We start from the raw sequence: 230686 nt of genomic DNA on the forward strand, positions 1-230686 counted from the left end.
GGTTCCCGTCTCCGCAGCTTTCGCTAATGCATTGAACAGGAAATGATATTGACGAGCGAACAAGTGATTTAACAGCTCTGACAAACGTGCAAATTCTTGCGGTTGCAGATTCACTACCGCACTTAATTGATGGAGTTTGCCTGCTAGCGTCACTTCGTAATGCCAGTAACGGTGTAGATACAAACGTTCGCCATCAAACATCATTGGCAGCGCCTCACCATGTGCACCAACCAATGGTGAGTTCTGTAGAAGCTTAACCCAATCAATGCCTTGTAACTGGGCATTTAGCACTAAAGCCGATTCACCAAACAAACCGAGTTTGCTGGCAAGATCGACCGGCTGGCCTTGATGATCAAAAAGGGGCAAACAGATGTGTCCTTTGCCTAACTCACTGCTGACCACGCCAGTAATAAACGCCAACTCTTGGCTGTTTGCTTGCGAATAAATAAAGCGCGCGAACTGGTAGTCCAATTGGCGAATCGCTCCCTTACTTGCTAGTGACTCTAAGGTTGCCACTAGCTCTAACGTTGCCATTGCGCTGTTTTGCTCAGAAAGAAGATCATTGGTTTTCATCAAATTAACTCCATCTGACCCGATTCACTCGATCGCGTATCCAGTACTTGACCATCAATCAAATGATCCATCTCTTGTAAAAATTCGAAGCTTGGCTTAGCAGAAAAAATGCCGTGTTCACTTTGCCCATCCATACCACGTAAGAACAGGTAATAAACGCCGCCAAAGTGCTGTTGGTAATCATAATTTGGTAGCCTACTGCGTAAGAAACGATGCAGCGCCAAGGCGTAGATTTGGTATTGCAGATCGTAGCGATGATCCGCCATAGCCGACTTTAACGCATCACCATGATAGTTGAGCACATTGTCCCCCAAATGGTTCGATTTCCAGTCGAGAACGTAGTATTTTCCTTGGTGCTCGAACACCAAATCAATAAAGCCTTTCAGCATGCCTTGCACAGTTTGGAAACCCAGATCGCCCGCTTTAGCAGACAGCGGATCATGGCGTTGAATCACGCGGTTCAATGCTGGCGCAGACAGCACTTCAATCGGCAGTAAGAACTCCATCTCGACCAAACGTTGCGCCGGACCTTTTTGATTGAGCAGCAGCGTTTTGCTATCCAGTGGCGTCGCCAGCACGGTATCAATCAACTGTTGCAGGATTGGCAGCCATTCTTCATCAAGCTGTTCGCTTTCCATCAAGCCGAGAATGATTTGGGTGTTCTCTTCCGTCGTCGCTGACTGAGTAAACTCAATTTCCTCAAATAAGCTGTGCAGGAAAGTACCCGGACGTGCGCCACGAGGGAAGTTGAAGATAGAACGTTCTGGCTCAACCAATTCCGCTTCATCTTGCTCTTCTGAAGAATCGATATCAAAGCCGGTGATTTCAATCATTGCGTCATGTTCAGCATGGTGAGAGCCTTGCTTGACCAAGCCCGAGTAACTGGTGATACGCCAATTTCTATCAATTGAATTTTGCAGCTCTTTGGCGGTGAGTTCTGCCAACTCCGCTTGTTCCGCCACATACATTTCGTCATGCTGTTTCGGAGGATCGCAAATCACCACGCTGTCGAGGCTCTCTTGCTGCTTTTTAAGGCCAAGAAATAAGTCGTTGATGCCCCCCTCTTGGCCATTTTGCACCAAGTAACCAATCGCACTTTGATGCACACCGGTTGGTTCTTTGGTTGAGCGACCATTACGCAGTGGCGAAGCTCCAATGAAACAGGCATATACGGCGCGCGTTAACGCGACATAGATAAGACGCAAATCTTCAGCAAGGCGTTCTTTATCTGCCTGTTTTAACGACGCATCATTGCTCGTGATATCCAGGACCGTCCGATCGTTCTCAGCATCGTAGTATTTAGCTTCGCTCGCCTCGCGGTAGCCAAACACAAATGGCAGAAATACCAAGTCATATTCCAAGCCTTTGGATTTGTGAATGGTGACGATTTGCACCAAGTTACGTTCCGATTCCAAGCGCTGAATTTGGTCATCGCTGCCACCAAGACCATGCTGTGCATCGCTGATGGATTGTGCCAACCAACGCAGCAAGCCGTGGTCGCTGTCTAGTTCATTACTCGCCTGCTGTAGTAGTTCACCGATGTGCATCAAATCGGTAAGTACTCGCTCACCATTTTCACCTTGTGAACTCGAACCTTCTTCCAGCAAACGTTCTGCTATATGACGTTTGCTGATCACCGCTCGCAGCATTGGCAATACACCGCGTTGCACCCAAAGCTTGCGGTATTCTTTAAACTCATTGACCGCGTTTTCCCACACGGTTTCATCGTTGTTGAGGGCATCTAAACTTGCTGCATCCAGCGCAAACAACTCTGACGCTAAGCTGGCACGCAATGCTCTATCGTTTTCTGGCGTCAGCACGGCTTGCAACAAGCGTTGTAAATCTTGCGCGACTGTACTGGTAAATACGCTATCTCGGTTAGATAAGTAAACGCTGGCAATGCCTTGGTCTGCCAACGCTTGTTTGACCATGCGACCTTCGCTACCGGTTCGCACCAAAACCGCAATGTCACCCGCTTTAACAGGCTTTTGCTTCTCGCCATTAACAAGACACGCTTGGCCTTGTTGCGCCGAGGTCAAAATGGTTTGAATTTGGCTTGCTGTCGCCTCTGCCATCGCAGTCAGGTATTCACCTTTTGCCAGTGGTTTATCTTCGGCTTCTTGCAGCCAATACGTCAGCGCAGGTTGCTTTTTCCCACCCATGGTCCAAATGCGTTTATCCGCACTAGGGCTGTAACTCACTGGTAGAAATGGAATGTCCGAATCGTAAATAAACGGGCTATCTGGCAACTCAAAAATCTGGTTTACCGCCGACACCATCTCCGCACTCGAGCGCCAGTTAGTGCCTAACGTGTAGTGAGCACTAACTTGATGGCGTGCCTTGATGTAGGTAAAGATGTCTGCACCACGGAAACCATAAATCGCCTGTTTCGGGTCACCGATCATAAACAGACCGCACTCTGGGTTATCTAGGTAAATACGGCTAAAAATACTGTATTGCAGTGGGTCGGTATCTTGGAATTCATCGATCATCGCAACAGGGTAAAGCGTACGAATGCGCTCTTTCAGCAGTGCGGTTTCATCGGTATCAATCGACGCCGATAACTGGGTCAGCAAGTCATCAAACGACAGCCATTGCTTCTGATTTTTTGCCTTCGCCAGCATCTCACGACAATGCTCAATCGCATGCGCTAATAGTGGTGCTTTAAGGCTAATTGGGGTAGCTAGAAAGGCTTCAATGTCCTCAAACACCGGATGCTGCGGCGCGGTGCCTTTCGGGGTTTTCTCAAGCAACACATTCTGCGCAAATTTTTCCAGTTTGTCTGGATAGTCATACCCCGTCGTTTCTGTTGCCGCCCAAACGTTAACGGCCTCTAACCAAGTTGGCAGCGATTTCTTGGTGTAACTGCGTTTATTGACATCTGAACCTGAGATCAACGCTAAGAAATCCTCTTGGCTATCACGCCATTGGGTTTTCAGTGCATCTATTTGTTTTAAGTTTTGCTCGTGCAAATCCGCGAGACTGCCCTGCATTGCAGGCACAGACAAGCTCAATGGTGCGCCTGTTAAGTAGTTACCGATGTCATAAAGCAACTCCGATGGCGAACCCCATAGTTGACGCACTTCGCCAGCCAAAGCAAATGGTAATGGGTAAAAATTACGACGCCAGTAGTCCGCCACCACTTGAGCTTTTAGGTGGCTCTCGTCCGTCACAAATTCATTCTCAAAGCGGCTGCCCGATTCAAAAGCGTTTTGCGTTAGCATGCGTTGGCAGAAACCGTGGATGGTGTAGACCGCGGCTTCATCCATTTGACGCTCCGCTTGCAACAAGATCGCTGTCGCTTGCTTGTGATCATCAATGGCTTCTAGCAGTGGTTTGATCACCGGATCACTGCTTTGACCTCGAGCGAATGCGATCCTCGCATCGTGAATTCGAGCACGAATACGATCGCGTAGCTCGGCTGTCGCCGCTTCGGTAAAGGTCACCACCAGAATTTGGTCCACCGTTAATGGAACGCGGTGCTTGGTTTCTGTACTGCCATGTCCCAATAAGAGACGCAGGTACAAACCCGCAATAGTAAAGGTTTTCCCTGTACCTGCGGATGCTTCGATTAACCTTGCCCCATGCAATGGAAAAGTCATGGTTTGCAGTGGTGCTGCTACTGACATTTGCGCCATAACGCTGAATCTCTCCGGATTTTTGACAAGGACGTCTTGAGCTTCAGAGGTTAAGTCATCTCTAAAGATCAACTCGTCCTATATTGTGATCTATCGTTAATTTTTCTATTTATATGTCTAACAGTTTGGAATATTTAGACTTTTGTGCGATCTCACTCACGGTTATCATGATGGAGTACCGTTAATATTCGCCTCACGAGATAAGCCAAGCCTTTCTGGCGGTGATACTCAAAAGAATCATGGTCCCTCTGACCTTGTGGCCGTACAGCGAACGCCCTACACAAAATAATGATTTTCTGGCGGCCACTCTACTCTTTCCCATCCCCAAGCATTCCAACTTAGTTATCATCTGAAGCATCTTTTGTCGCCAATCTTGCACCTTGCAAAACCAACGCCGTCAACATGCGAACTTCGGCTGCGAGTTCATCGTTCCAAGCAGGCCAAATACGCGAGATGTACGCGTTATTGCCTTCACCTGGGCTCAGGTAGCTGTCATTGAAAGCGTCCGCCATTTTCTTGAGTGACTTCTCTTCATCGTCCGCCCAATGGCCACGACTAAAGCCCGCTTCAACACACGCCAGTGCTGTTTTCGGGAAGTATGGTAATGGCTTGGTCATGCCTTCAAAAAACAAACGCACCAATTCGGCAAGACGTTGTTTCGCTTGCGCAGCGTCCGCCATTTCAGGGAAGATCAGATGAACTGCACCTTCCTTGCGGTCGTAACCAATAATATGAGTCTTCTTCACATGGCCAGAAGCCGACATCGCGAGGTGATCAATCCACGCCGCAAGGTAATCTTGCGCACGAATTTTCCCGCTTCGATAACGAATCAAACCGGACTGATAGCATTGAGTGAGCCAACCGGTTAGGCGGATATTCTTACCCTCACCCCTACTTTCATCAAAAAGCGCATCAAAGATAAGGTCGATCTCTAAATCGTCTTGTGGCGCGCCAGAGAGAAACGCCAACTTATCCACCAGCTCTTCCGCTTGCACGCGGTTGGTTTCAAACTCGATATCACCAAACGCTCCTACTGGCAATTTGCCCTGAGCACGTTGCTCACTCATAAAATGCTTCAGCACATCCACTTTGGCCGCTGGTTGAGTAAGCGCGGTTTCGAGCAGGGTTGCCAGCAGTTCACCGCGCATCTGATAACTTTCCAACCCGCCTAATACAAACGGCTCATCGTCTTCCATCACTGGTAAAGGCGGCTCAAACATCACTTTCAAACGACGATTAAAGAAATACTGAACCGGCAAACGCCAGAAACGTTGAAGCTCGACCAAATCCAATTCGATGGGAAATGTCGCGCCCAGCAAGTAATCATCCAATGCACGGTTAAACTCACGGCGCGCATGACCTTGCGATTGACTGCTTTGGGTCAATGCCGCAGGAATCCACTCTTTGGCATAGCTTGAGTGAGAACCTTGAAATGCATTTGGGCTAAACGGCACCATAGCATGCACATTCACTAACTCTTTTAACAGCTTATCGCCGGACTCATCAACGGGCTGATTTTCATCGCCTGCCAAACAGTAATTCTGCTGACAGTACTCCATTAACTCAGAAACCAGTACCGATGGCACTCGTTCCGTGTTGTCTTGAATCGAACGCCCTACGTAACTGATGTACAGTGTTTGCTGAGCAGAAAGCATTGCTTCGAGGAACAGATAACGGTCATCGTCTCGGCGTGAACGATCGCCTGGCTTGGTTCGCCCCGTCATTAAGTCAAAACCTTCTGGCGGCATAGAACGCGGGTATACGCCATCATTCATGCCTAATAAACACACCGCTCGAAATGGAATCGAGCGCATTGGCATCAGGGTACAGAAGTTCACTTGGCCAGCGAGGAAACGCTGGCTAACACGGGTGCCAGACAGTTTATTTTTCAGGTATTGGTTAATGATGGATGGTGACAAAGCGTCATTAAAGGCGGCATCAGCAAGCTGTTCTTTTAGCTGGCTTAAGGTATCGCGAATCGACTTCAATGCCATTTCGCCTTCTAACTCCACTGAGAAGAAGTCATCCAGCATTGCGATCAAGGTTTCACGCCAAGCATCAATCGACTGAACATGCGACAGTTTGCGGCGATATTGACTGATTTGTTGGGTAAAGTGCGCCAGTTTGCCAGCGAGCTCAGCCCCCATACCTTGCACTTCATTGTATGGCGATAAACTGCCTTCTTGCGCTTCAAATAAGCCCGCCGATTCCGGCATCGCATAACCCAGTAGCATGCGTTGAATACCAAACTGCCACGTGTTTTGACGCGTTTCAGGCAGTTCAAATTCGCTGCCCGTGTTGGCATCGAGTCCCCAGCGAATACCTGATTCTTCCACCCATTGTTTCGCTTGTAGGAAGTCGTCTTCACTTAAGTCAAAACGTTTCAAAATGGCTGGCGTTTCCAGCAACTCTAATAGTTCGGAAGCCAAGCAGCGCGTATTCGGTAAATTAACCAGTTGCATGAAGGCCGCCAAGATTGGGCTTTCTTGGTCAGCGGTTCGGTCAGAAATCGAATACGGAATAAATCGCTCACCCGGCGCATTGCCAAATACGGCTTGAATCGCAGGGCTGTAAGCATTGATGTCCGCCACCATCACGATGATATCACGCGGCTTTAGGTTTGGATCAGCGTCAAACATCGCCAATAACTGGTCGTGTAGCACTTCGACTTCTCGCATCGGACTGTGGCAAGAGTGCAAGCTCAGAGACTTGTCACCCAAGCTCACCACTTGTTTGTGGCTGCTACTATCGATTTTTTGGTCGTCTTGATGCTCTTCTAGATTAAGAATATCCGCTTGCAGTTGATGGAGCAGACTGTCGCGTTCGATCTCAACAAAAGCCTCAATTTCATGGGATTCGAGTTGCGACAACAGATACATGTTGTCACGTCCCAGTTTCCCCATCGAAGCTAATAAACTGTTCCCCACCACATCAGTGTGCAGTTCATCTATCACGTTATCTTCAAACGAACCTTTGAGTTGCTCACTTTCACCTTGCACTTCAGAATGATCTTCCTGCCACACCACGTGCTGACGGTGCTTCGCCGCCAAACGTGCAAGGAATTTACGGTCACGCACTTCCCCCCAGTAGTAACGGCATGGATTTGTGAACATCAAATGGACATCAATATGTTCGCCGATGGCTTTAAGCGCATCCATATAACGCGGTGGCAGTGAAGAAATACCAAACACAAACAGACGCTTCGGCAGGTGGTCAAAACTACCGTTGAAGTTTTCTAACGTATCAATGAAGTGTTCATACAAGTTAGCACGATGATAAGGCGATTGCCCCAGAGTGACGGTGTGATCGTACAGCGCTTGCCATAAAATCGGCTGCCACGGGTGTTCGTTTTCTAATTCAGGCACCGTTTGCCCAGCTTCCCAACTCGCTATCCATTCTGGTCGGTACACCAAGTAGCCATCGAAAATATCGGCGATTTTCTCTGCCAATTGATACAACTTGGAGTGGTCACTGTCGTCTCGTAAGTAGCTCGCCAGCGGAGCAAAAGGTTCCTCCCCTAGCAAACCCGGTAATAGATGCATCAACTTCCACGTCATTGCCTCTTTGTTAAACGCACTTCGTTTCGGCACGTCTGGCAAAACTTGAGTAAACATCTCCCAAATGAAGGTCGCTGGCAGCGGAAACTCCAAATTGGCGGCAACACCGAACTCTTTCGCTAATGCCATTTTCAACCATTGAGACATACCTGGGCTCTGTACCAAGATCTGCTCTTTTTCGAATGGATTTTCTAATGGATTGATGCGAATCAGTTCAACAAGAAGTGATTTGAGAACATCGACCTGATTGGAATGATAAACAGTAAACAAAATGGAAGCACCGAACGCCAATGGAAACTAACCGCTAGCTTAGCACAGCCTCGTTTTATACCGCAGCGATCTCGATAGCCCAAATAACAAAAGGTTAGAAGTCGCTCAAACTCTCCATATTCGTCTCCTCTTTTAAGCTAAATAAAAAAGCCTCTTGATCAAAGGATCAAGAGGCCGAAACATTCATGTCAATGTGACAACAAACTAATTTGCTTTTGGTTGCATTAGTAAGTTACGCGCATACTGAATCGATACATACACCACTACGATGGTAGCGACGATTAACTCAACCGTGGCTAAACCACGTACCTGATTGACATAGTGTGTCGCAAGACCTTGCGCTTCCATCCAATGCGCGACTTTAAATAGTGCTGTTGCGCCAATCACCATTGGGAAAGTAAACGCAGCATAACCTGGACTAAATGGCAGTCTTAGTAATTTAAAGAATGCTAAATAGATGATGGATGTCATTAATACTGCAATACCAAAAAGCAAAGCAATAATAACCGGCGATGGATCGCTGGTTACGTTGAGATACCCAGCCAACGAAAGGCTTGCTGGCGCGGCTAAAATCGCCATGGTTGGTTTTGCTGCATCTGGGATTTCATGGGTAAACATGAAACGGTAAATCATAATAGGGAGCATGACCGCGTAAGCCACCATGCCGAACATCAAGGCACCATACGCAATTGGCGCCAACGTTGGGTTACCAGAAAACGAGACATCTGCCACGATAATACCGACAGGTGGCACAAACCAACTTGGCACCATATGGTGAAGTTCAAAGTCTTTCGCTCGGTGATAAATAAATGTCACTAAGAACACAACGTGCAATCCAACCGCGAATAACCATAAGGCATTCCCTGCGACAGGAAAAAAGTGCCCAAGTGAATTCGATACCACCATAGTAGCCATCGCGAAGGTTGGCACGACGCTGCCCACCACTGGGTGTGCAAGATCTTGTCTTAGCAAATGATTATGGAAAAAAAACTTAACCGCTAAGATAATTAAAAGCACACTCGCAATGCCTGCGCTAATCCACTGTCCATAGCCATATAATTCAGCGAAGTTTTCCCAACTCCAGCCTAAGCTTGCAATGCCAAGCGCTAATCCCGCCATTGGGGTTGGTGCGCCCATTACTTTTGCTTTTGTTCTTTTAATCATGACAACCTCAAATCAGGCTAGCTTTCTCTGAAACGCATCTTACACTTGCACTTCGTTCCAATATATCTAATTATTTAGAACAGATGTTCAATTTTACTAAACGCGCGAATATGGCTAATCATATTTCTCTTAAACAGTTAAAAGTTTTCACCAGCATCACGCAACACAAAACGTTAACCGCCGCGTCCGAAAGCTTATTTCTTTCGAAAGCAGCAGTAAGTATGGCGTTATCTGAACTAGAAAAACAGATTGGTCATCATCTCTTTGATCGCGTAAACAACCGCTTAATTCTCAACCAAGAAGGGCTCAAGCTTCTACCACTGGCGGATGAGTTGCTCAACCGCGCCAATGATATCGAAAGTATCTTTGACGGTGACCCAACGTTATCTGGACAACTACGCATCGGGGCCAGTGACACCCTCGGCAATCAAGTCGCCCCTTATCTGCTGAGTGATTTCCGTCGCCACACAGGGCATGTATCACAAAGTCTATTCATTTCAAATTCTGCGCAAATCTGTGACATGTTAATTGACTACGAACTCGACATCGCGCTAATTGAAGGTAAAACACGGCATCCAGATCTCCAATCAACGTCATTCAGCCAAGATGAAATGTGCGTGATATGTGCACCCGATTCTTCTTTTGGTCACGAAGGATTAACACGTCTGAGTGAGCTAGAAAATAGCGAGTGGATTTTGCGTGAAGAGGGGTCTGGTTCTCGTGAATTTTTCACACGCGTGATTGCACCACGCATAGAGCACTGGCATGAGGCTTTCCAGCTTAATACAACCGAAGCGCTGATCAACTCAGTTTCTGCAGGGCTAGGGTTAGGCTGTTTATCACGCTTATCGGCTGAGCCAGCTATTCGAGACGGTCGAGTGAAACAGGTGGAAATCCCATTGGATATGCAGCGCCGTTTCTGGCTTTTGATCCACAAAGAGAAGTATCAAAACCCACTTCTACGCTCGTTTATTGAGTTTTGCCAAGATTGGGAGCGCCGAGAGAATCCGCACCTTAAAGGTGAATAGTTCAAATGCTGGTCACTTAGTTGTACACGGCTCTCATTCTTAGGCCTGCCGCTAGACTTAATTGGTTAAAAACTGTATAAAAAGCCAGTATAAACTCATTAAATTAGAGGACCAACCATGGCTGTAATCGTCAAGTACGTGGTAGAACGCAATGGAGAAGAGAAAATGACTTTTACCTCTAAAGCGGACGCTGATGCATATGACAAAATGCTGGATATGGCAGACGAACTGTTCGGACTGCTCGGTAAAAGTGACCTTCTAGAAGACGAAGGTAAGCAAGAAGATCTTGCGATGTTCCTTGCGCAAAACAAAGAAGAAGTGCTTTATGCACTAGGGGCAAAACGTAGACCTGCCCCTAAAAAAGCGAAGAAGCTTGCTGCTGTTGAAGAAGAGAAGCAAGAAGACGCAGCATAAATACTTTCCTCTTGTTTAAAAAAACGCCGCATAATGTGGCGTTTTTTGTATGGACAAGCTGAGTCGATAGGCTTTTGCGACACATTTCTCATCAGACAAATATATCTTCAAAAAGACAAAACGTATTCATCTACAGACTTTCTCCATTTCCCCTCTTTAAACTCTCCAGGACTCTCTTTATGATGAGTGACAACTTAATTATTTCTTGTCAGTGAACAGACGAGATACAAGACTCAACACATGGAGATCAACTATGGCTTTCTTTTCTTTAGCCTTTGGTACGGCAACTAAAAACCGCGACGGCAAAATTATCGAAGCGTTTTTCCCAAACCCAGTTCTTAACCCAAGCGAAGAGCTAGTGAACGCACTAGCGACAGTTGCAGGTTACGAGCAAGGCAACCAAGCTATCGAGATCTCTGCAGCACAAAGCGCAGAACTGGCAGTAGCATTTGAAGCAAACGGCGATACTGCAAACGCATCTTTCGCAGCAAAAGCAGCAGAATCAGCACAACCACTTGTACTGGTTATCCTTGCAACTGACGAGCAGCCACAAAGCGTTGCTGAAGGCTTCCTAAAACTGCAACTTATCTCTAACCGTCTCGTTAAACCACACGGCACGGTACTAGACGGCATCTTCGGTCTACTGCACAACATCGCATGGACAAACGAAGGCCCAATCGACCTACCTGAACTGGCAGAGCGTCAAATTGAAGCTCGCTTAGCGGGTCGTGCACTAAGCGTCGATTGTGTCGACAAGTTCCCTAAAATGGTCGACTACGTGGTACCAACGGGCGTTCGTATCGCTGACACTTCTCGCGTACGTCTTGGCGCACACGTTGGCGAAGGCACAACGGTAATGCACGAAGGTTTCATCAACTTCAACGCAGGTACCACTGGCGTGAGCATGGTTGAAGGCCGTATCTCTGCTGGTGTAGTGGTTGGTAACGGTTCTGACATCGGTGGCGGCGCATCTATCATGGGTACGCTATCTGGCGGCGGTAAAGTGGTGGTTTCTATCGGTGAAAACTCACTACTAGGCGCAAACGCAGGTCTTGGCTTCCCAATGGGCGATCGTTGTACCATCGAATCAGGACTGTACGTAACCGCTGGCTCTAAAGTACGCATGCTAGACTCTGAAGGTAAAGAAGTCGAAATCGCGAAGGCGCGTGATCTTGCTGGTGTTTCTGACCTACTGTTCCGTCGTAACTCTGTGACTGGCCAAATCGAGTGTCTTGCAAACAAGAGTGCGGTTGAACTGAATGCAGAGCTACACAAAAACAACTAAGCGCTAATTAATCTCTCTTTAAAATCCCCTCGGCTCAATGAGTCAAGGGGATTTTTGTTTATCCAATATCACTCAACCACGCAATGAGCCAAAAAGTCGACAAGTACGCACGACTATCGCTGGGATCAGTTAAAGTGAGCAATCACACTCGCAAGTTGTTTGGCTGTTTTCAATAGATTCTCTCGTCCCTGTGCGATCGCATCTTTCAACTCACACGGTGAAGACACCACCGAAAAACAAGCGATAATACCGGCACTCTTTAGAACTTCAACGCCATCGCCAACGCTGCCTGCCAATGCAATCGTTTTGATATCGTGCTTTTGCGCTACTCGAGAAACGCCAACTGGGGTTTTACCATGAATGGTTTGACTATCAATACGCCCCTCCCCTGTAATAACAAGATCGGCACCCACTAGCGTTTTCTCAAACTCCACGGTATTCAAGACAATATCAATCCCAGGCATCAACGTCGCATCAAGAAACGCCAGCAAAGCCGCCCCCATTCCCCCTGCCGCACCTGCGCCTTTTTCAAACTCAATATCGCAATCCGTCGCGGCTTTGACACAATTCGCATAATGGCGCAGGTTGGCATCTAGCCTCTTGACCATTTCTGGCGTCGCCCCTTTTTGCGGACCAAATACGACCGAGGCGCCACGCTCCCCAGTCAAGGGATTATCAACATCACAAGCGGTTAATACTTCAACGTGTTGCAATCGAGGATCGAGATTTGAAATATCGATGCGTGCAATATCACCAAGTTCCCCGCCACCGAAACCAATCTCACTACCATCCTCTCGGGTAAACCTTACACCAAGCGCCTGAAGCATGCCGGCACCACCATCGTTTGTCGCACTTCCACCGATGGCAACGATGATTTTGCTGATGTTTTCTTCGAGCGCGCGCTTGATCAACTCACCCGTTCCATAGCTTGTTGCTTTCAATGGGTCTCGCTCTTGAGGAGAAACAAGCTCGATCCCTGACGCTGACGCCATTTCTACCACTGCGGTTTGCTGATCGCCCAAGAGACCAAACTGCGCATTAACTTGCTCACCAAGCGGACCTGTCACCGTAACGGGGATCACTCGACCATGGGTTGCATCAACCAATGCCTCCATCGTCCCCTCACCGCCATCGGCTACCGGCACACAAACGCACTCCGCATCTGGTATTTCGGCCATGATCCCTTCAGCAATCACGTTGGCGACTTCTTTCGCAGACAAACACTCTTTAAAAGAGTCTGGGGCGATTATCACTTTCATAGTTTCACCTTCAAAAGGGTCAGACACCTCTGACCCACTATCATCCAATATCAACAAAGCTGACGGCACCGCCACTAACCACGGATCGAGTGATTCGCCATACGCTCCCACAGCATGCATTATTGTTTTTCATTTTGGAACAACATGAAACCATTCATCGTGCATCACTTCTGGGAGTAAACGATCTACAGCCCTGTATTTCTTCTGTTTCCAAGCGACTGACTGCGTCCCTCCAGCTCTTGTTTGTGAAGAAATTTTCATTTTTATCCCATGATTCAATATGAAACATGCAGTGAAAGAGTTCGCGATATAAACTAAGGAGAAACAACAAAAACAACTAGGTACAACTATGACTGAGCAAAAATACATCATTGCTCTCGATCAAGGCACCACCAGTTCTCGCGCTGTCATTCTTGATCATGATGCAAACATCGTGAATATCTCCCAACGCGAGTTCGCACAAATTTATCCGCAAGCTGGTTGGGTAGAGCATGACCCAATGGAGATATTTGCGACTCAAAGCGCCACGTTGATTGAGGCGTTAGGGAAAACGGGTATCCGTAGTGATCAAGTCGCCGCAATCGGCATCACGAACCAACGTGAAACCACTATTGTCTGGAACAAAGAAACCGGCATACCTGTTTACAACGCCATTGTATGGCAATGCCGTCGAACCGCATCTATCTGTGAAGAGCTCAAAGCAAAAGGTTTAGAGGGCTATATCCAAGACAATACGGGTTTAGTGCTTGACCCTTACTTCTCAGGAACCAAAGTAAAATGGATTCTAGACAATGTACCAGGAGCCAAAGAAGAAGCAGAAGCAGGTAACCTCTTGTTCGGCACTGTTGATACCTGGTTGGTATGGAAAATGACCCAAGGCCAGGCCCACGTCACGGATTACACTAATGCGTCTCGTACGATGCTGTTCAATATCAATACGCTTGATTGGGACGAAAAGCTACTGCATGAACTCGACATTCCTCGCTCAATGATGCCAGAGGTGAAACGCTCCTCTGAAATTTACGCCGACACGAAAATTGGCGGCCAAAACGGCATTCACATACCAATAGCGGGCATTGCGGGTGATCAACAAGCGGCTCTATTTGGTCAAATGTGTGTCGAAGCAGGCCAAGCAAAAAACACATACGGTACAGGTTGTTTCTTACTCATGAACACCGGGCAGGAGAAAGTTACCTCTCATAATGGGTTGTTAACCACACTTGCTTGTGGCCCTCAAGGAGAACCGACATACGCACTTGAGGGTGCAGTGTTTATGGGCGGGGCCTCGATACAATGGCTACGCGATGAATTAAAACTGATCCACAGCGCAAAAGAGTCTGAGCACGTCGCGACACAGGTTGAATCGTCACACGGTGTATACGTCGTGCCTGCATTTACCGGTCTTGGGGCTCCCTATTGGGATGCGTATGCACGTGGCACCATTGTGGGCCTGACTCGTGGCGTTAACTCAAATCATATTGTGCGTGCCACCTTAGAAAGCATCGCCTACCAAACTCGCGATGTACTGGATGCCATGCAAGCCGACTCCGGTATTAAGCTAGCGAGCTTACGAGTCGATGGTGGCGCGGTGGCAAACAACTTCTTGATGCAATTTCAGGCTGATGTATTGGACACTGATGTACTGCGTCCAAAAGTCACGGAAGTTACCGCACTAGGCGCGGCTTATCTTGCCGGCCTCGCTGTTGGTTATTGGGGAAGCATTGACGAAGTCAAAAACAAAGCGGAACTCGATCGTCAATTTGAGCCGAATCAGGACGATGCAAAACGTCAGCGTCGCTATAAAGGCTGGAAACGTGCGGTGAAATGCGTTCAAGTGTGGGCAGAAATGCACGACGACGAAGACTTATAAAAAGCATAAATAGCAAAGACCACTTCTCCCGTAACAAGGCCGTGGTCTTAAAAATCCGTCGATTTCGTGACCACCTATCATTTAAAGTTAGTATAAGCTTGATAAGGTTAAGCACAATAAACCACGGAAAGGTAGCGGCATATGATGGCATTACATTCTAAAGACAGTGTGTTTGACCTCATTGTAGTTGGAGGGGGCATCAACGGTGCAGGGATTGCTTCTGACGCGGCTGGGCGCGGTTTAAGCGTCGGTTTGTATGAGGCCAACGACTTTGCCTCTGCCACCTCTTCTGCCAGCTCTAAACTCATTCACGGCGGATTACGTTACCTTGAACACTACGAATTTCGCTTGGTATCGGAAGCGCTTGCTGAGCGTGAAGTGATCTTACATAAAGCCCCACACCTTACACTACCAATGCGATTCCGTTTACCTCATCGGCCCTTCTTACGTCCGGCTTGGATGATCCGCTGTGGCTTATTTCTTTACGACCACTTAGGAAAACGTACCACATTGCCTGGCTGCAAGACCATTAATTTGGCTAAATCAGGTTTACTAAAACCCGAAATAAGAACAGGGTTTGAATACTCAGATTGCTGGGTCGATGATGCCCGTTTAGTGCTTGTCAATGTGCTAGCAGCCAAACAGAACAATGCAGAGGTGCGTAACTACTGCCGAGTGGAAAAAGCACACCGAAAAGGGGATCTTTGGCATGTCACGATTCATGATATCGTCACAGGACAACGCTTCGAGCGCAAATCGAAAGCGCTAGTCAATGCAGCTGGACCATGGGTGAAACAGTTTTTTGATGAAGGGTTAGCTCAAACCTCTCCTCGTAACATCCGTTTGATCAAAGGGTCACACATTGTGGTTCCTCGGATTCACGATGAACCACATGCCTACATTCTGCAAAACCAAGACTATCGCATCGTATTTATGATCCCTTATCTCGATAAGTTCTCGATCATTGGTACCACCGATGTTGAATACACAGGTGAACCGCGTGACGTCTCAATCTCTAATGATGAAATCGACTACCTCATCGACATCGTCAACCAACACTTTGTCCACCAACTCAACCGTGAAGACATCGTATGGACATACAGCGGTGTGCGCCCTCTCTGTGATGATGAATCAGACTCGCCCCAAGCAATCACTCGTGATTACACCTTAGAACTTGATGCAAAACCTAACCATGCTCCACTGTTATCGGTATTCGGTGGCAAACTGACCACTTACCGTAAACTGGGCGAGGCTGCCATGAAAAAGCTCGCACCGTTTCTGCCACAGATGGGCGAAGGCTCGACAGCAAACCAAGCGCTTCCAGGTGGTGACTTCAACGGCAGTCGTGAACAATTAGCCCAAGACATTCATGCTAAACACGCGTGGCTTCCTATCGAGCTGCTCCTGCGATATGTCACCCAATTTGGTACGCATACTTGGGATTTATTGGAAGGCACTTCTAATGAAGCTGAACTTGGCCGTGTTTTCTCCACTCAGGCTGGTGGCGTATACCAACGAGAAATCGACTATTTAATTGGCGTAGAAATGGCAATCACTGAAGAAGACATTCTGTGGCGCCGTACCAAACTCGGCCTTTACCTGAATAAAGATGAAAAAAAAGCGTTGGCACAATACCTCCAGAAGAAGTTGCAACAGCGGGTCATTCGCCTTTCACAGGTCAGTTAAATGGGCGTTATTGAGCGGTAAGCCCCCCATCTACCATCATCATCTATCGTCATAATAAAAAGTTTTTATTTCAGACCGTTAGCACTCTTACTTATTATTTTTCTTACTTGGGCCTTGCCCGTCATTCACAACCCAAATCGGTATCCGATGAAGAAATCTCTTTTACTCAGCCTGCTATTGCTTGGCGGATGTTCCCTCGCGCCTGAAGAGCCTGCAGCACCGTGTGCGTGTGATGGTTATATCCCGCCCTATGTTAAACCACCGACCTCATCCGATGCCGATAATATCAAACAGCTATTGGCTTATATTACTGATAAAGCCAAAGATCGCTGGGGAGAAGATGAATTCGTTGAAGCAGGCAAACACCGCTACGTAAAATACCTTGATGGCTACACCACTCGCGCACATATCGATTTTGAAGCCGGCAAGATTTATGTTTCGACAATTTCTCAATACCAACCAACAGAGAAGCTGCAAAAAGCCATCGTACAAACCCTACTCATGCCTGCCGACCCCGCGCATGCTGAATTGTTCAGTGATAAAGAGGCGGTACTGCGTGGAAAGCCGTTCTTATTAGGCCAAGTGTTGGATCATGATGGTAAGCCAATTGAGTGGGAGTGGCGTGCTAACCGTTATGCCAATTACCTTATCGACAAAAAGATGCAAACAAAAACCATCAAACGTGGCAACGCCTACTATGTCGAAATCACTATGGTGAAAGATCACTTAGAGCAACGTGAATACCTGTACGCCGGACTCGTTCGCGACGCCGCCAAGCGATATGGCTTATCAGAAGATCTCATCTTTGCGGTGATTAAGACGGAAAGTAGCTTTAACCCTTATGCGGTATCCCACGCAGGGGCATACGGTTTGATGCAAGTGATCCCTAAAACCGCAGGGGCTGATGTGTTTAACTTGGTGAAGAACAAGCCTGGCATTCCAACCAAAGAGTACCTATTTGATCCAGCTAACAACATCGATACTGGTGCCGCGTATTTTTATATTCTGAAAAACCGCTACTTGCGCGATGTGAAGCATCCAACCTCTAAGCATTTCAGTATGATTTCGGCTTATAACGGTGGTACTGGTGGTGTCCTTTCAACCTTTGACAATGACCGAAAGCGCGCGATGAATGAACTAAACGGTCTCAATCCAACTCAAGTTTATGATGCGCTAACAACACAGCATCCGAAAGGAGAAGCAAGACGCTATCTACAAAAAGTGCTCTACTTCCAAAAAGACTTTAGCGAAGGCAATATCTAAGAGTGTATGCCCTACATGTCATCATGTTGGGGCATATTAACACTTCAAATTCAAACCCTTCCCTCAAACTAATCCTTCTCTTAGTGCAATACTGGTTTAAGCTAATAACATCCGCTGCTCATTTTACTCACCACAATCAAAACCGTGTTAATCGAGTTAACAATGAGCAGCATGATATAAGTGAATGACGAATGAGAAGGTCGCGCACAGCAATGAGTTTTTTAATTGAACACTGGCAATTTACCTCAAGCCAACCAAAACGAATAGACGCCTACCCCGAGCAACTTCAAGCCCATCATTGGTACCATTGCGAGCGTAACGATCCAGATACCAAGGCTTGGTTACGTAAAAACCATGTCCCTAAAGCGACACTCGAGCAGTTCATTACCAACGAAAATAGGCCTTCTTTTCATCCACTTGGCGACGATAACTTTCTCTTACTCCTACGTGGAATAAATCGCAATCATAGTGTGGTCGCTAAAGAGGTGAACAGTATTCGAATCCTGTTTTATCACGGTGCGCTTATCACCACTCAAACTGGTTCAAACGATGCTGTGCAGAGGCTTCTCCACTCCCTGAATAAGCATAGAGAGCCGGAGAACCTAGCAGGACTCGTCAATCAAATCATTGATAATTTAAACCAAAAAACGGATGATTATAATGACGCAATAGAGGCAAGTTTGGAGCAACAAGACAATCTGCCACACTCCGATAATAAGTTAAGAATGACGAAAAATAGTCTACTGTCTGTCAGGCATTTTCTTAAGCCTCAGCTGCACGCTATTCACGACATGGTGACCGCGAAACCATCACTCATCAAACTCCGCTCTCATCAATATCGTTACTCTTTAAATACGCTTATTCGTCTTAATGAGGAAATTGACTATTTTTTAGAAGAAATCAGCTTACACCAAGAGGAAAACAAAAATCTGAGGGAACAGAAACTTAATCAAAATAGCTACTTGTTTACTATTCTAGCGGCGATATTTTTACCGACTACATTTTTAACCGGGCTATTTGGCGTCAATCTTGGCGGGATGCCTGGGCTAAAATCCGGTCTATCATTCGCCTTATTCAGCATCATTTTGATCATTATTTTCATCATTGAATGGCTGGTAATCAAACACTTTGGTTTCATCAATAAAAACAAAGATCGCGATAACTGAGTATCGCGATGATATGCATGGCATCACAGCATCAATCGCGCGCTGCTAACCTGGATGCCCGTCTGCTCGTGGGTTGATGAGCATCGCGCCAAATCGCCACACAAACATTCCGAAGGCAAAAATCCACAATGCACCACTGATATCAATCCAAATTAACAAGTTTGCCGGGTCAAAGATGCCCCCCAAGCTACGTACTAAGGCTGCCAAAATAATGGCAGAAAATGCGACGCTCATATTCGGTCCTTGGTAAATCATGCGCCCAGTATGCCCCATGGTAACGCGTGCAATCATTGCCAAAATCAAACCGCCTAACCCTCCAATCGCAAACAGGTGAATGAGATTATGGCTGGCAAAGGCGTTATCCCAAGCACCACGCAGAATCAAGCTTAATGGCAAACAGAAGTATGCCGCATGTAAAGACCAAACCAGTGGCTCGCTCAACGTCAGCCATGGCTTCCAACGCAGGAATCGAAACAACTGAGCCACACCAGCAAATAGCATGAGAGGCTTGCCTATCTCAGCAAAGGTCACAGGGAAGAAACTCAAAACAAACAACATCACCAAAGGTAAATTCGCTAACCAATCTAGCCATACTAACGGCTGCGCTTTTTCAAAGTTAAAACGGCGAGCAGTGAAGAATGGAATAACTCGCCCCCCCATCACAGACAGTAATAAAGTGAACCACCATAACATGGCTTGCCATACCGCTGACGAACTAAACGGAGGCAGCCCTTTGATGGTGGCGTAACTTGCGAAGTTGGCAAAGATAGCCAGAAGGAATAGAGGAACGAAAAACAGATTTTTCCATCCTTTAGCACGATAAACACGTATACCGACTTCGTATGCCACAAACAACAGGAACAACGCTTCAATGCTGCTTATCAGCCACAATGGCGCTGGCGTCCACAACAAAATACGAGGTGCAAGCCACAAACCAAACAACGCCAACAAGGTGTCATGCTTGGTGCCGTTAATGCCCGTCCAGTTTTGTACCGCCGTCAACACAAAACCCGCCACGATCGCCATCGCAAAGCCAAACAGCATTTCATGCACATGCCACCACAACGCAGGTACATCAAGCGCACTTGGCTGTCCGGTTTGGAACATCCATACCCATACCGCAATCGCGATGATGGCGTAAATAGAGCCAAACAAGAAAAACGGTCTAAACCCTAAACGCAGCCATGCGGGGATTTTTTCTTCCACTTTTTTATCGGTGATATTCAGCATTGCGATGCCCTTAAGTACCCAATAGATACCGTTCCAAAATTCAACTAAAGCGATCTTACCATAAACATGCAAAAAAAATACATGTTATAAACTCAGACTATCCTTTAGAGGTAAAGCCGTGGTTTGCGCGTTGATTGGCTATCTATGTTTAGGTATAACTGAATAAATCAGTAAAGGGAGTAAAAAGATGTATATTTTCGGCTATGGCAGCTTAATTAACTCCGCCTCACGTCAGTTAACGGGGCAGACTGGCAATGCCATCCCTGTGGTCGCCCACGGACTAGTCCGTTATTGGGGAAAAGTCGATGACAATTATGTTTTGTCCCCCTTGGTGGTCAATGAAGGCCAAGGCCAAGTGAATGGTGTTTTACTAAAAGTGGACAAGCAAGCACTCGCAGAATTTGATCGGCGCGAACGGGGTTATTACCGCATTCAAATTCGCCCAGAACAGATTGAAGCCGAAGCTGAGTTTACCTCAAATAAGGCAATCTGGGTCTATGTGAAAGACGACCCGCAGCCACCTTGCTCGCTTAGCCCGATCATGCAGAGCTATGTAGATACCGTCTTAGCAGGTTGCTTAGAGATTTCTCATGCCTTTGCTGAACACTTTGTACGTCACACGGTAGGTTGGCATCACACTAAAGAGAACGATCGCCATCAGCCGAAATATGGCAATCTCGCTGGGGTGCAAGATCATCATTATGAATTGATAGATAACCTGATTTCAGAACATTCCTAACGTATTCTGCCCCAAGACGAGAACAGCTCTCAAAGTGTTGAGAGCTGTCTTCTTTCATCGTCGCCTTATATACTCAAGTGACTAAACGATTCTCACCCCTTCAGGCATCGCACGCTCCGGAGTTCGCAATGCGCTTTCTGATTCGTCATCCGTTTCCGCACAAAGCAACATGCATTCTGACGTTTCAGCACGCATTTTTGCTTTCGCTAGGTTACACAGCACCACCACTTGTTTGCCCATTAACTCTACTTCTGTGTAGTACGGTACTAGGCTAGTCACGGTTTTCAGCGTTTTCTCACCCACATCAATCTGCACAATGTACAACGTGTCTGCGCTTTCATGGCGAGCAACCTCGATGATGTTTCCGGTACGGATCTCTAGCTTTGCAAAGTCTGAGTAAGCGATAGTTTCCATCATTAAAATTTAAGTAAAGCTTTACTAAAAAGATAACGTTTACACTAGCAGTGAACCTAATAGTTACAATCGGTAAAGGTCTCATTTTAGAAAGTGATTACCACATCCAATTGCACTTATTACACAAAGGGTGTTTAATACTCTTGTTATCATTTTTAGCCCACACAAAGGTCCCTCATGGCAACAATTAAGGATGTCGCGAAAGAAGCTGGCGTATCGGTCGCAACCGTATCACGCGTGATCAACAAATCGCCGAAAGCGAGCCAGTCTTCTATTGATGCCGTCACACTAGCAATGGGCAAGCTAGGATACCGACCGAATGCCGCTGCGCGTGCACTGGTAAGCCAAAGCACCAATACCATGGGCGTACTTGTGGGTGATGTATCCGATCCTTTCTTCGGCACTATGGTCAAATCCATTGATAACGTAGCGCGTGAGAATGGCAAACACATTCTGATCGGGAATGGTTATCACAGCCCAGATGACGAGCGCCAAGCGTTAGAGCTTCTGATCAATAGCCGCTGTGAAGCGATTGTGATTCACTCTAAAGGTCTGTCTGATGACGAGCTGATTGGTTACGCCAAAGAAGTGAAAGGCATGGTGCTGATCAACCGCCATATCCCAGAGTTGGCAGAGCGTTGCATTTCTCTTGATAACCGCAAAGGTGCTTACTTAGCCACGGAATATCTGATTCGCCATGGTCACACCAAAATCGCATGTATCGCATCATCGCATGACATCGAAGATACCGACGAGCGTTTGCAAGGCTACCAAGCCGCGCTGAAAGATCATGATATCGAACTGGCAAAAAACTATATCGAATATGGCGAGCCAAACAGTGATGGCGGCGAAACGGCAATGACTAACCTTCTGACTAAATCGCTCGAAATAACTGGTGTGGTGGCTTACAACGATTACATGGCAGCAGGTGCACTGGCCGCATTAGACCAAAACGGCATTGACGTACCAGAACAAGTCTCTATGGTTGGCTTTGATGACGGCTTAATTGCTCGCTTCGTGAATCCAAGTTTAACCACAATTCGCTACCCAATAGAGATGATGGCAGAACACGCTGCACGCTTAGCGTTGGCATTATCGCGTAATGAGCGAGTGGAAGATGACACTATCATCTTTAGCCCAACATTAGTGCGTCGTAACTCGGTGGATCGCCTTTAAGGTGCTGTTCTAACAAAAAACCAGACGGAACATAAAGAAAAAGCTCTACCACCGAAGTGGCAGAGCTTTTTCATTTTGGGGTATTTTGAGTGAGCCTTGTTTTTGCGACCTTTAGATGAGCTTTTGACCTACTTTGATCAAAAAAATCACAGCAACCCAAAAGCACTAAAAGGTACTGGTCGCCTAGAAAGCAAACTGATAAGTGGTGCAGAAGCGGTATTCTTGTTCAGGCTCAAGAATACAGCTTGGCTGCGCCCACTCAGCATGGTTTGGCGAATCTGGTAAAAACTGCGTTTCTAACGCCAGACCCGCGTAATCTTGGTATTCACCGCCACGACGATTTGGTGCGCCGGCTAACCAGTTGCCCGTGTACAATTGCATCGCAGGTTTATTGGTCACCACCGACAAGTGTACTTTTTCGTCTGGCGAAACCACCAGCGCAACCGGTTTTGACACATCACGATGAGCATCAAATAGGTAGCTGTGGTCATACCCTTTGGCGACTATTTGCTGTTCATCTTGTAAGAAGTGCTCTGAAACTGGTTTTTCACCTCTAAAGTCAAACCCTGTACCTTGCACATCTTGCAGCGCACCAAGCGGAATACCGACCTCGTTGGTTGGCAGGTATTGGCTTGCCGCGATGCTTAAACGGTGAGAGCGACAATCTAAGTCCGCTTCAGCGCCCAACAAATTAAAGTAAGCATGGTTAGTCAGATTCACTGGTGTTGCTTTATCTGTTCTAGCGACATACGCAATGCTCACCTGATTATCGTCAGTCAGTGTGTACGTCACTTGCACTTCAAGGTTCCCCGGGAAACCTTGGTCGCCATCTTCAGACAACAAAGCAAACGTCACCTGTTGCTCCGATTGTGCTTCAATCTTCCAACGACGCTTATCGAAACCGGCTTGCCCACCATGCAAACAGTTACCAGCTTGGTTGGTGGAAACGTGAAATGTTTCGCCATTCACATCAAAAAGACCATTGGCGATGCGATTTGCGTAACGTCCTACCGTGCCCCCCATGTAGCTCTGCTGCCGCATAAAGCTTTCCATCGACCCCACCCCGAGCAGTACTTCGCGCAATTCCCCGCACGCCAAAGGTAAACGACAACTCAACCATGTCGCACCGATATCCATAAAGGTCACGCGCATGCCGGTGTTATTTTTCAGTTCGACCACATTGGCAGGCACGCCATCAAAGGCGGCCTGCTGCGTCATCGTGATAGTTAATGGCTCAGTCATCTCTTGCTCCTACTGCGGCTTAACGTCTTTGTTGCTAGAGTCTTGGGTTAAAGCACTTCGACTAAACCTGCGCCGTTTTTCGCTTGGCACACGTAGATGGACTCTTTCAAACCCGTTGCCGCTTGGTATTTCGCTTCAACCGTTGCTTTCACTTTATCCACTAGTGCTGGTGGCACAAGTGCAACGATACAACCACCGAAGCCGCCGCCCGTCATACGCACGCCGCCTTGCTCACCGATCACCTCTTTCACCATCTCAACCAAGGTATCGATTTCTTTGACTGTGATTTCGAAATCGTCACGCATGGAAGCATGAGACTCCGCCATCAGTTCACCCATACGCTTCATGTCATGTGCACGAAGTGCTTGCGCGGCTTCTACCGTGCGATCGTTTTCTGTGATCACGTGACGAGCGCGTTTTGCCACCATTTCATCTAGTTCAGAAACTTTCTCGTTAAACTGCTCAATGGTCACATCACGCAGCGCTTTCACACCGAAGATGCGCGCCGCTTCTTCACACTGCTCACGGCGCGTGTTGTATTCACTGTCTACCAAGCCGCGTATTTTGTTCGAGTTAATGATAACAACGGCCATATCTTCAGGCATGGATACCGCCGTCGTTTCCAAACTGCGGCAATCTAAAAGCATCGCATGATTCGCTTGCCCTTCCGCCGAAATCATCTGGTCCATAATGCCGCAGTTACAGCCTACGAATTCGTTCTCTGCTTGCTGCCCATTTAGCGCGATTTCCGCTTGGCTGATTTCTAGATTGAAAAGCACTTTGAACGTTTGGCCGATCACCACTTCCAATGCCGCTGATGAACTCAAACCCGCACCTTGAGGTACGTTACCGCTGACTGAAATGTCCGCACCAGAAAATTGGTAACCACGAGCAAGAAGACACTTCACCACACCGCGAATGTAGTTCGCCCACATTTTATCTTGTTGGAAAGTGATTTCTTGAGTGATATCGAACTCATCAACCGCATTGCCGTAATCCACCGAAACCACGCGCACTAGGTTGTCTTCACGCTTCGCTGCTGCCACCACTGTTTGGTAGTTGATCGCACATGGCAATACAAAACCATCGTTGTAGTCCGTGTGCTCACCAATCAGGTTTACACGGCCTGGTGCTTGGATAATGTGGCTTGGTACGTAGCCCAGCACTTGTTCAAAAGAAGTTTTCACGTTTTGGATTAAATCAGACATAGTAGAATCTCAGCATAAAATTTTTGTTTGAATTCTCGACTGCTTTCATATCTCGCAATCAGAAACGACCTATTTGATTGTCTAACATTTGTCATTCCGGACGAGCCCTAGCGAGCATCTGGAATCTACGTTCAGCGCACTCTGATGGTAGATTCTGCATCACGTTCGTTCCTCGCTGTACGGAATGACATATTTCGTATTTATCGTTAGTTACTGCTCTTTGTAATGCACATCGCTTAAATCACGCAGACGCTGGGCCGCTTGCTCTGCGGTGAGATCACGTTGGCTTTCTGCCAGCATTTCATAACCCACCATGAACTTGCGAACCGATGCACTACGCAGTAGTGGCGGGTAGAACAGCGCATGCAGTTGCCAGTGATCTATGTCTGTCCCCTCTTCAAAGAACGGGGCGTAATGCCAACCCATTGAGTAAGGGAAAGAACATTGGAATAGGTTGTCGTAACGGCTCGTCAGCTTTTTGATTGCAACAGCAAGATCGTCTCGCTGCTCTTCGCTGAGCTCACTCATGCGGCGAATGTGCGTTTTAGGAAGCAACATGGTTTCAAATGGCCACGCCGCCCAGTAAGGCACGACTGCTAGCCAATGTTCGGTTTCTACCACAATGCGAGAACCGTCTTTACGTTCAGCTTGAACGTAGTCCACCAGTAGGTTGGTGCCATTTTCTTGGTAGTACGCTTTTAAGTTGTGCTCTTTGCGCTCGATTTCGTTTGGTAAGAAGCTATTCGCCCAGATTTGACCGTGTGGGTGAGGCTGAGAACAGCCCATGGTTTCACCTTTGTTCTCAAACGCCTGAACCCAAACGTAGTCTTGCCCTAGCTCTTCGATTTGATCATTCCAGGTATCAATCACGCCACGAATTTTGTCAACTGGCAGTTCTGGCAAGGTTTTGCTGTGATCAGGCGAGAAACAAATTACTCGGCTCAAACCGCGCACACCTTGTGTTTTGAATAGTGGATTCTCAGACTCCGGGGCATCTGGAGAGTCCACCATTAATGCCGCGAAATCATTTTGGAATACGTAGGTTCCTTGGTAATCTGGGTTTACTTCACCAGAAATACGTTCGTTCGTTGGGCAAAGAAAACACTTCTCGTCGTAACTTGGTAGTTCATCAATAGCCGGTTTTTCATCGGCACCGCTCCAAGGGCGTTTTGCACGATGCGGCGACACCAAAATCCACTGACCCGTTAGTGGGTTGTAACGACGGTGTGGGTGATCCACTGGATTAAATTCAACTTTCGACATCTTACTTACTCAACTTCTTAACATTCTTGTCTCTGCGTTCCCCAATAAAATTGGAGTTGCAGCTAGGTGGCCAATCAACAACGCGACAACTTCAATTACGCAGGGGGGCTTTGTTTACGAAGGAGAATAGCCTTGCGGGTTATTCGATTGCCATCTCCACGTATCGGCCGTCATTTCTGCGACACTGCGAGTGGCTTTCCAACCAAGGTCTCGCTCCGCTTTCTCTGTGCTTGCCCAGCATTCTGCGATATCACCAGGACGGCGAGGACACTGCTCGTAAGGCACTGGGTGGCCGCAAGCCGTTGCGAAGGCATCGACCATCTCAAGCACGCTAGAACCTTGGCCAGTACCGAGGTTGTAAATGTGCAGACCCGCTTTCTCGCCCACCGATTTCAGCGCTGCGATATGGCCATCAGCCAAGTCCATCACGTGGATGTAATCACGCACACCTGTGCCGTCCGGCGTTGGGTAGTCATTACCGAATACCGACAGCTTTTCACGACGCCCCACCGCGACTTGGGCGATGAATGGCATTAAATTGTTTGGAATACCTTGAGGATCTTCACCCATGGTGCCCGATGGATGCGCGCCAACTGGGTTAAAGTAGCGAAGCAAGGTGATACTCCAGTCGTTTTCGGCATTGAACAGATCACTCAAGCACTCTTCCACCATGTACTTGCTACGACCATATGGGTTGGTGGTTTCGCCCGTTGGAGAATCTTCAGTGATAGGCACAATGTCAGGATCGCCGTAAACCGTTGCAGATGAACTGAATACCATGCTTTTCACGCCCGCTTTACGCATGCTGCGTGCCAACACCAGTGAGCCATTAACGTTGTTGTCGTAGTACTCCAATGGTTTCGCGACGGATTCGCCCACCGCTTTCAGGCCAGCAAAGTGAATCACAGCTTGAATGTCATGTTTGGCAAATACTGAGTCCAAAAAGGCTTCATCACGAATGTCGCCTTGGTAGAAAGTTGGTTGCTTACCGGTTAGCGCTTCAATGCGGCTTAACACTTCCACTTTGGCATTACACAAATTGTCGACAATGATTGGCTCCATACCCGCTTCAATCATCTGTACACATGTGTGACTGCCGATGTACCCCATACCGCCTGTGACAAGAACTTTCACTATTGCTTCTCCACGATTGCTGCTTATGCTCAGTTAGATGCCCATGGTTAGCAAAGCCTAATTAACCAACCACTAGCAAAACCGTCCATTTCTTAACTGGCTAGAAGTCTACCAATCAAATCCGATCTAATTCCGTGATCAGTTTCAAATAGTGTAAACGTTTCCACCAAATAATAAAGAAACGTAGCAAGAAGGAATGAGTTTAGTAAAACCCCCTTCTGTTAGACCAAACTCGGCTCTTGAAAGGCGATGAGATTTCGACGAAGGACCAGAGTAAACCGTTTTACTAAACGTTTGTGCATTCGTAACTAGCTGTTTAAAATAGTTGAATTTCTCACTGGGACAGTGAGGCCTGCCTACGGGAAGTACACATGGCAACATTAAAAGATATCGCTACCGAAGCGGGCGTTTCCCTTGCAACCGTATCACGCGTGTTGAATGACGACCCGACGCTAAGCGTAAAAGATGCAACGAAACACCGAATCTTAGAAATTGCTAGAAAGCTCGAATACCGTACCAGCAGTTCCAAGAAAGCCACCAAAGAGGCGAAGCAAAACCACCACTTTTTGGCCTTGTACAACTACAAGCAAGAAGCGGAAGTGAATGACCCATACTACTTATCAATTCGCCACGGAATTGAAACCCAATGTGACAAACTGGGGATCACGCTAACGAATTGCTACAACAGTGACATTGACGTTGAAACACAAAAGATCACCGGGGTTCTATTAGTCGGCAAAATCGAAAATGCCATCATCAGCAAACTGCCAAAGCGTCTTGCTGACAGCATTTGCTACATCGACTTCTCGGATGATAACAGCACCTACGACTGCATTGATGTCGATCTTGACCATATCAGTAAGCAAGTGATCACATTTTATATCCAGCAAGGCTATGAACGGATTGGTTTTATCGGTGGTCAACGTGAGACCGGCACAACAGACATGCGTGAAAACGCATTTGTTGAATATGGCAAACTAAAAGGTGTGGTATCTGAAACCGATATTTATCGTGGTGACTTATCCAGTTTATCGGGTTACAACTTAACAAAAGCAATGCTCGCCAAAGGTGATTTCCCGAAAGCGCTATTCATTGCTTCTGATCCAATCGCGATTGGCGTGTTGCGCGCTATTCATGAATTTGGTTTAAACATCCCACAAGATATTGCGTTGATCAGTCTCAATGACATTCCAACAGCACGCTTTACGTTCCCTCCTCTTTCCACGGTCCGTATTCACTCTGAAATGATGGGCGCACAGGGCGTGAACTTATTGGTCGAAAAGTATCGAGACAAAAGAGAAGTACCACTTAAAGTTTACGTATCAAGTAAATTAAAGCTGAGAGGCACGACCAAGTCACAATAAAGACTTGGAATACTCATTTCTTTAACGCACTGTAATTTCAGTGCTTTTTAATATTTCATTTTCAACGTCTCATTTATTCCGCGCAGCTATCTCGATATACAATTTGACTACGCTTAAGTTAAACGTTTTCACAACATTTGTATGAGAGAAGCATTTACGATCCGAACTATTTGGAGGTCACAATTTCTGCGACTAATGCCCGCAGCCATAATCCTTTATCTTCATTATTTCGACTGGTGTGCCACAACATCGCAATGTCAAAATCAGCGACAGCAATAGGTGGCTTCACAGTAACTAAATCGTCAGAAAAACCATCCGACAACGCCATTTTCTCTGGAACAATCGCAATCAGTTCACGCTGTTTGAGTAAATTTCGAATAGTAAGAAAATTGCGCGAGGCAACCGTTACCTTGCGGCTCAAACCATGTTCGGCGAGCTTTTTGTCTACTTGTGTACTTAAACTGCCGTCAGGGCTCACTAAGGCTTGTTCAATATTGGCAAAAGCCGAAATCGACAACTCGCTTTCTCCTTTCAATACCCGCTTGTCACACAAGCAGACATGCTTTTCTGTGTACAGATACTGGCTATCAAAGTTGTCATCAAGCACTGGCATGCTGCCAATGATGACGTCCAACTTGTCATTCTCAGTAATCTCGACATAGTTACTGCGGTTGACATTGATAAAACTGATTTGCGCTTCTGGTGCGCGTTTGCGGATCTCATCATAAAGCTGTGGGGCGAAGATGAACTCGGCGTAATCCGTCAGACCAACCCGACACACTCCAGTGTAGTTTTCTGGCTGAAATACCGACTTAGTCAGTAAGTCTTTGGCAATCGAGTCGAGCAAATGATGCACGGTCGGAGCAATGTGATGTGCATGCTCGGTCGGATCCATCTTGTGGCCCTTGCGCTCAAACAACGGATCATCAAACAACAATCTCAAACGCGATAAACTATGGCTCATTGCCGACTGACTCACGAAACTCTTTTCTGCCGCTAAACTGACGCTGCGATAACGATAAAGATAAGAGAAGGTCACCAACAAATTTAAATCGATATTGCGCCACTGGATATCATCTTTCACTCAACACACCTAATCCCATTTCATTCATAGATGAAATTAAAACTATTAATTTGAGTCATTTTAGAGCATTCGATAAATTAGCAACAATGCTTTTAGATAATCAGGCTCGACATGTTTACCATTTTTAAAACCTTTTTTTGCCTTGGTTGGATCAGTTTCGGTGGCCCTGCGGCGCACATCGGTTACTTCCGCCAAACGTTCGTTGAAAAACTCAAATGGATCGAAGACAGCGAATACGCTCAAATCGTGGCGTTAAGTCAATTTCTACCAGGCCCTGGCTCAAGCCAAGTTGGCTTTGCGCTAGGCTACAAGCGTGGTGGTCTGGGTGGCGCGTGCATGGCGTTTCTTGGTTTCACGCTGCCTTCAGTGATGATTATGCTGGCGCTTGCGATGGTGAGTAGCCAAATTACCGATACCGCACTGTTCCAAAACATCGTTCACGGCTTGAAATTGCTTGCGGTTGTGGTTGTGGCTGATGCCACTTGGGGGATGTACAAAAACTTCTGCCAAAGCAAGCTGACCGCTGGTTTATGTGTGGCAACCGCCATTGCCCTGTTGCTGGCACCAAGCATCATGACGCAAATGCTCGTGTTGGTTGTGGCCGGTTTGATTGGTACTCAATACCTAAAGAAAGAATCAGCAGCACCAGTTGAACCGTTTAAACCAACCATCGCCCCACTCGCTCTGTTCGCGGCCCTATTGATTGGTCTGCCGTTTGTGGCGCACACCATGCCGATGCTCGGTTTGTTCAGTGATTTCTTCCAGGCAGGCAGTTTGGTATTTGGTGGCGGTCATGTGGTGCTTCCGCTGCTGCAGAATATCGTTGGTGACCAACTCAGCCAAGATGCCTTTCTAACGGGATACGCAGCGGCGCAGGCGGTACCAGGGCCGATGTTTACCTTCGCCACTTACATTGGTTACGAACTCTCCGATGCGCCAATTCTAGGTGCATTAATGGCAACGTTAGGGGTTTTCCTGCCAGGCTTCTTGTTACTGCTTGGCGTACTAAAGAACTGGCAAGCACTGGCGGGTAAACCAGCCATCACTGGCGCAATTAATGGCGTCAACGCATCGGTGGTGGGCCTGCTACTAGCAGCACTTTACCAACCCGTATTCAGCAGCGCGGTTATCGCCCCCATCGACATCGCGCTTGTCATTGCGGGTTTCTATCTGCATAAGAAGCTCAACTTGTCTGTGCTGTGGATGATTGTTTTCTTTGTTGGTGCAGGCATTGCTCAAGGCATGATGTAAAGCTAAGAAGCGCACCATCCTAAAAGCTTGGTGTGCTTCTGAGGCCAAAAAACAGTACTTGTCTAAACCGTATCCATCGCCACTTCTTGGTTTTTGCTTTTTACACCGACTTTCCCAACTACAAATTGGGCTACTTTCCAAATCACCACAGTGACAACTAAAGCAACATAACCGTCTACCGCATAGTGCCACCCCAAATGAACAGAAGCGATCATAATTACAACGGCAAAGCACCAGAGTAGTATTCCTATTTTTTTATTTACTTGATATGCGCCCAATGCAAGTAGTACTGAAGAAGATACATGCATGCTTGGCATAGCAGAAATGCCTGCTCCAAGACTGCTATTTCTCTGAGAATAAGCCTGCCATAAATAGGACTGAAGTTGACTTGTTTCTCCACCGTATATTTGTAATAACCAAAGAGATTCGACTTGGTTTTCTAAACGCTCCATAAGAGGAAGATACGTTACATTACCTGGCTCTAACAAATGCATAAAGCAAGGGCCAGCGGCACTCATTAAGATAGCTAAAACTCCGCCAATAAAGAACCAAGAAGAAAAAAATGAAAGCAAGTATGCCTGTCGGATCTTGTGATTTCTAGAATACCACATAAAGTATAAAACGCTTCCCCAAATCAATATAAACCATATATTATAAGATAAGTTAAAAAAGAACGTCCAATAAGAGCTAGAAAAAATATCGTGAGAGATTACCCAAGGTGACACTCCACCGTGAATTAATTTATCCCATTGATAAAACACCTCATCGTAGGTGAATGGATTAATATCAGGTATTATTTGCTTTAGATAAGTATAATTCGCAATGCAAATATTTATCAACATTAACCGAACAAAGAACACTGCTATTTTGCTTGCATCAGAAAACATAATGAAGATAGCTTTAAAATATTCCTTAAACAAGTTCCTCCTTTTATTTAAAAGCATATTGATATAGAAAAATATGCTCCACGCTAAAAACATACCCTTTAAGCAAACATTCACCCTCCTAACATAATCTAATAATTGGTACTGGTAAACTATCACATCTCGATTAATAATGTAAATTACGAGTGTTATGATACAAGTCATTGAAACCAATAAATACACCGGAAGATCTTTGGTTAGATCGGTATATATATTTCGAGTTAAGTTTCCACTATTTAATCTATCCGCAATCACAGACAATTCCTTTTTATAACAAGTAATTATTTGGTTATCACCATAGATGTATCCCGTCCCTTTCTCACCATTGCGAGTGCTCGCTCTAAGTTTTCATTGGCTTTCGCATAATATGATGGGCTTTTATCTATTGCTTGTTGAAGGAAAGGGATGGCTTCATCCGGCTTTTCTTTGATAATGAGAAAGTATCCGACACTATTTAGTGCCTCTGATTGAGTCATGTGCTGAGCAAATATATTCAATGCTTGGCGTGGCTGACCATCGGCAACAGCAATTAAACCCAGATTGTTTATCGCCTTTTTGTTGTCACCATTTATGCGCAGCGCTGCATTCGTAAAGTGCCTTGCTTTTCCAAAGTCTTCACTCATGTAATATGAATACCCAAGGCTCACCAATGCATTTTCACTGTATGGCTTGATATCTAATGCCTTGCGCAACAATTGCTGAGCTAACTCATGATTACCATTTATATCAAAAATAACCCCTAAACCCACATAAGCATGACTCGGGGAGTGCTCGTCATATTTCAGTGATTGAACGCTAACTGATGAAATACTTTCTTTGGTCACTCCAGCATTTCGTCCTAAGCGAACTTGGTCTGCATTCACGGCCCTCAAGTAGTAAGCGAGACCAATGTCTTTGCGCCCTTGCTGTACGTACACCTTACCCAATTGCTCTAGAACTCCGATATGATTTGGGTTCTCGGCCAATGACGCACGGAATGCCTTGTCTGCTAACTCAATATTCCCTCTGGATTGGTGTATACGGCCAATCGTATACAGTGTTTTATCTTTGTGTTTAGACTCTTCGAATGTCAACGATCTCAAGTACTCATATAGCGCTAGATCTATATTTTTATTACTTAATGCACGATCACCTCTGGCAATCGCTTCTGCTTCACTCTCCGGTGGGGTGTCATTCGTTAATGACTCAACGGGTTTACCCGCATATAGGCTTTGATCAAAACTGTTTTGTTTACTATCATTTGAGGCACACCCCGCCAAAAGTAAGGTTGCCAAAACTAATACGCGACCTTTATACATAATCATTCCCTTTTATTTTGTCCATTTTAGTTGTTACTTAGAAAATGCCTCTGAAAGCGTGATTAATGATGGACCTACTGCGACAATGAAAAAGCAAGGCCAGATAAAAAGCACCATGGGAAACATCATTTTCACGGGTATCTTTGCGGCTATTTCTTCTGCAGCTTGCTGCCTCTTATCTCGATAATCTTCAGTATACTCACGCAATGAGTCAACAAGACTGCCACCGACTCGAGAGGCATGGCTTAACATACTCACTAATCCCATAAATTCAGTAAGTCCGGTTCGAATAATCATTTCTCTCAAACTATCAGGCATTGATTTTCCCGCTTGTATTTTCATGCAAACGGTATCGAGTTCATCTGCCACATCAGGATGAGATATCACCATCTCATCGGCAACGCGCCGTAATGATGCATTAAAACCTAACCCAGATTCCGTACACACAACGAGGAGATCAAGCATATCTGCTACGCCTGATCGAAAACGTTCTTGCCTTTTCTTGGCCATTTTTTTCAAAATAATATCAGGAAAAATCAGGCCTATAAATGCACATCCCGCCATGTATATGTACAGTTTGTTGGATTGAGGTAATGTCACATATAACCCAACGGCAACCAGCATTCCAAATATGGTGGTTAATGATTTCGCTGAATAAAACAGTGTAAGAGCATTGCTTTGGTGGAAGCCTGCGTGCATCAGCAGTGCTCGCGTAGACTGTTGTTCTTTTTCATTACCTGAAGAGGTGAGAGGTGCTAATGATTCAAGCGTATTGATAACTTTATTGTTAGTTGATGCTAACTTCTCATTTTCACCTGTTGTAATCTGTGCAAGTTTACGCTTGAGCGGAGAATTCACACCGATCATCACGTAACCGACAGTCATGACAAATAACACCGTTGTAATGAGAACAAACAGAATAAATAGTAATTCTTGATTAATATCGATTTTAAATAACAATGTATCCATCATCACACCTCAAAATTAACGATTTTACGGATCCACATTGTGCCGAGAAATAGCGCCACCATCCCACCTAAGACCATTTTTACTCCCATTGGGTGAGTATGCAGCAAAGAAACATAATCTGGCTTTATTAACATCATTATGATGTACATGCCGAAGGGTGCGAGCACTAGTACCCAAGCGGATGCTCTAGACTCAGCAGAAATGGTTTTAATCTTACGGGATAACTTAAACCGTTCTCTAAGAACTCGAGATAGCTTTTCGATGTTCTCAATTAAGTTTCCCCCGGTTTCTTTTTGCAGTAAAACGGCACTCGAAAACGCCATCATTGACACCGTTGGCACTCGTTCAGTCATTTGCATCACCGCCAAGCGCATATCATAACCATAATTAAGAAGGCTGAATGTATGCTTAAACTCTGGTCCGATGGGCGCAGGCATCTCACTCCCGACCTCACCAAATGCTTGGTTGATTGGCTGACCAGCTTGCAATACACGTTTGATAATATCTAACGCTTCTGGCAACTGTTCTTCGAACTTCATTAACCTATCACCAATTTTTTTTTGTACACAAAAGTACCCGACTAACCATAACGTAAGCCCACCAGCAACACATATATACCAAGCTTGCCCAAATAGAGCTAAAAGCAGTCCAATGACTCCCCCTAACACAAGCGAGAACAATAGAAACTTACCAAATGTCATTTCTATACCTGCCAGCTCTAGCTTCTTTTTGATTGTTTCAAACAATGTAAACTGAACTAAGAACCGCTCAACTTTAGATAAGTTCTTAATTGAGTTCTCTCGTAGCAAAGAAATACTTTCTTGATCGATATGCTTATGGCTCTGCCTAATTCGTTGTACAAGATGGCGATGTTTTACCTTCTTACCGGCAGATGGCATGATCAGCGCTTGGCTTATGAAAAATACCGAGAGGAACAATAAAAATAAAAAAAGTGGTAGTTGACCTTCCATAGTGCCTCCTAACGTAACTTCTCGTTGAAGATTTCAAAAGGAATATCCATTCCTCTTTTAACTAGTTGATCATGGCAGGCTGGTACGATGCCCGTGGCAATATAGCTGCCAACCACATTGCCTTCTGAATCCACTCCTTGCCTTTGAAACTTAAATATCTCTGACATAGTGATCACTTCTCCCTCCATGCCGTTGATTTCTTGAATGCTAACCATACGGCGCTTACCATCTTCTTGCCTGTCCATCTGGACGACAAGATGAATCGCTGAAGTAATTTGAGAGCGAAGATTTTTAGTGGAAATATTCCATCCGGCCATGGAGAACATATTTTCAACTCGGCTTAAAGCATCACGTGGCGTATTGGCATGAATGGTAGCAAGAGAACCGTCATGGCCTGTATTCATTGCAGATAGCATATCAACGGCTTCGCTGCCCCTCACCTCACCAAGTACAATACGATCGGGTCTCATTCGTAAAGAGTTTTTCACCAGTTCTCGCTGAGAAATCTCCCCTTTTCCTTCGATATTTGCTGGCCTAGTCTCAAGCCTAACTACGTGGGGTTGTTGCATTTGCAACTCAGCTGAGTCTTCGATAGTAACGATACGCTGATCGGCAGGAATAAAACCAGAAAGAATATTCAGAGTGGTGGTTTTACCTGAACCCGTACCACCTGAAATAAGAATGTTCATCTCTCCAACCACAGCAGCATTAAGAAACTTAGCCATTTCGGGAGACAGTGAGCCTAGCTCCAATAAATTATTCATATTAAGGCGCTCAACCGCAAAGCGACGTATAGAAACAGACGCACCATCAATGGCGAGCGGAGGAATAATGGCATTAAAGCGCGAGCCATCTTTTAAGCGAGCATCCACCATGGGAGAAGATTCATCAATACGTCGCCCTACTTGGCTAACGATACGGTCTATAATGCTACGCAAATGTCGATCATCGAGAAATGTATGGGGCGTCTTTTCTAACTTGCCGAAACGTTCAACATAAATACTTTTGGGCCCATTCACCAAGATATCCGAGACCGTTGAGTCGTCGAGTAGCGGCTCTAAAGGGCCTAATCCAAAAATTTCATCCTCTATCTGGCGGATCATTCGATTTCTGGCTTCAGAGCTTAAAGGGTGCGTTTGATCTTCGGCAATCAAATGTACGACGGCTTCTCGTAACTCTTCTTTTGCTCGGTCTTCTTGTAGATGAGACAGTAAACCAAGATCAAGTGTATCTAGTAATTTTCCGTGATAATAATGCTTTATCGTCTGATCATGCTCTAACCGTTTCCTTTCTGCCTCGATTGCAATAATTTTGTCTTCTATTGATGAGAGTGTTTTTTCATTGCGGTTTGGTTCAGGTGTTTCTTTATTTTCACTGTCTTTGGCAACAGAGATCTTAGCTGCTTCAGGAAAAGCACTACCGACATTCTTTCTTTTAAAAAACATAGCGACTCCCTGCTAAGAAAAGAACTTGCTCAACCAACTTTGCTTTTTTTCATTCGCTGGTTGTTCTAATTGATGTGATATTTCAATAAGTGAAGACTTAATGGCACTTTTCTTCTTGGCTTGAACAATGGGCTTTCCTAGATTGGCACATTCAATAGCGATAGCGAAATTATTCGGTACTAAGAAACGTGCTTGTTTAGGAAATGTTTCCTCAATATCTTTAATCGATATAGGGGCTTTTTTTTCAAAGCGATTAATAATTAACTTGATTTGATTACTTGATAAACCGTAGTCAAATTGCAGTGACTTAACGTAATTTGCAGCGTGCTTAATGGAAGTGACATTTTGCTGCATAACCAGATAAACAGACGTGGCAGGTGCAACCAAGTGCTGAAAAACATGTTCTACACCATGAGACATATCAACTATTATATGTTGGTAATATTGACGAAGAAGTGGAATAAGAGCATTGACTTCTGTGGCACGCTCATAATTATCCTTAATGTTATCTTGGTTAAAGCACAAATAATTGACGCCAGAAGCATGTTGGTAAACCAGCCCCTCTAGTGACATTTCATCAAGATCATTGATGCTATCGACCACATCATTAATGCTGTATTTCGGTTTACTGTTCAGATAATCTGCTGCATCACTAAACTGCATATCCAAATCAATAAGTAAGACTTTTCCTTGAGAGTATTCCGACAATGCTATCGCGGTATTTAACGCAACGGTTGTCGCGCCAGATCCCCCTTTAGTATTGATGAACAGTGACAACGCTCCAATGGTCTTAGTCGACACTTTTTCTTCTGCTATATCTTGCAAAATCGGAAATAATTCACTGAAGCCGACTTCCCGAGAAAAATAGTCTGATGCTCCAAGTTTTAATGCTAACTTAAGCGATGATGTGTCATTTTCATCACCAAATACGACTAGGGCTGTTTGATTTCGCTGTAAGCTCTCTTCGCTCGAGTAAATATGCGCGATTTTTTGTGCCCATCCGTCTCCTGCTTCAATATAAATAACATCTGGCGTTTTCATATTAGCCAACGATGTAGTCACAACTTTACTCAAATCTAACCACTCGACGTTAATATTGATGCAGTTTGATAGCTCCGCTTCTATATGTGCTTTAAATGTAGACGTCGCATTAATCACCCAAATATTAATATTCGTTTTAAGGGAATTGACGCTTTGTGTGTCGAGATCCTTTTCAAACACTACTGGTTTCAACATAAATACTCCCTTAACAATCTTCTATACTGCCTAGCCCGTCTTCAGGCCTTAATACACCGAGGCTCTCTGCGGGCAAAATGGTCTGAAACTCAGGACTTGCCCCTACAGCGTTTATCAGCAGTGACAACATCATAAATTGAAATGTGTAATCGGCTTCTGCTTTAACAAAACGAATGTTGGCAAAAATCGAATTCAAAACACCAGTGTCTGGCGTTTCAGAAAAAAACTCATTTACGTTCACCTCGACACCATTAGCATCGAGGTAAGTGATGGATAAATTATCGCTAGAAAACCCAGGTGGGTATAAGCCCTTAACCGCGGGCAAATTCGGAATATCATCTCGATCAGCGATATAACACACCGTCGCTAAACGAGCCGTTCTTCTTGTCACTTCATTAGCCATCTGAATCGAATAAAAATAAAGAGCAAATTCAATAATGGAAAAAATCACCAACAACACTGCCAAAGCAATGAGAGTAAATTCAACTTGCGTAACACCTTTTTGTCGATTCTTCCAGGTTCTCATGGTGACGTCCTCATTTTGGTCGATGCGCCAATCGTGAACGCTAAAGAGCTGTCGGAAAAAGGCAGGCTACTGAAAATAGGCACATAGGTATAAGTGGCTGACAACATCACTTCTTTCGTTTCATTCGTTGGTTGAGTGATGGTAATGTCCGTTGGCTCTAGGTAGCCCAGCACTTTTTTATCTTGATCAGTAGGTGTTGGCTTACCATACACGACCATATTCTGAATTTTTTCTCCATCGGCAATATTGCCGAAATCAAGCGTGCCGTAAGTATCGACCACCGCATAGCGAACGCCGTTTTGCAGCGCTTTATTAATTTCCGTGTATTGAATAAACGCTCGACTCACATCAATCAGTAACACCGCTAACATCAATAATACGGGCAAGCAAATAATAAACTCTAGCGCGGCTAGGCCCGTTTGTTTGTGTCTGTTTTTACAAAGCTGATGTGTTTGTTTAAGCGCGTTCATATTAAGACGCCTCGCTTAGTGGATCTTTATATAGTTGTATTCGATACGGGCCGTTGTTTGTTGGGTTAATTCCAGTTGAGCCATTCTTAATTATGCACTCTTCTAAAAACTGCCCATAAACGTCAGCTTGTCCAGAGTTATCAACTCGTTGTAATAAGAAGAAGCAACCTAACCCTAGGACATCAAACTCTGTTTTGCCCGTAGAGTCAGCAGTGCAATCAACGATAGGTATACGCAAAATCCTTCGTTCAGCGACCCCGTTGGTAGGGTAAGTACCGTCACACCCTCCGTCTTTGCAGGTTACATAATCTGCAAAATAAAAATCACTTGTTTTAATAACGTCATTAGTTTTTGTTAGTGTTGCCTCTTTTACATACACATCAGGAAGTACTGTTCCATCATTTTGTATTGGACCGGAAAAATCATTTAAACGCGTGTTGAGTCCCTGAGCGACTGGTCCTACGCTATTACCCGGTTTGGTGATAACCGTATCCCCGATGGCTGCACAACCGTTGTAGCCACCAGCTAATGCTTGGCGTACTATCGCAGCACCGCCGCCTCCACCATCATTTCCATTTCCATTTCCATTTCCATTTCCATTTCCATTTCCATTATTATCTTCCTCGTCCTCTTCAAATTCGCCCTGATTAAAGTCTAATAACTGAAAATTCCCTGGCCCCATCGCGGTATTATTCTGATCTCCAACTTTCAAGGCATGAATTGTAGATGGGTTTCTCGTCACACTTGGATCGTACCCATTAGGGTTATAGCCCCACGCATCATCAGTGCTATTTTTATCACCACAAACAGCCATTGGGGCGATATTACAAGACATTGTGGCAGCTGCACTTGGCCCCGCTACCGCGCTGGCAGAGACATCTTTTCCCACGCCAAAAATGTAACTTAAATATTGAGTCAAAGAGACGTCGCTGACGGCGACTCGGATATAGATGTCACTATCACTACCAAGAGAGAAGCTGTCAGCATCAACAAACGTTTGTAAGTCATTTGAGAAGGTGATGCTAATGTTCTCCTCACCATACACCAACTCCTGATTACCAGAAGCCGCTGCGAAGCTGGTTAATGCCGCCACGGCTGCAGATTTCGCCAATAGAGCATTACCGGTGTCATCGGCCACCACCGCAGACGCCAGTGCGGCGGAATCAACCGCATTTTGTAAACGCGTTTTGTTCAGTACTTGGTGGTTTAAATCGATCGCAAAAGCACCCATACCAATGAGTATTAACATGATCAAGCTGATTAAGACTAACGTGATCCCTCTTTGGGAGTGCTTAGTTGCTATTGACTTTCCATATCTCATCGCGGCCTCCGAAGTGACTCATCACTGATTACTTTTTGGCTGCGCCATTACGGTTGTACACTTTCAAGCTGGTTTGGGTACGTTCACCGCTTCCTTCAGGCACGTAATCGACATTTTCATACCAGGCATTAGGGTTAAGTGTCTGCTCTGTTTGTAACTGATTAAGCGACACGCCCAAAGTAGGATCATTTGCACAACCCAATAAGCCCAACGATGTGAAACAAACAGCGAAATACATTGTCTTTTTCATTTTGTTCTCCATCTATAAACTGTGACCAAACTGCCCTTCGGTGCCACCTTTGCCTGTCGCGTATTGGTAGCTAGAATGATTACTGCTATCGGTCACTGTAGAGCCGTTAACTCGGTATTTATCAAAGTCCAACGTCGCACCTTTACCAAGCAAATAGAACTCAACGTCATTCGGACTGATAAAGCCATCTGTTGGTAGCGTGATATTTCGTCGGTCGACCGGTTTAGCTAATCGGGGAGTGACCAAAATCACCAATTCTGTTTCGCCAGAAACAAACTCCTCACTTTTAAACAAACGTCCAAGCACCGGGAGTTCTGAAACGCCCGGTAAGCCAGAGTCAAGATTTCGCGCATTTTCACTCAACAGGCCAGCTATCCCTATCGTCTGCCCATCCGCAAGTTCCAATGTGCTGCCTGCGCGACGAGTGGATAATGTTGGAACAAAATACGCAGCATTGGTCCCACCTGGGCTAAAGGTTAATGCTCCTGATGCGGTTAACTCGCTCACACTCACATTGAGTTGTAAGTTGATTTTTTTATCGCTCAAGATGTAAGGAACAAAAGCTAACTCTACGCCATATTCCTTGTAATCCACGGTAATTCCATCTTCGTTAGGCACAGGGACAGGGAACTCACCACCCGCGACGAAGTTGGCTTTTGTCCCACTCAGTGCTGTTAAGCTTGGCTCAGCCAGCACTTTTGCCACCCCATTTTGTTTAGCGACATCAAGCGCAAACGTGAACAAGGTATTGCTATCAATAAATGATCCCAAAAATCCAAATTCATTGACACCTGGTGCGTTAAGTACAGGTAAGATCGCATCATTAACACTTTCCATCGCACCGCCGACGGATGTTGCGCCCCACGTCCAATCACCACTCTTTTGGAAAAAGTGGAAGTTTGAATCAAAACGGCGAACCAGTGAACGTTGAACTTCTGCTACGGTAACCTCTAAAGTGACTTGTTGAGCGCCACCAATAGACAGTAAGTTTATGATCGGACTGGCATTTTGCTCTTCTTCGCTTTCATCAACAGATTTCGCTGCGGCAAAGGTTTCGGCAACTTTAAGGGCCACGTCCATGTTTTGTTGATTACTGACTAAACCTTTCAAAACAATCTTGTCCTGAGAGGTATGAACTTCAATCGTTTCATCCGGCAAAAAGTCATTAAGCTTTGATTTAAGAGTATTTAAGTCGTGAGTGACCTCAACATTAAATGACTCAATAATGCGACCTTTTCTATCCCAGACTGAAACATTTGTTGTTCCCAATTTTTTGCCAATCAAAAATAGTTCATTGGATTTGAGCATTAAGATATCTAACACACTAGGGTCACCCAAGGTTACTTTTTTGGCACTACCTGAAATGATTAATTGAGTCGATTGATGATGTGGAACACTGACAATGCGTCCAGACTGTGCCGCTGCACTAACAGGAACACTCGTACTTGCAATCAGTATGCTACAGAGAATAAGGATTATTTTTTTCATAACTCACCTAGTTGCTTACTCGAACATTAGACGTTTGAGTTCCTTTTATTATTGTCACGCTAGGTCTTGGCGTGTAACGAACGACCGAGGGTTTATCAATCGTATGTGGGTTACGCAGTGCCAATTGGATACTACCTTTACTATTTTCAGTGAGTAGTTTTTCTGCCTCTCTTGGCGTCACTTCCAATGTCACCGCTCGAACGATGACTGGCTTGTTATCTTTGGTTCGCGCGGTTTGATCCACAGCAAGAACCTTAAGGTTCTTTAACACCGTTTTGGTGTAACCACTTCTTGTATTGAGCACATCTACCTTATTACCTGGTAATAGGAAGCCCGCTACCCCTATGACATCGTTCACTCGTATGGTCAGCGCTCGTTTGTCTTCCGGGATCATTGCCGCCAGCGTCGCTCCTTCGCCAGGCAAGGTGATTCGATTTTGGTTGACCAACTCGCCTTTATAAATCGTCGTTGCAACGATCTGACCAAGTGCCTGAGCTTGTGTCTTTAGAGTACTCTCCTCTATCCAATCCACTTCCATTAACTTTGTACCAAGGTGCTTTTCTTCAATGATCGTTCCTGGCTCTAGCTCTGTTGCAGCAATCAGTACGGGATGGCGTTCAACTTTTTCCAACTCGACAGTCGGCAACTTTTGATTATCCATCCACTGCTTTGCTACCATGACTGCGCCCAGCCCAAAAGCAACTGACAGCAACAAAAGTAAAGTAATTTGTGTTTTGCTCATGGTATTCTTCCTTTACTCATCGACGGTAAAATAAAGCCCCCAAGCGCGCGAGAGAATCTCAGCGGACACCCGTTTGCCTATTTGCTCAAATAGCATTATGTCTCTGCTAATTCCCAACATGTCCTTTGGTAAACATGGGAAATAACCAGTCCCTGTTTCTTCATGAAGTTGAACTAACTGTTGGAAGAAGTCCTCAGCTAAGGTCATCTCATAAGACGTAGCGAGTTCCATCCACAGTTGGCAGTAATCGTCTAATTCAAGTTGCTTAAATTCGATCTTGTAGCCTAAACGGCGCAAAAATGCTGGGTCGGCAATTGAGCTAGGCGACAGGTTAGATGAAAACGCCAGAGTCAGTAGAAAAGGGACGGACGTTTGTTGACCATTGGGCAGCCCAAGGTGATCGACAAAATACTCCATGGGGACAATCCAGCGGTTTAGCAAAGCCGCAACGGGCATGGTTTGACGTCCGAGATCGTCAATCACCAGAATTCCGTTATTGGCCATCATCTGAAGAGGCGCATTCCAAACACGATTGTGTTCACTGTGGTTCACCTCCAACATTTCCATGGTGAGTTCGCCACCCACTTGGATATTAGGCCTTTCACACAACACCCAACGTTTATCATAGTGGTTATTAAGTTTTACGAAGGCTTTGGTATGAGAGTTATCTACTCGCTTGTGGTGATGCTCGGAAAAGACTTTGATGATATTGCCATCAGCAAATACCGCATGTGGGATATACACTGAGGTATTCAGCGCATTCAACACCCGTGCGGCGACATAACTTTTCCCCGTCCCCGCATGGCCATAAAGCAGCAATGCCCTGCCAGAGTTAATGGCTGGCCCTAATACTGGGATTAATCGCTCCGCCCCATACACATCCGAGAGCGCTCGCTCCACATCCGCTCGCGTAATGGGTTGGTTGCGTAAATCCTGCCGCTGAACAATATCCCAATATTGCTCTAGCGAAACGGGCACCGGCCCAATATAAGCATCTTTTCGAAAGGCTAACTCCGCTTCTGCTAATCCGAGCTCGGTTAAGCCATAGCGAACATTTGAATAAGTACTGGTGGCATTTAACGGTTGGTAGACCTCCACCCAGCTGCGACTACGTAAATGAGCTAAAGCGGATTCAATAATGTTGGAGACCACACACATTCGGTTAGAGAGTTCGATCAAATCCGACTTAGGGTGGGCTGACAAATGTTTAATCAATAAGCTTTCGACCACCGCAGCGGGAACATCTAAATGCTCTTCTGATGCTGGGACTGAAGGTGGCTCGATTTGCGGCACTAGATTGTCTTTGAAGACCGTAGCCATAGACGGTGCCCTCCTATTATTTGGCACTTCTTTTGTGGGCATTCCTTGCCCAAAATGAGTTGGCGCGACCTAGTGAATGTAAAAGTAATACGCCAACCCTACTACAATCGCAGGAGCAAAAGGGATCACCAGTGGCTGCTGGCTTCTCCAGCCAGGCGTCACTTTTTGCACCGCGTATGCCTTAACCTGCTGGTTAATGGGCTCCGTTGAAGATGCCAAGTGTAACGCCAGGTAAAACGCCCCGATCACACCACCTGCGATGATGATATAGGGCGTCACTTGCCACATGACATCCGCGCCCAACCACAAACCGATCACCGCAAGTAATTTCACATCTCCTCCTGCCATGGCTCGAGTGAGATATAAAACAAAACCAATGGCAAAAGTGGCTAAAAAACCTTTTAGGTGCAGCCACCACATCACCTCTTGTTGTTGAAATAACTCAACCATCACGAACAACAACAGCGCGAGAACAAGGGGGTTGGGGATACGGTGTCTCTGTGCATCAGAGACACCTGCCAGCATCAAAATAAGCCAAATACCATAGCTCATAAGACGCAATAGCCGCTCTTCATAATCAAAATCTATCCATTCGTGCTATCTCCCGTTAAGTCCCTGAATGTCACTAGTAATATTTTGAAATTCAGTACCTAGCGTTGACCAGAAGCCTAACCCTAACATAGCTGAAACAATTAGAGCTGCACCTAAAATATATTCAAGCAAGGTCAAGCCTTCTTCATCATTCCAAAAATCTTTGAGTACTTGTGTGAACTTTTCCATTTGAATTCCCCTATAATCCTGTACAAAGGTTTAATAACGCCAATTACATCACCCGAAAGAGTGATGCTCCTTCTTGAGCTTAAGTCAGTAAAGTGCCAACCCGTTAGGACTTTTTTGCCTTTAATTGAGACTTTTTTGACATACTGATATACATGCCATTAACAATCATCAAAACAGTGATTGCATTCACAAATCAAATGGTTACTTTCCTTTTCATTTCTTACCAGTCATTTAAACTAAAAGTGCTACTCATTTATTAGATTAGAGTTCTAAGCAGTAATAAAAATATCAACATGTGTGCTTATAAGCTTGATGACGTAGCTTTCTCTTTTATAACGCTGCAATCTGGTAAGAATTATCATGAAGACAAGGATGGTTTGGCTAGGAATGCCTGTAAGTGATTTGCCTGTAAGTTGCGCGGAGCAACTCACCGACGTATTCGACGTACAGGAATGTTTTGAAGACATCTCAATTATCAGTGAGCCTGATGTGGATATGTGCGTATTATTTCTCGGCAATAGGGAAACACGCTACTTAGGCACGTTGGGCAAGCTTTGTGATAACCTCGGGAAAAAGCTGTTCGTTCTTCTACAAAGCCCGCTTCAAGCGCCTTTACCCGCTTCGAGCGATAGCTTGGAATTAAGCCTTTTGGATGAATCCTTTTTTCCAGCTTGGCTGGAACGCCTCAAGTTACGGTATTTGATCTCAGCAAAAGCAAGTTCCAAGGCGATTATTATTCCTCGCCCATTAACGATGCCTTCGCCCTCAGCCTCTATTTCCGACGAGTTGAAAAGCGTCATTCGCTTTATCGACGACAATTTTCACCAAGAAGTAAGAGAAGAAGAGGTCGCAAGTTTATGCCATTACTCTCCGAACTATTTTTCTAAATACTTTCATCGGGAGATGGGGATATCGTTTCGGAACTATCTGACATCCAAGCGGCTGTCCCAAGCTCAACGTCTACTCAAAGAGCAACCGAAATCGAAAATTGCTTACATCGCGTATCAGTGTGGGTATCACGATGTGTCCTATTTTTCTCGGATCTTCAAAAAGAAAGTCGGAATTTCTCCTGCTACTTATCGGCATCAAGTTTAAGTCGTACTCGCCGTGCGAAATTTGTTTCATGAACGCTATCTTCGCCACAGAATTGTGCAAAATTCATTCACACCGAATGGATTAACATGCTAAGTTTTACAATAGGTTAACAACTATAAGTACAGCAAGATAACACATGGAGTCACTGACAATGAATCAGCCGAATATCAATAGTACTGCAGGTTGCGCTCTCCCGCCGCCAAATGAAATGATTCTTAAGTGGGCCGAAGTGCGCCCAAATGAGGTTTATTTAAAGCAAATTATCGACCGACAGTTTGTCGAATTTACCTTTGCTGAGGTGGCCGATCAAGCCCTCAGACTCGTCAGTGCGTTGCGCAGTTTGGGGCTTAAACCCGGCGATAAGGTGGCGTTGGTATCGAAAAACTGTGCAGAATGGTTTATCTGCGATCTCGCCATGATGTTGGGTGATTATGTCAGCGTGCCAATCTTTCCGACGGCAGGTACCGATACCATTGAGTACTGTATTACACACAGCGAAAGTAAGGCCCTGATTGGGGGTAAATTAGATGACCCTACCGCCACGCAAAAAGTCATTGATGGGCTAGCCGATATTATCAGCATCTCACTGCCTTATGACTCGGCTCCACAGTGCCAATATCAATACAAGCAATTGATTGCGAGCGCCGCACCTAGTGAAGAGCGCCCGCAGCATTACGATGACAAGTTGATGTCCCTTGTCTATACCTCTGGGACATCCGGTTTACCAAAAGGGGCAATGCTCACTTACGGCGCCTTCAGTTGGTCTGCACAGCAACTCATTGACCACATCGGTATTCAAGAAGGTGATCGCCTGTTCTCATACCTCCCACTCGCTCACATTACTGAACGAGTGTACATCTTTGGTTCCTCTATCATGGGAGGTGTGCAGACGGCATTTCCTGAGTCTTTGGATACCTTTATCGAAGATGTAAAAATGTACCGCCCAACGTTGTTTATCTCGGTTCCTCGCCTTTGGACCCTATTCCAACAACGCATTCAGGATAAACTGCCACAGAAAAGGCTCAATATTCTGCTGAAAATTCCATTTGTGAACACCTTGATCAAGAAAAAACTGGCAGAAGGACTTGGTTTAGATCAAGCGCGTGTTTTAGGCTGTGGATCTGCCCCTGTCTCTCCTGCGTTGCTCAAGTGGTATCATTCCGTCGGCTTAAATATCACCGAGGCGTGGGGGATGACCGAGTCTTTCGCGTACAGCACGCTCAATTATCCATTTAACGCTGAAAAAATTGGGTCGGTTGGTAAAGCAGGACCAGGCATCGAACTGAAGATCGCCGACGACGATGAAATCATGGTTAAAGGCAAGGGGTTGTTCTCTGGCTATTATAAAAATGATATCGCAACGCAAGAATCATTTGATTCCGAAGGCTGGCTGCATACTGGCGACATTGGAGCTATCGATGCAGAAGGTTACCTGACGATCCAAGGTCGTAAAAAAGACACATTTAAAACCGCCAAAGGTAAATTTGTTGCGCCAGTACCTATCGAGAAAAAGCTTTTCGAATACAGCCGTGTTGAGATGATGTGTTTGATTGGTTTAGGTTTGCCTGCACCGATTCTCTTGGTGGTTCCACATAATTTCCCGAACTTCGATAAAGAACGCTATGCACGTACGACTAGCAAAGTCATTGCAAAAATGAATCAGGAGTTAGAATCACATGAGCAGATCAAAGGAGTGCTCATGATCCAAGATCCTTGGAGTATCGAAAATGGAGTGCTCACGCCAACGTTGAAGATAAAGCGCCACGTGCTTGAGCAGAAATACCATGATATTGGCCACAATTGGCCGAAAGGGAAGTTAGTATTGTGGGAAGGTGATCTTGCCTCAAAATAACATGGTGGCCAATGAAAAATAGTCAAAACCACTCTTATATTAATTAGATAACAGGGCTTATAAAAAACCAACGCTTTCATTAGCGTTGGTTTTTTTATCGCAGAATTTCTATTGACTCGGCGTAAATCAGTTACAAATTAATTACCAATATTTCTTTCAATTTTAATTTCTAACGTCTTGACACTTCTTAAACCAAAAACAACATTACTAGCTTATTTGAGATTCAAACTGCCTTTGAGTAATCATCAGGGACATTTTCCATATCAATACCGTTAGTACTATGCTCACTAAACCATCACTAAAATAGTGCCAGCCTAAAGCAACAGAACCTACAAGTATCACTCCACCATAAAGGCCAAAAACTAGTCCTAGCGTTCGGTTTACAGAATTCATCCCCAAAGCCATAAGCACAGACATCGACACATGCATACTTGGCATCGCAGATATCCCACTCCCTAACATTTCTTTACCATTGGCGTAGGAGTCCCAAAGTTCATCTTGTGTGTCTAACGCAAAAAGTCCATGGTAGCCGTTGGCTATCAACCAATCATGCTGTTGATGTAGCAAATTCATCAACTCATCATAATCATGGATATTTGAGTCGAGTCTAGAAAGAAATGCAGGTCCTGCACTAGACAATATAGTCGCAGCAATCATGCCCAACAGCAACCAACACAATATCCAACTGACCAGATAGCAACTTCTCTTCTTCGAGCGTGAAGCGAGTATGAAATAGCACAAAATGCCCCATTGGAGGAAGAACCATATATTGTAACAGTAATTTATCATCATGGTTAAGAATGGGGAGTCTAATACTCTATGCATTATAGACCACGGAGCTTGACCTCCAAAAACCCATGCATCAATATCATGAAAGAGTGCATCATATTTAAATGGATTCACTAATGGGATCATAGATTTGGCAGTAGAAAAACTTGATATAAATAGACTCAATGCGGTTAATAATATAAATGCAGAAATGATTTTTGCTCGATAATCAAAAACTCTTTTTATTTGATACCAATAACACAATAGCGGGCGGGGTTCTTTATTCTTGATCAGAATAAAAAAATAAATAGTCGCGAGCAAAGCTACCGTAAGCCAAATGATAATTGGTAATGTATTAGCGTAAGCAAAAAATGAGACCTTGCTTTTATAGCCATAAAAGTAAGAATATGATGTAACTGACAAGCAAATAATGCTTATCATCGCATAAATCAAGCTATCTTCTTGTATATGCTTGAGTATATTCGTTACTTCTTGCCTTAGAAGTCTAGGTATACAAAGTAAATTTCTATATAGTATTACTAGCATATTCTACAACCATTCATTTTTCATTACATATTAATTTACAATAACAATGAATATCCAACAATTAATAAGTATTTTTTCACGACATTTTCTAATCAAAGTGTTATCTATCCCTCTAATTACCCATTCAGATTGACTAATTCATTTTAAATGTATTTTTTGTAAGGATTCTATCACCATAAATCTTCATCACTACTTAATCTTCAGGCATAAAAAAGCCCCGCACTAGGCGGGGCTTTAATGTCTTAGAGTTAACTTAAGAATTACTTCTTAGCGTTACGCTCTTTAACTTCTGCAATCACTTGTTCTGCCACGTTGTTTGGACATGGGTTGTAGTGAGAGAATTCCATAGAGAATTGACCACGGCCAGAAGTCATCGTACGTAGAGTACCGATGTAACCAAACATTTCTGATAGAGGTACATCACCCTTGATACGTACGCCAGTAGTACCCGCTTGTTGATCTTTGATCATACCGCGACGACGGTTAAGGTCACCGATTACGTCACCAACGTGGTCTTCTGGAGTGAACACGTCAACTTTCATGATTGGCTCAAGAAGTTGCGCGCCAGCTTTAGGCATAGACTGACGGAATGCGCCTTTAGCAGCGATTTCGTAAGCGATAGCTGAAGAGTCAACTGCGTGGAAGCCACCGTCGAATAGTTCAACTTCTACGTCTAGAGTTGGGAAGCCAGCTAGAACACCGTTGTCCATCATGCTAGCGAAGCCTTTCTCTACTGCAGGCCAGAATTCTTTAGGTACGTTACCACCAACAACTGTTGATTTGAACGTGAAGCCAGAACCAGCTTCCCCTGGGCGGATGCGGTAGTCGATCTTACCGAACTGACCAGAACCACCAGACTGTTTCTTATGCGTGTAGCTATCTTCAACTGCTTGAGTGATAGTTTCACGGTAAGCTACCTGTGGAGCACCTACTTCTAGCTCAACGCCGTAAGTACGCTTCAGGATGTCTACTTTGATGTCTAGGTGAAGTTCGCCCATACCTTTAAGGATGGTTTCGCCTGAATCTTCGTCAGTTTCAACTTGGAATGATGGATCTTCTGCAACCATTTTACCGATCGCGATACCCATTTTCTCAGAACCGTTTTTATCTTTAGGCTTAACAGCGATAGAGATTACTGGTTCTGGGAAGATCATTGGCTCAAGAGTACATTCGTGCTTAGGATCACATAGAGTGTGACCAGTCTTCACGTTCTTCATACCAACAACTGCGATGATGTCACCAGCTTGTGCTGAATCGATCTCGTTACGCTCGTTCGCGTGCATCTCAACCATACGGCCGATACGCTCAGTCTTACCAGTAGCAGAGTTAAGGATCGTGTCACCTTTCTTCATCTTACCAGCGTAGATACGGATGAACGTTAGTGCACCGAAGCGGTCGTCCATGATCTTGAACGCAAGCGCTTTTAGTGACTCGTCTGCAGATACTGTTGCAACTTCGCCAGTTGGCTCACCAGTTTCTGGGTTAGTTAGTGGTTGAGGATCTACTTCTGTTGGAGAAGGTAGGTAGTCAACTACTGCGTCAAGAATAAGTTGGATACCTTTGTTCTTGTACGCTGAACCACAGTAAGTTGGGAAGAATGCTAGGTCACGTGTACCTTTACGGATACAACGTTTGATGTCTTCTAGAGAAGGCTCTTCGCCGTCCATGTAAGCCATCATTAGGTCATCGTCTTGCTCAACAGCAGTTTCGATTAGCATTTCACGGTATTCAGCAGCTTGGTCTACTAGATCAGCTGGAATATCTTGAACTTCGTAGTTCTCTGGAAGACCTGAGTCATCCCAGATGTAAGCTTTTTGGCTTAGTACGTCAACAACACCACAGAAGTCATCTTCGATACCGATTGGTAGAGTCATAACTAGTGGAGTAGCACCTAGAACGTTTTGTACTTGCTCAACAACTTTGAAGAAGTCAGCACCCATACGGTCTAGTTTGTTAACGAAGATTAGACGAGATACGTGAGACTCGTCCGCGTAACGCCAGTTAGTTTCAGACTGAGGCTCAACACCACCTGAACCACAGAATACACCGATACCACCGTCAAGTACTTTTAGAGAACGGTAAACTTCGATTGTGAAGTCAACGTGTCCAGGAGTATCGATGATGTTTAGGCGGTGATCGTTCCAGAAACAAGTAGTAGCAGCAGACTGGATTGTGATACCACGTTCAGCTTCCTGCTCCATGAAGTCAGTAGTAGTTGAACCGTCGTGAGTGTCACCGATCTTGTGGATTTTACCAGTTAGCTTAAGGATACGCTCTGTAGAGGTAGTTTTACCCGCGTCTACGTGAGCAAAAATACCAATGTTTCTGTATTTTGATAAATCAGTCATTGTCTTACTCTGTTAATAAGGTATAAAGTGCGCGCAGAGTATATCACATTCTGTCAAGACTGATACCCTTGCGTGCGGCTATGGATAAAAAATATTTAGCGGGGGAATCTACCCCAAAACAATAGCCAAGTGTAGTATTTTGCGGTGAAAAATCCCAGTTTTTCGCCATCCAACGGTTACGAGTGCCCAACTTGATAGCAACTCACAACTCATCAAACGCTTCTATCGCCTCTGAAAGCTTCTTCACGCCGTGGATTTGCATTCCTAGGATGCCACCTTTCGGCATATTGGCGGCTGGTACGATGGCTTTCTTGAAACCGTGCTTAAAGGCTTCATTCAAACGTTCTTGACCGCTTGGTACCGGACGAATTTCACCCGCCAAACCAACTTCACCGAATACCACTACATCTTTGGGTAATGGGCGATCGCGGAAGCTGGATAAAAGCGCCATGACCAACGCAAGGTCTGCACTGGTCTCTGTCACCTTCACACCACCAACCACATTCACAAACACATCTTGGTCTGCCATTTGTAAACCGCCGTGCTTATGCAGGACCGCTAATAATAAAGAGAGGCGGTTTTGTTCCAGACCTACTGCAACTCGACGTGGGTTTGCTAATTGAGAATAATCCACCAGCGCCTGAATTTCTACGAGTAGAGGGCGAGTCCCTTCCCATACCACCATAACCGAAGAGCCTGACGTTTCTTCTTCACCACGTGATAGGAAAATAGCGGATGGGTTACTGACTTCTTTTAGCCCTTGTCCTGTCATGGCAAACACGCCTAACTCATTCACCGCACCAAAACGGTTTTTATGGCTGCGTAGCGTTCGGAATCGACTGTCTGTTCCGCCATCTAATAAGACGGAACAGTCAATGATGTGTTCAAGTACTTTAGGCCCCGCCAGCGTACCGTCTTTCGTTACATGACCAACAATAAAGACGGCAACGTTATTCTGCTTTGCGTAACGAGTTAGCGCGGTTGCGGATTCACGGACCTGCGCGACACTCCCTGGAGAGGATTGAACGTCAGAAACATGCATAACCTGAATCGAGTCAATCACCATAATGCGAGGCTGTTCTTTCTCTGCGATTTGGCAAATGCTATCTACATTGGTTTCCGATAGCATTTTTAAATGCTCTTTTGGCAACCCTAAACGAGACGCTCGCATCGCTACCTGCTGCAATGATTCCTCACCCGTGACATATAACGTCGGCATTTGTGACGATAATAAACACATGGTTTGTAATAGTAAGGTCGACTTACCGGCCCCCGGACTACCACCAATCAAAATGGCCGCACCTGGGACAACACCGCCGCCAAGTACTCGATCTAACTCTTTAAAGCCGCTGGTAAATCTAGGCACTTCTTGCAAGTCAATCTCAGATAGCGTCTGTACTTTTGACTCGGTTGCAGAACCTGCGTAACCACTCAAGCGCTCATTGCGAGCAACGGTTGGCGACGCTGCAATTCGAACTTCAGTAATCGTGTTCCACGCGCCACACGCATTACATTGCCCCTGCCAACGTGGAAAGTCTGCGCCACAATCATTACAAACATACGCTCGTTTTGCTTTCGCCATGATGCCTCGATTTTTAAACACTCAATATTTTCAACAAATGTGACCAAACACTGTTACGCCAGTGCCTACCTAACGATAACTATTGATATACTCAAGCTTTGCTAGGTTTAGCCGATACAAATTAAATAACGACATACTCTAACAGAAATCATGCAGCAATCTGAAATACTCTCGCTCGCTGAACGACTGATTCCCACTTACGGTGCCGATGACTTCGATTTCGTTCTCAGCCAACTGACAGAAGGCGAACCACCATCAACAAAGTTACTGGTGAAAATGGAACTCAATCGTGTGATGGCGCCGTGCACCAAAAGCATCGACCTTCGAGGCCGCGTGAATGGTGAGTGCCGTAAATATCTTTTAGATGGCATCTCGCATTGGCTAGATGACGTTGCCTTTAATGCCTATCACAGAAACATCGAGAAGTTCGGTGGTTACACTGAAGGTATGTGGGAAGCGCTAATCAATACACGTAATAGCTTTCGCGCATTGAATAAGAACGACGACATAGATGACGCCAAATCACTTGCCGACCCCAACAGTCCCTTTTTGGCAGAGCCTATTCATCTAGGCTACGATTTAAAGCGTCAGGAAAAGCGTCTCAAGGTTCAGTCTCAAGTCGAAATTATTCGCTCAAATGGCCAAACTCTCCATGCCCTAAGCATCGACCTTTCCTGTTCGGGTGCCAAATTTAAAGTTCCTAGCGCATTCAATTACAGTTTGGGCGAGGTGCTTCAGGTGACCTTTACTGAATTGGCCAATAAATCCCAAGTCATCGGCATAGAGAAGGCGCTTGCGTACCGCGTACTCGCAGTGGACGATTGCTATGAAAATAACGCTGTCCGTTATCTGCGCACTATTCGTCTAACCAAAACGAACATTGTTGCACAAGTCATTGATGAAGCTTTAAATAGTGCGACGAAGCGCGCTCGCCATGATAATCAGGACAAAATCATTCGATTACGCACTCGCGGCTACGAAAACATTTCATTAAAACACACCAGTAATTTACCGCTGTTCTTTGAAGGCAGCGAGCTGAAGCTGGCCATGTTGACAGAAAATAACCAAAAGTTATGGCAATACTGGCATGATGAACGTAACCAACAGGTATTTGGTTCCTTATTTCATGAACAAAGAATGGCATCACTGATTACTCCAGGTGTAAAAGGCACCACCAATGTCATTTACTCTTTCACGCACGAGCACGAAAACAAAACGTATTTCTATTCGATGCTGAGGCCTGAAGCAAGCAGAGAGCAACGCCAGCTGTTTTGGCATCTTGGCGCAAAAAGACCAAGCTGGCGGGCATTTTGCCTCTCCATTTTTGAATTATCCGAACAAGAGAAGCATGACCTCGCGACATTCTCGGCAGAGCTGGCAGACCGTTCACACTCATTGACTCACATCGGTATTTTACAAGAAATAGCCGATCAGGAATCGGGGCAAGATTACCTATTGACCGAGAAGCCTCGCTTACTGGCGAATACACTCAATGTATTTCGTCATCCTCGCAAAATCATCGGAAATCCAAAAGGGATCTATTTTGACGCAAAGTCACGTCGAAAGGAGCCCCGCTACCGATTTAAAACTCCATTGGAGTTCAAATACGACACGATAAAAACGGCTGGTTTTACTGCTGATATCTCTAAGCGCGGCCTAAACATCAGGTTAGATGAACCCGCATTATTGCGCTCCGGACAAGATGTACTGATTAACTTTCGTGAGCTTCAGCTTTATGACAAAAAGTTACCTTTAAGCGCTGTACCTTATCGCGTAGTCCGAGTGAGCCCTGACGGCCTCAATGTTCAATTGGTGATTGACGAATATAGCAAAACCATGCGAGTCATTGCGTTTCTTAACAGTATCATTGAGCACAACCAAGATAAGCTTATTCCACAAAAAGAAGTGCTGCCAAACCATGATCTTTTAGAGAGGTTGCATAGCCTGCTTCTATCACGCACGTTGAGTACGCCTATCTTTATCGGTAAGAGCGCCGCGTCTTCCGTGAGTACACCAGTCATTGGGGTAAATTTTCCGTTACCAAAGCACCTCGAACTCTATGCTCGCTTAGGTCACAACCAAATGTTTTCATTGGAACCTCTGTTTAAAGGCCGCTCGAACACGTTAATTGCAGATCCAATCAAGCGTATTGACGGAGCGGAAGCAAAACATCAGGATATCTATACGAGCGTGACAAAAATCGGTACGACAATCACCGCCGTGGAGTCAAAGTTACCGCAAGAGTTTGCCAATTTGAAAGAGCGTATCCTCTTCATCAAAAAAGCTCGTATGATGGGCGATTTTTATGCCACAAGGATATCAACCGCACCAATCTTTGATCCTATCACTAGCTTGTTGCGTCAGGATTTAGAGGACTTATCCCAATTTAGTATCCACCAAGCAAATAAACTCGAAAAAGAGTTAACCGCATTAGTCGGCTATAGTGAGTTTGAAGACATCACCGAAGAAGTCATCGTAAGATTAGAATTGACCGAATAGCAAAACACCGCCAACTTGGCGGTGTTTTATTATCTTACTGTCCATTCCATTATGGCTTCGACTTCCAGCTGATTTTTTGCTGCTTCACCAACGCCCCCGAAAGAATACACAACACGCCACCTAACCCAGCGAATCGCACCGAAGCTTGAGCCTGCTCCTCCACCTTTGGTTTCGCGTGGTAGGCAATACCTAACCCAGCAACGGACATCATCAGCAAGTCATTTGCGCCATCGCCAACAGCGACGGTATTGTGCAATTCAATATCGTACTCTAGGGCCAACTCGACCAAAATATCCGCTTTAGTCTGGGCATTCACCACATCGCCTAATACTTCACCGGTGAGCTTGCCTTTAACAATATCCAGTTGATTCGAACGCGCAAAATCCAGCCCTACGCTCTCTTTTATATGGTCAGAGAAATAGGTAAAACCACCTGATGCAATCGCTGTTTTCCAGCCTAACGCTTTCAATGTGGCGATCAAAGATTCAAAGTCTGGCATGAATGGCAATTGACTACGCACTTGTTCGAGAATGACTTCATCCGCCCCTTTCAACTTCCCAACGCGCTGACGCAAACTTTGTTCAAAATCTAGCTCACCTAGCATGGCGCGCTCTGTCACCTCAGCCACTTCCTCTCCGACACCGGCTAGCTTGGCAATTTCATCAATACATTCGATTTGAATCGCCGTGGAATCCATATCAAATACGATAAGCCCGGGAGCAGAGAGATCCGGTACTTCATTCAGCGAGGCATAATCAAGGTTGAGGCTTTTCAGAATAGTCTCATGCTCCGTGGTGAGTTCTCCCCCCATCAGAGCCACTTCATACTGACCCACTTTCCAAGTATCTAAAACTGGAGTGTAAAAGCCTGTAAAAAAGTCGATATCTTCAAACAGGCCGGGAGTAAGGCACGGTGCAAAAACAATCCAGTTCGCTTTGGCTTTATCCCGCTGAGTCGCAAATCGAGTTTCAGGTAGTCGTTTTAAAAGAGTCGTGTGCCTTCTGATAGGCAAGCTTTTTGACGCATCCATGTATATAATCCCTTATGACTTTGCTAAAACGTTACCTCAACAAACTAAAAAGGCAAGTCTTTGTTTTATTTTGAATGGACGAGTAAAGTGCATGAGTGAATCTTTGTTCTCAGTAAAGAATGCCTTACGAATTTTAGCGTTAATCTTGCTGGGTTTGATGCTATTTTTCACATTTAAAAATAGCGTAGTGATAAGTAAAGGCAACGAAAAGATTCAAGCACAGCAGCTTGAGACTCTGAGTCGAGTGTTGATCTCTCAGGCTTCGTTGTCTGCCAGCGAAATGATTTTGAATAAAGATCAAGAGCGGCTTCTTAAGCTGACCAACCAACTCGCGCAAGATCGCTTAGTATTCGATGCGACCATTTATAATGCACAGGGCGTAAGATTAGCATCGAGTGAAGGCGCACTATCCGTGCGAGAAGTCTTAGGGCTAGATACGCCACTGGCTACCGCATCAATTGGCCGCCAACAATTGGTTGAACCAGTATTTTCAGATGACGCGATCATCGGTTTTGTCCGCGTCACGTTTGAAACTGGTCGCGTAACCGCCATCTCCGATCATCACTATCGCAAAAGCGATCGTTACATGTACATGATGGTATTGATGAGCTTTGTGTGCGGCATGTTGTTTATTATGATTTTACGTAGACAGTCGATCCGCCGTAAGAAAGGTGAGAACCTGCTTTTGACCAAATAATAGCAATCGTAACAAAGAGCTGGTCATTATTTCGAATAAAAAAACAGCCCGCTTTGTGCGGGCTGTTTTATTTACGTATTGCTTTAACTAAAAAGATGACTCTACGTCGCTTATTCTTCGTCACCAAGCAGTACAGAATCTAGTGCGATCAACATCATGTCGTTGAACGTATTTTGACGCTCTTCCGATGTGGTTTGCTCACCTGTTTTAATATGGTCAGAAACCGTACAGATCGTCAGTGCTTTTGCACCGTACTCTGCTGCAACGCCGTAGATGCCCGCCGCTTCCATTTCCACACCAACGATGCCGTACTTGTCCATTACGTCGAACATGTCTGGATCTGGCGTGTAGAACAGTTCAGCTGAGAATAGGTTACCTACTTTTACGTCTACGCCGCGCGCTTTTGCTGCTTCTTCTGCTGCGCGAACCATTTTGTAGTCAGCGATGGCTGCGAAATCATGACCTTTGAAGCGGATACGGTTGACTTTAGAGTCCGTACACGCGCCCATACCGATCACAACATCACGTACTTTAATGTCTTCGTTTACTGCACCACAGCTACCTACACGGATTACTTTCTTCACGCCGAAATCTTTGATCAGCTCAGTCACGTAGATTGAACATGATGGGATGCCCATACCGTGGCCCATTACAGAGATCTTACGGCCTTTGTAAGTACCTGTGTAACCAAACATATTACGAACATCACATACTTGAACAACATCATCTAAGAAAGTTTCAGCGATGTATTTTGCACGTAGCGGGTCACCTGGCATTAGAACGACGTCTGCGAAAGCACCCATTTCTGCGTTGATATGTGGAGTTGCCATGTTTTATTCCTTAACCTGTCTCTAGCGTTCACCTCTGATGGAGGAATGGACTAGATTGATATGATTTTGACAAGCAGTATTCTAATGCCTATCTAGATAAGTAAATGGTCCAATTATTTAGATAGGTTTAGCACTGCGAACATAAAACGAGGAGCTATCATGCTCCCTGTTTTCAATAGTTTATCTATTATAGAAAGTTCTTACCGTATTCCATTGGAGAAATACCGAAGTACGTTGCCAATGTTTGGCCGATATCTGCAAAGCTATCACGACGACCTAATGAGCCTGCTGGCACTTTCTTACCGTAAACGACCACTGGAATGTGCTCTCGTGTATGGTCAGTACCTGGCCATGTTGGGTCACAACCGTGGTCCGCCGTTAGGATAAGTACGTCGTCTTCTTCCATTATATCGAGAACTTCGTTGATACGGCCATCAAAGTATTCAAGTGCCGCAGCATAACCAGCCACGTCACGGCGGTGGCCATAAGCTGAGTCGAAATCTACGAAGTTCGTAAATACGATGGTGTTATCACCCGCCTCTTTGATTTGCTCTAGCGTTGCTTCAAACAATGCTGGAATACCTGTCGCTTTCACTTTCTTAGTGATACCACAGTTTGCGTAAATATCTGCGATCTTACCGATAGAGACGACGTTACCTTGCTTCTCTTCTACTAGCTTTTGGAGAACCGTTGTCGCCGGTGGCTCAACAGACAAATCACGACGGTTACCAGTACGCTCAAACTGACCTTTACCCGGGCCAATAAATGGACGCGCAATCACACGGCCGATGTTGTAATCTTCCAGCTCTTCACGCGCAATTTGGCACAGCTCAAGTAGACGCTCTAGACCGAATGTCTCTTCGTGACACGCGATTTGGAATACTGAATCTGCAGAGGTGTAGAAGATCGGCTTACCCGTCTTCATGTGCTCTTCACCCAGATCATTCAGTACTTGCGTACCAGATGCGTGGCAGTTACCTAGGAAACCGTCTAGGCCAGCACGCTCAAGGATGCGGTCAGTCAGCTCTTTCGGGAAGCTGTTCGCTTTATCAGTGAAGTAACCCCAATCAAAAAGAACAGGTACACCTGCGATTTCCCAGTGGCCTGAAGGCGTGTCTTTACCTGATGAAAGCTCAGCCGCATGACCATAAGCACCGATGATTTCAGCTTCTGCGTCTAAGCCCGGTGCGAAGCGACCAGTTGACTCTTTGTGTGCCATTGCCAGACCGAGTTTCGATAGGTTTGGAAGACGAAGTGCGCCTTGACGCTGCTCGTTATCCGCTAAGCCTTGCTCACACTGGTCAGCGATATGACCTAGCGTGTCTGAACCTACATCACCAAATTGCTCAGCATCTGCGCTTGCACCAATGCCGAATGAGTCTAGTACTAAAATAAATGCTCTTTTCATTGCTCGTTCCTTAGGCCCACTCGGTGTCTTAGCTATAATTGAGCAGGCCTACGTAATTACTTAATCGATTAGATGTCTTCTGCACGGATTTGGCGGTAAACCTCTGGCGTTGGTGTGTATTCCCCCCCCACCTTAATGGCGTTACGAAGGGCTTTAGCGGCCTCTTCCCACTGCACTTCGGTGCGAGCGTGGATAACAGCAAGAGGCTTATCACCGTCTGCGACTTCACCCAAACGAATGAAATTGTCGAAACCAACCGCATAGTCGATTTCGTCCGTCGCAACGCGGCGACCACCACCCATAGAAACCACAGCCATACCGATAGCACGCGTATCCATTGCTGAAACGATGCCCGTTTCTGTGGCGTAAACAGGCTTGATGATTTCGGCTTTCTCTAGGTAGTTATCGTAGTTTTCTACGAAGTCTGCCGGTCCGCCAAGTCCAGCAACCATCTTACCAAAGCATTCAGCCGCTTTACCGTTATCAAGTACTTCCATCAGTTTCGCACGAGCATCTTCCGTATTCTCAGCAAGCTTGCCAAGTACCAGCATTTCTGCACATGATGCCATGGTCACTTCAAGTAGACGTGGATTGCGGTATTCACCCGTTAGGAAGCGAACCGCCTCGCGTACCTCTACTGCATTACCCGCAGAAGAAGCCAGCACTTGGTTCATGTCTGTCAGGATAGCGGTTGTCGTTGTACCAGCACCATTTGCTACCGCAACGATAGATTTTGCTAGCTCTTCAGACGCTTCGTAAGTTGGCATAAATGCACCAGAACCTACTTTTACATCCATCACTAAAGACTCAAGACCTGCAGCAAGCTTCTTCGATAAAATCGACGCCGTGATCAGTGAAATGTTATCGACCGTTGCCGTGATATCGCGAGTTGCGTAAACGCGCTTATCCGCTGGCGCTAGATCACCCGTTTGACCAATGATCGCCACACCTGCGTCTTTGGTTACTTGACCAAAGACGTCATTGGTTGGTGTGATGTTGTAGCCAGGAATTGACTCAAGCTTGTCCAGTGTACCGCCAGTGTGGCCAAGGCCACGGCCAGAAATCATGGGTACGAAACCGCCACATGCTGCCACCATAGGGCCAAGCATCAGAGAAGTCACGTCACCCACGCCACCTGTTGAGTGTTTATCGACAATTGGACCACCAAAGTTCATGTGGCTCCAGTCGATGACCATGCCCGAATCACGCATTGCACAAGTCAGTGCGATACGCTCTGGCATCGTCATTTCATTGAAGAAGATAGCCATAGCAAATGCCGCGATCTGACCTTCAGATACGCTGTTATCTGCTACGCCTTGAATAAAGAAATTGATTTCGTCAGCAGTAAGAACTTCGCCGTCACGTTTTTTACGAATGATCTCTTGAGGTAAATACATTAGTTCCTCCCAAGCTCTTTATGAGCCATGGTAATAGTAGGGTAGAAGAGGTTGGTAGCACCGAAGCTGGTGCTACCATTCAGACGCTTTATTTGGAATTAGTACGCTGATGGATCAGCGACTTGGTCCGATACTTCTAATGTATTTAGTAGATTTGTTAGCAGGCTAGACGCACCAAAACGGTAGTGACGAGCATCAACCCAATTGTCACCTAGGATTTCATCAGCCATTGCTAGGTATGCAGCCGCATCTTCAGCCGTACGCACACCACCTGCTGGTTTGAAACCAACTGTCTCAGCAACACCCATGTCACGAATAACTTCAAGCATCATGCGTGCGTATTCTGGTGTTGCGTTAACTGGCACTTTACCCGTTGAAGTTTTAATGAAGTCAGCACCTGCTTCGATACAGATTTGAGATGCTTTCTTGATTAGCGCTTCTTCTTTTAATTCACCCGTTTCGATGATCACTTTAAGAAGGATGTCACCACAAGCTTCTTTACATTGCTTAACAAGTTCAAAGCCCACTTTCTCATCACCAGCCATTAGAGCGCGGTATGGGAAAACCACGTCTACTTCGTCTGCACCGTAAGCAACTGCCGCTTTTGTTTCAGCCACTGCGATTTCAATATCGTCGTTACCGTGTGGGAAGTTGGTTACTGTCGCAATGCGAACGTCTGGCGTGCCTTGCTCACGAAGTGTCTTCTTAGCAATAGGAATAAAGCGAGGGTAAATACAGATTGCAGCTGTGTTACCTACTGCTGATTTCGCATCATGACATAATGCGATCACTTTTGCATCAGTGTCATCATCATTCAGCGTCGTTAGGTCCATTAGTTTAAGTGCACGTAGTGCTGCTGCTTTTAAATCGCTCATTTCTATCTCCGATCAATATTCAAAAAATTCACTGCTTAACCTCATATCAACTATCTAACTATAATCAAGAAGAAGACAGTGTGTAAAAATTTGGCTAATCAGTCTATTAATGAACGGACTTGGTTCCCTGAAGACTCGGCATAGTCAGCGAAAAATTCATATGCCAATTGCTATCCTTGTCACCGCACAGTACCAGTTTGGCCTATGGCACAACAATCTATGATTGCGGTGTCTTTAATATCACATCACAAAGAAAAACGCTTGTAAGATGTAACATGAAGGGCAATTCATTTGCCCATTGAGTATGTACTATTCACTCAGTGATTATTTGATAATCATAACCACGACTTTGTAATTACTACATTATAGAGTTTCACCGCAAAACTGTAGCACCAAATAGAGCGCAAACGGTTTGTATCTCAAAATTTTCCAACCCCTATTCCACCGACTGCGTAAGCGACTCTCGTCGTCCTACATGCGGTTAAATTTTTTTGGGCCAAAAACGAAAAATGCCCCGCAGCAATTTCTTGCTACAGGGCATGATTTAAAACGGCGTCTATATATTAAGAACCGATTCTAATTAAAGTGCTGCAAGGCTAAGGCAGAAGCCTGCAATCGTCGCTGCCATTAGGTTAGACAACGTACCAGCAAGAACGGCTTTAATACCCATGCGAGCGATATCGCTGCGACGGTTTGGTGCAAGGCTACCTAGACCACCAAGTAGGATCGCGATAGAAGAAAGGTTCGCGAAGCCACATAGTGCGAATGAGATGATAGCCGTTGTCTTCTCAGACATTACTTCACCCGTTGCCGCAACCACTTGAGCGCCTTCACCTAGGTAAGGAGTGAAGTTCAAGTACGCAACGAATTCGTTGATAACGAGTTTCTGACCGATGAATGAACCAGCAACAACTGCTTCGTCCCATGGAACACCGATTAGGAATGCTAGTGGAGAGAACGCGTAACCTAGGATTAGCTCTAGAGTGAGTTCAGGCATACCGAACCAACCACCAATGCCACCTAGCATACCGTTGATAAGAGCAATCAGACCAACGAAAGCGATTAGCATTGCACCTACGTTTAGCGCAAGTTGTAGACCAGAAGCCGCACCGCCTGCTGCTGCGTCGATTACGTTAGCTGGTTTATCATCGCCACCGTCCATTGCTTCTTCGAAATCTTCGCGAGGCTTGTCAGTCTCTGGGTGAAGAATCTTAGCGAACAGTAGACCACCTGGTGCTGCCATGAATGATGCTGCTACTAGGTATTCTAGTGGAACACCCATTGATGCGTAACCTGCTAGTACACCACCAGCAACAGAGGCTAGACCACCACACATTACTGCGAATAGCTCAGATTGAGTCATTTTTGGAACGAATGGGCGAACAACTAGCGGTGCTTCAGTTTGACCTACGAAAATGTTAGCAGCCGCTGACATTGATTCCGCACGAGAAGTACCGAGCGCTTTTTGTAGTGCACCACCAAGAATCTTGATAACCCACTGCATTGCGCCAATGTAGTAAAGAACAGAAATCAGTGCTGAGAAGAAGATCAGAGTAGGAAGAACGCGGAATGCGAAGATGAAACCGCCGCCACCGAACACTTCGAACATCTTGTCAGAAACAAGACCACCGAATAGGAATGATGAACCATTGTTACCGTAGTTGATAACGTTAGAAACACCAGTAGAGAAACCGTTTAGTAGATCACGGCCCCAAGGTACATAAAGAACAAATGCACCTAATGCGAATTGGATAGCAAATGCGCCACCCACAGTTCTTAGATTGATAGCTTTACGGTTATTAGAAAATGCAAATGCAATAGCAAGAAGCACTACCATACCGACTAGGCTCATAAACAGGCTCATAGTTTATGACTTCCTTATAAGTTATTTATTGGCGTGTTACAAAATGGAGCTATAAAGCGGGGGCAATTATACTCATGCAGCATCAATTAAAGTAATGCCACCTTCACACTTTCCTATAAGATTCATCATGGATTCACCCTCATTTGTGAGGCATGTCACAATAGGAAGGAAAACGTTTTCTATTTTAAACAGCATATTTCGATTTTATTCACATATTGAGAATACTGAATTGCTATTTTCCCACATCTGGCACGCAATCGTTTGCCATTGCTGTGAATGCAAAAGCGCAAGTTCATTCAACACATGAATAAGTTTACTTGGGTGGTTGGGCTTCCCTTGATATCCAAGTATGGGCATATCCGGCGCGTCCGTTTCTAAAACCAGATGTTCAAGAGATAGTCTTTGAATCGCGTCGCGCGTTTTGTTCGCTCTTGGGTAAGTAATTGTGCCGCCCACCCCAATGAAAAAGCCTAATCGAACCCATTCCATCGCTTGTTGATAGCTACCAGAAAACGCATGTAACACGCCACCTTTAGGCAGTTTTGCCGTTTTGACCATTTGAACGAGTCGATTGTGCGCTTTACGACAGTGAAGAATAACGGGCAGTTTGAATTTTCGCGCAAGTTCAAACTGCAACTCAAGGGCTCGTTCTTGAAGTGCTACAGGAACATTGATGGAAAAATCTAAACCACACTCACCAATTGCCACACAGTGCTTACCCGCTTGTGACAACTGCCGTTCCAATTCAGCGACGTGTTGATCAAAATCAGGCTGAAGAAAGTAAGGATGAAAACCCAAAGCGTAGTAAAGACCCGGGTATTGGCTGGCTATAGTTTGAATGCGAGACCAATTGCTTGGTCCTACTGAAGGGATCAAGATACGTTCTATACCTTGCTCACGAGCAAGCTCAAACTGATGGGCAAAATCGTCTTGGAACACATCAAAATCGAAGTGACAATGGGTATCAAACAGTTTCATTATTCGGCTTCTCTTGTTCTTCTTTATTAGAAGAAGCGTCATGAGCAGGGTCTGGTTTATACGGTACACAACTGCGCCTTTGATCTGGTGTTAGTCCCATCTCTTTACACCAATCGTCGTAACGTTTGAGTCCTTTCTTAAACCAATTCATTTCACACCTTTCTGTACACCAAATAAAAAGCCGCCGTTAGCTAAGTGTATAGCTAACGGCGGCCTATAATCCAGTGCTCAATGTAGAGCGGCTTAGATGCGATTAGTGCTCACGCGTTGCACGGAAATCGACATCAGGAAAACGTTCTTGAGCAAGGTTCAAGTTAACCATCGTTGGGGCAATGTACGTTAGGTTATCACCGCCATCTAGCGCTAGGTTCGCTTGGTTCTTACGTTGGAACTCATCCAGTTTCTTCGCATCACCACACTCAACCCAACGCGCAGTTGCAACGTTAACCCCTTCATAGATCGCTTCAACGTTGTATTCTGACTTCAAACGAGCCACAACCACGTCAAACTGAAGTACACCGACCGCACCAACGATCAGATCGTTATTTTGTAGCGGACGGAATACCTGTACCGCCCCCTCTTCAGATAACTGAACCAGACCTTTTAGCAGCTGTTTCTGCTTCAATGGATCTTTTAGACGAATACGACGGAACAACTCTGGAGCAAAGTTTGGAATACCAGAGAACTTCAGCGACTCACCTTGAGTGAAAGTGTCACCAATTTGGATTGTACCGTGGTTATGTAGACCGATAATATCACCCGCGTAAGCATTTTCCGCACGTGAGCGGTCACCCGCCATAAAGGTTACCGCGTCAGAAATGCTCACTTGCTTGCCAAGACGAACGTGGTTCATCTTCATACCTTGCGTGTACGTGCCTGATACAATACGCATGAAGGCAATACGGTCGCGGTGTTTTGGATCCATGTTTGCCTGGATTTTGAATACGAAACCAGAGAATTTCTCTTCGGTCGCTTCAACATCACGCTCAACCGCTTGACGAGTTTTCGGCGCTGGCGCCCATTCAGTCAGGCCATCTAGCATGTGATCAACACCGAAGTTGCCCAAAGCCGTACCGAAGTAAACTGGCGTTAACTCACCGACAAGGAATGCTTCGTGATCAAACTCAGGGCAAGCGCCCATCACAAGTTCAAGTTCTTCACGAACACTTGCCGCTAGGCTTTCACCTACTTTTTCATCAAGTTCAGGGTTGTCCAGACCTTTGATGATGCGAACTTCTTGGATCTCATGACCATGACCAGATTCGTACAGAATCGTCTCATCGCGGTGAATGTGGTAAACACCTTTAAACTCTTTACCACAACCGATTGGCCATGTAATTGGTGCACACATCATGCCCAGTTCGTTTTCTACTTCGTCCAATACTTCCATTGGATCACGAACATCACGGTCAAGTTTGTTCATGAAGGTGACGATTGGTGTATCACGTAGACGCGTCACTTCCATCAGTTTGCGAGTACGATCCTCGACACCTTTCGCTGCATCAATCACCATCAGACATGAGTCAACCGCCGTTAGTGTACGGTACGTATCTTCCGAGAAATCTTCGTGTCCTGGCGTATCCAGTAGGTTTACCAGACAATCATTGTAAGGGAACTGCATCACAGAAGTGGTTACCGAGATACCACGTTCCTTTTCCATTTCCATCCAGTCTGATTTTGCGTGTTGTGCGTTACCACGACCTTTAACCGTGCCGGCTTTTTGGATTGCGTTTCCGAATAACAGTACTTTTTCTGTAATGGTGGTTTTACCCGCATCCGGGTGAGAAATAATAGCGAACGTTCTACGCTTAGAAACTTCGCCTAGAAAAGGTGTATTTGACATGAAAATCGTCTTCTTTGATGTCTATTGCTTACCCGAATCTCGAACAAGCTTTTTTGATTCAATATTACGCGGTATTGTCCCCTATTATTGCGCTAGGGGCAACTTTCCTTGAGGTTTGAGCGACAGTAATTAATAAAAGAACAGGTAGCTCATGATGATTGCATCTTCTTTGCCATTACCGGTTTTAGCTGGGTAATAGTTGTAACGGCGATCCACTTCATTAAAACCGGCTTGCTCATAAATATGAATCGCTGGCAAATTACTTTCACGAACTTCTAGCCAAGCACTCTCTGCTTTGGCTTGCTCACAGTAACCTAGAAATGCGTCAAGCAACTTTTGACCCAATCCTTTGCCTTGCTGGCTCGGTGCAACGGCAATATTAAGTAGCGTCACTTCACCGACAATGTTCTGCCCATAGAAATAACCCACAACCTCGTCGGCGTTGGTCATCACATGATGACATGCACCTCGGCTAGACAAGTCACGAACGATCGATTCTGCCCAAGGGTGAGAATGGGCCTGTTGTTCAATTTGCCATACTTGATCTAAGTGTTCAGCACTCATCGGCGTAATTTCAATCGTCACGCGTTTGCTCCATTAAGAATATGAACAAATCTGCTGCCATAAGGCGCGGCGCTGTTCGTTGTTACCATCAATGTCTTTTAATAGCGGCGAAGTCAGCTGCTTAGCATTAATACTCGTATCGGCTTCACAGCCAGCAAACCACACCCAATCCAACTCATGTTCACCCAATGATGATAAACGCTCTGGCTCTAGATGCAGCGCATCATCAAGTGTGAGCTTGATGCTTTTTAGCACCCGCTCAAACATCAATGCTGTCTCATTTTCTGGACACATTGGTGAAACCAATAGGAGTTTACAAGAACTTTGCAAACGTAACATTGGCACTTGATAGTTTTCCAACCTATCTGGATGGATCAACTCCCATGTGCTGATCCCCATTTCATTTAAATACTGTTTCTCGTTTATTGACATTTTTTGTCACCTAATTGAACGAGGCAATGCTACCAAATAATCGCAGGTAAAGTCAGAGGTGTTATGAAGCTTTTCCAATCAATCCCTATTGCACTGCTAATCTCGGCCACCAGCTTTGTTACCTTTGCTAAGAGCAGCCATGATAACTGGCAACTTATCGATCAAAAACCGTTAACTTCCAAACCCGAGACTGATACCGTAGAACCGAACGGTTTATTGAAAAACCGCCAGTTTAGCAAAATCAAAATTAAAATTAAGTGCACTCAGGCAAGGTGAACTTCAAAAACATGAAAATCACCATGACCGATGGTAGCGAGAAAGAACTTAAGACCATGACGAGTACGTTAACCAAAGGCATGTCAACACGAGCTTAGACTCTACCAGGTTCTGAAAATGTCAAACTCAAACGTCTTGGTATGGCATACAATGGTTAGGGCAACATGGTACTCATGTGGCCAGTGTAAGTAAAAAAGCAAAAATCGAAATTTGGGGCAAAAAGCGCGTCCAAGAACAAGATTAAATCATTTTTCTTCGTCACTTCATAAAAACAAAGCCCGCTTTTTACAGCGGGCTTTGTCATTCAATCTCAATGGTTATAGCTCAGAAAATTCTGGTGCATAATCGATGCGCCCAGAACGTCCATCGCACTGACCTTCCACCAATTCTGCTACGCGGAATGCTCCTTGGGGCACTTCCCATGCGCAGTCAAAGCCCATCTCTTCACCGGCTTTAAAACCTTGACGCGCGTAGTAATCCGGCGCCCCCAATACGACACAAACTGGGTAACCGAAATCACGCAAAAATTCAAAACCTTCCTTAATTAACTCAGAAGCAATGCCTTGGCGACGGTAATCTTCATGTACGCTTAACGGTGCTAGACCTTGCCATGATAAATCTTCGCCGTTCAAAGTTACTGGGCTAAATAGAGCATGTCCGATCACTTCACCATCATCCGTACACGCTACGAGCGACAGAGTAAGCTTGCCATTTTCACGTAAACGCATCACCAAATTGGCTTCGGCCTCCGTCGGAAATGCGTGCTTCAATAGGCCGTCAATCTTGAGAATGTCTGCGGGCGCTTCAGTTCGAATAAGCATTCGTCACTCCGGTTTCTTGTGCTAGCTCTTGAACCCCTTTTTGAACAAAGTCCGCTAGTTGACTCAATGCAACCTGCATCGCTTTTGGCAACTGCTCTAAATCGACACTGTCCATTAAGTTTTTTACTTCCAAACCAAGCTCAGTATCGCCTTCAATAGAAAGGCGGCGTTGAAAGAACAGCGTGTCAGGATCTTCTTTACGGCCAGCAATCAACACCAAATCATTAAGGTGACCACTAAAGCTAACGTCTTCCTGAACTGGTTTCTCCGCAACCACTAACTTTCCGTCCTGGTAGCTGATGTACCATGCTAAGTTCAAGTCTTTAATCGCAACTTTTAACCACTTATCTTCAAGGAATTCAAAGTCGCCATCTTCTAACGCTTCCTTGAACACCATTTTCAGCCCTTCTAACAAGGCTTTTTTCTGAACAGCTTGTGGTAATAACTGGACTGGAGATCGCAAAATTGATGCTGCGTTGTTTACTAGTTGACTGCGAATCTTGTTTAACACGCTAATTATCCGTTACTTTGTCATAAGGTTGTCTATTTTACGCAATAGAGTAATACCTGTACCTGTCATTTATCAAGAAAACAGTTTGTTTATACTCCGTGACTTTCAAGCCCAAAATGCATAACGTTGTCTTAACTGGCTAGCTTAATGGGTAGTATTGATTTTAAAAGACAAATCGTCGCACCATGGCACATATACACAAGAACATTCTTTCAGAATCAAGTGAAAAGTGGTTATCTGGGCATAAATCCGCCATGTCTCAAACAAATGCGTCATTTTTTTGACCTTCGCTGTATTATCGATGCTAAGACATTGATAAATTCTTTAATAACGGTAGCTTCAAAGTTATAGTTATCACGATAGCGTTTTTATTACACGGACGAATAATCTGGCTCATTGGAGATCGGTAACCCCCTAATGCCTTCCCAGCAATTACAACATTGGTTTGCAACGCTAACCTCAAATAGTCCTTTCTTTTTTGCCATTCTTGACAAGAAACACAGTTATCGAATGGTAAGTGAGCGCTATTGTGACATTGCGGGCTTAGGCCATAGCGAAATCATTGGTCTTAACGATAGCCAAGTTCTAGGTGACTTATTCTATAACAAGCTTGCTCCTTACTATCAACGCGCTTTCAAAGGCGATCATGTAGAAGCAGAAATAACCCTAGATGAAACGGGCTTAGAGACTAACTTACATTTTAGTCTTTCTCCGATTAAAGAAGGGAATGAAACCCGATTCGTGGTATTTCATGCCATTGATACTTCTGAAAAACACATTCTTGTTCGTTCTTTAGAAGAGTCAGAAAGCAAATTTTCCAAGCTTACTCAGCTTTTACCTGATGGTTTGTTATTGGTTGAAAATGACATCATCATTTCTGCCAACCCCGCATCGTCTCGCTTACTTGGTCTAAACTCGCCACATGAATTGCTCGGAGAAGAGCTGTCTCGTCTATTCATCGATGAAAACAGCAAGAAAGTTTTTAGTCATCGCATCAGTTCACTCCTGTCTGAAAAACCGTTTGCCTGTTTAACCAGTGCAAGATGTGGATTTGAGCGAAAGGTACGCCTGCATGCTGACACCACCGCTGTTCTTGGCAGTGAATCCCAAATAATCCTTATCCAGGATGCCGACGACACACCAAAAACGCTTTCTTCAGGCTCCGCTGAAGATGCTCACATTGACTCTCTGACCAAGCTATACAACCGCTTGGGGTTTACCAAACGTCTTGAGCAACTGATTAACAGGCGCACGCCACTATTGGTGTTTTATCTTGACATCGATAACTTCAAAAACATCAATGACTCACTTGGCCATCACATTGGTGATAAAGTCATTCAGGAGGTATCCGCTCGTCTTAAGCACTCATTACCAAGCCAAGTAATCATTGGCCACCTTGGGGGAGACGAATTCGGTATTATTTTGCCAGAACCAGAAAATACCCGTATGGCAGAGAGCCTTTCCGAGCGCATCATCTCTTTGATCAACCAGCCATTTGATCTACACCACTTCAGTAAACGTCTTGCTTGTTCAATTGGGAGTGTGCGTTATCCAGAAGATGGCCAAGACGCACGAATCCTCCTGCAAAATGCCGATACGGCAATGTATGAAGCCAAGGATCGCGGCCGCAACCGCCTGATCAAGTTTAACGATCAGATGAATAAAGAAGCGCGCATGCGTTTGTGGTTGGAAATTGAGCTGCAAAAAGCATTGCAACAACACGGATTGGAAGTCTGGTATCAACCAAAAGTAAATGCTCGCGACTTCAGCATTAACGGAGCGGAAGCCTTAGTGCGCTGGAAGCACCCTGTCGAGGGTTACATCAGTCCAGGGGCGTTTATCCCTGTAGCCGAACGTGCCGGCTTGATCGAGCACCTTGGTAAAGTGGTCATGCGTGATGTATTTAATACTGTCAAGCGTTGGAAGCTACAGGGTATCCTGCCAGGACGTGTGGCAATTAACCTTTCTCCTGAACAATTTGGCAATCCTCAGCTCATTGACTACATGGAAAAGCTACTGCGCACTACCGAGCTCGATCCAAGCTGCATTACTTTCGAGCTAACCGAAAGTGCGGTGATGAGTGACAGTCAACACACACTGCAAATGCTAAACGCAATAAAGAAACTCGGCTTCAACCTTTCTATTGACGACTTTGGTACAGGCTACTCTTCCCTCTCTTATTTGGCACGCTTTCCAATCGATGAGCTAAAAATAGACCGAGCCTTTATCAGCGACATTGATATCTTGTCAAAACAGGTGACTGTTATTGAAAACATCATCAACCTAGGTAAATCGCTCGATTTAACGGTCGTCGCAGAGGGCGTAGAAACACACCAGCAAGCGACCCTGTTATCCAACTTGCAATGTAACTCGATTCAAGGCTTTCATTTCTATCGTCCTCAACCGAAGCACGAAGTCGAAGAACTGTTCGTACAAAACCGTCGCCACAAAAAATAATGCGCACTTTCCCCCCCCTGACTCTCATGGGGGAAACGTATCGATAAAACTACAACCACTAAATATTCGAAGTGTTGCCTATCATACATGCCAACTCTGACTCCCGAAGCCAAGCCTCTCGACGTTACTTAAGAGATAAATCTCAACTTTATTGAGCTAAACCTAACTTAGGTCAATTTCGCTATTCATAATTCTTCATAAAATGCGACCATCTTTTTATTCTCTATGATTGTGAGCATATGGAACTCTTGTGCCCTGCGGGTAACTTGCCTGCGTTAAAAACCGCGATTGATTGCGGTGCAGATGCTGTATACATCGGCTTCAAAGACGATACAAACGCTCGTCACTTTGCTGGTCTTAACTTTAACGGCAAAAAACTTGAAAAAGCGGTGCAATACGTCCACGACCGCAACAAAAAGATCCATGTTGCACTCAATACGTTTGCTCACCCAAATGGATTTGAGCGTTGGACAAATGCGGTAGATAACGCTGCAGCCCTTGGTGTAGACGCACTGATTGTCGCTGACATTGCGGTACTTGAGTATGCTGCTCGCAAATATCCAGAGCTTGAACTACACCTTTCGGTACAAGCATCAGCAACCAACGTTGCGGCTATCGATTTCTACAAACAGAACTTCAACGTTAAACGAGTCGTACTGCCTCGTGTACTGTCGATCCACCAAGTGAAACAACTATCGCGTAACATCACTAGTGACGTCGAGCTAGAGGTATTCGCTTTTGGCAGCCTTTGTATCATGTCTGAGGGACGCTGTTACCTATCGTCATACATGACAGGTGAATCACCAAACACCGTTGGCGCTTGTTCTCCCGCGAAATACGTTCGCTGGCAAGAAACAGAACAAGGTCTAGAGTCGCGCTTGAATGATATTCTTATTGATCGCTACAGCGCAGGTGAAAATGCCGGCTACCCTACTCTTTGTAAGGGTCGTTTTGATGCTGAAATTGAAGGCGAAAAAAAACGCTATCATGCACTAGAAGAGCCAACCAGCTTGAACACCCTTTCTATGCTACCTGAACTGTTTGCGGCCAATGTTGCATCGGTGAAAATCGAAGGTCGTCAGCGCAGCCCTGCTTATGTAGAGCAAGTAACACGCACATGGCGAGCCGCGATTGATCGTTACCAAGCAAACCCTGAAGCCTATCAAGTAGAAGCGGCTTGGGATGCGGCACTAGCAAACGTGTCTGAAGGTACACAAACCACCTTAGGTGCTTACCACCGTAAATGGCAATAGAGGTTAAGATGGATAATTCAATGAAATACGCACTTGGCCCACTGTTGTACTTTTGGCCAAGACAAGATGTAGAAGCATTTTACCAGCAAGCGAAATCAAGCTCAGCTGACATCATCTACCTTGGTGAAACGGTGTGTTCAAAGCGACGTGAAATGAAACCTACACACTGGTTTGATATCGCGAAGGAGCTGTCTGCTTCCGGTAAACAAGTGGTGCTATCAACCATGGCTCTGCTAGAAGCACCAAGTGAAGTCAACATCATGAAGAAGTACATCGACAACGGTGACTTCGCGATTGAAGCAAATGACGTCTCTGCGGTTCAATTGGCTTCTGAGCACAAAGTGCCTTTTATCGTTGGCCCTGCGGTGAACACGTACAATGCGCATACGCTGAATGTGTTCTTAAAGCAAGGCATGACTCGCTGGTGCATGCCAGTTGAGCTATCACGTGAATGGTTGAGCAACACGCTAACACAATGCGATGAGTTAGGTATTCGCAGTAAGTTTGAAGTGGAAGTGTTCAGCCACGGTTACTTGCCACTGGCTTACTCAGCTCGCTGCTTTACCGCTCGTGCAGAAAACAAAGCCAAAGATGATTGCGAAACCTGCTGTATTAAATACCCAACGGGCATCCAAGTAAGCAGCCAAGAGGGTCAGGAGGTCTTTAACTTGAACGGCATCCAAACTCAATCTGGTTACTGCTACAACCTAATCAACGATCTACCAAGCATGGAAGGGTTGGTTGATGTGGTTCGTCTAAGTCCACTGGGCATCAGCACCTTCTCTGAACTGGACCATTTCCGTTCAAATGAGAAAGGCACTAATCCAGGTAAGATCCAAGATCGCCAATGTAACGGTTACTGGCATCAACTTGCTGGTTTAGAAGTGAAAAACATCTAAACACTTTCCACTAGTTTCAAAGCAATTAAAAAGCGAGGCACTACCCTCGCTTTTTAATTTGTCTTTTTCTTTAAGACGTTTGAATGCTCGGCTCAGCAGTGCTCTCATTCATTAATTTCTTAACATCACGCCACAACATACTCATCACCACCAGGCTTAATGCAATATTAGAGAGTGGGAACGCAATCCAGATACCGGTTACGCCTAGGAGCTTCGGCAAAATAAATAAGAATGGCAACTGAATAACCATATTACCAATGGTGACAAACATCGCTTTGCTGCCTTTGTTCACCGACTGATAGTATGCTGCTGCTACCACCAAGAAACCATCCAAGAACAGCGCAAACATGTGCAGACGAATACCAACGACCGTCGCATCAATCAGATGTTGATCTGCGTTGTTGAACACAGAAACAAACTCGTAAGGAAAGAGGTTCATTAAGATGACGAACGCGACACCACCGAGTACAGAAGTACCCATCGCGATCTTCAACAGCTTGCGAATATTGTCTTGATTGCGTGCACCATGATTGTAACTCACCAAAGGCTGCATACCATTCGCGATACCCTCAGCAATCAAATAGTAAACCGTCACGATGTAGCCCAAGATCGCATAAGCGCCTATCAGCAAAGTACTGCCGTACTGAGCAAATAGGTTGTTGTGCAGCGCAACCATCATCGAGGTATAAGCATACATAAAGAAACTCGATGTACCGATGGTGACAATTTTGGGTACAACATCAAACTGCACCTTCAAATCGCTAATGGTTAGGCGTAGTTTTGCTTTCGACGTAAAGAAATAAGCTACGCCCAAAATCGTTACGATCATCTGTGCTAGCGCAGTCGCAATCGCAGCCCCCGTTAACTCCCAGTTTAACCAAGCAATAAAGATGTAATCCAATACGATATTAACGACCGCACCTATCACCATCAAAATGGTCGCTAGATTTGGACTATCATCATTACGAAGTAAAAAAGGCACCGCAATAGAGCCAAGAGAAAACACACAAGCGACAATGAGAATATGCAAATATTGCAAGCTCAGCTCATAGACTCGTCCTTCTGCCCCCTGCCAGTGAATGAAATCGTCTGCAAAAAAGAACAAGATCGTCGCGACCACCGGCATCAATGCGATTAGCAACAGTAGACCAGTGGAAAGAATGCGCTTCGCACCCTCAGCATCTTTTTCACCTTGTTTGATCGAGGCTAGCGCACCGGTACCGACTCCTACCATCATACCGATACCCAGAATAGAGCCAATGATCGGCCAAGCGACGTTAATCCCCGCGAGTCCGTCAGCACCAACGTAGCGACCGATAAAGATACCATCCACGACTTGATACAAACCGTTAACCAGCATAGCGGCAACGGTTGGAATTGTGTATTTCCAAAACTGTTTATAAATAGCGTTTTGCATGACAACCACCAATAGTTAGCAAGGCTAACTAAATAGTTAAAATAATAGACTTTGTTATTTGTTACTCAACGCTTTAGTCAGTAACGCTTGTAGTTGTTGTACTTCCTGATCATTTAAGTTTCTCATCATCTGCTCAGAAATATCTTTGTAGACAACTTGCTCTAACGACATCTCTTTCACGACTTCTTCCGTCAATACCGCGCGTTTAGAGCGGGCATCTTCACTGCATGCTATGCGCTTAACCAAGCCTTTTTTTTCTAGACGAACCACCATGTTAGAGGCCGAAGGCTTAGTTACTTGAAGCTCCGCAGCAAGATCAGTGATGCGCACACCTTCAGGGTAACGCTGAATAACTCGTAAATAATCAAACTCGTTAAAACTTAAACAAGAAAGCGGATCTTCTTTCGCATACACTCGCCATGCTTTAGCACAGAAGCGCTCTAAATCGATCAGGCTTTTTTCTAATGCCATTCTACTGACTCATTTAGTTAGCAAGGCTAACTATTTTAGTCAAGCCACTAAAAATCTTCAAGCACAAAAAAACCGCTCGTTTGAGCGGTTTTCCATGATTACTGTTGTTCTTTCTGCTGTTGCTCTGCTTTGAGCTTTGCCAACTTTTCTTGTTGTAGCTGCTCGTAAATCTGCCCCAGCTCTAGGAAAGAGTAACGGTGCTCCACATATTCGTAGACGTTAAACGAAATCGCGAGCTTATACAAAGAGATCGCATTTGCTACGTTCCCTTCCAATTGATGGCGTTTTCCTAAATAAAAATAGGTTTCTGTTAAACGCTCTGCAAGACGGTAATTTTCTCTGGTACCATCCATAATCGCTTTCAGCGCAGTATCGTCTGACACATCACGTAACATGATTGCAACTAGCACCCATCCCCACTCTTCACTGCGGTCACGTTGGTAACGCTGCTGAAGATTGGCTTTCGCTTGCTCTGGGTTCTGATCCGCTTCAATGATATATAGCCACAACGCACGAAATGGATCGCTTGGCATCTCCTGGTAATGCTTGGTCATATATTCCAAAGCTAACCCTATACGACCACCATAGTACAATGCGATCGCACGGTTACGCTCTGCGTAAGAGTTTTCTGGAGCAAGCTCTAGCGTCGAATCAAACGCTTCATAAGCCGCATCAAACTCTCCCACTTGAGTAAAATACACCCCGAGTAGGTTAAAAATATCAGGCTGAGCTGGATTCAACTGCAAAGATTGATTGAAGTCCAAACGAGCAAGATCACGCAAACCGACACTGTCATAATAATTGCCACGCTCAAAGTGCATCTTTGCTCTTACTTCATCACTGAGATCTGGTCGCTGTAAAAGCTGAGATAGACGTGCAATCTGAACTTCTTGCTGGACACTTGGCTGCAGAGGAACCGCCATCGGTGGGTAAATCCACCTTTCTTCTGATTGCTGAGCGATATTAGCACAACCGGTCAGTGCAATAGACACACATAAACTTGCGGTTTGAAACCATTTCACTAATTTGTACTCCTGTTCGGACCGCTTTGGGCCTGTTTCTCTTAATGCACTATAGAATAAATAACCTCATTTGAGGCTGAATCCCTCGAGACAGGCCAAAAAAAGGGAGCAATAATGCTCCCCTTTTATAACATGCTTTCAGGCTCTTAAGCTAATAAAAGGCCTAAAGTCATCATTTCGTTTATTCGTCTTTTGCAGCAGGAGCTTCAACTGCTGCTTCTTCAGCAGCTGTTTCTACCGCTTCTTTCATGCTTAGACGAACACGGCCTTGGCGGTCGATTTCAAGCACTTTAACTTGAACTTCTTGGCCTTCAGCTAGATAGTCAGATACTTTCTCAACACGTTTTTCAGCGATTTGAGAAATGTGTACGAGACCGTCTTTACCTGGAAGAATCGTTACGAATGCACCGAAGTCTGCTAGACGCGCTACTTTACCTGTGTAAATGCGGCCTACTTCAACTTCTGCTGTGATTTCTTCGATACGACGGATTGCTTCTTTCGCAGCAGTGCCTTCTGTTGCAGCAATCTTGATTGTACCGTCGTCTTCGATTTCGATAGTTGTACCTGTCTCTTCAGTTAGAGCGCGGATAACTGCACCACCTTTACCGATCACGTCTTTGATCTTCTCTGCGCTGATCTTCATTGTGTAGATACGCGGAGCAAATTCAGAGATCTCTTCACGAGCACCCGAGATAGCTTCATCCATTACAGAAAGGATGTGCTTACGTGCACCTTGCGCTTGGTTAAGTGCAATTTGCATGATCTCTTTCGTGATACCTTCAATTTTGATGTCCATTTGAAGTGCAGTGATACCGTCGTTAGTACCTGCTACTTTAAAGTCCATGTCACCTAGGTGGTCTTCGTCACCAAGGATATCAGAAAGAACAACGAAATCGTCGCCTTCTTTAACAAGACCCATTGCGATACCCGCAACAGAAGCTTTGATTGGCACACCAGCATCCATAAGAGCCAGAGAAGTACCACATACCGAAGCCATTGAAGATGAACCGTTAGACTCAGTGATTTCTGAAACAACGCGAACAGTGTATGGGAATTCATCTACAGAAGGCATTACTGCTTGGATACCACGTTTCGCAAGCTTACCGTGGCCGATTTCACGACGCTTAGGAGAACCGACAAAACCTGTTTCACCTACACAGTATGGAGGGAAGTTGTAGTGTAGTAGGAAGTGATCTTTCTTCTCACCAGTTAATTCATCGATGATTTGAGCATCACGTTGAGTACCTAGCGTCGCCGTTACGATTGCTTGCGTTTCACCACGAGTGAATAGCGCGCTACCGTGTGTACGAGGAAGAACGCCAGTGCGTACGTCTAGTGCACGAACCATGTCTTTCTCACGACCGTCGATACGTGGGTGACCGGCAATGATGCGGCTACGTACAACATTCTTCTCTAGAGAACCAAGCATCTTCTTGATTTCCATCTCGTCTTGCTCTTCGTCTTCAGCAAGAATTGCTGCAACGACGTCAGACTTGATAGCACCGACTTGCTCGTAACGAGCCATTTTTTCAGTGATTTGGTATGCTTCTGTTAAGCGAGTTTCTGCTAGATCTGCGATTTTCGCTTTAAGCTCAGTGTTTACTGCTGGCGCTTCCCATTCCCAAGCTGGTGTTGCAACTTCAGCTTTGAATTCATTGATAGCAGAAATAACCACTTGTTGTTGGTCGTGACCAAATACAACTGCCGCTAGCATTTCTTCTTCAGTTAGGTTGTCTGCTTCAGATTCAACCATTAGCACTGCAGATTCTGTACCCGCAACCACTAGGTCAAGCTTAGACGCTTCTAGTTCAGTGTTGCTTGGGTTAAGAACAAGTTGACCGTCGATGTGGCCAACACGTGCTGCACCGATAGGACCATTAAACGGAATACCAGAGATAGCTAGTGCCGCTGAAGTACCGATCATTGTCACGATGTCTGGTTGAACATTCGGGTTCACAGACATCACTGTTGCGATCACTTGAACTTCGTTTTTGAATGCGTCTGGGAATAGTGGGCGAATCGGACGGTCGATTAGACGAGCAGTCAGTGTTTCACCTTCTGAAGGACGACCTTCACGCTTGAAGAAACCACCAGGGATCTTACCTGCAGCGTAAGTACGCTCTTGGTAGTTAACCGTTAGCGGGAAGAAATCTTGACCTGGTACCGCTTCTTTTTTACCTACTACAGAAACGAATACAGCCGTATCGTCCATAGTAACCATCACTGCTGCCGTTGCTTGACGAGCGATAACGCCAGTTTCTAAAGTAACCGTGTGGTTACCGTACTGGAACGTTTTAACAACTGGTTTTTCGAACATTGTTATTCCTTGCTCTAAGTAGAACTTAGATAAATTGAGTGAGACTCAAAGCACTACGAATCGCGACTAGTGAAAGCAGACTCGATGATAAGCAAGCCAACTTTGAATAGTCGCGACCACTTGGTCGACTTGGTTGACTGTAATGCTAGGAGTATTTCTGAGAAATCTCGCGATGAGACTTGCCGTGCGTATTATAACGGCATAAGTCCTAATTTGCTAAATTTAGGCAATAAAAAAGGGGCATAAAGCCCCTTTTTTAAACAAACTGTTCTATGCAGCCGCTGATTAGCGACGTAGGCCTAGACGCTTGATTAGATCTTGGTAACGAGCAAGGTTTTTACCTTTCAAGTAGTCAAGAAGCTTACGACGGCGAGAAACCATACGTAGAAGACCACGACGGCTGTGGTGATCGCCTTTGTGTGCTTTGAAGTGACCTTGTAGGTGGTTGATAGAAGCTGTAAGTAGAGCTACTTGAACTTCTGGTGAACCAGTGTCGCCTTCGCCTTGTGCGTATTCTGCAACGATTGCTGCTTTAGTTTCTGCATTCAGAGACATAATTCTCTCCTAATAAGAGTAGGTTAATATTTGTGCCAGCCAATCTCTGATTCAGCCGGCACGAGGAGCGCGAATTATAAGGAAGTTTCCTCAATCACGCAATATAAAAATACCGGCACTAATTGCCGGTATTTCTTAAGCTTTACGAAGTCACTCTTCGTCGCGGAAAACCACCAAGCGTTTTGGTGCAACTTTTCCATCATCGTTCACTTCAGCGACACCAATAAAGAGCTTATCTTCACCGGAAGTCATGCGAATTGGTGTACCTTCTGGGGCTCCAAATACCTGTACTGGCATACCATGCTGTACGAGATTGGTTAGCTCTGCGTTTAGGTTTACCTCTGGTAAATCTTCAACGGCGGTATCCATTGGTAGCAATAGTGAATCAAGCAGTTCTTTCGGTGCGATCTCATCACGATGCGCTTGCTCTAACAACTCATTAAGCTGCTCAAGTGTTACCATCTTTTCGTATGGGTACTTAGCAACGCCTGTGCGACGCAGCATCGTCACGTGAGCACCACAACCTAGCATCTCACCAAGATCATCAACGATAGTACGGATGTACGTGCCTTTTGAACAATGTACTTCCATTTCTACTTCATTTTCTTCAAAACGATGCAGGATGATTTCGTAGACGGTGATCTTACGAGACTCTCGAGGAACTTCTATCCCTTGTCGAGCGTACTCATACAATGGCTTCCCTTGGTATTTCAAAGCCGAGAACATCGATGGGATCTGATCAGATTCACCACGAAACTTCTCGATGCAAGCTTCCAACTTCTCTAGAGACACATCAACAGGACGTGTCTCAACCACCTCACCATCAGAATCAGAGGTGTCCGTGCGTTCACCCAACTTGGCAATCACTCGGTAACGTTTATCTGAATCTAATAGGAACTGAGAGAATTTGGTCGCTTCACCTAGGCAGATTGGCAGCATACCCGTCGCTAGAGGGTCCAAAGCACCCGTATGACCTGCTTTCTCAGCGAAGTAGATACGTTTTACTTTCTGTAGTGCGTCATTCGACGAAATACCTGTCGGCTTATCTAAAAGCACCACGCCATTAATTGGACGACCTTTACGACGACGAGCCATTAGCTATCTTCTCCAGTCTGAGATTGTTCATCTTCGCGACCAGAATCTTTTTGTTTGCGCTTATCTTCACTTACGACTTCAGACACTAGGTTAGACATACGCATACCTTCTACTAGTGTGTTGTCGTAATGAAAACGAACTTCCGGCGTCAAACGAAGACGAATACGCTTACCTAGCATCATGCGAATGTGAATCTCATGTTCACGCAGTGCTTCTAGGCAAGACTCAGGTGTTTGCTCACCCACACATAGGAAGGTCACGAATACTTTTGCATAAGCGAGGTCACGAGACACTTCTACGTCAGAGATGGTTACCATCCCTAAGCGAGAATCGCGAACTTCGCGTTGAAGGATCATTGCTAGTTCTTTTTGCAGCTGCTGTGATACGCGCTGCGTGCGGCTAAATTCTTTTGACATATTCATTCTCTTAAATAGAAAGAATGGGGGGATGGTCAAGCCAGCCCCCCATGGTGTATTCAACAACCAATTACTATTTGTCTTTTAGACGTTTAGTAATTTTAGTCAATTAGTCTAGAGTACGTTTAATTTCAACGATTTCAAATACTTCGATCTGGTCGCCTACGCGAACGTCGTTGTAGTTCTTAACGCCGATACCACACTCGTAACCATTCTTAACTTCTTGAACGTCATCTTTAAAGCGGCGTAGTGACTCTAGTTCACCTTCATAGATAACAACGTTATCACGTAGAACGCGAATTGGGTTGTTACGCTTTATCAGACCTTCAGTCACCATACAACCAGCGATTGCGCCCAGTTTTGGTGACTTAAATACGTCACGTACTTCAGCAAGACCAATGATCTCTTGCTTGAATTCTGGAGCAAGCATACCGCCCATTGCTTGTTTAACTTCATCAATCAATTGGTAAATGATTGAGTAGTAACGTAGATCAACACTTGCGGCTTCAATCGCACGACGAGCAGATGCATCCGCACGTACGTTAAAACCAAGGATGATAGCGTTTGAAGCTTCTGCTAGTACAGCATCAGTTTCCGTAATACCACCTACACCAGAACCAACGATGTTTACTTTCACTTCGTCAGTAGACAGTTTCAGTAGTGAGTCTGCGATAGCTTCTACAGAACCTTGTACGTCCGCTTTCAGTACTACGTTTAGTTCTGCAACTTCACCAGCCGTCATGTTAGAGAACATGTTCTCTAGTTTAGATTTCTGCTGACGAGCAAGTTTCACTTCACGGAATTTGCCTGCACGGTAGTTTGCAACTTCACGCGCTTTGCGCTCATCACGTACTACTGTTGCTTCGTCACCTGAAGACGGTACACCAGAAAGACCTAGGATCTCAACAGGGATAGACGGACCTGCTTGAGAAATTTCTTTACCTAGCTCATCGCGCATTGCACGTACACGGCCGTATTCTTGACCACAAAGAACGATGTCGCCTTTGTTTAGTGTACCTGATTGAACCAATACGGTTGCTACTGGACCACGACCTTTATCTAGGCGAGATTCAACAACCACGCCAGATGCCATGCCTTCGGCTACAGCTGTGAGTTCAAGAACTTCTGACTGAAGAAGGATTGCTTCTAGAAGACCATCGATGTTTGTACCCTGTTTAGCAGAGATGTGAACGAACATGTTCTCACCGCCCCATTCCTCAGGGATTACGTCGTATTGAGCTAGCTCATTCTTAACGTTGTCTGGGTTTGCGTCTTCTTTATCGATCTTGTTCACAGCAACAATCAGAGGAACGCCTGCCGCTTTCGCGTGCTGAATCGCTTCAACGGTTTGTGGCATTACGCCATCATCTGCTGCTACTACAAGAACAACGATATCTGTCGCTTGAGCACCACGAGCACGCATAGCAGTAAATGCCGCGTGTCCAGGAGTATCAAGGAACGTGATCATGCCGTTTTCAGTTTCAACGTGGTAAGCACCGATGTGCTGTGTAATACCACCAGCTTCGCCTGAAGCAACGTGAGTACGACGGATGTAATCCAGTGTTGATGTTTTACCGTGGTCAACGTGACCCATAATAGTAACAACAGGTGCGCGTGGCACGGCTTCTGCTGAACTGTCACGATCAGATAGAACCGCTTCTTCAAGCTCGTTCTCTTTACGTAGTACCACTTTGTGACCCATTTCTTCAGCAACAAGTGCTGCTGTTTCTTGGTCGATCACTTGGTTGATAGTCGCCATCGCGCCCATCTTCATCATCACTTTAATCACTTCTGTCGCTTTAACCGACATTTTGTTAGCAAGTTCTGATAGAACGATGGTTTCGCCAATCACAACATCTTGTTTAGCAACCATCGCCGACTTATCGAAGCCGTGTTGCATTGATGTTGGTTTCGCTAGTTTACCTTTACGACCACCTTTACCACCACGTTGGTTACGACCACCGCGCTCGTTGTCATCGTTGCGGTTAGAAGGTTTTTTCTTCTTCTTACGACGACCAGCTTCTGAGCTGCGATCTGCAGCGTCTTCTGCTTCACGTGCATACGTTGATGTCGTCACGTGGTAGTCAGAGTTTTCTAGCTCTTTCTTTTTCTTTTCTTCTTCATTCCAACGAGCTTCGTTTTCTTCTGCAAGTTTACGCGCTTCTTCTACAAGTTTTGCTGCTTCTTGCTCAGCTTTACGTTGGGCTTCTTCTTCCTGACGACGCTTTAACTCGTCAGCTTCTTTCTTTGCTTGCGTATTAACATCCGCATTTTTTGCATTCATGTCTTTCTTAGCCTTATCAGCTTGTGCGCGTTTTGCCTTTTCTTCAGCGTCACGTTTTGCATCCGCTTCACGTTTTGCTTTTTCATCGGCTTCGCGCTGTGCTTTTTCTGCAGCCTCGCGTTTGGCTTGTTCTTCAGCCTCACGCTTCGCAAGCTCTTCAGCTTCACGCTTTGCTGCTTCCTCAGCCTCACGTTTTGCATCGTCTTCGATAGTGCTGCGCTTCACATATGTGCGCTTCTTACGCACTTCTACTTGAACATCTTTACTCTTGCCACCACCTGCTGCAACACTCAATGTGCTGCGAGTCTTACGCTGGAGCGTTAGGCGAGTCGGCTCTGAATCACCTGATTTATCACCGTGTTCTTTTTTAAGATGAGCAAGAAGCTTTTGCTTCTCCTCGTCTGACACATTGTCAGAGCTCGCCTTTTTCATGCCAGCATCAGCAAGTTGCTCCATTAAGCGGTCAACTGGCGTACCAATCTCTTCACTCAGTGCTTTAACTGTTAATTGTGTCATGCCGCTTCCTCCTTGCTGAAATTATTATTCTTCGCCGAACCAACAGATGTTACGTGCCGCCATGATTAGCTCACCAGCACGTTCTTCAGTCAGGCCTTCGATACCATCCAAGTCATCAATACCTTGGTCAGCGAGATCTTCCAGTGTTGTTACACCTTTCGCTGCCAATTTAAACGCCATTTCACGCTCTAGCCCTTCAAGGCCTAATAGATCTTCAGCAGGCTCCAGACCATCGAAAGATTCTTCTTGTGCAAGAGCAATCGTTGTAAGTGCATCTTTCGCACGGCTACGTAGCTCTTCAACGAGATCTTCGTTCAGGCCGTCAACTTCAAGCAATTCGTTTACTGGAACGTATGCTACTTCTTCAAGCGTTGAGAAGCCTTCTTCAACCAATAGTTGAGCGAAATCTTCTTCAATGTCTAGATACTTCATGAAGTTTTCGATTGACGCTTGGGACTCTTCAGCATGTTTCTTCTGCAGATCAGCGACTGTCATTACGTTCAGTTCCCAACCTGTTAGTTGAGACGCTAAACGAACGTTTTGACCATTACGGCCAATCGCTTGTGCTAGGTTGTCCGCTTCAACAGCGATGTCCATTGAGTGCGTATCTTCATCAACAATGATTGAAGCTACGTCTGCTGGCGCCATTGCGTTGATAACAAACTGAGCTGGGTTATCGTCCCAAAGTACGATATCGATTCGCTCACCACCAAGCTCGCCAGAAACAGCTTGAACACGCGCACCGCGCATGCCAACACACGCACCTACTGGGTCAATACGTTTGTCGTTAGTCTTAACCGCGATCTTAGCGCGAGAACCTGGATCACGAGCAGCACCTTTCAGCTCGATGATTTCTTCAGCGATTTCAGGCACTTCAACTCGGAATAGCTCAGCTAGCATTTCTGGTTTTGAACGCGTGATGAACAATTGGAATCCGCGCGCTTCAGGAGCGACTTTGTACAGAAGACCACGTACACGGTCACCTGGACGGAAGTTTTCACGAGGTAGCTGGTCATCACGTAGGATAACGGCTTCTGCGTTGTTACCTAGATCCAATACGATTGTTTCACGGTTTACTTTTTTAACAACACCGGTGATTAGGTCACCTTCGTTGTCGATGAATTGCTCAACGATTTGTGCGCGCTCAGCTTCACGTACTTTTTGCACGATAACTTGCTTCGCTGTTTGAGTCGTAATACGGTCAAACGTCACTGATGGAATATCATCTTCTACAAAATCACCCAATTGAACTTCAGGATCTTCGTACTGTGCTGCTTCTAGTGAAATCTCTTTTGTTGGATTCTCAACGTGGTCGACAACCAACCAACGACGGAATGTTTCAAATTCACCCGTTTTACGATCGATAGCAACACGCACATCGATTTCGATTTCGTATTTTTTCTTAGTAGAAGTTGCAAGAGCAATCTCTAGAGCTTCAAAGATACGCTCACGAGGTACGGCTTTCTCATTTGATACCGCTTCTGCTACCGCTAAAATTTCTTTACTCATTGTATTTAGCCTCTAAGCTTCAAATTTTTTAGGAAACTAAAATTTAGGGATAAGGTTTGCTTTAGAAATATTGCTTAGTGCAAACATTTCGTCTTGCCCATCGACAGTAACAGCAATGGTTTCACCATCAACTGAATGGATGATACCTTTCCACTTTCGACGGTTACCAACAGCCATCTTCAGAACGATGTTGACCTCGTGACCAATAAATTGCTCGTAATGTGCTGCTTTGAAAAGTGGTCTTTCTAAACCTGGAGAAGAAACCTCTAGGCTGTAAGCAACTGAGATTGGATCTTCAACGTCCAGTACAGCACTCACTTGACGGCTAACTTCTGCACAGTCATCGACATTAATACCATTTTCAGAATCAATAAAAATGCGCAATGTTGAGTGTGCACCTGCACGAATGAATTCTAATCCAACCAACTCATAGCCCGATGCCTCTACTGGCGCTTCAAGCATTTCAGTAAGTTGTCTTTCTAAACCAGTCATTTGAACCACTCCAGAAACAAAAAAAGGGCTCAGAGCCCATTCTAAAAACCAAGCAACGATCTGAGTAAAGTTTAAAAACTCAGATAACAAAAAACCCCGAATAAGTCGGGGTTTTGTTGCTGGACCCTGATACGTTAAGCGTATCGAATACGAATCACTTAACTTGCAGTATGGTTAGCACTGCACAAACTTGCCAATCAGATAATATTCACTATACGAATATCGAAGATTGGTTGCGGGGGCCGGATTTGAACCGACGACCTTCGGGTTATGAGCCCGACGAGCTACCAAGCTGCTCCACCCCGCGTCCGACTTGCTGTGCATTATACGCACAAACAAGTGATTTACAAGTTTGTAAATACATGGTGCCGAGAGAGGGACTCGAACCCTCACACCAAAGGCACTAGCACCTCATGCTAGCGTGTCTACCAATTTCACCATCTCGGCGTCATAAACCATTACAGCTTATTGAGGAATTTCATCACCAGCTGGTGCTGGAACTTCACTCGCTGCATCGTTAACTTGTTCTACAACTGGTAGGCCTAACGTTGGGTCTATCCATTGTGACTCAGTCGTTTGCGTTGACATACGGCCAAGTAACAAGCTAATGATAAAAAATACGGTTGCTAAAATAGCAGTTGTTCGGGTTAAGAAATTACCTGAGCCGCTAGCGCCAAACACTGTGTTTGAAGCACCTGCACCGAACGAGGCTCCCATATCTGCGCCTTTACCTTGTTGAATCAACACAAGGCCAATCACACCAAGCGCTGCCAACAGGTAAATCACAAGTAGAACTGAAAACATTTTTTCCACCTATGTTCCAAATTGTTGAGCCAGCGCCGTTCAAAAACAATTTCATTTATCTAAGAACAAGGCTAGCGACCTCCTAACGGGAGGCGGAGCAATACTAGCGAAACCCCGTTACGCTGACAAGGGGAAATTAGAAAAAAATCAGTACTAACGCACTAAGCGCTCAAAAAAAGGGCAAAAACAGCCCTTTTCTCTCGCTAATCATCCTAAAGCAATGATTAGCAACTTGCTTTTACAGCGTCAGCAATCTTAAGTGCGGATGCTTGAACAAGGTCAGCATCTTCCCCTTCCACCATGACACGAAGAAGTGGCTCAGTCCCGGATTTACGCAGCAACACACGACCTTTATCGCCTAGTGCCGCTTCAACTTCAGCAACAGAATCTAGCACCGACTGTGCTTCCAGTGGATTGCTATCACCAGTAAAACGCACATTTTCAAGCACTTGCGGGTAAAGCATCATGCCTTGCGTCAAATCGTATAGAGACATATCGCTACCAACCACAGACGCAAGAACTTGCAGGGCGGCAACAATCGCATCACCTGTTGTCACCTTATCTAGCAAAATAACGTGACCTGAGTTTTCAGCGCCAATTTTCCAGCCTTTTTCTAGCAAACGCTCCATCACATAGCGATCACCCACTGCAGCACGTACGAATGGGATCCCGAGTTGCTTCAGACCGTTTTCCATGCCTAGGTTAGTCATTTGCGTACCAACAACCCCACCTTTAAGCTCACCACGGCGCAGAGCATCTCGAGCAATAATGTACGCAATCTGGTCGCCATCAACCTTGTTACCTAAGTGGTCGACCATTATGATGCGGTCACCATCACCATCGAAAGCCAACCCCAGGTTAGCTTGTTCTTCTACCACGCGTTTTTGCAGCGCACGTACATCTGTCGCGCCCACTTCAGCATTGATGTTGGTACCGTTTGGCTCAACGCCCATGGCAATAACATCTGCACCGAGTTCAGTGAACACGTTTGGTGCGATGTGGTACGTTGCACCATGCGCGCAATCCACCACAATCTTCAGATTCGCCAAGCTAAGTTCGGATGGGAAAGTACTTTTACAGAATTCAATGTAACGACCTGCAGCATCATTTAGACGCGTTGCTTTACCAAGATCTGCAGACTCCACACATTCGATATCTTTATCAAGCTCAGCTTCAATAGCCAGCTCAATATCATCAGGCAATTTAGTGCCCTCTGAAGAGAAGAACTTGATACCGTTGTCGTAATAAGGATTGTGAGAAGCGGAGATCACGATGCCCGCTTCCGCACGGAAGGTTTGGGTAAGGTATGCTACTGCTGGTGTCGGCATTGGGCCAGTAAACGTCGCTTTTAGGCCTGCAGCCGCTAGACCTGCTTCTAACGCAGACTCAAGCATGTAGCCAGAGATACGTGTGTCTTTACCGATAATAACTTTCTTCGTGCCTTGTTTTGCGAGTACACGACCAGCCGCCCAGCCAAGCTTAAGTACAAAATCTGGCGTGATTGGGTATTGTCCAACTTTACCGCGCACACCGTCAGTACCAAAGTAACGTCTTTTATCAGACATAAAACTTTCCTTAATTCTTTTAGATATTGTTGTTCATCATCTCAACAACTTTCATTGCTTCGATCGTTTCTTCAAAGTCATGAACTCGAATGATTTGCGCACCTTTCATTGCAGCGATAGTTGCACAAACGACGCTCGCATTGACGCATTCCGCTGCAGGCTTATCCAGTAATTTGAAAATCATTGACTTACGAGACATACCAGCCAAGATTGGCAAGCCAAAGTCATGAAACTTATCGAGATGAGCAAGCATATGATAATTGTGTTCTAAGGTTTTGCCAAAACCAAACCCCGGGTCGAGGATAAGTTGCGACTTATCGATCCCAACCGCTTCACAAGCCTTGACACGCTCTTGGAGAAATACAGTAACATCTTCCATCAGATCATCATATTGAGGATCTGTTTGCATCGTTCTCGGCTGACCTTTCATGTGCATCAAACAGATAGGCAACTTGGCTTCTGCCGCCACTTCCAATGCACCAGGTTCTTGCAGGGCACGAACATCGTTAATTAAGTCTGCTCCTGCATCTACTGCTTGTCGCATCACCTCTGCTTTACTGGTATCAACAGAGATCCATACATCATACTTTTTACGAATGGCTTGAATCACGGGAATTACGCGCTGCAACTCTTCTTCCAAGGTAATGTCTGGCGCACCTGGTCGAGTGGATTCACCGCCTACGTCAATAATACTAACCCCGGCAACGATCATTTTCTCTACTTGCGCGAGTGCAAGATCAACAGAGTTGAATTTACCGCCATCAGAAAAAGAGTCAGGAGTGACATTAAGAATCGCCATCACGTGAGGACGAGAAAGGTCGAGGGATTTGTTGTTTGCTTTAATAATCATAATAAACACAAAAACCCCGAGCGAACTCGGGGTTTATTATTAGCACTAGGCGTTATTCAGAGTCTTTCTTTTCTGGAGCTTCGCTTGAAGTTGCTTCTTGAGTCGTTGACGGCTCTGCAGGCTTAGTTGCATCGACGCTATTCTCTTTCGCTTTTACTTCAGGTTTTGCTTGAGGTTTGTCATCACCTTCTGGTGGTGTTGTCGGCTTGTCGCCCCATCCAGCAGGTTCGCGAATATCCTCTTTACGCTCCATTAGGTCATTAATCTGACCGGCATCAATGGTCTCATACTTCATTAGCGCATCTTTCATCGCATGCATGATGTCCATATTCTCTTCTAAGATCTGCTTCGCACGGTCGTAGTTGCGATCGATGATATTACGAACTTCATCATCAATAAGCTTCGCAGTGTCATCAGACATGTGTTTAGTCTGAGTCACACTACGACCTAGGAATACTTCGCCTTCATCTTCTGCGTATAGCAGTGGACCAAGTTTTTCTGAGAAGCCCCATTGCGTCACCATCTTACGTGCGATCTCTGTTGCACGTTCAATGTCGTTAGAAGCACCCGTTGATACTTTCTCAGCACCGTAAATCAATTCTTCAGCAAGACGGCCACCGTAAAGACTTGAAATCATCGACTCTAGGTGTTGGCGAGACATGCTCACTCGATCTTGCTCAGGCAGGTACATCGTCACACCTAACGCACGTCCACGAGGAATGATAGATACCTTGTACACTGGATCGTGTTCCGGCACGAGTCTGCCTACAATTGCGTGACCGGCTTCGTGGTATGCCGTTGACTCTTTTACTTCTTCCGACATCACCATTGAACGGCGCTCCGCACCCATCATAATCTTGTCTTTCGCCAGCTCAAACTCAACCATAGAAACGTTATGTTTATTACCACGAGCCGCAAACAATGCCGCTTCGTTTACTAGGTTAGCAAGATCGGCACCTGAGAAGCCTGGTGTACCACGCGCGATAAGAGATGGCTCGACATCGCTAGCTAGAGGTACTTTGCGCATGTGAACCTTAAGAATCTGCTCACGACCACGTACGTCTGGTAATCCAACGACCACTTGACGGTCAAAACGACCAGGGCGCAATAACGCTGGGTCAAGTACGTCTGGACGGTTAGTCGCAGCAATCACGATAATACCTTCATTGCCTTCAAAGCCATCCATCTCAACCAGCATTTGGTTTAGTGTTTGTTCACGCTCATCGTGACCACCACCCACACCAGCACCACGTTGGCGACCTACCGCATCAATCTCATCGATGAAGATGATACAAGGCGCCGCTTTCTTCGCTTGTTCGAACATATCACGAACACGAGATGCACCTACACCAACGAACATTTCTACGAAGTCAGAACCTGAGATGGTAAAGAACGGTACTTTTGCCTCACCCGCAATGGCTTTCGCAAGAAGCGTTTTACCCGTACCAGGAGGACCGACCATTAGAACACCCGTAGGGATCTTACCGCCCAGTTTCTGGAAGCGGCTTGGATCACGCAGGTAATCTACCAGTTCTTTTACGTCTTCTTTTGCTTCGTCACAGCCTGCAACATCCGCAAAAGTCGTCTTGATTTGCTCTTCGCTCATCATACGAGCTTTGCTCTTACCGAAAGACATCGCGCCTTTACCGCCGCCGCCTTGCATTTGACGCATGAAGAAAATCCACACACCAATCAGTAAGATCATAGGGAACCAAGAAATGAAGATAGTACCTAGTAGGCTCTGCTCTTCAGGAGGCGTACCTTGTACTTTTACATTTTGGTTAATTAGGTCATCTAGAAGCTTCTGATCATACACAGGCATGTAAGTGACCATTTTGGCACCACCGCCGCGACGAACGAAACTGATTTCACCGTCTTTAAAAGTTGCTTCTTGAATCTGGCCTTGGCCAACTTCCTGTACAAACGTGGTGTAATCCACGGTTCTGCCATTGCTCTCTCCAGGGCCAAAGCTCTGGAATACCGACATCAACACGACAGCGATAACAAGCCACAGAATTAAATTTTTTGCCATGTCACTCAAGGTGTCAGCCTCTCGATAACTAATTGTAATTAAAGGTAGGGTACTACAGTTTATTAGCTGTAGCTATAGTGTTAACCATGTTCTAAACAAGCGAAATAGTTAACCTTTGTAACCAGTGGCTACAACAAAGACTTCTCGTGAGCGAGCTCTCGATGAGTCGGGTTTTCTGATTTTTACGGCTTTAAACATGTTTCGGACTTCTTTAACGTACTCGTCGAAGCCTTCACCCTGGAAAACCTTGACGACAAAGCTACCATTAGGTGCTAGAACTTGTCGACACATATCTAAAGCCAATTCAACTAAATACATAGCTCGTGGCTGATCGACTGAATTATTACCTGCAATATTAGGTGCCATGTCAGACATGACTACATCCACCATAGATGGTTGGATTCTTTCCAACAACGCTTCTAATACTGCATCGTCACGAAAGTCACCTTGTAAGAAGCTCACGCCCGCAATTGGATCCATAGGCAGTAAGTCACAAGCAATAATTTGACCTTCATCACCTATTATCTTAGCAGCATATTGTGACCATCCCCCGGGAGCGGCGCCTAAGTCGACCACAGTCATCCCAGGTTTCAGCAATTTATCTTTCGCTTGGATCTCATCAATCTTGAAGTAAGCACGTGAACGATAGCCTTTTTTACGGGCTTCATTTGCGTATTTATCATCAAAGTGTTCTTTCAACCAACGACCAGAGCTCGCTGAATGTTTTTGTCTACTCATTTTAATCCCAACAAGGCGCAAATAGGAGCTATTGTTTTAATAGGTCCAACCTATTACTCAATAAATTATAGTCTTCAGCAATAGATGGCGTTAAAATAGCTTTTTTCAACCCTTATTTTAAAGAAAATTGGCGGCGTAATGAACCTAAGCACCAAACAAAAGCAGCACCTTAAAGGCCTGGCTCACAGTTTAAAACCTGTTGTGCTAATGGGCGCAAATGGACTTACAGAAGCCGTGCTAGCAGAAATTGAAATCGCTCTAAACCATCATGAACTGATCAAAGTGAAAGTTGCATCAGAAGATCGTGAGACAAAACAGCTAATCATCGACGCTATCGTACGTGAAAGTGGCGCTGAAAAAGTTCAGACAATTGGTAAGGTACTTGTACTATACCGCCAGTCTGAAGAGCGTAAAATCGAAATCCCTCGCAAGTAGTTGCTACTTACTGAGTGGAAGAAGAAAAGGTCGCCAATGGCGACCTTTTTTGTATCTGCGATTCCATGCGAAATTCTTGATTAGATGTATTCAACACGGTCGATTTCGAAATCTTTTGCGCCACCAGGTGTTTGAATCACCACCTCATCGCCTTCCATTTTACCGATCAGACCACGCGCAATCGGTGAACTGATAGAAATACGGCCAGCTTTAATTTCGGCTTCATCGTCACCCACAATTTGGTAGGTTTTTTCTTCATCAGTGTCACAGTCAATCAAAGTAACGGTTGAACCAAAAATTACTTTGCCGGTGTTGTCCATCTTAGTCACATCGATCACTTGTGCTACGGATAGCTTGTATTCTATATCACGAATTTGCGCTTCACAGATCCCTTGCTCTTCACGTGCTGCGTGATATTCAGCGTTCTCTTTCAAGTCGCCTAGCTCGCGAGCCTCAGCGATTGCTTCAGAAATTTGTGGGCGAAGCTTTAGTAGACGTTCGAGTTCTGTACGTAGCAGCTGCTCGCCACGCATTGTCATTGGAACTTTTTCCATTATATAACCTCAATGCCAAAGGTGCCTTTGGACAAAAAAAGCCTACCCGACCATTAGGCTGGGTAGTACGTTCAAAGAGTTGATTCACTTAGTTTAAACAAACTCCGGTGTGAAATCACTTTAATTTGATTAAGCAACTTCGCATCTCTCATTACATTACCTTCTGGATGATTTTCAGAGCTGACCATTATCGCAATTTATTGAAAACCAACGCGGCTTATTACATTAGAAAAATCAAAAAACATAAAAACAAATCAATATCAGACCAATGTTATATAAATAAAAAGAATATAATAACAATAACTTAGCACTATTAAACCATTAATTGCACACTGTTCATTATTTTGATTGATATCATTTTACTACCTCATAGGGAAACTTTAGCAGTAAAACATGTCCTGCAACTTGTTACGGCATAGCTTTGAGCGAGTGAGTCGATTTCACCAAATAAAACTATGCATATAACAATAACTTGAGAGAGACTAACTCTCCCCATAAAACAATAATTATGGACAGCTAACTAGGACAAATAAAATGAAAAAGACTTTAATTGCGCTTTCTGTATCTGCAGCAGCTATGGCAACGGGTGTTAACGCAGTGGAACTTTACAACCAAGACGGCACTTCTCTAGAGATGGGTGGTCGTGCTGAAGCTCGTCTATCGATGAAAGATGGCGATGCAGCAGACAAATCTCGTATCCGTCTAAACCTTCTTGGTACTCAAGCAATCAATGACAACCTATACGGCGTTGGTTTCTGGGAAGGTGAATTTACCACCCAAAACGATCAAAACGTGGACACTCGTTACGCATACGCTGGTCTTGGTGGCGCATTCGGTGAAATAACTTACGGTAAAAACGATGGTGCACTAGGCGTTATCACTGACTTCACTGATATCATGGCTTACGCAGGCAACACTGCGGCTGACAAACTAGCAGTGGCTGACCGTACCGACAACATGCTGTCTTACAAAGGTCAATTCGAGAACCTAGCAGTTAAAGCAAGCTACCGTTTTGCTGACCGCGAGATCGTTGATGAAAACACTCCTGAAGCTAAATACACTGACAATGGCGAAGATGGCTACTCACTATCTGCTATTTATGCGTTAGCTGACACTGCAATTAACCTAGGTGCTGGTTACGCAGATCAAGCTGACGCTAACGAATACATGCTTGCTGCATCTTACACTATGGGCGACCTATACTTCGCAGGTGTATTCACTGACGGTAAAAAAGCTAAGAAAAATGGCGACTACACAGGTTACGAACTGGCGGGTGCTTACGCTCTAGGTCAAACGGTATTCACATCTACATACAACAATGCAGAAACCAACAACGAAACGTCTGCAAACAACTTAGCAATTGACGCATCTTACTTCTTCAAGCCTAACTTCCGTGGTTACGTATCGTACAATTTCAACCTAATCGACTCTGGCGATAAACTAGGTAAAGTTGGTGGTAACACAACTGCATCTAAGGTTGATGCTGAAGACGAGCTAGCACTAGGTCTACGTTACGACTTCTAATCCAGCCTTGTGATTTGAAGATAAAAGGCCCGCATCTTGCGGGCATTTTTATATCCAGAATTCTTATGCTTTTCAGTATATACTCATTGCACAACCAACCTTATCAGTATTCAGTATTCACTATGCATTTACGTTGGCTTCTCACTGCCCTATTTTATTTCGTGCCACTTACCCTACAGGCCTACCCTCATCAAGAGATCTTGCCGGCAGGCTCTCGTGTGAGTTTGATTGCTGAAAAGCTTAATGGTCAAAGTAGAATCAACGGCATTCAAACTAATAGCGAACTTTTTCCGCCAGCGAGTACACTGAAAGTTGTCACAGCGTTAGCTGCTAAGCTAGAGCTTGGAGACCAATTTACCTTTCGTACCACACTCAAAGCATCAAACTCCGATGCTGTAATCACATTCTCCGGAGATCCTACCCTTAGCACACAAGATCTAAAAACACTGTTATTGCAGGCAAAACAAAATGGTCTAACACGTATAAATGGGGATCTATGGCTAGATAACAGTGCTTTTACTGGCTACGACCGCGCGGTTGGATGGCCGTGGGATATTTTAGGCGTTTGCTACAGTGCGCCCGCCTCTGCGATCACACTCAATGAAAACTGCGTTCAAGCATCCATTTACACTCAGAAAAATGGATCCACTCGCGTCTATGTTCCTGAACATCAACCAATAAAGGTTAAAACCAGCGTAAAGACAGTGTCTAAAAGCGTCCAAAAGAGCCGTCATTGTGATTTGGGACTCATGGCACATTCAGACAACCAATACGAGTTAACAGGCTGCTTAGTCGACCGAGGGGACAAACCGCTTCCTCTCAAATTTGCCGTACAAAACCCGGAACAATACACCGTTCAAAACCTAAAGACGCTCCTAACGCAAGTGGGTATTGATTTAAAAGGGTCAATTCACATCGGGACAGCACCTAAGATATCACGCAAATTCCTTGCTCAACACAAATCAGAACCGTTACCTAAGCTACTAGAAGAGATGCTCAAGCGTTCCGATAACTTAATCGCCGATACGTTAACCAAAACACTCGGCGCAACCTTCTTTGTTCAGCCTGGTAGCTTTACTAATGGTACAGAAGCGATCAAGCAAATCATTTTTTCCAAAACTGGCGTGGATATCCGTAATGCGCGCTTAGAGGATGGCTCTGGACTATCAAGAAATAATCGACTTTCAGCGACAAGTATGGCCGATATTCTTCGTTATATTTGGAAGCAGGATCATCAACTTAACTTAATTGCTATCATGCCAAGATCTGGCGAGTCTGGAACTCTTCAATACCGTCAAAGCATGCGTAAAGCCCCAATTAAAGGTCAATTGATTGCGAAAAGTGGCTCACTGTACGGAACCTATAATATGGCTGGGTATGGTCTAGATAAAAATGGTAAGCCGAACACTTTATTTGTCCAATTCGTGTCGGACTATTTCCCAGACAAAAGGGACGATAACAAACCTGTCGTCGCCCCTATTACGCGTTTTGAAAAACTGTTTTACCAAGATATTGTGAGTTTTAGTCAGGCAATGCCTAAGAAGTAATTCACCACCGTAAAGTAGATCCACATTCCTGAGATATCTACGATTGACGCCAAAACTGGACTCACCAATACGGCTGGGTCCAGCTTGCAAGCGCGCGCTATAATAGGAAGTAACCCACCCAGCGTCGTAGAAATGGTCACCTGAATAAACAGCGCAACCGCAATAGCCAACGCGATATCTTCAAGCGCAAAACCGCCTGTTGATTGGCCGCTACTAAACAGCATGATTCGCCCTACTATCACAATGCTGATAGCAAACGCAATAAATAGGGCTACGCGGCTTTCTTTCCAAAGCACCTCTAACCACTGACGCTTCTTTAACTCTCCCGTAGCGAGAGCACGAATCACCAAGGTCGCTGCCTGTGTTCCCGTATTACCACCCGCAGCCGCAATCACTGGCATATAAACGGCCAATAAAACCAGCTGACTGAGCGTGTCTTCGTATTGCGCAATGATCAATCCCGACACAATACCTAACAGTGCCAATGCAATGATCCAACCAATACGCTGTCTCACATGCCCTATCACACTGGTAGAAAGGTAACCTTCCGGTGTATCCACTTCCGACATGTGCAAACCTAATTGGTGTGCGTAATGTCGAGCGCGTTTGTCATGTCCCGCTTGCTCCAGTTGAGCAATAAGGCCGTTCACGTAACCTACAGAGCAGTGCTGCAAAATACCCACCGCCTCATCAATCGGCATAATGGTCAGCAAATGCAGTTGTTGTTCTTGCTCGTACTTTAAAAATGCATTACGTGCGGCACCAATTTCTACTTGAGAAAAGTTGGGTGTAGTTTCAATAAAAGTGTTGTTCATTACCGTCATGGCGAATCTCCCGATTGGCATTGGTAACGACCATCGACAACGCACGTAAAAAGCCATCAACACACTCGCCTCTACCTTTAGAAACTTAGGCGTGAGAAAACATCAACGCAATCGCATTGTCTATTCAGAATTTATGAAGGAAATAACCAGAAGAAAAATTAGAAAAGATGCCTCACCACTTAGGTAAGGCGGAGATCGCCAATACCGAAGCGGGTTATTTCGCTCCCTTAATCTTACTCACCCAATAACTGGGAGGATGGTCGGTATTGTTCATGTAAATCTCCAATAATGTTGCCCGTCTAGCAACGCGCGTATAGTAGCAAAGTTAATCAACTTATACAGTTAATCTGATCTGTTTTAAGCAAATTTTCATACAAAAAAAGCGCCCAATGGGCGCTTTCATTTTGAACAGTTATTGATTACTTAATAGTAATACGTGCGAACTTACGTTTACCTACTTGGAATACGTAAGTACCTGCTTCAGGAGCAAACTTCGCATCTGCCACTTTCTCGCCTTCCATCTTCGCTGCGCCTTGCTTAACCATGCGCATTGCTTCTGAAGTGGATGCACATAGACCCGCTTCTTTTAGTAGATTGGCTACTGGTGTACCTACTTCGAAGTCAAACTCTGGCATTTCGTCAGGGATCTGGTTCTTCGCGAAGCGGTTAACGAACTCTTGCTCTGCTGCATCTGCATCTGCCTCACTGTGGAAGCGAGCGATGATCTCTTTCGCTAGCAGTACTTTGATATCGCGTGGGTTCTTGCCTGCTTCTACATCCGCTTTAAACTGTGCAATTTCTTCCAGAGGACGGAAAGACAGCAGCTCGTAGTAGCTCCACATTAGATCGTCAGAGATAGACATGATCTTACCAAACATTTCGCTTGGTGCTTCGCTGATACCAATGTAGTTACCAGAAGATTTAGACATCTTCTTCTCACCGTCTAGGCCAACAAGAAGAGGCATCATTAGTACTACTTGTGGTTTTTGACCATGGGATTTTTGCAGTTCACGACCCATTAGCAGGTTAAACTTCTGGTCAGTACCACCAAGCTCAACATCCGTTTCCATTGCTACAGAGTCCCAACCTTGCAGTAGTGGGTACATGAACTCGTGAATAGCAATTGGCTGACCGCCAGTGTAACGCTTTTTAAAGTCATCACGTTCTAGCATACGAGCAACCGTTTGGTTTGCAGCCAGGCGAATCATGCCTTCAGCGCCAAGCTCAGATAGCCATTCAGAGTTGAACTGAATTTTAGTCTTAGCTGGATCTAGGATTTTAAACACTTGCTCTTTGTACGTTTCAGCATTACGCAGAACATCTTCGCGACTTAGCGGTGGACGGGTTGTGTTCTTACCTGTTGGGTCACCAACCATTGCAGTGAAGTCACCGATTAGGAACGTCACTTCATGACCTAGTTCTTGGAACAAGCGAAGCTTATTGAAAATAACCGTATGGCCTAGGTGAATGTCAGGTGCTGTTGGATCGGCACCTAACTTAATACGTAGCGGACGGCCTTCTTTTAGTTTTGCGATCAGTTCTTCTTCTGGAATCAGCTCTTCAACACCGCGCTTAATCTCGGCTAGTGCAGCTTCAATGCTCGCCATTCTTGTTCACTCCCACAGATTTGGCAAAATATAATAGCTGCACATCTTACTTGAATAGCGATGCATTTTGAAACACGTTAGACTAGGTAGTTGTCAATTTTTACGTTTAATTTATCAGTCAAGTAACTCATGCATTCGATTTTTGCCCGACTTCCACTCTTACACAAAGTTCTGATCGGCCTTTTTAGTGCTCTTATCATCTTTGCACTTTTCTTTTTGCCCGATCCACGAGAGCTCGAGCCGCAACAAAGCCGACTCCAGGTCGGCCAATATTACTCGGTTCCACTTTCTTTAGAATCTCCCGAGCAAAGTTCTTCTAACCTACCTGCGGTTTTGCGCTGGGAAACCTACCGAGTTAGTAATGGGGAAAGTGCAACGGTTCTCTTCGATCGGGTGGGGATCTCTCCTCGCCTTCTGTATGAATTGATTACTCAAGATAAAGAGATTGAACAGCAGCTAACGCGCCTTCAACCCGGGGACACGCTGCATTTTGGTTTTGATGAAAATAATGACTTCGTTCAGCTCAAACGTACATTAAGTGCTTTTGAAACTTTTCGTATAAAACTTAAAGACGGTGAATACGTTTCAGAAGTCGATAAGAAAGAAGTCAACTACCAATACAACTACGCAGAAGCAACCATTGAGTCTAACTTTTGGAATGCCGGGATAAGTTCAGGTTTAAATGCGAACCAAATCATGGAACTGGCTGGTATTTTTGGTTGGGATATCGACTTCGCTTTAGACATTCGCAAAAATGACACCTTTCGGGTGTTGTATCAAGAAGAAGTCGTTGAAGGTGAAGTCATTGGTCGTGGAAAGATCATTGCTGCTGTGTTTAAAAACCAAGGTGACACATTCACGGCAATCTTAGATGAGAAAAGTGGTAAGTACTACGATGAGAATGGCCGAGCAATGAAGAAGGCCTTCTTGCGCGCACCATTAGACTTCCGCCGTGTCACGTCTAACTTCAACCCAACCAGACGCCACCCTGTAACAGGTAAAGTTCGCGCTCACCGTGGTACAGATTATGCGGCACCAGTCGGTACGCCCATTTGGGCAGCGGGTGATGGTATTGTACAAAAATCGGCGTACAACAAGTTCAACGGTAACTACGTGTTTATAAAACACAGTAATACCTACATCACTAAGTACCTGCATTTAACCAAACGTACAGTGAAAACGGGGCAGCGAGTAAAACAAGGTCAAACTATAGGTACATTAGGCGGTACAGGACGCGTAACAGGGCCTCACTTACATTACGAGTTCCTGGTAAATGGTGTACATAAAAATGCTAGAACAGTTAAATTACCGCAGTCAAAATCGCTGACAGGCAAAGCGAAACAAACGTTCATGGCAAACGCCAAAATCAGCATGATAAAACTGGATCGTTACAGCAAATTGCTCGCAATGAAATAACCGTCCCACAAACAAAAACTAAGAGGCAGTCTAAGCTGCCTCTTTTGTTTCTACTTGAGGTTCATCAATATTGTGCTCACGGCCTAGCATCAATAAACAAGGTGTCAAAACCAACGTTAGTACCGTGGCAAACGCCAAGCCACCAGCAACGGCACTCGCCAATTGAGACCACCACTGCGTACTTGGTGCACCAAACTCAACTTTTTGATTAATTAAGTCGATGTTCATTTCTAGTACCATAGGTAACAATCCCAAAATCGTGGTCACCGTGGTCAGTAATACAGGGCGTAAACGTTGTACTCCAGTACGCAAAATCGCGTCTTTCTTATCTAAACCACGCCTGCGCATTTGATTATACGTATCGATCAATACGATATTGTTATTAACCACAATACCAGCTAATGCGATGACCCCTATCCCCGACATAATGATGCCAAAGGGTTTTTGTAACACAAGTAATCCAGCAAACACACCAACCGTAGAAAATAACACGGCACTCAGAATCAAAAAGGCTTGGTAATAACTATTAAATTGCGTAATCAAGATGAGCGCCATAACACCTAGTGCAATCAAGAACGCCGTTTGTAGAAATGCGGAAGAGTTCTCCTGCTCTTCATTTTGACCACGAATCTTAAACTCGATACCATCAGGTAAATCAAGTTTTTGTATTTCCTCACTAATTCTAGGTAGCTCTAGCGCTAAGTTATAACCCTCGACCATATCCGCTTTAATATTGATGACCCTGCGACCGTCCACTCGTCGGATTGAGTCTTGTTTATGATCAGGAAGAATCTGTGCAAAATTAGTGATAGGCACAAGGCCCGCTGCCGTTTTGACTCGGAGCTGATCAAAGCGACCAATATCGCGCTTATCTTGAGGGTAGCGAACTAAAATATCGACCTCTTCATCGGCATCATCAGGCAAGTAATCCCCGATCTTAAGCCCGTTAGTCACAAACTGTACTGTGTTACCGACAAGCGTGGCATCGGCGCCAAATCGAGAAGCATCGTCTCGACGGATATCAATCTGCCAATCAATACCCTCTTTATTGGTGGTGTCACTTAAATTAGTAAGTGCTGGGTTCGTATCAGCCCAATGCCGCACCAATTTAGCGGCGCTATCTAACATTCCAAGACTTGCATTTTGAGCCGACATTTCAATAACAAGATCATGCTCCACAGGCGGACCAGCATCTGGAAACTTGTATTCTAGCTCCACACCAGAAAAGCGATTGGTCACCTGCTTTAAGTCTTCGATAATAACTTTCACTTGACGACGGTATTGCCAATCGACAGGGGTTATTTGAATTTGCCCAATTTCATCACCACTGCTCGATTCAGATCCCGTGCGAGTATAAACACTTTCAAACTCATCATGTCCGAGCATCACGTGTTCTATTTCACGCATGACCGCATCTTTCTCATTAATAGAAAGGTCGCCATAGGATCGTACTTTAACCGTAAAGAATGCAGGATCGACTTCAGGAAAAAATTCCACCCCTAGCCCCGCCTTGCTGTAGGTATAGCTCACCCCTGATGCAAGCAATATAGCGCTTAACAACACTTTGAGTGGGTGTCGTAAGGCGATAGAAAGCGTCAAATAATAAAGTTTTGTGATACCTGTTGCCTTGTCAAATTCACCATTATGTAAGTCCAGCATCTCTTGTTTTCGCTGCTCATTGACAACTTGTGGTTTTCCTATGAGCCCCCCAATAACAGGAACAAACAGAAGTGCCATCATCAACGAAGCACTTAATGTTGCTATCAACGTCAGCGGTAAGTATTTCATGAACTCACCGGTAATATCGGGCCAAAACAATAACGGAGCAAATGCTGCCAGCGTCGTTGCTGTCGACGCAGTAATCGGCCAAGCCATGCGCTTTGCCGCATCACGATACGCTTGCTTTCTTTGCACGCCCTCTTGCATTCTCCTGTCTGCAAACTCCGTCACGACAATGGCACCATCCACCAGCATGCCCACCGCCATGATCAATGCGAACAGCACGACAATATTGATCGTCAACCCAAAAACAGACAGAACAAAAAGACCGGTTAAGAAAGAACCCGGTATCGAGATACCAACCAATAGTGCGGTTCGAACCCCTAAAATAGCAATGATAACGATAACCACGAGAATGATGGCCGAAAGAATGTTATTTTGCAGATCACTCAACATCAACTTCACATCATCGGACTGATCCCAAGTGTATTTGACTTGTAGATTATTAGGCCACTCTGACCGCTTTTGCGCCTCAGCGATGACCAACTTAACCAAATCAACCGTATCAATGATGTTCTCTCCCGCGCGCTTTTTTACATCCAATACAATTGCCGGTTCACCATCTAAACGAGCAAAACTTTCAGGGTCACGAAATGCTCGACGTACGCTTGCCACATCACCAAAAGTGATCACTTCTTTGCCATTAACCTTGATCGGCAGCTCTAACACATCTTTAAGAGAGTCAAATACCGAAGGAACCTTGACCGAAAATCGCCCATAACCAGTATCGACAAACCCCGCAGCAACCACGCGGTTATTCAATGCAATTAAGTTGTAAATATCCGCTTGATCTAATCCGTAACTTTCCATCAATAAAGGATCGACTACGATCTCAACAATGTCTTCTCGATCCCCCGCAATATCGACTTCAAGTACTTGGCGGTAGCTTTCTAGTTTGTCACGTAGTGCTCGCGCGATTTGTACGGTCGTTCGTTCAGGGACACTCCCATATAGAACCACAGTAAGCACTGGCTCTTCGGAAGCAAACGTCACTTCATTCACCGTTGGCTCATCGCTGTCGGCTGGTAATCTTGGCTTAGCCAAATCCACCGCATCACGAACATCAGCCATCGCTTCGGCTAAATTCACCCCAACACTGAACTCTAACGTGACCGAGGCATGCCCTTCTGATGCTACCGAAGTCATCTCTTTTACCCCTTCAATCGAACGCAGTTCCTGCTCAATTGGACGGACAAGTAATCGTTCGGCATCCGTCGGTGAAATGCCTTGATGACCCACCGACACATAAATAATGGGAATCGTGATATCCGGGCTCGACTCTTTAGGGATCGTAATATAGGTAATGACACCAGCAATAAGGATCATCATTAACAACGTCAACATGGTACGTGCGCGAGATAAGGCTGCATCAATTAAAGCGAACATGTTGCCCCCTACTGCCTAGTTGTGGAATCACTCACGTCATCCACTTTGGTTGCTGTGACCAAATCACCATCACGGGCAAAGCCTTGGCCTAGAACAATAATGTCGACTTGTTCACCTAAACCCGATAGCCAAACACCATCGCTTTCCGCTTTGACTAATTGGATCGGGATAAAACGCACATGCTGGTCACGTAATGTTTTTATCCCCAAATTTCCTTGCTCATCTAACGCTAACATGGCAGCAGTCACCTTAATCGCTGACACTTCACTTAGCGCTAGGGTGACTTCTGCACTGATCCCCGCAGGCATGGCGTTTTCAGTGTTATCAATTTCTATTTCAATTGGAAATGTATTGGTGGAAGTGGAAGAGACACGACCAATATAGCGAATGAAGCCCTGATGATGGCGGTTATCAATCGTACGAATGTCCGCTTGCTGGCCTTCTTTGAGGTATTGAATATGACGCTCACTGACATCGGCTTCAATAAGCAATTTTTTTAAGTCGATAACCGTTGCGATTGGGTCACCAACACCGACAAAATCCCCTAGTTCAACAAAGCGGTGATCCAAGATGCCATCAAAAGGCGCTTTAACTTCCGTATTTTTGAGCGCGGTCTCAACATTACTAAGATTAGCCCGTGCATCAACTAAAGCCGCCTGGGCTGTGGCAAAGGCGACCTCACCTTGTAAGCCGCGATTTTTCAACGACTGCGCCGCTTTAAATTCTTTCTCTTTGACACTCAACATTGCTTTGGCACGTTGACGTTGAATATCAAGATCACGCTTATCTATATTAGCAATCACTTGCCCTTGCTGAACGGCTTGTCCTTTTTCTACGTTAAGTCGTATGATTTTTCCCGCGACCTCTGCACCTAAACGAGCTTGCCGATTTGGTGCAGTACGGCCATATAACTCAATTGTTTTACTGGTTGGTTGTGCAATAAAGGTATCGAACATCACCTTAGCTACAGGCGTTTTTTTAGCCAGAGTATGATCAGAAGGGTGGGCCTCATCACCCTGCGCGTTGAGTTGCCCCATTGCGAGCCACGCAGCAAGCACAATGATAAGAGTAAGAGAGACCAGCCACGGGCGTCCGACGATATGTCGTCTAAAGGAAACTCCAGACATTCAAAATCCTTTTAATTATTCTTCACTGCAAAGTAGTGTTTACGTGTCTTCCTGCTACGCAAAAAAACAGGCAGCCAACTGGCTGCCTGATGTCGTGTTAATCACACGCTGAATGATGCCCCACAACCACAAGTTGTTGTTGCATTCGGGTTATTGACGAAGAAGCGTGCTCCTTCCAAACCTTCAGTGTAATCAACCACGCCACCGATTAGGTATTGCAGGCTCATAGGGTCGACAACCAGTGTTACACCACTGTTCTCAATTGTTGTGTCACCTTCATTTACGTTTTCATCAAAAGTAAAGCCGTATTGAAACCCACTACAGCCACCACCAGTAATGTATACGCGCAATTTCAATGCTGGGTTTTCTTCTTCTGCAATCAGCGCCTTAACGCGAGATGCTGCTGCATCAGAAAAAGATAATGGTACGTTTACTTCGCTCACGAAGACCTCTCTCACTCGTGTCATGCGTCAAGCCTTAAGCGAGACGTCAAATTCGTATTAATTAGAGTGATTATCCAATACCTGACCAACTCGTTCAAGTATTCACCGACGATTCTTTGTATCAGAGCAAGTTTACACTGCCTATGCCCACATAAATTGCGCAAAATGTTTCTAACTTGAGATTAGCTAGGTACAATTCGCACCTCTTGGTCCGAGCAATCAAAAGAGGATAATCCCATGACCAAATCATCAGAGCTGTATCAAAAAGCTCAGCAAACCATTCCTGGCGGTGTGAATTCACCAGTTCGTGCATTCAACGGTGTTGGCGGTTCTCCACTATTTATCGAACGAGCGGACGGTGCCCTGATTTTTGATGCCGATGGTAAAGCGTACATTGATTACGTCGGCTCTTGGGGTCCAATGATTCTTGGTCACAACCACGCGGTTATCCGTGAATCTGTGATCAATGCTGCGCAGCGCGGTCTCAGCTTCGGTGCACCAACCGAGATGGAAATCGCAATGGCAGAACTGGTTTCTGAACTCGTACCATCAATGGAGCAACTTCGTATGGTTAGCTCCGGTACTGAAGCAACCATGAGTGCAATTCGCCTTGCTCGCGGCTTCACAGGCCGTGACAAAATCATGAAATTTGAAGGCTGCTACCATGGTCATGCAGACAGCTTGCTAGTTAAAGCAGGTTCTGGTGCACTGACGCTTGGTCAACCAAGCTCTCCAGGTGTACCAGCAGACTTTGCTAAACACACCCTAACCGCAACATTCAACGACTTAAACTCCGTACGTGAGCTGTTCGCGGCAAACAAAGGTGAGATAGCATGTATCATCGTTGAGCCAGTAGCAGGCAACATGAACTGTATTCCACCTGTAGAAGGCTTCCATGAAAGTCTACGTGAAATCTGTGATCAAGAAGGCGCACTACTGATTTTTGATGAAGTCATGACCGGTTTCCGCGTGGCACTGGGCGGTGCTCAAGCGTACTACAACATCAAACCAGATCTAACGACGCTAGGTAAAGTTATCGGTGGCGGTATGCCTGTGGGCGCTTTCGGCGGCCGTAAAGACGTAATGCAATACATTGCCCCAACAGGCCCTGTTTACCAAGCCGGGACATTGTCTGGTAACCCAGTGGCAATGGCAGCAGGTTTTGCATGTTTGAACTTGCTAAAAGAAGAAGGCAATGAAAAACGCCTAGCGGCGAAAACAAAGCAACTTGCAAATGGCTTCAAAACACTTGCAGACAAGCACGGCGTTCCTCTTGTCGTAAACCAGGTAGGCGGTATGTTTGGTTTCTTCTTTACCGAACAAGAAAGCGTAACTTGTTATGAAGACGTGACTAAGTGTGATGTTGAACGTTTCAAGCGTTTCTTTCACCTAATGCTAGAGCACGGTGTATACCTTGCACCATCAGCATTTGAAGCAAGCTTTACTTCTCTTGCTCATGGCTCTAAAGAAATCGACGCAACACTTGAAGCGGCTGACCGCTGTTTCGCGATCCTTGCTAGCGAAGCAAAATAATCGATTCTTCTCGACTTAAAAAGGGCCGTCTCGGTCCTTTTTTGTTCCCTATCGACTTACCGCCAATTTAGAACGACTAAGATGGCTAACACTCCGACAACAATAGCAAACCAAGGCACACGCCTCGATTTCTTCTCGCTTTGGCATTTCTTATCGTTGTTACAGCACCCCATTTTTCCATCTCTTGATTGATAACCACCTGATTAATGGCCATTATAACTAGGCCCAATGTGTACTCCAATTCTGGCATGTCATAACATTGAAAGAATTAAGGATATACAGAAATATACATATGATGGAGTTGTCTAAGACTGGAAATAGTATAACTCATCCGAAAATTGGATTAATCTCATGCCAAATAACGTAAAAATCACCTCGAGTCATCGCGTTCTCGTTGTCGCTTTACTTGCCGCAGCTTTTGCTTGCTACCTACTGGTTGAGCCATATATCAACTCAATCGTAATGGCGTTTATCATTTCACTGCTCATGTTCCCGCTGCATGAATGGTTCGAGAGTAAACTACCAAAATATAGAAACATGACCTCATTACTCTCTTGTGTGGTTCTTACCTTTATCATCGTCATTCCATTATTGTTTGTGTTTGCGGCCATCATTCAGCAAGGCTCAGTCTTCTCACAAAACACCTACAAATGGGTTTCCAATGGTGGCATTCAAGAAATTTTCCAGCACCCATGGGTAGTCAAAGGGTTAGCCGTCGTCAACGAGTACTTACCTTTCGACAAAATTGAGCCTCAATCAATCGCAGAAAAAATAGGCCAATTTGCCACATCTTTAGGCTCCAACCTTGTGACCATCAGTGCCAAAATCTTAGGTGATGCGACCAACTTCTTGATGGATTTCTTCTTGATGTTGTTCGTACTGTTCTTCTTATTGCGTGATCACGACAAAATCATTTCAGCGATTCGTCACATTCTGCCACTGTCTCGTAGTCAAGAAGATAGAATTTTGACCGAGATCGAACAAGTCTCTAAGTCCGCCGTAATGGGCTCCTTCTTAACCGCTATCGCACAAGGTATTGCAGGTGGTGTTGGTATGTGGCTAGCGGGTTTCCCTGGCTTATTCTGGGGCACTATGATGGGCTTTGCATCCTTCATTCCGGTTGTCGGCACTGCATTAATTTGGATTCCAGCAGCGGCCTATCTATTCCTTACTGGTGATACGACTTGGGCCGTATTCTTGACAGCGTGGAGTGTGGTGGTTGTCGGGTCAATTGACAACCTACTGCGTCCACTGCTAATGCAAGGCAGCGCAGGTATGAATACGTTAATGATTTTCTTTTCACTGTTAGGTGGTATACATCTATTTGGCTTGATTGGTCTGATATACGGTCCATTAATCTTTGCCGTCACCATGGTGTTGTTTAATATCTATGAAGAGGAGTTTAAAGACTTCCTCAACCAGCAAGACAACACGTAACGTTAACTACTTCAAGCTTGGACCAGATTATGCGAAAATCTGGTCCAAATTATTTCTGATGAATCAAATTTATGTCTGCTTATATCGCTCCAAGCCAAATAGCACAGCGCCAGTTAGAGTATTTCAACGGAAAACACGTGCTCGTCGCGGGTGAAGTTGAAGACTTGTTTCCACTAGAATTAGTGGATCACTGTGAGTCTGTAGAAGTGTTTACTTCTAACTACAGCTATTACCGTCAAATTCGCAATTCTGACAAAATCAAAAGCCATTTTGGTTCAGAGTTTGACGTACAAACTCAGGCAAATATGATTTTGCTGTATTGGCCTAAAGCAAAAGCAGAAGCAGAATATCTATTGGCAATGCTGATGGCCAAGTTGGGAGTAAACACTGAGATCGTCGTAGTTGGTGAAAACCGCTCTGGTGTAAAAAGCATCGAGAAGATGTTCAAAGAGTATGGCCCTGTAAACAAATATGATTCAGCACGCCGCTGTTCGTTCTACTGGGGCACTTGCCTTAACGAACCAAAACCTTTCAATCAAGCCGATTGGTTTAAGTCTTATACCGTCACACTCGGTGAGCAATCACTGACAGTTAAGAGCCTTCCTGGCGTATTCAGTCATGGTGAATTTGATTTAGGCAGTCATTTGCTGCTTGAAACCCTGCCTAAGTTGTCTGGCAAAGTTCTCGACTTTGGTTGCGGCGCGGGCGTACTAGGGGCATTTATGGCGAAAGCAAATCCAGACATTGCGATTGAAATGTGTGACATCAACGCCTATGCGATCACATCAAGCCAAGCCACACTAGAAGCTAACGGATTAACGGGGCGTGTATTTGCGTCAGACATTTATTCAGATGCTTCAAATGACTATCGTTTTATCATCAGTAATCCACCATTCCATAGCGGTCTCGACACAAATTACAGCGCGGCGGAAACGCTATTAGGTCAAGCTCCTCGTTATATGACTCATGATGGTGAAATGCTCATTGTTGCGAACAACTTCTTAAAATACCCACCAATTATTGAACAAGCATTCAATAATTGCGAGACACTAAATAAGACCACCAAGTTCTCTATCTACTACGCTAAAAAATCGTAATCTCTTGCTGCGCAGGCGAAATCCTGCGCAAGCTTTGCCTAAAATACATCAAATTCAGCGAAAAACTGCGTCTTTCACCACGCTTTACACTCAACTTTCTTGTCAAAGAAAAAAAACTCGTTAATTTTGTTAATTCTATTGTGTCTAACGCCTTATCCGTTTTTAACGAGAACCTCGGCAAGCCCCAATCATTGGTCGCTGCCCTTTTATGAGTTGTAATCTTATTCATGTTTAAATTCTACAAAAAGCAGAAATTTAAGCGCCTGCAAAGCACACTGATGGCCGCATTTTTGGTTCTCAGCATCACCCCTCTTACGATCATTGCGATTTTCTTCCTGCAATCTCACAGTAAAGATCTTGAAGAGCAAAGTACGTCACACCTACTGTCAGTTCGCGACACCAAGCAACAACAGATCATCGATTATTTTGCTGCTCAGGAAACTGAAGTGATGGGCTTTGTTCGTTCAGAATTAGCGTACGCAAGTGGGGGGCGGTTTTATGGTTTAGTTAATGCGTTCAGCCGGCTAGGCCAAGATCTTGAGACAGCAAGAGAAAATGCACAGCAACGCTACATCAGAGGCAGTGGCGATCAAATCAAGACATCGATTTTGCCGGAGTCTTCTGACTACGTAGGCAGTGAGCGTTACCGCTTGCTGCATAAACGCTACCACTGGGCATACCTCGAACTGTTAAAACGCTCAGACTTTAACGATATCTTGTTGGTCGATATCGACGGTAACGTCACCTACTCGATCAATAAAGACGAAAACTACGGCACCAACCTATTAACAGGTCGCTACAAAGAAACAGCATTAGGCAGAACATTCAAACATTTATCCGAAGATGTCTCCGCTCGTCGTAAGATAAACGAAGACTATACCCCGGTTATTATTTCTGATTTCGAGTCAGAAGGGGGAAAACAGGTTGCGTGGCTAGGGGCACCAATTGTTCAACAAGGCTACTTGCACAGCTACGCCATGTTCCGCTTGCCAAACAATGGTATCACCAAGTTAGTTGCCGAGATTAACCAAGATACATCCATAGATACACTATTGGTTGGCAGTAACCACCAACCTCGCACGATGAACACGAAACAAGGTGACATCGAAAATAGCTTAGAAGTGGTCGATAAGGCGCTTGCCGGTGAAACCAGAGTTGGTACATACAGTAACGGACTTGGTGAAGAGTTCATCGCGGCTTTTGCTCCGATTGAGACGCATGGCATAACTTGGGCACTTGTCGTCCAATTGCCTGAAAAAGAAGCCTTTTCTCGCGTCCATCAACTCGAAAAGATATTTGTTATTGCGATGCTCATTGCGATTATTCTCGTTGTGATTGCTTCGCATTACCTATCGAACTTCATCACGTCGCCACTACTAAAATTAACCTGGGCGGCCGAAAAAGTTTCTGCTGGTGACCTAGACGAAACCACATTCAACACAACACGAAAAGATGAGATAGGCCGCTTAGCAATTAGCTTCGCACGTATGCAACGCTCCATTCGTGAGAAAATCCAAACGATTAAGCAGCAAAATGAAGAGCTGGAAAGCAATATCAAGCTGATTCAAAAGCAAAACGAAGAACTGCAGCTTGCTGATAAGCTTAAAGATGAATTCTTGGCGACCACTTCCCATGAGTTACGCACACCACTGCATGGCATGGTTGGAATCGCGGAAACACTAGTCTCTGGTGCAAACGGGGCCATCCCTGCAAGTCAGAAATACCAACTGGACATCATCATCAAGAGTGGTCAGCGATTGGCGAACTTAGTTGACGATTTATTGGACTATCACAAGATGCGCTACGGCAGCATGGATATTCATAAATCGGCGGTGAGTCTCGCCAGTGCTACGCGGCTTGTACTTGAACTCTCCGGACACTTGTTGGGCAATAAGACCATTCGTATCATTAATCAAGTACCCGTTGATTTGAAAGCCGTCTCCGCCGACCCACAGCGCTTAGAGCAAGTTCTGTACAACTTGATTGGCAATGCGATCAAGTACACCTCAGAAGGTAAGATCGTTATTTCTGCTACAGTGGTGGACGAACAAGTACGCGTGCAGGTAGTAGATACCGGTCAAGGCATTCCTGCTGAGCAACTAGAGCACATCTTTGAGCCACTGATTCAAGCTGGACAAGATTCAAGCCGCTACCGTCAAGGCGCTGGGCTTGGACTCTCTATCAGCCGACAATTGATCGAGCTAATGGGAGGATCACTCTACGTCAGCAGCCAGCCAATGGTGGGGACAACGTTTAGTTTCACCTTACCATTAGCAAGCGAAGAAGAGATTCAAGCAAGCCAAACCCTAGCCGCTAGAGGTCACTTCCAAATTCCAGATCTCAATATGGAAAGCAACGACGACCTATCTCTACCAGAGAACCCTAATGGCCCGCTGTTGTACGTGGCCGATGATGAACCGGTAAACTTACGTGTATTAGAAAGCTTCCTACGTTTAGAGGGCTACCGAGTACGTACCATCTCTGACGGTCCAGATACCCTTGCGTTAATTAAGAAAGAAAAACCAGAGCTTCTTCTTCTCGATATCATGATGCCAGGAATGAGTGGTTACCAAGTGTGTAGTGAACTTCGTAATACTTACGATCACGCAGAGCTACCCATCATTATGCTTACCGCATTAAACCAAACGGAAGATCGCGTTCGAGGGTTTGAATCCGGAGCAAATGACTACCTGTCGAAGCCTTTTAATAAACAAGAGCTCGCCGCGCGCATTCAAGCGCATTTAACCGCAAGTAAAGCGGAGATGCGTCATGTAGAAAATAAACTGCTTGAATCAGAGCTCCGCCAACGAGCACAAGTAGAAGCGAGTCTTTTAGAAACGCAAGGTCGGTTACTAGAACAACTTGAGTCTGCGCCAGAAGCCATTATTTGTTTACGAGAAGATCAACGTATTCGGTTTGCTAACGAGGCGGCGTGTAAACTATTTAAGCGTAGCTTAGAGCAGCTCAAGCGTTCTTCGGCCGACGAACTTATTGCCCCGAAATTTCTCACCGTGGACCAACCGCACTACTGCGGAAAAATTGATATCTATATCGAGGACATCCGTCAAAACATTGAAGCGGACATTCTCAAGCTACCTGAAGGTTCTGGTTTGGATGTAATGTACATTTTTAACGTTGGTGGTGGTGCAAATGCGGCGCGCATTCATAACCTAGAAACGGCGGTAGAAGTACTCTCAAGCTACGCATTTGATGGTGATAAGGACCAACTGCAGAAACTAAAAGAGCTTGGTGGAGAGTTTACTCGCCTTGCAGATAAGGCTCTGGGCAATAAAAAGGATAAACAAGATTTAATGCGTGAAGTGTTAGTCGATGTGATGACCCATGCGCTAGAGTACTGGGAGTCCGTCACTGGAGAGAGCAAGTTTGCCTTTGCCGAGCAAAGTGGCTTATGGCGCGTCTATCTTGACCGCAGTACGCTTCAAACTCGAACCTTAGATAAATACATGCGTATTGAGACACTGCCTAAAACACCTCGCTGGAGAACCGTTCTCAGCTCAATTGAGTTTATTCTCGAGCACTGTAAAGAGCAGAGTCCAGATCGCTCCCATATTGAAGCACAGCGCGATAAGTTACAGCGGCTTCTCACTAGCTAAAGTAAAAAATGAAAGCTCACATCGCCCCGCCTATTTAGCGGGGCTTTTTATTACACTGAAAAGCCATGGTCTAAAAATGACCCAATGCAGAATCAACATCCTCACGACGACTATTCCTCTATCCCCAACAGCAGAACTAGATTGATAGGTAAGCACTCGACAATGGTTTTTAGTATCGCTCTTATAGCAAAGCTAAAGGCAAAAACCTGGGTCAACTGGGATGCCTATATGCTCAATAAAAACCGCAAAAAAACACTTCATTTCCAACGTAAAACAAGCACAATAAGCGCCTAAAATTTGCTGGCAAAATGTACCTTTTTTCACTAACAACGTAGATTTTGATGAACAATTGATAAAGATTGCGAACTCAATCACAACAGAACGGCAGATTAAATTTTAGCTGAATAATTAACGGAATTTTAACGTGTGAGCTAGATCAATAAAGGATTAAAACGATTAAAAACCACACAAAAACAAAGACCCACTGTGTTAGCAAGCACTAACACAACGCATTTTCTTTAAATGTAAGTTGCGATGCACATCAATGTTAAAACATGAAACAAATGCGGATTAAAAATAAACAAAATGACGTTTATGACGTAGTTAGGGGTTCTTTTAACGTTTTTAACGGGAAACGGGTTTGCTTATTTTGTAGATACGGTGTTTTCTTGTCCTGACTAAGGCCTACAGGCCACTCTAGCAGCTACTCATATGCAAGGTGTAGTGAAGAGGTAGGCCTTGAAGAGTGTTTACCAATTGATAACATTCAATTCCATTAGTGAAACAAAAGCAAATAGTAAGGAACAGCTATGCTTGCCAATATTAAAAAAACAGCACTAGCAACAGCAATTATTGCAACCGCTACGACAGGTTTTGCATCAGTAGCAACTGCAGCTGAACGCAGTGAACTAACTATCCACCCTAAAGAGTTTACAACTTTTGTTCGTAACTTTAACCCATACTTAGGTGCAACTAACCTGCACACAACGACGGACTTTATTTACGAGCCACTCGTTGTTTTCAACGAAATGCACGGTAACACGCCTGTATTCCGTTTAGCAGAAAACTTCAAAATGTCTGATGACCTAATGAGCGTAACTTTCGATATTCGTAAGGGCGTGAAATGGTCTGACGGCGAGAAATTTGATGCTGATGACGTTATTTACTCTTTCAACCTAGTTAAAGAGAAACCAGAACTAGACCAATCTGGTATCAACACTTGGGTTTCTGGCGTAGAAAAACTTAACGATTACCAAGTGAAGTTCCGCCTAAAAGAAGCGAACTCAAACGTTCCTTACGAAATTGCTCGTGTACCAGTCGTACCACAGCACGTATGGAGCAAAGTGAAAGATCCAGCAACGTTCACCAACGAAAACCCAGTAGGTACGGGTCCTTTCACGGTGATCGATACGTTCACTCCTCAACTATACATTCAGTGTGAAAACCCGAACTACTGGGATGCTGCTAACCTTGACGTTGACTGTCTACGTGTACCTCAAATTGCAAACAACGACCAATTCCTAGGTAAAGTTGTAAACGGTGAAATGGACTGGACTTCTTCATTCGTTCCAGACATCGACCGTACTTACGCAGCAGCGAGCCCTAAACATCACTACTGGTACCCGCCAGCAGGTACTCAAGCGTTCGTTGTGAACTTCAAAAACCCAGATGCCGCTAAGAACGAAGCGCTAACTAACGTAGACTTCCGCCGCGCATTCTCTATGGCGCTTGATCGTCAAACCATCATTGATATCGCATTCTACGGCGGCGGTACTGTGAACGACTTCGCATCTGGCCTTGGCTACGCATTCGAAGCTTGGTCTGACGAAAAAACACACAACAAATACAAAGACTACAACAGCTACAACGTTGAAGGCGCTAAGAAACTGTTAGCGAAAGCTGGCTTCAAAGATGTAAACAAAGACGGTTTCGTTGATACACCATCTGGTAAGTCTTTCGAGCTTCTTATTCAATCGCCAAACGGTTGGACTGACTTCAACAACACGGTACAGCTAGCGGTTGAACAGTTGGGTGAAGTTGGCATCAAAGCACGTGCTCGTACTCCAGACTTCTCTGTGTACAACCAAGCGATGCTTGAAGGTACTTACGATGTTGCGTACACCAACTACTTCCACGGTGCAGACCCATACACATACTGGAACAGTGCTTACAACTCAGCACTACAGTCAGGTGAAGGCATGCCACGTTTCGCGATGCACTACTACAAGAACGATAAGCTAGATGGTCTACTTAACAGCTTCTACAAGACTGCTGATAAGCAAGAGCAGCTAGAAATCGCTCACGGTATCCAGCAAATCATCGCGGCTGACCAAGTAACGATCCCTGTGCTATCTGGTGCTTACATGTACCAATACAACACAACTCGCTTTACTGGTTGGTGGAACGAAGAAAATCCTAAGGGCCGTCCAAACATTTGGGCTGGTATCCCAGAGCGTCTATTACACGTACTGGACCTAAAACCAGTTAAGTAAGTAGAAGTTCATGTCTCGCGGCACACATTCCGTGTGCCGCCTATAAACCCCCTTGTTACGAAAGTAAATTATGGCGCTCGTCGTCAGGGGTTTTTTCGCTCTAAATTTCGCTAGGAGCGACCTGAAACCAGCAACAGGAAAAAAATCTGGGTGAGTAAGGTGTGAGTTATGGGTTATTTTTTAAGACGTTTGTCGTTCTATCTTGTCGCGCTCTTAGTTGCAGCGACGTTAAACTTTATTATTCCGCGAGCAATGCCTGGTGACCCAGTTACCATGATGTTTGCTAATGCATCAGTACAGGTAACGCCGGAACGAATCGCAGCAATGAAAGAGCTGTTAGGCTTTGTCGAAGGCGGTTGGATCGCACAATATTTTGCATACATTAAAAACATTCTAAGCTGGGAGCTTGGCACTTCTATCCAATTTTACCCACTTTCAGTGAACACGCTATTAGGTAACGCATTCGGTTGGTCACTATTCCTTGCCGGTACTGCAGTTGTACTTTCATTCTCGATTGCTTCCATTCTAGGTATCTTTGCAGCATGGAAACGAGGCAGCAAATACGATGCATTCGTTACGCCTGGCACGCTCATTATCCAAGCGATTCCGCAAATGGTTATCGCGATGCTAGCGCTATTTATCTTTGCTATCGGTCTTAAATGGTTCCCATCTGGTTACGCTTACACACCCGGTTTAGTACCTGATTGGACAAGCTGGGAATTCCTGAAGAACGTTGGTTACCATGCTGTGTTACCTCTGTTCTGTGCAACCATCGTTCAAGTTGGCGGCTTCTTGGTAAACATGCGTAACAACATGATCAACCTGTTGGCTGAAGACTACATTACAATGGCAAAAGGTAAGGGTCTGAGTGAGAACCGCGTGGTATTTAACTACGCTGCTCGTAACGCATTACTTCCTAGTGTTACCGCGCTTTCAATGTCTCTCGGCATGGCCATTGGCGGTCAACTCATCATCGAGATGATCTTTAACTACCCTGGTCTAGGCACTGTTCTTCTAAATGCAATTCATGCACGTGACTACCAGGTACTTCAAGGTCAGTTAATTATCATGACCATGTTCATGCTGTGCTTCAACCTAATGGCTGACATGCTGTATATGATTCTCGACCCTCGCCTACGTAAGGGAGGCAAATAATCATGAAAGAACTATTTAAACTAATTCTAAGTAATGCATTCGCCCGTATTGGCTTAGCTATCATCAGTCTGTTTATTTTTGTTGCGGTTGCCGCACCAATGATCACCAAACATGCACCCGATAAGCGCACTGGTAACCCCCACGAATACCCAAGTTTCGTGGTAAAACAAGCACAAAACAACCCTGACGGCTGGGTTGCTACAAACCTAGCCGATGACCGTCGCACACTGGTTATGTCTAAGAAAGCCGATCACGTACTAGGCACTTCTCGTATGGGTCGTGACATTTGGTCTCAACTGGCTTACGGCGCTCGTGTATCTTTAGGTGTTGGTTTTGGTGCCGGTATCATTGTTTGTTTCCTAGCAACCGTCATCGGTATTTCTGCAGGTTACTTCGGCGGACGTGTCGATGACGTTCTTAGTGCCGCAATGAACATCATGCTGGTTATCCCACAATATCCACTGTTGTTTGTACTCGCAGCCTTTATTGGTGAGGCGGGACCATTAACGATTGCATTAATCATTGCCGGAACTTCTTGGGCATGGGGTGCGCGTGTTGTCCGCTCACAAACCATGGCCCTACGTGAAAAAGAATTTGTTAAAGCCGCAGAAGTGTTAGGTGAATCTTCATTCCGCATCATCTTCGTTGAGATTCTACCTAACTTAGTTCCAATTGTAGGCGCTAGCTTCATCGGTTCAGTCATGCTTGCCATCAACACTGAAGCGGTTATCTCGTTCTTAGGTCTAGGTGATGCAAATACGATCAGTTGGGGCATTATGCTCTACAACGTTCAAACCTCTTCCGCAATGCTTATAGGCGCATGGTGGGAAGTGTTAGCTCCATGTTTAGCCCTAACCTTGTTAGTGACAGGGCTTGCTTTACTTAACTTTGCAGTTGATGAAATTGCTAACCCACAGCTTCGCTCTCATAAAGGCATGAAGCGTTGGAAGAAAATGGCAAAGCAAGACAAGAAAGAACGTGAGCCAGAATTGGCACCACAAAATGCACTATGGAGCGGAGATAAATAATCATGACTGCACCACTAATTTCTATCCGTAACCTATGCGTAGACTACATTACTGACGCGGGCGATGTCCGCGCTTGTAACAATGTCAGCTTCGATATTGCACCAGGAGAAGTCTTTGGTCTTGCAGGTGAGTCGGGCTGTGGCAAATCAACCGTCGCCTTCTCTCTAATGCGACTTCATAAGCCGCCAGCGTTTATTACGGGTGGTGAGGTTATCTTCAATGGTGAAGATATCCTTAAATACAGCGATGATCGCATGCAAGCGTTCCGCTGGAGCGAAATGTCAATGGTATTCCAAAGTGCAATGAATGCGCTGAACCCTGTTCTGAACATGGAAGAACAGTTCTGCGACGTCATCATGCGTCATACCAATATGACAAGAGAGCAAGCAAAGAAACGTGCTGAAGGCCTATTGGAAATCGTTGATATCCACCCTAGCCGTCTTAACGATTACCCGCACCAATTCTCTGGTGGTATGCGTCAACGCCTTGTTATCGCGATTGCTCTAGCTCTTAATCCAAAAATGATCATCATGGATGAGCCAACCACTGCACTTGATGTAGTGGTGCAGCGCGAAATCTTACAAAAGATTTATGCACTGAAAGAAGAGTTTGGTTTTTCTATTCTGTTCATCACTCATGACTTATCGTTAATGGTCGAGTTCTCTGACCGTATCGGCATCATGTATTCCGGTGAATTGATTGAAGTTGCACCTTCTAAGCAAATTTTGGAAAGCCCTTACCATCCTTACACCAAAGGCCTGGGTAGCTCTTTCCCTCCATTAACAGGTCCAAAAACTAAGCTGACTGGCATTCCAGGCAATCCATTGAACTTGCTTGAAGTTCCACAAGGTTGTCGCTTCCAAGCTCGCTGTGACCGTGTCCACGAAGCTTGTACAAAGCTACCAACTCAGCTACGCGAAATTGAACCTGGTCGTTTGTCGAACTGCCATTTGTACGGCGAAACAATTGCTCAAGCTAAGGTTTAAACAAAATAACAACATTAGCTAAGAACAAATTTAATCTGGAGAGAATTATGAGCAAACAACTCGGCGAACTGCTGATTGAAGGCAAAAATGTCGTTAAAGACTTCCCTTTAAACAGTAACTCAATCAAGCAGTCTAAGATGCGCGCAATTAACGACGTATCATTTAAGATGTACAAAAGTCGCGGCTTGTCAGTGGTTGGCGAATCAGGTTCTGGTAAATCGACCACAGCAAAAATGATAGCGAAGATGTACGCACCAACCGATGGTATCATTGAGTACAAAGGACGTGATATTCAAGACATCACATCAAGAAACGACCTAATGGCCTACCGTGAAGGTGTACAAATGGTATGGCAAGACCCGTTTGGCTCGCTAAACCCAACACACAATATTTTCCACCATATTGCTCGCCCACTGCTGATCCACAAGAAGGTTTCACCGGGCAACAAGAAGGAACTGGAAGAGCGTGTGTATGACCTACTGGAACAAGTTGGTCTGATTCCACCAAAAGAGACGGCGCAAAAGTTTCCGCATCAGCTTTCTGGTGGTCAGCGTCAACGTGTGAACTTAGCGCGTAATATCGCAGTAGGGGCTGAAGTGGTACTTGCAGATGAACCAACATCAATGCTTGACGTATCGATTCGTGCCGGTGTTCTTAACCTGATGGAAGAGATGAAGTTTGAGAAACAAATGTCTCTGCTTTATATCACCCATGATATCGCAACGGCTCGTTACATCGCAGAAGATCTAGCCGTAATGTACGTTGGTCACATGGTTGAATGGGGCGATACAGAGGAAATCATCCATGATCCGCAACACCCATACACCCAACTATTGGTTTCTGCGGTTCCAGACCCATCGAAGTCAATTCACGAGAAGTTGAAGGGTAACAAAGGCGACATCCCTCTTTGGACACCAGAATCCGTTGGTTGTCCATTTGCTGGCCGCTGTGTGCACGCAACGGATAAGTGTCGTGAGCAACTCCCTGGAGTGACTCAGCTATCTGACAACCACTTTGTTCGTTGTTACCTATTTGAAAATTAATCATCGCCAGGGCAGGTATCAATCTGCCCCCCTTTCCCTTTGTATTTTATTGTTTCCCGGAGAAATTGAATGCTGCTACTGACTAACCATATTGGTTACGAGCGTCAGGGTCCTAAGAAAGCGATCATCCAGACGAGTCAACCACGTCTGTCTTCTTATACTGCTTTATTGGTTTGTGCCGACAGCCACCAAACTGTTGCGACACTGACAGTAGAAAAACAAGGCAAAGTGGCAAACTGGCATCAAGGTCATTTTTACCTTGTCGACTTTTCTTCATTTAACACTCCCGGTAACTACTACCTTCGCTTCGATCATTTGCGCTCATCTCACTTTGAGATTGGAGAACATGTTCTTCTCGATCGTACGCTGTCTGATGTGATCCATTATTTTAAATCTCAACGCTGTGGTGGCATTTTCGATCAACAAGATCGCCAAGCACCGCTACTTAACTCTAGCGAAACCGCTGATGTCCACGGTGGTTGGTATGACGCGTCAGGCGACGTCAGTAAGTACCTGAGTCATTTGTCTTACGCGAATTATCTAAATCCACAACAGACACCGATGGTAGTTTGGAACATGTTGAAAGGGTTATCTCTGCTCGAAGGCAACGATAAACTTGCTAAGTTCACTGCCACTCGTCTTGTTGAAGAAGCGTTATTTGGCGCAGACTTCCTTGTTCGTATGCAGAATGAAAAAGGTTTCTTCTACATGACAGTGTTCGACAAGTGGAGTAAAGATACAGCGCAACGCGAGATCTGCGCGTACGAAACTCAACTTGGTCATAAGTTCGATGACTATCAAGCAGGCTATCGACAAGGTGCAGGCATCAGCATTGCAGCATTAGCTTCAGCAGCACGCCTAGATGTTCATGGTGAGTTCGACCAACAAAAATACCGTAATGCGGCAGAAAACGGTTACTGGCACCTAAAAGAACACAACACCCAATACTTAAACGATGGTGAAGAGAACATCATCGATGAATACTGCGCGCTTCTTGCCGCTGTAGAGCTATTCAAGACCACCAAAGAGGCACGTTACTTAGAAGAAAGCCGCGTATGGGCAAAACGTCTTTCCGCTCGCCAAACAAGTGATGAAAATATTCAACACTTTTGGAGTGCTAATCAAGATGGCAGTCGACCTTACTTCCATGCCGCAGAAGCAGGGCTTCCTGTCATCGCACTGTGTGAATACTTAACCATCGAAGACGACTCTGAGCGCACAACGGTAGCAAAACAAATCATCACTCAAGCGTGTGAATTTGAAGTCTCTATCACCAACAAAGTGAAGAACCCATTTGGCTACCCTCGCCAGTATGTAAAAGGCGTTAACGAAGCGAAACGTGATGCGTTCTTTGTGGCACACAACAACGAATCAGGTTACTGGTGGCAAGGTGAGAATGCTCGTCTAGGTTCACTGGCAACCATGGCTTATGGGGCACTCCCCTTCATTGAGTCAAAAGCGCTAAAACAGCAGCTCTCTAAACTCGCACAAGATTCTATTAACTGGATTGTGGGCCTGAACCCATACGACATGTGTATGTTGGATGGTCATGGTCGTAACAATCCGGACTATCTTCCTCAATACGGCTTCTTCAATGCAAAAGGTGGCGTGTGTAACGGCATTACCGGCGGTTTCGAAGATGAAGAAGACATTGCATTTAATCCACCAGCACAGAAAGACGACATGCTTCAGAACTGGCGCTGGGGTGAACAATGGATCCCACATGGTGCTTGGTACCTACTTGCGGTGATGAGTCAGGCTCAGCACATCTCGACTTTAGCGAACTCTCAAGCCTTCAAGGAGCAATAAACATGGGGATGTATTTTGTAGGCATTGATGGGGGCGGCACGTCATGCCGCGCTCGAATCAAAGACGCACAAGGCAACTTCATTGGTGAAGCCAAAAGCGGCAGTGCAAACATCATGCTGGGCGCAGAAATCGCGATGGCGTCGATTCTTGAATCTATTGCTTCAGCGGCAGCACAAGGTGGTCTAACTCAACAAAATTTCGCTTCTATGCACGTAGGGCTGGCTCTAGCAGGTGCGGAACATAAAACCTCTTGGCAAGCATTCATGGCTTTAGAGCACCCATTTGCCAGTATGACACTCAATACCGATGCTTACGGTGCTTGTATCGGTGCGCACAATGGTAAAGATGGTGCGATCATGATTGCAGGGACTGGTTCTTGCGGTATTTACCTTAAAGGTCTTGAGCAACATGTTGTTGGTGGTCGTGAGTTCCCAATATCCGATCAAGGTGGTGGCGCGGTAATGGGGTTACGTCTCATCCAACAAGTCTTACTTGCAGAGGATGGCATCCGAGAAAAAACACCATTAGCAACGCACATCATGGAATTTTTTCAAAACGATATCGACAACGTAGTGGCATGGTCTAAGCACGCATTGCCTCGAGATTATGGTCAGTTTTCCCCGGCTATTTTTCAACACGCTGAACAAGGCGATACGTTGGCGATAGAAATGCTCAAACAAACTGCTAACGATATTGAAATGTTCTTGGTCGCGCTTAATAAACGCGGTGCAACGCGCATTTGCTTGATGGGCAGTATCGCAGAGCGAATTCTGAACTGGTTGTCTCCACCAGTTCAACAGTGGGTGGTCGAACCTCAGTTTGATGCGATTGAAGGAGCCATTATGTTTGCTGGTAAGCCAGAACATAACCTTTACTCGGTGAGTGTTGAGTAGGAGTAAACATGGAATATCGTATTGATCTCGTTGTGCTTTCTGAGCAAAAACAAAACTGCCGTTTGGGACTGACTTTTCATAACTTGAGTGATCAGGCTCTAAATAGCTGGAACCTGACTTTCGCTTTTGATCGTTACATCCTTCCAGATAGCGTTTCAAATGGTCAACTAACTCAGGTTGGTAGCTTTTGCACTCTCAAACCAGAAGGTGTGGTGCTGGCCGCCAACCACCACTATTACTGCGAATTCAGCATTGGCTCTAATCCATTCCGTTACTACTCAGACGGTTTTAATGAAGCGATGATCGATTTTGTTGTTGATGGTCAACCTCAACGCGCACAGGTCGATGTCACACCTATCGTTTTAGCTTCACCTTATCGTGAACGCAGCGACATTCCAGCAAGCTTAACCCACGCTCAACCGTTATTGCCAAAACCGAACCATATTGAAGTCAGCGACCACTCGTTCACGTTTGATGAACAAGCTGGCGTTGCAATTTACACCGACTTAGCGAACTCAGCAAAAGCGTGGTTACTAGAAGAGCTCCAGCGTATTCACCAATTTGCACTTTCTTCTTCTAACAGCGGCAAGATCATTTTCAAAAGCAACCCAACACAGGATGAAGGGGCATATAAGCTCAAAGTATCAGAAGAGTCAATCAAGATTGAAGCAGGCTCTTCGTCTGGCTTTACCCATGCTTGTGCAACTTTATTGCAGCTACTAAAACGAGATGAAGCGACCAATACCATGGAAGTCGTGTGCTGTTCGATCAAAGACAGCCCACGCTTTCGTTACCGCGGCATGATGTTGGACTGTGCTCGCCATTTCCACTCGGTGGATCAAGTTAAACGCCTGATCAACTTGTTGGCGCATTACAAATTTAATACTTTCCACTGGCATTTAACGGATGATGAAGGCTGGCGCATCGAAATCAAATCGTTACCACAACTGACTGACATTGGCGCGTGGCGTGGTATCGATGAAACCATCGAGCCACAGTACACCCATTTATCAGAGCGTTATGGTGGCTTCTACACCCAAGAAGAGATCAAAGACGTTATCGCATTTGCAGCACAGCGTGGCATCACCATCATTCCTGAGATTGATGTACCTGGCCATTGCCGCGCAGCCATCAAGTCTCTGCCACATCTATTGGTTGAAGCAGAAGACACCACTGAGTACCGCAGTATTCAGCATTACAACGATAACGTCATCAACCCGGCTTTACCGGGTACCTACGAGTTTATCGACAAGGTGCTTGAAGAGGTGGCTGCGCTATTCCCTGCCCCTTACGTCCACATTGGCGCAGACGAAGTGCCTAATGGCGTGTGGTCGAAAAGCCCTGCTTGTCAAGCATTTATGGAGCAGTTGGATTACACCGATTACAAAGAATTGCAAGGTCACTTCTTACGTCATGCAGAAGACAAACTGCGCAAACTTGGCAAACGGATGCTAGGTTGGGAAGAAGCCCAACACGGCAACAAGGTCAGCAAAGACACAGTGATCTATTCATGGCTAAGCGAAGAAGCCGCATTGAACTGCGCTCGCCAAGGCTTTGATGTGGTACTGCAACCAGCGCAAACCACTTATCTGGACATGGCCCAAGATTACGCCCCCGAAGAGCCGGGCGTAGACTGGGCCAATCCACTGCCATTAGAGAAAGCCTACAACTACGAACCGCTAGAAGAAGTACCTGCTGACGACCCGATCAGAAAACGCATTTGGGGCATTCAAACCGCTCTATGGTGCGAAATCATAAACACCCCATCGCGCATGGACTACATGATTTTCCCTCGCCTAACTGCCATGGCAGAAGCATGTTGGACTGAAAAACAACACCGCGATTGGACCGACTATTTATCACGTTTGAAAGGTCACCTTCCTCTGCTTGATTTGCAGGGCGTGAATTACCGTAAACCGTGGAAGTAATACCAAGCCAGACGCCAACGCATCGCGCTTAAAGAGTTTTTAAATTTTTGGCTGCAGACGCAGCTTAGTAAAAAGGAAAGATACAAATGAAATACGGCTATTTCGATAACGAGAATCGCGAATACGTCATCACTCGACCTGACGTACCAGCACCATGGACAAACTACCTAGGTACTGAGAAATTCTGTACGGTTATCTCGCACAACGCGGGGGGCTACTCGTTCTATAACTCTCCAGAATACAACCGTGTTACTAAATTCCGTCCAAACGCGACATTCGATCGCCCAGGACACTACGTTTACCTACGTGATGATGAGACAGGTGATTACTGGTCAATCTCGTGGCAACCCGTTGCTAAGAGCTTAGACGAAGCAAACTACGAAGTTCGTCATGGCTTGTCTTACTCTAAGTTCAAATGTGAATACAGCGGTATTACGGCAACGAAAACGCTATTCGTACCAAAAGGCGAAGACGCAGAAGTTTGGGATGTCGTTATCAAGAACACTTCAGATAAACCACGTACAATCAGTGCGTTCTCATTTGTTGAGTTCTCATTCAGCCACATTCAATCTGATAACCAAAACCATCAGATGTCTCTGTACTCTGCCGGAACATCATACAACGAAGGTGTGATTGAGTACGACCTGTACTACAACACTAACGATTTCGAAGGCTTCTACTACCTAGCGTCTACGTTTGACCCAGATTCATACGATGGTCAGCGTGACAGCTTCCTAGGCCTATACCGTGACGAAGCAAACCCGCTAGCGGTAGAACAAGGTAAGTGTTTCAACACCGCACAAACGTGTTACAACCACTGTGGCTCTCTGCACAAGCAATTCACTATCCAACCAGGTGAAGAAGTTCGTTTTGCTTACATTCTAGGTATCGGTAAAGGCAACGGTGACCGTCTACGTGCTAAGTACCAAGATCTTGCAGAAGTCGACAATGCATTTGCAGGTATCAAAGCACACTGGGATGAGCGTTGTGGCAAGTTCCAAGTGAAATCGCCAAACGAAGGTCTAGACACCATGATCAACACTTGGACACTATACCAAGCAGAAACTTGTGTGGTGTGGTCTCGTTTTGCTTCATTCATCGAAGTGGGTGGTCGTACTGGTCTTGGTTACCGCGATACGGCGCAAGATGCAATTTCAGTCCCTCACGCTAACCCAGCAATGACGCGTAAACGTATCGTCGACCTGCTACGTGGTCAGGTGAAAGCGGGTTACGGTCTGCACCTATTCGATCCAGATTGGTTCGATCCAGAAAAAGCAGATGTTAAACCATCGAAATCCCCAACCGTTGTTCCTACTCCGTCTGATGAAGACAAGATCCACGGTATTGAAGATACATGTTCTGATGACCACCTATGGCTAGTCCCAACCATCTGTAAGTATGTGATGGAAACAGGTGAGCACAGCTTCTTCGACGAAGTGATCCCTTACGCTGACGGCGGTGATGCAACGGTTTATGATCACATGAAAGCAGCGCTAGACTTCTCGGCTGAATACGTGGGTCAAACCGGTATCTGTAAAGGTCTGCGTGCAGACTGGAACGACTGTCTAAACCTAGGTGGTGGTGAGTCTTCAATGGTGTCGTTCCTGCATTTCTGGGCACTGCAAGAGTTCATCGACCTAGCGAAATACCTAGGCAAAGACGCCGACGTTAAGAAATACACTGAAATGGCAGCCAACGTTCGTGAAGCGTGTGAAACACACCTTTGGGACGACGAAGGCGGTTGGTACATCCGTGGTCTGACGAAGAATGGCGACAAGATCGGTACAGCGCAGCAAGCAGAAGGCCGAGTACACCTTGAGTCAAACACGCTAGCGGTACTTTCTGGTGCGGTATCTCAAGAGCGCGGTGAGAAAGCGATGGACGCTGTCGACGAGAACCTATTCTCTGAATACGGCCTGCACCTAAACTCACCATCATTCGCAACACCAAACGATGACATCGGCTTCGTGACTCGCGTTTACCAAGGCGTAAAAGAGAACGGCGCTATCTTCTCGCACCCAAACCCATGGGCTTGGGTAGCAGAGGCAAAATTGGGCCGTGGAGACCGTGCAATGAAGTTCTACGATGCACTGAACCCATACAATCAAAACGACATCATCGAAAAACGTATTGCAGAACCTTACTCATACGTGCAGTTCATCATGGGTCGTGACCACCAAGACCACGGCCGTGCAAACCACCCTTGGCTAACGGGTACATCTGGCTGGGCTTACTTCGCTGTTACCAACTTTATCCTTGGTGTGCGTACAGGCTTCGACGGTCTAACTATCGATCCTTGTATCCCAACCAACTGGCCTGGTTTCGAAGTGACTCGTCAGTGGCTAGGTGCAACGTACAACATCAAAGTGGTCAACCCAGATTCAGTGAGCAAAGGCGTTAAGTCAATTACCGTGAACGGTGAAGCAGTAAATGGTGCATCAGTGCCAGTTCAAGCTGAAGGCTCTGTAAACGAAGTTATCGTTACTCTAGGTTAATCATCTTTTAGGGGAGAACTTCTCCCCTTTTGATTGATCCGATGCGCTTGAATTTGATAAGTGCATCGGTTCGCTAACAAAGATTTAAGAGGCGGTGGGATGCCGCTCTTATCGAGGATCGAATCATGATCAAATTTGGTACAGGCGGTTGGCGTGCATTTATCGGTGAGGAGTTCACCAAAGATAATGTACGTTTAGTTGCCCAAGCAGTCGCAAACATCACCAATGCCGAGTCAGTTGCCGACCGTGGTTTTGTGATTGGCTATGACCGTCGTTTCCTTTCTGACAAGGCTGGACGTTGGTTCGCAGAAGTACTCGCAGCCAATGGCATTGTTGTTAGCTTCATCGACAAGTTTGTCCCAACCCCTATCGTGATGTTTCAAGCGAAAGAAATGAACTGCGCTTATTCGGCATGTATTACTGCCTCTCACAATCCGGCGGATTACAACGGCGTAAAAATCTTCATCGAAGGCGGCCGTGATGCAGATGAGATGATCACACAGAAAATTGAAGAGCAAATTGCGCACTTAACCTTGGACCAAGTTAAGTTTGTCGATTTTGACCAAGCTATCGAAGACAAACTGATTGAAATCATCAACCCGATGAACGCGTTCGTTGATTCGATCATCAATTTCATTGACATCGAAGCAATCAAAAAAGCCAACCTACGCGTATTAGTCGACCCGATGTTTGGTGTCGCGAAAAACGCGCTACAAACGGTATTGATTAATGGCCGCTGTGAAGTAGACGTAATCAACGATGGTAAGAACCCAGACTTCGGTGGTTTGATGCCTTCACCAAGTGCAGCAACACTATACCGTTTGATGCACCTTGTCGAACAGGAAGGCTACGACATCGGTATCGGTACGGATGGTGACGCTGACCGCCTTGGCATTATCGACGAAAAAGGCCACTTTATTCATCCAAATGAAGTGTTGCTCCTGCTCTACTACTACTTGCTTGAGTACAAGGGCTGGAAAGGTTCGGTGGTACGTAATATCGCGACCACACACCTGCTCGACAAAATCGCGGAAGATCATGGCGAAAAGTGCTTTGAGGTGCCTGTAGGCTTTAAACACATCAGCTCACAAATGGAAGCCGACGACTCACTTATTGGTGGAGAGAGCTCTGGCGGCTTGACCATTCGCGGCCACATCAAAGGTAAAGATGGCGTATTCGCCTCAAGCTTGTTGGTGGAGATGATTTCCGTGACAGGTAAGAAATTGTCTGAACTTCTCGATGAAATCTACGGCAAGTACGGCTATGCCTACATGGCGGAAGGCGATTGCAAATTCAAACCAGCGCAAAAAGAAGTACTGTTCAACAAGATCTATGTGGAAAAACTGTTGCCTGAGTTTGAGTTTGAAATCGAAAAAGTCAACTACGAAGATGGGGCAAAAGTGTACTTCAAGAACGGTGGCTGGATCATTGCCCGCTTCTCAGGTACAGAGCCACTACTGCGAATTTTTGCAGAAATGCAAAATAAGGACACTGCGGAACGTGTTCTTCAACAGTTTAAAGACTTTTTGTCTCTATAACTGACCTTGTGCACTGTCCGAGCACAATCCTATAGGTGAAGAACACTTGCCCGGCATCACCGCCGGGCCTTTTTGTTTTTACCTAAACTCAGGTTGTTTGTGTTAAGCAAAAGCCAGCACGCCTTGAGTTTCCACTTTTACCGTCACGCTATCACCCACATTTAACGCCTGGGATGAAGTCGCCAACAAACGGTCACCATTCACGTCAATCACATAACGGCAATGATCGCCCATAAAGTGCAGCTCCAGTACTTTCACTGCACTCTCTTCATTGGCTTCAATCTGTACATGCTGCGGGCGCAGTAATAACGCACATTCAGCATCAACTGGAATCGCTTGCTGAGCATTCGCTTCGACCAGACCTAAATGGGTTTCAAACTCGCTATCAGAAATACGTTTTGCCGCAAGATAACTGCCACCACCTAAGAAATCCGCGACAAACTTGCTCGAAGGTTGGTAGTACAACTCAGACGCTGTGCCATACTGCTCTATGACACCATGGTTCATTACCGCCATCTTATCTGCAAAAGCAAAGGCTTCTTCACGACTGTGAGTCACAAAAATCGCCGTAACACCCTGCTCTTTAAAGATCTTGCGGATCTCACCAATTAACTCATGGCGAACTTGGGTATCGATGTTCGAGAACGGTTCATCAAGCAGTAGCAGGTCTGGCTTGTAAGCGAGCGATCGAGCAATCGCCACGCGCTGTTGCTGACCACCGGAAAGCTGATGAGGATAGCGATCACCGTAGCCTTTTAGATGCACTAAACCCAACATTTCCTCTACTTTAAGGAGCTTTTGTTGTGCCGTTTCATTCTTCAAGCCAAACGCGATGTTCTCTGCCACAGTCAGGTGGGGGAACAAGGCATAGTCTTGGAAAATCATCCCGATATTACGCTGCTCTGGAGGCAACCAGTTTTCACCATCATCAATAGTAAGGCAGTTTAAGCTCATTTGACCTGAACTTAGTGGCAACAAACCAGCAATGGCTTTCAATAACGTTGTTTTACCGCAGCCACTCGCACCAAGTAGACATACGATTTGCCCTTGCTCTACCTCAAGAGAAAGGGACTCAAGGACAGTTTGAGCGTCATACTGACAAGTTAAGTTTCTAATTGATAGTGCGCAACTCATTAGTGATTTTGCTCCAATGAACGGTTAACAACAACAAGCGGGATCAACCCAACAAGAACCAGTAATACCGCCGGAAGGGCAGCCAATTCTAAATGTTCATCCGAGGCGAAGTTATACACATACGTCGCCAGCGTTTCAAAGTTAAATGGGCGCAGTAACAACGCTGCGTTGAGCTCTTTCATCGACTCAATAAACACTAAGAGTCCGGCGATCAATGCACCGCGTTTTACCAATGGAAAATGCACTCGCCATAGCATGGTATTCGGCGTACAGCCCATGGTTCGAGAGGCCATGTCTAATGATGGAGAAATCTTATTCAAGTTGCTTTCCACGCTGCCAATTGCGACTGCAGAGAAACGCACCACCATAGCGAAGATCAACGCAAACATTGAACCAGAGAAAATCAGCCCCGGTCTGCTCCACTCCATCGCTTTAGCAAAATCGTTAACGCGGTGATCCATAAACAGTACCGCCACCATCACACCAATGGCCAACACGGTACCAGGCACAGCATAACCCATTGAAGATAAACGCATAAAAACTAAGCTAGTACGTCCACCATTGACTCGCTGACTAAAATTAACAACCAAAGCAATCACAACCCCGATAATTGCCGCAATGATCGACACCACGAAACTATTCCACGCGTATTCACGGAACTCAGGCGTCCAGCTTTGAGCAAAATAGGTGATCGCGTAATCAACAAGCTGAAGCAATGGAAAAATAAAGGCAATGGCAACTAGGCCCCAACACCAGATTAATGCGCCCCACTTCTTCCATCCTCTTAGCTTATAGCGAAATTCCTCATGGCTATTAAATTGACTTTGGAAAAGCTTTTGCTTACGACGACTGTAACGTTCAGCACTCAATAACAACACGACAACCATCAACATCAACGCAGATATCTTAGCGGCAGCATTAAGGTTCGAGTAACCAAGCCAAGTATCATAAACGGCCGTGGTTAACGTATTGACTGCGAAATAGCTAACCGTGCCAAAATCGCCGATGGTTTCCATTGCTACAAGCGACAAACCAACGGCAATCGAGGGGCGAACCAAAGGCATCGATATACGCCAAAAACTCTCCCAAGGAGAGCACTTTAATAAGCGGGCACTTTGTAATAAGGAAACATTTTGCTCCATAAATGCAGCGCGACACAGCAAATACACATACGGATATAGCACAAGAGAAAGCACAAAAGTGGCACCAGACAAGGTGCGAATATCAGGGAACCAATACTCCCCTGGCCCCCAACCCGTTATATCACGTAAAAAAATCTGGATTGGACCGGCAAAATCAAACCAGTCGGTAAAAATGTAACCAATGATATAACCCGGCATAGCGAGCGGTAGCACCAATGCCCATTGCAACCACTTCTCGGTTGGCAGCTTACACATGGCCATGAACCATGCGCTAGGAATGCCAAGAATAAGGGAAAGCATCATCACACCCGCCGTCAGTGTGACGGTGTTGTAGATGTAAGTCGGCATAACCGTTGCCATTAAGTGGGCGAACAAGTCATCCGTTTCGCCAATGGCGGTATAGAAGATCGCTAAGATCGGCAAAACCAGTAACAGAGCTATCACTCCGCTACTGGTTTTCCATAGAGAACGTTTATCTTTCATTGCCTAAATACTTCAAGGCTATATGAAATATAAATGCAGGTGCAAGTACATCTCATATCCTTTAATCAAATGGGAGTATAGTTATACCCCCACAAGGAATTAAAGGTCAAATTTCACTTCATCTAGAAGCTTAATTGCCGCTTCATGATTTGCAGCAATCTCGTCTAGAGAAATCTTATCCGCAGAGAAATCACCCCACGACTCCACTAACTCAGAACGCTTTACGCCCTCTTTTACTGGATACTCATAGTTCACTTCTGCGTACATTTGCTGTGCTTTATCGCCCGTAAGGAATTCCATTAATTTTACCGCATTCTCTTGGTTTGGAGAGTATTTCGCCATCGCCATGCCAGAGATATTTACGTGTGTACCCGTAGTGTCTTGGTTAGGGAAATTGATGTATACCGCATCAGCCCAAGCTTTCTGCTCTTTATCGTTCACCATCTTACCTAGGTAGTAGCTGTTACCTAGCGAAACATCACAGAGGCCTTCTTTGATCGCTTTAACTTGACCACGGTCGTTACCTTGCGGCTTACGAGCTAGGTTCGCTTTTACGCCTTCTAGCCATTCTTTTGTCTTTGCTTCACCGTGGTGTGCGATCATAGAAGAAACGAGAGATACGTTGTAAGGGTGCTTACCGCTACGAGTACAGATTTTGCCTTTGAATTCTGGCTTTGCTAGATCTGCGTAGTTGAAGTCGCTACCTAGCTTACCAACACGGTCACGTGAAGAGTAAACGTTACGAGTACGTAGCGTTAGAGCAAACCATTCGTTTTCTTTATCTTGGTACTGTGCTGGTACATTTTCTTCAATGATTTTACTGTCTACCTTTTGAACTAAACCTTTGTTAGTCAGTTCCGCTAGACGGCTGATGTCTGTGGTAAGGATTACGTCAGCTGGGCTGTATTCGCCTTCTTGAGCCAACTTCTCTGCTAGACCTTGTTTCGCAAACTTAACGTTTACTTTGATGCCAGTATCTTTAGTGAACTCATTAAACATAGGCTCAACTAGGAAAGGTTGACGGTAAGAGTAGACGTTCACTTCCTCAGCAGCCATTGCCGCTGGAGCCAACGTTGCGCATGTCATCGCGGAAAGGGCTAGCAGTTTTTTCATTGTTCAATCCTTTAATATGCTAATGATAACGTTTATCAGTTGCGTTATTATATGCATGTCCAATTTGAAAACAATGACTCAAATTAAAAAAACCTGCGTTTAGGCAGGTTTTTTAATAGCGACGCAAATTTTATATTAAGCCATTCAGCCTTATTTTACGGTAACAAACTCAGGGTAAGCACCAACACCACAATCATGCATATCCATGCCTTCTAGCTCTTCTTCCTCTGACACGCGGATACCAATCGTTGCTTTTAGGATGGCCCATACCACTAGGCTCGCACCGAATACCCAAGCAAAAATCACTGCCGCACCAAGAAGCTGAGCACCAAACGTTGCATCACCGTTACTTAGTGGCACAACCATTAGCCCAAAGAAACCACACACACCGTGAACTGAGATAGCACCAACTGGATCATCAATCTTAAGCTTATCTAGAGCAATGATGCTAAATACGACTAGAGCACCCGATACCGCACCGATAGCGACGGAGTATAGTGGGGATGGTGATAGCGGGTCTGCGGTAATCGCAACCAGACCTGCCAATGCACCGTTAAGAATCATAGTCAGGTCTGCTTTACCCCATGTTGTCTTACATACGCACAGTGCGGCAATGGCACCTGCAGCCGCTGCTGCATTGGTGTTCAAAAAGATTTGACCTACGGCCGTTGCATTCTCAAAGTCAGACACCATTAACTGAGAACCACCGTTGAAACCGAACCAGCCGAACCAAAGAATAAAGGTACCCAGTGTCGCAAGTGGCATGTTTGAACCTGGAATAGGGTAAATTTCGCCGTTTTTTCCGTACTTACCCTTACGCGCACCAAGCAGCAATACACCAGCTAACGCTGCTGATGCGCCCGCCATGTGTACGATACCTGAGCCAGCAAAATCACTAAAGCCAGCTGCTGATAAGAAACCGCCGCCCCACGTCCAATAACCTTCCATTGGGTAGATGAATGCCGTTAGTACTACGGAGAAGATAAGGAACGACCAAAGCTTCATACGCTCAGCAACCGCACCAGAGACGACTGACATTGCGGTTGCGACAAATACAACCTGGAAGAAGAAGTCCGACTCCAGTGAGTGGTCAGCACCTTCACCTTGAGTACCAATAAGTGCGCCAAATGATGGTAGCCAACCACCTTCGCTGTTATCAACATACATAATGTTGTAGCCGACCAACAGGAACATGGTACAAGCAATTGCGTACAGACAGATGTTTTTAGTTAGAATTTCTGTCGTATTTTTAGAGCGAACCAAGCCCGCTTCCAGCATGGCAAAACCCGCTGCCATCCACATGACTAACGCACCGGAAATGAGAAAGAAAAAGGTGTCGAGTGCGTAACGTAATTCAGTAACCGTGGTTGTTAATTCCATGATAGTTCTCCAATCCATTGAATTCTTAAAGTGCTTCTGCGTCCATTTCACCCGTACGAATACGCACCGCTTGGCTTAGGTCGTAGACAAAAATCTTGCCGTCACCAATTTTCCCTGTTTGAGCCGCTTTGGTGATCGCTTCTACCACGCGCTCTACATTGTCTGCATGTGTCGCGATTTCTAGTTTTACTTTTGGTAGAAAATCGACTTGATACTCAGCGCCACGGTACAACTCCGTATGGCCCTTTTGGCGACCGAAGCCTTTAACCTCTGATACTGTCATCCCTTCAATACCAGCATCAGCCAATGCTTCACGTACATCATCCAACTTAAAAGGTTTTATAATGGCATTTATGATTTTCATTGAATCTTCTCCGCAGCTTTCATCTTTATACACTTTTAATAATCCAATCTGCATGCCAACTTTATAAGTCATTGATTATAAATAAAATAACAAAAATAATAACGTGAAAACAAAAAAAGGCGCACCGAGATGGTGCGCCCTTTTCACAAATATAAGGCAATATGATTTAGATCACCCAAAACTGTGCATCACATGCCCAAAAAGTCTTTCCACTGATCAATCAGGGCACAGAAATCCTCTATACCACAGTTCGCTGTACTCTCTGCATCGTAGAAATCAAACTCACTTTCCATCTCTACTTCATATTCATGCGAAAGTGCATTTTCTTGTACTAACACCTCGTCGCCTTGAATCATCAAACTGATCTCTGAACCCACTAATTTATGTTCTTGAGAAGGTGAAGAAAAAGCCTGATCAACTAACGCTTCAACTTGAGAAATTTTGGCCGGATCTTTTCCAATTTCTTCTTGTAACCATCGACCTACAATCTCATGCCCCATACTGCATTTGACATAGTATTCGCCCATCAAAGTATTACGGATGAATTCAAATTCCATCGAGATTGCCTTTTCGTATCAATTTGGTGCGGAGTATAACGAATTGCGCCCATAAAAAAAGCACCTCAATGAGGTGCTTTGTGTTTGTGTACTCAGCTTATGCTGGCTCTTGGAAGATCACTTCTGCCGCTTTCTTAGTGTACTCATCCATTTTATGGAAGTTCAAGTAACGGTAAGTATCAGCTGCTGTCGCATCGATTTGCTTCGCGTATTCTAAGTACTCTTCCTTGGTTGGGATCTTACCTAGAATCGCGCCTACTGCAGCAAGCTCTGCTGAAGAAAGGTATACATTCGCACCTGTACCTAGACGGTTCGGGAAGTTACGCGTTGAAGTCGACATGACTGTTGCTTTATCTGCTACTCGTGCTTGGTTACCCATACATAGTGAACACCCAGGGGTTTCAATACGAACTCCAGCGCGGCCGTAAATACCGTAGTAACCTTCTTCCGTCAGTTGGTCACGGTCCATCTTCGTTGGTGGCGCCACCCATAGACGAGTGTTAAGTTGACCACCGAATTGCTCTAGCAGTTTACCTGCTGCTCGGAAGTGACCAATGTTAGTCATACAAGAACCGATGAACACTTCATCAATTTGTGTGCCTTGCACTTCAGACAGAAGACGGGCGTCATCCGGATCGTTTGGTGCACATAGGATTGGTTCGTGAATATCCGCTAGATCAATTTCAATGATGTGTGCGTATTCGGCATCTGCATCCGCTTCCATCAGTTCTGGGTTTGCCAACCACTCTTCCATCGCTGTGATACGACGCTCGATTGTACGACGGTCGCCGTAACCTTCCGAGATCATCCACTTAAGCATGGTGATGTTCGAATTTAGGTATTCTTCGATCGACGATTGAGACAGCTTAACCGTACAACCAGCCGCACTGCGCTCTGCAGAAGCATCAGACAATTCGAATGCCTGTTCAACCGTTAGGTGCTCAACACCCTCGATTTCTAGTACACGACCAGAGAATTCGTTGATTTTACCTGCTTTCTCAACCGTCAGTAGACCTTGTTGAATTGCGTAGTAAGGAATCGCATGAACGAGATCACGTAGCGTGATACCCGGCTGCATTTCGCCTTTAAAGCGCACCAAGATTGACTCTGGCATATCCAGTGGCATAACGCCTGTCGCCGCAGCGAACGCAACCAGACCAGAGCCAGCAGGGAATGAAATACCGAGAGGGAAACGAGTATGCGAGTCACCACCTGTACCTACAGTATCAGGTAGAAGCATACGGTTTAGCCATGAGTGAATAACGCCGTCACCTGGACGAAGCGATACACCGCCACGGTTCATGATGAAATCAGGTAGCGTGTGGTGCGTGTTTACGTCAACAGGCTTTGGATATGCTGAAGTGTGACAGAATGACTGCATCACTAGATCCGCCGAGAAGCCAAGACACGCAAGATCTTTTAGCTCATCACGCGTCATTGGACCGGTTGTATCCTGAGAACCGACCGTTGTCATCTTAGGCTCACAGTATTGACCTGCACGCACACCCTCTACGCCACATGCTTTACCAACCATCTTCTGAGCTAATGTGTAGCCTTTGTCTGACGCTGAAGGATCCACTGGCTTAGCGAATAACTCCGTTTCTTCTAGGCCAAGAGATGCACGAGCACGGCTTGTTAAACCACGACCGATGATCAGAGGAATACGACCACCAGCACGAACTTCGTCAAGCAATACTGTACTCAGTTTAAAGCGAGAAATCTCTTCACTGTTTTTGCGCACAACACCTTCGTATGGATAGATGTCAATTACATCACCCATGTTCATGTTTTGTACATCTAATTCAATCGGCAGTGCGCCCGAGTCTTCCATTGTGTTGTAGAAGATAGGCGCAATTTTACCACCTAGACAGATACCGCCCGTGCGCTTGTTTGGTACAAATGGGATATCTTCACCCATAAACCAAAGCACGGAGTTTGTTGCTGATTTACGTGAAGAGCCCGTACCAACAACATCACCCACGTAGGCTAGCGGGATACCGTCTTTTTGTAGCTCTTCAATTTGATTGATAGGACCAACGCTGCCAGGCTGATCTGGGTTGATACCATCACGCTCCATCTTCAGCATCGCTTTCGCGTGTACTGGAATGTCTGGACGAGACCAAGCATCTGGTGCTGGAGATAAATCATCTGTGTTGGTTTCACCCGTTACTTTAAAGACTTTAACGGTGATCTTTTCTGCGACTTTCTTTTTTGAGGTGAACCATTCCGCATCTGCCCAAGATTGTAGGACTTGTTGTGCGAATGTATTGCCTGCTTTGGCTTTCTCTTCTACATCGTAAAAAGCATCGAACATCAGCAATGTGTGAGACAACGCTTTAACTGAGATTGCCGCTAGTAGGTCATCATCTAGCAATTCAACTAGTGGAGCGATGTTGTAACCGCCTTGCATCGTACCTAGTAGCTCAGCCGCTTTTTCACGGCTTACTAATGGTGATGCCACTTCACCTTTTGCTACCGCCGTTAGGAAGCCCGCTTTTACATAAGCAGCTTCATCTACGCCCGGTGGGATACGGTTTTCTAGTAGGTCAAGAATAAATGCTTCTTCACCTTGTGGGGGATTTTTCAGAAGTTCAACAAGTCCAGCAACTTGTTCAGCGTCTAGCGGTTTAGGAACAACTCCTTCGGCAGCACGCTCTTCGACGTGTTTACGGTAGGCTTCAAGCACGACTTTTTCCTCTCATTGCGGTTCCTCCTTTATTAATTACTATTGTTAAAGTAAAGGAGTGAACATCCTTGGAAACTTGGCTCTCCATTGCCCTTGTTTTCATTCAATTCTTGATTGAGAAACAGCGTCGTAGAGGCCAAACTGTGGGCGACAGAATAGCAAATTTAACTTTAAATTAAAATCTCCCCACTTTGACCAACATAGCAACTTACGACTAAAGTCCGGTATATATTAGCTAAATATGCAAAGATTTTGCGGCTCATTACCTTTTTATTTAAATGATGTGCCAACGATCAAGTACACAGCATCTAACTCTTGCTCTGTACGACCGTATGCCAACATGACTGGCCCAATTGGAGAGTCTACCCCAAAGAAAACCGATGCAGCATTATACAGTGGCGCTTCATTGAGCTTCAGATCGTTATCCGACCAAACACCACCGTGTTCAAGCGACGCGCCTAAGTAAACAGGCGCTTCAAACAACCCGAAATCATTGTCCATCCATCGATATCGGTACACTAAGCTCGTAAAAAATAGGTTTTGTCCGATCAAGCTATTTCTAGGAATACCCGATAAATTCAGGAAGCCGCCGATCTCTCTCGGATCGAGTGGAATCGCCGAGTTTTTGCTTTCAACAACGCTGTATTCCGCTTGCCCGACTAAAGTATGACGCTGAAGACTTACCGCGCCTTTAAATCGAGCAGCGATTTCATATACGGTGTCTTCTACGCTGTCATTTGTATTAATTTGGCTAAACCCTTCAGGACTCTTGTCATGAGAAACCAAGTAGTCTAAGTCCAGCAATATTCCTCGAGTGGGAAAAGCAAAATCATCCAGTGTATCTAAGCGGTAGTTGGCGAAAACACCTAAACGCTCATAATCAATATCCCCTGCAGAAGCGAACGTCGATAATTCAATTGTTCCTGTCGAATAACGCCCACCCACTCGAAACTCTTGCCACAATGTTGGCTGCCCCCCCGCGGATAACTCGCCCATAAATTCGGTATACGAGACAGGGAAAAAGTCATAGACCGAACCGAGATCTGGATTTTCAAAATCATTCAGTGGGATATTGCGATTTTCAGAGCGATAACTGAGCTTACCGGAGACAAACAGCTCCTGGCTAGAAAGTACTGGGGAATACAGTTCCGTCTCGATAAGCTTATCGGTGCCCATATCAATGTTAAATGCCAACTCGGCACCATGAGAGTTTAAGTCTGTGAAGTTTGCCGACATTCCAATGCCGTATTGACTGTCAGTCTTGAAATCATCTTCAAGGAAAAAACGAAAGTTAAGGTAGTTGGGTCCCCAAGATTTTTCATTGACATCAAATACCAGCAAGTTTACCCCGTTAATCTCTTCAAAGTGATACGTGATCAATTCGAAACGATCCAACGCATACAGACTGTCCACAGCCTCTTCAATTTCAGCCGTCTCGATAGGGCGCCCTGTTTCTAATTCCAAACGATTGGTCAACAACACATCACTATAATGGGTGTTATTTACGATAACGATTTGATCAACGATACGTTCATCGCCATACACCAGATCTCGGCGTATATCTTGTTTCTGATCGATATACTTTTGGTATTCCGCGCTGGAAAGGCTTAACGCACTCAATTTTGATTTTTGCTTCTTCGTGATTTGGTAACCAGCTTGAAATGCGCTTGGCATCTTATCAAACTCAACCGTCTCCATTTGGCCAACATCTGGACGAAGGTAAACATCATCATCGTTAAGCGTTGCGGCTTGATCTTGAGTACTGCGGCGTACTAAATAGTTGGATAGCTGATCAGCAACCGCAAACAGGCCAGTAAAATCTTCTTTGGTGTTGTAATCAGTACTGATATCGACTGCAATCACAATATCAGCCCCCATCGAACGTGCAACGTCGACGGGCATGTTATTGACAACACCACCATCGACCAACATATGGCCATTGAGTTCATAAGGAGGGAGAGCACCTGGCACCGACATACTTGCCATCATGGCATCAACTAAATAACCATCAGCCAGAACCACCTCTTCTAGTTCCAAGATGTCTGTCGCCACGGAACGATATGGAATAACGAGATCATCGAAAGAGTCAAAACGACCAAGGTTACCCGTGGTCTCTCGCAAAATACGCAACATATTTTGCCCTTGTACCACCCCAGTTGGTGCTCTAATCTCACCAAATCGCACACCTAAATCGGTGTTAATTTGGTATCGGTCTTCATACTCTTTATCACGAACACGGCGTTGGCTACGGTCTACGCGGTCTCGGTAACCACTATTCCAGTCAACACTATAAATAAAGCTTTCAATTTCATCGGCACTCATGCCAGAGGCATACAGACCCCCGACATACGCCCCCATGCTCGTGCCTGTAATGATATCGACAGGAATGTGCATATCTTCAAGTGCTTTGAGTACACCGATATGGGCGGCACCTTTTGCTCCACCACCAGCAAGCACCACCGCAACCTTCGGACGAGCGGCATCTTCTTCGAGAGGTTGAGCAAAAGAAGGGGCTGCAATCAAGAAGCAGACCCAAAACGCAAAACGATGCGCCAATGAATTTGAGGGCAGCTTTTTGAACATTCACATCTTCCTTTACTGAGTATTAATCACCTTACTTTTACTAAGATTTGAACAGCGAAACAAGTCATAGATGGTGTTTTTGATGGTCTTACCAATCAAATAAACTATTCAACCAATTCGACTTTTTCTCACATTGCTGTTTTATCTGCCCCGTTTTATCCCACACTGGCAATTTATGTTGACTACGACAATTCATCTCTAGCGCACCATTAGGTGTTGGCTTAAAGCCCAATGTGGTCACCTCTTTTGGCCACGGCAACTCCAACCTTTCAGGGATACGTTGTGTTAAGTATTCCGCATAAACACGAAGCGCACCGCTTGAACCGGTAAGTTTGGTGGACTTGTTATCATCGCGGCCAAGCCAAATCGTGGTGACTTCACGACCATCTACCCCAACAAACCAACTATCACGGCTATCATTACTGGTGCCTGTTTTTCCCGCCAATGCCGCCCATGAAAACTGACTTTGTAGGAAACGGCCAGTACCTTGCGTAACACCTTGCTTCATCGCATAAGTTGTCAACCATGCGGCTTGCTCATCCACCGCTGGCGCAGAACGAGGCAACGATTGATACAACACATTGCCGTTCATATCGATCACTGAACGTAGTGCGCTCAACTTCGCGCGTTTACCTGAATTCGTCACTGTCTGGTACATCTGTGCGACCTGTAAAGGCGTTAACGAAAATGAACCTAAAAACATCGATGGCACTGGGCGGATCTCATCTTTGTTGACACCCAAACGTTCTAAAGTTGCTGACACTTCTGGAATACCAAGTTGCATACCAAGGCGTACCGTTGGAACGTTGAGAGACTTAGCAAGAGCCATATACAGCGGCACATCACCACGGAACTTACGATCAAAATTACGTGGCGACCATACTGACCCTTTACTGCCTTTCAGGCTGAGCGGTGTGTCATGTAATGTGGTTGCCAAGTTGTATTTCTCTGGTTGTTCCAATGCTGTTAAATAAATAGCTGGTTTCACTAGCGAACCTATCGGGCGGCTCGCATTCAACGCGCGGTTAAAACCTTCATAACCGACTCGCTTCCCCCCCACCATGGCACGAATTTCGCCACTGTGACGATCCACCGCCACCGCTGCCGCTTCTAACTCTTTACCTGCGCGCTTTTCAAGTTCAGGAATTTTCTTGGCGATCGCTTTTTCCATCTTACTTTGCGAGACTGGATCAAGTGATGTAAACAAACGCAAGCCCGTCTCAGCCTTAAATTGATCGCCAACTTTCTCTTTCAGTTCGATATTCAGCTGTTGGAAATACGCAGGTTGGCGACTCGCGATACGCGGCTTGCTTTGTGTATCGAGCGGACGATTTACCGCTTGCTCGTATTGCTCTGAGGTCAGCATGTTTTGCTGCATAAGCAGGCGCAATACCAAATCACGGCGTTCTTTCGTGCGCTCTGGGTATCGAATCGGGTTGTAATAAGATGGCCCTTTCACCATTCCTACTAGCATCGCTAACTGATCAATACGCAACTCTTGGATCGGTTGACCAAAATAGTAGCGTGAAGCCAAGCCAAAGCCATGGATCGCATCACCACCGCTTTGCCCCAAATACACCTCGTTGAGGTACGCTTCAAGAATACGGTCCTTGCTGTAGCGGTAATCCAGAATCAGCGCAATGTACGCTTCACGCACCTTACGCCATAAGGTTTTATCACGAGTTAAAAATAAGTTTTTTGCCAACTGTTGAGTCAGTGTACTGCCACCTTGTACCGTGCGTCCTGCTTTGATGTTGGCGACCAAAGCGCGACCGATCGCAAGTGGAGATACTCCATCGTGTTGGTAGAAGTCACGGTCTTCAGTTGCAAGAAGTGCATCAACAAGAATCTCAGGGAATTGATCACGACGTAAGAACAAACGCTGTTCATTTTGATCTTTTTCCAACATACCCAGCATCTTAGGTTCAATGCGTAGATAACCTAGCTCCCCTTTTGATTCCAACGATTGAATACGCTGTAAACCACTGCTAGAAAAATGCAACATGACATGGCGATCTGGCTCAGGACCATCGGCAAACTCGAATGGGCGACGGATTAATTCAATACGCGTCGATGAAGATGAATACTCCCCCGGATAGCGAGGCTGGCTCACTTTACGGTAATTCAACACATCCAGTTCGTTACGCATCTCTTGAATGGTCAGATTATCGCCCGGACTTAAATTAAGAATGCGAGCATAGACCACCGTAGGCAACTCAAATAACTGACCATCAAAGCGATCTTTCACCACGCTATCTAAATAAATGCCAACAAACACCAATACCGCAGCTAATGCGATCCCCGCTTTCCAACAAAATGACCATAACATCTTCAGCCAAGAGCGTTTATTACGATTTGGCTTTTTCGATGGTGCACGACGAGTACGCTTAGCAGTGCCTTTGCTTGATGCGTGACTTCTCGTCGCGGTGGTTTTCTTCGCTGGCGCCTTTTTTTCGTGCGGCTTTTTTGTATCAGTCATTATTTAATTGTCTTTTTGTTTTCGTTGTCGCTACATGGGTGGCAGGGTCATCTGGCCATACGTGTTTGGGGTAACGCCCTTTCATCTCTTTTTGTACTTCTTTATAACTTCCCGCCCAAAATGCGGCTAAGTCTTTCGTCACCTGAAGTGGACGCTGCGCTGGAGAAAGCAATTCAAGCACCAATCGCTTGCGCCCCAATGCCACGGTCGGTGAAGCGCTTTCGCCAAACACCTCTTGCATGCGCACCGACAATACGGGCTCACTGCCAAATTGGTAACGAATGCGCTTTTTTGAGCCAGTTGGTAAACGGTAATCTTGTGGTAACCATTCATCGATGTTTTGATTCAAAGGCCAACCGAGTCGCGCATTCAGCGCTTCACTCAAGTTCACTTTCTCAAGATCTTTCACCGATGATACCGCACCCATATAAGGCTCTAGCCATTCCTCTAAGCTCTCCAGTAGACTTGTCTCATCAAAACTCGGCCAAGCCTGCTCAGGTAACCACTCCACTGCACAGCGAATACGCTCTAATAAATTATCGGCGGCCGATGTCCAGTTTAAACTCTGTAAGCCGTGACGACGGACATAAGTGAGTAAAGCTTGTGTCATTTTTTCTTTACCCGGGCTTGGCAACGTTTCGCGCTTAATGACCAACTGCCCGAGCTTGAGCTGTTGCTCCGCAATCAATCGCCCTTTATCGTTATCCCAATCAACCATTTCGGTTGAAGAAAAAAGCGTAGCGAAAGCGTCTTGTAAGGTATTGATATCTAGCTCGCAAGCCAAGTGAATTTGGCTCGAATTAGAGTGAGAGCGCATCAAATCTATCGCGACTAAGTACTCGCAGCCACCCAACATTTCTTCTGGTCGACACTCCGCACCATGTCCGTTAGCTAAAGTAAAACGACCGTACTGGTTGGCTCTTTGTTGCGCGATACGATCAGGAAATGCCAAACTCAACACTAAAGGTAATAACGCTTCATCTATCGCAGACAAATTGAATGTAGAACCCAGTTTATGAGCAAGGGTTTGCGCTCGCTTTAGCATCATCGACTTTTTCGGGTGGATACCGCTCACCCAGCGATGCAAACTATGAGCAATATTCGCCACATTGCGCTCTGGCTCTTCAATAAGGGCGACCGCTGCCAGCGCGGTATTTAGCATCTTTTCACTATGATGTTGCGCTTGTATGAGCATAGCCGCAGAGCGAGGCTCAACGCCCAACTCATGAGCGATTTTACCATCCGGCGATAATTGCCCTGACTCCGTTAGCAATCGCAAAGAAGCTAACAATTGCTTAGACTGTGCAAGAGAGGCTGCTGATGGGATATTCAACCATTTGAGTGCGGAGATATCGCCGGCCCCCCAAAACGCTAATTCCATCACCAAACTAGCGAGATCGGTGTGGAGAATTGCTGGCTGTGGTACTTGGGGTTGCTGCTTAAACTGGGCCTCAGAATAAAGTCGAACACAGATACCCTCTTCAACACGTCCTGCGCGACCTGCACGCTGTATCGCCGATGACTGTGCAATTCGAACTTGCTCAAGGCGGGTTAATCCATTTTTCAAGTCAAAGCGCGCGACGCGTTCTAGTCCTGAATCCACCACCAGGCGAATACCTTCAATGGTCAGCGACGTTTCGGCAATGTTCGTCGCTAGCACAACTTTACGCTTGCCTGAAATCGTTGGAGAGATGGCCTTTTGCTGCTCAGCGAAACTGAGTTGCCCATAAAGCGGGCACACTTCTATGTTATCAGGTAGGTGTGATAAACGTTCTTCCACCTGTTTAATCGCCGCGGCACCAGGAAGGAAAGCAAGCAGAGAGCCAGGCTCTTTGTGCATCAAACTCTCGATCGTTTTTGCCATTGAGGTTGGCAAGTGATCGTTTGTCCCTAAAGGAAAATAGCGCGTTTCCACCTCAAAGCTACGGCCTTGGGATTCGATATAAGCTGCATCGGGTAACAAGGTTTGCAATGCGTCTTGATCGAGCGTTGCCGACATCACCACCAGCTTAAGATCATCACGTAGTGCTTCTTGCACTTCAAGGCTGAACGCTAAAGCGGTATCTGCATGAATACTGCGCTCATGAAATTCATCAAAGATCAGTAGATCGATGCCATCTAACTCAGGGTCATTTTGGATCATTCGTGTCATGATCCCTTCCGTGACAATTTCGAGCTGAGTATGCTGGCTTACCTTTGTCTCACCGCGAACTCGATAGCCCACTCGCTCCCCAACTTGCTCACCCAGTTGCTGCGCTAGGTAACGAGCAATATTGCGCGCCGCCAAACGTCGAGGTTCGAGCATCACGATCTTGCCTGACACAATTTGATTTTTCACAAGTTGCAATGGGAAATAGGTTGACTTACCAGCCCCTGGAGCGGCTTTGAGGATCACTTGATGTTGATTTTTGACCGCCGTAAGTAATTGCGGCATCACGGCTTCAATCGGCAATTGTGACAAAGGAAATACCCTGTGTTGTAATGGTGGCAACATTGTACATAAAACTTTCCCGTCTAAATAAGCAAAATGCATTTCGAACCTACTCTAGAGTCAGCAACTCTGCTCAAACGCTACAAACGCTTTCTTGCCGATATCGAATTAGATAACGGTGAAGTTCGTACCATCCATTGTGCTAACACTGGTGCAATGACAGGTTGTGCAACACCTGGCAACAAAGTTTGGTACTCCACCTCGGATAACCCTAAGCGAAAATACCCAAACAGTTGGGAGCTTAGTGAGACCGCGCAAGGGCACAGAATCTGTGTCAATACCGCTCGCGCTAACCAATTAGCCGTCGAAGCCATTGAAAATGATGTTATTTCAGAACTCATTGGATATGACCAACTTCAAACTGAGGTGAAATACGGCAATGAAAATAGCCGAATTGATATCTTGCTCAGCGCAAGCGACAAACCAAAGTGCTATATAGAGGTGAAAAGCGTCACTCTGCTTGATGAAGAAACCCCATCAGGACAAGGCTATTTCCCAGATGCCGTCACCACACGAGGTCAAAAGCACCTGAGAGAACTCACAGATATGGCACAAAATGGAAGTAGAGCCATACTTTTATTCACTGTTTTACATTCAGGCATTGAAAAAGTATCCGCGGCACACCATATAGACGCGAAATATTCAATGTTACTAAAACAAGCACAAAACGCTGGAGTAGAAGTGCTCTGCTATAAAGCAGAACTAAGCGATACTGAAATCAAACTAATTTCTGCTGTTGATTTTATCAATTAATTGAAAAAAATGATGTTATCTTCACAATGACGATAAGTTTATAATTCAGTGATTGCCTGCTTCGTCTCTTTTTGCTATAGATACCCGCCTTAAATTGACTGCATAGCAGTTGACTAGGTGTAAGTAGGAGATGCTGTATGCCAGAATCAAAGAAAAAAACGATAGGCATCCTAGCCATTGCTGGTGTGGAGCCATATCAGGAAAAGCCTGGTGAAGAGTATATGTCACCAGAGCAAGTGGAACACTTTACTAAAATCTTAACAGCTTGGCGTAATCAGCTCAGGGAAGAAGTCGGTCGCACTGTACACCATATGCAGGACGAAGCCGCAAACTTCCCAGATCCAGTTGACCGTGCCTCTCAAGAGGAAGAGTTCAGCTTAGAACTGCGTAACCGTGACCGTGAACGTCGCTTGATCAAGAAGATCGAGAAAACGCTAGACAAAATTAACGAAGACGATTTCGGCTTTTGTGAGTCTTGTGGCGTTGAGATTGGCGTCCGTCGTCTTGAAGCGCGCCCAACAGCAGATCTTTGTATTGACTGTAAAACACTTGCAGAAATCAAAGAGAAGCAAATGCAAGGTTAATCGACCAAGCATTATGATTACTAAAAGGGAGCTCAGGCTCCCTTTTTGTTTTGGTTTAATTTATATACCCAAATAATACCAACCACAGTAAGCAAGTGCTCAACAATAGCGTAGAGGAAATGTTTGAGAACAAAGCGAAAATTTTCGATAACGAGTTATTCTAATATCGAAATTTTTAACGCCATTATCGAGCATTTTCATCAGCTAGAATAAACCACTACATACTACGCTTGGTATAACCTTGAGATACACACGCATGACACGCTACGTAGGTCGATTCGCCCCATCCCCTTCAGGCCCATTACATTTTGGTTCACTGGTTGCTGCTCTGGGTAGTTACTTCCAGGCGAAAGCAAACCATGGTGATTGGTTAGTCCGAATTGAAGATCTCGACCCGCCTAGAGAAATGCCCGGTGCTTCTGAAGCCATCTTACAAGCACTACGAGCTTACCACTTGCTTTGGGATGGGGACGTCGTGTATCAAAGTGAACGACACGACCTTTATCAAGCACAAATTGACGCTTGGCTAGCCAACGGCGATGCCTATTACTGCCAGTGCACGCGTAAGCAAATTAAAGAACATGGTGGCTATTATCCAGGCACTTGCCGCGACAAAGGCTTGCAAGAAGGCGCAATCCGCCTAAAAATGACCCAGCCCATCGCTAGTTTCTTAGATCAGAAACACGGTAGAATAGCGATTCCTGCAGCCTTAGTGAATGAAGATTTCATTATTAAACGTCGCGATGGGTTATTTGCTTATAATCTTGCGGTAGTATTAGACGACATTGATCAAGGCGTCACCGAGGTCGTTCGCGGCGCTGACTTAATTGAGCCCACCGGCCGCCAAATCAGTTTGTACCGAATTCTGGAACAACCTGAGGTACGTTACTTACATTTGCCGTTGGCGATGGACACTAACGGTAATAAGCTGTCAAAGCAGAATCATGCGACAGCCATTGATATCAATGACCCAAAACCAACTTTGCTGCATGCCATGAGGTTTTTAGGTTTTAATCTACCAGGCCATATTAAGTCCGCGAATCTCAACGACATTCTACGTTGGGGATGCGAAAATTGGCGCTTAGAACAGCTTCCATTAGAGATAGAAATCACGCCGTGATTCTCAAATGGCACCGTGTAGGCTATTATTAGCCGCAAAATCAGCCCTTGAGGCTTAGATAACTAACCAAAGCAAAATTGGATTAAACCCAGTAATTGCCAGATGCACATGAATACAAACGACTGTACAACAAGCGAACCTGCCACTATCCCAGAGCTCGCTCTCAATGTAATAACTCGTGAAGAGCACAACATTTCGCGTAAGCACATCAGTGATAATGCACTGAAGGTACTATATCGCCTAAATGGTGCTGGTTTCGATGCTTTTCTTGTGGGTGGCGGGGTTCGAGACTTACTGCTAGGACAAAAGCCCAAAGACTTTGATATTGCGACTAACGCAACACCTGAGCAAATCAAGCAATTGTTTAGAAACTGCCGCTTGATTGGCCGACGTTTTCGTCTTGCCCACATTATGTTTGGCCGAGACATCATCGAAGTCGCCACCTTCCGTGGTCACCACCAAGAGCAAAAAAATAAAAACATCTCTCAGCAATCAAAAGAAGGGATGTTGTTAAGAGATAACGTCTACGGCACCGTTGATGAAGATGCCGAACGTCGCGACTTCACGATAAACTCGATGTACTACAACATCGCAGATTACTCAATTCACGATTACGCTCGTGGGATTGAAGATTTAGAAGATCGTCTTATTCGCCTGATCGGTGATCCTGAAACTCGTTACCGCGAAGATCCAGTGCGCATGTTGCGTGCGGTCCGCTTTGCCGTAAAACTCGACTTCGACATCGAAGAAGACACGGCAGCACCAATCGAAGAGATGGCGCCACTACTGCGTGACATCCCGTCAGCACGTCTATTCGAAGAGTCACTAAAGCTGCTTCAAGCAGGTCACGGCCTAGAGACTTACCACCTGCTACGTGAATACAACTTATTCCAACAGCTGTTCCCTGCGATTTCTGAACACTTCACTGAAGATTACGAATCTCATACAGAGCAAATGCTGGATTTGGTATTGGACTCAACAGACATTCGTATCGAAGAAGGTAAACGCATCAATCCAGCATTTATGTTTGCTGCGATGCTGTGGTACCCGCTATGTGCCCTCGCTGACAAGCTAATGGAGCAACATAACCTATGCCACTACGATGCGATAATGGAAGCAAGTAACATCATCCTTGATGATCAAGTTCGCACGATTGCCATTCCACGTCGTCATACCGCCACCATTCGAGAAATTTGGCAGCTACAATTACGTCTTCCACGACGCAATGGTAAGCGCGCATCTCGTCTGATGGAGCTCAATAAATTTAGAGCTGGCTTTGATTTCCTTGAAATGCGCGGTGAAATTGAAGGTGGAGACACTCAGAAGCTTGCCAAATGGTGGGAAACTTTCCAAAATGCTGGGCGTGAAATGCGTCAAGCGATGGCAGCAGACCTTGATGGCCAATCACCAAAGTCTGGCCCTCGTCGCCGTAAAACCTATCGCAAGAAAAAAAGTAAGCCTAAATCATGATCACAGCATACATTGCGGTAGGCAGTAACTTGGCTGATCCCGTCAGCCAAGCAAACGTCGCGATCGAGGCACTCAAAACTCTACCCAATTCAGAGTTTATTCAGGCTTCTTCGCTATACAGCAGCACACCGATGGGTCCGCAAAATCAGCCGGATTACATCAATGCCGTAGTAGCAATCAATACCAATTTGATGCCCCTTGAGTTACTTAATTGCACCCAAGCAATTGAGCAAGAGCAAGGGCGTGTCCGTAAAGACGAACGTTGGGGGCCAAGAACGTTAGACCTCGACATTATTCTATACGGCAATGAGGTGATTAATTCCGAGAGACTGACAGTTCCACACTATGGAATGAGAGAGCGCGAGTTCGTACTCTACCCTCTTGCGGAAATTGCACCAAGTTTACAACTCCCTGATGGGACCGAGGTCTCGTCGCTACTTGAACGAGTAGACCGAAATGGCCTCCGTATTTGGCAGTCATAGCCAACTCCTAGTAAGGATAAAACAATGAAAAAAATAACCATTAACGATCTGATTAAATGCAAACAAGAAGGTCGTAAGTTCGCTAGCTCAACCGCATACGATGCCAGCTTTGCCCAGCTATTTGAAAGCCAAGAAATGCCAGTCCTATTAGTCGGAGACTCTCTAGGTATGGTTCTGCAAGGTAAAAATGACACATTACCAGTAACGGTTGAAGACATCGCTTACCATACGCGCTGTGTACGCGCAGGCAGCCCAAACTGTCTATTGATGGCAGATATGCCATTCATGAGCTACGCAACACCAGAGCAAGCGTGTGAAAACGCGGCAACGTTAATGCGTGCTGGTGCTAATATGGTAAAAGTCGAAGGCGGCGATTGGTTAGTCGATACAGTAAAAATGCTGACTGAACGCGCCGTACCAGTGTGCGCGCACCTTGGACTGACCCCTCAATCTGTTAATATTTTTGGTGGTTATAAAATCCAAGGCCGTGATCAAGAAAAAGCCGATCGCATGGTTAAAGATGCACTTGCACTACAAGAAGCCGGCGCTCAAATCGTTTTACTCGAGTGTGTACCTGCCGAACTGGCAGCTCGCATTACACAAGTACTTGATGTACCAGTGATCGGTATCGGTGCAGGCAACGTGACTGACGGTCAAATTTTGGTGATGCATGATATGTTCGGTATTTCAGCGAACTACATGCCTAAGTTCTCGAAAAACTTCCTTGCTGAAGCCGGAGATATGCGCACTGCTGTGGCAAAATACATTGCTGACGTCGAAAGCGGTGAATTCCCTGACGACGCTCATACTATTGCCTAGAGGATAAATGCATGCAAACTTTTGCGGAAATTTCAGCCGTTCGTGAACAAATTAAAACCTTTAAACGTGAAGGTCGTAAAGTGGCATTTGTCCCAACCATGGGTAACCTTCATGAAGGCCACTTAACACTGGTTCGTAAAGCGCGCGAATACGCTGATGTCGTTGTCGTAAGCATCTTTGTTAACCCGATGCAGTTTGAACGTGCAGACGATTTAAATAACTACCCTCGTACGCTTGAAGAAGACCTCAACAAGCTGAGCTGCGAAGGGGTAGAGGTGGTATTCACTCCAACACCAGAAATTATCTACCCTGAAGGGCTTGATAAACAAACTTTTGTCGATGTCCCTGGGCTGTCTACCATTCTTGAAGGCGCGTCTCGTCCAGGCCACTTCCGCGGCGTAACGACCATTGTCAACAAGCTATTCAATATCGTTCAACCAGACGTTGCATGTTTTGGTGAGAAAGACTTCCAACAACTTGCTGTGATTCGCAAAATGGTCGAAGATCTGGCGATGGATATCAACATCATTGGCGTACCAACTGTACGTGAAATGGACGGCCTTGCGATGAGCTCGCGTAATGGTCTGCTAACGATCGATGAGCGACAACGCGCACCGGTATTGGCTCGCACCATGCGTTGGATCAGCAGTGCAATGCGTGGCGGTCGTGATGACTATGCATCGATTGTTGAAGATGCAAATGACCAACTACGTGCAGCCGGCCTGCTGCCAGATGAAATCTTCATTCGCGACGCTCGTACACTGCGATCGATCACTGCAGAAACGACTCAAGCCGTCATTTTAATGTCGGCCTTCCTAGGAAAAGCACGCCTAATTGACAACCAAACCGTTGATATAGCAGTTGAAAGCAAAGAAGAAGCAGAGTCAAACGAAACGAATTCAACAAACGCTGAGTAAACAGAACGCTCAAATGAAAAAAGGTCGACGCTAGGTCGACCTTTTTTTATCAATTTGAAGCGCCCAGCCTATGAACGCAAACCAATGCCCTTAGTGATCAAATAGTGTGCGACGGCATACAACGCGACGATGAACACAGTCAGTACGCTGAACGAGGTCACAATGCCCACATCAGAAACACCAAGGAAACCGTAACGGAAGGCATTCACCATATAGACGATGGGGTTTAGCTTCGATACCCCTTGCCAAAAATCAGGCAGCAAACTAATCGAGTAGAATACCCCGCCAAGGTAAGTCAGTGGCGTTAATACAAACGTAGGAATAATCGAAATATCATCAAACGATTTTGCGTATACGGCATTAATCAGTCCACCCAGCGAAAATACCACAGAGGTCATAAAGACAGTCGCAATAATAATGCCCCAGTGATCCACTTGCAGATCAACAAAAAACAGCGATACGAAGGTAACAATGGTGCCCACTAACAAACCACGGACCACCCCCCCCATCACAAAGCCTAGGATGATAATGTAGTTTGGCACTGGCGCCACTAGCAGCTCTTCAATGTTGCGCTGAAATTTAGAACTGAAGAACGACGATGCGACATTCGAATAAGAGTTGGTAATAACTGACATCATGATCAAACCCGGCACGATGTATTCCATGTAACTGAAGCCATTCATTTCACCAATACGAGAGCCAATTAGGCTACCGAAGATAATGAAGTACAACGTCATGGTAATCGCCGGTGGCACTAAGGTTTGCACCCAAATACGTGTGAAACGATTGATTTCTTTGGTTAGCAGACTACTAAAAGCGGTCCAATATAACAGGTACATTATTGGTTACCTCCACGCACGATGCTAACAAACAGTTCTTCCAGACGGTTCGCTTTGTTACGCATAGAAAGCACTTTGACACCATGTTCAGATAACTGACTGAACACTGAGTTCAGCCCTTGGCTCTTATCTAACTCAATTTCCAATGAGCCATTAAGCATCGTTTGGCTATTCACACCTTGCAGAGTAGGCATGACACCATCGAACTCCACATCTAAGATAAAGGTTTCTACTCGTAGTTTGCCTAAGAGCGCCTTCATGGTTGTGTTCTCGATCAGCTCACCTTTGTTGATGATGCCTATGTTACGGCACAGCATTTCCGCCTCTTCGAGATAGTGCGTGGTCAAAATGATCGTAATGCCCTGTTCTTGGTTGATCTCTTTTAAGAAATCCCACATTGAACGACGCAGTTCGATATCCACACCCGCTGTGGGCTCATCAAGAATCAACAATTGTGGTTCATGCATCAACGCTCGTGCAATCATTAAACGGCGCTTCATACCACCAGATAAGTTACGAGCACGCTCTTTGCGTTTTTCCCACAAATCCAGCTTAGTTAAGTATTTTTCAGCCCGCTCTTTCGCCAGCACTTTCGATACGCCATAGTAGCCTGCCTGCTGTATTACAATCTGCTCAACCGTCTCAAACTGATTGAAGTTGAATTCTTGTGGCACTAACCCAAGATTCTGTTTAGCAAGCTCAAGGTGCGTATCCATGTCGTATCCGAACACTTTTGTGGTGCCAGAGGTTTTATTGACTAAAGAAGCGATAATACCGATCGTGGTCGACTTACCGGCCCCATTCGGCCCTAAAAGCGCGTAAAAGTCGCCTTTCTCTACTTTAAGGCTAATTCCCTTCAACGCCTCAAAGCCACCCGCATACGTTTTGCGAAGCTGTTCTATTTCTAATGCGTACATAGCGTATTCATTGCCATCTGTTCATGAATTGTGATTGCCAACGCCGATTGGAATAACGCATGCTGACGCAATCGTCGACCAACGGTATTGCACTTAAGTTGAATTAGTCTATCGTCGAATGACGATGATTACAATTAAACCTTTCCGCAATATTGGAAATAATGAGTGCTCTAACAAAAAAGCGCCGCGAGATTGCTCTGACAACGCTTTAAAGATAAATGACTTCAGTTACATGGTTGGCATCCGGTGTTCGTCGGGTTCCACATGCTTCACTGCCGCATTTAGCGCCTCATAGCGGAACTTGTAGGTATTCGCATCAGGCACTAAGTCAATCACGTGGAACTTCTCTAACTGCTCACGCGTGCGCAGGTTGGGACACAACAAATACACTTCACAGTTTGCATCTAGGGCGTCCTTAATCGCATTCTCCAGTGCGAGTCCCACGGTCACATCAATCATAGGCACATCGGTCAAATCGAGGATCATCACTTCATAATCGGCAATGCTGGTATGCTGACGAGAAATCGCTTTAGAGACACTGAATATCATCGGGCCTGACAGATAAAAGAACAGGACTTTGCCATTAGCACTATCTAGTAGTCCACGTTCACTGTCCGTTAGTGGCACATCGTCTTCATCTGCATCACTGATCGCTTTTACTTGGCGGGCTTGCTCACGGCTCAGTCGCTCAATAATGATAATATTGGAAATAAATACGCCAAGGCCTACCGCAACAATTAAATCCACAAATACGGTCAATAGCATGACGCCATACATGATCACCATACCCGGAAAACTGACTTTATGCGCTCGTTGTATAAAACTCCAGTCGAGAATGTTGAAACCTACATATACCGCAATACCTGCAAGCACCGCCATTGGGATCGGCTCAGTTAAGCCACTTGCCACCAAGACCACCAATGCCAGAATCAACGCACGAATCACACCGGACAGTGGCGAGCACGCTCCCACCTGAATGTTGGTTACCGTACCCATGGTTGCCCCCGCACCGGGCAGCGCACCAAACAAGCCAGAGATCATGTTCGCCAAGCCTTGACCACGCAACTCTTTATCTGAGTCATGCTCTTTACGCGTCAGGGAATCACCAATCACCGCCGTTAGCAAGGTATCAATACAGCCCAATGTTCCAAGTACCAATGCATCGATGACCATTTCGGTGAACATCGCAGGGTCAATATGCGGAACAACCAGTGATGGCAATCCCCCTGGAATTTCACCAATGCGGCGAATATCTTCAGCATCAAACAACATCACCGACAACAACGTCACCGCAACAAGCGCCACTAACTGAGCTGGCACATATTTACGATACTGCGTCGGGAAGAAGAACAAAATACCTAAAGTCAGGAGACCTAAAAATAACTCACTGAACTTAAGGTTAGAGATGGTATCTGGCAGTGCCGATAATGTGCCAATAACGCCACCAGTAGGGGCGGCATGTCCAAGCAGAGGAGATAATTGCAAGATGATAAGAATGACACCGATGCCAGACATAAAACCGGATATCACGCTGTACGGCATTAATGTGATGTATTTACCAAGCTTCAGCGTACCGAGCACGACCTGGAATGCCCCTGCCATCATGACCACAGTAAACGTCATTGCCAAGCCAGTTTCTGGATATTTGGCCATCATGCTGGTTAATACCGCCGTCATGATCACCGTCATCGGGCCGGTTGGCTCTGAAATAAGCGTGTTAGAACCACCAAATAGTGAAGCAAACAGCCCCACCATAATTGCGCCCCACAAGCCCGCTTCTGCACCTGCTCCAGAAGCCACACCAAAGGCGAGGGCGAGAGGAAGTGAAATAATGGCGGTTGTCACACCACCAAACAGATCCCCTTTCAGGTTGATATCCTTAAAGCGACGACCGAACATCGAATTTGCTCCCAGCATTAAAAATACAAAATGATATCAATCTACCAAATATTTTGATAAAGAAAAAAAGCAAAAAAAACCTCTAAGTACATAGGCTTATTCGCTTAATGAATGATGGCTGCATATTTTATGATTTTAACGACGAGAACTAGTCAGATGAGTCATCTTTGATGAATATTTATCGGGATCGTAATTGTAACATTGTGTATAGTTACAGCGCTGATCGCTTTATTAGCACTGGAGAGTGGTTGGTCTTTTTGATTTTTAGGGAAGTAGATTGTCAGATGCCGGAAATTAAACAATTATTCGAAAATAATTCAAAGTGGTCAGAAGAAATCAAATCGGATCGTCCTGAATATTTTGCAAAACTCGCACAGGGCCAGAAACCAGATTTCCTTTGGATTGGCTGTTCAGACAGCCGCGTACCAGCAGAACGATTAACTGGACTTTACTCTGGCGAGTTATTTGTTCACCGCAATGTGGCTAACCAGGTCATCCACACCGACCTGAACTGCCTATCTGTGGTGCAATACGCCGTCGATGTCCTTAAGGTAAAGCACATTATTGTTTGTGGACACTATGGTTGCGGAGGCGTTAATGCTGCTATCGACAACCCTCAACTTGGCCTCATTAATAACTGGCTGCTCCACATCCGAGATATCTACTTCAAACACCGTACCTACCTCGATCAAATGCCTCAGGAAGATCGCGCCGATAAACTTGGGGAGATCAACGTTGCTGAACAAGTCTATAACCTGGGCAACTCAACCATCATGCAAAATGCGTGGGAACGCGGTCAAGATGTCGAAATTCATGGCGTGGTTTATGGTATTGAAGATGGCCGATTAGAATACTTAGGCGTTCGTTCTCATTCGCAAGAAACCGTAGAAGCTTCCTATCAAAAAGCCCTTTCCGCTATTTTAAATGACGACAAAAAATTGCTTTGTCGATGAGTTTAAAAAAAGCGCCCTTTGATCTCAAAGGGCGCTTTTTTTTAATTTTCAAAGTTCCTACGCAATCATTACTCTTGCGGTACAACCTTACCAATGTATGGCAAATGGCGGTATTTTTGAGCGTAATCGATACCAACACCCACAACGAATTCGTCAGGAATCGCAAAGCCAAACCAATCCACTGGCACGTCAACTTCACGTCGTGATGGCTTGTCTAGCAATGTACAAATTGCGATAGATTTTGGCTCACGTAGCGACAGAATTTCGCGGATCTTATTTAGGGTATTACCCGTATCGATGATGTCTTCTACGATCAATACATCTTTGCCTTTAATATCATCGTCAAGATCTTTTAGGATACGAACATCACGCGAGCTTTCCATCGTATTACCGTAACTTGAAGCGGTCATGAAATCGACTTGGTGAGTCAGTTCGATAGCACGCGCCAAGTCGGCCATAAATACAAATGAACCACGTAGCAAGCCTACAAGCACCAGATCTTCACTGCTCTGGTAACGCTCTGTAATTTGTTTACCTAATTCACGAATTCGCTCCTGAACGTCTTGCTCAGAAATCATGACTTCTATTGTATGTTTCATACTGTGCTCAATTTGTTTGTGGGTTGAGGTAAGTCGTACGCAAACGATCACCCTGTCTTGCGGCTGTAGTGTATCACCACGATCAGTGGGTGAAAAGTCGCATACTTGATCCACGCTCCGTTTGGTGCACGCCTCAATTTTAAGACATTTCCAGCAGCATATCGCATCAATAATGACATTGCTGTCTATAAATTAACCATAAAATATTGACCTTGCACATATGCACCATTAGACTCATCAATGCTTAAAGTAATAATTAAAAAAATCAATTAGGGGGATTACCCCCAATATTATCAACTCAATGGCAAGGAAAATGGATATGGACTCTATTGCAAAGAGGCCTCGTACTAGGCTTTCACCTATAAAACGTAAACAACAACTAATGGAAATCGCGTTAGAAGTGTTTGCTCGTCGTGGCATTGGCCGTGGTGGCCATGCTGATATCGCTGACATTGCTCAAGTTTCGGTTGCGACGGTTTTTAACTATTTCCCAACTCGTGAAGATTTGGTTGACGAAGTGTTGAATCATGTGGTACGTCAGTTTTCTAACTTCTTATCAGATAACATTGACTTAGATCTTCACGCTCGTGAAAACATCGCCAATATCACCAATGCAATGATTGAGCTTGTCAGCCAAGATTGCCACTGGCTAAAGGTATGGTTCGAATGGAGCGCATCAACGCGTGATGAGGTATGGCCATTATTTGTGACCACCAACCATACTAACCAACTGTTGGTGCAAAACATGTTCATCAAAGCCATTGAGCGTGGTGAAGTGTGCGATAAGCATGAACCGGGAGATTTGGCTAACCTATTCCACGGCATTTGTTACTCAATTTTTGTTCAAGCTAATCGTTCAAAAACCGAAGTAGGACTCACGAACCTAGTAAACTCATACCTAGATATGCTTTGTATCTACAACCGTGAGCACTAAGGTTTCGCTCCCCAACTTCCAAATAAGTGTGACAAGTCCACCTCGATTGGTGGGCTTTTTATACCTACTATTATTGACATGTCTGATATAAAAAAACCGCTGACGAATCAGCGGTTTTTATCATTTAATCTTCAAGAAAAATTATTTTTTCTTTTTCACTGCTTTTTTGTTTGGAAGATCAGTGATTGAACCTTCAAATACTTCAGCAGCCAGGCCCACAGACTCGTGTAGCGTTGGGTGAGCGTGGATGGTTAGAGCGATGTCTTCTGCATCACAACCCATTTCAATTGCAAGGCCGATTTCACCCAATAGTTCACCACCGTTAGTACCAACGATAGCACCACCAATTACGCGGTGAGTCTCTTTATCAAAGATAAGCTTAGTCATACCGTCTGCACAGTCAGATGCAATTGCACGACCTGATGCTGCCCATGGGAATGTCGCCACTTCGTAGTTGATGCCTTCCGCTTTCGCTTCTTTCTCAGTCTTACCAACCCATGCCACTTCTGGCTCAGTGTAAGCAATTGAAGGAATCACTTTAGGGTCGAAGTAGTGTTTCTTACCAGAGATAACTTCCGCCGCTACATGGCCTTCATGCACACCTTTGTGAGCAAGCATTGGTTGACCAACGATGTCACCGATAGCGAAGATGTGCGGTACGTTAGTGCGCATTTGCTTATCAACATTGATGAAGCCACGCTCATCAATTTCAAGACCCGCTTTTTCACCATCGAATAGCTTACCGTTTGGCACACGACCGATAGCAACAAGAACCGCATCGTAACGCTCAGCTTCAGCTGGCGCTTTTTTGCCTTCCATTGAAACGTAGATACCGTCTTCTTTCGCTTCAACTGCTGTTACTTTCGTCTCAAGCATTAGCTTGAACTTGTCTTTGATGCGCTTAGTATAAACTTTAACGATGTCCTTATCCGCGGCAGGGATAACTTGGTCAAACATCTCTACTACGTCGACTTTAGAACCTAGAGAGTGGTAAACCGTACCCATTTCTAGACCGATGATACCACCGCCCATGATAAGCAGTTTTTCTGGTACTTCTTTCAGTTCTAGCGCATCCGTTGAATCCCAAATACGTGGGTCTTCATGCGGGATAAACGGAAGTTTGATTGGGCGAGAGCCCGCTGCAATGATAGCGTTATCGAAGTTAACTGTTGTTGACTCGCCTTCGCCTTCTACAAGGATAGCGTTAGGGCCTGTGAACTTACCGTAGCCGTTAACCACTGTCACGTTACGCATCTTAGCCATGCCGCTAAGGCCGCCAGTCAGTTGGTTTACAACTTTCTCTTTCCAGATACGGATCTTGTTGATGTCTGTTTGTGGTTCACCAAAAACGACACCGTGATCAGCCATCGCTTTCGCTTCTTCAATCACTTTTGAAACGTGAAGAAGCGCTTTTGATGGGATACAACCTACGTTAAGACATACACCACCTAGGGTGCTGTAACGCTCAATTAGTACGGTTTCAAGACCTAAATCCGCACAACGGAATGCCGCGGAGTAACCAGCAGGACCAGAACCAAGTACAACAACTTGGGCTTTAATTTCTTTGCTCATTTTGACCTCTTGTAGTCATTATCCCTAACAGGCTGAGTGAGTATTGATTCTTTATATTTAAAGTCAGTTCGTTATAAACCGTTATTTCAGACCGGCATCAGTTTACAGAGATGTTAATGGTGTGAAAAGTAAATCAATTTAGCCTGTGAGCTAGACAACAATTCGACAATGAAAAGCCTCTTTTCATTCTCCAATTGTTCGGTAATTCAATTAACAGAGGCGGCAATGTGCCGCCTCTCAATCATCTCATCTTAATTAAAGAACAAGACGACGGATGTCTGATAGGCACTCATTTAGGTAAGTAATGAAGCGCGCACCTTCAGCACCATCGATCACACGGTGGTCGTATGATAGAGATAGTGGAAGCTGTAGGCGTGGTTCAAATTCTTTACCGTTCCATACTGGCTTCATCTCAGACTTAGATACACCAAGGATACCCACTTCTGGTGCGTTTACGATTGGCGTAAATGCTGTACCACCGATACCACCTAGGCTTGAGATAGTGAAACAGCCACCCTGCATGTCTGCCGCTGTTAGCTTACCAGCACGTGCTTTCTTAGAAACCACCATCAGCTCTTCAGATAGCTCGTAGATGCCTTTCTTGTTCACATCTTTAAACACAGGAACAACTAGACCGTTTGGCGTATCAACAGCAATACCTACGTTTACGTACTTCTTAAGAATGATGCTTTCGCCATCTTCAGATAGTGAAGAGTTAAACGCTGGGAACGCTTCTAGCGCTTTAGCGACTGCTTTCATGATGAACACAAGTGGCGTGATCTTCATGCCCGTGTCTTTCTTCGCTTCGATTGCATTCTGCTCTTTGCGGAATGCTTCTAGCTCAGTAATGTCTGCGTTATCCCACTGTGTAACGTGAGGGATCATCACCCAGTTACGGTGCAGGTTTGCACCAGAGATCTTCTTGATTTTAGAAAGCTTCTGAACTTCAGTTTCGCCAAACTTGCTGAAGTCAACTTTTGGCCAAGGTAGTAGACCAAGCGCTGAGCCGTCACCGCCTTTGCCAGATGCTGCTGCACCAGACTCAAGACGCTTAAGCGCATCTTTAACGTAGTTTTGAACGTCTTCTTTTAGGATACGGCTCTTACGACCAGAACCCTTAACCTTAGATAGGTTAACGCCAAACTCACGAGCTAGACGACGAACCACTGGAGATGCGTGTGCGTAGTCATTGTTCTCTTGGAAGTCGCCAGTTGCTGCTGCCGCTGAAGCTTCAGCTTTTGGACGGTCCGCCGATGCGGCCGGAGCTGCTGCCGCCGCTTGAGCTGGAGCCGCTGCAGGTTCAGATGCCGCTACAGGAGCTGCGCCTGCAACTTCGAATACCATAATCAGAGAGCCAGTTGTTACTTTATCGCCAGCGGCAATCTTGATTTCTTTAACAGTACCAGCGAATGGCGCTGGTACTTCCATAGACGCTTTGTCGCCTTCAACAGTGATTAGAGATTGCTCTTCTTCTACTGTGTCGCCAACCGCTACCATTACTTCAGTAACTTCAACTTCGTCACCGCCGATATCTGGAACGTTGACTTCTTTCGCTGCTGATGCCGCTGCTGATGCCGCTGGAGCTGCCGCAGGTGCTTCTACTGCTGCAGGAGTCGCTGCTGCGCCTGAACCTGTGACTTCAAATACCATTACTAGAGAGCCAGTAGAAACTGAGTCACCAGTAGCGATTTTGATTTCTTTAACGATACCAGCGAATGGTGCTGGTACTTCCATAGAAGCTTTGTCGCCTTCAACAGTGATTAGAGATTGCTCTTCTTCTACTGCATCGCCAACTGCAACCATGATTTCAGTCACTTCTACTTCGTCGCCACCGATATCTGGAACGTGAACTTCTTTAAGCTCAGCCGCAGTAGGAGCCGCTACTGGCGCCGCTTCAACTGCTGGAGCAGCTGGTGCTTCTACTGCACCTTCCGCTTCAAAAATCATGATTAGAGAACCTGTAGAAACAGAATCACCTTCCGCTACTTTGATCTCTTTTACGATACCCGCTTGAGACGCAGGTACTTCCATAGACGCTTTATCGCCTTCAACCGTGATCAGTGACTGCTCTTCTTCAACCTTGTCGCCAACGCTTACAAGAATCTCAGTTACTTCAACCTCATCAGCACCAATATCCGGTACAATAATTTCGATTGCCATTGCTTATCTACCTTTTAATTAAGCGTTGTCTTATGCGTATAGCGGGTTAGTTTTTTCAGTGTCGATGTTGAACTTAGCAATAGCTTCAGCCACAACAGACTTCTCAACATCACCACGTTTAGCCAATTCAGTTAGCGCAGCAACGACTACATAGCCAGCGTTAACTTCGAAGTGGCGACGTAGGTTTTCACGGCTGTCAGAACGACCGAAACCATCCGTACCAAGAACTTTGTAAGACTCAGTCGGCATAAATGCACGCACTTGCTCAGCATAGTTCTTCATGTAGTCCGTTGCTGCGATTGCAGGCTCACTACCAAGAACCGTTGTGATGTAAGGTACTTTCGCTTCCGCTTCAGGGTGAAGCATGTTGTAACGCTCAGCGTCTTGGCCGTCACGAGTTAGCTCATTGAAAGACGTCACAGAGAACACATCAGAGGCTACGCCGTACTCTTCACTTAGGATCGTCGCTGCTTTGCGCACTTCATTCATGATAGTACCAGAGCTCATTAGCTGAACTTTGCCCTTGCTACCCGCGTGAGACTCAAGCTTGTAGATACCCTTACGAATGCCTTCCTCAGCGCCTTCTGGCATGGCTGGCATTGCGTAGTTTTCGTTCATTACCGTTAGGTAGTAGAACACGTTCTCTTGCTCTGGGCCGTACATGCGACGGATACCGTCTTGCATGATAACCGCGAGCTCGTAAGCAAACGTTGGATCGTAAGAAATACAGTTAGGGATGGTGTTCGCTTGGATATGAGAGTGACCATCTTCGTGCTGTAGACCTTCACCGTTCAGTGTTGTACGACCTGCTGTAGCACCTAGTAGGAAGCCACGAGCTTGTTGGTCACCTGCAAGCCATGCCATGTCACCAATACGTTGGAAACCGAACATTGAGTAGTAGATGTAGAACGGGATCATTGGAAGATCGTTAGTGCTGTAAGAAGTCGCAGCCGCAACCCAAGACGCCATTGAACCGAGTTCGTTGATACCTTCCTGAAGAACCTGACCAGATGTCGCTTCTTTGTAGTAAGAAACGATGCCTTTATCTTCAGGTGTGTATTCTTGACCGTGTGGGTTGTAGATACCAACCTGACGGAATAGACCTTCCATACCGAATGTACGAGCTTCATCACAGATGATAGGAACAATGTTCTTACCGATGTTCTTGTCTTTCAGTAGGATATTTAGCGTACGTACGTAAGCCATTGTCGTTGAGATATCACGCTTCTGCTCACCGAGTAGTGGTGCAAATGCATCTAGCTCAGGCACTTTGAATTCTTGAGTGAATTTAGGCAAGCGAGCTGGCGTGTAACCATGTAGTGCTTTACGACGAGCATGTAGGTATTCGTACTCAGGTGTACCTTCTTCCAGTTTCAAGTATGGAAGTTCTTTAATCTTCTCATCTGAAAGAATGTCTTGTAGACCCAGACGATCACGCAGGTGCTGAACATGAGTCATGTCCATTTTCTTCACACCGTGTGCAATGTTCTTTCCTTCTGCTGCGTCACCCATGCCGTAACCTTTAACCGTCTTAGCTAGGATTACGGTTGGCTTACCACCTGTCTCTTTCGCATTGTTGAATGCAGCGAATAGTTTAGATGAGTCGTGACCACCACGCTTAAGTGCAAAGATTTCGTCATCCGTCATATCGGCGACAAGTGCCGCAGTTTCTGGATACTTACCAAAGAAGTGCTCACGTACGTATGCGCCATCTTTAGATTTGAATGTCTGGTAGTCACCATCGATCGTTTCATTCATAAGCTGAAGAAGTTTACCAGACGTATCTTTCGCTAGAAGTGCATCCCAGTTGTTACCCCAGATAACCTTAACAACGTTCCAACCAGCACCTTTAAACAGGCCTTCTAGTTCTTGAATGATGCTACCGTTACCCATAACAGGACCGTCTAGGCGCTGTAGGTTACAGTTGATTAGGAAACATAGGTTATCCAGCTTTTCACGCGCAGCGAAAGAGATAGCACCACGTGATTCTGGCTCATCCATCTCACCGTCGCCTAGGAACGCGTACACACGTTGAGCTGAAGTATCTTTCAGGCCACGACCTTCTAGGTACTTAAGGAAACGCGCTTGATAGATAGCAGAGATCGGGCCAAGACCCATAGATACGGTCGGGAACTGCCAGAACTCAGGCATGAGTTTAGGGTGCGGGTATGATGGGATACCTTTACCGTCCACTTCTTGACGGAAATTGTCTAGCTGCTCTTCTGTTAGACGGCCTTCAACGAATGCACGAGAGTAAATACCCGGAGAGATGTGACCTTGGTAGTAAACCAAATCGCCACCGTCCGTCTCGTTTGGAGCGCGGAAGAAGTGGTTGAAACACACTTCGTAGAACGCAGCGGCTGACTGGTAAGAAGCCATGTGACCACCTAGGTCTAGGTCCTTCTTAGAAGCACGCAATACGATCATGATTGCGTTCCAACGAATAATCGAACGAATACGACGCTCAAGCGTCACATCACCAGGGTAAGCTGGCTCTTGTGCTGCTGGAATAGTGTTGATGTAGTTTGTGTTGATGCCCGTTGGCATATCAACGCCGTCTAAGCGTGCTTTTTCTAGAACAGTTTCTAGTAAAAACTGTGCACGCTCTACACCCTCTTCACGAACAACGGATTCAAGGGCCTGTAGCCAATCTTGAGTTTCCAATACGTCTACGTCATGCTTCATGTCAGACATGGCGATCTATCCTTCTGTTGGTTGGATCTGATTATTTAAGTAAGCGATTCTTTATTAAGAATCGTTACCTTGCTGAATTCGACGCAGAGAACGCTCTCGTCGAGACTCTTCTCGAGTCAAATCCAACAATATTTCTTCAATATAAGCTAAGTGCGAATGGGACATTTCACGCGCCTTTTCTGGCTGTCCAGAAACAATCGCATCCACGATATTAGCTCTGTGTTTACTTACTTTATCGACCACTTCAATGCGGCGATGTAAGAGCTTTAGATTCTGTAAAACATTTTGCTCAAGCAAAGGAGCAAGACTACGCACAATGTGAAGTAACACCACGTTGTGTGCCGCTTCAGTCAAGGCGATAAGAAACTGCATCACTGCAGCCGCTTCAGCCTCAACATTGTCTCGCTTCTGCTCTTCACTGATTTGTTTCAGGCAAGCCTGAATTCGTGCAAAATCTTCCTCGGTACCACGCAATGCAGCGAAATACGCTGAAATGCCTTCCATCGCATGGCGCGACTCTAGCAAATCAAGCTGAGTTTCTGAGTGAGAGGACAACAAATTAAGCAAAGGATCAGAGAAACTTTTCCAGATGTTTTCGCTAACGAATGTGCCACCGCCTTGACGACGAGTCAGCAGACGCTTTGCTTCTAAGCGTTGAATAGCTTCACGGATGGATGGACGAGACACATCGAACTGTTTCGCCAGTTCGCGCTCAGCTGGCAACTGCTGCCCCGGAGACAATGTTCCTTCCACTATCAACCTTTCCAGCTCTTGTTCAATAACATCAGAGAGTTTCGGCTGACGAATCCTTTGATAAGCCATAATTTATTGTTCTTCTACTCTTCCTGGTAATTGGTCATACCAATTTTAAGATGGTGCAGAAATTAACATAATTAAAACGCCACTGTCCAGCCAAAAGTTGACCCAAATCATAGAACAGGGCGACTTTAAACACAGCGATAACAAATGCCCATTAAAACAGCAATAAAATTGGTATGACCAATTACATAAACAAAACAGTCACAATGCATCTGTGCTAATTATTTTGATCAAGAAAGACAAAAAATGACAAAACCATCCGCACAACCTGTCTTCAAAACCGACATAAATTAGAATAAGTGTCGTTATTATTTTACAAACGATGGTTTTTATTACATCCAAAAAAGGCATACCCAACGGTATGCCTTATCGATTATCGCGGCCATCAGTTACATTTTCGCTACAAGTTGCTAGTGACTTGATGCCTGAACTTCACCCAATCAAAGCTTAGACCAGGATCACTTTTTCTCAGTGGCGCGATAAACTGATGTCCCGTGATCCTTGTTGGAGTAATTAAAGGGTAAGTTTGCATCACCGCGAGGGCCAAGCAAGTAAGTGATTGATATTGTTCTTCTGTATAGGCGATAAACTCCGTTCCTTCTAACTCAATACCAATCGAATAGTCATTACAACGCTCCCTGCCAGCAAAGCTTGATTGGCCCGCATGCCACGCTCTATCAAGAAAAGAGACAAACTGAACAATCTCTCCATCACGCTTAATCAAGCAATGTGCCGAAACGCCCATTTTGTGAATCACTTCAAAAAAAGGATGCGCATTAGGGTCAAGACACCCCATGAAAAAGTCTTCTATATATGGGCCACCAAACTGACCCGGCGGTAAACTAATGTTATGCACCACCAGTAAAGAGATATCTTCTTTATCTGTGCGAGCATCAAAAAATGGCGATGGAACGTGTTTTGCTTTCGTCAACCAGCCATTCTCGATTTGTAGATGCATATCAACCTCACTAGTTTGTAAATTAACTGCTGAAATTATTAACACCGGAGAGTATCATTCGTTGCCCTCTCCCTTTCAAGACAAGATTTGCGATGAAGAACACACATAACAGCCAAGAACGCCTAGCCTACCTTAAGCAACAACTCCCTCTTGAAATCACTCGAGCCGTTGCCGATACCTTAAAAGAAGACCTAGGTGGCACGTTGGATGCGGACAAAGACATCACCGCATCGCTTATTCCTGCTGACGCTGTCAATACGGCAACCATTATTACTCGTGAGCATGGCGTGTTCTGCGGTCAAGCATGGGCGGATGAAGTCTTCAAACAGCTTGGCGGCAAAGTCTCGATTGAGTGGCATGTAAAAGATGGCGATAAAGTCGAGCCAAACCAAACACTATGTACGTTAACCGGCCCTGCTCGTGACTTGTTAACGGGTGAGCGCAACGCAATGAACTTTATCCAGACCCTTTCGGGTTGCGCGACCATTACAGCACAGTACGCAGAAAAAATTGCTCACACCGAGTGTCGCCTATTAGATACGCGTAAAACGATTCCTGGTCTGCGCAGCGCATTAAAGTACGCCGTCGCCTGTGGCGGCGGATTTAACCACCGAATCGGCGTATTCGATGCCTACCTGATTAAAGAGAATCACATCATTGCCTGTGGGGGTATTACTCAAGCGATCACCACGGCAAAAGAGCTCAACCCTGGTAAGCCGGTTGAAGTCGAGACAGAAAACCTAGAAGAGCTGAACGCGGCAATTGATGCAGGTGCTGACATTATTATGCTCGACAACTTCACCACCGATATGATGCGTGAAGCCGTAAAAATGAACGCTGGCCGTGCAGCACTAGAAAACTCTGGCAACGTCACCCTAGACACCATCGCCGAATACGCAGAAACCGGTGTAGATTACATCTCGGTAGGAGCATTAACTAAGCACCTAAAGGCGATGGACCTGTCGATGCGCTTCAAGTAAGCCAAAGCAAGCAAATAGAAATTAACTCTCGCAATCTCATAGAGTTAACATTACCAAAATCAAATAGAGAGCCGCTTGGCTCTTTATTTATATCCGCTTAAAAACAATCCCACTCGCAAAAGCTTGTATGTAATGTGCAACGTCACATTAAAGATTTATACCTCACTCGAATGGCAGCCTCCAGTCCATTTCCTCCGTTTTCAACTCTCCCTACTCTTCGCTTATTCCAACTCAATTAATATGAATCATTGTTAAGGGAACATGATGAAAACGAATAAACAGAAGAAGCAACAAGGCTTTACGTTAATTGAACTGATGATTGTGGTGGCAATTATTGGGATTTTGGCCGCATTTGCTGTACCCGCTTACCAAGACTATACAAAGAAAGCCACACTATCTGAATTTCCTAAAGCAGCTTCAGCGGTAAAACTAGCCGTAGAACTCTGTGCTCATGAAAGTGGGCAGAGCAACTTTGCTTCTAATTGCATTAGTTCAACTAGTGGCGCAGTTCCTACTATTAACGATTTAAACGACATAAAAATATATGCGCGCGTAGGTACATTAACATCCGGAGCGGTAGAAGTTATTGCCGAAGCGATCGCTGCCAAAGGACCAATAACATCTGGAGAGAAATATGTGATGGCTGCCACATTTAAAGATGAAGGCATTGAGTGGGATAATCGCTGTTTTAAAGCTGATGATTCGCCACAGACTATTTACTGTCCGTAATGCTCACCAACCTTTCAACGGTGCTTCGCCAAGCAGGGTTACTGACCTTAGCCCAAGAAGCATCGTTAATTGAGCAAGTGAAAGCGTCTGGCATCTCGATGCCGGACGCTTTACTTCGTTCTGGACTATTCCACTCTCATGAACTCAATGAGCACTTGAGTTCCATCTTTGGCTTGTCTTGCACCTCGCTCAATCAATATGAATACGCGTCACTGTGCCAACAACTGGGGCTGCGCGATCTGATCACGCGATACAATGCCTTACCACTCAACCGTAGCACTTCCACATTGATTCTGGCCATCTCTGATCCGACCAATTTACAAGCAGAAGACGATTTTCGTTTCGCGACCGGATTGCAGGTTGAGTTGGTACTGGCTGACTTTCGTGAGCTAACGGCTGCCATCCGGCGCTTATATGGGCGCACCATTGGGCAAGAGCAATCCGGCTTAAAAGAGATCAACCAAGATGAACTGGCGAGCTTAGTTGAGATTGGTGACGATGAAATAGATAACATTGAAGACCTTAGCCAAGACGAATCACCGGTCAGTCGTTACATCAATCAGATTTTGCTCGATGCAGTGCGCAAATGCGCCTCCGATATCCACTTTGAGCCTTACGAAAACATGTACCGAGTGCGCTTGCGCTGCGATGGTATTTTAATTGAAATTCAGCAACCACCTACGCATTTAAGCCGTCGCCTCTCTGCTCGCATCAAAATTTTATCAAAACTCGACATTGCCGAAAGGCGCTTGCCACAAGATGGGCGAATAAAGCTCAAACTGAACCAAGACACTGCTGTTGATATGCGCGTATCCACACTACCGACTCTGTTTGGTGAGAAGATTGTATTGCGTTTGCTCGACAGCAGTTCTGCTTCACTGGATATCGACAAGCTAGGTTATAACGACCAACAAAAACAGCTTTACTTAGACGCGCTGCGCCGTCCACAAGGCATGATCCTAATGACAGGCCCAACGGGGAGCGGCAAGACCGTTTCCCTGTACACAGGATTGAGCATTCTGAATAAGCCGGAGATCAACATCTCTACCGCCGAAGATCCGGTTGAGATTAACTTACCTGGTATCAACCAAGTTCAAGTACAGCCCAAGATCGGTTTAGGCTTTGCAGAAGCGCTTCGCTCTTTCTTACGTCAAGATCCCGATATTGTGATGGTTGGAGAGATCCGTGATCTGGATACCGCAGAGATCGCGATTAAAGCCTCGCAAACCGGCCACTTGGTATTATCAACGTTACATACCAACTCAGCGGCAGAAACCGTCATTCGCCTCTCCAATATGGGAGTGGAAAGCTTTAACCTCGCCTCTTCACTTAGCTTGATCATTGCCCAGCGACTGGCGAGAAAACTGTGCCCGCATTGTAAACAGCCTCAAGAGCCCAACGCTCAACTGGAATACATTGGTATTGTTTCCACCGACAACATCTACCAAGCGAACCCCACGGGCTGTAATGAATGCACTCATGGCTACTCGGGTCGTACCGGTATTTACGAAGTGATGCGCTTTGATGAATCCCTGTCACAAGCCATGCTCAGGGGCGCATCCGTACATGAGCTTGAACAGCTCGCCATAGCAAATGGTATGCAAACCCTAAAAGCATCTGGCATCGAAAAGCTCAAACAAGGCATCACCAGTTTTAGTGAACTTCAACGCGTGCTCTATTTTTAGTTCTTTTCGTTTTATTAGGCTGTCATCGATTTTATGAAAACCACCGCACCTCAACTTAAAAACTTCCGCTGGAAAGGTATCAATAGTTCTGGCAAAAAAGCCTCTGGACAAGTGCTTGCGATGACAGAGTTCGAAGTCAGAGAGCGTCTCGATGCGCAGCACATCAAAATCAAGAAGCTCAAAAAAAGCAGCATCTCATTACTAACAAAGCTAAGTCACCGTGTTAAAGGCAAAGACATTACCGTATTTACGCGCCAAATTGCCACCATGCTCGTCACTGGAGTGCCCATCGTCCAAGCGCTCAAGTTGGTATCAGAAAACCATCGAAAAGCAGAAATGAAATCAATCTTAATGAACGTCACTCGTGCGGTAGAAGCGGGGACGCCGCTATCAAAAGCGCTACGCAGTGCCAGCGTGCATTTTGATCCACTGTATACCGACTTGATTGCGACAGGGGAGCAATCCGGTAATTTGGCTCAGGTGTTTGAGCGCCTCGCGACTTATCGCGAAAAAAGCGAGCAATTACGAGCAAAAGTGATCAAAGCACTTATTTACCCTGCAATGGTCGTGCTCGTCGCGTTAGGCGTATCCTACCTTATGCTCACCAAGGTAATTCCGGAATTTGAAAAAATGTTTTCCGGCTTTGGTACCGACTTACCTGCCTTTACCCAAATGGTATTAAGCTTATCTGCATGGACACAAAATTGGGGCCTCTTCATTGGATTAACGGCCCTACTCTTACTGATTTCATCGCGTATTATGGCCAAACGCTCTGACCGCTTCCGCCTAATAATGGCCAGAGCCAGCTTGTGCTTTCCCATTCTTGGCCCTGTGCTTTCTAAGGCCGCCATCGCCAAGTTCAGTCGGACACTTGCCACCAGCTTTAGTTCGGGGATTCCAATTCTCACCAGCTTAAAAACCACTTCAAAGACATCCGGTAACATGCATTACCAACTCGCTATTGAAGAGGTATACCGTGATACTGCTGCGGGCATGCCCATATACATTGCTTTGCGAAACTGCAACGTCTTTCCTGAACTTGTATTGCAAATGGTAATGATTGGTGAAGAATCCGGACGTCTAGACGAGATGCTCAATAAAATCGCGACAATTTATGAGTTCGAGGTCGACAACACCGTCGACAATTTAAGTAAAATTTTAGAGCCATTGATCATCGTCTTTCTCGGCGTGGTCGTGGGTGGCTTGGTCACCGCAATGTACCTACCGATCTTTAATTTAATGAGCGTATTGGGATAGAATGTAATCCAAGCAAATTAATCCCATCAAAACAGCGCCTTGCTAATTTGATTTACGCTCAAGAGACAGATATGGAAGTATTCCAGTACTACCCTTGGCTATTCGTCGTGTTTGCCACGATTTTTGGTTTAATCATCGGTAGTTTCCTCAACGTTGTTATTTATCGATTACCGAAGATCATGGAGCTAGAATGGCGGCGTGATTGTGCTGAATCTTTCCCAGAATACCATATTGAGCCTCCTAAAGAGCGCTTAACCTTGAGCGTACCGCGCTCTTCTTGTCAGCAATGTGGCACCCCTATTCGGATTCGAGATAACATCCCTGTCATCAGTTGGCTGCGACTAAAAGGCAAGTGCCACAACTGTCAGTCATCGATCAGCGTCCGCTACCCGCTCATCGAACTGCTCACCGCCATTTGTTCGGGTTTTCTCGCCTTTCATTTCGGTTATAGCGACTTCACGCTTGCGCTAGTTTTCTTTACCTTTGTGTTGATTGCAGCCACGTTTATCGACCTTGATACTATGTTGTTGCCAGATCAACTTACTCTGCCATTAATGTGGACTGGTATCGCTCTCGCACTCACGGAGATCAGCCCTGTGAGCCTGCAAGATTCCATTATTGGCGCTATGGCTGGTTACCTGTGTCTTTGGAGTGTTTACTGGGGGTTTAAACTCCTAACAGGCAAAGAAGGCATGGGCTATGGTGACTTCAAACTGCTCGCGGCACTTGGTGCTTGGCTCGGTTGGCAATCGCTGCCGATGATTATTTTACTATCATCCGTCGTTGGTGTTATTTTCGGTCTTATTCAATTACGTTTACAAAAACAAGGCATCGAGAAAGCGTTCCCGTTTGGGCCTTACTTAGCCATTGCGGGCTGGGTGAGCCTTATTTGGGGCAACCAAATTCTCAACTGGTACTTCACATCGATTCTAGGAGTGTAAATGGCTTTCGTGATTGGCCTAACTGGTGGTATTGCAAGTGGCAAAACCACCGTGGCAAACCTATTCAAACAGCAATTTCAAATTGACATTGTGGATGCTGACATCGTCGCCCGTGAAGTGGTTGATCCGGGAACGCCCGGACTGAATGCCATCATTGCACATTTTGGTCCTGATATTGTCCATGAAGATAACACCTTGGATAGAGCGAAATTAAGAGAAAAGATTTTCTCTTACCCCGAAGAAAAAACATGGCTTAACGCATTATTGCATCCAATGATTCGTGAAAAGATGATTGAAGACTTACAACAAGTCACCTCCGATTACGCCCTTTTGGTTGTCCCCTTGCTGATAGAAAACAAACTTGATAGCTTGTGTAATCGTGTTCTTGTTGTGGATGTCGATCCTCAAACACAAATCTCCAGAACAGTGAAACGCGACAACGTTAGCGAAGAGCAAGCAAAGGCTATCTTGGCGTCCCAAGCATCAAGGCAGCAGCGACTCGCCTTGGCGGATGATGTGGTTAAAAATAACCCTCACGACCCTGATCTTTTGCTTCAAATCACAGATTTGCACCAAAAGTACCTAGCCATGTGTAAGAAAAATCTGCGAAAATAGACCTAATACATACCAAGGCTGATGTTAATGACCACGCACAAATTTGAACATCCATTAAATGAAAAAACTCGCATCTATTTGAGAGTCGAATCGTTGCTGCGTCAGGCTCACTTAGCCTCAGGTTTTGCTGACAACCACCAATACCAGCTTTTCTTTCGAGCACTGTTCGATATGGTTGAAATCTTCGAGCAGATCCAACTAAAAAGTGAGCTAGCGAAAGATCTTGAGAAACAGCGCCTTGCTTATCGCAATTGGTTCAATGTCGATGGTGTTGATCAACAAGCGCTGAGCGAACTCTTAAAAGAGATCGATGTAATTCATAGCCAATTGATGGCGGCGGAGCGCTTTGGCCAATCACTGAAGGAAGACCGTTTTTTAAGCTCTATTCGACAACGCTTTAACCTTCCTGGTGGCTCATGTTGCTTTGACTTACCCGCACTACATTACTGGTTACATTTGCCTATTGATCGTAAGCAACATGACGCGGGCAAATGGCAAGCTAGCCTCAAGCCATTGTCTGATGCCCTGAACCTTTGGCTCAAACTGACTCGAGAAACGGGTCACTTCAAGGATCAGATTGCACGTACAGGCTTTTATCAAAGTGATGCCGAAGAAGCGAATATTCTCCGCTTACACATTCCTATGGAATACGGTGTATATCCTATGATTTCAGGGCATAAAAACCGTTTTGCCATTAAGTTTATCGCCTTTGAAAGCGGACAGGCATGCACTCAAGACGTCGAGTTTGAGCTCGCTGTTTGTAGCTAAACCAAACTCACACTACTATTTTTATACTTCTTTTAACCTCAACTCCGTGGGACTATTTAACCATGTCTAAAATTACTATCGTTCAATGCCCGCAATGTGGTACCGATGTTGAATGGGGCGAACAGAGTCCTTTCCGCCCTTTCTGTAGCAAAAAGTGCCAAATGATCGACTTTGGTGAATGGGCAGATGAAGAGAATACTATCCCTGGTGCGCCGGATATGTCTGACAGTGATGGTTGGTCGGAAGACCCATACTAAGTTCTCAGTTCTAAAATTTGAAAGTTGACGTGAAAGCGTCAACTTTTTTATTGCCCGTCAGAAAACCGTTCTCTTTCGCTTTTCTAGCACTCTCTGCTTGAGCGCATTCCCATTTAAAATTAGGTTTTATTTCATATCGTTAAGTAAATTGTATGTTTCACATACATCAGCAATATATTTAGCTAAGAACGCAGATATTTTTCATTCTACCCAGAAAGAAGCGCGGAGTTTACGCCAGTAAATGAGCACCGATGACAACGGTAGAAAGGGAAATAGCCAGTTATAAGCAAACATAAAAAAACGGAGCCCAAAAGGACTCCGTTTACTATGAGAACGCTAGTTATAGCATTATTTCTTAGCAAGTTTCTCTTTGATACGAGCAGACTTACCAGAACGGTCGCGTAGGTAGTACAGCTTGGCACGACGTACTGCACCACGGCGTTTAACTTCGATGCTATCAACAACTGGAGAGTGAGTTTGGAATACACGCTCAACACCTTCACCGTTAGAGATCTTACGTACAGTGAAAGCAGAGTGAAGACCACGGTTACGGATTGCAATTACAACGCCTTCAAAAGCCTGTAGACGCTCACGTTCACCTTCTTTTACCTTAACTTGTACAACAACAGTGTCACCTGGTGCAAATTTAGGTAGGCCTTGCTTCATTTGCTCTTCTTCAAGAGCTTTGATGATGTTACTCATTTTCTAAATTCCTAGAATAAACTGATACTAAATAAATTAGGTTACTTTGCGTTATGTTCAGTGATGAACTCAGCAAGTAATTGTTCCTGTTCGTCAGTCAGAGCTAGGTTTTCCAGGAGCTCTGGTCTTCTTATCCAGGTACGGCCAAGCGACTGTTTTAGTCGCCAACGACGAATGTCCTTATGGTTGCCTGACATCAGTACCGAAGGCACTGCTTTGTCATCCAACATTTCAGGGCGCGTATAGTGAGGGCAATCTAACAAACCATTCGCAAAAGAATCTTCTTCTGCTGACGCAAAATCCCCTAACACCCCCGGAATAAACCGAGAGACAGAATCAATTAACGTCATGGCTGGAATTTCACCACCCGTCATCACAAAATCCCCAATTGACCATTCTTCGTCAACTTCAGATTGAATGATACGCTCATCTACCCCTTCGTAACGGCCACAAATAAGAAGCAAATTCTCATTTGTTGCCAGTTCTTCAACCCCTTTCTGGTCGAGTTTTCGACCTTGAGGAGAAAGGTAAATAACTTTCGTCTTACCCGGTGAGGCTGCTTTCGCGGTATGAATGGCATCGCGCAAAGGCTGTACCATCATCAACATACCAGGACCACCACCGTAAGGTCGGTCATCGACAGTGCGATGTTTGTCATGAGTGAAATCACGAGGATTCCAAGTCTCAATAGACAAAAGACCTTTTTTAACCGCTTGACCTGTTACCCCAAAATCAGTAACAGAACGGAACATTTCAGGAAAAAGGCTAATTATGCCAACCCACATGTGTTCTCTCGCTCTGTAATTTTGGCGATTAGAATCCAGGATCCCAGTCAACTTCGATCCGTTGAGCTTCGCGATCCACTTTAATGATCACTTGCTCTTCAAGGAACGGAATTAATCGTTCCTTCTGCCCAAAAGCATCTTTTAGATTTGCTTTAACCACTAGAACATCGTTTGAGCCAGTTTCTAGAATGTCAGTAACGACACCCAGATCGTAACCTTTCGTGGTTACCACTTGCATCCCAAACAATTCACGCCAGTAGAACTCATCTTCTGACAATTCAGGCAGTACCGCAGGGTCTATCGCAATTTCAAAGTTCGTCATCAGTTGCGCGTCTTCACGAACATCTAATCCTGCTAGCTTGCATACATAGCCTTGACCATGGCGCTTCCAGCTTTCTACTTTGTACTCAACCCACGAACCCTTTTGGTTAACAAACCAAGGGCTGTAATCAAAAATGCTTTCAGCATTGTCTGTGTAGGAAAAAACCTTGAGCCAACCACGAATGCCGTAAGTAGCACCAAACTTGCCTACAACAATTCTATTGTCGCTCATCGTTTCTTTACCTTTCATCGACATAAGCTAATTTCTACTTCTTAAAAAGAATTAAGCCGCTTTTTGAGCGTCTTTAACTAGCTTAGCAACGCGGTCAGATAGAGACGCGCCTTGACCAACCCAATGGTTAACGCGGTCTAGGTCTAGACGTAGACCTTCTTCTTGACCTTGTGCAGTTGGGTTAAAGAAACCAACTTTCTCGATGAAACGGCCAGTTGCAGCGTTACGGCTATCCGCAACTACGATTTGATAAAATGGACGCTTTTTAGCGCCGTGACGTGCCAAACGAATGGTTACCATGTCGTCCTCTTTGCTTTCTCAAAAATAAAATTAACCCCAAAAACCATTTATAAATTAAATAGCCTGGGGTCTCGTGCCAAAATAAAGCTCCGGAATTTTACTCTTATCCCGGTTCAATGCAAGGGGTTTAGCTACTTTTTCACCAACATAAATTAAAATTTAAGTTTGTGATGCAGCTAACACCCTGAAACTAAAGTGTAGGCAATCGATTAACGACCAAATGGGTTGAAGCCGCCGCCTCCACCCATACCGCCGCCCATCATGCCTTGCATGTTGCGCATCATGCCTTTCATGCCGCCCTTTTGCATTTTCTTCATCATCTTCTGCATCTGGGTGAACTGCTTCAATAGACGGTTAACGTCTTGAACCTGGACACCTGACCCCGCAGCGATACGCTTCTTACGCGAACCTTTAATGATTTCTGGACGCTGACGCTCTTTCATCGTCATTGAGCTGATGATAGCTTCCATCTGTTTGAACATCTTATCATCAACTTTATCTTTCACATCTGACGGCAATTGAGACATGCCTGGAAGCTTATCTAGCATGCCCATCATGCCGCCCATGTTGGTCATTTGACCTAACTGTTCACGGAAGTCTTCTAAGTCGAAGCCTTTTTTCTCTTTGAACTTCTTGGCTAGCTTTTCTGCTTTTTCTTGGTCAACGTTGCGTTGTAGGTCTTCAATCAGCGACAGTACGTCACCCATACCAAGAATACGTGATGCTACACGATCTGGATGGAATGGCTCTAGCGCGTCAGTTTTCTCACCGACACCCAAGAATTTAATTGGTTTACCTGTGATGTGACGAACCGATAACGCTGCACCACCACGCGCATCACCGTCAACCTTGGTTAGGATAACACCTGTTAGCGGTAGTGCATCACCAAAAGCTTTCGCTGTGTTCGCCGCATCTTGCCCCGTCATTGCATCAACCACAAATAACGTTTCAACTGGGTTGATAGCCGAGTGGAGATCTTTGATCTCACCCATCATCTCTTCATCAATCGCCAAACGACCTGCAGTATCGACAATCAGAACGTCGTAGAATTTCTTCTTCGCGTGGTCAATCGCTGCGTTCGCGATATCAATCGGTTTTTGATCCGCTGAAGATGGGAAGAAGTCGACACCAATGTCTGATGCTAACGTTTCTAGCTGTTTGATCGCCGCAGGGCGGTAAACGTCGGCAGAAACAACCAAGACTTTCTTCTTGTCACGCTCTTTTAAAAGCTTAGACAGTTTACCTACCGACGTGGTTTTACCCGCACCTTGTAGACCCGCCATCAAAAGCACAGCAGGCGGTTGTGCCGCTAGGTTCAAAGCTTCGTTAGACTCACCCATGACCGATTCAAGTTCAGTTTGAACGATCTTGATGAACTCCTGACCCGGGGTCAATGATTTAGAAACTTCTACACCGACTGCTTTTTCTTTTACACGGTTAACAAACTCACGGACTACAGGAAGCGCAACGTCCGCTTCCAGTAGCGCCATGCGTACTTCACGTAGGGTTTCTTTAATGTTGTCTTCAGTCAGACGACCTTTGCCACTGATATTCTTCAGCGTTTTGGATAATCGATCCGTTAAATTCTCAAACATCTTTGTCTCTTCGCTAAAATGGCGATTAATTAGGGTGAGTATACCTTAGCCAACGTCACAGTCATACCCGTACTGCCTCTCTATTCCTATATCGTGGACAACGTTGTGAATTTCAACATCTCATCTCACATGATTGTTGAGGTATCTACCGTAGCCCCAAAGCGCAATGCAAGGTATAATTTTCACCAAATTGCACAACAACCTATAGAATTCATGGATAGCTTAATTGCCATCGCGGCAGCCATTCTTTATGTTTTGGCGATTGCGACTATCATACCCGGACTCTCTCAGCAGTCAGGAATCAAAGCAAAAACCGTATTTGCCAGCGCAGCCTGTGCACTTGTTTTCCATGCTTGGATACTGAGCGATCTGATTTTCAACGCCTCAGGGCAAAACCTCAGCATTTTAAATGTCGCCTCACTTATTAGCTTTATTATCTCTTTAGTCATGAGTGTGGCGATGTTGAAGAATCGTTTGTGGTTTTTACTGCCCGTCGTGTACAGCTTTGCTGCGATCAACTTATCTGCTGCCACATTCTTGCCTAGCACCTTCATCAAGCATTTAGAAAACGACCCTAAACTACTCATTCATATTTCTTTCGCACTGTTTTCTTATGCGACATTGACCATTGGCGCCTTGTACGCCCTGCAACTCGCCTGGCTTGATCATAAGCTTAAAACAAAGAAAGCATTAGTGATTAACCCCAATTTGCCACCATTAATGATGGTGGAACGTCAACTGTTCAAAATCATCTTAATTGGTAACTTATTGTTAACGGGTACGCTCATCACTGGCTTTGCTTTTGTGCATGACATGTTTGCACAAGGAAAAGCGCATAAGGGCATTCTTTCTTTCATTGCTTGGGTGATTTACTCCGTCCTACTGTGGGGTCACTACCATAAAGGCTGGCGCGGCCAAAAAGTCACTTGGTTTGCCGTTGCAGGTGCGACTCTTTTGACTCTGGCCTACTTTGGCAGCCGATTTGTTCAAGAGATCATTCTTAATTAATTCAATGAAATAAGGAACCAATGGTTCCTTATTCTTTATCTATCGAGATAAATAAAATAGAGTACCCCTTAGTAGATTGATTTCAAGGCCATGCTTGGCCATAAATACACCAAACATCGACAAGGAACAGCAACGTTTTGGACGACATATCTACGGGTATATTATTTGCGCTACTCGCGTGTCTGATCGTCATATCAGGTTACTTCTCCGGTTCAGAAACAGGGATGATGTCTTTGAACCGTTACCGCTTAAAACACTTAGCCAATAATGGGCATAAGGGAGCGAAGCGAGTCGAAAGGCTGCTCGATCGCCCTGATCGCTTGATTGGTCTTATTCTGATCGGCAATAACCTCGTCAATATTCTTGCGTCTGCCATTGCCACCATTCTTGGTATGCGCATGTATGGTGATTTGGGTGTCGCGATTGCCACTGGTGCACTCACCATGGTGATTCTCGTCTTCGCAGAGGTGACACCAAAAACCATCGCCTCACTGTATCCAGAGCGCGTATCGTACGCGAGCAGTATTCTCCTGACGATTTTAATGAAGCTTCTATCTCCGTTGGTATTGTTAGTCAACTTTATTACCAATGGCTTTATTCGCCTGCTTGGCGTCAAAGCGGACCACTCGACAGAAGATCACCTCAGCTCAGAAGAGCTGCGCACGGTAGTGAATGAAGCAGGAGGGCTAATCCCTCGCCGTCACCAAGACATGCTGGTCTCCATCCTCGATCTTGAACACGTCACGGTTAATGACATCATGGTGCCGCGTAACGAAATTACCGGTATCGACATCAATGACGACTGGAAGTCCATTGTTCGCCAACTCACTCACTCGCCCCATGGCCGAATTGTGCTCTACCGCGATCAAATCGATGAAGTCGTTGGCATGCTGCGTTTGCGTGAAGCATACCGCTTGATGCTGGAGAAGAACGAATTCAACAAAGAGACCCTGCTACGCGCAGCCGATGAGGTGTACTACATTCCAGAAGGCACGCCGCTCAATGTGCAAATGTTGAAGTTTCAACGCAACAAGCAACGTATTGGCTTAATTGTCGATGAATACGGCGACATTAACGGTCTAGTGACGCTAGAAGATATCTTGGAAGAAATTATTGGCGAGTTTACGACCTCTATTTCACCTAGCTTATCGGATGAAATCACCCCCCAAGGTGACGGCAGTTTTCTAATTGAAGGCAGCACCAACATTCGAGATATCAATAAAGGTTTGAAGTGGAAATTACCGACCGATGGCCCAAGGACGCTAAATGGCCTTATTCTTGAACATTTAGAAGACATCCCAGAAAGTCACCTCAGCGTTCAAGTTGCTGGGCACCCGATGGAAATCGTCAACATTGAAGAGAATCGCATCAAACTTGTGAAAGTGTACCCGAAGCTAAAAAAGAGCAGCTGATGTTCCTATTCCTGTGAACAAAAAAAGAGCCTGATATCATCAGGCTCTTGTTCATTAGAATGCTTATGGTTAGTCGATGCGTAGTTCTTTTAGCATGGACTCTGGCAGTGCCAACTCATCATTCTTATTTACAGACACACCAGCATCGAGAATATTTTTCGCAATTTGCTGCGCTTCTCCTAGTGAGTGCATTGCTGCCGTGCCACATTGGTATTCGTTCAGCTCTGGGATCTTATTTTGGCTTTCCACCTTCAATACGTCTTCCATAGAAGCAATCCAAGCGTCTGCTACTTGCTGCTCTGAAGGCGTACCAATCAAGCTCATGTAGAAGCCAGTGCGGCAACCCATTGGTGAGATATCGATGATTTCAACACTGTCACCATTGAGATGGTTACGCATAAAGCCCGCATATAGATGCTCAAGCGTATGAATGCCTCGCTCAGAAAGAATATCTTTGTTGGGTGCAGTAAAACGTAAGTCGAATACCGTGATGGTATCCCCTTTCGGGGTCTGCATAGTTTTTGCCACGCGCACCGCTGGCGCATGCATGCGAGTGTGATCAACGGTAAAGCTATCTAATAAAGGCATTACATCTCTCCTGATTGTAACCACCAACACCGAAGGTATTGGTATTGATTTCTATTTATTCCCCCAAAAAGACAATCATTCGGGGACTAAAAGAACCAGCCGCTGTTGTCTTCCAGTTCCTGACGACATTGCTTCAGCTGCCAGCCATACGTTTTAGCTGTTTGCTCGACGCGTCTTGCGACCTTAATCAAGTTCGGCTTACTCTTATAAGTACCTCGCTTATAACCACCACGCCCCTCATGGTAAGCAAGATATTGGTTATATGGATCCCATAATGAGGTGCCTAATTGTCGACGAGTCTCATGAGTGTACCAACCAACAAACATCATTGAGTCATCAAAGCTAGTACGTGACCCACCTTGTCCCGTTGCTTTCTGAAAATCTTTCCAGGCAGGGTCCTGGGCTTGAGCATAACCGTAAGCACTGCTCACTCGTCCCCATGGAATAAAGCCTAGAATATAATTTTTCGGAGGCTTTGCATCATGACGAAAACTACTTTCTTGCTTAAGAATAGCCATCGCGACATTGATTGGCGTCCCCCATTCCTCTTCCATGTCCTTGGCATCTTCATACCAACCAGATTTTTCTCGGAAAATTTCACATAGGTTATCTTGCTGCTTTGGGGGCGCAGTCGCACAACCGGCTAACAATACACTCCCGAACACCGAGACCACTAATGGCTTAATGTTCAATCCCTGCCCTTACTACTTTATGCTTATTTAGATAAGCATTGGTATTATTGTTTTAGATAAGCAAAGTAGTCTTCTAAAAAGTCATCAAACGACAAGGTGTCGCTTTGCTCTGCTTGTTGTTGTTTCCCAACTGAAGTGGTCACTTCCGTTTCCATAATAGTTTCTGAGTACTGCTCGTAACGATGAGCAAGATTTTCTTCACGGAACTTCATGCCTAATGCACAGCCCACTTTGCCTAATCCACCGTGCTCTTTGGTCAGTTCAAGCAGCTGACCTGAAATCGTCAACTCTGGATCATCAATCCATTCTTCTAACTTATCACATACCGCTTGATAAGCATTGCCACCCACAACCGTGTCCATTTCAAACGCGATTTGACGAAGTTCAGCGAATACACGATGAGCCCAGTCTTGTAGAGATAAACGCTCACCTTGACAGCCGATTTGTAACATCAGCCCTTTTTCACGACCAGAAACAATCACCTTGTTCCAGTTGTCACGCCAGCATGCAAGCTCGCAATTGTCCATCGGTTCAGAATCAGAAAGCGCCGCCCAAGTGAGAAATAGGTCGAGGAAGCGAACTTGCTCTTCACTTACCCCTACCGCACTAAATGGGTTTACATCCAACGAACGAACTTCAATGTACTCTACACCGGCACGATTAAGTGCTTCTGATGGTTTCTCACCGCTCTTCGTCACTCGTTTAGGACGAATTGGGGCATAAAGTTCATTTTCAATCTGCAGAATATTCGAGTTCAGCTGACGATATTCGCCATCGACCTTCACACCAATCTGAGCAAACTCTTCTGATGGATGACGAATCGCATCACTCAAACCATCAAGATACTGTTCAATGCTGTTAAAGCCAATCTTAAGTACACTTTGCGCGCTGTTGGTGTAACCGAGATCACTTAGGCGTAGCGATGTCGCTTTTGGCAAGAATAACGTGCCACCAATTTTCTCAAATGGCAGATCGGTTTCACGACCTTGGATAAAAGAGCCACATAAGGCAGGAGAAGCACCAAAGAAATAAGGGATCATCCAACCAAAGCGATAGTAGTTACGGATCAGAGCAAAGTAAGCCGCGGATTTGGTGTTTTGACGCGCCTGCTCATCTTGTTCGCCATACAGCGCATCCCAGAATGATTCCGGGAATGAAAAATTAAAATGCACGCCAGAAATAATCTGCATTAAACTGCCGTAACGGCGCTTCAGGCCTTCACGGTAAAGCGTTTTCATTTTTGCTGCATTGGATGAACCATACTGAGCCAATTGAATGTCATCTTCACTGCCTACGTAACATGGCATTGAAAGTGGCCACATTTTCTCTTCACCCATTTTGGTTTGTGTAAAGTGGTGAATGTCTTTCAACTGCCCCATCAATTCAGAAACCTCATGGGAAACTGGAGTAATAAACTCCAACAGAGATTCAGAAAAGTCTGTGGTGATCCACTTGTTTGTGAATGCTGAGCCCAAGCCCTCTGGGTGAGGAGTGGTTGCAAGGCGTCCATCCTGACGATAACGCAAAGTTTCTCGCTCAACACCACGTCCAAACTGCGTAAATACTTCTGGGTTTGATGCAACTTGTTTTAGTCGCGCAGCAAAATCAGTCAAAATGAGGTTCGCTTATATTGGGAGCAGGTCACTTACCAAGACGAGTAAGTGAAAGCTAAATTATTGATATATAATCCATCTAGATAAATAACCCATCAAAAAGTCATTTATCTAGTTAGAAACGAATAGCGGAGAGTCTCCTCTCCGCTATTAAATGTGTACTCTATCGAATGATTTCAAGCTCTTCCACGTCTTTCCCCAACTTTTCTAGTTGAGGACGAAGGGATTTTGCATCCCCGACGACGACGATTTGATAATCATTCGGATCAAACCATTTTTGCGCTAACGCATCGAGTGTTCGTTTGTCCACGGTATCAACAATAGCATTACGTTGTTGTAAGTAATCTTTGTCTAAGTTGTACTTCAAAATATCACTGATGAGTTTGCCTTTTTGTGTTGGTGTTTCATATTTCAGTGCATCTTTTTGACCGACCGCTTGGCGCATAAATGTCATCTCATCATCAGTCATGCCGGCTTGAGAGTATTCATTCAGCTCATTTTCCATTTCAACGATAGATGCCACCGTCGAGTCTGCACGCACTTGTGCTGTAAATACAACCGAGCCCGTTTCTACATTACCTGAGAAGTAACCGAATGCCCCATAAGTGTAGCCTTTATCTTCACGTAAGTTTTGGTTAATGCGGCTATTGAAATTACCTGATAAGTTAAAGTTCGCAAGTTGGCTTAAATAGAAGTCACCCGTCGCATCATAAGGCATGCCTTGACGAACCAACATCACCACACTTTGCGGTGCTCCAGGCTTATCCACGAGATGAATTTTTTGCTCACCTAACGGCAAGATGCTCTGTGGAGCATAAAGCGGCGCGGCCTCATCTTCCCAGCTTGACCAAAACGCCAGTTGCTTTTGGATATCTTGCTTGGAGATATCACCAACCACCACAATCTGTGCACTTTGCGGCGTATAATGCTTGGTATAGAAATCTCGTACATCGTTCAATGTTAGGGCATTCAAGCCTGCTTGCGTGCCATCTTTCGGACGGGCAAATACGGAATCCCCATAAAGTACTTGCCGGCTTGCTTGTGACGCCATCCAGCTCGGGTTTTGTTGCTCATATACCAACCCCTCTAACGCTTGCACTTTCACACGCTCAAAGTCTTCCTCTTTGAAAGCAGGAGATAAAAGCATCTCTTCAACAATCTTTAAGGTTGGCGCTAGATTTTTTGCTAACGATGAAACACTGATGTTGGTCGTGTAGCCTGATGCTTCCACCGAAATCATGCTACCTAGCTTATCCAGTTCAGCTTGAATATCTTCGACGCTGCGCTTAGTGGTACCTTCTTGCAACATTGCTGCCGTCAATTGCGCAAGACCTTCTTTACCTTTATCAACGAAGCGTGTTCCCGCAGGTAGACTAAATTGCATCATCACGGTTGGCGTTTCAGTACTCACTGTCCCTAACAATTCAGAACCGTTGTCGAAATGAATGCCGTACAATTTTGGCATGGTTGCTTCAACCGGAGCCCCTGCAGGTGGCTGAACCGAGCGTTCAAAGTTATCTGTTGCACGACGGTAAGCTAATTGATCATCGGTTATCTTTTGATATTCTGGAAGCGTGCGTTTTGGCGTGACGAACGTTGCAGGTTTCACTGCAAGATCTACTTTACCTTTCGGTACCACGCTCAACGTCACTTTATTCTTGCCTTGGATAAAGTCACTGTACGCTTTTTCCACTGACTCTGGCCTCACCGCACGGATCTGCTCGAGCTGTTTTTCAATCAAATCTGGCTGACCGAAGAAGGTTTGATTTGAAGCCAATTGAGTCACTTTGCCTTTCACGCTTTCCAGGGCAAAGATCGCGTCTGCTTCCGCTTGCCCTTTCAATTGGTCAAGACGATCTTTCGTTACGCCCTCTTTACTGAACTTATTCAGTGACTGCATCAGTTCATCATAAAGTTTAGACAAGTCGCCTTTCTCTCCAGAATCGCCCATCGCGTAGACATAGAAGTTACACGACAACTCAGCACAATCATGGAATGAGCCTGCATCCACCGCTTTTTGAGTCTTCACCAAGTCTTGGTAAAGAAGGCTATTGGTACCGCTACCTAGCACACTAGATAAAGTATCGAGTGACGCTTGGTTGGCTTCACCACTGTAAGTGGTTGGCCAGGCGATCATGACCATTGGTTGTTGAATACGATCTTCCAATGTAATGAATTTATTCTCTTCAAGCTTCGCAGGTTGCTTCGGCGCGTTATCGACTTCTGGACCACGAGGAATTGAGCCAAAGTACTTGTTAACCCACGCTAGGGTTTGCTCAACATCAATATCGCCACCAATGGTAATGACCGCATTGTTCGGGCCATACCAGCGAAGGAAAAAGGCTTTCAGATCGTTAACATCAACACGGTCTAAATCTTCCACATAGCCGATCGTTTGCCATGAATATGGGTGACCTTCAGGGTATAGCGCTTCCGCCATACGTTCCCAGATCAAACCATAAGGGCGGTTGTCATAACGCTGAGCACGCTCATTTTTTACCGTTGAACGCTGAATTTCGAATTTCTCTTGTGACACCGCATCCAATAAAAAGCCCATACGATCGGATTCTAACCACAACATTTTCTCGAGTTGATTCGCCGGGACAGTTTCAAAATAGTTCGTGCGATCGCGGTTAGTTGTACCATTTAACGTACCACCCGCTTCGGTGATGATTTTAAAGTGCTGTTGATCACCCACGTTTTCTGAGCCTTGGAACATCATGTGCTCGAAGAAGTGAGCAAAGCCAGATTTACCGATATCTTCACGTGCTGAGCCAACGTGATAAGTCACATCAACATGCACCAGTGGGTCTGAATCTTCCGGAGCAAGGATCACCGTCAGACCATTATCAAGTTGATATTTCTGGTATGGAATTTTGACCTTGCCAGCTTCTGTTTTCGACGACTCAACGAAAGTCACTCCATCAGGCAGTGAAACCGGGGCGTTTGATGCACAGCCCGTGATCACCAGCAGTGAACACGTGCTAACCCAAAACATTCTCATGCGCTTTCCTTAAAATAAACCGAAATAGATAGCGGCTAGTAGACTGTACCTTGCCGCTTTACCTAAAAATATAACAACCATACACGGCAGAAATTTCATCCTTAACCACCCTGCAGCTAAACATAGCGGGTCGCCAATCACTGGCAACCAGCTAAAAAACAATCCCCAGTAACCGTACTTTGCCAACCACTTCAATGCCGTGTGGCCATGTTTTTCATCTTGGGTTTTATTGGGGATCCAGAGCCCAAGCCAGTAATTGGTGAGACCGCCGAGGGTATTACCAATTGTGGCAACGGTAATGATAGAAGATACGGAATACTGATTTAATGAAAGAGTGGCGATCAATCCTGCTTCTGAGCCACCCGGTAACAAGGTGGCACTGAGAAATCCCGTCATGAACAACACCCATAATGCAGAATCAGAGAACCATAACGCTAAGTTTTCAAAGGCAGCATTAAATGCCTCTAACATGTCATATCAAGCAATATCTTGCCTCGCGTCCGTCCGGATTCAACTTGCCTGTGGGCATCCACAACCTCACTCATCGGATAGACTTGTTGAACTTCAGTTTTCAGTAACCCGACGCCCACCATATAAAGTAAAGTGTCGAGTTGCTCGCGATCAGGTTCGACCAACATTCCACTGGCTTCAAAACCAAGTAGCTTTGCTTTCTCACAAATCAGCTCAGCGGTGATGGTTGGAAGGGTAATGACTCTTGCATTATCAGTAAGACACTTGAGCGCATCTAATGCCGCATCGCCACCGACAAGATCAATCAAAACATCCACATCTTCAACATGTTCAGACACTGGAGCAAATTGATAGTTCACTGCGTGCGCCCCTAATGTGGCGAGGTAGTCTAAGTTCCGCTCACTGCAAGTGGTAAACACTTCCGCTTTAGCCGCCACTGCTATCTGCACCGCTAAATGCCCAACACCACCAGCACCCGCCAGAATCAATACACGATCGCCTTCAGTAACATTCGCTTTACTGAGCGCTTGAACTGCAGTTTGCCCTGCCAGGGGCAGTACTGCCGCAGCTTCAAGCGTCACGGTACTTGGAACATGGCAGAGCTCAGACTCTGGCACGCAAACATATTGACTGTAGCCACCACCACGAATTGGAAAGCCAATGAAACCTGCCACCTCATCACCCACCTTAAAACGTGAGGTGTTATCACCGCATGACACCACCTTACCAGAGATATCGTAGCCCGGAACCCAAGGTAGATTGTCTTTGTTTTGTGCCGCTGCCCAGCCAAGTCCTGCTCGCGTTTTTACGTCAATGGGATTGACGCCAGCATAGGCAACTTTAATGAGAACCTCACCAGTTTGAGGTGATGGTGTTGATGCGTTTTGGACCGCGAGAACGTCTGCCTCGCCAAATTCGGTAATCACTATCTGTTTGTGTTCCATAACCCATTCCCTGAGAGAAAACAAAAGGGATGCCTCGGCATCCCTTTGACTATAAACTATTTTGTTTGCTGAAGTTAATCGCCAATGTGTAAATTGGTTGATAATTCTATATCACAAATCACCAACCAAGATCTCTAGGCACATCGACTACCCCACTAGGGCAAGCAGAATACCTGCGGCAACTGCCGAACCTAATACGCCTGCAACGTTTGGCCCCATCGCATGCATCAATAAGAAGTTTTGCGGGTTTGCTTCTAAACCAACTTTGTTAACAACTCGCGCTGCCATTGGTACTGCTGATACACCCGCCGCCCCAATAAGTGGGTTGATGTCTTCTTTTGAAAACTTGTTCAGCAACTTCGCCATCAGCACACCGGCCCCTGTACCAATACTGAATGCCACCGCCCCCAGTCCCAAGATACCTAGTGTTTCTATGTTTAAGAACTGTTCAGCTTGTAGCTTAGAACCAACACCAAGACCTAAGAAGATAGTCACGATATTGATCAATTCATTTTGTGCTGTTTTCGATAGACGATCCACCACTCCCGCTTCACGCATCAAGTTACCCAAACAGAACATACCCACCAGAGGTGTGGCTGATGGTAAGAACAGAATCGTCATCAGTAGCACAGCAAGTGGGAAGAGTACTTTTTCCCACTTACCCACATGGCGAAGCTGAGCCATTTTGATTTGGCGCTCTTCTTTGGTTGTCAGTGCTTTCATGATTGGTGGTTGGATGATCGGCACCAACGCCATGTAGCTGTATGCGGCAACCGCAATGGCTCCGAGCAGATCTGGAGACAGCTTACTCGCTAAGAAAATCGCCGTTGGGCCATCGGCTCCCCCGATGATCGCAATAGACGACGCATCGGCCATCGAGAACTCCATACCCGGCACATAGTTAAGCAAGATTGCCCCAAATAGCGTGGCGAAAATACCAAACTGCGCTGCCGCGCCCAACCAAAGTGTTTTTGGGTTTGCGATCAAAGCACCAAAGTCGGTCATTGCACCTACGCCCATAAAGATCAATAGCGGGAACACGCCCGACTCGATCCCGATGTAGTAAACGTAGTACAACAGACCACCCGGCTCGGTGAAACCCGCATTCGGAATATTCGCTAAAATAGCACCAAAACCAATGGGTAATAAAAGTAATGGTTCAAAGCCTTTTCGAATCGCTAAAAACAGCAAGGTACAGCCAACCAGCATCATGCAGATTTGGCCAAACTCAAAGTTAGCGATCCCTGTTTCTGACCATAGGGTCATCAATCCGTCCATGATACTCCCTTACCCCAGACTCAGAAGTGGCGAACCAACCGTAACGGCATCCCCTTCCTTAACGTTCAATTCTTGCACCACGCCACCACGTGCTGCGCGAACTTCCGTTTCCATCTTCATGGCTTCAAGGATCAAAAGAACGTCACCTTCTGCCACTTCAGCGCCCAGTTGGACATTCACTTTGAAGATGTTGCCTGCAAGAGGAGCCGGAACCGCTTCTGCGGTACTATTCGCAGGTGCACTTGGTGCTGTAGTTTGAGCAGGTGCTGCCGCTGCATTTGGCGTCACTGACGTTAATTGACCTTGAGCACCAACTTCAACTTCAACTTCATACACTTGACCATCAACACGAACACTGTAAGTTTCAACGCCACCAGCGGTAGGCTGTGCTGTAGGCGCAACAGCAGGTTTCGCTGCTTCTAGCGTTGGAGCTGGTTCAAATGCATCTGGGTTGCCACGGTTTTTCAGGAACTTAAGTCCAACTTGAGGGAATAGCGCGTAAGTCAGCACGTCATCGACACGCTCACTCGCTAGCTTAATGCCTTCAGATTGCGCTTTTTCCATCAAATCAACCGTTAGAGCTTTCATTTCAGCTTTAAGCAAATCTGCGGGGCGACACGTGATCGCCTCTTTGCCATCAAGCACTTTCGCTTGTAGTTCGGAATTCACTGGTGCGGGAGCTACACCATACTCACCTTTTAGGACACCAGCGGTTTCTTTCGTGATGCTCTTGTAGCGTTCACCCGTTAATACGTTGATCACTGCTTGAGTACCAACGATCTGAGAAGTCGGTGTAACGAGAGGAATAAAACCTAGATCTTCACGTACGCGAGGGATCTCTTCTAATACTTCATCAATACGATCCGCTGCGCCTTGCTCTTTTAGCTGGCCTTCCATATTGGTCAGCATACCACCCGGAACTTGTGCAATCAGAATGCGAGAATCGACGCCTTTCAGCTGACCTTCCCATTTTGCATACTTCTTACGCACTTCACGGAAGTAAGCAGCAATCGGCTCGATTTGTTCAAGCTTAAGGTTAGTGTCGCGCTCAGTGCCTTGCAGCATCGCCACAACGGTTTCTGTTGGCGTATGGCCATAAGTACAACTCATCGAAGAGATTGCAGTATCAAGAATATCAATACCTGCCTCTACTGCTTTCACCGCTGTCGCCGTTGAAAGGCCAGTGGTTGCATGACAGTGAAGCGCCAATGGGACATCACACGAGGCTTTGATTCGAGTGATCAGTTCTTCCGCCTCATATGGCTTAAGCAGACCCGACATGTCTTTAATACATAAAGAGTGACAGCCTAGATCTTCCAAACGTTTTGCTAAATCTACCCAAGTATCTGCGTTGTGGACCGGGCTGGTAGTGTAAGACAACGTACCTTGCGCATGAGCGCCAACATCAACTGCGGCTTTCACTGCAGTTTGAAAATTACGTACGTCATTCATCGCATCAAAGATACGGAACACATCCATACCATTTGCGTGCGCACGCTCAACAAACTTCTCTACAACGTCATCAGCGTAATGGCGGTATCCCAGAAGGTTTTGACCACGAAGTAGCATTTGCATTGGCGTGTTCGGCATCGCTTTTTTCAGCTCACGCAAGCGTTCCCATGGGTCCTCCCCAAGGAAACGAATGCACGAGTCAAACGTCGCGCCCCCCCAGGTCTCTAGCGACCAATACCCTACCTTATCTAACTCTGCTGCAATAGGCAGCATATCTTCGATACGCATGCGTGTAGCAAACAATGATTGATGGGCGTCACGAAGGACCACATCCGTGATAGCTAGTGGTTTCGACATGCTCTTAAACTCCTTTTTAATCCTATATTTCGGCTACTTCGCGATAGAGGTGCGATGTTGATGAATCGCAGCTGAGATCGCCACCACGACTTGTGGACTAACAGCTGAAGAGGTTGATTGAACGTTGGTATTTATTTTTGGTGCTGCGATCGGCTCTGGCACTTCTTCTGGTACCAATTTGGACAGTAGCCGAACGAGATAAACTAAAATTGTGAGGAAAATAAATACGACCGCCATCCCTGTTAACATCAGAGTGGCCGCATCGACTAGCAGGCTTCCTATATTCGTCATGTTGCTTCCTTTCTTTGTCATCCTGACAATGCGCAGGACTCTTATCACGTCAAATCCCGACCGTTCGATTATCTCGATTGGTTAAATTTTGTCAATTTTGTTTAAGATAGGTTTTAAAAAACCTCAATAAATGACTATTTATTCACCAAACCGATCACAAAACGATAGAAACGACTCATCAACTAATGAGGTGTTCAACATATAAGCAGAATAAATCATAGGAGGCAGAAAAACTGCGATTGGGATTTAAAAACAAAGAATGTGTATGTTAAGGAAAGTAAAATCAAAACAGATTTCTAGCCAAAAAAACAAACTTTAAACAAATTATTAACACCAACAGAACAGATACATTTCTCTATCCTATCGCTATCAAGTGCACCTGTGGTCTAAATTGGTCTGATTTCCGAGACATGAGAGACAAACTAAACATGGAAATGACAAGATATGACTATTTAGTCACTGATGAACCTTCCAGATCACGCGCGCTTACTTTTATATCATTAATCAGCCAACCCTCCATTCATACGCACCATCTTTATGGCATCGTGACGAGAGTGCACATCGAGTTTCTTATATAATCGGTAGATGTGGCTCTTTACTGTGCTTTCGGATAAAAACAACTGAGATGCAATCTGTTGGTTTGAATTGCCATAAGCAAGCAACTCTAGGACTTGTCGTTCACGACTGGTCAACTCATCATACTCACACTCCATCACAACGTTAGAATGACGGTAGTTACTGATAAGCTTTTCCAAGTATCCTCTTGGCAACCAGAGTCCACCTTTAAAGATATAATCGACACTTTTACTAATGTGGGTCACGGCTGCACTACGCAGTAAAATGCCTTTCAGAAACTTCCAACGTAGCAACTCATTATCAACTTGGCTGTTTGGCACGTTATGAACCATCAACGGCCAACCAAGTAAATCAAAGTCAGGTAATAACCCTAAAGACTCAAGTTGCACCAAGTAATCGTAATCAATAAACACAAGATCAATATTAACAGTATGACTGCGAAATACTGCTTCTTGCGGCGAACAGATCATGACTTTCACGTGGCTAATTGTTGAAAGTTGACTCTCTATTAAACTGGTTTGAAGATTGCTCTCTGCAAGCAAGAGAAGATGTTTTATTCTCATTTATCCTCCATTTTACGACACCTTTACCACTCCCTACCTGTGCTGATTCCATGTACGTGGAACTACGAGTAATTGAAATATCGATAGCAAGAATATAGCAGTTCAGTCGGACTTTATGCCTAACAAGCTGTTGCCCCACATACACCAAAAGATTAGTCAAATTTCAGCGAGAAGCAGAGTGACTTCATACCCTACTATTTTAACTGGTTGTTCTTAAGTAAAGTTCTTATTTAAAACTCTCATGAACAACGATATTTCTTTCTGAAATGCCAATATTCCAAGTAACTTTCTGCATACTTTTTCAATCTTTTTTACCCTAAAATCTCATACTTGAAACACTCTCTCGCATACAACATCACCTAACTTGATGGTTATAAAACGCTTTCATTTCACTTAAAACGCCCCTTCTAAGACTTCGCTTATTACTAAGGCCAATTTTCTCACCCTTGAGAATCTTACTCGTGATCTCTTACCTATACTTCCAGCGCTTCCAAGCCAAAAGAGGCAGCAAGAAGTTAACGTGCAGTCATTTTTTTAACAGGAACAAAGGTAATGGAGTGATCAATTATGACGCTTAACAAGACAGGGCTTGCTATCGCAATGTCTGCGATTTTATTGAGTGGTAACGCATTAGCTAATAATGGCATCGATGATGGCAAAAGTAATAATCAGTGGGACGACAGTGCCAACACACTTTCTGTCACTGATAGTATGAATGACAACAGTAATAATAGTGACAACAGTAATAACAGCGACAACAGCGACAACAGCAACACGCAGTCGTTAGGTCTTACTGATAGCAATAATGACAACAGTAACAATAGTGACAACAGTAATAACAGCGACAACAGCGACAACAGCAACACGCAGTCGTTAGGTCTTACTGATAGCAATAATGACAATAGCAACAACAGTACTAGCAATGCTAATGACAACAGTAATAGCAGCGACAACTCTAACGCGAGTACTAACTCTAGTTACAACGACAATAGCGCTACTGCGGCTAATGACAACAGTAACAGCAGTGATAACTCGAATGCGAGTACAAACTCAAGTTACAACAATAACAGTGACAATCGTAACCAAGCAGACTCACGAGATCTGTCAGACAGTCGTGATATGAGTGACAGCAGAAGTTATGCAAATGACAACAGTAACAACAGTGATAACTCGAATGCGAGTACAAACTCAAGTTACAACAATAACAGTGACAATCGTAACCAAGCAGACTCACGAGATCAGTCAGACAGTCGTGATATGAGTGACAGCAGAAGTTATGCAAATGACAACAGCAACTCAAGTACCAACGACAGCTACAACGACAACAGTGACAGTCGCAACCAAAGTGATTCGAGTACAACGACGACTCGTAGCAACAATGACAACAGTAACTCTAGCACCAATGACAGTTACAACGACAACAGTGACAGCCGAAGCTATGCAGACAACAACTCTGACAATCGTGACCAGAGTAATTCGAGTACTAACAATAGCTATAACGACAACAGCGACAGCAGTATTAATACAGCTGATAGCTACAACACCTTACAGATGGATTCGGATACGGTTGTAGCGACATCTGAAGTCATGGGTTCCGTTAGCGCTACATCAGTAAATTACTCAACAATGGAAAAAGACTCTACTGTTCGAGTTGATAACGTAAATAACCTTGGTGGTATGGATGGTGCCTCGGGTATTACCACAGTGGCACAAAGCGCTGGCGGTAACGCACTGATTCAACAATCTGTAGCGACCAACGCGAGTGTCTTTACCGGCGACTAATGAGCATTATTAGGAGAAAGCGATGCGTTTGGCACTGTGTACCTTGGGTATGATAATTGCCGTTTCCGTCAATGCTGATGAGATAACGTTGTCTGACGAAAGTGCTAGCCTCGAAACCATGAGTGAAGCGAGAGGTGGTCAACATATCGATATCGATCTTGACCTTGTCTATGCAGAATCAGATGTTTATGGGGTATCGTCAGATAACGTAGCCAATAACACCGTTAGCGGAAATAACATTTTATCACCAGGTGCGTTCGCAGACAGTTCAGGGATATCGAGCGTGATTCAGAATACTGGTAATAACGTTCTTATTCAGAACTCAACCGTCGTTAACCTGACACTCAAGTAAATAATATGAGAATTGTTCGAAACATAACTTGGCTGATGCTGGCAATGTCAGCATCAGCCAACTCTTTAGAATTTCTTCCACATCGAGCTCACTACTCAGTGCCAGTAAAAAGCTATAAGGAGATAGTCTTTGGAGATGTCTTTCGTCAACAATATGATTTTAGCTGTGGTTCAGCCGCGTTGGCATCATTACTTACTTATCATTATGAAACGCCATCATCAGAACAAGACATTTTTGAGAACATGTATCGCAATGGTGATAAGGAAAAAATTAAAGAGAAAGGCTTCTCTCTCCTTGATATGAAAATGCACCTCGCTTCCATTGGCCTTAACTCTGACGGCTTCAAAATCGGACTAGAGAAAATTCGCAAAGTCGGCGTACCAGGTATTACCTTGGTCAATTTTGATGGCTATATGCACTTTGTTGTTATTCGGGGGATGAACAAAGACTCGGTGATCTTAGGTGATCCCTCACGAGGCACGATGATCATGAAATACGAAGAGTTTCAAAAGTATTATCAGGGCATTATCTTATTGGTCCGTAACGAAGCTGAAATGGGGCGTACAAGCTTTATTACCGATGATCAGTTTGCCATTTATCAAGCGTCACCACTAGAAAGCGGTGTACCTAGAGATTCACTAGGGGTATTTAGCATTACCCTCCCTGTCGATGGTGAGAATTAAACTAAGGTAACTATCATGTTTTTTAGCCGGCTTTTTCTCGTTGTTTGCATTTGTACCTTGTCGCTATTTGCTCGAGCAGACGTTATTAGCATTGAAGGAGTAAAACCACTTACTCACGAATCTTTGTCACAATACCGGGGTGGCTTTCAAGTCACTGACGACTACATCATCAACATCGGCCTCAGTATCACTACGACAATTAACGGTGAGAACCTCCTCAACACTACGATCGCCAATTTAGTAATAGAGAATGGCAATTTGACCAACATCAACGCAATTAATGATGCCAATAATCCGGAGCATGCTCAATTTGACCAAGGGATTGTCAATATCGTTCAATTTGGTGAAGGCAATATTGTCGATGACAACACTCTAAACTCTCCTAATATGGCACCAACTCAAAGACCGAACGTCGTGAGTTCTGAGCTTATCAATTCCAGTATTATCAACATCATTCAGAATACCACAGACAACAGCGTAATAGGTCTCAACACTCTCGTCGATATTGACGCGCAAGTTAGCGGCGTCATGCAGCAAATCCGAGCCAATCAGCAATTAGAAGACGCATTATTAAATCACCTTCAATAGCTGCAGCTACACATTTCATGTGGCTGGTGAGATAGACACTATCAGAGATTAAATGGCACACGAATGGTTAATTGGAAATCTGGTGTATCTTCGGTTAAGCCTGCTTGAGCACTAACATTAATTGAAGTCCGCCTGCTAAACGCATAATTGATACCAAAAGTCAGAGAGTCCAACTGGAGCAATTTCGCATCGTCAGCAGAACGCCCATCGACCTTACTTTTCAAAATCGTCTTGTGACTCAAACCAAGTGAAAATGACAAGTTTGGATTAACAGCAAAACCCATTCCCCCCGACAAAGCAATGGTATCACCTAAGTCAACATCAGCATTATTATCCCCCACCGTTACGGATTTCTCTAAGTTGTAGATGTAACTTAAGTTAGCGAATAACACGGCAGGATCAGTCGGATAAATCATCGTGACACTTGGCTCAAAACTCCAGAACCCCGATCCTGTAGGCACATCACTGAATGAATTACTTCCTTCATCAATAGAGACCTCGTAGGGAGAGCGACCTGTATCAGACTTTACTCTCAAACCACCAATCCAATATGGTGCGCTCTCAAAGTTAAACTGGTGACGTACTGCAAACTCCACATCTCCTAAACCACCACCATCGATGGTTGTATTGATGACTGATGGAGACCCATCTTGGATCGGACGCACCGACACTTGATCATTTCTGTAAACATAAGGCAGGCGAATTTCCAATTCGGTAGCATTCGTCAAGCCGTAGCGTGTCGTTAAACCTAAAGTCATCGTTGTTCTGTCCGCATCACTGACTTCGATTCGACCAACAATCAATGTGGGTAGCACGGTATAACCAACGACAGATACCTTATTTGAAGAGTTTTGGCTGTAGTTAAGTGAGGAGTCGAATGACCAACTTCCTTTGGGTGTGAGCACGCCTGGGCGGTCTATGACGTCGCCTACCGTTTGAGCGCGCTGTGGGATGTCATCACCTTCAGCCGCCCACACACTATGCGCGAAAAATAATGTCCCAAGGGTTACGCCCATCAAAGTTTTCCCTAACATCAAAGCATCCTTTCTTAATGGTAGTTATATACGATTAGGCTAGATTTCTTTATTTCGCAATATGTTGGCTTTAATAACTTGAGCAGTCTTAAAACATAAACTTATAAGAGAGAAGATGAATGGTGTGAAAAACTCGAAATCTCGAGATACAAAAAAGCCCCGCATAAGCGAGGCTTTTGTTGGAAGTGGCGCGTCCTGGAGGATTCGAACCTCCGACCGCCTGGTTCGTAGCCAGGTACTCTATCCAGCTGAGCTAAGGACGCGCAGTTTTCGTTATCAAACCTGTTGAACAACAGGTTCAATATCAGGATTTCGATTTGTATCAAATCAAACCCTAAAGAGTGGCGCGTCCTGGAGGATTCGAACCTCCGACCGCCTGGTTCGTAGCCAGGTACTCTATCCAGCTGAGCTAAGGACGCGCAGTTTTCGACATCAAGCCTGTTGAACAACAAGGGTCAATATCAGGATTTCGATTTGTATCAAATCAAACCCTAAAGAGTGGCGCGTCCTGGAGGATTCGAACCTCCGACCGCCTGGTTCGTAGCCAGGTACTCTATCCAGCTGAGCTAAGGACGCGCAATAATATATATTTTACTGTGTATAACCCGTTTATCAAACGAATTATTAAATAGTGGCGCGTCCTGGAGGATTCGAACCTCCGACCGCCTGGTTCGTAGCCAGGTACTCTATCCAGCTGAGCTAAGGACGCGCAGTTCTTCTTGCTAAAGAAGCTGTGAAACAAGTCACATTTTATTTCTTACGAAACAAAAAAAAGGCCAATCGGCCAGTCAATGAATGGCGGTGAAGGAGGGATTCGAACCCTCGATACGGGATAAACCGTATACTCCCTTAGCAGGGGAGCGCCTTCAGCCTCTCGGCCACCTCACCGTTTTCATTGTTATATCTCCGAGGAGATATGGCGCGTCCTGGAGGATTCGAACCTCCGACCGCCTGGTTCGTAGCCAGGTACTCTATCCAGCTGAGCTAAGGACGCACTTTTTGTTGATTTCTCAACGTTGCAAGAATGGCGGTGAAGGAGGGATTCGAACCCTCGATACGGGATAAACCGTATACTCCCTTAGCAGGGGAGCGCCTTCAGCCTCTCGGCCACCTCACCGTCTTGCGGAGGCACATATTACGTTTTACCGAAAATATGTCAAACACTTTCTTTAAAAAAAAACGCAAAAAACGTTTAAGCGGTGCGGATTTAATCAAAGCGATCGTTAAATGAACTTTACCACTCTATTATGATGAAAAAAAGAGACTACTCTCTTAAAAAAATACATTTATATCCAGTTCGCTCGCGATGGTTGATTTCGCGTTCAGTCACTTAGATATATGGCACAAACTAAAAAGGCTAGCCCGTAGGCTAGCCTTTTCCATTCAAACTAAGTTCTGTAAACAGGAGCGACTTAGTAGTTGCCTGAAGCAACGTTGCCATTGCCTTTTTCAGCTTGAATGCGCATGTAGATTTCTTCACGGTGAACAGAAACCTCTTTCGGAGCGTTAACGCCGATACGTACTTGGTTACCTTTAACACCTAGTACAGTCACAGTCACTTCATCACCAATCATAAGTGTTTCGCCTACACGGCGAGTCAAAATTAGCATTCTTTGCTCCTTGAGTAATCTCTAAATTTTCTTGCTACAAAGCTATTATCCAACAAAAGTTATATTTTCGTAAACTATCTTGTTGCCGAAAATTAGCCTAAAAAGGCATGTTTTTGCTGAATGCTCAATACTTCGCTGGATGTAACGTAAGCTTCATGAAGAATGTTTGCTGCCACATCAATACTCTCAGGGAGTAAGACTAGCATCATTGAGAGAGCATCGGTTGAACAGAAATGGGTTGAAATATCCTTTCCTGCCAACAAACTAACAGCATGCTCCACCATTCCACTGGCTTCGAGCCCTACTGCGGTCAATAGACTTACTTCTTCACTATTACGGATTTTATCGCTGAACACCAGTTCCAACTTGGCACATGCATCTTGTTTTATCATGATACCTGTTCTTTCTGTTTCCTCGATCACATTCCAAATGTCGATACCCAACATCTGACATTGCTTTGTAGCACTCGATAAATGTTCTTTATCCACTTCAATAATGGCAAGATCTCGTTGAATAGCAATACCCGAGACGGCTTGATTGCCTAAGTCTCCTTTAACCAAGCTGCCTTCATTCAAATCGAATGTTGAAAGCACGCGTAGCGGAACATTATGCTTCCATGCATATTGCACAGAAGGTAAATGCAACACTTTCGCACCTCGACTCGCCATCGCTTCCATTGAAGGAAAATCGATCACGTCGATCTTGCGAGCATTTTTTACTACACGCGGGTCACAAGTATAAATGCCATCAACGTCGGTAAAAATCTGACACTCGTCTGCGTTTAACGCACCAGCTAATGTCACTGCACTCGTATCAGAGCCACCTCGACCTAATGTGGTGATATCCCCATTTTCGTTCACACCTTGAAAACCTGCCACGATAACGATTTGATCTTGCTCTAAAAAACCCATAACCGTAGTAGTATCAATGTGTTTAATCGTCGCGTTATTGTGTTGATTATCCGTCACAATGTTCGCTTGTGTTCCGGTAAGTGAGCGCGCGGCATAACCCAATTTATTAAGTGTCATTGCCAGTAGTGCCATCGACACTTGCTCACCAGCAGAGAGCAAAACATCAAGTTCTCGAGCCGTTGGAACGCTATCAACTTGTTTAGCGAGATCCATTAGTCGGTTTGTCTCGCCTGACATCGCAGACACAACAACGACAACTTGATTACCATCATTTTTCGCCTTAATGATGTGTTCAGCTACCTGATATATTCTCTCAATTGAGCCTACCGAGGTTCCACCAAACTTTTGCACGATAAGGGGCTTTTTCACCAGTCTTCACCTTCCCAAGACCAAAGTTTCATTAGGACCACTTGTATTTTATTCGTTGAAAATTATATAAGCGGTAGTTACAACAAAACCAAGTCGCTCAAATAACTTGGTCAAAATACGGTCAATTAAACCACTTGGTTGCCATAAAAAAATTACGCCCAATCAAAGAACATTGATTGAGCGTAATTCATTTTATAAATAATTATAGGCGTTCTTCTAGCCAAGGTTGTACAGACTGAATTGCTTCAGGCAGCGCAGCAACGTCTGTACCACCAGCTTGAGCCATGTCTGGACGACCACCGCCTTTACCGCCAACTTGCTCAGCAACCATCTTAACGAGGTCACCCGCTTTTACTTTGCCGATAAGGTCTTTCGTCACACCTGCAATTAGGCCAATTTTGTCATCATTCACGTTAGCAAGAAGGATAACGCCGCTGCCTACTTGGTTTTTGATGTCATCAACCATAGTACGTAGATTCTTGTTATCCGCGCCTTCTAGCGCAGCAATCAGTACTTTTGTACCATTAATGTCCTGAACCTTACCCATGATGTTTGCACTTTCTGCAGCAGCCATCTTGTCTTTCAGTTTCTGGATTTCTTTCTCTAGAGATTTCGCTTTCTGTGCTGATTCAGCCAGTTTCTCTTCGTACTTAGCCGCTTGAGCTTCGATTGCGTCTAGCGCACCTTCACCCGTTACCGCTTCGATACGACGAATGCCAGCCGCGATACCGCCTTCTGAAGTGATCTTGAATAGACCAATATCACCGGTGTTAGAAGCGTGGATACCACCACAAAGCTCAGTAGAGAAATCGCCCATAGATAGTACGCGAACTTCGTCATCGTACTTCTCACCAAACAGTGCCATTGCGCCTTTCTTCTTCGCAGACTCAATGTCCATCACGTTGGTTTCAATCGCGTGGTTACGACGAATTTGTGCGTTCACTAGACGCTCAACTTCTTTCAGTTCAGCGGCCGTTACTGCTTCTAGATGTGAGAAGTCGAAACGCAGGCCATCAGCTTTCACTAGCGAGCCCTTCTGCGTAACGTGCTCACCAAGCAATTGGCGAAGTGCTGCATGTAGCAAGTGCGTCGCTGAGTGGTTTAGAGAGATAGCGGCGCGACGCTCTGCGTCAACGATGGTTGCAACTTCGTCACCTTTTGCTAGAACGCCTTCTACCATGACACCGTGGTGTGCGATTGCGTTACCTAGTTTCTGAGTATCATCAACACGGAATACACCAGATTCCGTTCGGATTTCACCAGCGTCACCACATTGACCGCCTGACTCAGCGTAGAATGGTGTTTCACCAAGTACGATGATCGCTTTGTCGCCAGCAGACAGTGCATCTACTTCGTTGCCTTCAACGAACATTGCCGCGACTGAACTAGAGCCTTTCGTACCTGTGTAGCCGCAGAATTCTGTTTGCGTATCAACTTTGATTGCTGCGTTGTAGTCAGTACCGAAGTTACCTGCTTCACGCGCACGTTGACGCTGCTCTTCCATTGCTTTCTCGAAACCTTCTTCGTCGATCGCGAACTCACGCTCACGAGCCACATCGTTGGTTAAGTCAGCTGGGAATCCATAAGTATCGTAGAGCTTGAATACTGTCTCGCCGTCTAGCACTTTACCGTCTAGGTTATCTAATGCTTCGTTTAGAATCGCCATACCGCGCTCAAGTGTGCGACCGAAGTTTTCTTCTTCGATACGCAGTACTTTTTCAACCACTGCTTGTTGACGCTTCAGCTCTTCGCCCGCAGTACCCATGATGTCTGCTAGTACACCAACCAGTTTGTGGAAGAATGCACCTTGTGCGCCCAGCTTGTTACCGTGACGAACGGCACGACGAATGATGCGGCGTAGAACATAACCACGGCCTTCATTTGAAGGCATAACGCCATCCACGATCAGGAATGAACATGAACGGATGTGGTCAGCGATAACGCGTAGCGATTGGTTCGATAGGTCTTCGTAACCGATCGTTTCAGCCGCTGCTTTGATCAACGCTTGGAATACATCGATTTCGTAGTTTGAGTGAACACCTTGCATGATCGCAGAGATGCGCTCGATACCCATACCCGTATCTACCGATGGTTTTGGAAGCGGTTCCATTGTGCCGTCTGCATGACGGTTGAACTGCATGAATACGTTGTTCCAGATCTCGATGAAACGGTCACCATCTTCTTCAGGTGTACCAGGACGGCCACCCCAGATGTGCTCACCGTGATCGTAGAAAATCTCGGTACATGGACCACAAGGACCAGTATCACCCATTTGCCAGAAGTTATCTGACTCGTATGGCTTACCACCTTTTTTGTCGCCAATGCGAATAATACGATCGGCAGGAATACCCACTTGCTTGTTCCAGATTTCAAATGCTTCGTCATCTGTCTCATAGACAGTAACAAGCAGGCGGTCTGCTGGTAGCTTTAGCGTTTCTGTTAAGAATTCCCAAGCAAATGCGATTGCATCTTCTTTGAAATAGTCACCAAAGCTAAAGTTGCCTAGCATTTCAAAGAACGTGTGGTGACGAGCGGTGAAACCAACGTTTTCCAGGTCATTGTGTTTACCACCAGCACGTACACAACGTTGAGCCGTAGTTGCTCGAGTGTAGGCGCGTTTTTCCAAGCCTAAGAAGCAATCTTTAAATTGGTTCATACCTGCGTTTGTGAACAGCAGTGTTGGGTCGTTATGTGGAACTAACGATGAACTTTCTACGATTTGGTGTCCTTTGCTTTCAAAGAACTTGAGGAACGCGTTACGAACCTCATCAGTGCTCATGTACATGCAGCTCTTCCTGAAAATAGTCGAGTTAGAATTTTGCAGTATTGTAGATCATGCAATCAGCTACGACTAGTTTTCTTGCGGAAAAGAGGGGGGAGAAGAAAAAATTTGAAGCAAAACAAAAATCAGGGTGTGGGATTCACCGCTAATCTTCATAATCAAAGCTTAGCGCATAACTTATTTGGTCAAAGTTATAGCCACGATATTGCATAAATCGCACCTGTTTAGCGTACTCTTTTTGGTCTTTGGCTTTGACTCCTTTGAATTTCTTTTCCGCCGCCATTCTTGCTCGTTCAAACCAGTCTTGTGGCTCTTCGGTCATCGCCATATCGATAATGGATTCCGCAATACGTTTTTGATTGAGCTCTTGACGAATACGACGTTCCCCATACCCTTTGTATACATGCTGTCGGATCTGGCTTTTGGCATAACGCAAATCGTCCAAATAGTGGTGGTCGAGGCAAAAATTAATAGCAGCTTCGATGTCCGCTTCTTCGTAACCTTTCAAAGCAAGTTTTTGGTAAAGCTCGTATTGCCCGTGATCACGACGGCTTAACAACTGTATGGCCGCTTCTTTACTCGACAACGTTGGCGCTTGACGCTTTTGGTACATAATGATCCTAAACGTGTTATTGCTGTACTATCTCGATACCAATCGTAATATATTACGCTTCACCCTAGCTTATTATGACGCTAGTTCTGCTTTCTGAATTGCTGTGATTGGTATTGCTCAGCTCTTTGTTTTATTTGGTTTTGATTTCAGCAAATACAACAAAGCCCCGCATAGCAGGGCCTTGTTTTGATTTATTTAATCAGAAGATTAAAACTCTTCTTCTTGCTCAGGCTTCTCGCTAGACTCTGGCGCTTCTAGCAAAGCTGGTGATAATAGCATTTCACGAAGCTTAATATCGATGGTCTTACCCACTTCTGGGTTTTCGCGTAGATAGTTACAAGCGTTCGCTTTACCTTGACCAATCTTGTCACCATTGTAGCTGTACCAAGCACCTGCTTTTTCAACTAGTTTGTGCTTCACGCCTAGGTCAATCAGTTCACCTTCACGGTTGAAACCTTGACCGTACATGATTTGTGTATTTGCTTCTTTAAACGGTGCTGCAATCTTGTTCTTAACGACTTTGATGCGCGTTTCGTTACCTACAACCTCATCGCCCTCTTTGATTGCACCAGTACGGCGAATATCTAGACGAACAGAAGCGTAGAACTTAAGCGCGTTACCACCCGTTGTAGTCTCAGGGTTACCGAACATCACACCAATCTTCATACGAATTTGGTTGATGAAGATACACATACAGTTAGACTGCTTTAGGTTACCTGTTAGTTTACGCATTGCTTGAGAAAGCATACGCGCCTGCAAGCCCATGTGGCTATCGCCCATTTCGCCTTCGATTTCTGCTTTAGGTGTTAATGCTGCAACTGAGTCGATAACCATGACATCAATCGCGCCAGAACGTGCAAGTGCATCACAGATCTCTAACGCTTGCTCACCCGTATCTGGCTGAGAAACCAATAGCGCATCGATATCAACACCCAGTTTCTTCGCATATACCGGGTCTAGTGCATGCTCAGCATCGATAAACGCACATGTTTTACCTTCACGCTGTGCTGCTGCGATAAGCTCTAGTGTTAGCGTTGTTTTACCTGAAGATTCTGGACCGTAGATTTCTACGATACGGCCCATAGGTAAGCCACCAGCACCCAAAGCGATATCAAGAGAAAGAGAACCTGTTGAGATGGTTTCTACGTCCATTGCGCGGTTATCACCAAGGCGCATGATAGAGCCTTTACCGAATTGCTTTTCAATTTGACCTAGCGCAGCGGCGAGCGCCTTTTGTTTGTTCTCGTCCATTACTTTCTCCGATTTATTCATCTTCTTTGGGCGACGAATAGTAATTCATTTTTCATAAGCAGGAAAACTGCTCAGCAATGAAAGTTATTATACTGTTGATTCATACAGTGTCTATACCTGTATAAAAAAAATTTGGTCTGCTCAATAGAGCGACTTGCTCTAGCCCTTATCAAATCTGGGCTAACGCTGTTCGAAGAAATTTCAGATTAAATGTTGCTGCAATTGAGTAAGTGCATGAATCACCGCCTGCTCACGCACCTCGGCACGATCGCCAGCAAAATGCATCGTCTCAACCTGCAACCAATCTTGGGTATCTGCAAACGCGAAACAGACCGTACCAACCGGTTTTTCTTGGCTACCACCGCTAGGCCCAGCAATGCCACTGATCGACACACCGATGGTGGCGTTGGAGTGTTTCAATGCGCCTTGCACCATTTCAATCACAACCGGTTCGCTGACGGCACCATAGGATTCTAACGTGGTGGCTTGCACCCCAAGCATCTCCATTTTTGCTTCGTTACTGTAGGTGACAAACGCGCGATCCAACCAAGCAGAGCTGCCTGCAATGTCAGTGATAGCGGTAGCGACACCACCTCCCGTACAGGATTCCGCCGTTGTCATCATATGCCCATGCTTCGCTAATAGTGCTCCTAAATCAGCACTCAATTTTGATGTTTGTTCCATGGTCAAAAATGCCCTTTGTCTCTTTTTACTTGATCGGGATTCACGTATCCTAAGTCGCTACGGAAATAAACTAAAGATCTTACCTGTGAAAGCTGAACAAAAACACACTCCGATGATGCAGCAATACCTCAAGCTTAAAGCTGAGAACCCAGAAATTTTGCTGTTCTACCGCATGGGCGACTTCTACGAACTCTTCTACGATGATGCCAAACGCGCATCCCAACTGCTTGATATTTCGTTGACTAAACGCGGTGCATCAGCAGGAGAGCCAATCCCGATGGCTGGCGTTCCATACCATGCTGTAGAAGGTTATTTAGCCAAACTCGTTCAGCTTGGTGAGTCTGTCGCAATCTGTGAGCAAATTGGCGACCCGGCTACCAGTAAAGGTCCGGTCGAGCGCAAAGTGGTGCGTATTGTTACACCGGGGACAGTGACCGATGAAGCGTTACTGTCTGAGCGTATTGATAACCTAATTGCCGCCATATACTCCCACAACGGTAAGTTTGGTTATGCGACTTTGGATGTAACTTCAGGACGTTTCCAGTTGGTTGAACCAGAAACTGAAGAGGCGATGGCCGCAGAACTACAACGGACTGCGCCACGCGAGTTACTATTCCCAGAAGACTTTGAATCTGTCCATTTGATGTCAAGCCGCAATGGTAATCGCCGTCGCCCTGTGTGGGAATTTGAGCTGGATACTGCTAAGCAACAACTCAATCAACAATTCGGCACTCGCGATCTCGTTGGCTTTGGTGTAGAACACGCAACGCTAGGTCTGTGCGCTGCAGGCTGTTTGATCCAATACGTAAAAGACACTCAACGTACTGCCCTACCACACATTCGCTCGCTCACTTATGATCGTCAAGACCATTCCGTTATCTTGGATGCGGCAACGCGTCGTAACCTAGAACTGACACAAAACCTTTCTGGCGGCACCGACAACACATTGGCGGAAATACTGGATCACTGCTCCACTCCGATGGGCAGCCGTATGCTAAAACGTTGGTTACACCAGCCAATGCGCTGCGTTGATACATTAAACCATCGCCTAGATGCCATTGGTGAAATCAAGGATCAAAGCCTGTTCACCGACATTCAACCCATCTTTAAACAGATCGGCGATATCGAGCGTATCCTGGCTCGTTTGGCACTTCGATCGGCACGCCCACGCGATATGGCTCGCCTGCGTCATGCGATGCAACAATTACCAGAACTGGAATCAGTCACTTCCTCTCTCGCTCATCCATACCTCACGAAGCTGGCTCAGTTTGCTGCACCAATGGATGATGTATGTGATTTGCTAGAACGCGCGATCAAAGAAAACCCACCAGTGGTGATTCGTGATGGCGGCGTAATCGCAGAAGGTTATGATACTGAGCTTGATGAGTGGCGCAAACTGGCAGATGGTGCCACTGAATATCTAGAGAAGTTAGAAGCTGATGAGCGTGAGCGTCACGGTATCGATACACTAAAAGTTGGCTACAACGCCGTACACGGTTTCTTCATTCAGGTGAGCCGTGGTCAAAGTCACCTTGTACCACCGCATTATGTGCGTCGCCAAACACTAAAAAATGCGGAACGTTACATCATTCCTGAGCTAAAAGAGCACGAAGACAAGGTACTGAATTCAAAGTCGAAAGCGCTCGCGGTAGAGAAAAAACTGTGGGAAGAACTGTTTGATTTATTGATGCCAAACCTTGAGAAAATGCAAAACCTTGCCTCAGCGATTTCTCAATTGGATGTCCTACAAAACTTAGCTGAGCGTGCAGATACTCTGGATTACTGCCGACCATCGTTGGATAAAGAAGCAGGTATTCGTATCCAAGCAGGTCGTCATCCAGTGGTTGAGCAAGTCACCAGCGAACCATTTATTGCTAACCCAATTGAGCTCAGTTCAAACCGTAAGATGCTGATCATCACCGGCCCAAACATGGGCGGTAAGTCGACCTACATGCGCCAAACGGCATTAATTGCGCTGATGGCCCACATCGGCTCTTACGTACCGGCAGAATCGGCTCATATTGGGTCATTGGACCGCATCTTCACTCGTATCGGTGCCTCTGACGATCTCGCCTCGGGTCGTTCAACCTTCATGGTCGAAATGACCGAGACTGCGAACATTCTGCACAATGCAACGAAGAACAGTTTGGTGCTGATGGATGAAATCGGACGCGGCACCAGTACTTACGATGGCCTTTCTTTAGCATGGGCAAGCGCCGAATGGCTGGCAACACAAATTGGTGCGATGACGCTATTTGCTACGCACTACTTCGAACTGACAGAACTACCAAACCAATTGCCGAACCTTGCTAACGTTCACCTTGATGCGGTTGAACATGGTGACAGCATTGCGTTTATGCACGCCGTTCAAGAAGGCGCGGCAAGTAAATCCTACGGTTTAGCAGTAGCAGGGTTGGCCGGCGTACCAAAATCTGTGATCAAAAATGCACGTATGAAGCTCTCTCAGCTTGAGCAATTAGGTCAAGGAAGTGATGGTCCTCGCCCCACTACGGTGGATGTAGCGAACCAGCTTAGCCTTATTCCTGAACCAAGCGATGTGGAACAAGCATTGTCTAATATTGATCCAGATGACCTGACCCCTCGTCAGGCATTAGAAGAGCTTTACCGCTTGAAGAAGATGCTCTAGCTCCAATACTTATCTCTTAGATGAAAATACGCAAAAAGGCTATGGGGTCACCATAACCTTTTTGTTTTTCTTATAAAATCAGAACTAGTCGTCTTCTACGTTGAACAAGTTTTCCATGTTCAGACCCTGTTTAATCAAGATCTCACGTAAGCGACGTAAACCTTCAACTTGAATCTGACGAACGCGTTCACGAGTCAAACCAATTTCACGCCCCACCTCTTCTAGCGTTGATGGCTCATAACCAAGCAAACCAAAACGTCGTGCAAGCACTTCTTTCTGCTTAGGGTTTAGCTCTTCTAACCAGTGAATCAACGATGACTTGATATCGTCATCTTGAGTTGATACCTCAGGATCGGAATTGTTTGCGTCCGGAATAATATCCAGTAGTGCTTTTTCACCATCTCCACCTATCGGTGTATCGACAGAGCTAATACGCTCATTAAGACGTAGCATCTTACTCACGTCTTCAACTGGGATATCTAACTGAGACGCGATCTCTTCAGCTGTTGGTTCATGATCGAGCTTTTGAGAAAGTTCACGCGCAGTACGCAGATAAATGTTCAGCTCTTTCACGACATGGATTGGCAAGCGGATGGTACGAGTTTGGTTCATCAACGCGCGCTCAATCGTTTGGCGAATCCACCACGTCGCATACGTTGAGAAACGAAAACCTCGCTCTGGGTCAAACTTCTCTACTGCACGGATCAGCCCTAGGTTCCCCTCTTCAATAAGATCAAGAAGGGCTAAACCACGATTACTGTATCGGCGAGAAATTTTGACAACCAAGCGCAAATTACTTTCAATCATACGCTTACGAGCGGCCTCATCACCACGAAGTGCGCGGCGTGCATAAAGCACTTCTTCTTCTGCAGTGAGTAGTGGAGAGAAACCAATTTCGCCCAGATACAGCTGTGTGGCATCTAAGCTCTTGCTGCTCGCATCTAATTCCTCACGAGCAACGGTTTTGGTTTTATTGGATGATGCTTTTTCAAGTTCTTTATCAACGCACTCTTCTGATGCATTGTTATATTCAAACTCATCAACTTTGGTTACTGTGTTGCTGATACTCATAACGCCTCCCCCTGGCGAGTTAGCAAGACATAACAACTCAATATGTCGCTAAATGATGTCGCAAGTTGTCTTTCAAAGTTTTAAGGCAAATAACGCTTTGGATTGACGGATTTACCTTGATAACGAATTTCAAAGTGCAATTTAACGGACTTAGCACCTGAGCTACCCATGGTCGCAATTTTTTGTCCACTCTTGACACTCTGTCCTTCAGAAACCAGCAGCCTATCGTTATGTGCGTATGCGCTTAAATAATTATCGTTATGCTTCACTATAATAAGATTGCCATAACCTCTTAGCGCATTACCAGAATAAACCACAGTGCCTGGGGCGGTTGAAACAATTGACTGACCTCGCTGCCCTGCGATATCGATGCCTTTATTTCCCTGTTCACCCGCCGAAAAATTCTTAATTACTCTCCCTTTTGTTGGCCACAACCACTTAGATACTTTGTCATTCTTCGCAGTGGTTACTGGCGGCTTTGGCTTGATATTTTGGTTAACTTTTGTACCAACATACTCCTTTGGTTTTGATTGTTCAACCTTCTTAGGCGGCGTTTTTTTTGCAACCTGAGTGGAAGTATTGATTGGCTTTTGATTAGAGTTTTTACTTGATTTTTGCGGTTTTGAGACTGTTGATGGTTTCGTCACTGGCGTAGGTGTCTTTGCAACTACTGGAACCACAACAGGTTCTACTTTATGGCCAAATTTGGGGGCGACATATTTTGGAGCCCAAAGTTTTAACCTTTGTCCTGGGAAAATGGTATAGGGTGCAGCCAGTTCATTGTAACGAACTAGATCATTTACATCTTTATCTGTGACATAGGCTATAAAATAAAGTGTATCACCATTCTTTACTTCATAATAACTACCTCTATAGCTGCCTCGGTCAACGCTAGAATAGTCCTTATTTAGGCTGGAAACAGGCGCAGGAATATGAGCCGCACAACCCACCAGTCCCACAGCTAACAGACAGCTAATACCAAAACGACATAACAACCTATTCACCTAGTCTTCAACCCTTAAGCCAAATCACCAGCAACTAATGGCACAAACCTAACCATCTCAACCACGGTTGATAGGTACTGTTCGCCTTTTCGCTCTATTTTTAATAACTGTTGTTCATCTTCACCGACAGGAATGACCATCTTGCCACCATCTTTTAGCTGCGTTAGAAGCGCTTGAGGGATCGCCTCCGCCGCCGCTGTAACAATAATCGCATCAAATGGGCCTTTTGCTTCCCATCCAAGCCAGCCATCACCATGTTTGGTCGATACATTATAAATATCAAGTTGCTTCAGACGACGTTTAGCGCCCCATTGCAGAGATTTAATGCGTTCAACGGAATAAACATGATCAACGATTTGAGCAAGCACTGCGGTTTGATAACCAGAACCCGTACCGATTTCTAGTACATTACTGTCTGACTTTAGATCTAACAGCTCTGTCATTTTAGCAACGATGTAAGGTTGAGAAATGGTTTGCCCCTGACCAATCGGCAACGCATTGTTATCGTAGGCTTGATGCATCATCGCTTGCGACACAAAACTTTCCCGTGGTAAACGATAGATTACATCTAATACACGTTGATCACTGATGCCACTGGCGATAAGAAACGCTATCAACCTGTCAGCATGTGGGTTACTCATTACTTCTCTTCCTTTAACCAACTGGCCATCGCGCGTAGTGACTCATGAGCCGTGAGATCAACTTGCAATGGTGTGATTGAGACACGGCCATGTTCAATGGCATAAAAATCTGTGCCTTCTCCGGCATCTTGCTCTTTACCAGGAGGACCTAGCCAATAAATATCATTACCACGCGGATCTTTCTGCTTAATCATATTCTCAGCGTGATGGCGAGCACCTAGCCGAGTTACTTCAATCTCGCCCAACTTGTCTAGCGGCAGATCAGGTACGTTCACGTTTAATAAGCGGTTGGTTGGAATGGGGAACGCCAAATGTTGCTCAACCAGTTTTCGCGCTATTTTTGCTGCAGAGTCAAAATTTTGTTTACCGACCAAAGAAAAGGCGACCGACTGAACGCCAAGGAAGTGCCCTTCCATTGCCGCTGCAACTGTCCCTGAGTACAACACATCGTCACCGAGGTTAGCACCATGATTAATACCAGTTAACAACAAATCTGGTAGGTCGCCTTTCATCAATTCATTCAATGCAAAGTGCACGCAGTCTGTCGGCGTCCCCTGCACAGAAAAAGTATCTGGCGCGATCTCTGTCACTCGCAGCGGCTGCTCAAGCGTCAGTGAATTAGATGCTCCAGAACGATTACGATCTGGGGCAACAATGGTCACTTGTGCAATCGCTTTAAGCTCTTTCGCGAGAGCGTGAATTCCCTGAGCATGAACGCCATCATCGTTACTCAGTAGAATTCTTAAGGGCTTTGCGTTTAGTGAATCCACTTCCATTAGTATTCTCTTTCTACTTTTTCCTCGATAACCAACTCACGAACAATAGATGTCGCAAAAGAGCCCGCATCCAGTGAGAAGGTCAATGTGATGTTATTGCCATCAACGGTCCAAGCCAAGTCTTTTGGTTTTAAAGCGATATCACGGCGATCATGACGCATGCGATTGCCACAAATCAACTTCATCAAATCGGGCTCATCATCCAAAAATGGCTGTTCTAAAGCTTGTGCTTGCGCTTGAGTTGGTAGATCATTATCGCCAGCCAGTGCTGCTGTAATGCTCACTCCCCCCTGCTCGAATTGCGCTTGAAGCTCAACAAGGTTACTTGCATCGACAACTTGAATGCCGGTTTCTGTCTGTGCAATATCACCTTCGATAAACTGATCAAATAACCCTTTTTCTAGACGCGCTGAAACGATACGATTAAAAATCCACGAACGCGCAGCAGATAAGTACATACTACGTTTATTTTGGTTGCGGGTACGGACGTTTTCACGGCCCCAACGACGAGCTTCGACGAGGTTATTACCATCGTTACCAAAACGTTGACTGCCAAAATAGTTCGGCACGCCCACTTGCTTCACTTTTTCAAGACGCTGTTCAACATCAGCCACATCGCTCACATCGGACAAAGTAACCGCAAACTCGTTACCTACTAAGTCACCAGGACGCAGCTTTTTGTTGTGTCGGTCTGTCGCTAGAATCTCAATACTTGGGTACTGCGCCAAAAACTCCGTGAAGTCTGGCGTCTCACCCTTTGGTAAGTGTACGCTTAACCACTGTTCGGTCACCGCGTGGCGATCTTTGAGCCCTGCCCAACTGACGTCTTTTGATTTAACGCCACAAGCTTTCGCCAATTCATTCGCGACGAAACTGGTGTTCTCTCCGGTTTTACGGATACGCACCATCAAGTGCTCGCCTTCCCCCGTAAAAGCAAAACCGAGATCTTCGCGAACCTGAAAATGCTCTGGTTGCGCTTTAATTTTTGCTGATGCAACTGGCTTACCGGTTAAGAAAGCCAATGAAGATAAAATGTCTGACATGATGTTTTTCCGCTGATATCACAGCTTAGAGGAGCAAATTGCTAGTTATTGCTTAAACAAAAGTACCACTGCTTCCGTTGCAATGCCTTCTTTGCGTCCAGTAAAACCGAGACGTTCTGTCGTGGTCGCTTTTACGTTAATGTTGCTAATGTTGGTTTCCAGGTCTTCGGCAATTGCCGCACACATGGCATCAATATAAGGCGCCATCTTTGGCGCTTGCGCCATGATAGTAATGTCCGCATTACCAAGTCGGTAGCCTTGTTCTTTTACAAGACGATACACGTCTTTCAACAGTTCACGGCTATCCGCCCCTTTCCATTTATCATCCGTATCAGGAAAGTGGCGGCCAATATCGCCTGCAGCGATAGCACCAAGTAAAGCGTCGCTTAATGCGTGCAAAGCGACATCACCATCTGAGTGTGCAATCAAGCCTTGCTCATAAGGTATGGCAACACCACCGATGATAACCGGGCCTTCTCCACCAAACTTGTGCACATCAAAACCGTGACCAATTCGAATCATTTTCTATCCTTTCTTTTCTAGCCGCGTTCACGGCGTAGATAAAACTCCGCTAAAGCAAGATCTTCTGGCTGAGTAATTTTTATATTGCTCGCATTACCTTGAACTAAGGCCGGTGTTTCACCTCGCCACTCAAGAGCAGAAGCTTCATCGGTAATCGTGACGCCTTGCTGCAATGCGTCGGCCAGCGCTTGAGTCAGTTGCTGAGTTTTAAACATTTGTGGCGTTAGTGCGTGCCATAATGCCTCTCTGTCTACCGTATGATCAATATCTTGCGTTGAATTTGCACGCTTCATGGTATCTCTCACTGGTGACGCTAGAATACCGCCGATTTGGTGAGAACGGCAAACGTCAATCAAACGGTCAATATCAGTTATCGACACACAAGGTCTTGCCGCATCGTGAACCAATACCCACTCACTTTCAAGTTGGGTACTTACATAGTTTAGCCCCGATAGCACCGAGTCTGCCCTTTCTTTGCCACCCGCAATTCGAATAACGTCGGGATGTTGGGCAATCGATAATTCTGGGTAATAAGGATCACCATCTGTCACCGCAACCACAACCTTAGCAATTTTAGGATGAGAAAGGAGTTTCTCGACCGTATGCTCCAAGACGGCTTTACCGTCAATCATCAGATACTGCTTAGGGCGGTCTGCTTTCATTCGACTACCGACACCGGCTGCAGGCACGATTGCAACATGAGATGGCGCTGAATCTAACATTTTACTGATTTTCCTCACCAATAATGCGGTAGAAAGTTTCCCCTTCTTTGACTAGGCCAAGCTCATGACGCGCTCGCTCTTCAATCGCATCAAGACCTTGTCGTAAGTCATCAATTTCTGCGAACATCTCATTATTACGAGCTTGCAGCTTGCTGTTCACTTGTTGCTGAACTTCAATTTCATCTTTCACTGTGTAGTAGTCCGACACTCCATTTTTACCAAACCATAGAGTGTATTGAAGCCAGCCAAACAGTAACGTAAGGGCTATAACAAAGATTCGCATATCGCTGCTAACATTCTGTACCGGAAGGGATTAGATAAGAGGACATATATAGCATAAATGCGAGGTAGCCTCTAGGGGATATGAAGATACTCACACGCTCCTTACAGGAAAAAAAGCCGCAAAATGAAACAAAGAGATTCTCTACCCTCTTCTTCGGCATTCAAAGAAATGACAAATAAAAGTTCGCGATACTCCTTTGAAGTCCGTTCTCGACTCTCGAAGAAAAGTGTTCCAAAAGGGCGAAGCCCGCGCCATTATATCAGATAAAAAAAACGCCCCACCGAAGTGGAGCGTTTCAAAACTTTAAGCTAAGCCATTAATTCAATTAAGAATTAAGCTTGACCTTTAACTTCTTTAAGACCGTTGAAAGGAGCGCGCTCACCTAGAGCTTCCTCGATACGGATTAGTTGGTTGTACTTAGCAACGCGGTCAGAACGGCTCATAGAACCAGTCTTGATTTGACCTGCAGCTGTACCTACCGCTAGATCAGCGATAGTTGCATCTTCAGTTTCGCCAGAACGGTGAGAGATTACTGCTGTGTAACCTGCATCTTTAGCCATCTTGATTGCAGCTAGAGTCTCTGTTAGAGAACCGATTTGGTTGAACTTGATAAGGATAGAGTTAGCTACGCCTTTCTCGATACCTTCAGCAAGGATCTTAGTGTTAGTAACGAATAGGTCGTCACCTACTAGTTGAAGCTTGTCACCTAGTAGTTCAGTTTGGTGCTTGAAGCCATCCCAATCAGACTCGTCTAGACCGTCTTCGATAGAAACGATTGGGAATTGGTTAGCTAGCTCAGCTAGGTAGTGGTTGAACTCTTCAGAAGTGAAAGTTTTACCTTCGCCTTTCATGTTGTAGATGCCAGCTTCTTTGTCGAAGAACTCAGATGCTGCACAGTCCATAGCAAGAGTAACGTCTTTACCTAGTTCGTAACCAGCAGCTGCAACAGCTTCTGCGATAACTTCTAGTGCTTCAGCGTTAGACTTAAGGTTAGGAGCGAAACCACCTTCGTCACCAACTGCAGTGCTGTAGCCTTTAGACTTAAGAACTTTAGCTAGGTTGTGGAACACTTCAGCACCGATACGTAGACCTTCTTTAAGAGTCTTAGCACCAACTGGTTGGATCATGAACTCTTGGATGTCAACGTTGTTGTCTGCGTGCTCACCACCGTTGATGATGTTCATCATTGGTAGAGGCATTGAGAACTGACCTGCAGTACCGTTTAGCTCAGCGATGTGCTCGTATAGAGGCATGCCTTTAGCTGCTGCTGCAGCTTTAGCGTTTGCTAGAGAAACCGCTAGGATAGCGTTCGCACCGAACTTAGATTTATTTTCAGTGCCGTCTAGTTCGATCATTACTGCGTCGATTGCAGCTTGGTCTTTCGCATCTTTGCCAACTAGAGCTTCAGCGATTGCGCCGTTTACCGCTTCAACAGCTTTAAGAACACCTTTACCTAGGAAACGGGCTTTGTCACCGTCACGTAGCTCAAGAGCTTCGCGAGAACCAGTAGATGCGCCAGATGGAGCAGCAGCCATACCTACGAAACCGCCTTCTAGGTGTACTTCAGCTTCTACTGTTGGGTTACCACGTGAATCGATGATTTCACGACCTAGAACTTTAACGATCTTAGACATTGAATGTTTCCTTCTCGTTGAATATATAATGTCAAAATTAAAGGCAGCAACACAGCTTACGTTACTGCCTGTATTCCTTACTTACTTCTCAAATTCGCCGCGTTGGTATTCACCAGCCGCTTTCACGAAACCAGCGAACAGTGGGTGACCATCACGTGGTGTAGATGTGAACTCAGGGTGGAATTGAGCCGCTACAAACCATGGGTGAGCTGGGTTCTCAATCACTTCTACCAGTTTCTTGTCTGCAGATAGACCTGATACTTTTAAGCCTGCTTTTTCGATTTGCGGACGAAGATTGTTGTTCACTTCATAACGGTGACGGTGACGCTCATAAATAGTCGCGTTGCCGTAAAGCTCACGTGCTTTTGTGCCTTTTTCTAGGTGACAAAGTTGTGAGCCAAGACGCATCGTACCACCTAGGTCAGACTTCTCGGTACGTTCTTCAACTTTACCTTCGCCATCAACCCATTCTGTGATCAAGCCTACCACAGGGTACTTAGTTTCTTTGTTAAATTCTGTTGAATGCGCACCTTCCATACCCGCTACGTTACGCGCGTATTCGATCAGTGCGACTTGCATGCCTAGACAGATACCTAGGTAAGGAACATTGTTTTCACGAGCGTATTGCGCTGCACGAATCTTACCTTCGATACCACGGTCACCGAAACCACCAGGAACAAGGATTGCGTCTAGACCTTCAAGGATCTCGACACCTTTGTTCTCAACATCTTGAGAGTCTACATACTGAATCTTAACGCTCAGACGGTTCTTAAGACCTGCGTGTTTTAGGGCTTCGTTTACTGATTTGTATGCATCTGGCAGTTCAATGTACTTACCAACCATACCAATCGTAACTTCACCTGTTGGGTTCGCTTCTTCGTAGATTACTTGTTCCCACTCAGACAGGTTTGCTTCTGGAGCATTAATGCCAAAACGAGCACAAACAAGATCGTCTAGACCTTGAGCTTTGATTAGTTGAGGGATCTTGTAGATAGAATCTACGTCTTTCATTGAGATAACTGCTTTTTCTTGAACATTACAGAAAAGAGCAATCTTCTTACGTTCGTTTGCTGGGATCATACGATCTGAGCGACAAACTAGAATATCTGGTTGGATACCGATAGATAGCAGCTCTTTAACAGAGTGCTGAGTTGGCTTAGTTTTCACTTCGCCAGCAGCTGCTAGGTAAGGAACTAGAGTTAGGTGCATGAACATTGCGCGCTCGCGACCAAGTTCTACTGCTAGCTGACGAATTGCTTCCATAAATGGCAGTGACTCGATATCACCTACCGTGCCGCCTACCTCAACGATAGCAACATCATGGCCTTCAGAACCTGCGATTACGCGATCTTTGATAGCATTAGTGATATGAGGAATTACCTGAATGGTAGCACCTAGGTAGTCACCACGACGCTCTTTACGTAGAACGTCTGCGTAAACACGACCAGCAGTGAAGTTGTTACGCTTAGTCATCTTAGTGCGAATGAAACGCTCGTAGTGACCAAGGTCAAGGTCAGTCTCCGCGCCATCTTCTGTAACAAACACTTCACCGTGTTGAGTTGGGCTCATTGTGCCTGGGTCAACGTTGATGTAAGGGTCAAGCTTCATCATCGTCACTTTAAGACCACGAGCTTCAAGAATAGCCGCAAGAGATGCTGCTGCAATACCTTTACCTAGAGAGGATACAACCCCGCCAGTAACAAAAATGTAATTTGTCGTCATGTTTAACCTGAAATTGGTTGAATGAGGGAAATGGAGTGCTTCTGGACGGGACGTAAATATACCAGAAGCTCCCTAACGCCACAACGTGAAATCTATCACACCGCAATTTTTTATTTTTTGCTTCAAATCAAAGTCGAGTGCTCATGCCATTTTGGCTTCACTCTTCTCGTTTTACTTCATCCCACATCGATTCCAGTTCATTCAAACTAAAGTCCGTTAGCGTTTTTCCCTTTTGCGCGACCTTCGCCTCTACGCCTTTAAAACGTCTTGAAAACTTCAAATTCGCTTTAGACAGTGCCACTTCAGGATCTTGCCCCAAGTGACGTGAAAGATTTACCGTTGCAAACAATAAATCCCCCAACTCAAGCTCTACCTTAGTTGCATCTGGTGTGATTTGAAGTACCTCTTCCATGACCTCTTCAATTTCTTCTTGAACCTTCTCGACTACCGGGCCAAGTGAATCCCAATCGAAACCATATTTAGCGCATTTCTTTTGAATCTTTGTAGCACGAGAAAGCGCAGGCAGAGAGTTTGGTATTGAGTCTAGAATACTTTCTTCCGATTTGCCTACTTGTGCTTTTTCTTTGGCTTTTTCCGCTTCCCAATTGGCATGAATTTCTTCTTCGGAATCAAATTCCACTTCAGAAAAAACATGAGGATGGCGACGAGTCAGTTTTTCATTCACCGTCTCCACCACATCAGAAAAATCAAACAACGCCTGCTCCTTGGCCAACTGACTATAAAAAATCACTTGATACAACAAGTCTCCGAGCTCTTCTTTTAGGTTTGACCAATCGCGGTTTTGAATCGCATCAACGACTTCATAGGTTTCTTCGATAGTGTGAGGAACGATAGTGTCAAATGTCTGCTTTAAATCCCAAGGACAGCCACTTTCTGGGTCACGCAGCTTCGCCATGATTTGTTCTAACTGTTCAATTGGATGACTCATTTTTCTGTTCCTTTAACCCTTTCTATCTAAAGAAAAAGGTGAGCAGTCAAAACCACTCACCTTTGTTATATGTTGATCAATTCTCTAAATAATTGAAGCTGTAGCTAGGCGGCAAGCGAGCGAGACTCCTGAGCATAGCTTGCCTATGTGATGAGCCTGGGCCGGCACTCCGGAGTGAGCGCAGGCAACAACGCTATCAGCTTCAAGTATGACGAGAATTTTAGCCGAGGCGTTTTACCGACATGACATCCTTAATCTGCTCAACGCGTTTCGATACGCGAGAGAACACTTCAAGGTTGGTGACTTCAAGATCAAAGTCCATGATCGACATTTGCGTACGGTAATCGACGCGGCTCTTCATGCTGGTGACTTTGATTTTTTCGTTGGCAAACAGTGTGGTGATGTCTTTTAGTAGACCGCCACGTTCCATCGCTTCAACGCGAACGGTCAGGATGTATGAGCCAACATAGCCGCCACCCCATACGGTATCGATGATACGTTCTGGTGCATGATGGCGAAGCTCATCAAGCTGTTCACAATCACTGCGGTGAACCGAAATACCTCGACCTTGGGTGATGTACCCTGCGATTTCATCACCTGGGATTGGCTGACAGCAACGCGCAAGGTGCGTCATCAGGTTATCGACCCCCTCGACAACCACGGCATCTTTTTGTGGTCGGCTTTGTGCGGGTGCTTTACCCTCTGCTTCTTGCAGCTTTTCGAGCGCTTGCTTGTCTTCTTCTTCGGCTGTTGGCTTATTAACTAATGCATTAATATGGTTAACAATTTGGTTAATTCGCAAATCACCACTACCAATGCCAACGTAAAGCTCATCCGCACTGTTGACGTTAAAGCGCTTAACCGCGTAGTGCTCTGCATCTTTGAGCGTTGCACCAATTTTTGCTAACTCATGTTCAAGAATTTCACGGCCGGCTTCTAGGTTCTTCTCACGGCTTTGCTTACGGAACCATGCATTGATTTTCGCACGCGCGCGGCCTGATGTGACGAAACCTAAAGAAGGGTTTAACCAATCACGTGATGGATTCGGTTCTTTCTGAGTGATGATTTCTACCTGATCGCCCATTTGCAGTTTGTGGGTAAATGGTACGATTCGCCCCGCAACTTTGGCGCCGATACAACGGTGGCCCACTTCTGAGTGAATGTGGTAGGCGAAATCAAGTGGCGTCGCGCCCATTGGCAAGTCGACAACATCGCCACGCGGGGTAAAGGCATACACGCGGTCATCGAATACCTGACTGCGTAGCTCATCCAGCATTTCGCCAGAATCGGACATCTCTTCTTGCCAATCCAGTAGCTTACGTAACCATGTAATCTTCTCGTCGTAGCCGCTGCGAGTACTTGCACCTTCTTTGTATTTCCAGTGCGCAGCGACACCCAGCTCCGACTCTTCATGCATTTGCTTGGTTCGGATCTGGATCTCTATTGTCTTACCTTCCGGACCAAGGATGACGGTGTGAATTGATTGGTAACCATTTGGTTTTGGGTTGGCGACATAGTCGTCAAACTCATTTGGCAAGTGCTTGTATTTGGTGTGAACCACACCAAGTGCGGCATAACAGTCTTGAAGTTTGTCGGCGATGATACGTACTGCACGTACGTCAAACAATTCATCAAATGCCAGACTTTTCTTCTGCATTTTTCGCCAGATACTGTAAATATGCTTTGGACGACCACTGACTTCAGCGTTGATGCCAAAAGTGTTCATTTCTTGAGTGAGGTCATCAACAAAGTCTTTAATGTACTGTTCACGTACAATACGGCGCTCAGAAAGCTGCTTAGCGATTTGCTTATAGGTTTCAGGTTGTTGGTAACGAAATGCGTAATCTTCTATTTCCCATTTCAGCTGACCAATACCAAGACGGTTAGCAAGTGGCGCATAGATGTTGGCACACTCTTTTGCGGCTGCACATCGCACCTCATCTGGCGCTTGTTTGACTTCAATCAGGTTGCAGATACGCTCAGCCAGCTTGATGACCACGCAGCGAAAATCGTCGACCATCGCTAACAGCATACGACGAACGTTATCCACTTGAGACGACGCCGCACCGCCGTCCATGGTCACATTAAGTTGTCCGATGGCTGCCATTTCCTCGACACCATCAATCAATTTAATGATTTCTTTGCTGTATTTCTCTTCCAGTGCTTCTCTGTCAAAAGCACCACTAGAGACCAAAGGAAACAGTTGGGCAGCGATTAACGTCGCTTTATCCATCGACAAGGTGATCAAGATCTCGATCATCTCTCGTCCACGCCACAACAATAGCTCAGCCTGTTCGTGATCGACCAAAATCGTTTGGCAGTCTCGATACACTTCAGCTAAGCGTTTTGCTGTGTTCTTCTCTTGCCCTAGGCTAGCCACCCAGTTATCAAGTTCAAACTGTTCGTCTTGGTTTAAATGCGCGCTTCTTACCGCAACCATCTCATCATCCTAATTATTATATTTGTGTGGTTTGACTATCACCATCCAGGTTAGTTCTAGTGCCCCGCGTTATGCGCAGGCTTTTTGACCACTCACCACAAGTAAGTGGCCAACGTCTTAAAGGTTAAGACTTTTCAAATAGTGCCATCGACTCTAAATGGCTAGTATGAGGGAACATGTCCAGCATACCCAATTTGGTTAATTGATAGCCTTGTTCTAGTAAGCTCTGACTATCCCTTGCAAGGGTAGCAGGATTGCAAGAAACATAAACTACACGCTGTGCGCCAAGTGCAGAAACTTGATCGATGATCCCACTCGCACCAGCTCTTGCGGGATCAAGCAGCACTTTGTCGAACTGTTCTGCCGCCCAAACTTGCCCCTCAAAATCTTCCTCAAGGTTAGCGTGATAAAATTGTGCGTTATTGATTTGGTTCAAGGAGGCATTATTTGCTGCCTTTGCCACCATCTCAGCGACACCCTCAACCCCCACGACGTGCTTCGCTCGCTTGGCAATTGGTAGGCTGAAGTTTCCTAGACCGCAAAACAAATCTAACACTCGCTCGTCACTTTGTGGGTCTAACCACTCCAACGCTTGCGCCACCATTTTTTGGTTCACCGCTTGGTTCACTTGAATAAAGTTATTTGGCGTAAATGGCACGGTGACACCAGCTTCTTGATAGAAAGGTGCTTCACCTTCAATCAAATCAAGCTGATCCCTTTCTGGCATCAGATAGAGCGCTGCATGATGACACTTCGCCAATTCCACCAGCGTGTTGGTTTCTTTTTCAGTCAGCTTGCTTAGATGGCGCAATGTAATACATGGGCCATTGTCGCCTAGCACCAACTCTACGTGACCTAGCTGCTCTGGTTTCCTAAACGCTTTTAACGTCGAGTAGATTTCTGGCAATAGTACATTCAACTCAGGCGCTAGCACTGGGCAGTCTGTCACTTGCGCGATTTGCTTGCTTTGCTTCTTACGGAAACCAAAATGCAATTGGCGCGTTTTCTTGTCTACAAATAGACTGACTCGCGCACGGCGACGATAGCCGAGCGATTCACCCAATATCGGCGCATCGAGCTCAATATCGCTACCCGCGAATTTTCGCATTAGCTGGCGGAGCGTCTGCTGTTTATGTGTCAATTGTTGGTCATAATTAAGATGCTGTAAGTCACATCCACCGCATTCATGGTAGTGCGGACAGAATGGCTCGACACGCGCTTCACTCGGTTGAATAACTTGAATCAACTGACCGCGTGCAAATTTGCTCTTCTCTTCCACCAATTGGGTAACCACTTCCTCACCCGGTAGAGCGCCATTAATGAATAAGGGCTTATTTTTAAGGTAAGCAATGCCTGCGCCGTGGTGATCCAAACGCTCCACCTGCACCGCTTGGTGACGAGTATTTAGTTGCGTTTTCTTTTTAGGTTGAAAGATACGTGCCATGCTCTGTGCCTGATTTGTGTCTAATTGCTCTACGGCTTCACTATTCTTGATTGCAGCCGTTGTGTGATTCGAGTGACTTGATTATGCTTACCGTTTATTCGGTGACGCCACTTATACTCAAGTTAATTATGATACTTGAGCAATGATGCGTTATTTTCCCATATCCAGCCCCCGATGTAATCAGATAACATGACCAGATATGGCTTACGAGCACGCGTAATTACACTCACTCTCGCGCCCACACTCATTATTGGTTTATTACTGAGCGGTTTTTTCTCATTTAATCGCTACCAAGACCTCGAGACACAAGTGATCACCACCGGTAACAGCATTATCGAACCGCTTGCCATTGCCAGTGAAGCCCACTTACTTTCTGAAAGTCGAGAAGCTGTTCGCCGACTGATTAGTTATACGCACCGCAAAAACTCAAAGTTGGTACGCAGTATTGCCGTATTTGATGAACAGCATGAACTGTTTGTTACCTCTAACTTTCATCCCGATTTTGAAGCTCTGACGTTTCCAAAAGATCAGCCCATTCCTCAACTGGGTAATTCAGAAATATTTGATAACGCCCTTATCCTTCGCGTCCCCATTTTGTCAGAAGGTCGTTACTTATCCGCTCTCTCTAACGAGGGCCAAGCTTCCAAAGCTATTGGCTACATTGCGGTGGAAATGGACCTCTCAACACTTCGCTTACAGCAATACCAAGAAGTTTTCTCTGCTTTCCTCGTACTGGTTCTTGGCATTAGCTTAGCCAGTATATTTGCCTCTCGCCTAATGCACGACGTCACTCAGCCGATCACTCATATGAAGAACGTCGTGGATAGAATTCGCCGCGGCCACCTAGATGTGCGTATTGAAGGAAAAATGCATGGCGAATTGGATCAACTGAAGAACGGCATCAACGCCATGGCGGTCTCGCTGTCTGAGTACCACGTGGAGATGCAACACAGTATAGACCAAGCAACTTCCGATTTACGTGAAACGTTAGAACAGCTCGAAATTCAGAACGTCGAATTGGATATCGCGAAGAAACGAGCACAAGAAGCTGCTCGCGTAAAATCTGAATTCTTAGCCAATATGTCTCACGAACTGCGTACACCTCTCAATGGTGTGATCGGCTTTACTCGACAAATGTTGAAGACCCAGTTGTCAAACAGTCAAACGGATTATCTGCAAACAATTGAAAAATCCGCCAACAACCTGCTGAATATCATCAATGACATTCTTGACTTCTCAAAACTGGAAGCAGGTAAACTGGCACTAGAAAACATCCCATTTAACTTCCGAGAAAGCCTAGAGGAAGTCATCAGCTTACAAGCGACTAGCGCGCATGAAAAAGGTCTGGAAATCACGTTAAAAGTCGATCCGAAGCTCCCACAGGGTCTCGTCGGTGACCCACTACGCATCCAACAAATCTTAACCAACTTGGTCGGCAACTCGATCAAATTTACTGAGCGTGGCAACATCGATATCAGCGTCGAGATGCGCTCTCAATCTGCTGACTCTGTCGAGCTACAATTTATGGTGCGTGATACGGGAATTGGTATTTCAGAGCGTCAACAAGCCCAGTTATTCCAAGCCTTTAGCCAAGCAGATGCGAGTATTTCTCGTCGCTATGGTGGAACTGGCCTTGGCTTGGTCATCACGCAAAAACTGGTCAGTCAAATGGAGGGCGAAATCAGCCTTACCAGTCGTCTGCACCAAGGTTCAACCTTCTGGTTTACGCTGCGTCTCAGCTCGACTGAAATGCCGATGAGCGATCTGATTGACGTAGAATTGCTCACTGGTAAGCAACTGCTATTAGTCGAACCCAACATGCAAGCTGCATCCGTGACACAGCAACTCTTGAACCAAGAAGGCATGATAGTCACTTATCGTTCATCACTTCCGGAAAATGACGAACACTACGACTACGTATTGCTTAACCTTGCAGCTAACCAAACTTATGACGAAGAGTCGGTGACCGCTTGGATTGAGCAAGCCAAACGTATGGCTCCGAGTGTGATAATGGGAACGCCAAGTACCGAGCTTGCACTGGCCGATCAAGTCATGAATACGCTCCAAATTCAATGTCTAACTAAACCATTGTCGCGCCGTAAGCTATTGCAAAGCCTCATCTCTGAGCACACTGAAGCACCTCAACCTGAGGTAACACCCATTGAGGCGTTAGAAAGCGAGCGATTGCCACTAACGGTACTCGCTGTTGATGACAATCCGGCCAACTTAAAACTGATCGCTGCGTTACTAAAAGAGCGTGTCGAAACGGTGACAGCGTGCAGCAATGGTCAGCAAGCAGTGAACCTCGCGACCGAGAAGAAATACGATCTGATCTTTATGGACATCCAAATGCCATTGATGGACGGAGTGACCGCTTGTCAGCACATCAAAGAGCTAGATCTTAACAAAGATACCCCAGTAATTGCGGTGACCGCTCACGCTATGGCGGGCGAGCGTGACCGACTTCTGGCTGCTGGCATGGACGACTACCTGACCAAACCAATTGAAGAGCATGTGTTGCAGCAGGTTTTGGTTCACTGGAACCCAAATACTTGTACTGAAAGTGTCGACAAGATTGCGCCATCTTATGTAGAGCCTGTTGTAGAGACAGCACCACCAGCGATAGAAAAACCACAACAAGACGTCATCATCGACTGGCAAGCGGCATTGAAGCAAAGTGCCAACAAAGAAGACTTAGCCAAAGACATGCTGCGTATGTTGATTGATTTTATTCCTGAGGTGGAAGAAGTGGTCGATCAAGCATTAGTACAAGAAGATTTCTCGCGTGATGATCTTATCCATGTGGTGCATAAACTTCACGGCAGCAGCTCTTACTGCGGCGTACCAAGGTTGAAGTCATTGTGTGCAACGTTAGAGCAAGCGCTGTGCTCAGGTGCTGACATCGAAGACATCGAGCCGGAAATGTTCGAGCTACAAGATGAGATGATTAAAGTCACCACAACGGCGAAGCTCTATCTTGAACAATAGAGAATAGCTTCATAAATCAACGCAATAAAAAAGCCAGAGCATCGACTCTGGCTTTTTCGTATTCGGTTTTTAATCCGCAATCAGACAAGTTAGGATTCAAAAATCACCGTCGCGACCGCGTAATGACGCTCATCAGAAATCGACAGATGAACATGATTGACGCCCATCGACTCTGTGATTTGCTTTGCAACACCAGATAAAGTCAACACTGGCTTACCAAACTCATCATTGGAGACAGTAAAATCATGGAAGGTCACACCTTTGGCAATGCCCGTTCCCAGAGCTTTTGATGCCGCTTCCTTTACTGCAAAACGCTTCGCAAGGTAACGTCCCTTTTGCTTCAGTTCAGCAAACTTTGCCATTTCCTCTTGTGTAAGGACGCGTTTTGCAAACGGCTCACCAGTTCGAGCAAGCGCCTTCTCGATGCGCTCAATCTCAGCGATGTCAGTGCCTAATCCTAAAATTGCCATGCTGAAATCTGATTATTTGCGCGCGGCAACCATGATGGCTTTCATTTCGGCCACAGATTTTTCTAGACCATCGAATACTGCACGACCAATGATCGAGTGACCGATATTTAGCTCGTAAATTTCTGGCAGAGCCGCAATAGGTGCAACGTTGTGGTAAGTCAGACCATGGCCTGCATTAACAATGATGCCTAGGTTGTCAGCGTAGCTTGCGCCTGCTGCGATTTTCTTTAGTTCGTCTTGCTGGTCTACTTCTGTTGCCGCGTCTGCGTAGTGACCTGTGTGAAGTTCAATGTATGGTGCACCACATGCTTTTGCAGCATCGATTTGCTGACGGTCAGCATCAATGAACAGCGACACTTTGATGCCTGCTTCGGTCAGTTTTTGGGTGGCCGCTTTCACTTTTTCAAGTTGACCAACCACATCCAGACCGCCTTCTGTCGTCAATTCTTCACGCTTTTCAGGTACCAGACAAACAAACTCAGGTTGAGTTTGAAGTGCAATCTCAACCATCTCATCCGTCACCGCCATTTCTAAGTTCATACGAGTCTGAATGGTTTCTCTTAGGATACGCACATCACGATCATTGATATGGCGGCGATCTTCACGCAAGTGAATCGTAATGCCGTCCGCACCTGCGCGCTCTGCAATCTCTGCTGCGTGTACAGGATCTGGGTATTTCGTACCACGTGCATTACGAAGAGTAGCAATATGATCGATATTAACGCCTAAGTAGATTGAGCTCATTTTCCATTACTCCGTGCTCTGGTCTGAATAAATAATTCGCGACTTTTTAAAGGTTTGCCGCCAAGATACGGCTTTAATGCTAGTCGTGTAAAGCGTTTCGCCGCTTTTAATTGCTCTTTAGTGACGAAACGCCGTTCACTAATCGCTATCAATTCGTTGCCTAAAAAAGTCAGGTTATCGCGCCTTACCGAAGCGATGAATCCCTTTTGCTCACGATAACGATAGGTCATATCAGGATCAACAGGCTCACCTGTACCGGCGCAGTGCAAAAAGTCGACCCCATAACCCATCGCAGATAGAAGTGCTAGTTCAAAACGACGCAATCCCGGCTCTGGGTTATCACACTGAGCAAGCTCTGTTAATGCATGTAGATAGTCATGAAATAGAGCGGGCATTGGTACTTCTGCCATCAGTACGCGACCGATCAACTCATTCACATACATTGCAGAATAAAGATGGATTCCACTCAGAGGTAAACCAAGGCTAATGGGCTCTGCTTGACGCAAAGTTTTCATTGAGCCTTTGCCAGACCATTTGAGTAACAAAGGCGTGAAAGGCTGCAGCGCTCCTTTTAGATTGGAGCGTTTACTGCGTGCACCTTTTGCCATTAACGTGACCCGCCCATACTCCTCACTGAATACATCAAGGATTAAGCTCGATTCACTGTAAGGGCGTCGATGCAATACAAAGCAGCGTTGAAAGCCTTCTGAAGACTGGTTGCTCATTTCAATCAGTGTGCCTAAGTCGGTAATAAAAAATAAGGAGCCAAAGGCTCCTTATTTTAATCGATATTGAATGTTAATCGATGTTGGAGCGAAGTATCTTCGCAGCCAAGCTTATAGGTCGTCGATGTAGCCTAGTGAGCGCAGTGCACGTTCGTCGTCTGCCCAACCAGATTTCACTTTTACCCAAGTCTCTAGGTATACCTTACGACCAAACAGCTCTTCCATATCTAGACGCGCTTCGCGACCAATGGTCTTGATCTTCTCGCCACCTTTACCAATCACCATCTTCTTCTGGCCACTGCGCTCAACAAGAATCAAGGCATTGATGTGGAAGCCGTCGGTTTCAGGGTTGTAATCGAAGCGTTCGATTTCAACCGTTACCGAGTATGGCAGTTCATCACCGGTAAAACGCATCAGCTTTTCGCGAACAATTTCAGACGCCATGAAACGCTGAGAGCGGTCTGTCACATACTCTTCAGGGAAGTGATGCGTCGCTTTTGGTAAGTGATCACGCACATGCTTGCGCAGCACATCGATATTCTTACCTTGCTTCGCAGAGATTGGCACAACGTCAACAAAGTCCATTTTCTTAGACATGTCAGCCATGTGCATCATCACTTCGTTACGATCTTGCACGTTATCGACTTTGTTTACACACAGGACAACTGGGAAGTTCGATTTTTGAAGCTTATTCAGTACCATCTCGTCGTCTTTGGTCCAATGCGTACCATCAACTAAGAAAAACACCAAGTTCACATCACTCAAAGACGAGTTTGCCGCACGGTTCATTAAACGGTTGATCGCACGCTTTTCTTCAATGTGAAGTCCTGGTGTATCAACGTAAATCGCTTGGTAATCACCGTCCGTATCCACGCCCATAATACGGTGACGTGTTGTTTGCGGCTTACGTGACGTGATCGAAATTTTCTGACCCAAGATTTTATTCAGAAGTGTCGATTTACCTACGTTAGGGCGGCCAACAATAGCAATGAAGCCACAATGTTGGTTCTCTGGTGAACTTTGCTCACCAGGTGATGCAAAATATGCATCGATATCGAATTCGTTATCAGCCATTCGTTAATTGCTCAAGTGCTGTTTCTGCAGCCGCTTGTTCTGCCTTGCGGCGGCTGGTGCCTTTACCAATGACAGGCTTATCCACACCTGCTACTTCACACTCAACCGTGAACTCTTGGTTGTGCGCTTCACCTTTAATATTAGTCACTGTGTAAGCTGGCAGTGGTTTTCTTCTGCCTTGCAGGAACTCTTGTAGGCGAGTTTTTGGATCTTTCTGTGATACGCCTGGCTTAATCGCCTCAAGACGACTGTTGTACCAACTCAGTACAATACCACGCACAACTTCAAGATCACTATCAAGGTAAATCGCACCAATAATGGCTTCTACCGCATCGGCTAGAATAGAGTCTCGGCGGAAACCACCACTCTTCAATTCACCTGGACCTAATTTTAAGTAATCTCCTAGACCGAATTCACGACCCAGCTCAGCCAATGTATGTCCGCGAACCAAAGTGGCGCGCATGCGGCTCATGTCACCTTCGTTTACTTTTGGGAAACGATGGTACAGATCATCAGCGATGACAAAACTTAAAATTGAATCGCCCAGAAACTCAAGACGTTCGTTGTGCTTGCTGTTGGCGCTGCGGTGAGTCAGCGCCAGGTTGATAAGCTCAGCATCATTAAACTGGTAGCCAAGCTTTCTCTCTAGTTTATCAATTGGAGAATTCATACTCTCTCGATATTAAATGGTTAGTGAATACCGCCGATGCGGTTAAAACGCACACCGGTTGGAATCCATGAAGGTAGAACGCTGTCTGCACCGCGCTCAAACTCAAAGCTTATCCAGATAGCAACCGCTTTTCCGACTAAGTTTGCTTCTGGTACAAAGCCCCAGTAACGGCTGTCAGCACTGTTGTCACGGTTATCACCCATCACAAAGTACTGACCTTGCGGTACAACCCACTCATTCACTCCAGGGCGTGGCTGGTAGCTCTGTACTCGGTCTCGAGACAGTGGGTTAACCAAAACTTGATGGGATACATCACCCAACTTTTCGTTCATTTGAATCAGAGGAATGCCATTTTGAATAAATGGGCTTTCTTCTACATTACTCAATTTCACCGGCTTACAAACCGACTCGCCTTTTGCTTTGATACACAGGTCTTTACCCTCTGAGTAACGAACCGTATCGCCCGGTAGACCAACAACGCGCTTGATATAATCAATGTTGGGTTGAGGTGGGTATTTGAATACCACGATATCGCCACGCTCAGGCTTACCCGTTTCCACTAGTTGAGTACGCCATACGGGATCTTTCAATCCATACGCGTATTTTTCCACCAGAATGAAGTCACCTACGAGTAGGGTTGGCATCATTGACCCTGAGGGAATTTGGAACGGTTCATAGATAAAAGAACGCAATACTAAAACGAATGCAATCACTGGGAAGATAGACACGCTGTTCTCTATCCACCAAGGTTGGCTTTCTACTTTCTGTAGCGTCACCGCATCCAGACCATTTGCTGTCTGTGCTTGGATCTCTGCCACTTTCGCCTGACGCTTTTTCGCAAACACCAACTTTTCCAGTAGCCAAACGACGCCTGTTACCAAAGTTACGATAACAAGGATCAGTGAAAATGTATTCGCCATTAAATTCCCTTATCTAAAAAATACGAAAGTGAAAGAGCCGAAACCCTTTCACTTATGTTGTTATCTACGTCTTATGACAGACAAGAGTGAGATAAAGTTCAACTCTAGTCTTTACCCACGTGAAGAATCGCTAGGAACGCTTCTTGAGGCAGCTCTACGTTACCGATCTGCTTCATACGTTTCTTACCTTCTTTCTGTTTCTTCAGAAGTTTCTTCTTACGGCTCACGTCACCACCGTAACATTTCGCAATTACGTTCTTACGCAGCTGTTTTACGGTAGAGCGCGCGATGATGTGGTTACCGATTGCCGCTTGGATTGCGATATCGAACATCTGACGAGGGATGAATTCTTTCATCTTCTCTACCAACAAACGACCACGGCTTTGTGCTTGATCTTTGTGAGTGATGATCGCCAGGGCATCCACTTTATCACCGTTCAATAGAACGTCTACACGAACCATGTTTGATTCTTCAAAGCGTTGGAAGTTGTAATCCAATGATGCGTAACCACGAGACGTTGACTTAAGACGGTCAAAGAAGTCCAGTACCACTTCTGCCATCGGAATATCATACGTCACTGCAACTTGGTTACCATGGTAAACCATATCGACTTGCATACCACGTTTCTCTACACAGAGGGTAATAACATTACCTAGGTAGTCCGCTGGTACAAGAATATTACAACGTGCGATAGGCTCACGAATGTGTTCAATATCATTCACTGCAGGTAGCTTCGCTGGGCTATCTACGTACAAGGTGTCACCGTTTGTTTGTTCAACTTCGTAAACTACGGTCGGTGCTGTCGTAATAAGATCAAGATCGTATTCACGCTCAAGACGCTCTTGGATAATTTCCATGTGCAGCATGCCAAGGAAGCCGCAACGGAAACCAAAACCAAGTGCAGCCGAGTTTTCTGGCTCATAGAATAGTGATGCGTCATTTAAGCTTAGCTTGCCTAGTGCGTCACGGAAGTTTTCGTAATCATCAGATGATACTGGGAACAAACCCGCGTATACCTGAGGTTTTACTTTCTTAAAGCCGGGTAGTGGCTTATCGCTACCGTTTTTCGCTAGTGTCAGCGTATCACCAACTGGTGCACCAAGGATGTCTTTGATACCACAAACTACCCAGCCTACTTCACCAGTATTTAGAACATCGGTATCTACTTGCTTAGGTGTGAAGATACCTAGACGGTCTACACCCCAAGTTTGACCAGTGCTCATCACTTTGATCTTTTCGTTTTTCTTCAGAGAGCCGTTTTTAATACGAACCAAAGAAACAACGCCAAGGTAGTTATCGAACCATGAGTCAATGATCAGCGCTTGCAGTGGCGCATCTGGATCACCTTCTGGTGCAGGGATCGCTGATACGATATTTTCAAGTACGTCATCAACACCGAGGCCTGTCTTCGCAGAACAGCGGGTTGCTTCCATCGCATCAATACCAACGATTTCTTCAATTTCTTCCGCTACACGCTCAGGATCCGCAGCTGGTAGATCAATCTTGTTAAGGATTGGCACAACCTCTAAATCCATTTCGATTGCGGTGTAACAGTTAGCGAGCGTTTGAGCTTCTACACCCTGACCGGCGTCAACCACGAGTAGCGCACCTTCACAAGCGGCTAGAGAGCGTGATACTTCGTACGCAAAGTCAACGTGTCCCGGAGTATCGATGAAGTTCAGCTGATACGTTTCACCGTTTTTAGCAGTGTAGTTTAGCGTCACACTCTGAGATTTAATGGTGATACCACGCTCACGTTCAAGATCCATAGAATCCAGAACCTGTGCGGCCATTTCACGATCGCTCAATCCTCCACATACTTGGATGAGACGGTCTGATAGGGTCGACTTACCATGGTCGATGTGGGCGATAATCGAAAAGTTACGAATGTGCTTCATAGATTTAGGGTGACTAACTCTTTACAAATAAGGACAGTAAGAAAGCCGTCAGCTGACGGCATTTCAATCAAGTTGGCAGATTCTACCCAATTTCGTGAACGGGCGCACCTGTTTTAAAGTATATACCTGAATGACTCAAAAATGAGGGGCTCAAGCTATTGGATCGGCTCACCAAGCACTCGAATGAGTGTGACTTGTTGTTTTGACGCATCCTCTAAAGGACGAGAAACGCATTTCGCCACAAACATACCACCTGCGGCAAACAAGACTGAAGTGATAATGATGACCCCTTCACCTCCTCCCGTGAGCGGAGCAAAGGCAGCATGGCCAATAAGCGCACCAATCATTAACCCAAATAGAGGAAAAAGATACACCGCCATCGCTGACTTGATCAAACTCGATTCAGGAAAGCCGATTTCTACCACCTGACCAACTTTGACAGACTTTTCAGTACGCAGGTGCCATGACAAGGTTTTGTTGCCGATCGCTTTGGTCACCACACCTGTTCCGCAGCTTTTTTGCGATGAACAGCTGCTGCAACTGGTCTGTTGCTCGCAGCTGAGGTCAACGTCGTATTGCTGACCGTGACGTTGAACTCCTGTCACGGTTGCTAATGCGGTCATCATTGTACTTCACTCTTTGCTACATCAAAGGTAACCGATTGTGCGATACGTTGAGCCGTTGCGGGTGGAATATCGCCCACCACTGAAATTTCATAGTTGCCATTGATGAAGCTATGTAACGTCCTGCGCCCTTGGCGAACCAACTGGCCTTTTAACGAGTGTTCATCTTTGTTTGCTACATACACGGAGAAGCTGAATAAGCCATCAGAATACAGTTGGCTCTCTACCATTTGATCGGTCACCGCCATACGGTAGCGATTTAGCTCGTTGGGATGAAAACCTGCTGGCGTCCAGCCCACATTCCAGTTACTGGTTCCATTGTCGCCTTTCGGCATTGTCAACACGGCTGGAAGCTGTACATCTTGGAGCCCACTCATCAGCTCTGCTATTTTAGGGTTCACCGTGTAGGAAATGGTACGGTATTGCTCCAACATCTCGCCATCGCGGTCAACAAGATCCGCGCGCAGAGGCAGTTTGCTCTTTTCATCAATCCAAAGCACGTAGGAATAGCGCAAACCGTCTTTTGGTACGATCCGTAATACTTGAGTCGGCACGCCAGCTTCGCGCGCACGGCCTACTTGCACGTAATCGTAGTAAAGATTCAACTCATCAATATTGGTGTTCAGCATTGGCATCGTTGGTGCGACCATCTTGCCGGACTCGATGGTAAAAGGTTCCGCGCCCGTTTCGACATAACTCACTTCAGAGCCACGACGAATCACCTCACGCACAGGGCCGCTCAGATACACAAGATGGGCGTATTGGTCTTGACCATGAGTCGCGTGGCGATACAACAAGGGTTCAATGCTGTTCTTTTTGATGAGGATATAAGAGAGTTCGTAGCTTAGGTTTTGACTCGCCTCGCTCATTTGATGCAACAACGCCTCCGCTGGCTTATCACCAGCAAAGGCATGCGAAGACATCAGACTGAACAGAGCGCAAGCGCTGATCAGAAATTTATTCATTCAATATCCGGTGTCAGATGTTCATCTTGCTGAGATGCATCACTGTTAATTCTTAGCTGCAGCTCGTAATCACGAAGCATAGCATGTACGCGTTTACGCTGCTCTTGCATATTGGCTTCA

189 protein-coding genes, 9 tRNA genes and 1 pseudogene (2 of these 199 only partly in view) are annotated in these 230686 nt (G+C 45.5%); 62 read left to right on the top strand and 137 right to left on the bottom strand.

Features of this window, described 5'->3' with window-relative positions; translation table 11 throughout:
* The 4 genes from recD to AK966_RS02715 form a co-directional block, all read right to left on the bottom strand.
* Positions 1-573, bottom strand: the beginning of a protein-coding gene (recD, locus tag AK966_RS02700) for an exodeoxyribonuclease V subunit alpha (RefSeq protein ID WP_119463479.1). Its footprint begins 1575 nt before the window's first position; only the first 573 of its 2148 coding nucleotides appear in the window; the start codon lies at positions 571-573; its stop codon lies off the left edge, out of view.
* Positions 573-4211, bottom strand: coding sequence for an exodeoxyribonuclease V subunit beta (recB, locus tag AK966_RS02705; RefSeq protein WP_119463480.1), 3639 nt, complete (start codon positions 4209-4211; stop codon positions 573-575). Before recB ends, recD begins: the two co-directional genes overlap by 1 nt.
* Before the next feature lie 338 nt (positions 4212-4549).
* Positions 4550-8038 carry an exodeoxyribonuclease V subunit gamma gene (recC, locus tag AK966_RS02710; RefSeq protein ID WP_119463553.1) on the bottom strand — a complete coding sequence of 1163 codons (3489 nt, stop codon included), beginning with the start codon at positions 8036-8038 and terminating at the stop codon, positions 4550-4552.
* A gap of 204 nt (positions 8039-8242) precedes the next feature.
* Positions 8243-9202, bottom strand: a complete 960-nt coding sequence (locus tag AK966_RS02715) for a TDT family transporter (RefSeq protein WP_119463481.1) — start codon at positions 9200-9202, stop codon at positions 8243-8245.
* 110 nt (positions 9203-9312) lie between these two features.
* On the opposite strand from AK966_RS02715, the gene AK966_RS02720 reads away from it, so the two are divergent.
* The 3 genes from AK966_RS02720 to dapD all read left to right on the top strand — a co-directional run bounded on the left by AK966_RS02720 (position 9313) and on the right by dapD (position 11929).
* On the top strand, positions 9313-10230 hold the full coding sequence (locus tag AK966_RS02720; RefSeq protein WP_099080271.1) for a LysR substrate-binding domain-containing protein: 918 nt from the start codon (positions 9313-9315) through the stop codon (positions 10228-10230).
* A 117-nt stretch (positions 10231-10347) separates the two neighbouring features.
* Positions 10348-10644, top strand: coding sequence for a YebG family protein (locus AK966_RS02725; RefSeq protein WP_099080239.1), 297 nt, complete (start codon positions 10348-10350; stop codon positions 10642-10644).
* 253 nt (positions 10645-10897) lie between these two features.
* Positions 10898-11929 (top strand): 2,3,4,5-tetrahydropyridine-2,6-dicarboxylate N-succinyltransferase, encoded by a 1032-nt coding sequence (dapD, locus tag AK966_RS02730; protein WP_099080238.1) that lies wholly within the window; start codon positions 10898-10900, stop codon positions 11927-11929.
* Positions 11930-12054: 125 nt separating this feature from the next.
* Here the strand turns inward: dapD and AK966_RS02735 are convergent, their stop codons facing one another.
* Entirely contained in the window at positions 12055-13188 is a 1134-nt protein-coding gene (locus tag AK966_RS02735; RefSeq protein ID WP_119463554.1) for a glycerate kinase, read from the bottom strand.
* A gap of 349 nt (positions 13189-13537) precedes the next feature.
* Between AK966_RS02735 and glpK the strand changes: the two genes are divergently transcribed.
* From glpK to AK966_RS02755, 4 genes are all read left to right on the top strand, one after another.
* Positions 13538-15058 carry a glycerol kinase GlpK gene (gene glpK, locus AK966_RS02740; protein ID WP_099080237.1) on the top strand — a complete coding sequence of 507 codons (1521 nt, stop codon included), beginning with the start codon at positions 13538-13540 and terminating at the stop codon, positions 15056-15058.
* A gap of 141 nt (positions 15059-15199) precedes the next feature.
* Complete coding sequence (gene glpD, locus AK966_RS02745; protein ID WP_119463482.1) at positions 15200-16744, top strand: glycerol-3-phosphate dehydrogenase; 1545 nt, start codon at positions 15200-15202, stop codon at positions 16742-16744.
* Between the two features lie 147 nt (positions 16745-16891).
* Complete coding sequence (gene mltC / locus AK966_RS02750; RefSeq protein WP_119463483.1) at positions 16892-18007, top strand: membrane-bound lytic murein transglycosylase MltC; 1116 nt, start codon at positions 16892-16894, stop codon at positions 18005-18007.
* A 212-nt stretch (positions 18008-18219) separates the two neighbouring features.
* Positions 18220-19173 carry a CorA family divalent cation transporter gene (locus AK966_RS02755; protein WP_182852558.1) on the top strand — a complete coding sequence of 318 codons (954 nt, stop codon included), beginning with the start codon at positions 18220-18222 and terminating at the stop codon, positions 19171-19173.
* A 45-nt stretch (positions 19174-19218) separates the two neighbouring features.
* On the opposite strand, the gene AK966_RS02760 is transcribed toward AK966_RS02755, so the two are convergent.
* Complete coding sequence (locus tag AK966_RS02760) at positions 19219-20403, bottom strand: NnrS family protein (protein ID WP_119463555.1); 1185 nt, start codon at positions 20401-20403, stop codon at positions 19219-19221.
* A gap of 187 nt (positions 20404-20590) precedes the next feature.
* On the opposite strand from AK966_RS02760, the gene AK966_RS02765 reads away from it, so the two are divergent.
* Entirely contained in the window at positions 20591-21142 is a 552-nt protein-coding gene (locus AK966_RS02765; protein ID WP_099080232.1) for a gamma-glutamylcyclotransferase family protein, read from the top strand.
* An 81-nt stretch (positions 21143-21223) separates the two neighbouring features.
* Here AK966_RS02765 and AK966_RS02770 read toward each other — a convergent pair whose 3' ends face one another.
* Positions 21224-21556 (bottom strand): tRNA-binding protein, encoded by a 333-nt coding sequence (locus tag AK966_RS02770; RefSeq protein WP_119463556.1) that lies wholly within the window; start codon positions 21554-21556, stop codon positions 21224-21226.
* A gap of 177 nt (positions 21557-21733) precedes the next feature.
* Between AK966_RS02770 and AK966_RS02775 the strand changes: the two genes are divergently transcribed.
* The gene (locus AK966_RS02775; RefSeq protein WP_099080231.1) at positions 21734-22732 is read left to right on the top strand and encodes a substrate-binding domain-containing protein; all 999 of its coding nucleotides are present in this window, start codon (positions 21734-21736) and stop codon (positions 22730-22732) included.
* A gap of 183 nt (positions 22733-22915) precedes the next feature.
* Here AK966_RS02775 and galM read toward each other — a convergent pair whose 3' ends face one another.
* The 4 genes from galM to galE form a co-directional block, all read right to left on the bottom strand.
* Entirely contained in the window at positions 22916-23974 is a 1059-nt protein-coding gene (galM, locus tag AK966_RS02780) for a galactose-1-epimerase (protein ID WP_119463485.1), read from the bottom strand.
* Between the two features lie 47 nt (positions 23975-24021).
* Positions 24022-25182, bottom strand: a complete 1161-nt coding sequence (galK, locus tag AK966_RS02785) for a galactokinase (RefSeq protein WP_119463486.1) — start codon at positions 25180-25182, stop codon at positions 24022-24024.
* A 210-nt stretch (positions 25183-25392) separates the two neighbouring features.
* A complete protein-coding gene (locus tag AK966_RS02790; RefSeq protein WP_119463487.1) occupies positions 25393-26445 on the bottom strand; it encodes a UDP-glucose--hexose-1-phosphate uridylyltransferase in 1053 nt (350 codons plus the stop codon).
* A 114-nt stretch (positions 26446-26559) separates the two neighbouring features.
* Positions 26560-27579 carry a UDP-glucose 4-epimerase GalE gene (gene galE, locus AK966_RS02795; protein WP_119463488.1) on the bottom strand — a complete coding sequence of 340 codons (1020 nt, stop codon included), beginning with the start codon at positions 27577-27579 and terminating at the stop codon, positions 26560-26562.
* A gap of 371 nt (positions 27580-27950) precedes the next feature.
* Here galE and ebgR point away from each other — a divergent pair, with 371 nt between their 5' ends.
* Positions 27951-28943: a transcriptional regulator EbgR gene (gene ebgR / locus AK966_RS02800; RefSeq protein ID WP_099080226.1), complete on the top strand. Its 993-nt coding sequence runs from the start codon at positions 27951-27953 to the stop codon at positions 28941-28943.
* A 166-nt stretch (positions 28944-29109) separates the two neighbouring features.
* Here the strand turns inward: ebgR and AK966_RS02805 are convergent, their stop codons facing one another.
* Positions 29110-30027, bottom strand: a complete 918-nt coding sequence (locus AK966_RS02805; protein WP_119463489.1) for a LysR family transcriptional regulator — start codon at positions 30025-30027, stop codon at positions 29110-29112.
* A gap of 111 nt (positions 30028-30138) precedes the next feature.
* On the opposite strand from AK966_RS02805, the gene chrA reads away from it, so the two are divergent.
* A complete protein-coding gene (chrA, locus tag AK966_RS02810; protein WP_119463490.1) occupies positions 30139-31278 on the top strand; it encodes a chromate efflux transporter in 1140 nt (379 codons plus the stop codon).
* Positions 31279-31340: 62 nt separating this feature from the next.
* Here the strand turns inward: chrA and AK966_RS02815 are convergent, their stop codons facing one another.
* From AK966_RS02815 to AK966_RS02885, 15 genes are all read right to left on the bottom strand, one after another.
* Complete coding sequence (locus AK966_RS02815; RefSeq protein WP_119463491.1) at positions 31341-32456, bottom strand: phosphatase PAP2 family protein; 1116 nt, start codon at positions 32454-32456, stop codon at positions 31341-31343.
* A gap of 26 nt (positions 32457-32482) precedes the next feature.
* On the bottom strand, positions 32483-33499 hold the full coding sequence (locus tag AK966_RS02820; protein WP_119463492.1) for a lipopolysaccharide assembly protein LapB: 1017 nt from the start codon (positions 33497-33499) through the stop codon (positions 32483-32485).
* Positions 33500-33532: 33 nt separating this feature from the next.
* Positions 33533-34468: a type II secretion system F family protein gene (locus AK966_RS02825; protein WP_119463557.1), complete on the bottom strand. Its 936-nt coding sequence runs from the start codon at positions 34466-34468 to the stop codon at positions 33533-33535.
* A 2-nt stretch (positions 34469-34470) separates the two neighbouring features.
* Positions 34471-35439 (bottom strand): type II secretion system F family protein, encoded by a 969-nt coding sequence (locus tag AK966_RS02830; RefSeq protein ID WP_119463493.1) that lies wholly within the window; start codon positions 35437-35439, stop codon positions 34471-34473.
* An 8-nt stretch (positions 35440-35447) separates the two neighbouring features.
* Positions 35448-36884, bottom strand: a complete 1437-nt coding sequence (locus AK966_RS02835) for a CpaF family protein (protein ID WP_119463494.1) — start codon at positions 36882-36884, stop codon at positions 35448-35450.
* A gap of 12 nt (positions 36885-36896) precedes the next feature.
* Positions 36897-38120, bottom strand: a complete 1224-nt coding sequence (locus AK966_RS02840) for an AAA family ATPase (RefSeq protein WP_119463495.1) — start codon at positions 38118-38120, stop codon at positions 36897-36899.
* A 10-nt stretch (positions 38121-38130) separates the two neighbouring features.
* A complete protein-coding gene (locus tag AK966_RS02845; RefSeq protein ID WP_099080218.1) occupies positions 38131-38646 on the bottom strand; it encodes a TadE/TadG family type IV pilus assembly protein in 516 nt (171 codons plus the stop codon).
* Positions 38643-39116 carry a TadE/TadG family type IV pilus assembly protein gene (locus tag AK966_RS02850; RefSeq protein WP_099080217.1) on the bottom strand — a complete coding sequence of 158 codons (474 nt, stop codon included), beginning with the start codon at positions 39114-39116 and terminating at the stop codon, positions 38643-38645. The genes AK966_RS02845 and AK966_RS02850 overlap by 4 nt, the downstream gene beginning before the upstream one ends.
* A 1-nt stretch (position 39117) precedes the next feature.
* Complete coding sequence (locus AK966_RS02855; RefSeq protein WP_119463496.1) at positions 39118-40437, bottom strand: pilus assembly protein TadG-related protein; 1320 nt, start codon at positions 40435-40437, stop codon at positions 39118-39120.
* A 28-nt stretch (positions 40438-40465) separates the two neighbouring features.
* Positions 40466-40687 carry a hypothetical protein gene (locus tag AK966_RS02860; protein ID WP_253252700.1) on the bottom strand — a complete coding sequence of 74 codons (222 nt, stop codon included), beginning with the start codon at positions 40685-40687 and terminating at the stop codon, positions 40466-40468.
* Positions 40688-40699: 12 nt separating this feature from the next.
* Positions 40700-42175 (bottom strand): type II and III secretion system protein family protein, encoded by a 1476-nt coding sequence (locus AK966_RS02865; RefSeq protein ID WP_119463497.1) that lies wholly within the window; start codon positions 42173-42175, stop codon positions 40700-40702.
* Positions 42176-42182: 7 nt separating this feature from the next.
* Positions 42183-42917 carry a Flp pilus assembly protein CpaB gene (cpaB, locus tag AK966_RS02870; protein WP_119463498.1) on the bottom strand — a complete coding sequence of 245 codons (735 nt, stop codon included), beginning with the start codon at positions 42915-42917 and terminating at the stop codon, positions 42183-42185.
* Between the two features lie 12 nt (positions 42918-42929).
* Positions 42930-44237 (bottom strand): AAA family ATPase, encoded by a 1308-nt coding sequence (locus AK966_RS02875; protein WP_119463499.1) that lies wholly within the window; start codon positions 44235-44237, stop codon positions 42930-42932.
* Between the two features lie 69 nt (positions 44238-44306).
* A complete protein-coding gene (locus tag AK966_RS02880; RefSeq protein ID WP_119463500.1) occupies positions 44307-44789 on the bottom strand; it encodes a prepilin peptidase in 483 nt (160 codons plus the stop codon).
* 45 nt (positions 44790-44834) lie between these two features.
* A complete protein-coding gene (locus AK966_RS02885; protein ID WP_119463501.1) occupies positions 44835-45017 on the bottom strand; it encodes a Flp family type IVb pilin in 183 nt (60 codons plus the stop codon).
* A 372-nt stretch (positions 45018-45389) separates the two neighbouring features.
* On the opposite strand from AK966_RS02885, the gene AK966_RS02890 reads away from it, so the two are divergent.
* Positions 45390-46112 (top strand): helix-turn-helix transcriptional regulator, encoded by a 723-nt coding sequence (locus tag AK966_RS02890; protein WP_220473340.1) that lies wholly within the window; start codon positions 45390-45392, stop codon positions 46110-46112.
* A 151-nt stretch (positions 46113-46263) separates the two neighbouring features.
* Positions 46264-47964 carry an AMP-binding protein gene (locus tag AK966_RS02895; RefSeq protein WP_182852560.1) on the top strand — a complete coding sequence of 567 codons (1701 nt, stop codon included), beginning with the start codon at positions 46264-46266 and terminating at the stop codon, positions 47962-47964.
* Between the two features lie 207 nt (positions 47965-48171).
* Here AK966_RS02895 and AK966_RS02900 read toward each other — a convergent pair whose 3' ends face one another.
* From AK966_RS02900 to radA, 3 genes are all read right to left on the bottom strand, one after another.
* Entirely contained in the window at positions 48172-49278 is a 1107-nt protein-coding gene (locus AK966_RS02900; protein WP_259343730.1) for a phosphatase PAP2 family protein, read from the bottom strand.
* Between the two features lie 260 nt (positions 49279-49538).
* Entirely contained in the window at positions 49539-51626 is a 2088-nt protein-coding gene (gene fusA, locus AK966_RS02905; protein WP_119463504.1) for an elongation factor G, read from the bottom strand.
* Positions 51627-51828: 202 nt separating this feature from the next.
* Positions 51829-53208 (bottom strand): DNA repair protein RadA, encoded by a 1380-nt coding sequence (gene radA / locus AK966_RS02910; protein WP_099080207.1) that lies wholly within the window; start codon positions 53206-53208, stop codon positions 51829-51831.
* Between the two features lie 150 nt (positions 53209-53358).
* Here radA and AK966_RS02915 point away from each other — a divergent pair, with 150 nt between their 5' ends.
* Positions 53359-55707, top strand: coding sequence for a PilZ domain-containing protein (locus tag AK966_RS02915; RefSeq protein WP_119463505.1), 2349 nt, complete (start codon positions 53359-53361; stop codon positions 55705-55707).
* A 49-nt stretch (positions 55708-55756) separates the two neighbouring features.
* On the opposite strand, the gene serB is transcribed toward AK966_RS02915, so the two are convergent.
* A complete protein-coding gene (serB, locus tag AK966_RS02920; protein ID WP_119463506.1) occupies positions 55757-56737 on the bottom strand; it encodes a phosphoserine phosphatase in 981 nt (326 codons plus the stop codon).
* A 91-nt stretch (positions 56738-56828) separates the two neighbouring features.
* On the opposite strand from serB, the gene AK966_RS02925 reads away from it, so the two are divergent.
* Positions 56829-57434 (top strand): YtjB family periplasmic protein, encoded by a 606-nt coding sequence (locus AK966_RS02925; RefSeq protein WP_099080204.1) that lies wholly within the window; start codon positions 56829-56831, stop codon positions 57432-57434.
* Positions 57435-57544: 110 nt separating this feature from the next.
* Here AK966_RS02925 and deoD read toward each other — a convergent pair whose 3' ends face one another.
* The 10 genes from deoD to AK966_RS02970 all read right to left on the bottom strand — a co-directional run bounded on the left by deoD (position 57545) and on the right by AK966_RS02970 (position 67625).
* A complete protein-coding gene (gene deoD / locus AK966_RS02930) occupies positions 57545-58264 on the bottom strand; it encodes a purine-nucleoside phosphorylase (RefSeq protein ID WP_099080203.1) in 720 nt (239 codons plus the stop codon).
* A 187-nt stretch (positions 58265-58451) separates the two neighbouring features.
* On the bottom strand, positions 58452-59672 hold the full coding sequence (locus tag AK966_RS02935) for a phosphopentomutase (RefSeq protein ID WP_119463507.1): 1221 nt from the start codon (positions 59670-59672) through the stop codon (positions 58452-58454).
* Between the two features lie 68 nt (positions 59673-59740).
* Positions 59741-61069, bottom strand: a complete 1329-nt coding sequence (gene deoA, locus AK966_RS02940; protein ID WP_119463508.1) for a thymidine phosphorylase — start codon at positions 61067-61069, stop codon at positions 59741-59743.
* Positions 61070-61167: 98 nt separating this feature from the next.
* On the bottom strand, positions 61168-61944 hold the full coding sequence (deoC, locus tag AK966_RS02945; protein ID WP_099080200.1) for a deoxyribose-phosphate aldolase: 777 nt from the start codon (positions 61942-61944) through the stop codon (positions 61168-61170).
* A 580-nt stretch (positions 61945-62524) separates the two neighbouring features.
* Positions 62525-63808, bottom strand: coding sequence for a NupC/NupG family nucleoside CNT transporter (locus AK966_RS02950; protein WP_099080199.1), 1284 nt, complete (start codon positions 63806-63808; stop codon positions 62525-62527).
* 204 nt (positions 63809-64012) lie between these two features.
* The gene (locus tag AK966_RS02955) at positions 64013-64786 is read right to left on the bottom strand and encodes a TatD family hydrolase (protein ID WP_119463509.1); all 774 of its coding nucleotides are present in this window, start codon (positions 64784-64786) and stop codon (positions 64013-64015) included.
* A complete protein-coding gene (locus tag AK966_RS19865; RefSeq protein WP_172438154.1) occupies positions 64773-64937 on the bottom strand; it encodes a DUF5363 family protein in 165 nt (54 codons plus the stop codon). The genes AK966_RS02955 and AK966_RS19865 overlap by 14 nt, the downstream gene beginning before the upstream one ends.
* Before the next feature lie 102 nt (positions 64938-65039).
* Complete coding sequence (gene prfC, locus AK966_RS02960) at positions 65040-66629, bottom strand: peptide chain release factor 3 (RefSeq protein ID WP_099080197.1); 1590 nt, start codon at positions 66627-66629, stop codon at positions 65040-65042.
* Positions 66630-66758: 129 nt separating this feature from the next.
* Positions 66759-67214, bottom strand: a complete 456-nt coding sequence (gene rimI / locus AK966_RS02965) for a ribosomal protein S18-alanine N-acetyltransferase (RefSeq protein WP_099080196.1) — start codon at positions 67212-67214, stop codon at positions 66759-66761.
* A gap of 12 nt (positions 67215-67226) precedes the next feature.
* Positions 67227-67625, bottom strand: a complete 399-nt coding sequence (locus tag AK966_RS02970) for a DNA polymerase III subunit psi (RefSeq protein WP_099080195.1) — start codon at positions 67623-67625, stop codon at positions 67227-67229.
* A gap of 63 nt (positions 67626-67688) precedes the next feature.
* On the opposite strand from AK966_RS02970, the pseudogene AK966_RS20050 reads away from it, so the two are divergent.
* A pseudogene (locus AK966_RS20050) lies at positions 67689-68145 on the top strand (hypothetical protein).
* Between the two features lie 73 nt (positions 68146-68218).
* On the opposite strand, the gene AK966_RS02980 reads toward AK966_RS20050, so the two are convergent.
* Together AK966_RS02980 and AK966_RS02985 are read right to left on the bottom strand one after the other, a co-directional pair.
* On the bottom strand, positions 68219-68722 hold the full coding sequence (locus tag AK966_RS02980; protein WP_099080194.1) for a GNAT family N-acetyltransferase: 504 nt from the start codon (positions 68720-68722) through the stop codon (positions 68219-68221).
* Entirely contained in the window at positions 68706-69233 is a 528-nt protein-coding gene (locus tag AK966_RS02985) for an SCP2 domain-containing protein (RefSeq protein ID WP_182852562.1), read from the bottom strand. The genes AK966_RS02980 and AK966_RS02985 overlap by 17 nt, the downstream gene beginning before the upstream one ends.
* A gap of 417 nt (positions 69234-69650) precedes the next feature.
* Between AK966_RS02985 and AK966_RS02990 the strand changes: the two genes are divergently transcribed.
* The 3 genes from AK966_RS02990 to AK966_RS03000 all read left to right on the top strand — a co-directional run bounded on the left by AK966_RS02990 (position 69651) and on the right by AK966_RS03000 (position 73842).
* Positions 69651-71690: a bifunctional diguanylate cyclase/phosphodiesterase gene (locus AK966_RS02990; protein ID WP_119463511.1), complete on the top strand. Its 2040-nt coding sequence runs from the start codon at positions 69651-69653 to the stop codon at positions 71688-71690.
* A gap of 239 nt (positions 71691-71929) precedes the next feature.
* A complete protein-coding gene (locus AK966_RS02995) occupies positions 71930-72943 on the top strand; it encodes a peptidase U32 family protein (protein WP_099080191.1) in 1014 nt (337 codons plus the stop codon).
* Between the two features lie 20 nt (positions 72944-72963).
* Positions 72964-73842 carry a U32 family peptidase gene (locus tag AK966_RS03000; RefSeq protein ID WP_172438157.1) on the top strand — a complete coding sequence of 293 codons (879 nt, stop codon included), beginning with the start codon at positions 72964-72966 and terminating at the stop codon, positions 73840-73842.
* Positions 73843-73912: 70 nt separating this feature from the next.
* Here AK966_RS03000 and AK966_RS03005 read toward each other — a convergent pair whose 3' ends face one another.
* From AK966_RS03005 to rlmE, 17 genes are all read right to left on the bottom strand, one after another.
* Positions 73913-75259 (bottom strand): MATE family efflux transporter, encoded by a 1347-nt coding sequence (locus AK966_RS03005; RefSeq protein ID WP_119463512.1) that lies wholly within the window; start codon positions 75257-75259, stop codon positions 73913-73915.
* A gap of 54 nt (positions 75260-75313) precedes the next feature.
* Positions 75314-75730, bottom strand: coding sequence for a MarR family winged helix-turn-helix transcriptional regulator (locus tag AK966_RS03010; RefSeq protein WP_099079899.1), 417 nt, complete (start codon positions 75728-75730; stop codon positions 75314-75316).
* 98 nt (positions 75731-75828) lie between these two features.
* Entirely contained in the window at positions 75829-76752 is a 924-nt protein-coding gene (gene nlpI / locus AK966_RS03015; RefSeq protein ID WP_119463513.1) for a lipoprotein NlpI, read from the bottom strand.
* Positions 76753-76933: 181 nt separating this feature from the next.
* The gene (gene pnp / locus AK966_RS03020; protein WP_099079897.1) at positions 76934-79069 is read right to left on the bottom strand and encodes a polyribonucleotide nucleotidyltransferase; all 2136 of its coding nucleotides are present in this window, start codon (positions 79067-79069) and stop codon (positions 76934-76936) included.
* A gap of 285 nt (positions 79070-79354) precedes the next feature.
* On the bottom strand, positions 79355-79624 hold the full coding sequence (gene rpsO / locus AK966_RS03025) for a 30S ribosomal protein S15 (RefSeq protein WP_005380094.1): 270 nt from the start codon (positions 79622-79624) through the stop codon (positions 79355-79357).
* A 150-nt stretch (positions 79625-79774) separates the two neighbouring features.
* The gene (truB, locus tag AK966_RS03030) at positions 79775-80719 is read right to left on the bottom strand and encodes a tRNA pseudouridine(55) synthase TruB (protein ID WP_099079896.1); all 945 of its coding nucleotides are present in this window, start codon (positions 80717-80719) and stop codon (positions 79775-79777) included.
* Positions 80719-81135, bottom strand: coding sequence for a 30S ribosome-binding factor RbfA (gene rbfA / locus AK966_RS03035; protein ID WP_099079895.1), 417 nt, complete (start codon positions 81133-81135; stop codon positions 80719-80721). Before rbfA ends, truB begins: the two co-directional genes overlap by 1 nt.
* A 109-nt stretch (positions 81136-81244) precedes the next feature.
* The gene (gene infB, locus AK966_RS03040) at positions 81245-83935 is read right to left on the bottom strand and encodes a translation initiation factor IF-2 (protein ID WP_099079894.1); all 2691 of its coding nucleotides are present in this window, start codon (positions 83933-83935) and stop codon (positions 81245-81247) included.
* 24 nt (positions 83936-83959) lie between these two features.
* Entirely contained in the window at positions 83960-85444 is a 1485-nt protein-coding gene (gene nusA / locus AK966_RS03045) for a transcription termination factor NusA (RefSeq protein WP_099079893.1), read from the bottom strand.
* A gap of 36 nt (positions 85445-85480) precedes the next feature.
* The gene (gene rimP, locus AK966_RS03050) at positions 85481-85936 is read right to left on the bottom strand and encodes a ribosome maturation factor RimP (RefSeq protein ID WP_099079892.1); all 456 of its coding nucleotides are present in this window, start codon (positions 85934-85936) and stop codon (positions 85481-85483) included.
* Between the two features lie 230 nt (positions 85937-86166).
* A tRNA-Met gene (locus AK966_RS03055) sits at positions 86167-86243 on the bottom strand.
* Positions 86244-86299: 56 nt separating this feature from the next.
* Positions 86300-86383 (bottom strand) — tRNA-Leu (locus tag AK966_RS03060).
* An 18-nt stretch (positions 86384-86401) separates the two neighbouring features.
* The gene (gene secG, locus AK966_RS03065) at positions 86402-86740 is read right to left on the bottom strand and encodes a preprotein translocase subunit SecG (RefSeq protein ID WP_119463559.1); all 339 of its coding nucleotides are present in this window, start codon (positions 86738-86740) and stop codon (positions 86402-86404) included.
* A 224-nt stretch (positions 86741-86964) separates the two neighbouring features.
* A complete protein-coding gene (glmM, locus tag AK966_RS03070) occupies positions 86965-88305 on the bottom strand; it encodes a phosphoglucosamine mutase (protein ID WP_099079890.1) in 1341 nt (446 codons plus the stop codon).
* 19 nt (positions 88306-88324) lie between these two features.
* On the bottom strand, positions 88325-89155 hold the full coding sequence (folP, locus tag AK966_RS03075) for a dihydropteroate synthase (RefSeq protein ID WP_099079889.1): 831 nt from the start codon (positions 89153-89155) through the stop codon (positions 88325-88327).
* Between the two features lie 52 nt (positions 89156-89207).
* The gene (gene ftsH, locus AK966_RS03080; RefSeq protein ID WP_172438139.1) at positions 89208-91187 is read right to left on the bottom strand and encodes an ATP-dependent zinc metalloprotease FtsH; all 1980 of its coding nucleotides are present in this window, start codon (positions 91185-91187) and stop codon (positions 89208-89210) included.
* 108 nt (positions 91188-91295) lie between these two features.
* Positions 91296-91925, bottom strand: a complete 630-nt coding sequence (gene rlmE / locus AK966_RS03085; protein ID WP_099079887.1) for a 23S rRNA (uridine(2552)-2'-O)-methyltransferase RlmE — start codon at positions 91923-91925, stop codon at positions 91296-91298.
* A 138-nt stretch (positions 91926-92063) separates the two neighbouring features.
* Between rlmE and yhbY the strand changes: the two genes are divergently transcribed.
* Positions 92064-92360: a ribosome assembly RNA-binding protein YhbY gene (gene yhbY, locus AK966_RS03090; RefSeq protein ID WP_099079886.1), complete on the top strand. Its 297-nt coding sequence runs from the start codon at positions 92064-92066 to the stop codon at positions 92358-92360.
* An 80-nt stretch (positions 92361-92440) separates the two neighbouring features.
* Here the strand turns inward: yhbY and greA are convergent, their stop codons facing one another.
* Positions 92441-92914, bottom strand: a complete 474-nt coding sequence (gene greA, locus AK966_RS03095) for a transcription elongation factor GreA (protein WP_099079885.1) — start codon at positions 92912-92914, stop codon at positions 92441-92443.
* Positions 92915-93448: 534 nt separating this feature from the next.
* Between greA and AK966_RS03100 the strand changes: the two genes are divergently transcribed.
* Positions 93449-94438, top strand: a complete 990-nt coding sequence (locus tag AK966_RS03100) for a porin (RefSeq protein ID WP_119463514.1) — start codon at positions 93449-93451, stop codon at positions 94436-94438.
* Positions 94439-94560: 122 nt separating this feature from the next.
* Positions 94561-95985, top strand: a complete 1425-nt coding sequence (gene dacB / locus AK966_RS03105; RefSeq protein WP_119463515.1) for a serine-type D-Ala-D-Ala carboxypeptidase — start codon at positions 94561-94563, stop codon at positions 95983-95985.
* Here the strand turns inward: dacB and AK966_RS03110 are convergent.
* Positions 95964-96809, bottom strand: coding sequence for a magnesium transporter (locus AK966_RS03110; RefSeq protein ID WP_182852564.1), 846 nt, complete (start codon positions 96807-96809; stop codon positions 95964-95966). The genes dacB and AK966_RS03110 overlap by 22 nt on opposite strands.
* A 419-nt stretch (positions 96810-97228) precedes the next feature.
* Positions 97229-98416 carry a tyrosine--tRNA ligase gene (gene tyrS, locus AK966_RS03115; protein WP_099079881.1) on the bottom strand — a complete coding sequence of 396 codons (1188 nt, stop codon included), beginning with the start codon at positions 98414-98416 and terminating at the stop codon, positions 97229-97231.
* Between the two features lie 129 nt (positions 98417-98545).
* On the opposite strand from tyrS, the gene AK966_RS03120 reads away from it, so the two are divergent.
* Positions 98546-99832 (top strand): peptidoglycan DD-metalloendopeptidase family protein, encoded by a 1287-nt coding sequence (locus tag AK966_RS03120; RefSeq protein ID WP_119463517.1) that lies wholly within the window; start codon positions 98546-98548, stop codon positions 99830-99832.
* 30 nt (positions 99833-99862) lie between these two features.
* Here the strand turns inward: AK966_RS03120 and AK966_RS03125 are convergent, their stop codons facing one another.
* From AK966_RS03125 to erpA, 3 genes are all read right to left on the bottom strand, one after another.
* The gene (locus AK966_RS03125; protein ID WP_099079879.1) at positions 99863-102997 is read right to left on the bottom strand and encodes an efflux RND transporter permease subunit; all 3135 of its coding nucleotides are present in this window, start codon (positions 102995-102997) and stop codon (positions 99863-99865) included.
* An 8-nt stretch (positions 102998-103005) separates the two neighbouring features.
* A complete protein-coding gene (locus AK966_RS03130; protein WP_119463518.1) occupies positions 103006-104124 on the bottom strand; it encodes an efflux RND transporter periplasmic adaptor subunit in 1119 nt (372 codons plus the stop codon).
* A gap of 101 nt (positions 104125-104225) precedes the next feature.
* Positions 104226-104567, bottom strand: coding sequence for an iron-sulfur cluster insertion protein ErpA (gene erpA / locus AK966_RS03135; RefSeq protein ID WP_099079905.1), 342 nt, complete (start codon positions 104565-104567; stop codon positions 104226-104228).
* Positions 104568-104804: 237 nt separating this feature from the next.
* Here erpA and hemL point away from each other — a divergent pair, with 237 nt between their 5' ends.
* From hemL to AK966_RS03210, 14 genes are all read left to right on the top strand, one after another.
* The gene (gene hemL, locus AK966_RS03140) at positions 104805-106100 is read left to right on the top strand and encodes a glutamate-1-semialdehyde 2,1-aminomutase (protein ID WP_119463519.1); all 1296 of its coding nucleotides are present in this window, start codon (positions 104805-104807) and stop codon (positions 106098-106100) included.
* A gap of 351 nt (positions 106101-106451) precedes the next feature.
* Positions 106452-107537 carry an AI-2E family transporter gene (locus AK966_RS03145; protein WP_119463520.1) on the top strand — a complete coding sequence of 362 codons (1086 nt, stop codon included), beginning with the start codon at positions 106452-106454 and terminating at the stop codon, positions 107535-107537.
* Positions 107538-107608: 71 nt separating this feature from the next.
* Positions 107609-108634 carry a 16S rRNA (guanine(1207)-N(2))-methyltransferase RsmC gene (gene rsmC, locus AK966_RS03150; protein WP_099079875.1) on the top strand — a complete coding sequence of 342 codons (1026 nt, stop codon included), beginning with the start codon at positions 107609-107611 and terminating at the stop codon, positions 108632-108634.
* A 227-nt stretch (positions 108635-108861) separates the two neighbouring features.
* Positions 108862-112248 carry an ATP-binding protein gene (locus tag AK966_RS03160; protein WP_119463521.1) on the top strand — a complete coding sequence of 1129 codons (3387 nt, stop codon included), beginning with the start codon at positions 108862-108864 and terminating at the stop codon, positions 112246-112248.
* 809 nt (positions 112249-113057) lie between these two features.
* Positions 113058-114740 carry an ABC transporter substrate-binding protein gene (locus AK966_RS03165; RefSeq protein WP_099079873.1) on the top strand — a complete coding sequence of 561 codons (1683 nt, stop codon included), beginning with the start codon at positions 113058-113060 and terminating at the stop codon, positions 114738-114740.
* Positions 114741-114908: 168 nt separating this feature from the next.
* Positions 114909-115895, top strand: coding sequence for an ABC transporter permease (locus AK966_RS03170; protein WP_099079872.1), 987 nt, complete (start codon positions 114909-114911; stop codon positions 115893-115895).
* Positions 115896-115897: 2 nt separating this feature from the next.
* A complete protein-coding gene (locus AK966_RS03175; protein ID WP_099079871.1) occupies positions 115898-116923 on the top strand; it encodes an ABC transporter permease in 1026 nt (341 codons plus the stop codon).
* Positions 116924-116925: 2 nt separating this feature from the next.
* Positions 116926-117909: an ABC transporter ATP-binding protein gene (locus AK966_RS03180; protein WP_099079870.1), complete on the top strand. Its 984-nt coding sequence runs from the start codon at positions 116926-116928 to the stop codon at positions 117907-117909.
* Between the two features lie 47 nt (positions 117910-117956).
* Entirely contained in the window at positions 117957-118952 is a 996-nt protein-coding gene (locus AK966_RS03185) for an ABC transporter ATP-binding protein (RefSeq protein WP_099079869.1), read from the top strand.
* Between the two features lie 69 nt (positions 118953-119021).
* On the top strand, positions 119022-120761 hold the full coding sequence (locus AK966_RS03190) for a glycoside hydrolase family 9 protein (protein WP_099079868.1): 1740 nt from the start codon (positions 119022-119024) through the stop codon (positions 120759-120761).
* 2 nt (positions 120762-120763) lie between these two features.
* Positions 120764-121654, top strand: coding sequence for an N-acetylglucosamine kinase (locus tag AK966_RS03195; RefSeq protein ID WP_119463522.1), 891 nt, complete (start codon positions 120764-120766; stop codon positions 121652-121654).
* 8 nt (positions 121655-121662) lie between these two features.
* A complete protein-coding gene (locus AK966_RS03200) occupies positions 121663-123582 on the top strand; it encodes a beta-N-acetylhexosaminidase (RefSeq protein ID WP_119463523.1) in 1920 nt (639 codons plus the stop codon).
* A gap of 86 nt (positions 123583-123668) precedes the next feature.
* Positions 123669-126077, top strand: a complete 2409-nt coding sequence (locus tag AK966_RS03205) for a GH36-type glycosyl hydrolase domain-containing protein (RefSeq protein ID WP_119463524.1) — start codon at positions 123669-123671, stop codon at positions 126075-126077.
* 125 nt (positions 126078-126202) lie between these two features.
* Positions 126203-127615: a phosphoglucomutase/phosphomannomutase family protein gene (locus AK966_RS03210; protein ID WP_099079864.1), complete on the top strand. Its 1413-nt coding sequence runs from the start codon at positions 126203-126205 to the stop codon at positions 127613-127615.
* Between the two features lie 102 nt (positions 127616-127717).
* On the opposite strand, the gene AK966_RS03215 is transcribed toward AK966_RS03210, so the two are convergent.
* From AK966_RS03215 to hrpB, 10 genes are all read right to left on the bottom strand, one after another.
* Positions 127718-128749, bottom strand: coding sequence for an ABC transporter ATP-binding protein (locus AK966_RS03215; RefSeq protein WP_099079863.1), 1032 nt, complete (start codon positions 128747-128749; stop codon positions 127718-127720).
* Positions 128749-130374 carry an iron ABC transporter permease gene (locus AK966_RS03220; RefSeq protein WP_099079862.1) on the bottom strand — a complete coding sequence of 542 codons (1626 nt, stop codon included), beginning with the start codon at positions 130372-130374 and terminating at the stop codon, positions 128749-128751. The genes AK966_RS03215 and AK966_RS03220 overlap by 1 nt, the downstream gene beginning before the upstream one ends.
* 99 nt (positions 130375-130473) lie before the next feature.
* Positions 130474-131487: a Fe(3+) ABC transporter substrate-binding protein gene (locus AK966_RS03225; protein ID WP_119463525.1), complete on the bottom strand. Its 1014-nt coding sequence runs from the start codon at positions 131485-131487 to the stop codon at positions 130474-130476.
* Positions 131488-131637: 150 nt separating this feature from the next.
* On the bottom strand, positions 131638-132867 hold the full coding sequence (locus AK966_RS03230; protein WP_099079860.1) for an ammonium transporter: 1230 nt from the start codon (positions 132865-132867) through the stop codon (positions 131638-131640).
* Positions 132868-132892: 25 nt separating this feature from the next.
* Positions 132893-133231 carry a P-II family nitrogen regulator gene (locus AK966_RS03235; RefSeq protein ID WP_099079904.1) on the bottom strand — a complete coding sequence of 113 codons (339 nt, stop codon included), beginning with the start codon at positions 133229-133231 and terminating at the stop codon, positions 132893-132895.
* Between the two features lie 188 nt (positions 133232-133419).
* Positions 133420-133788, bottom strand: coding sequence for a YacL family protein (locus tag AK966_RS03240; protein WP_099079859.1), 369 nt, complete (start codon positions 133786-133788; stop codon positions 133420-133422).
* A gap of 97 nt (positions 133789-133885) precedes the next feature.
* Positions 133886-136474 (bottom strand): bifunctional aconitate hydratase 2/2-methylisocitrate dehydratase, encoded by a 2589-nt coding sequence (gene acnB / locus AK966_RS03245; RefSeq protein WP_099079858.1) that lies wholly within the window; start codon positions 136472-136474, stop codon positions 133886-133888.
* A gap of 270 nt (positions 136475-136744) precedes the next feature.
* Complete coding sequence (locus AK966_RS03250; RefSeq protein WP_119463526.1) at positions 136745-139057, bottom strand: patatin-like phospholipase family protein; 2313 nt, start codon at positions 139055-139057, stop codon at positions 136745-136747.
* A gap of 88 nt (positions 139058-139145) precedes the next feature.
* Positions 139146-141536, bottom strand: a complete 2391-nt coding sequence (gene mrcB, locus AK966_RS03255; RefSeq protein WP_099079856.1) for a penicillin-binding protein 1B — start codon at positions 141534-141536, stop codon at positions 139146-139148.
* On the bottom strand, positions 141529-143997 hold the full coding sequence (gene hrpB, locus AK966_RS03260; protein WP_119463560.1) for an ATP-dependent helicase HrpB: 2469 nt from the start codon (positions 143995-143997) through the stop codon (positions 141529-141531). The genes mrcB and hrpB overlap by 8 nt, the downstream gene beginning before the upstream one ends.
* A 66-nt stretch (positions 143998-144063) precedes the next feature.
* Between hrpB and sfsA the strand changes: the two genes are divergently transcribed.
* The 7 genes from sfsA (at position 144064) to panC (ending at position 150172) form a co-directional block, all read left to right on the top strand.
* Positions 144064-144780 (top strand): DNA/RNA nuclease SfsA, encoded by a 717-nt coding sequence (gene sfsA, locus AK966_RS03265; RefSeq protein WP_099079855.1) that lies wholly within the window; start codon positions 144064-144066, stop codon positions 144778-144780.
* Between the two features lie 137 nt (positions 144781-144917).
* The gene (gene dksA, locus AK966_RS03270; RefSeq protein WP_099079854.1) at positions 144918-145364 is read left to right on the top strand and encodes an RNA polymerase-binding protein DksA; all 447 of its coding nucleotides are present in this window, start codon (positions 144918-144920) and stop codon (positions 145362-145364) included.
* Between the two features lie 256 nt (positions 145365-145620).
* Entirely contained in the window at positions 145621-146484 is an 864-nt protein-coding gene (gene gluQRS, locus AK966_RS03275; RefSeq protein WP_119463527.1) for a tRNA glutamyl-Q(34) synthetase GluQRS, read from the top strand.
* Between the two features lie 102 nt (positions 146485-146586).
* Entirely contained in the window at positions 146587-147954 is a 1368-nt protein-coding gene (pcnB, locus tag AK966_RS03285) for a polynucleotide adenylyltransferase PcnB (protein ID WP_172438137.1), read from the top strand.
* The gene (gene folK / locus AK966_RS03290) at positions 147951-148436 is read left to right on the top strand and encodes a 2-amino-4-hydroxy-6-hydroxymethyldihydropteridine diphosphokinase (RefSeq protein WP_099079852.1); all 486 of its coding nucleotides are present in this window, start codon (positions 147951-147953) and stop codon (positions 148434-148436) included. The genes pcnB and folK overlap by 4 nt, the downstream gene beginning before the upstream one ends.
* A gap of 24 nt (positions 148437-148460) precedes the next feature.
* Positions 148461-149255 (top strand): 3-methyl-2-oxobutanoate hydroxymethyltransferase, encoded by a 795-nt coding sequence (gene panB, locus AK966_RS03295; RefSeq protein ID WP_099079851.1) that lies wholly within the window; start codon positions 148461-148463, stop codon positions 149253-149255.
* A gap of 11 nt (positions 149256-149266) precedes the next feature.
* Positions 149267-150172: a pantoate--beta-alanine ligase gene (gene panC, locus AK966_RS03300; RefSeq protein WP_119463528.1), complete on the top strand. Its 906-nt coding sequence runs from the start codon at positions 149267-149269 to the stop codon at positions 150170-150172.
* Between the two features lie 68 nt (positions 150173-150240).
* Here panC and AK966_RS03305 read toward each other — a convergent pair whose 3' ends face one another.
* From AK966_RS03305 to AK966_RS03315, 3 genes are all read right to left on the bottom strand, one after another.
* Positions 150241-151011, bottom strand: a complete 771-nt coding sequence (locus tag AK966_RS03305) for an ABC transporter permease (protein WP_099079849.1) — start codon at positions 151009-151011, stop codon at positions 150241-150243.
* Positions 151011-151928, bottom strand: coding sequence for an ABC transporter ATP-binding protein (locus AK966_RS03310; protein ID WP_099079848.1), 918 nt, complete (start codon positions 151926-151928; stop codon positions 151011-151013). Before AK966_RS03310 ends, AK966_RS03305 begins: the two co-directional genes overlap by 1 nt.
* 228 nt (positions 151929-152156) lie before the next feature.
* Complete coding sequence (locus AK966_RS03315) at positions 152157-153827, bottom strand: SulP family inorganic anion transporter (RefSeq protein WP_099079847.1); 1671 nt, start codon at positions 153825-153827, stop codon at positions 152157-152159.
* Between the two features lie 284 nt (positions 153828-154111).
* Between AK966_RS03315 and can the strand changes: the two genes are divergently transcribed.
* Complete coding sequence (gene can / locus AK966_RS03320) at positions 154112-154780, top strand: carbonate dehydratase (protein ID WP_099079846.1); 669 nt, start codon at positions 154112-154114, stop codon at positions 154778-154780.
* 68 nt (positions 154781-154848) lie between these two features.
* Here the strand turns inward: can and hpt are convergent, their stop codons facing one another.
* Entirely contained in the window at positions 154849-155379 is a 531-nt protein-coding gene (gene hpt / locus AK966_RS03325) for a hypoxanthine phosphoribosyltransferase (protein ID WP_099079845.1), read from the bottom strand.
* A gap of 319 nt (positions 155380-155698) precedes the next feature.
* Between hpt and AK966_RS03330 the strand changes: the two genes are divergently transcribed.
* Entirely contained in the window at positions 155699-156313 is a 615-nt protein-coding gene (locus tag AK966_RS03330; RefSeq protein ID WP_099079844.1) for a LuxR/HapR/OpaR family quorum-sensing transcriptional regulator, read from the top strand.
* A gap of 141 nt (positions 156314-156454) precedes the next feature.
* Here the strand turns inward: AK966_RS03330 and lpdA are convergent, their stop codons facing one another.
* From lpdA to ampD, 5 genes are all read right to left on the bottom strand, one after another.
* Positions 156455-157885 (bottom strand): dihydrolipoyl dehydrogenase, encoded by a 1431-nt coding sequence (gene lpdA, locus AK966_RS03335; protein WP_099079843.1) that lies wholly within the window; start codon positions 157883-157885, stop codon positions 156455-156457.
* Between the two features lie 255 nt (positions 157886-158140).
* A complete protein-coding gene (gene aceF, locus AK966_RS03340) occupies positions 158141-160045 on the bottom strand; it encodes a pyruvate dehydrogenase complex dihydrolipoyllysine-residue acetyltransferase (RefSeq protein WP_099079842.1) in 1905 nt (634 codons plus the stop codon).
* 30 nt (positions 160046-160075) lie between these two features.
* Positions 160076-162739 (bottom strand): pyruvate dehydrogenase (acetyl-transferring), homodimeric type, encoded by a 2664-nt coding sequence (aceE, locus tag AK966_RS03345; RefSeq protein ID WP_099079841.1) that lies wholly within the window; start codon positions 162737-162739, stop codon positions 160076-160078.
* A gap of 54 nt (positions 162740-162793) precedes the next feature.
* Positions 162794-163561 carry a pyruvate dehydrogenase complex transcriptional repressor PdhR gene (pdhR, locus tag AK966_RS03350; RefSeq protein WP_099079840.1) on the bottom strand — a complete coding sequence of 256 codons (768 nt, stop codon included), beginning with the start codon at positions 163559-163561 and terminating at the stop codon, positions 162794-162796.
* Positions 163562-163958: 397 nt separating this feature from the next.
* Positions 163959-164516, bottom strand: coding sequence for a 1,6-anhydro-N-acetylmuramyl-L-alanine amidase AmpD (ampD, locus tag AK966_RS03355; RefSeq protein WP_119463529.1), 558 nt, complete (start codon positions 164514-164516; stop codon positions 163959-163961).
* A gap of 92 nt (positions 164517-164608) precedes the next feature.
* On the opposite strand from ampD, the gene nadC reads away from it, so the two are divergent.
* From nadC to yacG, 8 genes are all read left to right on the top strand, one after another.
* The gene (gene nadC, locus AK966_RS03360) at positions 164609-165496 is read left to right on the top strand and encodes a carboxylating nicotinate-nucleotide diphosphorylase (protein WP_119463530.1); all 888 of its coding nucleotides are present in this window, start codon (positions 164609-164611) and stop codon (positions 165494-165496) included.
* Positions 165497-165760: 264 nt separating this feature from the next.
* Positions 165761-166225 (top strand): prepilin-type N-terminal cleavage/methylation domain-containing protein, encoded by a 465-nt coding sequence (locus AK966_RS03365; protein WP_119463531.1) that lies wholly within the window; start codon positions 165761-165763, stop codon positions 166223-166225.
* Positions 166225-167910: a type IV-A pilus assembly ATPase PilB gene (pilB, locus tag AK966_RS03370; protein ID WP_119463532.1), complete on the top strand. Its 1686-nt coding sequence runs from the start codon at positions 166225-166227 to the stop codon at positions 167908-167910. Before AK966_RS03365 ends, pilB begins: the two co-directional genes overlap by 1 nt.
* 33 nt (positions 167911-167943) lie before the next feature.
* The gene (locus AK966_RS03375; protein ID WP_099079835.1) at positions 167944-169167 is read left to right on the top strand and encodes a type II secretion system F family protein; all 1224 of its coding nucleotides are present in this window, start codon (positions 167944-167946) and stop codon (positions 169165-169167) included.
* A gap of 71 nt (positions 169168-169238) precedes the next feature.
* A complete protein-coding gene (locus tag AK966_RS03380; protein WP_119463533.1) occupies positions 169239-170108 on the top strand; it encodes an A24 family peptidase in 870 nt (289 codons plus the stop codon).
* Positions 170109-170723 carry a dephospho-CoA kinase gene (coaE, locus tag AK966_RS03385; RefSeq protein ID WP_099079833.1) on the top strand — a complete coding sequence of 205 codons (615 nt, stop codon included), beginning with the start codon at positions 170109-170111 and terminating at the stop codon, positions 170721-170723. It begins immediately after the preceding gene.
* 27 nt (positions 170724-170750) lie between these two features.
* Positions 170751-171491 carry a cell division protein ZapD gene (gene zapD, locus AK966_RS03390; protein ID WP_099079832.1) on the top strand — a complete coding sequence of 247 codons (741 nt, stop codon included), beginning with the start codon at positions 170751-170753 and terminating at the stop codon, positions 171489-171491.
* Positions 171492-171553: 62 nt separating this feature from the next.
* Complete coding sequence (gene yacG / locus AK966_RS03395; protein ID WP_099079831.1) at positions 171554-171748, top strand: DNA gyrase inhibitor YacG; 195 nt, start codon at positions 171554-171556, stop codon at positions 171746-171748.
* 348 nt (positions 171749-172096) lie between these two features.
* Here the strand turns inward: yacG and rplS are convergent, their stop codons facing one another.
* The 5 genes from rplS to ffh form a co-directional block, all read right to left on the bottom strand.
* Positions 172097-172450 carry a 50S ribosomal protein L19 gene (gene rplS, locus AK966_RS03400; protein ID WP_099079830.1) on the bottom strand — a complete coding sequence of 118 codons (354 nt, stop codon included), beginning with the start codon at positions 172448-172450 and terminating at the stop codon, positions 172097-172099.
* Between the two features lie 41 nt (positions 172451-172491).
* Positions 172492-173235, bottom strand: coding sequence for a tRNA (guanosine(37)-N1)-methyltransferase TrmD (gene trmD / locus AK966_RS03405; RefSeq protein ID WP_099079829.1), 744 nt, complete (start codon positions 173233-173235; stop codon positions 172492-172494).
* 28 nt (positions 173236-173263) lie between these two features.
* Entirely contained in the window at positions 173264-173812 is a 549-nt protein-coding gene (rimM, locus tag AK966_RS03410) for a ribosome maturation factor RimM (RefSeq protein WP_099079828.1), read from the bottom strand.
* A gap of 27 nt (positions 173813-173839) precedes the next feature.
* Complete coding sequence (gene rpsP, locus AK966_RS03415) at positions 173840-174088, bottom strand: 30S ribosomal protein S16 (RefSeq protein ID WP_004410028.1); 249 nt, start codon at positions 174086-174088, stop codon at positions 173840-173842.
* Between the two features lie 209 nt (positions 174089-174297).
* The gene (ffh, locus tag AK966_RS03420; RefSeq protein WP_119463534.1) at positions 174298-175683 is read right to left on the bottom strand and encodes a signal recognition particle protein; all 1386 of its coding nucleotides are present in this window, start codon (positions 175681-175683) and stop codon (positions 174298-174300) included.
* Positions 175684-175896: 213 nt separating this feature from the next.
* Here ffh and AK966_RS03425 point away from each other — a divergent pair, with 213 nt between their 5' ends.
* Positions 175897-176691 carry an inner membrane protein YpjD gene (locus AK966_RS03425; RefSeq protein ID WP_099079901.1) on the top strand — a complete coding sequence of 265 codons (795 nt, stop codon included), beginning with the start codon at positions 175897-175899 and terminating at the stop codon, positions 176689-176691.
* Between the two features lie 137 nt (positions 176692-176828).
* On the top strand, positions 176829-178103 hold the full coding sequence (locus tag AK966_RS03430; protein ID WP_099079826.1) for an HlyC/CorC family transporter: 1275 nt from the start codon (positions 176829-176831) through the stop codon (positions 178101-178103).
* 69 nt (positions 178104-178172) lie between these two features.
* Here the strand turns inward: AK966_RS03430 and luxS are convergent, their stop codons facing one another.
* The 10 genes from luxS to AK966_RS03480 all read right to left on the bottom strand — a co-directional run bounded on the left by luxS (position 178173) and on the right by AK966_RS03480 (position 189932).
* Positions 178173-178691 (bottom strand): S-ribosylhomocysteine lyase, encoded by a 519-nt coding sequence (luxS, locus tag AK966_RS03435; protein ID WP_099079825.1) that lies wholly within the window; start codon positions 178689-178691, stop codon positions 178173-178175.
* 86 nt (positions 178692-178777) lie between these two features.
* Positions 178778-179383, bottom strand: a complete 606-nt coding sequence (locus AK966_RS03440) for a hypothetical protein (RefSeq protein WP_119463535.1) — start codon at positions 179381-179383, stop codon at positions 178778-178780.
* A gap of 44 nt (positions 179384-179427) precedes the next feature.
* Positions 179428-180996 carry a glutamate--cysteine ligase gene (gene gshA / locus AK966_RS03445; protein ID WP_099079823.1) on the bottom strand — a complete coding sequence of 523 codons (1569 nt, stop codon included), beginning with the start codon at positions 180994-180996 and terminating at the stop codon, positions 179428-179430.
* Positions 180997-181159: 163 nt separating this feature from the next.
* A complete protein-coding gene (locus tag AK966_RS03450) occupies positions 181160-184000 on the bottom strand; it encodes a pitrilysin family protein (RefSeq protein ID WP_099079822.1) in 2841 nt (946 codons plus the stop codon).
* A 9-nt stretch (positions 184001-184009) separates the two neighbouring features.
* A complete protein-coding gene (locus AK966_RS03455; RefSeq protein WP_099079821.1) occupies positions 184010-184471 on the bottom strand; it encodes a YqaA family protein in 462 nt (153 codons plus the stop codon).
* Positions 184465-185415, bottom strand: coding sequence for an NADP-dependent oxidoreductase (locus tag AK966_RS03460; protein ID WP_119463536.1), 951 nt, complete (start codon positions 185413-185415; stop codon positions 184465-184467). The genes AK966_RS03455 and AK966_RS03460 overlap by 7 nt, the downstream gene beginning before the upstream one ends.
* A gap of 147 nt (positions 185416-185562) precedes the next feature.
* Positions 185563-186693 carry a sodium ion-translocating decarboxylase subunit beta gene (locus tag AK966_RS03465; protein WP_099079819.1) on the bottom strand — a complete coding sequence of 377 codons (1131 nt, stop codon included), beginning with the start codon at positions 186691-186693 and terminating at the stop codon, positions 185563-185565.
* Positions 186694-186702: 9 nt separating this feature from the next.
* Positions 186703-188502 carry a sodium-extruding oxaloacetate decarboxylase subunit alpha gene (oadA, locus tag AK966_RS03470; RefSeq protein WP_119463537.1) on the bottom strand — a complete coding sequence of 600 codons (1800 nt, stop codon included), beginning with the start codon at positions 188500-188502 and terminating at the stop codon, positions 186703-186705.
* A gap of 33 nt (positions 188503-188535) precedes the next feature.
* On the bottom strand, positions 188536-188793 hold the full coding sequence (locus tag AK966_RS03475; protein ID WP_119463538.1) for an oxaloacetate decarboxylase subunit gamma: 258 nt from the start codon (positions 188791-188793) through the stop codon (positions 188536-188538).
* A gap of 500 nt (positions 188794-189293) precedes the next feature.
* Complete coding sequence (locus tag AK966_RS03480; RefSeq protein WP_099079816.1) at positions 189294-189932, bottom strand: helix-turn-helix transcriptional regulator; 639 nt, start codon at positions 189930-189932, stop codon at positions 189294-189296.
* 567 nt (positions 189933-190499) lie between these two features.
* Between AK966_RS03480 and AK966_RS03485 the strand changes: the two genes are divergently transcribed.
* Genes AK966_RS03485 through AK966_RS03500 form a run of 4 tightly spaced genes read left to right on the top strand, consistent with a single transcriptional unit; the run spans position 190500 to position 193337 of the window.
* Complete coding sequence (locus AK966_RS03485) at positions 190500-191714, top strand: dentin sialophosphoprotein (RefSeq protein WP_119463539.1); 1215 nt, start codon at positions 190500-190502, stop codon at positions 191712-191714.
* 22 nt (positions 191715-191736) lie between these two features.
* Positions 191737-192066 carry a carbon storage regulator gene (locus tag AK966_RS03490; protein WP_099079814.1) on the top strand — a complete coding sequence of 110 codons (330 nt, stop codon included), beginning with the start codon at positions 191737-191739 and terminating at the stop codon, positions 192064-192066.
* Between the two features lie 5 nt (positions 192067-192071).
* Positions 192072-192749 carry a C39 family peptidase gene (locus AK966_RS03495; protein WP_099079813.1) on the top strand — a complete coding sequence of 226 codons (678 nt, stop codon included), beginning with the start codon at positions 192072-192074 and terminating at the stop codon, positions 192747-192749.
* A gap of 15 nt (positions 192750-192764) precedes the next feature.
* Positions 192765-193337, top strand: a complete 573-nt coding sequence (locus tag AK966_RS03500; protein WP_099079812.1) for a hypothetical protein — start codon at positions 192765-192767, stop codon at positions 193335-193337.
* A gap of 41 nt (positions 193338-193378) precedes the next feature.
* Here the strand turns inward: AK966_RS03500 and AK966_RS03505 are convergent, their stop codons facing one another.
* From AK966_RS03505 to pncC, 14 genes are all read right to left on the bottom strand, one after another.
* Positions 193379-194371 carry a transporter gene (locus AK966_RS03505; protein ID WP_099079811.1) on the bottom strand — a complete coding sequence of 331 codons (993 nt, stop codon included), beginning with the start codon at positions 194369-194371 and terminating at the stop codon, positions 193379-193381.
* A gap of 186 nt (positions 194372-194557) precedes the next feature.
* Positions 194558-194634 (bottom strand) — tRNA-Arg (locus AK966_RS03510).
* 79 nt (positions 194635-194713) lie between these two features.
* Positions 194714-194790: transfer RNA gene (locus tag AK966_RS03515), tRNA-Arg, on the bottom strand.
* A gap of 80 nt (positions 194791-194870) precedes the next feature.
* Positions 194871-194947 (bottom strand) — tRNA-Arg (locus AK966_RS03520).
* 56 nt (positions 194948-195003) lie between these two features.
* A tRNA-Arg gene (locus tag AK966_RS03525) sits at positions 195004-195080 on the bottom strand.
* An 87-nt stretch (positions 195081-195167) separates the two neighbouring features.
* Positions 195168-195259, bottom strand: a tRNA-Ser gene (locus AK966_RS03530).
* A 29-nt stretch (positions 195260-195288) separates the two neighbouring features.
* Positions 195289-195365 (bottom strand) — tRNA-Arg (locus AK966_RS03535).
* 31 nt (positions 195366-195396) lie between these two features.
* Positions 195397-195488: transfer RNA gene (locus tag AK966_RS03540), tRNA-Ser, on the bottom strand.
* A 295-nt stretch (positions 195489-195783) separates the two neighbouring features.
* On the bottom strand, positions 195784-195981 hold the full coding sequence (gene csrA, locus AK966_RS03545; RefSeq protein ID WP_004415691.1) for a carbon storage regulator CsrA: 198 nt from the start codon (positions 195979-195981) through the stop codon (positions 195784-195786).
* A gap of 92 nt (positions 195982-196073) precedes the next feature.
* Positions 196074-197261 carry an aspartate kinase gene (locus AK966_RS03550; RefSeq protein WP_119463540.1) on the bottom strand — a complete coding sequence of 396 codons (1188 nt, stop codon included), beginning with the start codon at positions 197259-197261 and terminating at the stop codon, positions 196074-196076.
* A 202-nt stretch (positions 197262-197463) separates the two neighbouring features.
* Positions 197464-200046 carry an alanine--tRNA ligase gene (alaS, locus tag AK966_RS03555; RefSeq protein WP_099080749.1) on the bottom strand — a complete coding sequence of 861 codons (2583 nt, stop codon included), beginning with the start codon at positions 200044-200046 and terminating at the stop codon, positions 197464-197466.
* Between the two features lie 142 nt (positions 200047-200188).
* On the bottom strand, positions 200189-200656 hold the full coding sequence (gene recX, locus AK966_RS03560; RefSeq protein WP_099080748.1) for a recombination regulator RecX: 468 nt from the start codon (positions 200654-200656) through the stop codon (positions 200189-200191).
* Between the two features lie 207 nt (positions 200657-200863).
* Complete coding sequence (gene recA / locus AK966_RS03565) at positions 200864-201907, bottom strand: recombinase RecA (protein ID WP_099080747.1); 1044 nt, start codon at positions 201905-201907, stop codon at positions 200864-200866.
* A 201-nt stretch (positions 201908-202108) separates the two neighbouring features.
* Entirely contained in the window at positions 202109-202591 is a 483-nt protein-coding gene (pncC, locus tag AK966_RS03570; protein WP_099080746.1) for a nicotinamide-nucleotide amidase, read from the bottom strand.
* A gap of 85 nt (positions 202592-202676) precedes the next feature.
* Here pncC and mutS point away from each other — a divergent pair, with 85 nt between their 5' ends.
* On the top strand, positions 202677-205238 hold the full coding sequence (gene mutS / locus AK966_RS03575; protein ID WP_119463561.1) for a DNA mismatch repair protein MutS: 2562 nt from the start codon (positions 202677-202679) through the stop codon (positions 205236-205238).
* A gap of 84 nt (positions 205239-205322) precedes the next feature.
* Here the strand turns inward: mutS and rpoS are convergent, their stop codons facing one another.
* The 13 genes from rpoS to rlmD all read right to left on the bottom strand — a co-directional run bounded on the left by rpoS (position 205323) and on the right by rlmD (position 219489).
* Positions 205323-206309 (bottom strand): RNA polymerase sigma factor RpoS, encoded by a 987-nt coding sequence (rpoS, locus tag AK966_RS03580; RefSeq protein ID WP_099080744.1) that lies wholly within the window; start codon positions 206307-206309, stop codon positions 205323-205325.
* Positions 206310-206389: 80 nt separating this feature from the next.
* Positions 206390-207313 (bottom strand): peptidoglycan DD-metalloendopeptidase family protein, encoded by a 924-nt coding sequence (locus AK966_RS03585; RefSeq protein ID WP_099080743.1) that lies wholly within the window; start codon positions 207311-207313, stop codon positions 206390-206392.
* A gap of 14 nt (positions 207314-207327) precedes the next feature.
* A complete protein-coding gene (locus AK966_RS03590) occupies positions 207328-207954 on the bottom strand; it encodes a protein-L-isoaspartate(D-aspartate) O-methyltransferase (RefSeq protein ID WP_099080742.1) in 627 nt (208 codons plus the stop codon).
* Positions 207954-208730 (bottom strand): 5'/3'-nucleotidase SurE, encoded by a 777-nt coding sequence (gene surE / locus AK966_RS03595; protein WP_099080741.1) that lies wholly within the window; start codon positions 208728-208730, stop codon positions 207954-207956. The genes AK966_RS03590 and surE overlap by 1 nt, the downstream gene beginning before the upstream one ends.
* Positions 208730-209773: a tRNA pseudouridine(13) synthase TruD gene (gene truD, locus AK966_RS03600; protein WP_099080740.1), complete on the bottom strand. Its 1044-nt coding sequence runs from the start codon at positions 209771-209773 to the stop codon at positions 208730-208732. Before truD ends, surE begins: the two co-directional genes overlap by 1 nt.
* 45 nt (positions 209774-209818) lie before the next feature.
* Complete coding sequence (gene ispF, locus AK966_RS03605) at positions 209819-210295, bottom strand: 2-C-methyl-D-erythritol 2,4-cyclodiphosphate synthase (protein ID WP_099080739.1); 477 nt, start codon at positions 210293-210295, stop codon at positions 209819-209821.
* A gap of 17 nt (positions 210296-210312) precedes the next feature.
* On the bottom strand, positions 210313-211017 hold the full coding sequence (ispD, locus tag AK966_RS03610) for a 2-C-methyl-D-erythritol 4-phosphate cytidylyltransferase (RefSeq protein ID WP_099080738.1): 705 nt from the start codon (positions 211015-211017) through the stop codon (positions 210313-210315).
* A 1-nt stretch (position 211018) separates the two neighbouring features.
* Entirely contained in the window at positions 211019-211300 is a 282-nt protein-coding gene (gene ftsB, locus AK966_RS03615; protein ID WP_099080737.1) for a cell division protein FtsB, read from the bottom strand.
* A gap of 332 nt (positions 211301-211632) precedes the next feature.
* Positions 211633-212934 carry a phosphopyruvate hydratase gene (eno, locus tag AK966_RS03620; RefSeq protein ID WP_099080736.1) on the bottom strand — a complete coding sequence of 434 codons (1302 nt, stop codon included), beginning with the start codon at positions 212932-212934 and terminating at the stop codon, positions 211633-211635.
* Between the two features lie 81 nt (positions 212935-213015).
* On the bottom strand, positions 213016-214656 hold the full coding sequence (locus AK966_RS03625; RefSeq protein WP_099080735.1) for a CTP synthase: 1641 nt from the start codon (positions 214654-214656) through the stop codon (positions 213016-213018).
* Positions 214657-214813: 157 nt separating this feature from the next.
* Complete coding sequence (mazG, locus tag AK966_RS03630) at positions 214814-215605, bottom strand: nucleoside triphosphate pyrophosphohydrolase (RefSeq protein ID WP_099080734.1); 792 nt, start codon at positions 215603-215605, stop codon at positions 214814-214816.
* A 220-nt stretch (positions 215606-215825) separates the two neighbouring features.
* Positions 215826-218045, bottom strand: a complete 2220-nt coding sequence (relA, locus tag AK966_RS03635) for a GTP diphosphokinase (RefSeq protein WP_099080733.1) — start codon at positions 218043-218045, stop codon at positions 215826-215828.
* A 124-nt stretch (positions 218046-218169) separates the two neighbouring features.
* Positions 218170-219489 (bottom strand): 23S rRNA (uracil(1939)-C(5))-methyltransferase RlmD, encoded by a 1320-nt coding sequence (gene rlmD, locus AK966_RS03640; protein WP_099080732.1) that lies wholly within the window; start codon positions 219487-219489, stop codon positions 218170-218172.
* Between the two features lie 189 nt (positions 219490-219678).
* Here rlmD and barA point away from each other — a divergent pair, with 189 nt between their 5' ends.
* Entirely contained in the window at positions 219679-222477 is a 2799-nt protein-coding gene (gene barA, locus AK966_RS03645) for a two-component sensor histidine kinase BarA (RefSeq protein ID WP_099080731.1), read from the top strand.
* An 89-nt stretch (positions 222478-222566) separates the two neighbouring features.
* On the opposite strand, the gene acpS is transcribed toward barA, so the two are convergent.
* The 10 genes from acpS to AK966_RS03695 form a co-directional block, all read right to left on the bottom strand.
* Positions 222567-222947 carry a holo-ACP synthase gene (gene acpS / locus AK966_RS03650; protein WP_099080730.1) on the bottom strand — a complete coding sequence of 127 codons (381 nt, stop codon included), beginning with the start codon at positions 222945-222947 and terminating at the stop codon, positions 222567-222569.
* Positions 222948-222959: 12 nt separating this feature from the next.
* Complete coding sequence (gene pdxJ, locus AK966_RS03655; RefSeq protein ID WP_099080729.1) at positions 222960-223691, bottom strand: pyridoxine 5'-phosphate synthase; 732 nt, start codon at positions 223689-223691, stop codon at positions 222960-222962.
* Positions 223688-224416: a DNA repair protein RecO gene (recO, locus tag AK966_RS03660; RefSeq protein ID WP_099080728.1), complete on the bottom strand. Its 729-nt coding sequence runs from the start codon at positions 224414-224416 to the stop codon at positions 223688-223690. The genes pdxJ and recO overlap by 4 nt, the downstream gene beginning before the upstream one ends.
* 111 nt (positions 224417-224527) lie before the next feature.
* The gene (gene era, locus AK966_RS03665; protein WP_099080727.1) at positions 224528-225490 is read right to left on the bottom strand and encodes a GTPase Era; all 963 of its coding nucleotides are present in this window, start codon (positions 225488-225490) and stop codon (positions 224528-224530) included.
* The gene (gene rnc / locus AK966_RS03670; RefSeq protein ID WP_099080726.1) at positions 225483-226160 is read right to left on the bottom strand and encodes a ribonuclease III; all 678 of its coding nucleotides are present in this window, start codon (positions 226158-226160) and stop codon (positions 225483-225485) included. Before rnc ends, era begins: the two co-directional genes overlap by 8 nt.
* A gap of 20 nt (positions 226161-226180) precedes the next feature.
* A complete protein-coding gene (lepB, locus tag AK966_RS03675) occupies positions 226181-227080 on the bottom strand; it encodes a signal peptidase I (protein WP_099080725.1) in 900 nt (299 codons plus the stop codon).
* A gap of 104 nt (positions 227081-227184) precedes the next feature.
* Entirely contained in the window at positions 227185-228978 is a 1794-nt protein-coding gene (gene lepA, locus AK966_RS03680; RefSeq protein ID WP_099080724.1) for a translation elongation factor 4, read from the bottom strand.
* A 155-nt stretch (positions 228979-229133) separates the two neighbouring features.
* Positions 229134-229604 (bottom strand): SoxR reducing system RseC family protein, encoded by a 471-nt coding sequence (locus AK966_RS03685; RefSeq protein WP_099080723.1) that lies wholly within the window; start codon positions 229602-229604, stop codon positions 229134-229136.
* Complete coding sequence (gene rseB, locus AK966_RS03690) at positions 229601-230566, bottom strand: sigma-E factor regulatory protein RseB (RefSeq protein WP_099080722.1); 966 nt, start codon at positions 230564-230566, stop codon at positions 229601-229603. Before rseB ends, AK966_RS03685 begins: the two co-directional genes overlap by 4 nt.
* A protein-coding gene (locus AK966_RS03695) for a sigma-E factor negative regulatory protein (RefSeq protein WP_172438180.1) crosses the window boundary here: on the bottom strand, positions 230563-230686 show its 3' end. It continues 503 nt past the right edge of the window; the window shows 124 of its 627 coding nt (coding positions 504-627); its start codon lies off the right edge, out of view; its stop codon occupies positions 230563-230565. Before AK966_RS03695 ends, rseB begins: the two co-directional genes overlap by 4 nt.

Origin of the sequence: Vibrio sp. PID23_8 (assembly GCF_003584965.1) — a bacterium.
GTDB lineage: Bacteria > Pseudomonadota > Gammaproteobacteria > Enterobacterales > Vibrionaceae > Vibrio.

What these genes read in the sequence shown, in the direction of transcription:
- recB (WP_119463480.1), bottom strand. Translation starts at nt 4,211, where the DNA reads ATGGCGCAAATGTCAGTAGCAGCACCACTGCAAACCATGACTTTTCCA.
- AK966_RS02715 (WP_119463481.1), bottom strand. Translation starts at nt 9,202, where the DNA reads ATGATTAAAAGAACAAAAGCAAAAGTAATGGGCGCACCAACCCCAATG.
- AK966_RS02720 (WP_099080271.1), top strand. Translation starts at nt 9,313, where the DNA reads ATGGCTAATCATATTTCTCTTAAACAGTTAAAAGTTTTCACCAGCATC.
- AK966_RS02725 (WP_099080239.1), top strand. Translation starts at nt 10,348, where the DNA reads ATGGCTGTAATCGTCAAGTACGTGGTAGAACGCAATGGAGAAGAGAAA.
- dapD (WP_099080238.1), top strand. Translation starts at nt 10,898, where the DNA reads ATGGCTTTCTTTTCTTTAGCCTTTGGTACGGCAACTAAAAACCGCGAC.
- AK966_RS02735 (WP_119463554.1), bottom strand. Translation starts at nt 13,188, where the DNA reads ATGAAAGTGATAATCGCCCCAGACTCTTTTAAAGAGTGTTTGTCTGCG.
- glpK (WP_099080237.1), top strand. Translation starts at nt 13,538, where the DNA reads ATGACTGAGCAAAAATACATCATTGCTCTCGATCAAGGCACCACCAGT.
- glpD (WP_119463482.1), top strand. Translation starts at nt 15,200, where the DNA reads ATGATGGCATTACATTCTAAAGACAGTGTGTTTGACCTCATTGTAGTT.
- mltC (WP_119463483.1), top strand. Translation starts at nt 16,892, where the DNA reads ATGAAGAAATCTCTTTTACTCAGCCTGCTATTGCTTGGCGGATGTTCC.
- AK966_RS02755 (WP_182852558.1), top strand. Translation starts at nt 18,220, where the DNA reads ATGAGTTTTTTAATTGAACACTGGCAATTTACCTCAAGCCAACCAAAA.
- AK966_RS02760 (WP_119463555.1), bottom strand. Translation starts at nt 20,403, where the DNA reads ATGCTGAATATCACCGATAAAAAAGTGGAAGAAAAAATCCCCGCATGG.
- AK966_RS02765 (WP_099080232.1), top strand. Translation starts at nt 20,591, where the DNA reads ATGTATATTTTCGGCTATGGCAGCTTAATTAACTCCGCCTCACGTCAG.
- AK966_RS02770 (WP_119463556.1), bottom strand. Translation starts at nt 21,556, where the DNA reads ATGGAAACTATCGCTTACTCAGACTTTGCAAAGCTAGAGATCCGTACC.
- AK966_RS02775 (WP_099080231.1), top strand. Translation starts at nt 21,734, where the DNA reads ATGGCAACAATTAAGGATGTCGCGAAAGAAGCTGGCGTATCGGTCGCA.
- galM (WP_119463485.1), bottom strand. Translation starts at nt 23,974, where the DNA reads ATGACTGAGCCATTAACTATCACGATGACGCAGCAGGCCGCCTTTGAT.
- galK (WP_119463486.1), bottom strand. Translation starts at nt 25,182, where the DNA reads ATGTCTGATTTAATCCAAAACGTGAAAACTTCTTTTGAACAAGTGCTG.
- AK966_RS02790 (WP_119463487.1), bottom strand. Translation starts at nt 26,445, where the DNA reads ATGTCGAAAGTTGAATTTAATCCAGTGGATCACCCACACCGTCGTTAC.
- ebgR (WP_099080226.1), top strand. Translation starts at nt 27,951, where the DNA reads ATGGCAACATTAAAAGATATCGCTACCGAAGCGGGCGTTTCCCTTGCA.
- chrA (WP_119463490.1), top strand. Translation starts at nt 30,139, where the DNA reads ATGTTTACCATTTTTAAAACCTTTTTTTGCCTTGGTTGGATCAGTTTC.
- AK966_RS02820 (WP_119463492.1), bottom strand. Translation starts at nt 33,499, where the DNA reads ATGTATAAAGGTCGCGTATTAGTTTTGGCAACCTTACTTTTGGCGGGG.
- AK966_RS02825 (WP_119463557.1), bottom strand. Translation starts at nt 34,468, where the DNA reads ATGGATACATTGTTATTTAAAATCGATATTAATCAAGAATTACTATTT.
- AK966_RS02830 (WP_119463493.1), bottom strand. Translation starts at nt 35,439, where the DNA reads ATGGAAGGTCAACTACCACTTTTTTTATTTTTATTGTTCCTCTCGGTA.
- AK966_RS02835 (WP_119463494.1), bottom strand. Translation starts at nt 36,884, where the DNA reads ATGTTTTTTAAAAGAAAGAATGTCGGTAGTGCTTTTCCTGAAGCAGCT.
- AK966_RS02840 (WP_119463495.1), bottom strand. Translation starts at nt 38,120, where the DNA reads ATGTTGAAACCAGTAGTGTTTGAAAAGGATCTCGACACACAAAGCGTC.
- AK966_RS02845 (WP_099080218.1), bottom strand. Translation starts at nt 38,646, where the DNA reads ATGAGAACCTGGAAGAATCGACAAAAAGGTGTTACGCAAGTTGAATTT.
- AK966_RS02850 (WP_099080217.1), bottom strand. Translation starts at nt 39,116, where the DNA reads ATGAACGCGCTTAAACAAACACATCAGCTTTGTAAAAACAGACACAAA.
- AK966_RS02855 (WP_119463496.1), bottom strand. Translation starts at nt 40,437, where the DNA reads ATGAGATATGGAAAGTCAATAGCAACTAAGCACTCCCAAAGAGGGATC.
- AK966_RS02860 (WP_253252700.1), bottom strand. Translation starts at nt 40,687, where the DNA reads ATGAAAAAGACAATGTATTTCGCTGTTTGTTTCACATCGTTGGGCTTA.
- AK966_RS02865 (WP_119463497.1), bottom strand. Translation starts at nt 42,175, where the DNA reads ATGAAAAAAATAATCCTTATTCTCTGTAGCATACTGATTGCAAGTACG.
- cpaB (WP_119463498.1), bottom strand. Translation starts at nt 42,917, where the DNA reads ATGAGCAAAACACAAATTACTTTACTTTTGTTGCTGTCAGTTGCTTTT.
- AK966_RS02875 (WP_119463499.1), bottom strand. Translation starts at nt 44,237, where the DNA reads ATGGCTACGGTCTTCAAAGACAATCTAGTGCCGCAAATCGAGCCACCT.
- AK966_RS02880 (WP_119463500.1), bottom strand. Translation starts at nt 44,789, where the DNA reads ATGAGCTATGGTATTTGGCTTATTTTGATGCTGGCAGGTGTCTCTGAT.
- AK966_RS02885 (WP_119463501.1), bottom strand. Translation starts at nt 45,017, where the DNA reads ATGGAAAAGTTCACACAAGTACTCAAAGATTTTTGGAATGATGAAGAA.
- AK966_RS02890 (WP_220473340.1), top strand. Translation starts at nt 45,390, where the DNA reads ATGGTTTGGCTAGGAATGCCTGTAAGTGATTTGCCTGTAAGTTGCGCG.
- AK966_RS02895 (WP_182852560.1), top strand. Translation starts at nt 46,264, where the DNA reads ATGAATCAGCCGAATATCAATAGTACTGCAGGTTGCGCTCTCCCGCCG.
- AK966_RS02900 (WP_259343730.1), bottom strand. Translation starts at nt 49,278, where the DNA reads ATGCTAGTAATACTATATAGAAATTTACTTTGTATACCTAGACTTCTA.
- fusA (WP_119463504.1), bottom strand. Translation starts at nt 51,626, where the DNA reads ATGACTGATTTATCAAAATACAGAAACATTGGTATTTTTGCTCACGTA.
- radA (WP_099080207.1), bottom strand. Translation starts at nt 53,208, where the DNA reads ATGGCGAAAGCAAAACGAGCGTATGTTTGTAATGATTGTGGCGCAGAC.
- AK966_RS02915 (WP_119463505.1), top strand. Translation starts at nt 53,359, where the DNA reads ATGCAGCAATCTGAAATACTCTCGCTCGCTGAACGACTGATTCCCACT.
- serB (WP_119463506.1), bottom strand. Translation starts at nt 56,737, where the DNA reads ATGGATGCGTCAAAAAGCTTGCCTATCAGAAGGCACACGACTCTTTTA.
- AK966_RS02925 (WP_099080204.1), top strand. Translation starts at nt 56,829, where the DNA reads ATGAGTGAATCTTTGTTCTCAGTAAAGAATGCCTTACGAATTTTAGCG.
- deoD (WP_099080203.1), bottom strand. Translation starts at nt 58,264, where the DNA reads ATGGCAACTCCACATATCAACGCAGAAATGGGTGCTTTCGCAGACGTC.
- AK966_RS02935 (WP_119463507.1), bottom strand. Translation starts at nt 59,672, where the DNA reads ATGAAAAGAGCATTTATTTTAGTACTAGACTCATTCGGCATTGGTGCA.
- deoA (WP_119463508.1), bottom strand. Translation starts at nt 61,069, where the DNA reads ATGTATTTACCTCAAGAGATCATTCGTAAAAAACGTGACGGCGAAGTT.
- deoC (WP_099080200.1), bottom strand. Translation starts at nt 61,944, where the DNA reads ATGAGCGATTTAAAAGCAGCAGCACTACGTGCACTTAAACTAATGGAC.
- AK966_RS02950 (WP_099080199.1), bottom strand. Translation starts at nt 63,808, where the DNA reads ATGAGCCTGTTTATGAGCCTAGTCGGTATGGTAGTGCTTCTTGCTATT.
- AK966_RS02955 (WP_119463509.1), bottom strand. Translation starts at nt 64,786, where the DNA reads ATGAAACTGTTTGATACCCATTGTCACTTCGATTTTGATGTGTTCCAA.
- AK966_RS19865 (WP_172438154.1), bottom strand. Translation starts at nt 64,937, where the DNA reads ATGAATTGGTTTAAGAAAGGACTCAAACGTTACGACGATTGGTGTAAA.
- prfC (WP_099080197.1), bottom strand. Translation starts at nt 66,629, where the DNA reads ATGTCAAATACACCTTTTCTAGGCGAAGTTTCTAAGCGTAGAACGTTC.
- AK966_RS02970 (WP_099080195.1), bottom strand. Translation starts at nt 67,625, where the DNA reads ATGTCAATAAACGAGAAACAGTATTTAAATGAAATGGGGATCAGCACA.
- AK966_RS02980 (WP_099080194.1), bottom strand. Translation starts at nt 68,722, where the DNA reads ATGCTTATTCGAACTGAAGCGCCCGCAGACATTCTCAAGATTGACGGC.
- AK966_RS02990 (WP_119463511.1), top strand. Translation starts at nt 69,651, where the DNA reads ATGCCTTCCCAGCAATTACAACATTGGTTTGCAACGCTAACCTCAAAT.
- AK966_RS02995 (WP_099080191.1), top strand. Translation starts at nt 71,930, where the DNA reads ATGGAACTCTTGTGCCCTGCGGGTAACTTGCCTGCGTTAAAAACCGCG.
- AK966_RS03000 (WP_172438157.1), top strand. Translation starts at nt 72,964, where the DNA reads ATGAAATACGCACTTGGCCCACTGTTGTACTTTTGGCCAAGACAAGAT.
- AK966_RS03005 (WP_119463512.1), bottom strand. Translation starts at nt 75,259, where the DNA reads ATGCAAAACGCTATTTATAAACAGTTTTGGAAATACACAATTCCAACC.
- AK966_RS03010 (WP_099079899.1), bottom strand. Translation starts at nt 75,730, where the DNA reads ATGGCATTAGAAAAAAGCCTGATCGATTTAGAGCGCTTCTGTGCTAAA.
- pnp (WP_099079897.1), bottom strand. Translation starts at nt 79,069, where the DNA reads ATGTTCGAAAAACCAGTTGTTAAAACGTTCCAGTACGGTAACCACACG.
- rpsO (WP_005380094.1), bottom strand. Translation starts at nt 79,624, where the DNA reads ATGTCTCTGAATGCAGAAACTAAAGCAGCAATCGTTGCAGAATACGCA.
- truB (WP_099079896.1), bottom strand. Translation starts at nt 80,719, where the DNA reads ATGGCTCGTCGTCGTAAAGGTCGTCCAATTAATGGCGTGGTGCTTTTA.
- rbfA (WP_099079895.1), bottom strand. Translation starts at nt 81,135, where the DNA reads ATGTCAAAAGAATTTAGCCGCACGCAGCGCGTATCACAGCAGCTGCAA.
- infB (WP_099079894.1), bottom strand. Translation starts at nt 83,935, where the DNA reads ATGACACAATTAACAGTTAAAGCACTGAGTGAAGAGATTGGTACGCCA.
- nusA (WP_099079893.1), bottom strand. Translation starts at nt 85,444, where the DNA reads ATGAGTAAAGAAATTTTAGCGGTAGCAGAAGCGGTATCAAATGAGAAA.
- rimP (WP_099079892.1), bottom strand. Translation starts at nt 85,936, where the DNA reads ATGACTGGTTTAGAAAGACAACTTACTGAAATGCTTGAAGCGCCAGTA.
- secG (WP_119463559.1), bottom strand. Translation starts at nt 86,740, where the DNA reads ATGTTTTCAGTTCTACTTGTGATTTACCTGTTGGCAGCGCTTGGTGTG.
- glmM (WP_099079890.1), bottom strand. Translation starts at nt 88,305, where the DNA reads ATGTCTGATAAAAGACGTTACTTTGGTACTGACGGTGTGCGCGGTAAA.
- folP (WP_099079889.1), bottom strand. Translation starts at nt 89,155, where the DNA reads ATGATTATTAAAGCAAACAACAAATCCCTCGACCTTTCTCGTCCTCAC.
- ftsH (WP_172438139.1), bottom strand. Translation starts at nt 91,187, where the DNA reads ATGGCAAAAAATTTAATTCTGTGGCTTGTTATCGCTGTCGTGTTGATG.
- rlmE (WP_099079887.1), bottom strand. Translation starts at nt 91,925, where the DNA reads ATGAGTAGACAAAAACATTCAGCGAGCTCTGGTCGTTGGTTGAAAGAA.
- yhbY (WP_099079886.1), top strand. Translation starts at nt 92,064, where the DNA reads ATGAACCTAAGCACCAAACAAAAGCAGCACCTTAAAGGCCTGGCTCAC.
- greA (WP_099079885.1), bottom strand. Translation starts at nt 92,914, where the DNA reads ATGGAAAAAGTTCCAATGACAATGCGTGGCGAGCAGCTGCTACGTACA.
- AK966_RS03100 (WP_119463514.1), top strand. Translation starts at nt 93,449, where the DNA reads ATGAAAAAGACTTTAATTGCGCTTTCTGTATCTGCAGCAGCTATGGCA.
- dacB (WP_119463515.1), top strand. Translation starts at nt 94,561, where the DNA reads ATGCATTTACGTTGGCTTCTCACTGCCCTATTTTATTTCGTGCCACTT.
- AK966_RS03110 (WP_182852564.1), bottom strand. Translation starts at nt 96,809, where the DNA reads ATGACGGTAATGAACAACACTTTTATTGAAACTACACCCAACTTTTCT.
- tyrS (WP_099079881.1), bottom strand. Translation starts at nt 98,416, where the DNA reads ATGGCGAGCATTGAAGCTGCACTAGCCGAGATTAAGCGCGGTGTTGAA.
- AK966_RS03120 (WP_119463517.1), top strand. Translation starts at nt 98,546, where the DNA reads ATGCATTCGATTTTTGCCCGACTTCCACTCTTACACAAAGTTCTGATC.
- AK966_RS03125 (WP_099079879.1), bottom strand. Translation starts at nt 102,997, where the DNA reads ATGTTCGCTTTAATTGATGCAGCCTTATCTCGCGCACGTACCATGTTG.
- AK966_RS03130 (WP_119463518.1), bottom strand. Translation starts at nt 104,124, where the DNA reads ATGTCTGGAGTTTCCTTTAGACGACATATCGTCGGACGCCCGTGGCTG.
- hemL (WP_119463519.1), top strand. Translation starts at nt 104,805, where the DNA reads ATGACCAAATCATCAGAGCTGTATCAAAAAGCTCAGCAAACCATTCCT.
- AK966_RS03145 (WP_119463520.1), top strand. Translation starts at nt 106,452, where the DNA reads ATGCCAAATAACGTAAAAATCACCTCGAGTCATCGCGTTCTCGTTGTC.
- rsmC (WP_099079875.1), top strand. Translation starts at nt 107,609, where the DNA reads ATGTCTGCTTATATCGCTCCAAGCCAAATAGCACAGCGCCAGTTAGAG.
- AK966_RS03160 (WP_119463521.1), top strand. Translation starts at nt 108,862, where the DNA reads ATGTTTAAATTCTACAAAAAGCAGAAATTTAAGCGCCTGCAAAGCACA.
- AK966_RS03165 (WP_099079873.1), top strand. Translation starts at nt 113,058, where the DNA reads ATGCTTGCCAATATTAAAAAAACAGCACTAGCAACAGCAATTATTGCA.
- AK966_RS03170 (WP_099079872.1), top strand. Translation starts at nt 114,909, where the DNA reads ATGGGTTATTTTTTAAGACGTTTGTCGTTCTATCTTGTCGCGCTCTTA.
- AK966_RS03175 (WP_099079871.1), top strand. Translation starts at nt 115,898, where the DNA reads ATGAAAGAACTATTTAAACTAATTCTAAGTAATGCATTCGCCCGTATT.
- AK966_RS03180 (WP_099079870.1), top strand. Translation starts at nt 116,926, where the DNA reads ATGACTGCACCACTAATTTCTATCCGTAACCTATGCGTAGACTACATT.
- AK966_RS03185 (WP_099079869.1), top strand. Translation starts at nt 117,957, where the DNA reads ATGAGCAAACAACTCGGCGAACTGCTGATTGAAGGCAAAAATGTCGTT.
- AK966_RS03190 (WP_099079868.1), top strand. Translation starts at nt 119,022, where the DNA reads ATGCTGCTACTGACTAACCATATTGGTTACGAGCGTCAGGGTCCTAAG.
- AK966_RS03195 (WP_119463522.1), top strand. Translation starts at nt 120,764, where the DNA reads ATGGGGATGTATTTTGTAGGCATTGATGGGGGCGGCACGTCATGCCGC.
- AK966_RS03200 (WP_119463523.1), top strand. Translation starts at nt 121,663, where the DNA reads ATGGAATATCGTATTGATCTCGTTGTGCTTTCTGAGCAAAAACAAAAC.
- AK966_RS03205 (WP_119463524.1), top strand. Translation starts at nt 123,669, where the DNA reads ATGAAATACGGCTATTTCGATAACGAGAATCGCGAATACGTCATCACT.
- AK966_RS03210 (WP_099079864.1), top strand. Translation starts at nt 126,203, where the DNA reads ATGATCAAATTTGGTACAGGCGGTTGGCGTGCATTTATCGGTGAGGAG.
- AK966_RS03215 (WP_099079863.1), bottom strand. Translation starts at nt 128,749, where the DNA reads ATGAGTTGCGCACTATCAATTAGAAACTTAACTTGTCAGTATGACGCT.
- AK966_RS03220 (WP_099079862.1), bottom strand. Translation starts at nt 130,374, where the DNA reads ATGAAAGATAAACGTTCTCTATGGAAAACCAGTAGCGGAGTGATAGCT.
- AK966_RS03225 (WP_119463525.1), bottom strand. Translation starts at nt 131,487, where the DNA reads ATGAAAAAACTGCTAGCCCTTTCCGCGATGACATGCGCAACGTTGGCT.
- AK966_RS03230 (WP_099079860.1), bottom strand. Translation starts at nt 132,867, where the DNA reads ATGGAATTAACAACCACGGTTACTGAATTACGTTACGCACTCGACACC.
- AK966_RS03235 (WP_099079904.1), bottom strand. Translation starts at nt 133,231, where the DNA reads ATGAAAATCATAAATGCCATTATAAAACCTTTTAAGTTGGATGATGTA.
- AK966_RS03240 (WP_099079859.1), bottom strand. Translation starts at nt 133,788, where the DNA reads ATGGAATTTGAATTCATCCGTAATACTTTGATGGGCGAATACTATGTC.
- AK966_RS03250 (WP_119463526.1), bottom strand. Translation starts at nt 139,057, where the DNA reads ATGTTCAAAAAGCTGCCCTCAAATTCATTGGCGCATCGTTTTGCGTTT.
- mrcB (WP_099079856.1), bottom strand. Translation starts at nt 141,536, where the DNA reads ATGACTGATACAAAAAAGCCGCACGAAAAAAAGGCGCCAGCGAAGAAA.
- sfsA (WP_099079855.1), top strand. Translation starts at nt 144,064, where the DNA reads ATGCATTTCGAACCTACTCTAGAGTCAGCAACTCTGCTCAAACGCTAC.
- dksA (WP_099079854.1), top strand. Translation starts at nt 144,918, where the DNA reads ATGCCAGAATCAAAGAAAAAAACGATAGGCATCCTAGCCATTGCTGGT.
- gluQRS (WP_119463527.1), top strand. Translation starts at nt 145,621, where the DNA reads ATGACACGCTACGTAGGTCGATTCGCCCCATCCCCTTCAGGCCCATTA.
- pcnB (WP_172438137.1), top strand. Translation starts at nt 146,587, where the DNA reads ATGCACATGAATACAAACGACTGTACAACAAGCGAACCTGCCACTATC.
- folK (WP_099079852.1), top strand. Translation starts at nt 147,951, where the DNA reads ATGATCACAGCATACATTGCGGTAGGCAGTAACTTGGCTGATCCCGTC.
- panB (WP_099079851.1), top strand. Translation starts at nt 148,461, where the DNA reads ATGAAAAAAATAACCATTAACGATCTGATTAAATGCAAACAAGAAGGT.
- panC (WP_119463528.1), top strand. Translation starts at nt 149,267, where the DNA reads ATGCAAACTTTTGCGGAAATTTCAGCCGTTCGTGAACAAATTAAAACC.
- AK966_RS03305 (WP_099079849.1), bottom strand. Translation starts at nt 151,011, where the DNA reads ATGTACCTGTTATATTGGACCGCTTTTAGTAGTCTGCTAACCAAAGAA.
- AK966_RS03310 (WP_099079848.1), bottom strand. Translation starts at nt 151,928, where the DNA reads ATGTACGCATTAGAAATAGAACAGCTTCGCAAAACGTATGCGGGTGGC.
- AK966_RS03315 (WP_099079847.1), bottom strand. Translation starts at nt 153,827, where the DNA reads ATGTTCGGTCGTCGCTTTAAGGATATCAACCTGAAAGGGGATCTGTTT.
- can (WP_099079846.1), top strand. Translation starts at nt 154,112, where the DNA reads ATGCCGGAAATTAAACAATTATTCGAAAATAATTCAAAGTGGTCAGAA.
- hpt (WP_099079845.1), bottom strand. Translation starts at nt 155,379, where the DNA reads ATGAAACATACAATAGAAGTCATGATTTCTGAGCAAGACGTTCAGGAG.
- AK966_RS03330 (WP_099079844.1), top strand. Translation starts at nt 155,699, where the DNA reads ATGGACTCTATTGCAAAGAGGCCTCGTACTAGGCTTTCACCTATAAAA.
- lpdA (WP_099079843.1), bottom strand. Translation starts at nt 157,885, where the DNA reads ATGAGCAAAGAAATTAAAGCCCAAGTTGTTGTACTTGGTTCTGGTCCT.
- aceF (WP_099079842.1), bottom strand. Translation starts at nt 160,045, where the DNA reads ATGGCAATCGAAATTATTGTACCGGATATTGGTGCTGATGAGGTTGAA.
- aceE (WP_099079841.1), bottom strand. Translation starts at nt 162,739, where the DNA reads ATGTCTGACATGAAGCATGACGTAGACGTATTGGAAACTCAAGATTGG.
- pdhR (WP_099079840.1), bottom strand. Translation starts at nt 163,561, where the DNA reads ATGGCTTATCAAAGGATTCGTCAGCCGAAACTCTCTGATGTTATTGAA.
- ampD (WP_119463529.1), bottom strand. Translation starts at nt 164,516, where the DNA reads ATGCATCTACAAATCGAGAATGGCTGGTTGACGAAAGCAAAACACGTT.
- nadC (WP_119463530.1), top strand. Translation starts at nt 164,609, where the DNA reads ATGAAGAACACACATAACAGCCAAGAACGCCTAGCCTACCTTAAGCAA.
- AK966_RS03365 (WP_119463531.1), top strand. Translation starts at nt 165,761, where the DNA reads ATGAAAACGAATAAACAGAAGAAGCAACAAGGCTTTACGTTAATTGAA.
- pilB (WP_119463532.1), top strand. Translation starts at nt 166,225, where the DNA reads ATGCTCACCAACCTTTCAACGGTGCTTCGCCAAGCAGGGTTACTGACC.
- AK966_RS03375 (WP_099079835.1), top strand. Translation starts at nt 167,944, where the DNA reads ATGAAAACCACCGCACCTCAACTTAAAAACTTCCGCTGGAAAGGTATC.
- AK966_RS03380 (WP_119463533.1), top strand. Translation starts at nt 169,239, where the DNA reads ATGGAAGTATTCCAGTACTACCCTTGGCTATTCGTCGTGTTTGCCACG.
- coaE (WP_099079833.1), top strand. Translation starts at nt 170,109, where the DNA reads ATGGCTTTCGTGATTGGCCTAACTGGTGGTATTGCAAGTGGCAAAACC.
- zapD (WP_099079832.1), top strand. Translation starts at nt 170,751, where the DNA reads ATGACCACGCACAAATTTGAACATCCATTAAATGAAAAAACTCGCATC.
- yacG (WP_099079831.1), top strand. Translation starts at nt 171,554, where the DNA reads ATGTCTAAAATTACTATCGTTCAATGCCCGCAATGTGGTACCGATGTT.
- rplS (WP_099079830.1), bottom strand. Translation starts at nt 172,450, where the DNA reads ATGAGTAACATCATCAAAGCTCTTGAAGAAGAGCAAATGAAGCAAGGC.
- trmD (WP_099079829.1), bottom strand. Translation starts at nt 173,235, where the DNA reads ATGTGGGTTGGCATAATTAGCCTTTTTCCTGAAATGTTCCGTTCTGTT.
- rimM (WP_099079828.1), bottom strand. Translation starts at nt 173,812, where the DNA reads ATGTCGATGAAAGGTAAAGAAACGATGAGCGACAATAGAATTGTTGTA.
- rpsP (WP_004410028.1), bottom strand. Translation starts at nt 174,088, where the DNA reads ATGGTAACCATTCGTTTGGCACGTCACGGCGCTAAAAAGCGTCCATTT.
- ffh (WP_119463534.1), bottom strand. Translation starts at nt 175,683, where the DNA reads ATGTTTGAGAATTTAACGGATCGATTATCCAAAACGCTGAAGAATATC.
- AK966_RS03425 (WP_099079901.1), top strand. Translation starts at nt 175,897, where the DNA reads ATGGATAGCTTAATTGCCATCGCGGCAGCCATTCTTTATGTTTTGGCG.
- luxS (WP_099079825.1), bottom strand. Translation starts at nt 178,691, where the DNA reads ATGCCTTTATTAGATAGCTTTACCGTTGATCACACTCGCATGCATGCG.
- AK966_RS03450 (WP_099079822.1), bottom strand. Translation starts at nt 184,000, where the DNA reads ATGAGAATGTTTTGGGTTAGCACGTGTTCACTGCTGGTGATCACGGGC.
- AK966_RS03455 (WP_099079821.1), bottom strand. Translation starts at nt 184,471, where the DNA reads ATGTTAGAGGCATTTAATGCTGCCTTTGAAAACTTAGCGTTATGGTTC.
- AK966_RS03460 (WP_119463536.1), bottom strand. Translation starts at nt 185,415, where the DNA reads ATGGAACACAAACAGATAGTGATTACCGAATTTGGCGAGGCAGACGTT.
- AK966_RS03465 (WP_099079819.1), bottom strand. Translation starts at nt 186,693, where the DNA reads ATGGACGGATTGATGACCCTATGGTCAGAAACAGGGATCGCTAACTTT.
- oadA (WP_119463537.1), bottom strand. Translation starts at nt 188,502, where the DNA reads ATGTCGAAACCACTAGCTATCACGGATGTGGTCCTTCGTGACGCCCAT.
- AK966_RS03475 (WP_119463538.1), bottom strand. Translation starts at nt 188,793, where the DNA reads ATGACGAATATAGGAAGCCTGCTAGTCGATGCGGCCACTCTGATGTTA.
- AK966_RS03480 (WP_099079816.1), bottom strand. Translation starts at nt 189,932, where the DNA reads ATGAGAATAAAACATCTTCTCTTGCTTGCAGAGAGCAATCTTCAAACC.
- AK966_RS03485 (WP_119463539.1), top strand. Translation starts at nt 190,500, where the DNA reads ATGACGCTTAACAAGACAGGGCTTGCTATCGCAATGTCTGCGATTTTA.
- AK966_RS03490 (WP_099079814.1), top strand. Translation starts at nt 191,737, where the DNA reads ATGCGTTTGGCACTGTGTACCTTGGGTATGATAATTGCCGTTTCCGTC.
- AK966_RS03495 (WP_099079813.1), top strand. Translation starts at nt 192,072, where the DNA reads ATGAGAATTGTTCGAAACATAACTTGGCTGATGCTGGCAATGTCAGCA.
- AK966_RS03500 (WP_099079812.1), top strand. Translation starts at nt 192,765, where the DNA reads ATGTTTTTTAGCCGGCTTTTTCTCGTTGTTTGCATTTGTACCTTGTCG.
- AK966_RS03505 (WP_099079811.1), bottom strand. Translation starts at nt 194,371, where the DNA reads ATGTTAGGGAAAACTTTGATGGGCGTAACCCTTGGGACATTATTTTTC.
- csrA (WP_004415691.1), bottom strand. Translation starts at nt 195,981, where the DNA reads ATGCTAATTTTGACTCGCCGTGTAGGCGAAACACTTATGATTGGTGAT.
- alaS (WP_099080749.1), bottom strand. Translation starts at nt 200,046, where the DNA reads ATGTACATGAGCACTGATGAGGTTCGTAACGCGTTCCTCAAGTTCTTT.
- recX (WP_099080748.1), bottom strand. Translation starts at nt 200,656, where the DNA reads ATGTACCAAAAGCGTCAAGCGCCAACGTTGTCGAGTAAAGAAGCGGCC.
- recA (WP_099080747.1), bottom strand. Translation starts at nt 201,907, where the DNA reads ATGGACGAGAACAAACAAAAGGCGCTCGCCGCTGCGCTAGGTCAAATT.
- pncC (WP_099080746.1), bottom strand. Translation starts at nt 202,591, where the DNA reads ATGGAACAAACATCAAAATTGAGTGCTGATTTAGGAGCACTATTAGCG.
- rpoS (WP_099080744.1), bottom strand. Translation starts at nt 206,309, where the DNA reads ATGAGTATCAGCAACACAGTAACCAAAGTTGATGAGTTTGAATATAAC.
- AK966_RS03590 (WP_099080742.1), bottom strand. Translation starts at nt 207,954, where the DNA reads ATGAGTAACCCACATGCTGACAGGTTGATAGCGTTTCTTATCGCCAGT.
- surE (WP_099080741.1), bottom strand. Translation starts at nt 208,730, where the DNA reads ATGGAAGTGGATTCACTAAACGCAAAGCCCTTAAGAATTCTACTGAGT.
- truD (WP_099080740.1), bottom strand. Translation starts at nt 209,773, where the DNA reads ATGTCAGACATTTTATCTTCATTGGCTTTCTTAACCGGTAAGCCAGTT.
- ispF (WP_099080739.1), bottom strand. Translation starts at nt 210,295, where the DNA reads ATGATTCGAATTGGTCACGGTTTTGATGTGCACAAGTTTGGTGGAGAA.
- ispD (WP_099080738.1), bottom strand. Translation starts at nt 211,017, where the DNA reads ATGTTAGATTCAGCGCCATCTCATGTTGCAATCGTGCCTGCAGCCGGT.
- ftsB (WP_099080737.1), bottom strand. Translation starts at nt 211,300, where the DNA reads ATGCGAATCTTTGTTATAGCCCTTACGTTACTGTTTGGCTGGCTTCAA.
- eno (WP_099080736.1), bottom strand. Translation starts at nt 212,934, where the DNA reads ATGTCTAAGATCGTTAAAGTTCTAGGTCGTGAAATCATCGATTCACGT.
- AK966_RS03625 (WP_099080735.1), bottom strand. Translation starts at nt 214,656, where the DNA reads ATGACGACAAATTACATTTTTGTTACTGGCGGGGTTGTATCCTCTCTA.
- mazG (WP_099080734.1), bottom strand. Translation starts at nt 215,605, where the DNA reads ATGAGTCATCCAATTGAACAGTTAGAACAAATCATGGCGAAGCTGCGT.
- relA (WP_099080733.1), bottom strand. Translation starts at nt 218,045, where the DNA reads ATGGTTGCGGTAAGAAGCGCGCATTTAAACCAAGACGAACAGTTTGAA.
- rlmD (WP_099080732.1), bottom strand. Translation starts at nt 219,489, where the DNA reads ATGGCACGTATCTTTCAACCTAAAAAGAAAACGCAACTAAATACTCGT.
- barA (WP_099080731.1), top strand. Translation starts at nt 219,679, where the DNA reads ATGACCAGATATGGCTTACGAGCACGCGTAATTACACTCACTCTCGCG.
- acpS (WP_099080730.1), bottom strand. Translation starts at nt 222,947, where the DNA reads ATGGCAATTTTAGGATTAGGCACTGACATCGCTGAGATTGAGCGCATC.
- pdxJ (WP_099080729.1), bottom strand. Translation starts at nt 223,691, where the DNA reads ATGAGCTCAATCTACTTAGGCGTTAATATCGATCATATTGCTACTCTT.
- recO (WP_099080728.1), bottom strand. Translation starts at nt 224,416, where the DNA reads ATGAGCAACCAGTCTTCAGAAGGCTTTCAACGCTGCTTTGTATTGCAT.
- era (WP_099080727.1), bottom strand. Translation starts at nt 225,490, where the DNA reads ATGGCTGATAACGAATTCGATATCGATGCATATTTTGCATCACCTGGT.
- rnc (WP_099080726.1), bottom strand. Translation starts at nt 226,160, where the DNA reads ATGAATTCTCCAATTGATAAACTAGAGAGAAAGCTTGGCTACCAGTTT.
- lepB (WP_099080725.1), bottom strand. Translation starts at nt 227,080, where the DNA reads ATGGCGAATACATTTTCACTGATCCTTGTTATCGTAACTTTGGTAACA.
- lepA (WP_099080724.1), bottom strand. Translation starts at nt 228,978, where the DNA reads ATGAAGCACATTCGTAACTTTTCGATTATCGCCCACATCGACCATGGT.
- AK966_RS03685 (WP_099080723.1), bottom strand. Translation starts at nt 229,604, where the DNA reads ATGATGACCGCATTAGCAACCGTGACAGGAGTTCAACGTCACGGTCAG.
- rseB (WP_099080722.1), bottom strand. Translation starts at nt 230,566, where the DNA reads ATGAATAAATTTCTGATCAGCGCTTGCGCTCTGTTCAGTCTGATGTCT.